The sequence below is a fragment of the Kribbella italica genome, assembly GCF_014205135.1.
GTDB lineage: Bacteria > Actinomycetota > Actinomycetes > Propionibacteriales > Kribbellaceae > Kribbella > Kribbella italica.
In genome coordinates this window covers 2,495,082-2,725,767 of record NZ_JACHMY010000001.1, presented here as the reverse complement: position 1 = coordinate 2,725,767, position 230,686 = coordinate 2,495,082, and the positions used below count along the sequence as shown (strand labels likewise).

Sequence of the window (230,686 nt, the reverse complement as noted above, 5' to 3'; positions counted from 1 at the left end):
CGGCGCGGCTGGCCATCGTGGACGCGTTGACGGTCGGAGACGCGGCGCCGGGTGAGCTGGGCGTGCTGCTCGAGATGCCGACCAACCTCGTGGCCCACCACCTGAAGGTGCTTCAGGAGGCCGAGTTGGTGGTACGTACGCGGTCGGAGGGTGACCATCGGCGGACCTACGTCCGGCTGGTGCCCGCAACGCTGGCGGGGATTGCGAGTCCTTCGCTGAGCGACGTGCCGCGGGTGGTTTTCGTGTGTACACACAACTCGGCGCGTTCGCAGCTGGCGGCGGCGATCTGGTCGCGATGCAGTCGTGTTCCGGCGGTCTCCGCCGGGACACGACCCGCGGAGCGGGTGCATCCGCGGGCGGCCAAGATCGCGCGACGGCACGGACTCGAGACCGACGCCTGGCGGACGGCTCAGGTCAACGACGTCGTGAGCGCCGACGATCTGGTCATCGCGGTGTGCGACATCGCCTACGAGGGCCTGCCGGCCGAGGCGCGGCCGCGGGTGCACTGGTCGGTGCCGGATCCGGCGCCTGCCGACACCGATGCGGCCTTCGAGGCTGCCTACAGCGAGATCGCCGGCCGGATCGATCGGCTGGTGCCACTGGTTTCGCCCACTGGGGCGAGAGGTTCAAGGAGCCGAGCATGACCGAAGTTGCCGGGTACGAACGCGAAGACCTGTCCATCGACCAGCACCTTGCCCTGCGTACGGCGTCGTACCGGCTGGGGGAGCAGTTCGCCGGGATCTACGGACCGGAGACGATCGAGCGGTTCCTGCACTCCAGCTACGACCAGTTCGCGACCGGCAGTACCGTCCCGAACTTCCTTCCGCTGCTGGCGGAGCGGTTCGCGCGTCAGCGGCTGACCGCGTTGGCGCGGGTGGAGGGGCACCATGACGACGGCCGTCCGGTGGTGCTGTTCCTGTGTGTTCACAACGCCGGCCGGTCGCAGATGGCGCTCGGCTTCTTCGAGCATCTGGTCGGTGACCGCGCGATCGGCTGGTCGGGTGGCTCGGAGCCCGGGATCGAGGTGAACGACGCCGCGGTCGCGTCGATGGCCGAGCGCGGGATCGACATCTCCACCGAGTTCCCGAAGCCCTGGACCGACGAAGTGGTGCGTGCCGCCGACGTCGTGATCAGCATGGGGTGTGGCGACGCGTGCCCGATCTTCCCCGGCAAGCGGTACGAGGACTGGCCGATCGATGACCCGGCCGGCCTGGAGGTCGCCGACATCCGGCCGATCCGGGACGAGGTCGAGCGGCGGGTGCGCCAGTTGCTCGACGAGCTCGAGGTACCGGCGGGTCGCGGGTGAACGCCATTCCCTTGTGGCGACGAGTGGTTGCCGAAGGCATCGGGACCGGGCTGCTGGTGACCGTTGTGGTCGGATCCGGCATCGCTGCCGCGTCGTTGTCCCCGAACGATGTCGGCCTGCAGTTGCTGGAGAACGCCTTCGCCACCGCGCTCGGCCTGGCTGTGCTCATCCTGATGATCGGGCCGGTGTCGGGCGCCCACTTCAACCCGGTGGTCTCGGTGGTCGACTGGTGGATCGGGCGCCGCAGCGGTGCCGGCCTCACGCCCACCGACCTAGCGGCCTACATCCCCGCGCAGATCGGTGGCGCCGTCCTCGGCGCCGTGCTGGCCAACCTCATGTACGACGAAGCGGCCGTGTCCTGGTCGACGACCGATCGCACCGCGGGTCATCTCCTGATCGGTGAGGTGGTCGCGACGGCCGGGCTCATCGTCCTGATCTTCGCGCTCGCGGCGTCCGGCCGGGCCGCGGTCGCGCCGGCGGCGGTCGGGGCGTACATCGGTTCGGCGTACTGGTTCACCTCCTCGACCTCGTTCGCCAACCCGGCGGTCTCGATCGGGCGCGCGTTCAGCGACACTTTCGCCGGTATCGCGCCGGGCTCGCTGCCAGGCTTCGTGATCGCCCAGGTGATCGGAGCTGCCGTCGGTGTCGGACTCCTCAGACTGCTCTACCCCGCGGCCGGACGAGCGGCCGACGATGTCGTGACCCCACACACCGAAAACCCTGCGACTGCTGGAGTATCCAAGTGAGCAAGCCAAGCGTTCTCTTCGTCTGCGTCCACAACGCCGGCCGGTCCCAGATGGCCGCGGGCTGGTTGCGGGAGCTGGCCGGCGACACCGTCGAGGTGCGGTCGGCCGGCTCCGCGCCGCGCGACCAGATCAACCCGATCGCGGTCGAGGCGATGAAAGAGGTCGGCATCGACATCACCGGGGCGATCCCGCAGCTCCTCCAGACCGAGACCGTCCGCGAGAGCGACGTCATCGTGACCATGGGCTGTGGCGACGCCTGCCCGATCTTCCCGGGCAAGCGGTACGAGGACTGGGAACTCACCGACCCGGCCGGGCAGCCGATCGAGGTCGTCCGCCAGGTCCGCGACGAGATCCGCGCCCGGGTCGAGAAGCTGGTCGGCGAACTGCAGATCGCCTGACGGCTTCACGGCGAATCGCTGTCGACGTGAGCGCGGTGCCGTCAGTCGCGATGGTTGAGGCCGGCGACCAACTCGCGGGCGGTGCGGCCGGCGCCGATGAGCGTCGCCGACGCCGGTCCTGTCCAATCGCCGTAGCCGATCAGATGCAGGCGGGGTTCTTTGATCGAGCGGGTGCCGTCCATCGGGATGTTGCCTTCCGGTCCCCGGAGGCCGAGTGGGGCGAGGTGGCCGAGTGCCGGCCGGAAGCCGGTGCACCAGATGATTGCGTCGTGCGTGGACTTGGTGCCGTCTTGCCACCGGACTCCGTCCTCGACCAGCCGGGCGAACGGCTCCCGAGCATGCAGTACGCCGCGCTCGCGCGCAGCCCGGACGCTCGCGACCATCACGATGTCGCCGAGCCCGGAGACACCAGCGGTGTCGGGTTCGCCGAGCTGCCGCGCGCGATGCCTGCTGGTGGCGATCTCGAACAGGGCGCGGCCATCGACGTCATCGGGCAGAAACAGTGGCGGTCGAAGCGTCACCCAGGTCGTGGCGGCGACCTCCGAGATCTCGGCGAGGATCTGCGCGGCCGAGTTGCCGCCGCCGACGATCAGCACACGTTGGCCGACGAAGTCGTTCGCGTTCCGGTAGTCGGCCGTGTGGAGCTGCCGGCCGGTGAACGATCCAGGATAGGTCGGCACGAACGGTCTCGACCACGTGCCGGTCGCCGATACCACATGTTCGGCCAGCCACTCGCCATCGGTGCTGCCAACCCTAAGGCGTTCGCTCTCGCCCTTCACGGAGCTGACCGCGACGGATCGGTGTACGTCGAGCTCGTAGCGCTTCTCGTACTGCGTCAGGTAGTCGATGACGTGCGCTGCCAGCGGATAGCCGGAATCCCCGGTCCACGGAGGCATCATCCAGCCCGGCAGGGACGAGTATTGCGTCGGAGAAAACGTCCGCAGCGTCGGCCACATCCGGGCCCACGCACCGCCGGGCTGCTCGGCTGCGTCGAGGATCACGAAGTCCTCGCCGGGGATCAGGCCGGAGCGGCGCAGGTAGAAGCCGGTGGCCATGCCCGCCTGGCCGCCACCGATCACGACGAAGCGGACCTCGCGTTGCGACGGGCTCACGTCAGTGGGGTCCGGAGCATCAGCCCGCGGTGGGGGCTGGGACCGACAGCAGGGTCGACATCCAGGTCAGGCGTTCAGGCAGCGGCCAGTAGTAGACCCAGGTGCCGCGTCGCTCGCAGTCGACCAGCCCGGCTTCCCGCAGGACCTTCAGGTGGTGGGAGATCGTCGGGCCGGACACGTCGAACTGGGGCGTGAGGTCGCAGACGCAGACCTCGTCGGCGGCCGAGGCGATGATCGACATCAGCCGCAGCCGGATCGGGTCGGCCAGCGCCTTGAACACCGATGCACCCTCGGCCGCGGCGGCACCGTCGAGGGCCGCGTCCATGATCGGGACGCAGCACCCGCCGACGGGTTCGAGGGACAGCTGCTGTTTTGACATACATCTATCTTGACTTACGTCTAATCAAGAGGCAAGGTGGGGTTCGTTGATTAGACGATCATCAACTCAGGAAGTTGTGGAGACAGACTCATGAGCGTTGCATCGAAGGACCTGCCGGTTGTCGTCATCGGTGGCGGCCCGGTGGGGTTGGCCGCTGCGGCTCAGCTGGCGGAGCGTGGGCTGGAGTTCGTCGTACTGGAGTCCGGCCCGGGGGTGGCCGCGGCGATCGACGAGTGGCGGCACGTGAAGTTGTTCAGCCCTTGGCGCTACGACATCGACGGCGCCGCGCGCCGCTTGCTCGAACAGACGTCCTGGATCGAGCCGAACCTCGACGACCTGCCGACCGGCGGCGACCTGATCGACTCCTACCTGGCGCCGCTGGCGAAGTCGCCGCAGCTCGCGGACAGGATCCAGTACGGCGCCCAGGTGGTCGCCGTGACCCGGGTCGGCTTCGACCGCGTCCGTACGGCAGGCCGCGAGGACGCGCCCTTCCTGGTCCGACTGGCTGACGGCGAAGAGCTGCTCGCGGCCGCGGTGATCGACGCCGCCGGCACGTGGCGCCGGCCGAACGTGCTCGGTGGCTCGGGAATCCCGGCCCGCGGTGAGACCGAGCTGGCCGACGCTATCGAGACGGCGCTCCCGGACGTCTTCGGGCGCGACCGTGAGCGCTTCGCAGGCCGTCGTACGGCGGTCGTCGGAGCGGGCCACTCGGCCGCCACGACGCTGCTCGAACTCGGCGAGCTGGCCGAGAACGAGCCGGGCACCGAGATCCTGTGGGTGGTTCGGGGACAGGACCAGGCGCGGACCTACGGCGGAGGCGACGCCGACGAACTCCCGGCCCGCGGCGCGCTCGGTGCCCGGCTGAGGAAGCTCGTCCAGTCGGGCCTGGTGGAGCTGGTGAGCAGCTTCCGGATCGAGTCGATCTCCCGTACGGCGGACGGCCGCGCCGAGCTGGCTGCCGGCGAGCGCCGGGTCGTCGTGGACACGATCGTGAACTCCACCGGCTTCCGCCCCGACCACGAGATGGTCGGTGAGCTGCGGCTGGACCTGGACCCGATCCTCGGATCGACGCGAGAGCTGGCGCCGCTGATCGACCCCAACCAGCACTCCTGCGGCACGGTGCCTCCGCACGGTGCGGACCAGCTCCAGCACCCGGAGCCCGGCTATTACGCCGTCGGCGCGAAGTCGTACGGCCGGGCTCCGACGTTCCTGCTGGCGACCGGCTACGAGCAGGCTCGCTCGGTGGTCGCGGCGCTGGCAGGGGACTGGGAGGCAGCGCGCGACGTACGGCTCAACTTGCCCGAGACCGGTGTCTGCTCGTCGAACCTCGCCTACGGCGACTCCGCTGACGAGGCTGGCGGTGGTTGCTGCGGTCCGGCGCCACAGGCGGTCACGATCAGCGCGCCCTCAGGCCGCGGACTCGCCACCGGCATCAGCGGCGGGCTCTTGACGGTCGTCGAGTCCAAGCCCACCACGCAGTCGGGCTGCTGCGGCTGATGTCTGCCGGTCCAGGTCTGGCCGCCACGGGAGCGTCCGAGACCAAGGCCAGACCTGGATCGAGGCGGCTGGTCGGCGCACTGGCCGCGACCCAGACCGTCGGGTACGGCGTTCTCTACTACGCCTTCGGTGTCGTTCTCGGTCCGATGAGCCGCGACCTGGGCATCTCGACCGCGACTGCGGCCGGCGCGCTCACTGTCGCGGTGCTCGTGTCCGGCCTGCTGTCGATTCCGGTCGGGCGGTGGCTGGATGCTCGGGGCGGTCACGCGTTGATGACCGTCGGATCGGTGATCGGTGCTCTCGCGGTCCTGGGGTGGTCGCAGGTCCAGACCGTGGCAGGGCTGTACGCCGTCTTCGTCCTGATCGGCGTCGCTTCGGCGATGGTGCTGTACGAGCCGGCGTTCGCCGTGATCGTCGCCGTGTCCAGCCCCGGACGGCGCGCGAAGGCCCTGCTCGGGGTCACCTTGGTCGCCGGGTTCGCCAGTTCGATCTTCATCCCGCTCACCGGACAGCTGGTGGCGAGGCTGGAGTGGCGCTGCGCCCTTGTTGTGCTGGCTGTTCTCCTCGCAGTCGTCACCGTGCCGCTGCACGGGCTGGCGTTACGCCGGATGCATGCGAGCGTCGAGCCCGTTGCGCTCCACAGCCCTCCGGCACCCGGTCGGGCGCTGCGCGATCCGGCGTTCTGGCTGCTCGCGGCGACCTTCGTGCTGCACGGCGCCGCGCTGGCCGTGATCGCCGTACACCTCGTGCTGTACCTGATCAGCCTCGGCCATCCGGCCGCCTTGGCGGCGACGCTCGCGGGTCTCCTCGGGCTCCTGTCGGTCACTGGCCGGGTGGTGACCACGGTGTCGACGCGATGGTTGCCGATGGCCACGATCGCCGGTGCGATCTTCGTCGTCCAGGGCGCCGCGCTGTCGATGCTCCCGGTGGTCGGACGGCACGTGATGGGAGCCGTCGGCTGCCTCGTCCTGTTCGGCCTCGGCTTCGGAGTCGCCTCGATCGCAACACCGGCGATCCTGCTGGATCGCTACGGCGCGGCCGGGTACGGCACGATCGCGGGCACCCTGGCGGCGCCCGTACTGGTGGCGAGAGCATCGGCGCCGCTCGGCGGAGCCCTGGTCGCAGCCGCGGCCGGCTACCGGCTACTCGTCCTCTTGGTCGCGGGCGCGTGCGTTCTGGCCGGACTGCTGCTTCTGCTGGCGGCCCGGCTGCCTACTGCGCGGCCGGCGGCTCAAGTGCCCTAGCCAGCGCCTTGGGCGGCATCGTCACCTCCCGCCGCGAGGGGAAGTACCGGGCCGACAAGGACGCCGCGGCACTGTCGGATCTGCAGAGTTACCTTCAGAACTGCTGCTGAACTTCGCCACTTCCTGCCGGCCGTACGACGTGCGCCGGGGACCGTCCCGACCTCACTCTCGACGGCCGGCAACCGAAGGCCTTCACCGCCAAGCCGGGACGACCTGTGGCGATCCGGCTCAGCGTGTAGGTGGGGATCGGTCAGCGCTGGGGTGTGAGGTGGATCCGGCGCAGGAGTTGGGCGTTGGCGGCCACGACGATGGTCGAGGCCGACATCAGGACCGCGCCGATCGCGGGGCTGAGCGTGAACCCGGCCCAGGCCAGCGCTCCCGCGGCCAGTGGGATGGCGACGATGTTGTACCCGGCGGCCCAGGCGAGGTTCTGGATCATCTTGCGGTACGACGCCTTGGACAGCCGGATGATGCCGGTGACACCGCGGGGGTCGGAGGAGGCGAGCACGACTCCGGCCGACTCGATGGCGACGTCGGTGCCGGCGCCGATCGCGATGCCGACGTCGGCGCGGGCCAGCGCGGGGGCGTCGTTGACGCCGTCGCCGACCATGGCCACGGTCAGGCCGCGGGCCTGCAGTTCGCTGACGGCCTTGTCCTTGTCGGCCGGTAGGACCTCGGCGAACACCTCGTCGATGCCGTCGCGGAAGCCGAGGTCGGCGGCGACGGCTCGGGCGACGGGTTCGGCGTCGCCGGTGATCATGACGATCTTGGCCACGCCGATCGCACGGAGTTGCTCGACGGCTTCGCGGGCTTCGGGCCGGACCTCGTCCTCGAGGGCGATCGCCGCGGTCGCGACCGCAGCCGATCCGTCGACGCGCAGCAGGTACAGCACCGCGGCGCCTCGTGCGGACCATTCCTCGGCGCGGTCGCGCAGAACGCTCGGGACGGTGGCGTCGAGCTCGCGCAGCAGCGCGGGCCCGCCGACTGCGTAGGTGGAGCCGTCGACCGAGGCCCGGACGCCACGGCCCGTCAGCGACTTGAAATCGCCGGCCTTGCCGCGCCCGTCCCGCTGGTCGGCCGCGGTGACGATGGCCCGGGCCAGTGGGTGCTCGCTGTCGGCTTCGACGGCACCGGCGATGCGCAGGACCTCAGCCTCGTCGATCCCGTCGCCGGCGATGCCGGTGACGATGTGCTCGCCCTTGGTCAGGGTGCCGGTCTTGTCGAACAGTACCGCGTTGACGGTCCGCATCCGTTCCAGTGCCAGGCGGTCCTTCACCAGGATCCCGGCCTTCGCTGCGACCGCTGTGGACAGTGCGATCACCAGCGGGATGGCCAGTCCGAGGGCGTGGGGGCAGGCGATCACCAGGACGGTCACGGTCCTGACGACCGATTCGTCGAGCGTGCCGAAGGCCCACCAGGCCAGGAAGGTGACCAGGGCGGCGGCGGTGGCGATGTAGAACAGCATTGCGGCGAAGCGGTCGGCCAGGACTTGGGCCCGTCCGCTGGACTGCTGCGCTTCGCTCACGAGCCGCTGGATGCCGGCGAGTGCGGTGTCGTCGCCGATGGCGTCGACGCCGACCCGGATCGCTGAATCGGTCGCCACGGTCCCGGCGACGACGCGGTCGCCGGTGGTGCGTGAGACCGGGCGGGATTCGCCGGTGATCATCGACTCGTCCAGCTCGGCGGCGCCGTCGACGATCTCGCCGTCGGCCGGTACCCGCGCACCAGACCTGACCAGTACGACGTCGCCGACGTTCAGCTCGTTGATCGAGACGGTTTCGACGCCGTCGCCGGTGACCCGTTCGGCGTCGTCGGGCAGCAGCGCGGCCAGTGCGGCGAGGGCGCCTTGGGCCTGGCCGATGGCCTTCATCTCTTGCCAGTGGCCCAGCAGCATGATGGTGACCAGCGCCGCGAGCTCCCACCAGAAGTCCAGGTCGAAGACCCCGAGACTGGTGGCCAGGGAGGCGACGTAGGCGACGGTGATCGCCATCGAGATCAGCAGCATCATGCCCGGAGCCCGATCACGCACCTCCCGGATGCCGCCGACCAGGAACGGCCGGCCGCCGTAGAAGAACACGAAGGTGCCGAGCACCGGACCGACCCAGCTCATCGCCGGGAAGTCCAGGGTGTAGCCGAACCAGTCCATCACCATGTGGCTGGTGGCAACGATCGGCAGCGTCAGCAGCAGACTGAGCCAGAACTTGCGGCGGAACATCTCCGGGTCGTGCCCGGCGTGCTTGTCATGCCCGCCGTGGTCTCCGTGACCAGAGTGCTGGTGATCCTGGCCGTGTCGGGTGGCCTTCACCATGATCAGTCCTCTCGGTGTCCGGTAGCGATGGGGTCGCGGCTTCGGAGCCGCTGTCTCCCAACCCAGAACAATATACCCCCTAGGGGTATTTCGGGGAGTCAGAAGATCTTCGGCCGTCGCGTGGTCGGGGGACGGCAGGCACCTGGGTCTGGCGGTGCCTGCCGTCGGGGTTGGCGCTGGGTCAGCTGACCGGGAGACGGCCGAGCAGTCGCTGCATGGTGGCGATCTCGCGGTTCTGGTCGGTCTCGATCTTCTTGGCCAAAGCGACCGCGTCGGCGTTCTTGCCCGTGGTCTGTTCGGTTTTGGCCATGGTGATCGCGCCCTTGTGGTGCTCGATCATCATTTCGGTCCACATCCGGTCGAACATCGCGCCGCGGGTGTCGCCGAGGTCGGACATCTCGTCCTCGGTCATCATGCCGGGCATCTCGGGCATGTTGTGTCCGCCGTGCGACGGCGACGGTACGGGCTTGCCCCAGAGGGTCAGCCAGCCCGTCATGGTCTTGATCTCCCGGTCCTGCGCGGCCGCGATCGCGGTGGCGAGCTTCTTCACCTCCGCCGTGGTGGCGTTGTAGCCGGCCATGCCGGCCATCTGCACGGCCTGCTGGTGGTGCGGGATCATCTCGGTCGCGAACGTGACGTCGGCGTCGTTGAACTCCCCGGCCTGCGCGGCCGTGGTGCTCGAGTTGTTCGCCGGCGGAGTGGCGTGGTTCATGCCGGGCATCGAGCCGCTGTCGGTGTCGTCGCCGCAGGCGGCCAGGGTGAGGCTGCCCAAGGCGATCAGGGTCGTTGAGACGGCGGTCTTCCAGGAGTGGTGTCGCATGGTGTGGAGTCCTTGTCGTTCGAATCCGGGTACTACGGAGCCGCGGAGGTCGGGACCATCTGCGCTCAGCCGTACGGAGGTGTTCCGTCAGCGTCCGGCTGGTCGATCTGCAGCGAGTGACCTACGGGAGTCGGGCAACAGCCTGTTGCCCGGTGTGGCATGCCGTGCCGGGGCGGCGCGCAAGTGAGGGCGGCCGGCGTCCGGTTTTGGACAGAGTTCGGCTCAGGTCCGCAGGATGCAGAGCTTCGACAAGGTGGGCCGGCGCCATGGCGGCGACGGGCCGTCGGCCACCGGAACCGTGGCGGGCGCCAGTACGACGGGATGTGCGGCGGTGAGGCTGCGCCGCGTGAGGGCGACGATGAGTGCGAGCAGGAGCGCGGCCAGCATCGCCAGGCACACATCGCTCATCGAGTGCACGTGCCCGTGGTCATCGGCGAGGGCGGTCAGCTCGGGGAGAGATTCACCGGAGTCGACCATCGGGACCGCCGGGCCGTTCTCGGCGGTGCTCAAGTGAGCCGTCGACGACGTCGCCTGCGTCTGCTGGACGGGTTCGGTTGAGACAGCCATGACCGTCGCGGAGTGACCGTTCGCCGTGGTCGCCGGCATCCGGTGAGTCATCGCCGTTGCGACGTCGTGGTTGCCGGTCAGGCCGTGCATGGTGAAGACACCTGCCAGCAGCACCACGGCGACCAAGGCCCTGACGGACCCTCGTCGTGTGCGGGTGTGCCGGCTGTTCATCGCCCCCAGCCTAGCCGGGTGCTCGTCTCAGGCCCTTTTGGGACGCGTGATTGCCCAGATGGCGTGGACCGACAAGGCCGGGGCTGCGGCCGCGGTCAGCAAGGCGGGCGGGACGTCGGCCCAGAACGAGCCGTCGGATCGGATCAGCGACAGTCCGGCCAGGCCAGTAGCGTTCGGTGTGAGGTCAGGGAGCGAGTGGTGGGCGTGGCTCAGCCGGCACAACACGGTTACATCGACGACGAAGAGGCCTATCTACGGCGCTGGAATCGGTCGCGCTCGGGCTGCTCGACGACCACTTGACGCACTGCGTACTCGATGCCGCGGCTGCCGGAGGCCGACCGCAAGCTCGAGGAAGCCTCCGAGGCGATCGCGCGGCTGGTTCGTTCCTGAGCCCGCTTTCCTTGCCTGCGGCAACAACCGCGCCCTCGCCCGGCTCGACTCCGGTCGGGCGGGCAGAGATCACCGGGGATGCCGGGCGGTGTGCCGGGTAGCTCAGCGGCGCTGAGCTGTCTGGTTGGCGGCGCGGTTCCAGGCCGCGCTGCGCAGCAGGCGCAGGCCGTTGAGGCCGACGATGACGGTGGAGCCTTCGTGGCCGGCGACGCCGAGCGGCAGAGGCAGGTGGCCGACAAGGTCCCAGATCACCAGGACGGTGATGAAGGTGGCTGCGATGATCAAATTCGCGGTCACGACACGGCGGGCCCGCCGGGAGAGTGCGATCACGGCCGGGATGGTGGTGAGGTCGTCGCGGACAACGACCGCGTCGGCAGTCTGCAGAGTCAGGTCGGATCCGGCGCGGCCCATGGCGATACCGGCCTGCGCGGCGGCCAGCGCGGGCGCGTCGTTGATGCCGTCACCGACAACCGTGACGCGTTCCCCGGCGGCTTGGAGGTCACGGACCGCGGCGACCTTGCCGTCGGGTAGCAGCTCGGCATGGATGTCGGTGATGCCGACTGCCGAGGCAACCTCGCCGGCAGTCGCGGCGTTGTCTCCGGTGAGCAGGACCGGCGGCTTCCCGGTGAGCTGGGTCAGTTGCTTGACCGCGGCTGCCGCCTCGGCGCGGAGCTGGTCGACGATCCCGAGAACGGCGACCGGATCACCGTCAACCAGCACGACGACCGCTGTCGCCCCTGTCTCCTGCAACTCGGCGATCGCCGAACGGGCTGCCTGATCGCGGTTGGCGGATCCGATCAGGAACGCTGCCGGGGCGCCGATCTGCACCTGGCGGCCATCGACCGTGGCGGTCACCCCGAGGCCTGCAGTCGCAGTGAACGCCTGCACAGGTAACAGAGCGAGGCCGGCCGTGCGGGCGGCCGACACGACCGCTGCGGCGAGTGGGTGCTCGCTGGGGTGCTCGGCCGAAGCGGCGATCACGAGAACTTCGTCGCGGGTGAACGGCGCGTCCTCGAGGACCTTGATCGCGGCGAGGTGAGGCGTTCCGCGCGTCAGGGTGCCGGTCTTGTCGATCGCGACCTGCGTGGTCGCGCCGAGTTGTTCCATCACCACCGCGGACTTCACCAGTACGCCGTGGCGGCCGGCGTTGGCGATCGCCGCCAGCAGCGGTGGCATGGTCGCGAGCACGACCGCGCAGGGTGAGGCGACGATCATGAACGTCATCGCCCGCAGCAGTGTCGGTGTGACCGGTTGCCCGAACAGCAGCGGGATCACGAACAGCGCGACGGTTGCGGCGACCATGCCGATCGAGTACCGCTGTTCGATCTTCTCGATGAACAGCTGCGTCTTGGCTTTGGTCCGGGCGGCTTCCTCGACCAGGCCGGCGATCCTGGCGACCACCGATTCGGCGGCCGGGCGATCGACCCGGATCCTCAGCGCGCCGGTGCCGTTGAGGGTGCCGGCGAACACTTCGTCGCCGATGGTCTTGTCGACCGGTAGTGGTTCGCCGGTGATGGTGGCCTGGTCGACCTCACTGCCGCCGTCGAGGACGGTCCCGTCGGCGCCGATCCGCTCGCCCGGCCGCACGAAGATGACGTCGCCGACGGCCAGGTCGGCGACCCGGACCAGCTCCTCCAGTTCTTCGGCCACATTGGCAGTTGCGACCCGGGTGGCGGTCTCGGGTGCGAGATCGAGCAGTCCGCGCACCGAGTCCTCGGTGCGTTTGGTCGCGACCGCCTCCAACGCGCCGGAGGTGGCGAAGATGACGATCAGCAGACCGCCGTCCAGGACCTGCCCGATCGAGGCGGCGCCGATCGCGGCCGCGACCATCAGCAGGTCGACGTCCAGCCGCTTGTTCCGCAGTTCCTGGAGCCCGGCCCAGCCCGGTTCCCACCCGCCCGCGACGTAGCAGGCCAAGAACAGCGACCAGTAGCCCCACACCGGTCCACCCGCAAGGTCGACCACCAGCCCGGCCAGGAAAAGGACCGTTGCCGCGGTCGCCCACCGCACCTCGGGCAGCGTCCACGCGCTACGCCACCAGCCGCTGGCTGCCGGCCCAAGTGGTTTCGATGTCTGCTCGCGGACTGCGGCGGCTTCGGTGTCTGTCGTCGGCATCTGCCCATGCTATCTGCGCATCCATGCATATACGCAAGTAGACGGATGAGTTGTAGTGTGGGCGGATGCACTCGTCGATCGAGCACTTCGAGATGCCGAACGAGGAGCAGGTCCACCTGGCCGCGGAGTCGTTCCGGCTGATGGCCGACCCGACCCGGATCAAGGTCCTGTGGGCGCTGCTCCAAGGTGAGTCGTCGGTTGCCTGCCTGGCTGAGCTTGCCGGCGCGGCCCCCGCGGCGGTGAGTCAGCACCTGGCCAAACTCCGCCTGGCCGGCCTGGTGAAGGGCCGCCGGGAGGGCACCTTCGTGTACTACTCGGCCGCCGACGACCATGTGAAGGGTTTGCTGGACCAGGCGCTGTTCCACGCCGACCACCTCGACCGTGACCTGCCCGGAGCGGGCAGCCGTACGGCGACGCATCCGGGCTGACAAACTCACGGAGATGGGCCGAAGGTTGCCTGGAGCGCCGCTGAGATCGTTGCCATGCCGGAGCAGGTGCCGGTGGCCACGCGGTCTGGTCGGCGGGCCGGCTCCGGCGGAAGGCGCCTTCTGGAAGGATCAGCGATCCAGTTGGAGTCGGAGCCAACTGAGCATGGTGAGCGCGGTGCCTGCCACTACGACGGGGGCGATGGGAACGAGTTGGGCCGTGGATACCTCGGTGCCGGCGCTGATCGCCCACAGCGCTGGTACGGCGATCGCCGCCGTGAGTACCGACAAGGCGAGTTGACGGCCGAGAGCCGGTACGGCGTCGCCCGGGATGTTGCCCAGGCCGACGGCCAGATCGAGCACCGCCAGTCCGGCGAGAAGCGCGACGCTCGCGATCACGCTCCAGGCGAGGTGGACGGTGAGTTTCGCTGCGGCGACGGTTCGGCCGGGGACCGGCAGGGCGAAAAGGCCGCTGATGGTGCCGTCGGTGAACTCGCGACCGAACAGCCAGCCGAGCAGGACGCCGTGGGCGAGCAAGCCGGCCGCGCCGGTGACCGGGCACACCGAAGCGGTGCTCGCGACCGCGGTGAGCCGCCGCCGGTGGATCTCGGCCTGGATCGGTTTCACGGCCCTCGCTTCGATCGTCCTGTTGTGTGAGAAGGCCAGCTCCTGCGCCTGGCTCGGCAGTGGGGCGCGCAGGAACGACTCGATCCTGCGCTGCGGGCCGGGTGTCAGAACTTCGGCAACGTCCGCGAAGTGCTCGGCTGCTTGGTCGCGCCAGTCCGCCGGCGGTTCGTCGTCGATGCTGACCAGGCCGTCCCATCGATCGGTGCCCGACGTCTGCGGCACGGTGAGAAACCTCCCGAGCTCCGAGCCGACGGAAGCGGCGTACGGCGCCCGGTCGACGATCGGCAACTGGATGTGAACGTCGATCCGCGTTGAGTCTATTCGGTGCTCACGCCGTTGAAGCGTAGCGGGCAATAAGTAGACAGGCAACCTACACGTAGGGCGTTGAAGGTGAACCGGTTCCCTTCGGGGTCGCGCAGTTCGACCCATCCGAATCCGTCACGGTTGGATCACCTTCGGTGGGGAACCGGTAAGACAGCAGCAAACGACGTGCGCGTGCGGACTCTGCTGCAGATCATGGGCGTTGAGCAGCCAGGGTTCATGATCCGCGCACCGGGCAGATCCCAGGGACCGTGCCCGGTGCGCGCTGCATCCTTGGCGGGCTATTTCTTCCTCGGCTCCACCAGGCACGCCAGGTCGCGCGCCGGAAGCTTGCCTTCGACAAGGAATGCGTCGACCGCGGTCTTCGCGCACGTGCTGGGGGTGAAGGGGTAGACACCGTGGCCGCCCGCGTCGACCGTGATCATCCTGGCCCGGTGGCCGAGGGCTTGCCGGGTTTTCCGCGCGCCGGTCAGGGGCGTTCCGGGGTCGCGCTCGTTCTGGACCACGAGGACGTTCGAGGGGCCGTGGCTGGTGATCTTCACCGGCGGCTCGGGGTGCTGGTTCGGCCAGAAGGCGCACGGGCCGATGTTGGCGGAGGCTCCGCCGAGCATCGGGTACCTGATCCGGTCGACCAGGGCGTCGCGCTGGTACGCGCTGACCGACGTCGGCCAGCGGCTGTCGCCGCAGATCACGTGCAGGCGGCCGGACATGGCGTTGTCGCCGTAGGTCTGCGGCGGCGCGACCGGGTTGCCGGCGTCGATGTCCTGCCAGAGCTTGGCCAGTTGCGGCATGCTCGCATCGGCGTACAGCGCCTCGAACCCGGCGACCCTGAACGCGGTCTCGTCCATGTTCGCTGCGGGCTGTCTGAGGATCCTCCACCAGGGCGCACGGTGCGCCGGCACGATGCGAGGAATCTAGCCGCGCCGCGGGGGTGCCCGCGTCACCGTTCGTCGTCGGTCGGCCGTCGATCGGATGAACGGCCGCGCGCCGGGTGCCCTGGGATTCGATGTGCATCTCACCTTCCTGTGGGTGCGCCGCCGGCTGCCTCCTGGTTCAGTGTTCGCTGTGGTCGAGGGCGGCGATCTCGCGGACGGCCTCGGCGACGGCGCGGAAGTCCTTGCGCAGGATCGCGCCGTGGTTGCTCGGGACCTTCGCACTGATGCGGATGTTCGGGTTCCGTTCGGCCACCGCGGGCAGGCTGGTGCGGATCTGTTCGTGGCCACCCTGGCTGCCGAACGATTCCCCCGAAGCAACCACGTACCGGGCCGGGACGGTGATGCGGTCGAGGACGGGGCCCAGCTCGCGCACGCGGGCGAGCTTGCCGAGTTCGATGTTGCTGTTCGCCATTTCTTCGGCGTTCATCCGTGGGGTCAACCCGGTCGGGCGCAGGAGCGGCATGAACAGATTCATCCGCCGGAACGACTTGCGGATTCCCGCTTCCGTGTCGTCGGTCAGCCAGTCGTACGGCTGGGCGCCGTCGACCATGATCGCGCCTACGGCGCGTTCCGGATTGCGGCTGGCCCAGTGGGCCGCGACGAAGGCGCCGTACGACCAGCCCACCACTATTGCCCTGTCCACGCCCCGGGCCGCGAGCACGGCATCGACGTCCCGGACGGCGGCCTCGAAGGAATAGTCTGCCGACCGTCGCGACTTCCGGCCGCGGGCGCGTTCGTCGTAGGTGATGTGCCGCCAGGTTGTGCCGAGGTCGGCGGTGACGTGGCGCCAATATCCCTGCGTCGCGAATTGACCGTTGAGGTAGACCACCGCGACGCCGGAACCACCGGTGTCGGTGACGGCCAGAGCCGTGTCTTCGACCGGCACCATGCCGGTCCACCGCGAACCGTTCGAGGAATTGCTGTTGTCCGTCATCTTCAACCGCGCTTCCGGCTGATCGACTCCTGGTAGAGCTGTGCGTACGTCGGTGAGTCCTCCAGCAGGCCGTCGCAGAACGCGGCGACATCGCTGCCGACGAGCTCGATGACGCCCTTGCCGGCCGCGACGCCCTCCTCGAGGAAGTCGACGATTCCGGACAGCAGGTTCCCGTCGGTCAGGTCGACCGGGCCGACCTTGAAGAAGTACTTCTGCATCTCCCGGTAGACGATCTGGTAGTCCGGCGGCAGCGCCTTGATCCGCGCGACGTGCGCCCGCCACTGCTTCTTGCCTTCGATGATGTCCTGGATGCCCATCTCAGCCTCCTACCTTGGCCAGTCTTCTGGCGACGTTCTTGTTCAACTGGTCCCGCCACCGGTCGCGGTAGCTCCGGGCCCCCTCGCCGCCGGCCAGGGCGGCGCTGAAGGCCTCGATGTCGTCACCCACGACCTGGTAGATGCTCTGTCCGTCCGCCGCGGACTGTTCGAGCAGGCCCAGCGCGCCGTCGAGGATCGGCATCAGGTTCCGGCCGGTGAAACCGGCGTACGGCCAGAGGTGCTCCTTGATCTCGTCCCACGCGGCCCGGTAGCCGTTCGGCAGCACCACGGCCCTGGCCTCGAAGGCCTTGTACTCCTTGGTCATGTCGCTGCCGGTGATGGTCTCCCAGAAGTTCATCTCCCGCGCTCCTCGAACTCGTCGTCAGTACTCGGTGGCGCCGAGTACCGCTACACGGTATCACTGAGTAGTGAGCAGAGCCAGCTACTCAGGAGTTGTGCACGCGAGGTGGGTGACCAGACTCACCTGCTGGGGCGTTGAGTGTGCCCCGAGGGCCGAGTGTTGGCTGGAGGCTCAGTGATGACCGCCCGAGCAGCTCGCCACCTTGGAGGCACCTATGAAGAGATCCCGTGCGACCGGACTGGTCGCCACGGCGCTGGTTCTCGCGCTGACCGGCGCTGTCGCCGGCAGCGCCGTCGCGGCCGAGCCGGACAGTGTGGTCGCCACCGCGACCGTTCCGGTGACGCATGAGCAGAACGAGCGGGTCCCCGAGGGGGCCTCGTGGACACAGCACTATTTCCCGTCGTCCGACGGTTCCGACGTCGAGCTGCATGCCGACGTGTTGCTGCCGAAGGGACTGGCCAAGGGCGCCAAGGTCCCGGTGATCCTGTCGGCCGGAGCGTACTTCGGGCACTCGGGGCAGACCGCGCCGGAGGGCTGGAAGCAGACCGGTCCGTCGAACCGCTTCCAGGACTTCATCGAAGGCACCGACCTGTTCAAGAAGGGCTACGCGTTCGTCATGGTGGACACCCGAGGCTTCGGTGGGTCCACCGGCTGCCTCGACGGCGCCGGCCCGGGGGAGCAGGCCGACGTGAAGGCCGCCATCGATTGGGCCGCGCGTCAGCCGTGGTCGACCGGTTCCGTCGGCATGTACGGCAAGTCGTACGACGCCATCACCGGCCTGATCGGCAACAACCTGGACCAGGACGCGCTCAAGGCCGTGGTCGCCCAGGAGCCGATCTGGGACCTGTACCGCAACATCCGCTCGAACGGAGTGCCCCGGACAACGGCCGTCACCGTGCCCGGCGCGTACAACACCATCGCGTCCCTGCCGCAGTTGCCGGACGACGACGCGCGCTACCAGGCCAACGCCAAGTACGAGGAGAAGCATCCCGACTGCCTGGTGGCGAACCTGTTCGACTACCAGATTGCCGATCCGGAGTCGAAGTACTGGCGTGACCGCGACTACGCCAGGCAGGCCAAGGGATCCGACACCCCGTTGTTCGTCACGCAGGGCTTCCTGGAGTGGAACACCGAACCCGAGGCGATGCAGGAGTACCTGGCCAACCACAAGGGTCCCCAGCGGGCCTGGCTCGGTCAGTGGGACCACAAGCGCGGCAACGACGTCACCGCCGACGGACGGCTGGAGATGGGCCGGAAGGGCTGGTTCCAGGAGACGATGTCCTTCTACGACCAGTACCTCAAGGGCATCAAGCCGACGGTCGACTACCCGAAGATCGCCATCCAGGACAGCACCGGTACCTGGCGCGCTCAGAACGACTGGCCTGTGGTCGAGCGATCGGCCGCGATCAAGCTGCGCGGGGGTTCGTACGTCGACCACGGTGGCGAGGGCAAGCACGCCAAGACTCCCGGCATCTTCAACTGGTCGCAGCCGCTGAAGCAGAAGACCCGCGTCACCGCGACCCCGCGGATCTCACTGAATGCCAAGGGCAACGGCAACCTGATGATCAAGCTGTACGACGTCGCGCCCGACGGCAAGGCCGTGATGTTCGACGAGCAGGTGTCGCTGGTGAAGCCGGGCCGGGTGGCTTTCGACCTGAAGTCGACCGACTGGACCCTGGCGGCCGGGCACCGGATCGCGGTCGAGCTCGGCACGATCCCGCCGCGTAGTGGTGACTGGATCGACACGCCCAGCCAGGAGACGATCAGGATCAAGGACGTCCGGCTCGACCTGGACCTCGACGACCCGGCCGACGATGTTGCCACCGAGGGCGCGCGGGCGCCGTACCTGGACACCTACCTCAGCGGATACACGAGCAAGCTGCCGATCGGCCGTCCGACCTTCACGGTGCCGCCGGTACGGCGCTGATCTCACCTGCCTGGCCAGGTCGACACCGAGCGAGGAGGGAAGAGCCGATGGGCTGGAGCACGAAGCAACTCGCCGAACTGGCCGGCACCACCCTGAAGACCGTGCGGCACTACCACAAGGTCGGTCTCCTGGAAGAACCCGAGCGCAGTACCAACGGCTACAAGCAGTACGGCGTCGCCCACCTGGTCCGGCTGTTGCGGATCCGGCGGCTGACCGATCTGGGGATGTCGTTGCCGCAGATCGCAGCGATGGGCGACGCCGACGAACACCCGGAGGAGGCACTGCGGCTGCTGGACGCCGAGCTGGCAGCCGCGGTGGAACGGATCCAGCGGGTCCGGGCCGAGCTGGCGCTGATCCTGCGCCAGAGCCTGCCGACGGATCTGCCGGCGGCGCTGGCGCCGGGCATCGGCGAGTTCTCCGAGGCTGACCGGGCGATGATGGTCGTGTACAGCCGCGTCCTCGCCCCGAGTGGAATCGAGGCGTGGCGGCGGATGCTCGTCGAGTACCAGCACACCCAGCCGGGCCGCGACTTCGACAACCTTCCGGCGGACGCGGACGAGGAAACCCGCCGTGACATCGCCGAGCGGATGCTCCCGCACGTGGTCGACCTGCTCGAGACCTACCCGGACGTGGTCGCGGCCCAGTTCGAGGCGCCCGGTGGGATCCAGCAGGTCGCCCGCGCGGTCGGCGTGGCGATCCGGGAACTCTTCAACCCCGCTCAGCTGGACGTCATGCGGCGGATCAACCGCCTGCTCCCGCAGGAGCACCGCGAGCGATGACAGGCACAGTGTCGATGCCGAACTGCACCTTGTTCAGTTGGGGTGGGGGGAAGTTGCCGGGACCGCCGCCGATGGTGAGGATTTTCCCGCCGCGCCCCAGCTGAACCTGGCGGCTGTAGCCTCGGGGGACCAGCGAGGTCATCGTGGTCCAGGAACCGTTGCCTCCGGCCCTGTTCAGGAACAGCTCCTCGTTCTCGCCGGCGCTGACCACGATCGTTCCTCGCTTTCCGCCGACCGGTGACCAGGCCACTGTCGGGCTGCCGATCGGGACCAGTCCGCCGGCCGTCCGGAGCAGTTGGGGCGCTACCGAGGAGAAGCGCTCCGGGTCCGCGGCGATCTTGTAGGCGACACCGAAACTCACCTCGCTGTTGTTGCCGTCCTCCCAGGTCAGGATCCAGCGGCCGTCGCCGAGCTGGGCGACAGCCGGCATGCCGGGGCGCCGGTCGTAGACGGGGTCAGCCTGGTCGTTGACGACCGGACCCCAGTGGACGAGGTCGGTGCTGGTCTGGTGCACCAGCTTTTGTCCGTGCCCTGGATCGCGCTGGTCGCTGTAGTAGCAGATCAGCCGGCGACGGTGCAGGAGGAGGAACGGCTCCCACACCGGCGTCTCGCCGTTGTTCGGAATGGGTGGTCCTCCACGGGCGACAGTGCCTCGATGGTGCCAGGAGCGGCCACCGTCGAGGCTGGCGAGAACGTCGATCCGCGTCGACGAGTAGTCGTCGGGGATGGTGTTGCCGGCGGCAAGCAATGCTCCGCGAGGAAGTCCCGCGAAGGGCTCGGGCAAGGTGTACAACGCGGGTTGCCACCGTGGCTTCACGCCGCTGCGGGAGTCCTCGACCTTCCCGATCTGGCCCCACCTCCGTCCTCCGTCGGTACTGCGGAAGACTAGGAACGCGTAGTCCACGGGGTCGAAGAGGTTCTCGCACGTCGAGACCAGTGTGCTCGGCCGACGTGCGGAGCCCGGAACCTGCGTCAACCGGGCGTACTTGACGCCCCAGCCCTCGGTACCGGCAGGCGGTGCGTACACGGTGACCGGTCCGAACGGCCGAGGGCGCGAGCCGGCCGTCGGCTCGCTCGCGCCGTAAGACCTCGTGGCACCGGCCGTGGAGCAAGCGACAACAGTTGCGGCGGCCCCCGCGATCAGGGCCCGGCGGGACGGTTCGCGATCAGCGGAATGAGAGTTCGGCATCACGACCTCCTAACGGGTGGTGACGACAACGGGAGTGTTGGCCGGGACGTCGACGGTGATCCGTCCGGCCTTGACGGTGACCGGGTGGGTGACGTGCTCGGTGGCGGTGATCAGCTTGGCGCGGAGCTTCGCCGGGTCGGCGCCGTGCGGGAGCGGGTAGGACAGAGTCTTGGCGGTGTCGGAGTAGAAGGCGATGCGCCGGTCGTCCATCGGCACGGTCACGCTGTTGCCGTTCATGATCTCGACGCCGCGGTAGACGACGCGCTGCGTGGCCGACGCATCGTCGACGAAGACCGAGGTCCCACCACCGAAGCCGATGGTCGCGGTCTGCCCGTCGCGCTGGAACGTCTGTACGTCGAGGTCGTGCAGCTTCATCCAGGGCAGGTACTGCAGGTAGTACAGCCCGGTGATCTTGGCGTCCGGAGTCGCCTTGTCCAGCCAGGTGTGGGTCCGGTTGTTGTTGAACAGGGTCGATCGCAGGTCGGGCGATCCACCGCTGTTGATGCCGTAGATCGTGGAGTCGCGCAGAACCAGCGACATCAGCGGGATCGGCGTACCGCCGAAGCCGTTCCAGCCGCCGCCGGTCGGTCCGTCCATGGTGAATCCGAGCCGCCCGATGAACGGGGAGCGCAGCAACTCCGAGCCGACGCTGATCCCCAGGCGGGCGTACTGGTCGATGAGCTCGAACTTGCCGTCCTCGAGATTCTTCACCGCACTCGCCGGATGGGCGGGGTCGAAGTCGTTGCGGATCGACCACCAGGACATCCCGTCGATCAGGACGCCGTCCCGCAGGCCGTAGTACTTCTTGGTGAAGGGAGCACGATCACGGCCCGGTCCGGCCATGTACTTCGCGAAACCGGTGATGTACGACAGGTCGACGCCGTTCCAGGCGTTGTGCCGCTCGAGCTCGCCCTCGCGGGTCACGGTGATGTACTTCGGGTCGAAAACCCCTGCTGTGTAGGCGTTGTCGTACTGGTCGTCCCAGTTGTCGTCCAGCGTGACGTTGGTGTTGTACTTCGTGCGCGCGTTCGTTTGCAGCCGGTCGAACCCCGCCTTGCCGCCGAGCTCCGGGTTGACGGTCCCGACCGCCGGGTACGACGTGTCGTGGCCGCCTTCGGGCCAGCCCGCCATGAACACGACCTGCGGCCGGCCGTCGATCAGGCTCGAGACGCGTTTCACCAGGTCCTCGGCCTGCGGGAAGGTGTGCTCCGGCGCGGTGCGGTCGGTCGGTCCCACCTGGCCCTGCAGCGCGTACATGAACTTGTCGTCGTAGTACTTGGTCGGGTTCTTCGGGATCCGGGCCTTGACCACCTTCGCCGCGTCCAGCCAGTCGACCGTGCCGCTGCGGTCGGTGTCGCCGACGAAGTCGAGCCTGACCACCTGGTTCTGCTCGACGGGCAGGCTCGGAGTGGTCGCTCCACCAGGAATCCGGTGCAGGGTGACCGCGCCGACGGTCGCCTTCTTCGCGGCGCCGGCGCCGTACACGGTGAGGGCGGTGTTGTTCAGGTAGCCCGGGACCTCCATCGCCACGGACACGCCCGCCTTGCCCAGCAGCGTGAGCGGGAGAATGCTGAAGTTGGGGAACTGACCTCGGACGCCGTACGGCAGGCTCGACTCCTTGGCCGTCGCGAGGGGAGCGAGGAGCCCTCCGTCGTTTCCGTGAGCGATCCAGGCATCCTTCTCCGACTGGGCGACCGTGACCAGGCTCGGCGTGTGCACCTCGATCAACTCCCAGCCCTTCCGCCCGGTCACCTCCTCCAGCGTCACCTGCAGCGCCGAGCCCTTGACCGCGTAGACGAGTGCGAACGACGCGACGGTGGATCCGTCGACGTCGAGCCGGTACGCGACGGACGCCCGCGGGCCGCGGACATCGATCCGCCGTACGACGGCAGCGGCGCGCGCTTCGGCGCCGGTGCTCTTGTTGCCGACGACAGCGCCGACGTTGTTCGCGAAGCCCGGCTCCCGGCTGTAGCTGATCTGTGCGGCGTCGTTGTTGACCGTCGTCACGGCTGTCCCGGAGTGGACCTTGAAGGCGTCGACGATCGCGTACTCACCGCTGCGCTTCACGCCCTTGATGGTGTGCTCGCCCGCGGGGAGGCCGGTGATGCTGTAGACCGAGGCCTGCCAGATACGGGTCGGGTGGTAGGCGTCGACGGTCTCCCGGAACACGCCGTCGACGAAGATGTCGAGCTTGCCCTTGTCGCTGTTGCGGTCCGTCACGTACTCGACGCCGGTCCCGGTGAAGGTGAACTCGAACGACGCGCCGTCGGTCCGGGAGACGTGGATGTCCTTGCCGTACTCGTCGCCGCCGGTTCGCCCGCCGGCGTACTCCCACTGCGCCCGGCGCAGCTCTTCGCGCTCGGCGCCGAGGACTTCGCGCCCCGGAAGCCGGTACTTCGCGGGCAGTCCGGTCTGCGGATCGAAGGCGACGGACAGCTGGGGCGTCGTCAGCAAAGTGGTCTCCGGTGTGGCACGGGCGGCGGGAGGCGTCAGGGCGGCGGCGATCACCAGTCCGGCGATCGCGGCACCGCAGGCCAGTACGCCGCGGGGTCTTCTGAACATCGACGGTCTCCTTGAGGTCGCCAAATACATTGGATGACTGTCGCCTTGATGTCCGGGCGATGTCCAGAGCGGAGCCTGGCCCGATCCGGACACTTGCTGGACCTCGCCGAAGACATCTGATCTATTGGCTATACACCGATGTAGAAAGAGGGGCTCGTATGGCGACGCTGTGGATCGAAAGGCCGCGCTGCGAGGGACTGGTGAACCCTCTGGGGACCGGCTCTCGTGATCCGCTCCTCAGTTGGGTCGTCCGCTCGTCCGGGACGGGGGAGCGACAGGCCTCCCGCGAGGTCGAGGTCGCCCGTGATGCAGACTTCACCGACCTCCTCTGGGCCTCCGGCCCGCAGCCAGGTCAGGAACCGAACCTCCGGTACGGCGGCGCGCCGCTGCCGAGCCGGACCCGGGCGTGGTGGCGGGTCCGGGTGCAGGGCGCCGCCGGTGAGACGTCGCTGTGGTCGGAGCCCGCCACCTTCGAGACGGGGCTGCTCGATCCGGGGGAGTGGTCGGCGTCCTGGATCACTCATCCGGACTGGGCCGGCGACACCGATGCCGACGCGCTGCCCCTGCTCGCCGGTGAGTTCCGGTCCGGCGGCCCGGTCGCCGCCGCCCGCCTCTACGTCGCGGGCCTGGGGATCTGCGTGCCCAGTCTCAACGGCGCCAAGGTCACCGCGGCAGTCCTCGAACCGCCGTACAGCGACTTCGCGCGGACGATCGACTACTCCACCTACGACGTGACGGCGCTGCTGCAGGACGGACCGAACGTGCTCGGCCTGAGACTGGGCACCGGCATCGCTCACGTCACTGCGCCGCCCGACCGCTACACCAAGTTCGCGGCCACCATCGCGCGCCCGCGCGCCCTGGCCCAGCTGGAAATCCTCGGCGAGGACGGGTCGATCCAACGGTTCGTCTCCGACGGGACGTGGCGAACAGCGCTGGGTCCGACCCGGCGCTCCCACTGGTACGGCGGTGAGGACTACGACGCCCGCCTGGTCGTCGCGGACTGGGACCGGCCGCGTGGGAACCGCTCGGACTGGGCGGCCGCGGCCGTTGTGCCGTGGGAGGTCGAGCTCGCGGCCCGGGCCGCCCCGCCGATCCAGGTCGTCGAGACGATCACGCCGGTGGCGATGACCAACCCTGCGCCGGGCATCTGTGTGGTCGACCTCGGCGTGAACATCGCCGGCTGGCCGCTGCTCGACCTGACCGCGGACGCCGGTCACGAGATCAGGATCGTGCCTGGTGAGGTCCTGGACGGCGACGGCCGGGTCGCGCAGCAGGAGATCGGCACGCCGGTCGAGAGCGTCTACACCACGACAGCCGGGCAGCAGAGCTGGCACCCGGAGTTCATGTACCACGGCTTCCGTTTCCTGGAGTTGCACGGGCTCCCCGCGGGCAGTGGTCCGGAGGTCTGTTCGGGGCTGGTCCTGCGGGCCGGCAACGAGAGCACGGGCCGCTTCTCCTGCTCGAACGAGGTACTCGACGCGACGCACCGGATCATCGACCGCGCCGTTCAGGGCAACATGTTCAGCGTCCTGACCGACTGCCCGCACCGGGAGAAGCTCGGCTGGCTGGAGGAGACGCACCTGCTGTTCGGCGTCGTGAGCAACGGGTACGACGTCCAGGCGTACTACCGCGACCTGGTCCGCCGGATGGCCGAGGCCCAGCTGGACAGCGGGATGGTGCCGGACATCTCACCGGAGTTCGTCGTCTTCGACGGCGGATTCCGTGACGACCCGAACTGGGGCGGCGCGATCGTGCTCGCGCCGTGGCAGTTGTACCGGACGTACGGCGACGTCGCGACGCTGCGCACCTACTACCCTGCGATGCAGCGCTATCTCGCCTACCTGCAGGGCAAAGCCGACGGCGATCTGCTCGATCACGGACTCGGCGACTGGTACTCGCTGGAAGAGAAGCCCCCGCGGGCGGCCGTGGCGACCTGGGGATACGGGCAGGTCGCGGCCGCGATGGCCGGGATTGCCGACGTGCTCGGCGAGTCCGGCGACGCCGACGACCACCGCAAGTTGCTGCTCCGGATCCGGGCCGCGTTCCACGAGCGGTTCTTCGACGGTGCCGACGGCTACGGTCGGGGCCAGGCGATCAACGCCTTGGCCCTTGATCTGGACGCGGTCCCGGACGAGCTGCGGACGGCAGTCACCGCACGGCTGGCGGAGACCATCAGCGCGGCCGGCGACCACCTGATGGTGGGGGAGGTCAGCCTTCCCGCAGTACTGCGGGCTCTGTCGTCGGGGGGCCACGACGAACTGATCTACCGCGTCGCGGCGCGAACGGACTGGCCGAGCTACGGCTACCAGTTCGTGCACGGAGCGACCGCGCTGACCGAGGCCTGGGACGGGCCGACGACGGGGGCCTCGCAGAACCACTTCATGCTCGGCGCCATCGACGACTGGTTCGTCCGACGGCTGGCCGGAATCGACCAGGCAGCGGATTCCGTCGGCTACCGGCACGCGGTGATCAGACCGGCGGTCGTCGGCGATCTCACCGAGGCATCGGCGTCGATCGGTACGCCGTACGGACCGCTCGCGAGTGCTTGGACTCGCGACGACTCGAGCCTGCGGCTCGAGGTCGACGTGCCGGTCGGATCGACAGCGCTGGTCCAGGTGCCGCTGCCCGACCCGAGCTGGTCGGTGGAGGCGGCACCGGAATCGACCGTCACCAAGGACGGCTTCCACCAGATCGGGTCGGGGCACTGGTCGTTCCGTGCCGCACCCTCGAGGAGTGCGCGATGACCGACGTTTCCCGGCGTACGGCGTTGAGCCGGCGCCGCTTCCTGACCTCCACCGCGACGGCGGTCGTGACGGGCGCCCTGGTGAGCGCCTGCGACGGCGGCTCGACGAAGGCCGTTGTGCCCAAGGGAGTCGAGGGCGTGCCGAAGGCGACGCCGGACGCGCTGGTGCCCGGGGTCCAGTACAAGACCGGGTACGTCGGTCCTCGGGCCAGGGTCAAGAAGCCGTTCGGCGACCCCGGTACGACGTTCCGGATCGTCGTACCGCAGGACACCCAGACGACGGGCGACTGGAACAAGAACAGTTTCAGCCAGTGGCTCGAGGCCAGGACCGGGGTGAAGGTCCGGTACGACACCGTGGTGGTCGCCGACGGTGACATGACCAAGGTCAACGCGATGATCGCCGCCGGCGACCTGCCCGACGCCTTCCTGGGCATCCCCTTCACGCCCGACCAGATCTCGCTGTACGGCGGTCAGGGCATCTTCGTTGCCCAGGACGACTACATCGACACCTACGCGGTCGAGATCAAGGAGGCGATCGCCAAGTTCCCCGAGCTGCGCCGGCTCGGCCTGGCCAGCGACGGCAAGACCTACGCGTTCCCGAGGATGAGCGACTGTTACCACTGCCGGATCGGCGCCGGCCGGACCTACGTCAGCCAGTCGCTGGTGAAGGCCGTGGGAGCCGAACTTCCGCGGACCACCGACGAGTTCCGGGCGCTGCTGAAGGCCTTCAAGGACCAGGACGCGAACGGGCACGGGAACGTGGTGCCGCTGCTGGCCGGGGTGGACTCACCCCTCGACGTCTACTTCATGAACTCCTTCCTCTACAACCCGGGCGAGCCGTGGTTGCGGCTCGACCAGGGCAAGGTCGACTTCGTCGCCGGCAAGGACGAGTGGCGCGAAGGGTTGCGCTTCCTGCGCTCGCTGTTCGACGACGGAACGCTGACGTCCGAGGTCTTCAGCATGACGAACGAGACGCGGCTCCGGCTGGGCAACAACCCCGGGTACCAGCGCGTCGGCGTCGCTCGGGCGTTCCACTGGGGCGTGTTCCTCGACATCGCGCAGGAGCGGTGGAGGGACTACGTCGCGCTGCCGCCGCTGAAGGGCCCGAACGGGGTCGGCTACGCCGCCTGGGACTACTACCAGTTCTACCAACCGGGCCTGATCATCACCGACCAGTGCGCCGACCCGGGCGCGCTGGTGCGGTGGGCCGACCACCAAGTCGAGCTGGAGACGTGGATGAACGGATACGCCGGTCCGCGCGGGAAGACCTGGGACTTCGCGAAGCCCGGGGCGAAAGGGCTCCTCGGGCAGCAGGCCACGTACAAGATCACCAAGGCGCCGCCCCCGGTGGGCCTGGCCTGGGGAACGTCGTGGGGCGCGCCCAACATGAAGTACGCGACCGACGACTGGCGGATGGCCGAGGAGTCCAATCCCGCCACGACGAACTACGAGGCCGCGCTCTACCAGGTGACCAAACAGGCCTACGAACCCAGCCGGCAGCCGATGGACCAGCAACTCCCGCCGCTGGTCTTCGCCGAGAGCGACGCGGCGACGAACGCCAACACCAAGACGACCATCGTCCAGCACGTCAAGAGCGCGCTGGCCGACTTCACCGTCGGCAAGCTGGACGTCGACGACGACCGGACCTGGGACAAGTACGTCGAAGCGCTGGACAAGATGGGGCTGCCGGGATACCTGGAGTCCCACCAGCGGGCCTACGACAAGTACCGGACCAATGGCTGACGGCGTGGCGGTGGCCCGTCGCCCGCGACGGATGAAGCAGCCCGCGGGCGACCGGAGCGTGCTGACGGTCAACTACCTGGTCCTGGCGTTCTTCGGGATCGCGGTGCTGTACCCGCTGATCTACGTCGTCTCGGCGTCGTTCTCCAGCGCCGAGGCGATCACCTCCGGTGCGGTCAAGTTGTTCCCGGTCGATGCCAACGTCGATGCCTACCGCACCTTGTGGCAGTCCCCGGCCGTGGTCCAGGGCTTCCTGAACTCGCTGCTCTACTCGGTGTCCGGCGCTGTCCTCGGCACCGCTCTGACCGTGCTGGCCGGCTATCCGCTGTCCAGGCCGGATCTCCAAGGACGCCGGACGCTGACGGTCTTCCTGCTGGTCCCGGCGGTGTTCTCGGCCGGCATCATCCCGACGTACGTCGTCGTCCAGCAACTGGGGATGCTGAACACCCGGTGGGCGATCATCCTGCCCGGCGCCATGAGCGTGTTCAACGTGATCATCACCCGGACCTTCTACCAGCTGAACATTCCGCACGAGCTGCTCGAAGCGTCCCGGGTCGACGGCGCCAACGACTTCGCGTTCTTCCTGCGGGTCGCGCTGCCGCTGTCGAAACCGATCATCGCGGTCAACCTGCTCTTCTACGGGATCGCCCAGTGGAACGGGTGGTTCTCGGCGCTGATCTACCTCACCGACCAGCACCTGTTCCCGCTCCAGCTCGTACTGCGCGACATCTTGATCCAGAACACCGTGGAACCCAGTCAGCTGGGCAGTCAGACCGCCGCCCAACTCGTGGAACGCCAGGAACTGTTCAACAAGCTCAAGTACGCACTGATCGTCGTGGGCATGCTGCCCCCACTGCTCGTCTACCCGTTCGTCCAGAAGTACTTCGTCAAGGGCGCGCTGATCGGATCGCTCAAATGACTGCTACCGCCGCACCGACCTCAACGACTTCCGTGACCTCCACGACGGCGCGGAAGCACTCCTTCCTCCGGCGAGTGCTCGGCTGCTGGCAGCTCTACGTCATGCTGCTGCCACCGGTCGTCTACGTCATCGTCTTCCTCTACTGGCCGCTCTACGGTCTGCAGATCGCCTTCAAGAACTTCTCCGTGGCCAAGGGCATCGGGGGCTCGCCCTGGGTGGGCTGGAAGTACTTCGAGACGTTCGTGAACTCGTACCAGTTCTGGCCGCTGATCAAGAACACCCTGATCCTCAACGTCTACGAGCTGCTGGCCCTGTTCCCGCTGCCGATCGTGCTGGCGCTCGCGCTGAACACGGTGCGGTCCAAGCTGTACAGCCGTGGCATCCAGCTGATCACGTACGCGCCGCACTTCATCTCGACGGTGATCGTGGTCGGCATCATGGTGATGATGCTCGATCCGAGCGTGGGTGTGGTCAACCAGTTGCTGGTCTTCCTCGGTGGCAGCCCGGTCGACTTCCTCGGCAACTCCGACTACTTCCGGCACGTCTACGTCTGGTCCGGTGCCTGGCAGACCCTCGGCTACTCGGCGATCATCTACCTGGCGGCGCTCGCCGGTATCGACCCGCAGCTGCACGAGGCGGCCAAGGTCGACGGCGCGAGCATCCTGCGCCGGGTGTGGCACATCGACCTGCCCGGAGTCCTTCCGGTGACGATCACCCTGCTGATCCTGAACCTGGGATCGATCCTGAGCAGCGGGTTCGAGAAGGTCCTGCTGCTGCAGAACAACCTCAACCTGGGCGTTTCCCAGGTGATCGACACCTACGTCTACCAGGTCGGACTGCAGTCCTCGATCCCGCAGTTCTCGTACGCCGCGGCGGTCGGCCTGTTCAAGTCGGTCATCGCCTTGATCCTCGTCCTGCTCGCCAACTGGCTGGCCCGGCGCGTCGCCAAGCAGAGCCTGTTCTGATGTCCGTCCGCCCGACCCCAGGAGTGAGTGTTCATGCCGGTGCCGCAATCCATGGCTGACGTCGAGGCGGCGTTCCGGACGCCGGATCCCTCGTGCCGCCCGACACCCTTGTACTGGTGGAGCGGCGCCGACCTCGATCGCGAGCGGTTGGCGGTTCAGCTGACCGAGCTGGCGGCGAAGGGAATCGGCGGCACGATCGTCGGCTACAGCCACCTTCCCGACGGCGACCTGGACCACGGCAGCCCCGCGCCGTTGAGCAGCCAGTGGTGGGAACTGTTCCGCTGGTTCACCGAGCAGAGCGCGGAGCTCGGCCTGACGGTCGGGATCCAGGACTACGGCATCAACGGCCCGATCCTGCGGGCGATCGGTGAGCTGACCCGAGAGCACCACCCGGGCACGCTGGTCCACGTGACCGAACGCCGTACCGGGCCTGGAACGTTCACGATCCCCGTCTCGGACCGGTCGCTGGTGACCGCGGCCGCGACCGACGAGGCCGGCTCGGTTCAGCCGGTCGCCGTCTCGGCCGAAGGTTCGTACGCGTTGCCGGCGGGGGAGTGGGAGGTCTCGCTCGTCCTCAAGCGCGACGGCGTGATCGGGTCCTACCCGTCGTCGTTCGACCCGCTGCATCCTCGGTCCGGCGCGTTGCTGATCGAGACGCTCTACCAGCCGTTCCGCGATCAGCTCGGGACGTTGTTCGGTACGACGTTCACCACGTTCTTCCAGGACGAACTGGACTTCGGGCTGCGGATGCCGTTGTGGAACGACCTGGTGGCCGAGCGCCTCCGCGAGGAGCACGGCTTCGACCACCGGGAATGGCTTCCCGCGCTCTGGCTGGACCTCGGCGAGCGGACCCTGCGCTTCCGGGCCGCTTACCGCGACACGGTGGTGGGCCTGCTCGAGGACCACTACTTCCGGCCGATCTTCGAGTGGCACGAACGGCACGGCACCTCGATGTTCATGGACCAGGTCGCCCGCGGTGATGTGCGCGGCGGGCGGCACGCGTACGGCGACTACCTGCAAACCATGCGCTGGTACAACGGTCCGGGCAACGACGATCCGGATCTCACCGGGCCACGGTCGGTGGCGGCTTTCAAGGTGAGCGCCTCGCTGGCCCGGCTGAACAACCGCCCGATCGTGGCCAACGAAGCCTTCCACAGCAGCGGCTGGGGAATCGCACCGGAACGGATTCTGGCCGGCCTCAACGCCGGATTCGCCTACGGGGTCAACCACGTGATGATGCACGGCCTCAGCTACAGCACCGAGGGCGGCTGGTGGGAGTGGGCGTCGCCGGACTTCCACTTCCGTCAACCCTGGTGGGAACACTCCGACACCTTGTGGGCGTACATCACCCGGGTCAGTGCCCTGCTCCGGTACGGACGGGGTGTCGCCGACATCGCGGTCCTCGACCCCACGCAGGACCTCGACCTGAGTGGCGACGGTGTCACGTCCCCGGAGTACGCCGTGAAGCTCCTCGGCACTCTCGCGCAGGCCGGGCACGACTGTGACCTGCTGGACCGCCTTCATCTCCTCGAAGCGGAGATCACTGGCCAGCAGCTCACCGTCGGAGACTGCACGTACCGGGCTGTGATCGTTCCCGATGTCCGCGCGGTGCGGCACGACGTCGCCGAGAAGCTGGGACGATTCGCGCTGGCCGGCGGGGTGGTCGTCGTTCTGGGCGATCCGCCGACGGTGACCGAGAACGGTCCCTGTCCGCCGTCAGTCTGGGATTCGGCGCTCAAGCTCGGGGCAGAGACTCGGCGGAGTCTTCCGCAGGTGCTGGCCGGGATGTGGGAGCCGGACTTCGACGCCCACGGCAGCGGGCTGGTGGCGACGCACCGCCGCTCCGGGACGACTGATCTGTACTTCGTGGCCAACGTGGCCGACGCGCCGGTGCACGCCTCGGTCGACCTCCGGGCGAGCGGCCGGATCGAGACGTTCGACGCCTGGACCGGGAGTCGGTTCCAGTGCTCGTCGAGTCCGGCTCCTGGTAAGGAGCACAGCACGCGCGTTCACCTCGATCTCGAGCCGGGGCTGGCGACCGTGCTGGTGGTCGACGGCACGAGCCAATCCCTCCAGTCCAGGACGCCGCCGGAGGTACCGGGCCGCGTTGTAGAGCTCGAGGGCCCGTGGCGGGTCCAGACTGTCCCGATCCTGGACAACAGCTTCGGCGACTTCGAGTTCGGCGCGGAACCGATGGGTGTGCAGACGTGGCACGTGGAGACGAGTTCGTCGGCCGCCGGCCCCTGGACGCCTACGCTCGTTCGCGACGGGGAGAAATTCCTTGCCCTCGGCCCCGTACTGCCCGAGGACGGGGCGACGGTCGAAGACGCAATCCGGAACGGGCGACCGCGCCGTGGACAAGTAGTGCTGCCCGGCCTGGCCTGGCGGCCGTACGCGTTCTCCTACCAGACCGGTGTCGCCGACGACCCGTTGCTGCTCGATCGGATGACCGGTCCGCACGGGTTGAAGTTCGTGCCCGACGAGTTTCTGGACCCGACGGTCCTGGACGGCGACGCTCCAGCCGGCTCGCAGTACTACTTCTGGTCGACCGTCGAAGTGAGTGACCCGGCCGTGACGGTGTCGGCGGGGTCCCGGTCGCGGTACCGGCTGTGGGTGGATGGCGAGCCCGTGCTGGAGCAGGCCGACGAAGTTCCGGCAACGCGGACTCCGGCGTGGAAGCTCAGGGATCTGAGCGTCGTCCCCGAGACTCTGCCGCTCGAGCTGAGCACCGGCCGACATGCCGTTCTGCTGCGGGTGACGGTCGCCGAGGACCAGCCCACGCGTGCTTCGCTGGCGATCGGCACCAAGCTCGCCGACGACTGTCCACGTGCCCGTCTCCGGTGGTGGTACGGCGAGGAGAGTTGCCTGACCTTCGACGCGGCCGACCACGAAGAGCAGGTGTGGTTCCGGGTGGCGACTCCGCCGGGGTTCCAGTCCGTGTCGCTGGCGACCACCGGACAGGTGCGGTCGGCAACGTTGCTGTCGTCGCACGAACCGCTGAGGATCGAGGGGCGCCCCGACGGCCGATCGTTCCTCAGCCTGCGCGACGCGCCCTCGCTCGACTCCCGCGACGTACTGCTCCTGATGGTCGAGAGCACGAAGCACGGGTACCGCGACGCCGCCGTACTGACCGAGCCGATCGATTGGCAGCTCACGGAAGGGACCGCGCCCACGGCCGACTTCGTGGCGCACGGTCTCGGTGACTTCTCCGGCGTGGTCCGGTACCGCTCGGACTTCGCCTGGCAGTCCACGGGTGAGCGGGTGCTGCTCTCGCTGCCCGGTGTGGAGTCGTCCGCCCGCATCACGCTGAACGGCAGGGAAGTGGGCACGCTCCTGACGGACCGCCAGGAGGTCGAACTGACCGAGACTGTTGCCGTGGGCACCAACACCCTCGAGATCCAGGTGGCGAACACCCTCGTCAACCGTTTCTCGGTGCTCCCCTCGCCGTTCAGCCGGATGCAGCGGCCTGGTGGCGGGTTCCGGGCTGTCCGCCTCCGGACTCACGGGTAGCCCGCGATCAGGTCGAGTCGCGGCGGACCAGCGTGGTCGGCAGGATCACCGTGGCGGGCTGTTCGCCGTTGATGACCTGGCCCAGCAGTCGCACCATCTCGGCGCTGATCCGGTCGAACGGCTGTCGCATGGTGGTGAGGGCCGGGACCAGGGTCGCCGCCAGCCAGGAGTCGTCGAAGCCGCCGACGGCGACGTCCTGGGGGACCCGGCGACCCTGGGCAGCCAGCGTGGCCAGGGCGCCTGCGGCCATCAGGTCCGACGCGACGAACACCGCATCGAGCTCCGGACGCCTGGCCAGGAGCTCCGCCATCGCCCGCTGACCGCCGAGTCTGGAGTAGTCGCCGTAGGCCACCAGTTCTTCGTCGTAGTCGGTGCCGAGCTCGTCGCGGTACCCCTGGAGCCGCTGCACGCCACCAGGGGTGTCCAGTGGGCCGGTGATGGTCGCAAGGTGCCGGCGACCGGTGTCGCGAAGATGCCGGACCATCTCTCGCGCCCCGGCGACGTCGTCGGCCGCGACGTACCCGACCTTGCCCTCGTAACCCAGCGGTGCGCCGCAGGAGACCACCGGGACCTGCTCGCGCAGCAACGATCCCACGACCGGGTCGTCAGCGTGCGTCGAGATCAGCAGGACACCGTCCACATGGCCGGCGGTGACGTAGTCAGTGACCCGGTGGCGCTCCTCCGGGGTGCCTGCGACCATCAGCAGCAGTGGCATGTCCTGCCTGGCCAGCGCATCGGCGGCACCGCGGAGCAGGACCGAGAAGTTCGGGTCCTCGAACAGCAGTTGGTGGGACTCGGTCAGCAGGAACGCGACCGAGTTCGCCCGGCCGGTGACCAGGCTGCGGGCGTGCCGGTTGGCGGCGTACCCGGTCGAGCGGATCGCGGCCTGGACCGCGACCAGCGCCTCCGGAGACACCCAGTGGCCACCGTTGATGACCCGGGACACGGTCCCGCGGGACACCCCGGCGACGGCGGCCACGTCCTTGATGGTGGGTCGTCTCCGGCCGCCGTTGTGCTCCACGACCGACGAGTCTAGTCACGTCGAGTCTCGGCTGTGCCGTTGGCCGCCGGGCTCGAGCCGGTGACTGTGCACGTTCACAGCGAAAGTGAAGCCTCGGTCTTGTCAACTGTGGGTTTCATCAGTTTTTCTTGCTGTTACCACCAGTCATCAGGCTGTGCACGTGCACAAGACGCGAGCGAGACGAGGAGCTTTGATGAAGATCTTGACCGTACTCACCCTCACCACAGGACTGATCGTCGCGGCGACCGGAACCGCCTCCGCCCAGCGCGGCAGCGTCGCGAACGGAGGCTTCGAGCAAGGGCTGAGGGGCTGGAGCGTTTCCGGCCCAGCCGGTACGGCGAAGATCGAGACCGCCGGCCGGACCGGCAACCGGCTGACCCACTGGTCGGGCAAGCGGTACCGGGTGACCACCCGCCAAACCGTCAAGTTGCCCGACCGCGGCTGGTGGACGGTCAGTTCGTGGGGCATCTCCGGCGGGGCGCTCAACAGCTCGACGCTGTCGGTCAGCGGGTGTGGTGCGACCGCCTCGACCGTGATTCCGGCGACCGGTGCGTGGGTACGGTCGGCGGTGTCGGTGTACGCCGGGGGACCGAAGCGGTGCACGGTGACCCTGACGACCGCCGGCCCGGCGGGGACGTGGGCGAGCTTCGACGACATCGGTGTGGCGCCGGGCCGGGTGGCCCGGACGATCCGGGGTGGCGACCTGTCCGGACTCGCCAAGAACGAGGACTTCGGGGCGACGTACAGGTCCGCGGACGGCAGATCGGGTGACGCGGTGAAGATCCTCGCCCGGTCGGGGATGAATCTTGGCCGCCTGAAGGTCTGGGTCGACCCGGCCGACGGGTACAACGACCAGGCGCACGTGGTCGCGACGGCGCAGCGGATCAAGGCGGCCGGGATGAAACTGCTCGTCGACTTCCACTACTCCGACCGCTGGACCGATCCCGGCGCGCAGGGAGTGCCGGCGGCCTGGCACGGGATGACGCCGCAACAGTTGGCTGGTGCGGTTCACCAGCACACCCGGGAGGTGCTCCTGGCGCTGAAGGCCGCCGGTGTGAAGGCTGACATGGTGCAGGTGGGCAACGAGATCAATCCGGGCATGCTGTGGCCGTGGGGCCAGACCTGGGACGTGGATCCCGACGACGGCGTCCCGGGTGCGCAGTGGGACAACCTGGCATCGTTCCTGACCGCAGGCGCGCGGGCGGTCAAGGAGGTCGACCCGCGGACCCAGGTCCTGCTGCACCTGACGAACATCAACAACGGCATCGACTCGCTGACCTGGTGGTTCGACCAGGCCGTCGCCCGTGAGGTGCCGTTCGACCTGATCGGACTGTCGTACTACGGCTACTGGCACGGAACGCTCGCGGACTTGCAGAACGCCGTCACGACGCTGTCCGCGCGCTACGACAAGGACGTGCTGAACGTGGAGACGGCCTATCCGTTCACGCTGGCCGACGACAGCCCGGCGTACGAGAACGTCATCGACGTCCCGAGCGAACTGGTCGCTGGATACCCGGCGACACCGGCCGGACAGGCGGCCCAGTTCCGTGCGGTGCAGAACGCGGTCGCCTCGGCCGAGGGAGGTCGCGGGATCGGAACGGTCTACTGGGAGCCGGCGTGGACCGCCGTCGCCGGTGCCGGTTGGGATCCCTCGGACCCGGCGTCCGGCAACGCCTGGGAGAACCAGGCCGTCTTCGACTTCACCGGCCGGCTGCTACCAGCAGCCCGGAACTTCGCACCCGACCCGCGCTGACGACAGCGGTCAATCCTGCCACGTGAGGACACGGGCGGACGGTTCGCTGACCGCTGTCTCCACCAGTAGTTCCTCACTCTGCTTGGTGAAGGTCCAGCCCTGCGACGTGCTCGGGAACAGAACGGCCGGCGTCGATCCGGACCACGGGATCCGGATCGACGCCGGGCCCTGTCCACGGTGCCAGATCGAGAGGTACGCCGTGGTGCGGTCACGCAGGCCGAGCATGATCCAGTCGTCGGACCAGCCCGGCAGACCGAGCGGCCAGAACGGCTCGAGCTGGTCGAGACGCGGGAGGATCTCGCGGTGCGCGGTGACCGCGGCCTTCACCAGGTCCAGCTCCTCGGCCGTGAACCGGTCGAGATGGCCGGACAGGTAGAGCCGGCCGAGGATGCCGTTGACGAGGCTGAACACCAGCTCCTCCGTGCTGGTGCCCGTCTGCGGGTAGGCCCAGTTGCCCGCTTGCTCGGGCAGGATCGACGCCGGTGCGGCGGCGGCGATCGGGGCGTAGAGCAGGTGATCCTGCTGGTCCGAGGTGGACTGCAGATGCAGGCGTGACAGCAACGCGTAGTCCATCCGCATCGCGCCCGACGCGCAGTTCTCCAGCAGCAGTTCGGGATGGCGGGCCTGGACTTCGTCCAGCCAGCGCAGGTGGGCCCGGTTGTGCTCCAGCAGGCCCTGCCCGAGCGACGTACCGGACTTGTCGGTGCCCGGACCGGTCATCGTGTTGTTGTCCAGCTTGAAGAAGCCGATCCCGAACTGCTCGATCAGCCGGTCGACGGTCGAGTTCAGGTGGGCACGAGCGGCATCACTGCGCAGGTCCAGCAGGTAGCGGCCGTGCTCGGCGACGCGTACTCCCCGCCGAGTGAGGAAGGCACCGTCCGGCAGCTCTGCCGCCAGTGGGGAGTCAACGCCGACGACCTCCGGTTCCAGCCACAGGCCCGGGACCATGCCACGCTGCTTGATCCGGCCGACGACTTCGCCCAGGCCGTCGGGGAAGCGGCTGGGCGACGGCTGCCAGGCGCCGACCGTGCTCCACCAGTCGCCCTCGGCGTACCAGCCGGCGTCGATGCAGAAGTAGTCGGCGCCGGCGTCCGCCGCGGCATCGATCAGGGGGAAAAGCTTGGCGGTCGTCGGATCGCCCATCAGCGTGTTCATGTAGTCGTTGAAGACGACAGGCAGCCGGTCGTCGACCGGCCGGCGGAGCCGGATCGCGCGGCGCTGGGCGGTCAGCGCCACGAACGCGCTCGCTTCGTCCGGCGCTGCCACGAGTGAAACCGGCACGGTGGTGAAGGTCTGGGTCGGCGTTACGGTCGCTGTCCAAGCGTGTTCCTGGTCCGTCGGTCCGCTGAGCAGCAGGTAGCCACCGCTGCGGGTCTCGCCGAGTTCGTAGTGCCACGGACCGTTGTGCTCGATCTGCCAGCCGAGTGCATGATCCCCGGCGACGAGGACGCCGACCGGGAGCACCTCACCGGTCGACCAGGAGCCGGCGTTGGTGATCGCCAGGCGGTGCTTGGCCAGCGGCCGGTACGTGTCGCTGCGGATGTCGGCCAACCGGCTCCGCAGCGGGCGCCGGTTCCACCGGTTCTCCGCCATCCAGTCGTTGTCGGCAGCAACAAGAGTGGCATCCAGCGAGGGGAGGCCGACCGCCAGGGACGAGACGAAGTCCAGTTCCAGCCGGCCCGGCGCGGAGAGCTTCACTTCGGTCCACGCGCGGAGACCGGCGCCGGCCGCGAAGCAGCTGATCACTCGGAGACCGGTGGTCTCGTCGTACTGCTCGATCCGCAGCGAGGTGTCGGTCGGCTCCGCACCGACGTACCTGAGCCGATGACCGATCTGGGTCCCGACGTGCCGCACGGTGCCGGGGGACCGGCCGTGACCGATCGCGGAGATCTCGACCAGCGGCTGGTCGGTGCCGAGAGCAACCTCTGAGCCCGTCGCCGGTCGCCAGCCGGCCAGGCGGACCGGTCCGTCGTCGACGGCGAAGGTCAGGGTGAAGTTCGGTGTCTGCCAGGCCAGGGTCATTCACAGCTCCCGCGTGGTCGTGTAGTCGAAGGAGAGGACATCCACGTGTCCGGAGTCCTCGGCGTTGTAGGCGTAGAGCCCGATCCGGTCACCCCGGTAGCCACCCCAGGTCAACTGGTACGACGGGCCGAAGTCGGTGAAGGTGCTGCCGTCGAGGCTGAACGAGAACTGGCTGACTCCGTCGAGGTCCCACCGGGACCGCAGCCAGACCTCCTCCTGGGCGATGACCGATCCGGTTTCGAGGTGCCCGTTCTGGTTGAGCGTGAGCACCGTGACGCCGCCGGCCCGGTGTGCCGCCAGACCGGCGGACGTGGCGGCGAAGTGGCACAACCCGGCGTACTGGCCGTCGGTCAACCCGCCCAGTGCGAGCCGTGCCGTCACCGTGCTGCCCGGTACGCGGACCGCTCGTTGGGTCAGTGTGTTCCCGACCTTCAAGAGGTCGTGCAGCTCCAGGGGTGGGAAAGCGTAGAGGCGGAGGGATCCCGGCCGATCGGTCAGCGACCATCGGTCCGCGCGTGGTTGGTAGTGCCACTCCCACTCGGGTCGGAGCCGCGGCGCGGCGAAGTCGTCGCCGGTGACGATCTGCGGCAGCTCGGTCTGCTGGTGTTCGCGACCGGACGGCACGGCACCGCGCCAGACCATCGTGCCGATGCCGTCGGGCCCGACCTGTCCGAGCACTGGCCATCCGTCCACCCAGGTCACGGGAAGCAGCGAGAGCGTCCGCCCTTCCCAGTGTCCACCGGTGCCGTGGTGGGTCACCCAGTACCAGGCGCCGTCCGGTCCGATCACCAAGCCGCCTTGGTTGGGTTCGCGATCGACGGACGCGTCGACGTGCTGCAACTGCCGCGTCTCGTACGGGCCGTAGAGGTCGGTGCCCCGGTTCATCATCACGACCCGGCCTTCGGGCTTCACCTCGCTGTAGAGGTGGTAGTAGTACCCGTCGATCTTGTAGAGCTTACTCGCTTCACCACCAGGCGACTGGTGAATGAGGCGGTCCGACCTCAGCGACCGGCCGTCAGCGCTCAGTACGAACAGGTGGGTCCGGTAGTCCGCGGCGAAGTTCGTCGCGACCAGGTACGCACGGCCATCGTCGTCCCAGAAGGGGCACACGTCGTTCCAGCCGGCCACCCGCCACAGTGCGTGGACGGGTTCCCACGGCCCGGCCGGGTCCGCTGCCGTGGTCATGAAGAAGCCCTCGTCCGGGGTGTTGAAGTACACCCAGAACCGGCCGGCGTGGTGGCGGATGGCGCCCGCCCACACGCCGCGCCCGTACCGGTTCATCCGGTCCCAGTTCAGCTCGGGACCGACCCGGGTCAGGTCGTCGACGGCATGCCCGATCACCCTCCAGGTCACCAGGTCGGTCGAGTGCAGGACCGCCATCCCGGGGGAGTAGCCGAACGTGCTGGTGATGCCGTAGTAGTCGTCGCCGACCCGGATGCAGTCGAAGTCGCTGAGGTCGGCGGGCAGGATCGGGTTGACGTAGTGACCGTCGCCCTGGTCACCCCACTGCCCGCCGGACCTCAGCGTTGCGGAGCCTTCGATCACTTCGGTGCTTTGTCGTACGCCGTCTGCTGGATCTCCAGGTAGCGCTTGAGTCCCAGGCTCTCCAGGCCCTTCACGTAGGCGTCCCAGTCCTTGTCGATGTCCTTGGAGCCGGTGATGAACTGCAGCGCGTTCTGCTGGGTGTAGTTCTCGATGTTCGTCTGCAGGGTCGCCACCTCGCTGCCGAGCTCCGGCGGGATCCAGACCTTCCAGTACGGGTAGATCTGCGCCTTGTCCTCGTGACCGTCGTACTTCTTGGTCTCCTCGAGCAGCCGGCGTTCGTACCCGTCCTGGGAGTAGACGTCGGTGGCGATGATCTCGGAGTTGCGGAAGTCGATGGTGTTGTTGTACTGCGCGAGCGGACCCCAGCCGGCGTTGGTGGGCGGCGAACCGGGCTTGAGCTTGACCTGCTTGTACAGCGGCTTGGCCGTCTTCTCCAGCGCGACGTCCCCGGCCTTGGGAGGTGTCCACGTCTTGCCCTCCGTGCCGAACATGCCGTTGATCTGGCCTTCGGTGGAGTAGATGTAGTCCAGCATCTTGATCGCCTGGATCTGTACCTCGGGGCTCGCCTTGTTCGTCAGCACGAAGGTGGCGCCCGGCGCGCTGGGGAAGCTGTAGCCGGCGAAGTTCGCGCCGTCCGGACCGGTCAGCGGAGGCACCGCGTCGTACTGCTTGTCCCGGCCGTCGGCCGCACCGATCGCCACGAAGATCCCGGGGTGGCCGACCGTCGAGGAGCCGAGGATCACCGGTCCGGCACTGTCCCCCTGCCGCTTCAGCGCGTCCGCGTTCTGGGTGAAAGCGCCCTTGTCGATCAGGCCTTCGCCGTACAGCGAGCGCAGGTAGGCCAGCCCTCTCTTCCAGCCGTCCTTGTTCGCCTGGGTGTCGACCTTGCCGTCGTTGAGCACCAGGGTCGAGTTGGTGTTGCCGTTGGTGCCCTGCGGGTTGTAGAGGAAGGCGTTCATGAAGTACGGGATCAGGATGTCGCGGGCGTCGGCGCTGAGCGGGATCTCGTCGGCCTTGCCGTTGCCGTTGGGATCCTGGGTCTTGAACGCGCGCAGCACCTTGACCATGTCCTCGGTGGTCTTCGGCTGCTGCAGCCCCAGCTTCTTCAGCCAGGCGCTGTTCATCCACAGCTTGGCCTGGTACGAGCAGTGGTAGCAGTCGTTCCACTGCGGCAGGCCGTACACGTTGCCGTCGGGCGCGGTGGCCATCGCCTTGTACGTCGGGTTGGTGTCCAGCGCCTTCTTGATGTTCGGCGCGTACTGGTCGATCAGCTGGTTGAGCGGCAGGACGACGCCCTGCTTGGACAGCTTGAGCAGGTCGGCCTGGCTGAACTGGTCCACCCACGGGACGAGTAGGTAGAGGTCGGGGTAGTCGCCGCTGGCCAGCGAGATCTGCCGCTTCTCGCGGGCCGGCCCCGCGTCGTACGTGGTGGTCTGCCACTTGAAGGTGATGTTGAACTGCTTGCCGATCCGCTGGGAGAACTCGTTGCGGCTGAGATCGGTCTCGGGGCCCTGGGGTGCGAAGACGTTGATCGTCACCGCCGGATTGCCGGTGACGGTGGGCAAGGGCTTCTGCGCCGCGGTGTCACTGCCGCCACCGCTGCACGCGGCCAGCCCCAGTGACAGCGCGGTCAGGACGGCGACCGCCGTACCGCGGCCTCTGACAGTACGGATGTTCATCGCGGTTCTTCCTTCTGTGAGAGGTGTCATCCCTTGACGGCGCCGATCATGATTCCCTTGGTGAAGAACCTGGCCACGAAGGGATAGATCACCAGGACGGGGACGCTTGCGACGACGATCAGCGAGTACTTCAGCAGGTCGGCGAGCTGCTGGCGTTCCATCACCACCGAGGCGTCCTGCCCGCCACCGCTGTAGGTGTTCAGGATCAGGATGTTGCGCAGGACCAGTTGGAGCGGGAACAGGTCGGGGCTCTTCAGGTAGATCAGGGCGTCGAAGTAGGAGTTCCACTGCAGGATCGCGTACATCAGCGCGACCACCGCGATCATCGGCTTGGCCAGCGGGATGACGATCGACCAGAGGAACCTCAGGTCGCTGCAGCCGTCCAGCTGTGCCGCTTCCTCCAGCTCGTCGGGGATCGCGGTCCGGAAGTAGGTCCGGGCGATGATCACCTGCCACACCCCGACGGCCTGCGGGATGATCAGCGCCCAGCGGGTGTCGAGCATGCCCAGCGACTGCACCACCAGGTAGGTCGGGACCAGTCCTCCGGTGAACAGCATGGTGAACAGGATGACGCTCATGAAAACGTTGCGGCCGGCAAACGTCCGGCGCGACAGCGGGTAGGCGATCGCGATCGTCAGGACGACACTGACCACGGTGCCGGCGACCGTGTAGATCAGCGAGTTGACGTAGCCCTGGATGACCTGGGAGTTGCCCAGGACGGCTTCGTACCCCCGCAGCGAGAAGTCGACCGGCCACAGCGTCACCCGGCCGGCCGAGACCGCTTCGGGGCTGCTGAACGAGCTGGCCAGGATGTAGATCAACGGCAGCGCGACGATGGCCAGGAACACCGCCAGCAACAGGTAGACGAAGAACAGGAAGATGCGGTCGGACCGGGGTTCCTTGATCCTGGTGCGTTCCTCGGCGTTGTCGCGCCGCTTGCGCTCCCGCCGGGTCAACCGTCGGGTGGGGGCACCAGGCCCGGTGGTGGGGGACCCGTCGGGCAGTCGTTCTTCGGTGCGCTGGCTCATGACCACAGTCCGTTCCCGGTGACCCGCTTGGCGATCATGTTGACGAAGACCAGCAGCAGCAGGTTGATCACCGAGTTGAACAACCCGACCGCGGTGGCCAGGCTGAAGTCGGCGTTGAGCAGTCCGGTCTTGTAGACGTAGGTCGCGATGATCTCGGACTGACCGAGATTGAGGTTGTTCTGCAGCAGGAAGGCCTTCTCGAACCCGATCGCCATGATGTTGCCGACAGCAAGGACCAGGATGATCACCGCGGTCGGCATGATGCCGGGCAGGTCGACGTGGATGATCTTGCGGATCCGCGACGCGCCGTCGACCTTGGCCGCCTCGTACAGGGACTGGTCGATCCCGGCCAGCGCCGCCAGGTAGATCACCGCCGAGTAGCCGGCGGTCTGCCAGACGTCCGACCACACGTAGATGTGCCGGAAGTAGTCCGGATTGCCCAGCAGGTCGGGCTGGTCCACGCCGAAGAAGCCGAGACCGCGGCTGATGATGCCCAGGCGTGGCGACAGCATCAGGATGATCATCGACACGACGACGACGGTGGAGATGAAGTACGGCGCGTAGGTGACCAGCTGGACGGTCTTGCGGAAGAAGCCCTGGCGGACCTCGTTCAGCGCCAGCGCCAGGATGACGGCGATCGGGAAGCTGGCGATGACGGTGTAGAACGACAGCAGGAAGGTGTTCTTCACCAGGGACCAGAACACCGGATTGCTGAAGAACGCCTCGAAGTTCAGCCAGCCGACCCAGTCACTGCCCCAGATGCCCTGGACGACGTTGTAGTTCTTGAACGCGAGCACCGCGTTGGACATCGGGATGTACTTGAAGACCAGGAAGTACACCATCGGCGGGATGATCAGCAGGTACAGCTGCCAGTGCCTGCGCAGACTCCTGCGGAGCGAGAGCTTCGGGCGCTGCCTGCCGCGGGGTTTGGCCGTCGTGACCGGGGCCGGTGGTTGCAGGGTGTGCATGAGGATCTCCTCGGCTCAGCCGACTGGGGCCGACGGCAACGGGCGGTCGAGTCGAAAGGGTTTGCCGCCGATCAGGTCCACGGCGATCTTCTCCGCGCCGATCCGGATCACCACCGCGCGGTCGCGGTCGGCCGTGACGTCGACGACAACGCCCTCGGCGGGGGACCACGCGAGGTCGACGCCGATTCCGCCGCGGCCTCTGAGGCCGGAGACGCTGCCGGTGGTCCAGGCGGTCGGCAAGGCCGGCAGGATCTCCAGCTCGCCGGTGTGGCTCTGCAGCAGCATCTCGGCGATCCCTGCCGTCGCGCCGAAGTTTCCGTCGATCTGGAACGGCGGGTGCGCGCAGAGCAGGTTCGCGTAGACCCCCGCGCCGTCGCCGGTGTAGTCGCTGCCGGTGCCGTCGGTCAGGGTGAGGAGTTCCTGGAGTAGCCGGTGGGCAGCGCTACCGTCGCGGAGACGGGCGCGAAGGCAGACCTTCCAGGCCAGCGACCAGCCGGTCGCGCGATCGCCGCGCAGGTCGAGACTGCGGGTCGCGGCGGCCGCGAGATCGGCGGTGCCGTCGGGAGTGATCGAGTCGCCGGGAAAGAGACCGACCAGGTGCGAGACATGGCGGTGGTGCGGATCGATCTCCTCGTGCTCAGTGGCCCACTCGCCGAGCTGGCCCGAGCTGTGGATCGGAGGCTCGGGGATCCGCCGGCGGGCAGCGGTGATCCGCTCGACGAACGGCTCGTCCACTCCGAGCAGGTCGGCGGTTTCACGACAGATGCCGAACAGGTCGGAGATGAGCGCCAGGTCCATCGTCGCCGAGGTCGTCACGGAAGCGGGCGCACCGTCCGGTCCGACGAAGTCGTTCTCGGGCGAGGTGGACGGCGACGTACCGAGCGTTCCGTCCGGCAACTCGACCAGCCAGTCCAGGCCGAACTCGGCGGCCCCGCGCAGGACCGGCCAGGCCCGACGGAGGAACTCCTGGTCCTCGGTGAAGAGGTAGTGCTCCCACAGATGCCGGCAAAGCCACGCACCGGCCATCGGCCAGTTCGACCACTTCGGGTCACCGTCGACCGGGATGCTCCAGGCCCAGGCGTCGGCGTTGTGGTGGGCCGTCCAGCCGCCGCATCCGTACCGCTCTCGGGCGGTGACCAGTCCGGACGCGGCGAGCGACTCGACGTAGCGAAGCAGCGGCTCGTGACACTCCGACAGCCCGGTCGTCTCGGCGGGCCAGTAGTTCATCTCGGTGTTGATGTTCACCGTGTAGTTGGAGCTCCACGGTGGCCGCAGTTCTTCGTTCCAGATGCCCTGAAGCGTCGCCGGCAGACCGCCCGGGCGGGAGCTGCTGATCAGCAGGTAGCGCCCGTAGTTGAACAGCAGAGCCGCGAGACCTGCGTCGTCCGCGGTGGACGCGCGTCGTAGCCGTTCGACTGTCGGGAGGTCGTACACGGCTGGATCGGTGGGAAGGTCCAAGCGACAGGATCGGAACAGACGTTGGTGGTCGTCCAGGTGCTCCTGCCGAAGATCCTCGTGCTCGCGGGCCAGTGCTGCGGCCGCTCGTTCGTCCGCTGAGTCGCGGCATGCTTCCGGCGTACGGGTCGGTGTGACGTCCCAACCCGCGTAGCCGGTGTCGGTGGCCAGCACCAGAACGATCTCCGTGGCGTCGACGACCTCGAGCTTGTCGTCGGCGGCCTCGAGCGTGCCGTCGGAACGGATCCGGAGGACGGCCGCGGCGGCCATTCCGGCCGCCGGTCCGTCGGCGTACCGGATCGGATCCGGGTCGTTCACGTGCGGTGGGCTGACGTTGGCGGGGCATCGCGCCAGTAACCCGAGCCCGCTGGAACCAGTGGCAGCCGTCCAGTGCTGGAGTTGCGAGGTCAGTCGCGCGGTCAGCGTCAGTGATCCCGGTTGTGACCCGATCAGCCGTACCACCAGTACGCCGGCCGGTGCACTGACGAAGGCTTCCTGCCGGACCACGACACCGTCGTACTCGTACGACGACGTCGCCGTTGCCGTGTCGAGGTCCAGAGCGCGGCGATAGTCCACCACCTCCGCCGGCAAGGGAAGCCTGCCGTTGACCCGGACGTCGAGCAGCAGATCACCGAGCGGAAGGAAGGCCTGGGAGTGTCCGGCCTGCAGCGAGCGGGCCAAGGTCTCGGCCGTGCGGACATCGCCTTCGGCCACCGCGGCGCGGATCCGCTCGACGACGCCGGCGCCGATCTCACCGGCCGCGGTCCCGAGTGCTCGCGAGCTCTCCGGGCTGCCGGACCAGCACGTCTCGTCGTTCAGCGCCAGCCGATCGGTTCCGACCCCGCCGAAGCACATCGTCGCGATCCGCCCGTTGCCGAGCGGCATTGCCTCGAGCCAGTTGCCGGCCGGCGAGTCGTAGCGCAGCACGGTTTCGGAGGGGCCGGTGCGAGCTCGGCCCGAGGGCGTCTCACTGAGCTGCTGCATGCGCGTCAGACTCCTTCAGGGCGGTGAATGATCGGATGAATATTGGGACCATAGCTGCCTGTCGAGCGCGCGTCTATGTCCGATTCCGGTCACTGGTGGTCCAAACATCAGCTGAATTCCGGGTTCGTCTGGCGTACGCTGACCTTCCGCCCGGCGTACGAGGAGACCCTCATGACCCGTATCACCTCGGTCGACGTCGTCGACGTCCGCTTTCCCACCTCGCTGACCGCAGACGGGTCCGACGCGATGAACAAGGACGGTGACTACTCGGCTGCCTACGTCGTCCTGCACACCGACGACCCGGAGCTGCGCGGCCACGGATTCACGTTCACGATCGGACGCGGCAACGACCTGTGTGTCGCGGCGGCCGAGCAACGGGCCCGGCCCTTGGTGGGCCGTGACGTCGACGAGTTGGCCGCGGATCTCGGCGGGGTCTATCGCGACCTGCAGTCCGACTCGCAACTGCGGTGGCTCGGCCCGGACAAGGGCGTGGTCCATCTGGCGCTGGCCGCTGTCATGAACGCTGCTTGGGACCTGGCCGCTCGCCGGGCCGGCAAGCCGTTGTGGCGGTTTCTGTCGGACCTGAGCCCGACGGAGCTGGTCGACGCGGCTGACCTGCGGTACCTGTCGGACGTGCTGACTCGCGACGAGGCGATCGAGCTGCTCGCGGCCCGCCAGGAGGGCCGCGCGGAGCGGATCGCGGAGCTCGAGCAGAGCGGATATCCCTGCTACACGACGTCCGCGGGGTGGTTGGGATACTCCGACGACAAGTTGCGGCGCCTCTGCGAGGAGGCCGTTGCCGCCGGCTACCGGCACGTCAAGTTGAAGGTGGGCGCCGATCTGGCCGACGACATCAGGCGCTGCGGCATTGCCCGCGAGGTGATCGGTCCCGAAGGACACCTGATGATCGACGCGAACCAGGTGTGGGACGTGCCCGAGGCGATCGAGTGGGTCGGCCACCTGGCTTCCTTCGACCCGCTGTGGATCGAGGAGCCGACCAGCCCGGACGACGTGCTCGGTCATGCGGCGATCCGCAAGGCGGTGGCACCGGTCGGGGTGGCCAGCGGCGAGCACGGCATGAACCGGGTGCTGTTCAAGCAGATGTTCCAGGCCGAGGCGCTCGACTACTGCCAGCTCGACGCGGCCCGGCTGGGCAGCGTGAACGAGGTGCTCGCCGTCTATCTGATGGCCGCGAAGTTCGGCGTACCGGTGTGTCCGCACGCCGGTGGCGTAGGGCTCTGCGAGCTGGTCCAGCACCTGTCGGTCTTCGACTACGTGGCCGTGTCCGCCTCACTCGACAACCGCGTCACGGAGTACGTCGACCACCTGCACGAACACTTCGTCGACGCGTGTGTCGTCCGCGCGGGCGCGTACGTGCTGCCGACCGCACCTGGTTACAGTGCTGAGCTCCGGGCGAGCTCGCTGGCCGAGTTCGAGTTCCCCGGTGGCCGGTACTGGAGCGGTGGACAGCGGGCGGCGGTCGTGGCGTGACCTCGGGGAGATGATGGGCCGATGACGAGTACGCCGGGGATGTCGCAGACCGATGTCGTGGTGCAGGGCATCAAGAAGATCATCGTGGACGGCCGGCTGAAGGCGGGCGACAAGCTGCCGATCGAGAAGGACCTCGCCGAGGAGTTCGGCGTCTCGCGCGGCTCACTGCGCGAGGGGGTCCGGGCCTTGTCGATCATGGGTGTGCTGGAGACCCGGCAAGGCGCCGGCACCTTCGTGACCGCTCTCGACTCTTCGTTGCTGCTGGCTCCGATGGGCTTCGTGGTCGATCTGCAGGATCGCGCCGGCGCGGCCTACCTGCACACCGTACGACGGGTCCTCGAGACCGAGGCGGCCGCGCTCGCCGCGGTGCAGATCGACGAGAACGCGCTGCGCCGGGCGGACGCGATCCTGCGCCGTTCCGAGGAACAGTTGTCGCAGGACGAGCCCGACCACGAGGCCGTGCTCGAGGCCGACATCGCGTTCCATCACCTGATCGCGGAGGCGTCCGGCAATCCTGTCCTGGTCGCTCTCATCGACGCTCTGGGCACCAGGACGATTCGGTTGCGCCTCTGGCGGTCGATCAACCAGGAGGGCGCCGACGAAGCCACCCACGGCGAGCACCGCGCCGTACTGGAGGCCCTCGCCGCCCACGATCCCGACCGCGCCAGAGTGCGGATGGCCGCCCACCTGTTCGCCGTGGAGGACTACCTGCACACCCGCAACCCGTCCCCGGAGGCCCTGAGCCCGGAGCCACTGCCGGATCTCCGTGAGCCCGTCTGAGCCGGCGGGCAGAGATCGCGGAGGCAGGCCAGGACAGTGGCGAAGTGTGTCACCAGGAAGGGCGGGTCACGGGGTGTTGCTTCCCCGTGTTTCCTCCTTGTGGGCGAGTTCGGGCCGGTCCTTGCGGCGGGGCCACCACCAGTTGAGGTCTCCGAACCAGGCGACGAGGGCAGGGGTGAGGACGCTGCGGACGATGGTGGCGTCGAGGGCGATCCCGAGGGCCAGGGTGGTCGCGAAGATCTTCACATCGATCACCGGCACCGTGGACAGCGCCACGAAGGCCAGGAAGAGGATCAGGGCGGCCGAACTGACCAGGCGCCCGGTGTAGCTGAGGCCCGCGACGGTCGCTTCCGCTGTCGACAGGCCCGCGTCGTGCTCTTCCTTGATCCTCGACAGGATGAAGAGTTCGTAGTCCATCGACAGGCCGAACAGGAAGGAGAAAGCAGCCAGCGGCACCCAGAAGGTGATCGTGCCACTGGCTTCGGCACCGAACAGCGCTTGTGCTCCGAAACCCTGCTGCCAGATCAGCACCGTCAGGCCGTACGCCGCGCCGATCGACACCACGTTCTGGACGAGAGCCTTGATCGGCAGCCACACCGAGCGTAGGGCCCGGGCCAGGAGCAGAACGGTGACGACGACCACCAGGAAGAGCACCCAGCCGACGTTGCCGTAGATCGCAGTCACCGAGTCCGCGTCCTCCGCGGCGCTACCGCCAACAGTGGTCTCCGGTGCGGCCGCACGGATACGGTCGACGGTCTCGCGGCCTGCTGGTGTCGAGGGATCGTTGGTCAGGAGGACCGCCGCGAGTTGCTGATTGCCGCGACGCCACTGTGGTGCCTCCGGCGCGGCCACGGCCGCGACTCCGTCGACGGCTCCGACTGTGTCGAGGACTGCGGCGTCCGCGGTGAGGATCTCCACCGGCCGGAAGATCCCCGCGCTGATGCCGGCGTCGGTCGCGGTCCGGTAGGCCTTGGCAGCGGGATCAGCGCCTGCGGAGATCGCGGTCAGTTCCGGTGAGCCGAGCCGAAGACCAAGGGCCGGCGCGAACATCGCGGCAAGCACGGCGGTCGCCAAGAGGGCCGCGACGATGCGGTGCTTGACGACCAGACCACCGATTCGTCTCCACAGCCGGCTGTCCGCGTGGTGCCGCTTGCGACGCGGCCACTCCAGACGCGGTCCGATCGTCGCGAGGATCACCGGCAGAAGTGTCATCGCGATGGCGACACTGACCAAAGGGATCAGCAGGCCGCCGAACCCCACGCTGCGCAGGAACGGCACCGGTACGACGACCAGCGCGAGCAGGGAGACGGCGACGGTGACGCCGCTGAACATGACGGCCCGACCAGCGGTCGTCATCGCGGTCGCTACTGCCTCCCCGTTGTCCGCACCCGCGGCGCGTTCCTCTCGCCAGCGCATGACGATCAGCAAGGTGTAGTCGATCGCCACGCCGAGCCCGATCAGGCCGACGAGGTACTGCACGATGAACGAGACATCGGTAGTTGCCGACAGCCCCAGAATGAGCAGGAACGTCGTACTGATCGCGGCCGCCGCCATCAGCAGCGGGACGATCGCGAGGAGCGATCCGAACACCAGCGCGAGCACGATCATCGCGCCGCCGGCGCCGAAGGCGATCTCGACGATGATCGGCCGATCGGAGCCGCCACCGCCCTCGCGGAGCGCTTCGACTCCGGTCACCTGCAACGGCTGACCGGCGACCTGGGTGCTCGCCATCGTCGAGGTCAACTGAGGAAGAGCCGTCTCGTACGCCGCCGCGCCGGGCAGGACCGGTGGGTACACCAGGGCCACCGTCGTCCGGCGATCTGGACTGGTCAGGGACTTGGCCACCTCCGGATCTTCGGCGTCGAGGAAGGACACGACCCGCCAGCCCTCCGGCAGGCGGTCGAGTGCCGCAGCGAACTGCGAGCGCACCTGCTCGTCGTCGACGGACGAAGGAGCCGGAACGGATGCCACCACCGCCAGCGGGTCGATCACGCCACCGTTGTCGAACTCGGCCAGGATGCGCTCATTGGTCTCGTAGGCCGGCTGTCCTGGCAGTCCGAAGTCGTAACTCAGCCGATCGATCGTCGTCGGCGCCAGAACGCCACCGACGACAGCCAGAGCCACCCACCCCACGACAATCAGCCATCGCAGCCGTAACACCCCTGCCGTCCAACGCCGCATGACGAACCCGCCTCAGAATAAGGAACCTGATTCATGAGCGTACATCGGCAGGCCGTGGCCTCCGCAGAACTTATGCAAGCCCCGGATCGCGCCTCGAGGCGATCAGCTTGTGCAGCAGCTCGTTGAGTTGGTGCGCTTCGCCCGCCGTCATGCCGAGTGCTTCCGGCTGGTTGAAGGCCCGTACTGCGGAGCCTGCCTGCTCGAGTACCGCTTGCCCTTGCTCTGTCAGGGTCACCGGCACAGGTCGCCCGCGCCCGCCCGGACCCTGGCGAAGGAGCAGACCCCGCTCGACCAGTGAACCGATCAACTCGCCCATGCTCTGAGGACGGATGAGAACCCGGCGGGCTAACTCGGCCTGCGTCAGGCCCGGGGTGACAGCAAGTTGAGCCAGTACGCCGAACTGCACCGGCGTCAGCCGTTGCTCGGCGAAGAGAGCGTGAAAACCCTGGGCGACCGAGTGGTACGCCTGCACCAAGGTCCAGGCCGGCAAGCCGGCAAGGTCATCCGCCGTCCACTGCAGGTCGCCCACTGCTGGACGGTATCAGGAGGCGCCTCGGTCGTGAGCCTGGCTTACCGGAGCACCTTGTCGACGAACAGCGTCAGGTTGTTCGTCAGGCGGATGGTCTTCTCCTCCACCGAAAGGGTCTCGTCCAATCCAGGCTCGGTGGCCGCCTGCTTCTTGCCCCTGATGTACAAGGAGCAGGCCAGGTCGGTGCAGAGGTACTGCCCCACGGTGTTGCCCTGTCGTCCCGCAGCGCCTGACCGGCGCGCGGCCATCAGAACCACGCCGCCGCCGGTACGCGTCGTCATGCACAGCGAGCACATACTGCGGGACGTGAAGCCCCGACCAGCGCTCTTGGCCGCTTTCAGCGTGATGCCGATGAGCTTTCCGTCTCGCTCGGCCACCAGATAGCCACGGTCGGGGGCGCCGGGATCGCACCAGCCCAGGAAGTCGAGCTGGTCCCAGGGCTGCTCTTCCAGGTCTTTGGGCACGGTCAGCCGCTTCGCCTCGCCCTGGGAGCAGTTGACGAAGGAGCCGCGAATCTGGCTCTCGGTGATCGGTTGCATCTCTCGAAACTAGCTCTCCTATTATGGTTAGGCAAACGACTTATGCACTTAGTCAGAGGGGTCTTGACATCAGAGAGTGCAGCGCTGGTCAGGGGTGGGGACCTCGAGGTCGATCAGGTACTTGGCGAAGATGTCGTTGACGCAGGGGCTGGCGCCGCTCATGGCGATGATTGGTTTCCTGCTCAGGGGTGCGGGCTTGTTCGTCGTTGCAGTTGATGGCGAAGTTCGCGTCGAGGTAGTTGCGCCACTTGCCGTCGGCAGTCCGGCCGGCGAAAGTGTCGTAGATCGCGAGCAGCTTGTCGCCGCGTCGCTCTTTGGCGAGCCGGCGAATCCCGGTGATGATCTTCGGCCATTCGGAGGCCATGTAGAGCCCGGCGGTGATCCCGCCAGTGGCTTGGTTGAAGTTGAGCGTCCGGTTCTTGCCCGCCGGTACCGGCTTGTCGATGAGGGGACGGACGAGCTGCTGGAAGGCGGCGCCGGCCTGGCTCGGGTCGGTGCCGAGGGGGCAACCGGCCAGCTTGACGCATGAGGCGACCATCAGTTCGAAGGAGCGCTGGGACGCTTTCTGCTGGCTGAGCCGACGGGTGGCACCGTCCTGGCGAGGATCGGCAGCTCCGTCGAGGACCATGGCGCGGACCTTGTCGGGGAACATCTCGGCGTAGACCGCGCCGAGCCGGGTGCCGTAGCTCTGCCCACACCACGCGGGTCGAATCCGACGATGTCGAAACGGTCCACGACCGGCGACTTCTTGAGCAGGATCGAGGTGATGGCCGCCTGTGCCATGCCCGGCCCTCCTGGGCCGCCGGGATTGACCACGAGGGAGCCGATGCGCTCGTCGCGGCCACCTGAGGCCGGCACCCGCAGTACAGCCACCTGGGCGGTCTTGCCGTCGGGTTTGTCGTAGTCGAGCGGCACGGTGAGGCGGGCGCACTCGGCCGGGTCAACGAAGATCTTGTCGTCGTCGACGTTGGGCGCGTAGTCCGCGCACGACCCGAACGACAGGTCCTGGTTGTAGAAGCGCTCGAGCTGTGGCGACGCGTCTTTCGACTCCTCGGCAGGGGCAGCTGCAGGCTGGCTACAGGAACTCACCACCACCATCAACGTCGTACCTACGACGGCTGTGAATGCCTTCAGCACAAAGGTTTCATAGGTGCCTTTCTTGTCTGTCGGGCAGTGGGGTGGCCGTGAACACGCCGCCGGGGTCGTACGCACGTTTGAGGTCCAGCAACCGGGCCGTGTTCTGCCCGTAGGCGTGCGCGACCTGGTCCTGCTGGTCGGGGGTGAGGAAGTTGGGATAGCCACCGGGAAGCGCGTGCGGCGCCAAGTTCGAGCTGACGTCCTCGACCCAGGCCCGGTAGGCGTCGGGGTCCTCGTGCGCGGGTCGTCCGCCCGAGATCTCGAGGACGACGTGAGCGCTGCGCCGACCGAAGGCGGTCTGGTCAGCGCCGACGCGGGTGGCGGCGCCATGGAACTGCCGCACCCCGATGCCTGCTCCCGGGCCCGGACGCCGATCCGCGGCAGCGATCAGGATGTCGATGATGTCGGGGGTCAGCGTCGCCACCGAGCGTGTCCGCAGGTCCCAGTGCATTCCTGCCGGCACCTGCTGGTCGAACTGCTCCAGGAGGTCCCGCTGGGATGCCGGCCCCAGGGTGCTCGACAACGGGGTGCCCAGTCGCAGTACCCGGTCGAGGGCGGCGTCGGCCTGGTGTCGCTCTCCCGACCAGACCGGCACCGCGAGCAGGCACGGCCCGACCTCGGGAACGACCGTCAGCTCCATCAACAAGGTCAGACCGTCGGGTGCGCCGGCGATCAGGTCGGTGTAGCGGGCCAGGACGTCGCTCGCGTCGCTCCAGGGGAACAACACCAGGCCGCCGACCAGTCCGCGATCAGGGTGCAGACGGATCCCCATCTCGGTGACGACACCGAAGTTGCCGCCACCGCCACGCAACGCCCACAACAGTTCCGGGTCGTCGTCGGTCGACACGATCCGGCCGTCGGCCAGGACGACCTCGGCGGACAGCAGGTTGTCCGCCGCCAGGCCGGCAGTCCCCAGCAGTGGGCCGTACCCGCCGCCCAGGGTGAGCCCGGCCATGCCGACCACTCCCGCAGTGCCGGTGGCGACGTTCAGGCCGTACGGCGCTGCCGCCGCCACGACATCGGCAGCGCGAGCCCCGCCCCCGGCCACGGCCTCCCCGTCGGCGACCCACACCTCGCGCATGTCACCCAGGTCGATCACCAGACCGCCCTCGCGCAACGCCCGGCCGGCGAAGTCGTGGCCACCACCACGCACGGAGACCCCGACCCCACACTCGACCGCGGCGGTGATCGCTGCTGCGGTCTGGACCGCGTTGCGTGGCCGTACGACGACAGCCGGCCGTGCCGTGACGGCCTCGTTCCAGACCTGCACTGCTTCGGCGTAGGCGGAATGTCCCTGCGTGAATACCCGCTGCGCACCAAGACGCTGCTCAACGAGGTGGACCAGTGAACCGGTTGCATCTGCAGACCGCATGGAACGTCCTCTCGTGCGGGGGCAATTCGACAAGAGGACGGAACACCATGACGTAACGGCACACTCAAGTCCTGGTGATCTACGCCGTTGGTGGCTCAGCCGGTATCGCGGTGTACTGGGAACATGTCCTGGAGCACACGAGAGGTTGGCGAGTTGGCGGGTACCAGCCTGCGCACGGTGCGGCACTACCACGACATCGGGCTGCTGGAGGCCCCCGCGCGGGGAACCAACGGTTACAAGCAGTACGGCGTACGTCATCTGGTGCGGCTGCTGAGGATCCGACGACTGACCGAGCTGGGATTCTCGTTGGCCCAGATCGCCACGATGACTGCGTCCGACGACGACACAGCGACGTTGCTGCGCAGTGTGGACGCCCAGCTGGCGGACTCCATCGGCCGGCTGCAGCAGGCTCGTGTGGAGTTGGCCCAGCTCCTTGTCTCACCCGACACCGACCCGAGCACGCCCGCGGGGCTGGTGACTGTCGCCGACGAGGCATCGACCGATGCTGACAGCGCCTTCCTCGTGGTCATCGCGCAAGTGGTGTCAGCCCCGGTGCTGGACGCGTACGTGAGCATGCTTCGGGCCAAGCGCGACGACCCTCTCCTGCGTGAGTTCGAGTCGTTGCGTGCCGATGTCGACGAGGCGACCCTCGATGACCTGGCCGCTCGACTGCTTGCTCACAGGCACGAGTTGTACGTTGCTTATCCGGCGTTGCGGGACCTGACCTCCGAGTCCCCGGTTGGACCTGTGCGCTGTGCCCAAGCCATCTCGGCGGCAGTCGCGGAGCTGTACAACCCAGCACAGTTCGAGGTCCTGCGCCGCTGCACCCGGCTGCAGGAGGCGACCTCACACGCGACGCCCGAGACATCGCCGACCTTGCCCGGCGAACCGCTGTCGCTCAGCGCAGAAAATCAGTCAGCGCGCGGGTGACCGCCTGCGGGTTCTCCTCCGGTAGCCAGTGTCCAGCACCTGGCACCTCCACGGCGCGGCTGACGTTGGGAAGCAGCGGATCGGTTGCCGCGCGCATCGATTTCATAGACCCCTGTGCTGCCATCAGCAGGGTGGGTACTCGTACCGGACCCGATCGCCGGTTGTCCGTCTCGTCCTGACCCAGTGTTCGGTAGAGCTCGAACCCCGCGCGCAGCACCTGAGGACGTTCGTAGGTCCGGGCGAACTCGTTGATCTGCGCGTCGTCGAACGGTGAGGCAGTGGACGTCCCACCGTAGGCTCGACCTCCCTGCGCAACGTAGGGATAGAAGGCCGCCAGGTACTCGCGGACCTCGTCATCGACGAGCAGCTCCGGGATCGCTGCTTGCGAATGGAAGGCCAGATGCCAGCTGAAGGTCGAGTAGTCCTTGGCCGACAGGGTCGGTCCCGGCAGCGGATAGTCCATGTGGACGTAGCGGCTGACAGCGCCGGGGTCCTGCGCGAGGAGCTGGTAGGCGACCCCGGCTCCGAGGTCGTGAGCAGCGAGTCGAACGCCGTGCAGACCTTGTCTGTCCAGCCAGCCGGACAGGTACCTTGCGAGAGTCTTCTTGTCGTACGACGACGGGGCACCCCGAGAGTCACCAAGACCTGGCAGGTCCACCGCGTAGACCGTGAACCGCTGCGCCAGTTCATCCATGATCGGCCGGAAGCCGTACCACGACTGCGGCCAACCATGGAGCAGGACCAGCGGCGGGCCCTCTCCACCTTCGACATGGTGCATTTCGATGTCCTCGACCGGGCTGAAGACGTGCTTGAACGTCCGGTTGAACTGAGTGTCGTTGCGCGTGGCCGAGTCGTAGCCGCCGGCCGCGGTACTAGATACGCCGGTCCTGTCGGCGTCGGCGGTCCCCAGGGAGCAGCCAGTGGTGATCAGGGCCGTCAGCAGGCCCGCTGTCAGGAACGCGGCGACGCCGGAGCGGCGACGTGAAGTGGCTCGTGCTGTTGTCATGTTCTCAACACTCGCGACGGCAGTGCTGGAACCCAAGCTGTGTTGCCGATCTGCATCATGCCGCCCGGCAAGCCACGGGGGCGCGTCGAACCCCCGTACCAACGACGGCGATCAGTGCCGGGGTCTCCGACACACTCCCGCCCTAACCCCGACTTCGTAAGTTGAACAGCTCTCTACGATGCGACTGCGTTCTCGGTGCGGTCCAGGGGAGTGGGGCGGACCGAGTGGGGGGTGATGTGGTGTTGCAGGACCAGGGCGGCCGCCCCCAGCGCCGCGGCCTCGGTGCCGAGGTGAGAGATCTTCACCTGAGTGGGATGGATGGAGCGCAGGAACGAGGTCTGGTCGAGGCCGTCCTGGATCACGCGGGCGTAGATCGCGCCGGCATCGGTGAAGCCGGGGCCGGACAGGTGCACCTCGTCGAGATCCAGGATGTTCGTCAGGGTGACCACGGCGACGGCGAGGTGGGAAGCCGCCTTTTCCAGGAGTTGCCGGCACTGGTCGTGTCCACGGGCGGCGGCTTTCACGATCCGCCGGAAGTCGTTCCTGCCGTCGGCCTGGTCGAGCTGCAGTTCACTGACCAGCTCCGGTAGTCGGCGGGCGGCTCCCACCACAGCTGCGGGACCGGCGTACAGCTCCACGCAGCCGCGTCCGCCGCAGCGGCAGAGCGGGCCGTTCAGATCGAGAGAGGTGTGCCCGATCTCTCCGGCGTTCGAGGACATGCCGTGGAAGACCCGGCCGTCGGTCAGGATGCCGCAGCCGATGCCGTCGGCCATGTAGACGGTCGCCGTCACCGCCTTCTCGTCGGCTGCGCGGCGGCTGGTCCAGTGCTCGCCGAGCGCGGCACAGGTGGCGTCGTTGTCGATCAGAACGGGAAGCCCGCTGAGAGCCTCCAGCCGATCACGCAGGCGCAGGCCCGTCCAGGCCGACGTCGGCTGACTGCCCAGCAGGATGCCTTGCCGGCTGTCCAGCGGTCCGGGGCTCGCGACCCCCAGGCCCACCACCCGCGCTGGGTCCACCTGAAGATCGCGGACCAGCTTCGTGACCTGCCGGCCGATGGTGCGCAGGACGTCCTCGGGTTCGGTGTCGCGCGGTCCGTCGACCGTCAGCCGTCCGACGAGGTGACCGGACAGATCGGTCACCACGAAGGTGAGACGCTCGTAGTCCAGGCAGACGCCGACGGCGTACCGCGAGGCCGAGTTGATCGCGAGCAGGGTGCGTCGCTTGCCGCCGGTGGCCTCGCCGGTCCCCGCTTCGAGGACGAGCCCGTCGCTCATGATCTTGCGGACGATCATCGAAATGGCCGCCGGGGTGAGACCTGACAGCCGGGCCAGCTCGACCCGGCTGACCCGTCCGGCGGCCCGGATGTGATCGAGGATCACGCTCCGGGTGTGATCGGCCGACATCGTCGGCACCCGAGTGTTCATTGGCCTGCTCCTGTCGGATGACGCGGTCAGCGCAGCATCTCATGCCTGAGCTCTTCACTTAAACAATTTACTAAAGTAGGGTCCGGCGCACGGTGCGCCCGTCGTGCCGCCGCCCGACAGGAGGGATCCACCGTGATCTTGCGCAACGCGATGGCGCGCGGAGTGTGCGCCGGCAGTCTTCTTCTGGCGCTCGCGGTCGCGAGCTGCACCGCCCCACCGGCCACCAACTCAGGCGGTGGTGGTGGGACCGGCACCGGCGACGTCCTTCAGGTGTACGGCGGCGGCAGCGGCCAGTTCGTGGAGAACTACAACCCGTTCTCGCCGACCGTGCTCGGCGGGGTGCAGGGGATGATCTACGAGTCGCTGTTCTACTTCAACGACTTCGCGCCGCTCGGTACCGCGGCGGTCCCCGTGCTCGGCGAGAGCTACGCGTTCAATCCGGACGGCACCGTCCTGACCGTGAAGCTGAAGTCCGGGCTGACCTGGAGCGACGGCAAGCCGCTGACTGCCGAAGACGTCGCCTTCACCTTCACGACCATCCACGACACGCCGGAGCTCGACACCACGGGCAACGCGCCCACGGCCAAGGTGACGGCGGAGAACGAGGTCACGCTGACCTTCACCAAGCCCGCCTTCGCCGAGGGGCCGACCGTGCTCGGCGGAACCTGGATCGTGCCCAAGGCAACCTTCTCCGCGATGAAGAACATCGCCACCGATCCGAACCTCAAGCCGGTCGGCAGCGGCCCGATGAAGCTGAGCACCTTCACCGCGCAGTCGTACCTGTTCGACAAGAGCGAGTCGTTCCGGCAGGCCGGTGACGTCAAGGTCCCGGGGATGCGGATGTACTCGCTGTCGGGCAACCAGGCCGCCACCGACAAGATGCTCAAGGGCGAGCTCGACTGGGCCGGTATCTTCATTCCGGACGTCGACAAGGTGCTCAAGCCGTTCCCGAAGATCACTTACAGCCCTTCCGGCAGCCAGCAGGTCGTCCTGACCACCTGCTCCAACGCCAAGCTCGGGTGCACCGGGCCGCAGACCAGTCCGGTCGTGCGGCAGGCGATCTCGGCCGCCATCGATCGCGAGCAGGTCAACAAGCTCGCGTACTACGGCCGCGGCAAGCAGGTCTCGCCGACCTTCGGTCTGATCGGCCGCGACGACAAGCTGATCTCCAGTCAGTTCACGCCCCTGCCGATGACCCCGGATGCCGCCAAGGCGAAGTCGCTGCTGGAGGCCGACGGCTGGAGTCTGGGGGCTGACGGCATCTATGCCAAGGGCGGCCAGCGGCTGAGCATCGACGTCATGGTGACGGCGGGCTACACCGACTACATCGCGGCGCTCGATGTCATGAAGCAGCAGGTGCAGAAGGCCGGGATCGAGTTCAAGCCGCAGCAGCAGGCCAACGCCGAGGTACTCAGCGCGCGGGGTCTGGGAAAGTTCCAGGTGACCGTCGACGGTGTCTTCCAGGGACCGGTCGCCGATCTCTACTACCCGTACAACACGATCTTCAACTCCAAGCAGGCCACGCCGGTCGGTAAGTCCGGCAACCCGTACGGCAACGTGGCGAAGTTCTCCGACCCCGAGGTCGATGCTGCGATCAAGGCCGCCGGCGGGACGCAGGACGTCGCCGAGAAGGCCGCGCAGTACGCGAAGATCCAGGCGAAGGTCGTGCCGGACCTGCCGTACGTGCCCATCGTCGACAACCCCAGTTTCGGCTTGCACAGCTCCGCCAAGTACACCGGCTGGCCCAGCGAGCAGGACGCCTACGCCCACGGCAGCCCTGGTGGGGCCGGCGCAGCGCAGACACTCCTGCGGCTGCAGCCGGTGAAGTGAACCGTGCAGATCGTCAGGAAGCTCGTCTTCTACCTGGTCGCGTTGTTCGTCGCGGTCACTCTCAACTTCGCCATTCCCCGCCTGCTGCCAGGTAATCCGGTCGATATCCTGCTGGGCAAACTGGCCATCCAGGGCCCCGTCGCGCCGGAGACCCGGCGCTCTCTGGAACTGCTGTTCGGTGCCGACTCGTCGGTGTCGCTGTGGCGGCAGTACGTCGACTACCTGCACAGTCTGGGCAGCGGCGATCTCGGGGTTTCGGTCACCTACTTCCCGACGCCGGTGGTGACCGTGATCGGGTCGGCACTGCCCTGGACCCTGGCGCTGGTCGGGCTGACCACGGTCATCACCTTCGCGGTCGGGATGGTGCTCGGCACCATCGCGGGGTGGCGCCGCGGCACCTGGGTCGACTCGCTCATCCCGTCGACCACGGTGCTCAACTCGTTGCCGTACTTCTGGCTCGCGCTGGTCCTGGTCTATCTGCTGTCCGTCACCGCCGGGGTGTTCCCGCTCGGTGGTGGGTACGACGTCCGCAGTACGACCCCGGGGCTGTCCTGGGCCTTCGTCGGCAGCGCTCTGTACCACGGGTTCCTGCCCGCGCTGACGATCGTGATCAGTTCGATCGGGGCGTGGATCCTGGGCATGCGCAACATGATGGTCTCCACGCTGTCGGAGGACTACGTCATCACGGCCGAGGCCAAGGGCCTGAGTCCGCTGCGGATCATGATCACGTACGCCGCCCGGAACGCGGCGCTGCCCTCGCTGGCCGGCTTCGCCATCTCGCTGGGGTTCGTCGTGGCCGGCTCGGTGGTGATGGAGCAGGTGTTCTCCTACCCGGGGATCGGCAACGCGTTCCTGCTCGCCGTACAGAACAACGACTACGCCCTGATGCAGGGGCTGTTCCTGGTGATCACCATCGCGGTGCTGGGCGCCAACCTGATCGTCGATCTGCTGTACCAGTTCATCGATCCGCGGACCCGCGCGCGGGCGGAGTGAGGAGGCGCTGATGATTCCCGAAACGATGACGGCGGCGGCCGACCGCCAGCCCGACGGGGCCGTGGACGGCTCAGCGGTGGGATCGCCGGGTCCGTCGACGGCGACCAACGGATTCGCCTGGCGGAGGTTGCTGACGGCAAAGTTCGTGATCGGCTCCGCGATCGTCGTGGCCACGGTGCTCTTCGGGGTGATCGCGCCGCTGTTCGTCCAGGATCCGCGCGCGATCGACGACGTCGGGCTGAGCGCGCCGAGCGCGGAGCACTTGCTCGGTACGACGCAGATCGGTCAGGACGTGTTCGCCCAGCTCGCCTACTCGACCCGTGGGTCGCTGGTGATCGGTGTCGCGGTGGCGTTGATGGTGCTCGTTCTGTCCGCTGTCGTGGGTATTCTCGGCGCCTACCTCGGCGGTGTGGTCGACGAGGTGTGCTCACTGCTGTCGAACGTGATGCTGGTCATCCCGGGTCTGCCCCTGGTGATCGTGATTGCCAGCTACGTGCAGAACAAGTCCGTCGTGCTCATCATCCTGGTGCTCGGGCTGACCGGGTGGGCCGCCGGTGCCCGCGTTCTCAGGGCGCAGACCCTGTCCCTGCGCAACCGCGACTACGTGCTGGCCAGCCGGGTCGCCGGCGAACGCCCGTGGCGGGTGATCGGTGTGGAGATCCTGCCCAACCTGCTGCCGGTGATGTCGTCGGGCTTCGTGTTCGGCATCGTCGGCGCGATCCTCGCCGAGGCCGGGCTGTCGTTCGTGGGCATCGGCGCGACGGGTTCGCTGACCTGGGGCACGATGCTGGCGAACGCCGGCAACGGGCAGGCCCTGTTGTTCGGTGCCTGGTGGTGGTTCGCGCCGCCGGGGCTGATGATCGCGGCGCTGGGGGCGGGACTGTCCCTGATCAACTTCAGTCTCGACGAGATCATCAATCCCAAGCTGCGCGTCCATCGGGCGCCGCGCGGACGCCGTACGGAACGAACGGAGGCCGGCGCGTGACCACCGCATCGGACGGCGTACTGCTGGAGGTCAAGGGACTGGTCGTCGACTACGAGGGGCGTGAGGTCGTGCACGCCGTCAAGGAGGTCGACCTCGAGTTGCGGCGGGGCGAGATCCTCGGACTGGCCGGGGAGAGTGGCTGTGGCAAGTCGACGCTCGCGTACGGCGTGACGCAACTGCTTCGTCCACCGGCGGTCATCACGGCGGGCAGTGTCGTCTTCCACGACGAGGTCGAGGGACCCATCGACGTGCTGTCACTGGCCGGCAAACCGCTGCGGTCGTTCCGCTGGAGCAAGGTCGCGATGGTGTTCCAGGGAGCCATGAACTCGCTCAACCCGGTGATCTCGATCCGGGCGCAGCTCGACGACGTCTTCACCACCCATCGCCCGGGACTGAACAAACAAGGCCGGCGGGCTCGTGCGACCGAGCTCCTCAGGCTGGTCGGGGTTCCGGCGGACCGGCTGGACGGGTACGCCCACGAGCTGTCCGGCGGGATGCGGCAGCGGGTGATGATCGCGATGGCGCTGGCGCTCGATCCGCAACTGGTGATCATGGACGAGCCGACGACCGCGCTCGACGTGGTCGTGCAACGCGAGATCATCGCCGAGATCACGCGGCTTCGCGAGGAACTGGGGTTCGCGGTCGTCTTCATCACCCACGACCTCCCGTTGCTGCTGGAGATCAGTGACCGGATCGCGGTGATGCGGGCCGGTGAGATTCTCGAGCTGGCGACCCCCGAGGAGCTGTACTTCGCGGCCCGGCACCCGTACAGCCGGCAACTGCTCGCGTCGTTTCCCAGCCTGACCGGCGGAGCGGGATCGCTCGACCGTTCCGGAGGGCCGGCGGCGCCGGCTGTCGAGAGGAGCCCGTCATGACGACCCTGTCCGCCGTCGATCTCGGCAAGGACTTCAGGTTGCACCACGGCCTGCAGCGCACGACCGTGCACGCGGTGCGGAACGTCAGTTTCGAGCTCCTGCCGGGCCGCACGGTGGCCTTGGTCGGCCAGAGCGGCAGCGGCAAATCGACGGTCGCCCGGATGCTGGCCCAGCTGGAGAAGCCGACCTCGGGACGGATTCTGCTGGACGGGGAGCCGATCTCGCGCCGGCGGGCCGGGGCCCGGGCCTATCGGCGTACCGTCCAGATGGTGTTCCAGGATCCCTTCGCCTCGCTGAACCCGTTCCACTCCGTCGGTCACCACCTGCGCCGGCCGCTGCTGCTGCACGGCAAAGCCTCCGGTACCGAAGACACCCGGGCGAAGGTGATCGAACTGCTGGAGCGGGTGCAGTTGACACCAGGCGCGGATTTCGTCGAACGGCGACCGCACGAACTGTCCGGCGGACAGCGCCAGCGGGTGGCGATCGCCCGCGCGCTCGCACCCTCGCCGAGCATCCTGATCGCCGACGAGCCGGTGTCGATGCTGGACGTCTCGGTCCGGCTGGGCGTCCTCGAGCTCCTCGCCCGGCTGCAGCGGGAGGAGCAGCTCGCGGTGCTGTACATCACGCACGACCTGGCGACCGCACGCCACTTCTCCGACGAGATCATGGTGATGTTCGACGGCGAGGTGGTGGAGGCGGGGCTCCCGGACGACGTGATCTTCCGGCCCCAGGCCGCGTTCACCCGATCGCTGGCCGCCGCCGCCCCGGATCCGGCCCGGCATCCGCGGTTCGTCGAGGCCGCGACTCGGTACGCGAACAGCAAGGAGCGACAGTGAGCACTGTGGGTTTCGTCTTCGTCCGGCAGGTCGGGGCGCCGCGCTTCGAGGCGTTCTTCAACGAGATCCTCAGCGGGCTGGAAGCCGTTCTGGTGCCGGCCGGGACCGAGCTGCTCGTTCAGACCGTCGAGGACACCGCGCAGGAACTGGCGGTGTACCACCATTGGCACACGACCGGAGTGGTCGAGGCCGTCGTACTCAAGGACATTCGCGACGACGACGACCGCATTCACCAACTGACCGAGCTCGGCCTGCCCTTCGTCCTGCTCGCGGACGTCACGCAAACGGGGGAGTACGCCGCTCTGCGCAGCGACAACGCGCAGGCGATGCGTGACTCGGTGGCGTTCTTCGCGCGACGCGGTCACCGCGTCGTCGCCCGGGTCAGCGGACCGGCGAGCCTGGTGCACTCGCAGATCCGGACCGAGGCCGGCCGGGAGGAAGCCGCCCGGACCGAGCTGCGGATCACTGTTGCCGAAGGCGACTACTCGACCCAGAGCGGGTACGACGCGACCGAGGAACTGCTCGCGCTCACGCCGAGGCCCACCGCGATCGTCTACGACAACGATCTGATGGCGCTCGGTGGGCTGGAGGCCGCAACCCAAGCCGGTGTCGCCGTGCCGGACGATCTGTCGATCCTTGCGTGGGACGACTCGGTGGCCTGTCAGTTGGTGGTCCCGACGGTGTCCGCGCTCAGCCATGACGTCCAGGAGATGGGCGAGCAGTTGGGCCAGGCACTGCTGGCCCTCACGCAGGACCACCGCGCGCTGTCGTTACAGGCGTCTCAGCCGGTCATCGTCGAGCGGGAGTCGACGGCCGGTCCGGAGGCCATGCCGAAGGATGCAGCCGATCGTGCCCTGGACACGGCCGGCTGACGCTGTCGAAGGAATCGCCGCTGTCCGACCTGTGAGGAGAAGTCATGTCCGACGATGCGAGAGATAGGGCCAGCGGAGATCGCGGCCGGCGGTCGGGACCGCAACGCGCGCCCAGCCGGCGACAACTCCTGGTCGGCGCCGGCACGGCCGCGGGTGTCGCCGCCGTCTCGGCGACAGGCGCTCTGCCGGCTGCCGCCGACTCCGCGGCCTCCCCTTGGCCGCGACAGGAGTTCGTCACGGTCCGCGGAGGTGAGTTCTGGCTGAGCCGCCGCCGCTGGCGGTGGACCGGTACGAACTGCTACTACCTGCACAACAAGTCCCACTACATGATCGACAGCATGCTCAACAACGCCAAGGCGATGTCGCTGGAGGTGGTCCGGGCGTGGGCCTTCTTCGACGGAGAGGGCGAGGGAGCGCTGCAACCGGCGCCGTACGAGTACGACGACGACGCCTTCGACGCACTGGACTACACGATCTACAAAGCCGGTCAGCTCGGTCTGAGGCTCGTGCTGCCCCTGGTGAACAACTGGCCGGACTACGGCGGTATGCGTCAGTACGTCGACTGGTTCCTCGCGTTGCCGGACGACAGCTACGGGGCCGCGGTCAACCACGACCGCTTCTACACCGATGACGACATCCGCCGGTGCTTCCTCGGCTGGGTGCGCCACGTGATCGAGCGCCGCAACCCCTACACTGGACGGCGCTATCGCGACGAGCCGGCGATCATGACCTGGGAGCTCGCGAACGAGCCACGGAACCGGTCGGATCCCACCGGGCACGGCGTGCTGCGCTGGGCGTCCGACGTGAGTCGCGCGGTCAAGCGACTCGCGCCCCGGCAACTGGTTGCCGTCGGCGACGAAGGGATGGGCTTGCGTCCGAACGACCCGGACTATCCGTACAGCACCTACGAGGGGAACCGCTGGCTCGAACTGTCGGCGCTGCCGGCGATCGACTACGCGACCGTCCACCTCTACCCGCAGAGCTGGGGCCGGATCCCCGCCGACGGTGTGGATCCGATCGACTGGGGCCGCCGATGGATCACCGATCACGTACGGCTCGGCCGCGACCGGCTCCGTAAGCCGGTAGTACTGGAGGAGTTCGGCCTGGAGATCGAGGAGAGCAAGGGAGTTCCCGATCTGGCCACCCGCAATCGCGGCTACGACCAATGGCTCACCGATTTCGAAGGTGCCGGCGGCGCCGGCACACAGTTCTGGATCCTGACCGCGTTGACCGATGCGGGCATCCCGTACGACGACTACGACGGTTACCGCGTTCTCTATCCCAGCGACACTGCCGAGCTGATCTCCCGGCACGCCCGCTCCGTCAGCCGTTCCTGAGCCACCTTCAGCTCCTGGAAGGATCACCTTGACCCGTCTGTCACTGCACGCCGAATGGACCCTGCATCCGATCGCCGGCCCGCTGCCGACCGGGCTCCCGTCCGCGGTGCCGGCGACCGTGCCCGGAACGGTTCACACGGACCTCCTGGCGGCCGGCTTGATCCCGGACCCTTACCTGGACCGCAACGAGCACGATCTGCTGTGGATCGGCGAGTCGGACTTCGCCTACCGCCGGACCGTCCAGATCGATGCCCTGGGCCCCGACGAGCGGTTGGACCTGGTGGCCGAGGGCCTGGACACGTTCGCCACCGTGCTGGTCAACGGCCGGCGGGCCGGAGCGTTTCGTAATCAGCACCGGTCGTACCGGATCGACCTGCGGAGCCTCGTGCACCCTGGTGCCAACGAGGTGGGGATCGAGTTCGCCTCGGCACTGCGCAGCGCACGGGAAGCCGAGGCCCGGCTCGGCGCTCGCCCGTACGTCGGAAACGCGCTGCCGTACAACGCCGTCCGCAAGATGGCCTGCAACTTCGGCTGGGACTGGGGACCGGTCGTGGTGACGGCCGGGATCTGGCGACCGTTGTGGTTGCACCGCTGGAGCGGCGCCCGGATCGCCGAGGTCCTGCCGCAGGTCACGGTCGATGCCGAGGGCAACGGCGTCGTCAGGTGCCGGGTCGAGCTCGAGCGCACCGATCACGCTCGGGTCGAGTTGAGGGTCAGGGTCGTCGGGCAGGATCCCGGCACCGGACAGACCTCGCTCGGCAGTGCTCACGCCGAGACAAGCTTGACCGTCACCACGACCGACGCCGAAGTACGGCTCGACGTGCCGGACGTGGAGTTGTGGTGGCCGCGAGGCCACGGCGCGCAGCCGTTGTACCAGCTGGAGGTCGATCTGCTGCGGGACGGCGAGCGACTCGATTCCTGGTCCCGTTCGATCGGCTTCCGGACCGTCGAGGTCCGCGTCGAGCCGGACGAGTTCGGGACCTGCTGGGAGTTCGTGGTCAACGGGCGCCGGATCTTCGTCAAGGGTGCGAACTGGATCCCGGGCGACTGTTTCCTGCCCCGGTTCGGCCGGCCGCAGTACCAGGCGAGGATCCAGGACGCGATCGACGCCGGGTTCAACCTGCTCCGGGTCTGGGGCGGCGGGATCTACGAGGACGACGACTTCTACGACCTGTGCAACCGGGAAGGACTGCTGGTCTGGCAGGACTTCCCGTTCGCGTGCGCGGCGTACGCCGAGGCGCCGGAGCTGTGGTCGGAGGTCGAGGCGGAGGCCCGCGAGAACGTCGTACGGCTGGCTCCGAATCCGTCGCTCGTGGTGTGGAACGGCAGCAACGAGAACATCGAAGGCTTCTACCACTGGGGCTGGCGTGAGCGACTCGGTCCGGACACGGACTGGGGGCTCGGGTACTACGAGAAGCTGCTGCCAGGCCTTCTCGCCGAGCTCGACCCCGGCCGGGCCTACCTGCCCTCCAGCCCGTGGAGTCCGGGCAGACCGGACGATCCACGCAATCCGGATCACGGTCCGGTGCACAGCTGGGAGGTGTGGAATCGCCAGGACTACCGCGCCTACCGCGACGACACCCCGCGGTTCGTCGCGGAGTTCGGCTTCCAGGGGCCGCCCAACTGGGCGACGCTGACCGAGGCCGTGCATGATCAGCCCCTGCGACCGGATTCTCCGGGCGTGGTCTCGCATCAGAAGGCCGACGACGGCAACGGCAAGCTGCTGCGAGGTCTGGGCGACCATCTACCCGTTCCGGACCTCATGGAGCACTGGCACTTCGCCACCCAGTTGAACCAGGCGCGAGCGATCACGTACGGCGTTGAGCACTTCCGGTCCCATGCTCCGCGAACCAGCGGATACGTGATCTGGCAGCTCAACGACTGCTGGCCGGTGACGAGCTGGTCCGCGGTGGACAGCGCTGGAAGGCGCAAACCGCTGTGGTACGCGCTGCGGGCGCTGAACGCCGAGCGCCTGCTGTCCTTCCAGCCGCGACCGGACGGGCTGAGCCTGATCGTGTCCAACGACACCGCCGAGGAGTGGGCGGCTCGGCTGCGGTTGTGGCGGGCAGGATTCGACGGAACCACGCAGGAGGACCAGTACGTCGACGTGGTGGTGCCGGCGTTCGGCAGCAGGACGGTTCTCCTGGACAACCTTCTGACCAAAGTCGAGCGCCCGGAGTCGGCACTGTTGCTGGCTTCGGCCGACGGCGTCCGCCGGGCCCTGTGGTACTTCGGCGAGGACCCAGGACTCGACCTGCGCGAGCCGGTACTCGAGGTCGCGGTCCGTCCGACGCCGGCCGGCGTCGTGCTCGAGGTGACGGCCGGCACCTTCGTGAAAGACCTGGTCGTCAACGCGGACCGCCTGCATCCCGGCGCTCGCGTCGACGACAACTTGATCACTCTGCTGCCGGGCGAGCGGCACTCCTTCGTCCTCACCCTGCCGGACGCGGTGCGGCTGCCGCCGCGCGACCGATGGGACCCGTTCGCCCTGCTCACCGCGAACCACTTGATCCAGGCCCAGCTGAACCGCTGAGGCTGTCACTCACGCCACGGATTCCCGGAGGACTCGTGCCCACCTTTTTCGACATCCGCGACCACGGCGCGGTCGGTGACGGCGTCAGCAACGACGCGAAAGCCATCCAGGCCGCCATCGACGAGTGCACGACGCGCGGGGGCGGTACGGTCGTCGTACCCGCTGGTGCGGTGTATCTGGCCGGTTCGATCGTGCTCAGATCCAACGTCGAGCTGCACGTCGAACGCGGCGCCACGCTGCAGTGCAGCGGCGACTGGACCGACATCACCGAACGATCGACCGTCAGCGCGCTGTCCGGCGGCGTCATCACTCCAGAGACTGTGGAAAGCGGCCAGTTCATCACCGCGCACGGAGCCGAGAACGTCGCCATCACCGGTGCCGGCACGATCGACGGCGGCGGTCGCCACTACGTGCTGGAGAACCTCGGCCCGATCTACCGGATGCCCAACGCCCGGCCGTTCACGGTCTTCCTGATCGGCTGTACGGACGTGACCATCACCGACACGCTGTTCCGCGACGCCGCGTTGTGGACCGTACGGCTCACCGGCTGCGAGAGCGTGCTGATCCGCGGGATCCGGATCCGCAACGACATGCTGCTGCCGAACGCCGACGGCATCGACCTCGACCACTGCCGGCGGGTCCGGGTCAGTGACTGCGACATCCGGTGTCCGGACGACGCGATCTCGCTGAAGACCTGTGAGGAGTTTCCCGACGCCGGGCCCTGCGAGGACATCACGGTGACCAACTGTGTGCTGGAGTCCCGGTCCAGCGCGCTGGTCATTGGGGTCGACGTCGTGCAGCCGATCCGCAACGTTGTCGTCAGCAACTGTGTGATCCGCGACAGCCATCGCGGACTGTCGGTCAATCTGGGCCAGAAGACGCAGTTCGAGAACATCCTGTTCACCGGCATCGTGGTCGAGACCCGGATCGACGACGACGCCTGGTGGGGCCGGGGTGAACCGATCTACGTGTCCGCGATGCCGTGGCACGACGAGGTCGGGACGGTGCGCAACGTGCGTTTCGTCAACATCCTCGCCCGCAGCGAGAACGGCGCGTACGTCGAAGGGTTCGAGCGCGGACTGATCGAGGGAATTCTGCTGGACAACGTCCGGATCGAGCTGGAGCACCGCGGTGAGCTGGCGGGGGGACGCTACGACCGCCGGCCGTACTCCGGCGCCGGCGAGATCGTCGACCACCCGACGGCCGGCTTCTACGTGAAGAACGCCGACGACGTGACCCTTCGCAACTGCGAGGTGGTGTGGGCAGGAGAGTCACAGCCGTGGCACGGGCCGGCTGTCGAGACCGTGAACGCCGGCGTCGTGGTCGAGGGGTTCCGCGGTGACTCGGCCCGTCCTGGGGAGATCCCGGCAATGGTGAGGAGCTGAAGCATGACGACCCCACGCACACCGGTCACGCCTGGAGCGAGTCCGGCGGCCCAGGAGTTGCTGACGTACCTGTACGAGATCTCCGGGCGGAGGACCTTGACCGGTCAGCACAACACGCCACGGGAGCTGTCGGCGTACAGCGAGCAGGTCACCGAGATCACGGGACGGACCGCCGCGGTCTGGGGCCAGGACTTCGGGTTCTCCGAAGACGGCGACATGGACGGGATCGAGTTCCGCCCGCAGATCGTCCGGGAGGCGATCCGGCAGCATGCTGCGGGCCGAGTGATCACGCTGATGTGGCACGCGGTCCGGCCGACCTCCGAGGAGCCGGTCACCTTCAAGGGCGACATCTGCCGCGGTGCTCTGGAGCAAACGGACTGGGACGCGTTGTTCGTCGAGTCCTCCGAGGTACACGGTCGATGGATCCGGCAGGTCGACGTCATCGCCGCTCTGCTGGCGGAGCTCCGTGATGCCGGTGTCCCGGTGCTCTGGCGGCCGTACCACGAGCTCAACGGCGACTGGTTCTGGTGGTGCGGCCGACCGGGTCCGGGTGGGCACGCACGGCTGTACCGGATGATGTTCGAGAGGTTCACCCAGGTCCACCAGCTGACCAACCTGGTCTGGGTCTGGAACGCCAGTCCACCGAACAGCGACAACGTGCAGCCGTACGCCGACTTCTATCCCGGCCACGACGTGGTCGACGTCCTGGCCACCGATGTCTACAACAACGGCTACGGCCAGGACCACTACGAGGAGCTGCTCACCGTCGCCGACGGACGGCCGGTCGCGCTGGGCGAGGTCGGTGTGATGCCGACTCCCGAGCTCCTCGAAGCGCAGCCGCAGTGGGTCTGGTTCATGACCTGGACGAACTTCCTGACCAACGCCAACACTCCTGAAGCTGTCCGCGAGCTGTACGCCGGCGCTCGGACCCGGACCGAACCACGGTCTGCGATGTGATGGTGCGAGGGTCAGAGGGGCGTGCGAAACGTGCCGTCAGTGGCGAGCTCGAGCAGCAGGCGGCGAGCAGCCAGGATGCTCGCTTCGTCCTCCTCGCCGTACAGGACCGCGGCGGCGACCCCCTCGGCGGCTCGGCGCACGATCTGGATGCGCTCGGTGCTGAGTCCGTCCAAGGCGAACTGCTCGCTCCACCACACATTGTGCTTCTCCACGACGGTGGCCACCGCCGGGATCGTGTACAGACCGCTCCAGTTCGGCGCTGACGTGACGTCGCGCGCGTCCAAGGCGTCGGCACTTCCTGCGCAGAGTGCGCGAACGTAGGCACGCAGCATCTTGCCGGGGTAGTTCTCCGACAGGTCGAGATGGCTGAGCACCGACTCGCGGAAGCGTTCGTACGCGTCCTCCACCACGGCGATCACCAGTTGATCCCGATTGCCGAAGTGGTGGATCAGACCGCTCTTGGAGATGCCGGCGACCGAGGCCACCTGAGCCAGGGTGACCGCGGCGCCTCTTTCCAGGATCACCTGGGTGGCTGCATCGAGCGCCGCGCGCCGCGTGCGTTCGGTGTTCCGCGTTTGTCGCCCCTCAGCCATAACATCACCCGTCGGACGTCGAGATTGCCGGTCAATTGGTCGCTGTCACCGTACCGGCGAGCGGCACGGCTCGTGGTCAGTGCCGGGGTTCGTGCTCGGGTTCTTGCGCGTGGTCCGCCGCGAGATCTTGGTTGGCGGCGGCGCCCCGGAGGGTGACGAGGGCCCAGAGCGCGGCGAGGACCATGATCCCGGCACCGGCGATGCCGGTGACGGTGATCGCTTCGGTGAACGCGCCCTCGGCGATCCTGAGGATGGACGCTCCCGTGCTGCCGCCGACCTCGCCGGCCACCAGCAGAGCTTCGGCCATCGTCGACGACGCCCGCTCGGCCAGGGCCGCCGGGAGCTGAAGCGCATCGGTGTCGGCGCTGACGCCCTTGGTGTACCAGGCGACCAGCACCCCACCCAGCACCGCCGTACCGAGCGTCGTACCGAGCTCGTACGCGGTCTCCGAAGTCGCGGCGGCCTGCCCGGCCCGCTCGGGCTTGACGGAACTCATGATGATGTCGTTGCTCAGCCCCAGGCCCATGCCCGCGCCCAGCGAGACCAGCGCGAGGGAGGTGGCGGTCAGCGCGGGGCTCGAGGTCGGCGTCAGGAAGATGGTCAGCAGGAAGCCGGTGGCGGCGATCAGGAGCCCGGCGGTGATGACGTACGCGGGGAGGATGCGCCGGACCAGGCTCGCCGCGACGAATCCGGCGGTCGCGGCAACGATTGCCTGGGGCAACAGCCACAGGGAGGCCTGGAGCGGGCCGAGACCGAGGACGAGCTGGAGATGCTGGACGAGCGCCACCAGCGCGCCGACCATCGCGAAGATCGACAGCAGATCCGCGATGACGGCTCCGCGGAAGTAGCGCACCTTGAACAGCCTGACCTCCATCAGCGGGGTGGGGAGCCTCAGCTGCCGCCTGATGAATGCAGCGACCGCGGTCACGCCGACGACGAGAGCAGCGATCCCCAGAGCGGTGTCCTTGCCGCCGGTGAGGGACTTGATCGCGTAGACCACGCCGATCATGCCGACCAGGGAGAGGACGACGCTGAGGAGGTCGATCCGGTGCAGCTCGGGATTCCGGCTCTCGGGCAGCAGGAACGGGCCGAGCAGGAGCAGGAGCAGCATGACCGGGATGTTCATCAGGAACGCGGCCTGCCAGCTGAACGTCTCGATGACCCAGCCGCCGACGATGGGTCCGACCGCGGCTCCTACCGAAGCCATCGCGCCCCACACGGCCATCGCGTAGCGACGCTGCTGGCGATCGAGGAACATGTTGCGCACCAGCGACAACGTCGACGGCATCATGATCGCACCACCCACGCCGAGGAGCGCGCGAGCGCCGATCAGCATCCAGGGCTCGGTGGCCAGCGCGCCGGCCGCGGAGGCGATCGCGAAGACGACCGAGCCGATGAGCAGGTTACGCCGGCGACCGAACCGGTCACCCACGGCGCTCATCGCCACCAGCAGCCCGGCCAGAACGAGTGAGTAGACGTCGACCATCCACAACTGCTCGACACCGGTAGGACTCAGCTCGCCGGAGATCGCCGGCAAACCCAGGATCAGGACCGTGCCGTCGATCGTGATCAGAAGCAGGGGAAGGACCAGTACGGCGAGACCGATCCAGCTCGCGGCGGTGGCCTTGGGAGCGGTGTCGTTCATGAAAAGTCCTCGTCGAAGGTCAGCGGGTCGGTGGTCATGGCGCCATAGTAAAGACCATTTGGTCGGTTATAAAGTATGAAAGGTCTGCAGTGAGGAACAGTTGGTCGGCTTCGGATGCTACGGCGCCTAGGCGACGAGGGGTGGGACGACCTCGTCGTCCTCACCTTGGATGACGAGGAGGGGCACCTGCCGCGCCCGGTCCCCCATCTGGGACCACGCCTGGCGTGCGGTGTGGACCGGTGGTGTCGAGGCGGGGTCGACGCTGAGGGCCCGGGCCCATCGTCGGTGGCGCCGACGTGGCCCGGCACTTCGTGGCCCGGCTGTTCTGGGCCCCCCGTCAATCGTGCTCAACGCTGCCTCCGCGGCCGATCTGTCCGAGGTGTGTGTTCCTGAACGAGTCCGGTAGCTTCAGGCCGTACCCGAGGGCGCGATCGACGCCGACGTGGAAAGCCCACGAACAGGCAAGTACTCCGGCTGTCGTCGACAAGGTCTCGGACGCCGGCTGCAGAGTCAGCGCGGCCACCGCCGCCAACGCGGGGAACGCGTAGTTGTGGACCGCGTTGTACGTCGCGGCACCGGCGGCGGTCGACCGTAGGTAGCCCAGCATCGAGAGGTCGAAGGCGAGAAACGCGGCGAACACAACCCACCACCACGCCGGATACACGGCGACGGCCGCGACGAGGGCGGCGACGGCCACCGCTCCCGCCTCGGCACGCTGGGTGAGGCGAACCTGGCCGGTCATCGACTCAGCCCAGGAACGCGCGCAGCGCCGTGTTGACTTCGGCGGCGTGCGTCCAGAGCAGTCCGTGCGGTGCACCCTCGACCTCGACGTAGGTCGCGTCGGGCAGCAGTTGGCGGAACCGGCGGGCGGTGGCGTCGATAGGGAGGATGTTGTCGGCGGTGCCGTGCAGGATCAGCACCGGCTTCCTGCTGTCGCGGACCGCCTCCACGTCGGCGCGGAAGTCCTCGATCCACGAGGACACCACGGCGTAGGCGGCGACCGGGGCGCTGGAGACGGCGACGTTCCAGCTGGCGGTGACGGCTTCCTGGCTGATCCGCTGACCGAGGTTCTCGTCCAGGTTGTAGAAGTTGGCGAAGAACTGCGAGTACCACGCGTACCGGTCCTCCTTCGCCGCTGCCTCGATGCCGTCGAAGACCTCCTGCGGCACTCCGTCGGGGTTGTCGTCACGGACCGGGAGGAAGGGCTCCAGCGAGGCAAGGAACGCCAGTTTCGCGACACGCTCGTGGCCGTGTCGCGAGACGTAGCGAGCGAGCTCGCCCGTGCCCATCGAGAAGCCGATGAGGACGACGTCGCGGAGGTCGAGGGTCTCCAGGAGGGTCTGCAGGTCGGCGGCGAACGTGTCGTAGTCGTAGCCGGACCCGACCTTCGACGAGTTTCCGAACCCGCGACGGTCGTACGTGATGACCCGATACCCCTCGGCCAGCAGTTCGTGCGTCTGGCGTTCCCAGCTGTGGCCGTTCAGTGGATATCCGTGGATGAGGACGATCGGCTGTCCTGCGCCCTGGTCCTCGTAGTAGAGCTCGATCGCGGTGCTGTTCTCGTGTCCGACGGTGATGTATCCCATGATGGGGTTCCTTTCGTTGGTGTGCGGTCAGTGGTTGAGGTGAGTCATGCCGGCGCGGCCCGGGCTCATCGGCGTGGTTCCCAGCGGAACAGGCGAACAGCCAGAGTGACGGCGACGGCAACCCATCCCACCGTGGTGGCCAGCAGGGGAAGTGAGTCGAGCAAGGGAACGCCGCCGTTCCAGGCGTTGATGACCATCTGGGTAGCAGATCCACCAGGGAGCAGTCTTTTGAGCAGGGCGAAGTCCTCCGTACCGGTGATGCCCACCCAGCTGGCCACGGCGATGACCAGCAAGCTCACCGGCAGGGTGGTCACCTGCGCGTGCTCGGGAGAGTTCGTCAGTCCGGCCGTGGCCAGTGCCAGGGCGACCATCATGGCCGTGGTCGCCACGATCGCCACTGCGAGGAGCGGGACCTGAGCCGGCTCGGTGGTCACCGCTCCCAGCACGATCAGGATCACGACCACTTGGACGAGCGCGATGACGGTGGCCGGAGCAACCAGCCCGGTGAGGATGCCGGCGTCGCCCGCCGCGGTGGAACGTAGACGCTTGAGGAAGAGGTTCTGCCGGCGCGACGCGAGGGTGGTCACCGCGGTGGTGTAGAGCCCGAAGGACAGCACGGTGAACATCACGATCGCTGCGATGTAGCCGAGGCTGCCCAGGTCCGAGAACACGTCGTGCTGGTAGACGAAGTAGCCGCTGACGGCGACCGGGATGACGAGGCCGGTGACCAGGACGAGCCGATTCCGGAAGATCTGGATCATCTCGCTGCGAGCGATGGCCAACATGGTCGAGGTTCCTTTCGTGTGCGGTGCCGGGCCGTGGTTCATGCGGCGTCGAGGGCGCGGAAGACGTCGTCGAGACGGGTCGGTCCGGCCTGCAGCTTCTCCAGCTCCACGCCGCGGTCGTGGGCCCACGCCAGGAGGCGGTGAAGATCGTCCTGGAGCTGGAAGGTCTCGATGTGGAAGGCCCCGTTGAGCGCCCCCACGGTCGGCGGCTCGGGGGCACCGGGGGGCAAACCGAAGGTGATGACCGACGGAAGGGTCCGCGTGAGCTCCGCGACAGTGCCTTCGCGGTGGAGCCTGCCCTCGTGCATGAGGCCGATGCGGTCGGCCCGCTCCTGGGCCTCTTCCAGGTAGTGGGTGGTGAGCACGACCGTGGACCCCGCCTCGCGCAGCCTGTCCACAGCAGCCCAGAGTGCGTCGCGGGACTGGATGTCCAGCCCTGTGGTGGGCTCGTCGAGGATCACCAGCTCGGGCCCGCCGTACACGGCAGTGGCGAAGTCCAGACGACGCTTCTCCCCGCCGGAGAGCTGGGCGACGATGGTGCTCGCCTTCCGGGTGAGACCGACGACGCCGAGCACTCGGTCAACGGTGTCGTCCCGCCCGCTCAGGGAGCCGATCAGGGCGACCGACTCCTCCACCGTCAGGTCCGGGGAGAAGCCGCTCTCCTGCAACATGATGCCCATCCGCGGCCGAACGGCCTGTCGATCCTGTGGGCTCGCGCCGAAGATCCGCACCGTGCCGGAGGTGGCTTTGCGGTGCCCTTCGATGACTTCCAGGGTGGAGGTCTTGCCGGCTCCGTTCGTACCGAGCAGGGCGTAGAGCTCGCCGCGGTGGACCGTGAAAGACAGGTCACGGACGGCGGCGAAGTCACCGTAGGTGACGGAGAGGCCTGCGACGTCGATGACGGGAGAGTCGGGCATCTGGTCATTCCCTTTCGTTGCGTGAGAGCGCTGCCGTGTCATCAGGTTCGCCCAGGTCGCGGCGAGCTCGCGTCGGTGGAAAACCCGGTGTCGTACGCTGTTGCTGCCTCCGAACCGCGAGCCCAGTGCTGACGGCCGCCGTTCGCATCAGTGACAGTCACCTAATTCGGCAGGACCGAGAAGGAGCACCTGGTGGAACTCGTGGGCCGGCGTGCCGAGCGCGAGGCAGTCGAACGTCTGCTCGCGGAGGCACGAGCTGGACAGAGTGGGTCGCTGACCATCTCTGGCGAGGCCGGCATAGGCAAGACGGCGCTGCTCGAGCATGCTCGCTCGGTGGCAGCCCGGTCAGGGTTCCGGGTGGAAGGGGCGATCGGCCTTCTCCCCGAAAGTCAGTTCGCGTTCGGAGCCCTCCACCAGCTGTGCACGCCGCTCCTGGGACGCCTCGACGCGTTGCCCGAGCCACAGCAGATCGCCCTCCGTACTGCGTTCGGGCAACAGGCCGGTGTTGCCCCGGACCGCTTCCTGATCGGGTTGGCCGTCCTGAACCTGCTGTCCGAGGTTGCCGAGGCGGAGCCGCTGCTGTGCATCGTCGACGACGCCCACTGGCTGGACGAGGCGTCCGCACAAGTGCTGGCCTTCGTGGCCCGTCGGGTGGCGGCAGAGCAGCTGGCGCTGTTGCTGTGCGTGCGCGACCCCACCGATGACGGTGACCTCCGTTCGTTCGTCGGCCTGCCCGAGCTTCACCTGACCGCGCTGACCGAGAGCGACGCGCGGGCGCTGTTGGCCGCCGCAGTTCCTACTCCGCTCGACGACGAGGTGCGCGACCGGGTCGTCGCTGAGGCGCGCGGGAACCCCCTTGCGCTGCTCGAGCTGCCCCGGAGTGCGCCGCCGACGCGACTGGCCGGCGGCTTCGAGCCGCCCCATGAGCTGAGTGTGCCGCGCCGCGTCGAGGAGATGTTTCGGCTGCGCTCGAGGGACCTGCCGTCCGGGACGCGATTGCTGTTGCTGCTCGCGGCAGCCGACCCGACCGGCGACGCAGCCGTGTTGTGGCGCGCGGCCGCGACGCTGGGGATCGAGCCTGAGGCCGCCGCGCCCGCCGAAGCGGCCGGGTTGCTGGAGATCGGCAGTCGGGTGCGGTTCCGGCACCCGCTGGTGCGCTCGGCCGTCTACCGGGACTGCTCGGAACCGGACCGTCGCCGCGTTCACGGCGCACTGGCCGCCGCCACCGACCCACACTCCGATCCGGACCGGCGCGCCTGGCACCGCGCGCGGGCTGTCCTGGGCGCCGACGAGGAGGTCGCCGCCGAGCTGGAACGCTCGGCCGGAAGGGCGCGTGCCCGCGGTGGCCTGGCCGCCGCGGCCGCGTTCCTGCAGCAGGCGGCCGAGCTGACGCCTGAACCTGCTCGCCGTGCGAGCCGGGCACTGACGGCCGCGCAGGCCAAGCACGCCGCGGGTGCGTCCGAGACAGCCCTGGAGCTGTTGACGATCGCTGCCTCCGGACCACTGGACGCCCTGCGGAATGCTCGCACCGCACTGTTGCGCGCCCAGATCAGCTTCCATCTCTCGCGCGGCGGCCAGGTGCCGCGGATGCTGCTCGATGCGGCCGAGACGCTTGCCCCGCTCGACCCTGCGTTGGCCCGCGAGACCTACCTGGACGCTTTCGACGCTGCGCTCATCACCGGTGGGGAGGCCGTTACGGTCGCCCGCGCTGCGCAGGCGGCTCCCAAGGCGGCCGTGCCACCGCTGCCTTCGGACCTGCTCCTCGACGGCCTGGTGAAGACATTCACGGTGGGCCAGGAGGCGGGAGCACCAGCGCTCCGACTTGCTCTCCGGGCGTTCCGCGACGAGCCGGACAGCGGCCGGTCGGCTGATGGCCAGAGCAACCGGTGGCTGTGGTTGGCGGCTCGTAACGCCGTCGGGCTTCTCGATGACGAACTCGTGCACGTCCTGGCGAGCCGTCACGTCCGGCTGGCTCGCGAGACCGGCGCGCTGGCGACGCTGCCCGCGGCCCTGAGCTTCATGACCTCTGTCCTGACCCTGACCGGCGAGCTCGCTCGCGCCGGCGAGTTGGCCGCGGAGTCGAGGTCGATCAGCGAGGCCATCGGCGCGGTTCATCTCAGACATGGCGCCGTCATGCTCGCTGCCTGGCGCGGCGACCAGGCCGTCGCCGCCCACCTGAACGACATCACGCTCCAGGACTTCGCCAATCCCAGCGGCGGTGGAGAGGTCGCGGTGGCCCACTACTCGATGGCGGTGCTGCACAACGGGCTCGGCAACTATGCCCAGGCACAGGCGGCGGCGGCACTGGCTTGTGACAGCGATGAGCTGGGCCTTGCCAGCGTCGGCCTGCCGGAGTTCATCGAGGCGGCGGTGCGTACCGACCACCCCGACGTCGCGGCGAGCGCCCTCGAGCAGTTCAGCGCGCGGGCGCTCGCCTGCAACACTCCTTGGGCGCTCGGTCTCACCGCTCGATCCCGCGCGCTGACCACCGCGGGGGCGGTCGCCGAGAAGAACTACCGCGAGGCGATCGAGCAGCTCGGCCAGTCCCGGATGAACAGCGAGACTGCTCGTGCGCACCTCGTGTACGGCGAGTGGCTGCGCCGCGAGGGCCGCCGTCAGGACGCTCGCGAGCAGCTCCGCACCGCCCACGTACTGCTGTCCGCCATGGGCGCGGACGCGTTCGCTGCCCGCGCAGCCCGTGAGCTGCGCGCCACTGGCGAACACCCCCGCAAGCGCTCCGCGCAACCCACCGACGCCCTCACCCCCCACGAGCTGCAGATTGCTCGTCTCGTGGCCACCGGTGCGACGACACGGGAAGTGGGCGCGCAGCTGTTCCTCAGTCCCCGCACGATCGAAGCTCACTTGCGCAGCATCTTCCGCAAGCTCGGGATCACGTCGCGTCGTCAGCTGAAGGATCTACAACTCGCCTGAAGGTCCTCGGCGCGCAGCACCGACACCTACGCCGCCCTGATTCGTCGGCACTAAGTGATGTTCACCGACGCGAAGGCGCTGCCTGACGTAGCAGCATCGAGGCGTCGCAACGTGCAGCAGGACGTGGTTTCTGTCGACCCGGCCCGAGGTTCGCACGTCCCGTGGTCCGCTCGAGGACCGGCGACGCCGTACGCACCTACTCAGAAGGGCTCTTCATGCCGACCGACGTCACCGTGACCAACAACCCGGACCGACAGCGCTACGAGGCTGTTGTCGGCAAGGCGACACTCGCTGGGTACGTCGAGTACCAGGAGACCAGCGAGTTGGTCGTGCTGACCCACACCGAGGTCGACGCGACCCGCGCGGGGCGAGGGATCGGTGGCGCCCTTGCCCGCGGGGCTCTTGACGACATCCGCGAGCGTCGGCTGAAGGCGCTGGTGCTCTGCCCCTTCATCATCGGTTGGCTGCGCAACCACCCCGACTACCGGGACCTGCTCTTCAACGCACCCCCGTCCAAAGTCAGCGACTAGGAGCAGGCATGCCGAAGGCAACAGTGGACGGCGCGGCCAGACCGCCCCGCTTCGACGGCCTGACGGCCGTCTTCGTCAATGCGACGCTGAAGCGCTCGCCGGAACCCAGCAACACCGACGGGCTGATGCGGGTCAGCACTCGCATCATGGAGGAGCACGGGGTCGGGGTCGAGGTGATCCGGGCGGTCGACCGCGAGATCGCCACCGGGGTGTGGCCGGACATGACCCAGCACGGCGCCGAGGTCGACGACTGGCCCGCGATCCTCGAGAAGGTCCTGGCCGCGGACATCCTGGTCCTGGCGGGGCCGATCTGGCTGGGAGACAACAGCTCGGTGATGAAGCGAGTCGTCGAACGGCTCTACGGCTGCTCCGGCTCCCTCAACGACGCGGGTCAGTACGCCTACTACGGCCGCGTGGCCGGCTGTGTCATCACTGGCAACGAGGACGGCGTCAAGCACTGCGCCATGAACCTGCTCTACAGCCTGCAGCACCTCGGCTTCACCATCCCGCCGCAGGCCGACGCGGGCTGGATCGGGCCGGCCGGGCCCGGACCGTCCTACCTCGATCCCGGGTCGGGCGGTCCCGAGAACGACTTCACCAACCGCAACACCACGTTCATGACGTACAACCTGATGCACCTCGCGGCGATGCTGCGCGCCGCCGGCGGCGTACCGGCGTACGGCAACAGGCGCAGCGAGTGGGACGCCGGCTGCGCTCCTGACCAGGTCAACCCCGAGTACCGGTAGATCCCTGCCGAGAAGGAGAACACGTGACGGCGCACATCAGTTCACAACACACTTGGCCGCGGCTGCGGGTGGACGACTGGACCGAGACCCGCGACACCCTGCACATGTGGACCCAGATCGTCGGCAAGATCCGACTCTCGCAAGCGCCCCTGCTCAACCACTGGTGGCAGGTCACCCTCTACGTCGGACCTCGGGGGCTGACCACCGGCTCTGTCCCTCACCGCGGGGGGCTCTTCGACCTCGAGTTCGACTTCGTCGAGCATCGTCTCAGGGCTCGCACCAGCGACGGAGGCGAGCGCCTCATCCCCTTGTCGTCGCGGCCCGTGGCCGACTTCTACGGCGAGACGATGAGGGCGCTGGAGGAGCTGGGCATCGAGGCGACGATCGACGGCAGGCCCAATGAGGTCGAGCCGGCGATCCCGTTCGCCGAGGACCACCAGCACGCCACCTACGACCCCGAGGCGGCTCAGCTCTTCTGGCGCCAACTGGTGCACGCCGACCGGGTGATGGGAGAGTTCCGCTCTCACTTCGTCGGAAAGGTCAGTCCCGTTCACTTCTTCTGGGGCGCGATGGACCTGGCCTGCACCCGCTTCTCCGGGCGCGCGGCCCCAGCGCACCCCGGCGGTGCGCCCAACTGTGGGGACTGGGTGATGGTCGAGGGGTACTCCCGCGAGCTGAGCAGTGCCGGGTTCTGGCCAGGAGGGGGTCAGGAAGGCGCCTTCTACGCCTACGCCTACCCGGAGCCCGACGGCTTCGCCGAGTACCCGATCGGTCCGGACGCGGCGTACTACAGCGTCGAGAACGGCCAGTTCCTGCTGCCGTACGAGGCGGTGGCCGAGGCCGAGAACCCCGACCAGGACGTGGCGGAGTTCCTGCACACCACCTACCGCGCGGCCGCTGACCTCGGTGGCTGGGATCGGCACAGCCTGGAAGACGACCCACGCCGGTGGCCGCAACATCGCGTCGGTGCGGCTCGTTGACCACAGGTCGCACGAGCCGACGTGACGCCGGATCCGTGGACAGGGTGTGGACGTCCTCGTGGCGAACGCGGGGATCGGTGAGTTCGCGACGCTGAAGCAGACCACCGATGCGCACGTCGACCGGAACTTCGCGGTGCGGTGGTCGGCGCGTCTGCCGGCAGAGACGCTGCTGCTGCTGGCAGGTCTCGAGATCGAAACGTTGCGGCGGCATCGTCTTGACAGCGCGGAGACTTCGGCCAACCATCTGTCGTGATGGTTCACGTGATCGTTCACGGAACCGTTGGGACAGCCTGTCATCGCTCCGGCAGGCCGGTTGGAAGAGTCGACGAAAGCTGAGGAACCGCGATGACTGTGCTCCCTGCCCGCAGACGTTCCACGCCGTCGTGGCGTCGATTGACCGCTCTCCTCGCCGCGTCGGTGCTGCTGGCCGCGGCCGGATGCGGTGGTGGCGACGACGAGCCGTCCGGCGGCGCGTCCCAGGCGGCCGACTGCCGGCCGACGGGCGGACCGGTCAAGCTCACGTACTGGACCTGGGCGCCGGGCATCGTGGAGGCGGCCAAGGTCTGGAACCAGAAGAACCCCGACATCCAGGTCGCGGTGGAGGAGACGCCCCAGGGCAACAACGGGACCTACCCGAAGATGTTCAACGCGCTCAAGGCCGGTCAGGCTCCGGACCTCGGCCAGGTCGAGTTCGACTCCCTGCCGAACTTCCGGGTCCAGCAGGGACTGCGTGACATCTCGAAGTGCGCCGGTGTCGCCGACGCCGGGCCGAAGTTCGTGGACTGGACCTGGAAGCAGGCCACGTTCGACGGTGAGGGCGTCTTCGCGATCCCGCAGGACACCGGGCCGATGGCGATGTACTACCGCAAGGACCTGTTCGCCAAGGCCGGCATCGCCGTCCCGAAGACCTGGGACGAGTACGCCGCGGCCGCGGCCAAGCTGCACGCGGCCGACCCTTCGGTGACGATCACCCACTTCCCGCAGAAGGACGTCAACTGGTTCGCCGGTCTCGTCTGGCAGGCCGGCGGGCGGTGGTTCTCGAACTCCGAAGGCGGGTGGAAGGTCGACCTCGCCGACGAGAACTCGCGCAAGGTGGCGGCGTACTGGCAGAACCTGATCAGCAAGGGCCAGGTGGCCAACCTGCAAGGCTTCTCCGAGGCGTGGAACAACGCCGTGAACACCGGCAAGGTCGCCACGTGGATCTCCGCGGTGTGGGGGATCGGGACGCTGCGCGACGCGGGCCCGAAGACCGTCGGCCAGTGGGCGGTGGCCCCGATGCCGCAGTGGACCGCGGGTGAGCAGAAGGCCGGGAACTGGGGCGGCTCGACGACGGCCGTCCTGGCCGGGTCGAAGTATCCGGCGGAGGCCGCGAAGTTCGCGCTGTGGCTCAACACCGATCCCGAGGCGCTGGCGATCACGAACACCGAAGGCGGCCTGTATCCGGCCACCAAGGAGGGGCAGGCGTCGCTGCCGGGGCTGTCCAAGCCGGTGCCGTTCTTCGGTGAGCAGAAGGTGTTCGACGAGTTCAAGGCGGCCTCGGAGCAGGTCGACCCGAACTTCACCTGGGGCCCGACGATGGAGCAGACCTACGCGCACCTGAGGGACGGGTTCGGCGCGGCCCTGGGCGGCAAGGGCACGCTCGAGGAGGCCCTGACCAAGGCGACCCAGGACAGCGTCAAGGACCTCGAGCAGCAGGCGATCCCGGTTCAGAAGTGATGACCACGACGACTGCTCCGATCCCCGCCGCCGCCCGGCGGCGGGGATCCGCGCCGAGCACGCGGGCCGCTTGGGGGTTCCTCACCCCGTTCCTGGTCGGCTTCGCCGTGTTCTACCTGGTCCCGATCGGCTACGTGATCTACAAGAGCCTGTACGGCGTCCGTCGCAGCTCGACGTTCGGCCCGATCCAGGAGGTCTTCGTCGGCCTGGCCAACTACCGGTCGGCGCTCGGGGACGGCGACTTCGTCCGCGGGATCGGCCGGATCGCCCTGTTCGGGTTCGTCCAGGTACCGGTGATGCTGCTGATCGCGCTGGTCCTGGCGCTGCTGCTGGACTCGGCCCGGATCCGGTTCACCCGGTTCTTCCGGCTGGCCTTCTTCGTTCCGTACGCCGTACCGGGCGCGATCGCGGCGATCATGTGGGGCTTCCTCTACGCCCCGAGTCTGTCACCGTTCAACCAGCTCACGCGCCCGCTCGGGGCCGATCCCGACCTGTTGTCGGCCGACGTCATCCTGTGGTCGATCGCGAACCTGGTCACCTGGACCTACGCGGGCTACAACATGCTGATCATGTACTCGGCCCTGCAGGCGATTCCGGCGGACCTGTACGAGGCGGCGCGGATCGACGGCGCGAGCGATCTGCAGATCGCCTGGCGGATCAAGGTGCCGATCATCGCGCCCGCGGTCGTCCTGACCGCGGTGTTCTCGATCATCGGCACGCTGCAGCTGTTCACCGAGCCGCAGGTGATGGCGACGGTGTCGACGGCCATCAGCAGCTCGTACACGCCGACGATCGCGGCCTACGCACAGATCTCGGCCCAGAACTACGGACTCGGCGCCGCGATGAGCGTGATCATCACCGTGGCCACGGTGGTGCTCTCGGTCGTGTTCTTCCGGCTGACCAGGAAGCGGGTCGAGGGATGACGGCGACGAAGCTCGAACCGGACGTCCGGCGTACGGCGGAAGCGACGCCACCGGTGCGACGGTCGGCGGTGTCACCGCTGTCGATGGCCGTGCTCGGGGCGGCGACGCTGTACTTCCTGCTCCCGATCTTCTGGCTGGTCGTCGCCGCGACCAAGTCGACCGGTGATCTCACCTCGACCTTCGGGCTGTGGTTCGCGGACTTCCACCTCGTCGACAACCTGCGCGCGGTCGCCGAGTTCCAGGACGGCGTGTTCTTCCGCTGGCTGGGCAACAGCGCGCTGTACTCGCTCGGCGGCGCGACGGTGGGAACGCTGCTGGCGGCCATGGCCGGCTACGCGCTGGCGAAGTACGAGTTCCGCGGGCGCGAGCTGACCTTCTCGGTGATCCTCGGCGGCGTACTGGTTCCCTACACAGCGCTCGCCGTGCCGTTGTTCCTGTTGCTGGCCGAAGGCGGACTGACCAACTCCGTCTGGTCGGTTCTGCTGCCGTCGATGATCAGCCCGTTCGGCGTCTACCTGGCGCGGATCTACGCCGCCGCGTCCGTACCGGGCGAGCTGCTGGAAGCCGGCCGGGTGGACGGCGCCTCGGAGTCGCGGCTCTTCTTCACGATGGCACTGCGGCTGATGGCACCCGCGCTGGTGACGATCTTCTTGTTCCAGTTCGTTGCCGTCTGGAACAACTTCCTGCTGCCGTTGGTCATGCTGTCCTCGAACGACAAGTACCCTGTCACTCTTGGTCTCTACACGCTCAACACCCAGCTGACACTGGTCCCGGAACTGAAGGCGATCATCGTGACGGCCTCGTTGTTGTCCGTGCTGCCGCTGGTCATCGCCTTCTTGTGCCTGCAGCGCTTCTGGCGCTCGGGGCTCGCCGCGGGAAGCGTCAAGGCCTGAGCGCGGGAGCCGGTTGGGGGCCGAGACTGTGGGGGCGACGGCCCGAGGACGACGACGAGGAGCACTGTGGCCGAGCGGGATCCGATCGTGCGGGTGACCATCGAAGACGTGGCGGCCGCGGCGGGAGTGTCGCGGCAGACGGTTTCCCGTGCCCTGAACAACATGGCCGAGATCAAGCCGGAGACCCGGCAGCGGGTGCTCGCCACGATCGAGCGGCTGGACTACCGCCCGAACGCCTTCGCCCGGGGGATGAAGACCCGCAAGTCCAACACGATCGGCCTGATCGTCTCCGACATCTCCAACCCGTTCTACCCGGCGGTCGCGCGAGGTCTCTTCGATGCGGCCGAGACCGTCGGGTGGAACGTCGTCGTCTACAACACCGACCTGTCGCGCCGGCGGGAGGAGAGCGCGCTGAACGAGCTGATCGCGCGGGGAGCCGACGGCGTCGTGGGATTCTTCTACGCCCTCGACGACGCGACGCTGGCCCGGTACGCCGGGGATCTGCCGATGGTGGTCTCCGACCGGCCCGTCGACCATGCCGCGCTGACGTCGGTGACGACGGACTTCGGTGCCGGGATCCGGGCGGCCGTCGAGCATCTCGTCGCATCCGGTCACCAGCAGATCGGCATGCTGGACAGCACGGTGGGCGTGGCGGCCGACGAGCGGCGGGAGGCCTTCGTGGAGCAGGTCCCCGTCGCGCTGCCCGCCGCCGACCTCGCCGGCCACGTGATCCAGGGTCCGCCGACGATTCCCGGCGGGACCGCCGCGTTGCACGAACTGCTCAACGCCCGGCCGGAGATCACGGCCGTGGTCGCCTTCAACGACCTGATGGCGATCGGCGCGATCCACGCCGCCCGGGAGCGAGGCCTGGCCGTACCGTCGGAGCTCGCGGTCGTCGGCTTCGACGACCTGTCCATCGCGCCGTACGTCTTCCCACCGCTGACCACCGTGCACACCGACAAGTACGCCCACGGCCGGAGACTGGCCGATGTGCTGCACCAACTGACCGCCGAACGGACCCCCGACCGGTACGGCGAGCGCCCCGCGCCATCGGTGAGCGGCAGCCGGGTCGTCCTGCCCGCCACCCTGATCGTGCGCGAATCAGCCTGACGCGGCTGACACGCCCGCCCAGCGCCGCGACTCAGGACGGCTGATCTACTCGAAGGACGGAGGGGATGCGCCGTTGATCTCGAGCGTCAGAGTGAGAACGGACAGCTGAGCGGGATGGTACAGGTCGCCGATCGCCCGCTGAACGGTCCGCTTGGCCGGCGAGATCGTCGGCAGACCGACCTCGACAGCTCGCACCAGGTCGGAACGGTCCGTCGACAGCGCGCGCAGGTGTCCGGCCAGTCGCGCCGCGAGCTCGTGCTGCTGCTGGAGGTCGGCGTCGACGGCGAGGCTGTCGAAAGCCGCGACAGCGGTGTGGTCGCGGTAGGGAGCCAGGAGGTCCAGGTAGGCCTCCAGCGCGTCGTCGCTCAGCAGCCGGGAGAGCACGACGACCAGAGCGCGCTCGACCTCGGGCAGTCCGCGAACCTGTGCGGCGGCAGCCGCCGGTAGGTCTGTGGGCGCGGCCCGGTGCAGCATGTCGGCGAGCTCCAGCCGTGTCTGCTGGAGTTGATCGATGGTGACGGCCAGTTCGGCGTCGAGGGCTCGCAGCGCGGTGGCGGGGTGCTCGTCGGCGTCACCGATGACGGCGATCTGCGGCAAGGTGAGACCGAGTTGGGTCAGGCGGCGGATCCGGAGCAGCCGGATGAGGTGCGCAACGCCGTACAGACGGTAGCCGTTGGATTGCCGCCGGGGCTCAGGCAACAGTCCCAGTTCGTGGTAATGCCGGACGGTACGCCTGCTGGTGTCGGCCAACTCGGCAAGCTGGCGGGGGCTCCAGACCACGACGGGCCTCCTTCCGTCCCGATCAGCTCCAGGTGGCGAACTCTCTGCCCGGACGCAATTTTACTGCCACTGCGGTTCAGGCGACCAGGAGTGAGACGAGCAGGGCGATCAGGATGGAGTTGAACAAGAAGGCGACCAGGGCATGCTGGGCCACGGTCTTTCGCATGGCGGGGCTGGACACGGCCACATCAGCTCCGTTGTAGGCGGTGCCGACCTGCACGGCCAGATACCAGTAGTCCGACAGCCGGGGCTTGGATTCGCCGAGACCGGCAAACCGCAATCCACCCCGATGGGCGTCCTCCCGGGCATAGTGCACGGTGTAGACGGTGACGATCAGCAGCCACGACGAAGCCACGACCAGCACGGCAAGTCCGATGACGGTCGGGCTGCTGCGGAGTTCGGGCAGCACTGCCGCAGCTGCCACCGACCCGATCGCCAGGAGGCAGAACGACAGCGCACCGAGAGGTCCACCGCCCGACCACCACTCCGAACGGCGGCGCCGGCGTCGATTCTCCTGGGATTCCGCCAGCCACCTGCGCAGCTCGGCCCCGCCGGCCGGCCGCAGGACCGCCCAGGTCAGACACATGTAGATCGTGGCGTAGGCCGACCAGGTGCCGAAGTAGACGGTCACCAAGAACTCGAGCGATCCGATCGTCCCCGGCGTCCAGATCTGTACGAGCGAGCCGTAGCCCGCCGCCAGCGCTACGCTCACCGCGGCCGCGACGACGTACCGGGATCCGTCGGAGACCAGCCGCGGGCGGCCGTCAGAGGGCACAGTGGGCATCGGCGGGTGCAGCCTTGGCGTCGATCAGGTACGTGGCCACGATGGAGTCGACGCAGTCGTTGCCGGCGACCAGGGCAGCCCCGTGCTGTTTCCCGTCGACGGTCAGCAAGCCGGCGCCGAGCGTCTTGGCCAGCCCGATGCCGTGCTGGTGGGGCGAGGCAGGGTCGCCGGTGACCGAGACCACCAGCGTCGGCGGCAGACCGTCGGTGTCGGTCACGTAGGGGTAGGTCAGGCTGGGCCCGGCCGGCCAGTGTTCGCAGATGTCACGAGCCTGACGGTTCCGGCCGTCGTCCAAGAAGGGAGCGGCGGCCTGCATCTGCCGGCGCATCGCGGTTTCCTGCTGCGGACTCAGCCGCTCCCGGTCGTTGCAATGGGTCGCGAACGCGCCCTCCAGCATGTTGGTGTACCGGCCGTCGGCCTGGAGTTCGTGCGCGCCGTCGCGGATAGCGAGCAAGGTCCGTCCCTGGCCTGCGGCGAGTTCCGTCAAGGCCTTGACGACCGTCGGCCAATCGGTCGAGTGGTAGAGCCCGAACAGCACTGCTTCGACCGCGCCGCGGTAGGTCAGCCGGCGATCGGTACCGACCGGCAGCGGTCGATCGAGCAGTGGCCGGACCAGTTGCTGGAACCTGCTGGTCGCCTTGGCCGGATCCGTGCCGAGTGGGCAGCCCGCCGCTCGAGCACAATCGGTGGCCAGCGCGTCGAACGCCTGCTGGAAGCCGGCGTACTGGTCGACCATCCGCTTCTCGATGCCGAGGCGAGGATCCATCGCCCCGTCCAGGACCATGGTCCGGACCTTGCCGGGGAAGGTCTGGGCGTACACCGCGCCCAGCCGGGTCCCGTAGCTGAAGCCGAAGTAGTTGAGCTGTTCGTCGCCGAGGACGGCCCGCAGGAGGTCCATGTCGCGGGCGGTGTCGCGGCTGCCCAGATGGCTGATGACGTCCGCTCCACCGGATCCGTCGGCGCAGCTCGCGGCGACCCGGCGGGTTTCGTTCTCGGTCCAGGTCTCGCCCCCGAACAAGTTGATGGCCATCAGCAGGTCGTTGCGCCGCTCGGCGTCGGTCAGACAGTCGACCGACGGCGTGGAGGCGCCGGTGCCGCGCATGTCGAAGCCGACCACATCGAACTGTCGGGCGATCCTCGGATAGCCCTTGAAGTCCTTCAGCTGCGCGGCGAAACTCATGCCGGACGACGCCGGACCACCCGGGTTGACCACCAGCGAGCCCTTCGGCTCCCCGGTGGCCGCGACCTTCAGTACGCCGAGCTGGATCGTCCGGCCCTTCGGATTCCCGTAGTCCAGCGGAACGGTCAAGCGGGCGCACTGCAGTTGCTTGTTCGCAAAGGCCTTGACGTCGCGATCGGTCGTCGCGAAACCGGCGCACGAGCCGTAGTCCAGCTTCTGGTCGTAGAACGCCGTGAGTTCCGGGAGAGCCTCGTCAACGCGATCTGTTGATGCTGTCGACGCGCTGCACCCGACCAGGACGGACGACAACAACGCGACGGCGAGCGGCCGGCGGAACCGAGCGAAGCGAGACACGACAGGGACTCCTAGAGCAGTGGTGAGGCGATCACCGACAAGCCAACACGTGGCCGCTACGGCCACGTCAAGACCGGCTGCCACAGCGTTCGATCTTGACAGCCAGGGCTCAGTGCGGTTGTGTTTCTAACAGCGAAACATGTGAAAATAACACTATAGCCTGAGAGAGGCGGGTCGGGATGAGACTTCGGCTGATGGCCGCGGCGGCGATGCTCGCGCCGATGATCGTTGCCTGCGGTGCCGAGAACGAGCCGGGTGGCGGCGGCGGGGACGCCAAGATCGCCTTCCTGATGCCCGACATCGCCTCGACCCGCTACGAGCAGTTCGACGCGCCGCTGTTCAAGGCCAAGATGAAGGAGTTGTGCGCCGGCTGCGAGGTGCTCTACCAGAACGCCGGTGCCGATCCGTCCAAACAGCAGCAGCAGGCGAACTCGATGCTCGCCCAGGGTGTGAAGGCGATCGTGATCGATCCGGTGGACTCCGCCGCGGCGGCCTCGATCGTCCAGTCCGCACAGGGCCAAGGGATCCCGGTGATCGCCTACGACCGGCCGATCCCGGACAAGAAGGCCGACTACTACGTGTCGTTCGACAACGAGAAGATCGGTCAGCTGATCGCCCAGTCGCTGGTCGACGAGCTCAAGGCGGCCAAGGCGACCGGCGGCATCCTGCAGGTCAACGGCTCACCGACCGATGCCGCGGCCGGATTGATCAAGAAGGGCATCCACAGCGCGGTCGATCCGAGCGGCTTCAAGCTGCTCGCCGAGTTCGACACCCCGGGCTGGCAGCCGCCGAAGGCGCAGGAGTGGGTCGGCGGTCAGATCACCCGGTTCCCGAACCAGATCGCCGGTGTGGTCGCCGCGAACGACGGCACCGGTGGCGCCTCGATCGCAGCCTTCAAAGCGGCCGGTACGAAGGTGCCGCCGGTCACCGGCAACGACGCCGAGCTGGCCGCGATCCAGCGCGTGATCGCCGGTGATCAGTTCAACACCATCTCCAAGCCGATCAAGACCGTCGCCGACGCTGCCGCCGTCGTCGCCCACGAATTTGCCCAGGGCAACAAGCCGGCCGGGAAGACGACGCTGTTCGACACGCCGTCGGAGCTGTTCACCCCGACCGTCGTCACCCAGGACAACGTCGCCGAGGTGCTGGCCACACCGGACTTCGCCCTGAAGGTCGCCGATGTCTGCACGGCGGAGTACCAGGCGGCCTGCGACAAGCTCGGGGTCAAGTGATGGCGGTCCTCGAGTTGCGGGGGATCAGCAAGAACTTCGGTGCGGTCGCCGCGCTGACCGACGTCGACCTGAGCGTGGATGCCGGACAGGTGGTCGCGATCGTCGGCGACAACGGTGCCGGCAAGTCGACGCTGGTGAAAGTCCTGTCCGGCGTCCATGCTCCGGACGCCGGCCAGGTCCTGTTCGAGGGCCGCGAGGTGACGATCAACGGGCCCGCGGCGGCGCACCGCCTCGGCATCGCGACCGTGTTCCAGGACCTCGCGCTGTGCGAGAACCTGAGCGTCGTCGAGAATCTGTTCCTCGGCCGTGAGCTCGCGCCGTACCGGCTGGACGACGTGGCGATGGAGGTTCGTTCCTGGGAGCTGCTCCGGCAGTTGTCGGCCAAGCTCCCGGCGGTCCGGATCCCGGTCGCCGCACTGTCCGGCGGGCAGCGGCAGACCGTCGCGATCGCCCGGTCGCTGCTCGGTGACCCGAAGGTCGTCGTCCTCGACGAGCCCACCGCGGCGCTCGGCGTCGCCCAGACCACCGAGGTGCTCAACCTGATCGAGCGGCTTCGCGAGAACGGGCACGGTGTCGTCATGATCAGCCACAACATGGCCGACGTCCGCGCTGTCGCGGACCAGGTGGCCGTCCTGCGGCTCGGCCGGTCCAACGGCGTGTTCGATGCCCGCGTCACCTCGTCGGAGGAACTCGTCGCCGCGATCACCGGTGCGTCGGACAACGTCGTGACGCGGCGCGCGGCCCGCGGGCAGAGCGACGTACGGGAAGGAGCCCAGGGATGACGGCGATGGATCTGAGCGACGAGCGCCTCCGGCAACGATCGGGGCTGAGAGGGTACGGCGCGAGCCTGCTCGACCGGGTCCGGTCCGGGGAACTCGGCATGATCCCGGTGGTGATCGGACTCGTGGTGATCTGGGCCGTGCTGCAGGCGCTCAACCCGATCTTCCTGTCCAGCACCAACCTGGTGAACCTGACGATGGAGTGCGTACCGGTCGGCATCGTTGCGCTCGGCATCGTCTGTGTCCTGCTGGTCGGCCAGATCGACCTCTCGGTCGGCTCGATCAGCGGCCTGTCCGCGGCGATCATGGCGGTCCTCTTCGTCAACGAGAGCTGGCCGGCCTGGCTGGCGGTGGTCACCGCGGTCGCGGCCGGGATCGGTATCGGGCTGCTCTACTCGCTGGTCCACAACCGGGTCGGGATTCCGAGCTTCGTGATCACGCTGGCCGGTCTGCTGTCGTTCCTCGGCCTGCAACTGAAGGCGCTCGGTACGTCGGGCTCGATCAATCTCCCGTACGACTCGGCGCTCGTGCGGTTCGCTCAGCTCTGGTTCGTCCCGGCCTGGCTGTCCTACGTCGTGGTCGTGGTCGCGGCCGCCGCGCTGTTCGCCGTCGGTTATCGGCACGCGGGCAAGCGCCGTACCGTAGGCCTGTCGGCGCGTTCGCTGAGGTTCTTGCTGGCGCGGAGCGGTCTGATGCTGGCCGGCCTCGGCTTCGCGGTGTGGTACCTGAACCGCACGCGTGGCGTCGGCTGGATGTTCGTCCTCTTCGTCGGGCTCGCGCTCGTCCTGCACTACGGACTCACCTCGACCAGGTGGGGCAAGTCCCTGTACGCCGTGGGCGGCAACGTCGAGGCCGCCCGGCGGGCAGGGCTCAACGTCAACCTGGTCTACACCTCGGCCTTCGTGCTCTGTACGACGCTCGCCGCGGTCGGCGGCATCCTCGCCGCGGCCCGGCTGGCGGCAGCGAACCAGAGCAGTGGGGGAGGGGACGTCAACCTCAACGCGATCGCCGCCGCCGTGATCGGTGGCACCAGTCTGTTCGGTGGCCGAGGGACCGCCTTCGCCGCGGTCCTCGGCATCCTGGTCATCCAGTCGATCTCCAGCGGCCTGACGCTGCTCAGCCTGGACTCGTCCTATCGCTTCTTCGTCACCGGAGTCGTGCTGCTCCTCGCGGTCGGCGTGGACTCCCTGGCCCGGCGTTCCCGCGCCAGCCACGGCCGCGGGTAGCCAAGACGGTCAACTCCAGGGGGTTTGGTCTAGCCCAGGCTGTCCCAAGGTCAGTTGGCACTGGATCCGGTAGAGGTCGCCCCGGGTGGTCGCGCGGACGTGCTCGACCGGGCGGCCGGACTGGTCCTCGCAGGTGCGGACGAAGAGGAAGGCCGCCGAACGTAACGGGACGTCGAGCAGGATCGACTCCTCCTCGTCGGTCACCGTCGGCTCGATGGTCTGTACGCCGGAAGTGATCCGCCGGCCGTAGCGCTCGGCCAGAAGCTGGTACCACGACTGGTCCTGCAGGTCTTCCCTGGTCAGGTCGGGCGCGATCGTCTGCGGGACGTACACGGTCTCCAGGGTGAGCGGGATCTCGTCGGCCAGCCGGAGCCGGCTGATCCGCCAGACCCGCTCGTCGGGGCCGATCCGGAGCTTCGTGGCCAGGGTCTCCCCGGCGTACCGGACGTCCATGCCGAGCGTGCGGCTGGACGGTCGTTTGCCCAGGGCAAGCATCTCTTCGGTGAACGACGAGACCGTCAGCCCGTGGGTCAGTTTGTGCTGCCCGACGAACGCGCCCTGCTTGGGGATCCGGTGGACCCGCCCTTCGGCCTCGAGCCGGTCGAGCGCGTTGCGCAGGGTCATCCGCGCCACGCCGAAGTCCGCGGCCAGCTGACGCTCCGCGGGCAGCCGGTCGCCCGGCTCCTTCTGGTCCAGGAGGTCGAGCAGTCGTTCGCGCAGCGCCCCGGAGCCGGCCCGGCTCACGGGCCCTTGATCGTGGTCCTTCAGTGCTCTCGCCCTCCCACCACATCGATGCTGTCCCCGGCTGTCGGGCGACGGTATCCAAGATCGTCAGGGGTTGACAGGCATCCCCGGATCGTTCCACTATTTCGTGGTCTAGCCCACGATAGCCGAACTAGACCAGACGATCCAGAGTTGGAGCTCCCCATGCGCGTCGCCCTCGTCCCGCTGGACGAACGACCGGTCAACACCTCACTTCCTGCCGCGGTCGCCGCGATCGCCGGCGTCGAGGTGCTGCTGCCGCCTCGACCGATGCTGCCGACCAAGCGACAGCCCGGTGATGCCGACGCTGTCGCCGACTGGGTGAACCAGCTCGGCGAGGACGCGGAGCTCGACGCGGTGGTCGTGTCCACGGACATGCTCTGCTACGGAGGCCTGATCGCCTCGCGGACGTCGGACGACACCGTGGTCGCGGTGGCACGACGCCTGGACCACGGCTTGCGCGCCCTGCGGCGACGCCGCCCGGACCTGCCCATCGCCGCGGTGACCCTGGTGATGCGCGCGACGGACTCGTACAGCCCGGAGGAAGAACCGGAGTACTGGAGTGAGTACGGCCGGGAGTTGCACGCACTCGGCGCCGAGCTGCACCGTGCCTTCGAGGGAGACCCATTCGTTGCCGAGGACGCGAAGGTCATCCCGGCCGAGGTGCGTGCCGACTTCTTGACGCGCCGGCTGCGCAACCACGTGGTCAATCTCGAGGTGCTCGGGCTCGCCGCCGCCGGTGTGGTCGATCCGTTGCTGATCACGGCGGACGACACCGCGGTCCACGCGGCCGGTTCGCTGGAGCAGATCTGGTTGCGCCAGTGGACCGCGGCGCTGCAGCCATCGGCCGACGTGCTCATGTACCCGGGCGCGGACGAGGTCGGAGCTGTTCTCGTCGCTCGGTCACTGACCTCTCGCAACGCCGAGCCGGTGAAGGTGGCGATCGCTTGCGCGGAAGGCGACGAAGGTCTTGAGCGCGTCGCGCCGTACGAGAACAACCCGGTCCTGACCACGGTGACACGGCAGATCGAAGCGGCCGGTGGTGTGATCGTCACCGAGGCACCCGACTTCGTCGTCGTGGTCCACGCGCCCCGTCCGGGCGACGGCGACTGGGTACGAGGTGCTCCGGAACCGGCGCGAGAGGGTGCCGCGGCCGCGACGGCGGACCTGGTCGGCCGGGAGCTGGCGGCCGGCCACAGGGTCGTGCTCGCCGACGTGTGCTACCCGAACGGCGCCGATCCGCGGCTCGTCGATCACCTGGTCGCGCGCCGGCTGCTGCTGGAACTGACGGCGTACGCCGGGTGGAACACGGCCGGCAACACGATCGGCACCGTGGTCGCGGCGGGCGTCGCGACCGTGCTCGGCCACCGGTGGGGGAGCTTCGATCCGGTCGCCGCCCGGGCGTTCCTGCTGCACCGCCTGGTCGAGGACTACGGCTACCAGGCGGTCGCCCGGACCGAGCTGGTCCGCGACCTGCCGCTGCGCAACGACCGGCCCTTCATCGCGCCTGAGCGAGAAGCCGGCTACATCGGCGACGCCACCGCGAGGCTCCGGCAGTGCCTGGCCGAGCTCAGCCCGGCCGATGCCGAACGGTTCGTACTCGAGGACGTCAGCCTCCCGTGGCACCGCAGTTTCGAGATCGACTTCGTCATCCGTTCGACGTCCTGACCAACCGTCCTCCGTGGAAGGAACCACTGCCATGCGCTCCCGATCTCTTCTGCTGCCCGCCGCCGGGCTGGCGGTCGCCGTCCTGGCGGCGAGCTGCGTCGGCGCGGTCGACACCGGCAAGTCGTCGTCCGGTACCAACACGATCACCGTCTGGAACGGCTACAGCGGACGCGAGCTCGACGTGTTCAAGTCGGTCGTGAAGGACTTCGAGGCCGCCAACCCCGGCGTGAGCGTCACCGTCGTCGGCCAGCAGAACAACGACAAACTGGTCCAGGGCCTCCGGGGCGGCAGCGCGCCGGACGTCCAGTGGGCCGCGTCGAACGACTACGTCGGCCTGTTCTGCTCCAGCGGCGGCTGGATCGACCTGACCGACCGGATCGCGAAGGACGGCCTGGACACGGGCCAGTTCACCCCGGCGTCGTGGCAGGCAACCCAGTACGACGGGAAGCGCTGCGCGCTGCCGGCGCTCGGCGACGTCTACGGCCTGTACTACAACAAGAAGCTCTTCGCGCAGGCCGGACTGAAGACGCCGCCGAAGACTTTCCAGCAGCTCACCGAGTACGCCCGGAAGCTGACCAAGCGCAGCCCGGACGGCAAGCTCGAGGTCGCGGGCTACCTGCCGCTGACGAACTTCTACGCGAACCGGGTCCAGTTCTACGCGCCGTTCTTCGGCGCGGAATGGTTCGATGCCGACGGCAAGCCGGCCACCGCGGCCTCACCGGGCTGGAAGGCGTACCTGGGCTGGCAACGTGACCTGGTCGGCTCCTATGGGTACGAGCAGGCGAAGGCCTTCACTGCCGCCGCCGGGCAGCCGTACTCGGCCGCGAACGCCTTCCAGCAGGGCAAACTGGCGATGATGATCGACGGCGAGTACCGCACCGCCTTCATCAAGCAGTTCACCCCGGACCTGGACTTCGGCACCGCGCCGATGCCGGTCACGGAGCAGAAGGCCGCCGACTACGGGATGGGCTACGTCGTCAACCACATCGCCGGCGTGACCAAGGCTAGCAAGAATCCCGACCTCGCCTGGAAGCTGGTGAAGTACCTGGCCACCGACGAGCAGGCGCAGGTGAAGCTCGGCAACGGACTGGTCAACGTACCGACCTGGAAACCCGCCCTGGCCTCGAAGGATCTCGTCGCCGACCCGGCCTTCAAGTCGTTCGTCGCGATGCAGGTCCACCCTGCCAGCCAGACCAATCCGACCACGGCGGCGGGCGCGGGCTACATCGACCCGATGAGCTCGTTCCTGGAGCAGTGGGAGTCCGGGCGGTCGGCGGACCCGGCGGCCGGACTGGCCAAGGTCGACGAGCAGATCACCGGTCTGCTCGGACAGCGCTAGGAGCGGATCGGTGTCGGTCGTCACCCAGAACCGTCCTCCCGCCGTCGCATCGCCGTCCCCGAAGTCACGGTCGCGAGGCCGGCGGCAGCGCAACACCTTCGTCGCCGTACTGATGGCGCCGAGCGCGATCGGGTTCGTGGTGTTCTTCGGGTACCCGCTGGTGCAGACGGTGTACCTCTCGTTCACCCACTACAACCTCATCTCGGCGCCGACGTGGGCCGGACTGGACAACTTCCGCTACATGCTGGTGGACGCACAGTTCTGGCCGGCGGTCCGCAACACGCTGTGGATGCTGGCCATTCTGGTGCCGTTGCACGTCGGGTTGTCGATGCTGATCGCGGTGCTGATCATGGGGGTCAAGCGCGGCCGGACGGCGTTGCGGGTCGTGTTCTACTTCCCGAGCCTGGTGCCGCCGGTCGCGGCCGGCCTGGCGTTCGTCTACCTGCTCAACCCGGGCACCGGGCCGGTCAACAAGGTGCTCGCCGCCGTCGGTGTACCGGCACCGCAGTGGTTCGAATCGCCCACCTGGTCGAAGCCGGCGCTGATCCTGCTGTCGCTGTGGGGCGTGGGCACGTTCGTCGTGATCTTCTACACGTCGTTGCTGGACGTGCCCCTCGAGCAGTACGAAGCGGCCTCGATCGACGGAGCCGGTGCGGCGCGGCGGTTCTGGCACATCACGCTGCCCACCCTGCGTCCGGTGATCCTGTTCGCGAGCATCACCGGCGTGATCGACGTCCTGCAGTACTTCGCGCAGCCGTACGTCGTCGCGCAAGTGCTGTCCGGAGGGACGGCGACGACGGCGGGAACGCTCGGCTACCCGCAGGACTCGACGATGTTCTACTCGGTGCTGCTGTACAAGCAGGGGTTCCAGAACTTCAACCTCGGCTACGCGTCGGCACTGGCCAGCCTGCTGTTCGTTGTCTCGATCGCAGTGGCGGCCCTTTTCGTCCGCCGCGCCCGGACCTGGTTCTGAGGTTTCCTGATGACCACCTTTGCCCCTACGGTTCAGCATCGGCTGCTGTCCGACCGGACCTTGCGTCGCCGCCGCCTCCTGGGCTGGATCGCCCATCGATCCGTCCTGCTGGCGCTGGTCGCCATGTTCGTCACCCCGCTGGTCTTCGCCGTGCTCACCGCGGTGATGACCGACCAGCAGGCGCTCACGTCGCGCCTGCTGCCGAATCCCGTGGCCCTGGGCAACTTCGGACGAGTGTTCGAGTCGATCCCGCTGATCGGTTACACGGTCAACACCCTGCAGTACGCCGTACTGTCGACCCTCGGTGTCGTGGTCTCGTCGGTCCCGGCGGCCTATGCGCTGGCCCGGTTCCAGTGGCGCGGCCAGCGGCTGGCCATGGTTCTGGTGCTGGCGATGATGATGCTGCCGCTGCAGATCACGGTCGTCCCGCTGTACGTGATGTACGGGCAGCTCGGTTGGCTGGGGGCCTTGGCGCCGCTGATCGTGCCGTCCTTCTTCGGGCACGCGTTCTCGATCTTCCTGCTCCGCCAGTTCCTCGTCTCGATCCCGCAGGACTACGCCGAGGCGGCCCGCATCGACGGCGCGAGCGAGTGGCGCATCATGACCCGGGTGATCCTGCCCATGGCCAAGCCGGCGGTGGCAGCGGTGGCGTTGTTCCACTTCATGTACTGCTGGAACGACCTGTTCGGGCCGCTGCTCTACACCAGCGAGAACGAGTCGTTCTGGACCCTGTCGATGGGGCTGGCTGCCTTCAAGACGTCGTTCGGTGTGCAGTGGAACCTGACCTTGGCGGCCACCCTGCTCTTCATGGCGCCGGTGCTGCTGCTGTTCCTGGCCGCTCAACGGGTGTTCGTCGAAGGCGTCAGCCTGACCGGGGTCAAGGGATGACCGCACGGCAAGTCGTCGGTGTCGACATCGGCGGGACCAAGATCGCCGCGGCGACGGTCACCGCGGGTGGAGAGCCAGGTCCCTTGCTCGTCACAGCGACGCCGGCCGCCGCCGGTGGTGAGGCCGTTCTCGACGCCGTCGCCGCGCTGGTTCGCCAGGCGTCTCCCGGCACGGACCTCGACGGGGTAGGAGTGGGCACCGGCGGCGTCGTCGACCACACCACCGGTGTGGTCCTGTCGGCGACCGACCTGATCCGGAACTGGGCCGGCTGTGAGGTCGCGGCCGGGCTCGGGCGTCGGCTCTCGCTTCCCGTTGCCGGTGACAACGACGGCAACACGACCGCGCTCGGTGAGAGGTGGTACGGCGCCGGCCGCGGCCTCGACGACGTCCTGTACGTCGCGGTCGGCACCGGGATCGGTGGGGCGCTCACCATTGGGGGCACCCTGATCCGCGGTACCCACCACACCGCTGGTGAACTGGGGCACCTCCCGGTCGCCGACGGGACTGGGGTGATCTGCAGCTGCGGCGAACTGGATCACCTGGAGACCGTCGCATCCGGGCCTGCTATCGCCGCGGCGTACGGCTCGTCGGCCGACCTGCGGGAGATCGCGGCGTGGGCAGATACGGGCGACGGCCGCGCCGCTGCCGTCATCGATGCCGGAGCGAGGTCGCTCGGCCGCGGCCTGGCCGGTCTGGCCAACGTGATCGACCCGCAGGCCGTCGTACTGAACGGTGGTGTGGCGGCGCTCGGCGAGTCCTATCGGAAGAGGGTCGAAGAGTCGATGCGAAGCCATTGCCTGCCCGGACCGGCCGAGGGCGTACAGGTGCGGCTGGGTCAGCTGGGCCAGTACGCCGCGGTGCTCGGAGCGGCGTCCCTGCTGCTCGATCCAGAGACCGCAACGATCGGAGCGCGATGACGGACGGGCAGCTGCAGCAGATCAGGGGTGGTCTGATCGTGTCGTGCCAAGCACGGGGGGACGATCCGCTACGCAACCCCGCCATCATCGCGGCCCTGTCGATGAGCGCCGTCCAGGGTGGAGCCGTGGGGCTGCGGCTGGAGGGCCTGGACGACATCCGGGTCGTTCGATCCAAGGTCGACGTCCCCGTTGTCGGCCTGTGGAAGGTGGATCTCGACAGCGACGTCTACATCACGCCGACGGTGTGGCATGCGCGGCAAGTGGCCGAAACCGGCGCGTCGATCGTCGCTGTCGACGGTACGGCGCGGCCGCGGCCGGACGGCGAACCGCTGGTCCGCAGCATCGAGGCGATCCATGCCGCCGGCGCGCTGGCGATGGCGGACGTGTCCACCCTCGAGGAAGGTGAGGCTGCCGAAGCGCTTGGCGCCGACGTCGTGTCGACCACGTTGTCCGGCTACACCCCGGACAGCCCGCAGCGTGACGAGCCCGACCTCGCCTTGGTCGCGGCGCTGACAGAACACCTCAGCGTCCCGGTCATCGCCGAAGGTCGCTACCGGACTCCGGCGCAAGCAGCACAGGCGATCGAGGCCCGGGCCTGGGCCGTCGTCGTCGGGACAGCGATCACCGCGCCCGGCTGGATCACCCGGCAGTTCACGCGAGAACTGGACGGTGTGGCGAAGGCGGCGGCACCGAATCCGAGACCACAGCAGGCGGGGCGAAAGTGTGCCGCCGGACCATCGCGGTGAGGTCGTCGGCCCGGCAGCATCGTTGCGAGGTGTTGTGAATCAACCGTGGAGGTTCGCATGCTCGGCTTTCGTTCCCTTGGGCGGCTGGTGATCCGCCGCGATCGTCGAGCAGCAGTGAAGCGGTGGGGGGCTGCTGTCGTGGCCCTCGCCGTCTCGGTGTGCGGGCTCGTCCCGGCGTACGGCGGCGGCCGCGCCGATGGCGTCGCGGAGGTCACCGGGTTCGGGAGCAATCCGGGCAATCTGCGGATGTTCCGCTACGTCCCACCAGGCGTCGGACCTGGTCGCCCGCTGGTGGTGGCGTTGCACGGATGTACTCAATCAGCAGCGGCCTTCGACGACGAGCCGGGCTGGATCGAGCTGGCGCGGCGGCTGCAGTTCGTGCTGGTGCTGCCGCAGCAGCAGTCCGCGAACAACTTCAGCTTCTGTTTCAACTGGTTCCAGACGGCGGACAGCACCCGAGGTGCCGGGGAGCCGTTGTCGATCAAGCAGATGGTGGACCGCGCTCGCACCGACGCCGGGTCCGATCCGGCAAAGGTCTTCGTCACCGGGTTGTCGGCGGGCGGAGCCATGGCCGCGATCATGGCGGCGACGTACCCCGACGTCTTCGCCGGCGCGGCGGTCGTCGCCGGGCTGCCGTACCGGTGCGCCACGACCCTCGTACAGGCCTACGGCTGCCAGAACCCGGGAACCGACCTGAGCCCGCGCCAGTGGGGCGACAAGGTCCGGGCCGCGTCGCAACATCGCGGACCGTGGCCGACCCTGTCGGTCTGGCACGGCACCGCGGACACGACCGTTGCCTATCGCAACTTGACCGAGCTCGCCGAGCAGTGGACCGACGTGCACGGCGCCGATCAGACCGCGGACGGCGTCGGCACGGTCAACGGCTACCCGCACCACACCTACCGCGACCAGAGCGGCCGCGCGGTCGTCGAGACCTGGTCGATCACCGACATGCGCCACGGCCAACCCATCGATCCCGGTGCCGGTCCGGACAACTGCGGGCAGCCCGCGCCGTACATCCTGGACGTCGACGTCTGCGCCGCCGGCCACATCGCCACCTTCTGGGGGCTGTCTTCGGAGCACTGATGGTTAACAGGCGCGAAGTTAACCAGCAGAGTTCATTGACCCCGTACGGCGGCAGGTTAATGCTTTCACCATGGCTTCCCGGAGCAGTCGAGTCACACTCCGCGACGTCGCCGAGGCCGCCGGCGTCTCGGTGGCGACGTGTTCCTACGTGCTGAGCGGCCGTGCGGACCGGATCAAGCCATTGCCGGAGGCAACCAGACGGCGGGTCGAGCAGTGCGCGCGGCGGTTGGGGTACGAGGGAAACACGGCGGCCAGGAGCCTGCGCAGGCAGCGGTCCGAACTGATCGCGCTGATCTACGCGCCGCCGGTCGGGCCGTGGCTGGACCGGCTGACGATGCAGTGCGAAGACCTGGCGGCCGACCGGCGCTACTCGGTCATCGGCGTACCGATCCGAAGTCTCGATCGGGCGGCTCAGTCGTTGCGGGTCGTCACGCGCGGCCACGTCGACGGCGCGATCTTCACACCCGACCTGGCCGATCACCTCGATCTCACCGCGGCCCGTCGATCGACCCGGGCGTTGATGGTGTTCAGCGAACACCTCACGGCGCCCGGGATCGATGTCATCCGCAACAACGTCGAGCAGTCGGTGGCCGAGGCGACGACGTACCTGATCGCGGCCGGCCGGCGCAGGATCGCCTTCCTGGCGCACGCGGGCATGGCGAGCCCGCTGTCGAGCGACCGTTACCTGGGGTACGCCGGAGCGCTCGAACGCGCCGGGATCGCGGTCGATCCGCGGCTGGTGCGGGCCGGGGCCGAGGCGCGCGAGGACGCGGTTCTCGTCGTACGGGATCTGCTCGACCTGCCCGAACCTCCTGACGCGCTGGTCTCGGAATCGGATCGCGGCGCCTTCGCCGCCCTGCAGGCCGCGTCGGACCGAGGGGTGAAGGTGCCGGACGACCTCGCCGTGATCGGCACCGGGAACACGAAGGAAGCCGGCTACTCCTCGCCGCCGCTGACCAGTGTCGGCATGTACGAGCTGGACTTCACCGAGATCGTCGAGGCGTTGTTCGCGCGGATCGACGACCCGACGCTCCCGGCGCGCGAACTCAGCATGCCGTGGACCCTGAACCGCCGCCTGTCGGCCTGACTCCGCGCCGTACCGCTCCACTCCGTCACTACGGAAGGTTTCTCATGCCCGTACTCACCTCGTTGGACCGTCGGTCGTTCCTGCGCCTCGGCCTCGGAGTCACTGTCCTGGGTGCCGTCGGGACCGGGTGTTCACCGGCGACCCCGTCGTCCTCGAAGCAGGAGGCCGGCACCTTCACGATCTACTGGAACGCTGGTCACGGGTACCAGGCGTACAAGGAAGTGATCGACCAGTTCGGCAAGGACCACGACCTGACGATCAACTGGCAGAAGTTCCAGTGGCCCGACCTGACCACGAAGCTGACGGCCGACTTCCGCTCGGGCAACGTGCCCGACCTGGTCGAGGAGATCTCGGCCGGGACGGGTACGCAGTACGGGCTGGCGGGCAACGTGCTGGCGCTCGACGAGTTCGCGGCGGCGGACAAGGCGTTCGGGTTCCCGGGAGACTTCATCGACGCGGCCGTCACCGCCCGCCAGTACGAGGGCAAGACCTACTCGATCCCGCTGCACCTCACCGCGAACGGGCTGGTCTTCTACAACAAGGCGTTGCTGTCGGCCGCTGGGTTCAGCAAGCCGCCGACGACGTGGGACGAGTTCCTCGAGATCGCCAAGGCCACCAGCAAGGACAAGGTCAGCGGAACGGCACTGAACTCCGATCCGGCGTACAGCGCGCCGTTCTACCAGCAGCAACGCGTCGCCTTCAGTGATGTCGCCGCCAAGCAGTTCATGTCGCCGCCGGACTCGGCGCGGAGCGCACTGCAGTACATGCAGGACCTGGTGTTCGCCAGCAAGGTCTCGCCGGCGCCGGTTGCGACCACGGACTACTCCGGTCCCCAGAAACTGTTCTCGGCGAAACGAGCGGCGATGTTCGTCTCCGGGCCGTGGGACCTGGCACCGGTCCGGCAGGGGAGTCCGGACATCGACCTCGGTCTGGCCGCTCCACTGACCGGCTCCGTGCAGGCGGCCGCGATGGCCGGTGCCGGTCTGATGATCCCGGCGAAGGCCAAGGACCCGAAGCTGTCGTGGGAACTGCTGACCAAGCTCGCCGCGGTCAAGACCGAACTGGCCGCGACCAAGGAGGCCGGGATGTCGATGCCGCGGAAGAGCTGGGCCGCCGACCCGGCGGTGGCCGGCGACGCGAACCTGGCGATCATCGCGAAGGCGCTGGCCGTGGTCACCCCACAGGACGCCGGCCTGCCCGCCAGCGGCAAGGCCGCCCAGATCAACGAGCTGTACAAGAAGGCCTACCAGCAGATCATCATCCAGCAGGCGCCCGTCGAGGCAACGCTGGCCGACTTCCGCAAACAGGCCGGGGCAGCACTGTGAACCGTCGCCGGCAGGCCGTCACGGCGTGGCTGTTCCTGAGCCCCGCGGTGCTGTTCTTCGCCCTGCTGTTCTTCCTGCCGATCGGGAACCAACTCCTGGCCGGCCTGTACGACGCGGACGGCGCGCGCTTCGTCGGCCTCGGCAACTTCACCCGGGCCCTCGGCGATCCCGAGGTCGTGCACTCGTTCCTGATCACCCTCCTGTACGCCGCGGGCACGCTCGTCGCCGGCACCGTCGTCGGACTCCTGCTGGCGGTGATCCTGAACCAGGCGATCCCCGGCCGGACCTTGTTCCGTTCGGTACTGCTGATCCCGTACCTGACGTCGGTGTCGATCATCGGCCTGCTGTGGCGCAACATCCTCGATCCGCAGGTCGGCATCCTGAACCGCGTGCTCGACCAGCTCGGCCTCCCCGGTCAGACCTGGCTGAGCACCCACCCGCTGGCCACGATCGTCGGCATCACCGTCTGGTCCGGCGCGGGCTACACGATGGTGCTGTTCCTCGCCGGTCTGCAGGGCATTCCCGGCCTGTACTACGAAGCCGCGCGGATCGACGGCGCCGGGCCGTGGCGGCGGTTCTTCGCGATCACGCTCCCGCTGCTGACCCCGACCACGCTGTTCGTCACGATCATCGGCCTGATCGGCACGCTGCAGCAGTTCGCCCTGCCGTACATCGTCACCGGGGGAGGACCGGGCAACGCGACGTCGCTCTACGCGCACCGGCTGTTCCTGGTCGCGTTCAACGACAACGACTTCGGGTACGCGTCGGCGTTGTCGGTGCTGCTGCTGATCGTCGTACTGGTGCTGTCGCTGGTGCAGCTGAAGATCGGAGACCGTGCAGATGCCACCCAGTAGCTCGCTCACCCGCGAACGGCTGTTCCCCGGCGACCGGACGGCGGCGTACGTGCTCCTGGTGCTGCTCGCCCTCGTCACCGTCATCCCGCTGCTCTACATGATCGTGCTGGCGCTGCAGAGCGACGCCGAGGTGCTCTCCGGCGATCCGGTGCTGTGGCCGGCCGCGCCGCAGTGGGACAACTTCAGCCGGCTGTTCGACGCGGCGCCGTTCGGCCGGTTCTTCCTCAACAGCTTCGTGATGGCCGGCGCGATCACGATCTCCCACCTGGTCTTCGACCCGCTGGTCGGCTACGTCTTCGCCAAGATGGACTTCCCCGGCCAGCGGATCGCCTTCGTCGCGGTGCTGTCGACGCTGATGGTGCCGTTCTTCGTCCGGATGCTGCCGATCTACGCGATCTTCTCCAACCTGGGCTGGATCGACTCCTACCAGGGCCTGATCGTGCCGTTCCTGATGGATGCCTACGGCATCTTCTTGATGCGGCAGTTCATCCGGCCGCTGCCGAACGAACTGATCGAGGCGGCCCGGGTCGACGGCGCCTCGGAGATCGGCATCTACCTGCGCGTCATCCTGCCGCAGCTCAAACCCGCGCTGGCCGTGCTCGGCCTGTTCACCTTCGTCTTCCAGTGGAACGAGTTCCTCTGGCCGCTGATCGCCACCAGCCGGACCGAGATGCGCACGCTGCCGATCGGCCTGACGCTGTTCAACCAGGAGTACTTCACCCAATGGAACCTGACCGCCGCCGGCGCCCTGATCCTGTTCCTGCCGACCGCGCTGTTCTTCGTGATCACGCAGAAGTTCCTCGTCGAGGGCATCACCTTGTCGGGCCTCAAATGACCTCGACCACCCCAGGAGTCGCCCGATGACCGACCGCCCCAACGTGATCGTCTTCTTCACCGACCAGCAGCGCTGGGACACCGTCGGCGCGGCCGGGAACCCGCTCGGCCTGACGCCCAACCTCGACCTGATGGCGCGCCGCGGCGCGATGTTCGAGACCGCCTGCACCACCAACCCGGTCTGTGCTCCGGCCCGCTCCGCACTGCAGACCGGGATGTACCCGACGAACACCGGCGTGCACCGCAACAGCGTCGCGCTGCCGGCCGATGCGCCGACGCTGGGCCGCTTGTTCGGTGAGGCCGGGTACCAGACCGGCTACATCGGCAAGTGGCATCTGGCGAGCCAGGATCCGGTGCCGCGCGATGAGCAGGGCGGTTACGATTTCTGGCTGGGTGCGAACCTGCTGGAGTTCACCTCCGACGCGTACCGGACGATCGTGTACGACGCGGACGGCGAACCGGTGTTCCTGCCCGGCTACCGCCCCGACGCGCTGACCGACGCGGCGATCCGGTTCGTCAGCCGGGCATCGACCGAGGACCGGCCGTTCATGCTGTTCCTGTCGCTGATCGAGCCGCACCACCAGAACGAGCACGACAACTACCCGGCACCCGAGGTCTACCAGGACACCTACACGGGCGCCTGGTTGCCGCCGGATCTCGCTGCCCTTCCCGGGACGGCGCACCAACACGCGGCTGGTTACTACGGGCAGGTCAAACGCGTCGACGAGTGCCTCGGCCGGCTCCGCGACGCGTTGATCAGCCTCGGTCTGACCGACGACACCTTGCTCGTCTACACCTCGGACCACGGCTCGCACTTCAAGACCCGCAACAGCGAGTACAAGCGATCACCCCACGACGGTTCGGTCCGGGTCCCTCTGGTCGTCGAAGGGCCCGGGTACGCCGGCGGACGCCGCGTCGGTACGCCGGTCAGCACGATCGACGTCGTACCGACGGTGCTGGACGCGGCTGGGATCCCGTTGCCCGGCCACCTCGACGGCGCGCCGCTCGATCGGCTGTTCGCCGCACCGACGGACGCGGCGGACGGCGTACTGATCCAGGTCAGTGAGACCGAGGTCGGACGCGCGCTGCGGACCGAGCGGTGGAAGTACCACGTCCTCGCTCCGGACGTCGTGGACCAACCGGCCGCGGACACCTACCGGGAGCAGGCGCTGTACGACCTGGTGGCCGATCCGTACGAGCTCGACAACCTGATCGACAGCGAAGGACACCAGGAGATCGCGGCCGGCCTGCGGGCCCAGCTGATCCGGAGAATCGCCGAGGTCGAGCACCGCCCGGCAACGATCGAGCCGCACCCCGACGTCCGGGACCGCAACCGCTTCCCCGACACCACCGTCCACCACCGCAAGCTGGAAGGCCGGCTCTTGGAGTGACCGCAGGACGGCTGTACCGGCCGGACGACCGCCGCGATGGTCAGTCCGGATCCGGTGCGCCTCCTGATCCGCGCGAGGAGGTCGCGTCGAGCTGCGGCGTACCGGCCGGACTGTCGTCGTGCGCGTGACCCGCTTCCAGTTCCTGGCGGGTCGGTTTCGGTACGACGTCCGCGAAGTAGAAGCGGGCGATCGCGGCGCGGACGCGGTCGCGGCGGCGCCGGGGTGCGGGGACTCCGTTGCCGTCGGTCGCCGGGCCGACCTCGAAGGGTGGTCGTTGTTCGTGGGCGGTGAGGGTGTAGCTCTCGTACGGCGAGATCGGCGTGTGCTTCTCGGCGTACCGGCCGTCGGGCGACCGGGTGATGACGCCGCTCTCGAGGCCGTGCAGGACGCGTTCGCGGTCGGCGCGCTGCAGGGAGAGCGCGATCCGGCGGGTGATCCAGAACGCGATCACCGGACCGGCGAAGATCAGGACGCGGCAGACCCAGGTGATGGTGTTGATGGACAGGTGGAAGTGGGTGGCGATCAGGTCGTTGCCGCTGTTCAGCCACAGCACGCCGTAGAAGGTGATGATGCCGGCGCCGATACCGGTCCGGGTCGGCACGTTGCGCGGCCGGTCGAGCAGGTGGTGCTCGCGTTGGTCACCGGTGATCCACTGCTCGATGAAGGGGTAGAGGGCAACGAACCCGATGAACAGCGGCGGCATCAGCAGCGCCGGTACGACGACGTTCCAGCTGATCGTGACGCCCCAGAACTCCGACTCGATACCGGGCATCAGGCGGACGGCGCCGTCGAGCCAGGCCATGTACCAGTCGGGTTGCGAGCCGGCGGTGACCTCGGCGGGGTTGTAGGGGCCGTAGAGCCAGACCGGGTTGATCTGCAGGAGTGCGCCCATGACCGCGAGCACGCCGAAGACGACGAAGAAGAAGCCTCCGGCCTTGGCGGCGTACACGGGCAGCAGGGGATAGCCGACCACGTTCTTCTCGGTCCGGCCGGGCCCGGGGAACTGGGTGTGTTTGTGGTAGACGACCAGCATCAGGTGCACGGTGATCAGGGCCAGCAGGATCCCTGGGATCAGGAGCACGTGCACGGTGTAGAACCTGGAGACGAACTCGTCGCCGGGGAACTCGCCGCCGAAGATGAAGAAACTCAGCCAGGTCCCGATCACGGGGGAGGCGAGGACCAGGCCTTCGGTGATCCGCAGGCCGGTGCCGGACAGCAGGTCGTCGGGGAGGCCGTACCCGATGAAGCCCTCGACGACACCGAGGAACAGCATCACGACGCCGATCAGCCAGTTGATCTCGCGGGGCTTGCGGAACGCGCCGGTGAAGAAGATGCGCAACAGGTGGACGCTCATCGCGGCAACGAACAGGACCGCGGCCCAGTGGTGGATCTGACGCATCAGCAGACCACCGCGGATGTCGAAGGAGATCCGCAGCGTCGACTCGTACGCCTCCGACATCGGCAGGCCCTTGAGCAGGCTGTACGAACCCTGGTACTCGACCTCGGCCATCGACGGCCGGAACCACAGGCTCAGGAACACCCCGGTGAGGATCAGGATGATGAAGCTGTAGAGCGCGATCTCGCCGAGCATGAACGACCAGTGGTCGGGGAAGACCTTGCGCAGGTTCTTCTTGCCCAGCTTGGCGATGCCGACCCGGTCGTCGAGCCAGCGCACCGCGCCGGGTAGTTCTTGCTGAGCCATGATCAACCTCGTCCTGTCGGCCGAGCCGTCCGTCGTCCGCGTCGAGAACTTATGCAAAAGTGATGCATCGTCTCGTGGCTACTGTAGGACCGATTCCGGGGTCGAGGCGTCGTTGCACAACTTTGGGCCGATCTCAGGGTCGCTGCGCGTCAGCCGTTCAGCGGCCTGCTCCAGACCGATCAGCGTTCTGGCCGCCCGCGGCCAGCCGGGGCCGGCTGCCTCGACCGTGAATCCTTGCCCAGTCAGCTGGGAGCGGAGTGCGGCTTGGCCGGCTTGCCTCCGCATCGACCACAGCACCACGACCCTGGGGCTGGTTCTGGACGCTGCCGCCACGATCGCCGGCGCGCCCGCGTCGGGTCCCAGGGTGAGGACCGGGTGGGATTGCTCCAGAAGAACCGCCCGGAGTACTGCGAGCGGCAACGTGTGGCGATCCTGTGGGCAGGACACCAGCAGGATCGGATGCTGTCCGTCGTGCCGGGGCCGGCGACCGCTCAAGTACCGTCCCAGCGCGTCCTCGAACGACCGGGCCAGCACGAGTTCCACGTCGGTGCAGTCCTGCAGGCGTTCGAAGCGATCTTCCAGCGTGCGCAACGCCGGTGCGACGAGCTCGGTCCAGGTGCGGCTCACACCGAGCCGCATGAGTGATCCGTCGAGCAGAAGATCGAGCGCGGTGATGCGCAGCGCGTCGGCTTCGCGCAGGAGCGCCGCCAGTTCGATCGAGCCCGAGGTCTCGTCGATCGCCTCCGGCGGACCGTCCGCCGCGCTCAGCCGAGCGGCGTCGCCAGGCGGTGCGCCCTGCTGGATCAACAGTTGCATCCGGCGTAGCCGGGCGATGTCGGTCTGGGTGTAGCGCCGATGCAACCCGCGACTGCGGTGCGCAGGCTCCATCTGGTAGCGACGCTCCCAGCTCCGGATCGTCACCGCCGGGATCCCCAGGGCAGCCGCTACCTGACCGACAGGCCACACCGGCTCCGGTGTGGCCTGGTCTGCGGCGGCAGCTGGGTCAGGCACCTGTCTACGATGACACGCTGCATCGGTTTCGGCGCATTCCGAACGCAGGCGACTCCTACAGCTGTACGGCCTGCCTTTCGTGCTCTGGGCCCTTGGTCGAGTCGGTTTCGGTGGGGTGTCCTTGGGGTCTGCTGGGCCACCAGAACCTGTCGCCGAGGAGGAAAGCCAGAGCAGGGACGACCACGGTCCGGACCAGCAAGGTGTCGAGCAGTACGCCGATGCAGACGATGATTCCGATCTGCGTCAGGGTGATCAGCGGCAGGACGCCCAGTACGGCGAAGACGGCGGCAAGCAGCAGGCCCGCGCTGGTGATGACTCCGCCGGTCACGCGCAGCGCGGTGGCCATGCCTTGCCGGGTGCCGTCGGTGCGGGCTTCCTCCCGCGCGCGGGTGCTGAGGAAGATGTTGTAGTCGACGCCGAGGGCGACCAGGAAGAGGAACGACAGCAGGATGACCGACCCGTCGAGCGCCGGGAAGTTCAGCAGGTGGTCGAACACCAGCCAGCTCGCGCCGAAGCTGGCGAAGAAGGACACGACCACGGTCAGCAACAGGAGGATCGGCGCGAGGACGGACCGCAGTACGGCGACCAGCACCGCGCCGACCAGGAGCAGGATCAGCGGCATGATGAGCAGCCGGTCACGCTGGTCGGCTTCCTGGACGTCGAGGCTTTCGGCCGGCCCGCCACCGACCAGGACCTGGTCGCTGACCTGGTCGAGTTGACTGCGAAGGTTCCGGACCACGGAGATCGAGGCCTCGGTGCCGGGCTCGGACGACAAGATCACGTCGTACTCGGCCAGCTGGCCGTTTCGATCGCCGGGCCGGACCTCGGCAACTCCGTCGATCTGCCGGATGGTCCGGGCCATCGCGTCCGCGTCGCCGACCGGGCCGATCACCGTGATCGGCTCGGTGGCGCCGGCCGGGAAGGCTTCGGCGAGGATCTTGGCGCCGCTGACCGCCTCGGGCTCGACCCGGAACTGGTCGTTCTGGGCCAGGCCGGTGCGGACGCCGAAGGTCCCGGCGGCCATACCGGCCAGCAGGAGGCCGGCCACCGTAAGGACGATCGCGGGCCGTCGAGCCACCAGAACGCCGAGCCGTCCCCAGACCTTGCCCTCGGTCGCCGGATCGCCGACCCGGGGAACGAACGGCCAGAAGATCCCGCGGCCGAACAGCACCAGCGCCGCGGGCAGCACGATCAGGCTCGAGACGATCGCCAGGACGATGCCGATGATGCAGCCGATGGCGATCCCCTGCAGCGTCTCGGTGCTGGCCAGCAGTAGTAGGGCCAGCGCACAGACGACCGTTCCGCCACTGGCCAGGATCGGCTCGGCCACTCGCCGTACGGCGATCCGCATCGCTTCCAAGGGGCGCTCTTCGGCCCGCAAGACCTCCCGGTAGCGCGCGATCAGCAGCAGCGCGTAGTCGGTCGCCGCGCCGAAGACCAGCACGCTGACGATCCCGGAGACCTGTCCGCCGCCCGGGATGCCGAGCCGGGAGAGTAGCTGCTCCGAGAGACCGGTGGTGACCTGCTCGGTGAGAGCGACCACGACCAAGGGGATCAGAACCAGCCCTGGACTGCGATAGGTGAGGAGCAGCAGCAAGGCCACAACGCAGGCCGTCACCAGGATGAGTCGGGTGTCCGCACCGTCGAAGACTCTGGTCAGGTCCGTGGTGAAGGCCGCCGGGCCGGTCACCGAGGCCTGCAAGCCGTCGGGCAGGCTCTTGAAATCGTCACGGAGCTTGTCCACAGTCTCGGACAGCTGCTCGTCATCGCCGCCGGGCAACGGCAGGACCGCGAGCCCGACCTTCCGGTCCTCGGAGAGCTGCACCGGTACTTTGACGCCGACCGCGGCGGACGCTTCGCGGGAGGCGGCCTGGTCCGCCGCGGTCAGCACGCCCTGGTCCGGCCGGCTGAAGACGATCAGGGCCGAGGACTGGTCGGCGCCTGGAAGTTGCTCGCGCAATTGCTGGGCCTGCGCCGATTCGGCGGCCGAGGTGGACAGACCGGTCGCCGATCTGGGCTCGGCCTCCTCCGCGGCGGGACTCAGGAGGGTTAGCGTAGCCAGCGCCAGGCCGCCCAGCACCAACAGGGCGGCGACGCGTCGGGATCGCAGGAAGAAGCCTGAACCTGGCACGGGAACTCCTCGGCAGCTGCTAAAGACTCGATAAACGAGTATCTTGGCAATCAAGACATTAGGAGATGGAGTGACTGAAGGCAAGCCGGGTGCTCAGGCCGCCGGTGGACGGGACGAACTCGTCGGTCTGGTCCAGACGCTCGTGGCCGAGGGCCAGCGGATCGGCCACGTCTTCGCTCAGCGCCACGGGATCCACGGCACCGATGTCGAGGCCCTGATCCGGATCCTGGTCGCGCCCGCCGAGACGCCGATGACCGCGGGCGCCCTGGCCGCCGAGCTCGGCCTGACGACCGGGACCGTCACCACCTTGCTGGACCGCCTCGAACGCGACGGTCATGTCCGCCGGGAGCGCGACCCCACCGACCGTCGCCGGGTCATCGTCCGGTACGCCGAGCCGGGGCTGGAGCTCGCCGGGCAGTTCTTCACCCCACTGGGACGCCACCACCGGGCGGCCACCGCGGCGTTCACCCCGGAAGACCTGGACGTCGTGAAGCGTTACCTCGCGGCCACCATCGCGTCGTACCGGGCCTATCGGGAAGAGCTCGACGGCGAGATGCGGCATCGTCCCCGGCCGGCCTCAGCCGGGAAGCGTCCCCCGGATGATGCTGGCGCGTGAGTGTTCGGGATTGCCGTCGTTCGGCTCCAGTGAGATGTCGACGATCCGATAGCCCTGCTGGGTCAGGTCCTGCGGGATCGTGAAGGTCCCTCCGGTCTGCGGATTGAGTACGCCGAGCGACACCATTCGCTTGCCGTCTTCATTGATCATCCAGACCTCGTAGAAGCCCTGACCGGCGCCCAGCCCCGAAGCTTCGACCTTGAGGCGGTCGCCGGTGTTCTCCCGGATCAAGTCGGCGTTGCCGTCGCCGGACTGGCCGGCGAGTGGCGTCAGCCTGATCATGGTCTCGGCCACTGGGGCTTTGGTGTCGTCACGGGTTGCCAGCAGCGTGCCGGCAACCCCGGCGCCGGCTCCCAGGACGGCAGCGACCGTCGCGGCGACAGCCAAGGCCCTCCACCGAAAGCGCCGGACCTCGGGATGCCTCGCGGGCGACGGGTTCGTGCGCTCGGGCGAAGCCGGACGGAGCGCAGTCGGTTCCTGCCGTCCGTCCTCGCGAAGGTCGGTGCCAGGAACCGGTCCGGTCTCCAGGCCCAGCTCGGCGTTGATCTGACCCCACAGCTCGCTCGGCGGCTGCTCGAGCCGAGGCAGCCGCTTGCTGAGCCGGGCGATCTCCTGCAGCTCCGCGTAGCTCTCGCGGCACCGGGCGCAGAGCTGGAGATGAGTGGCGGCGGCGGTGTCCGGTGTCTGGTCGTCGAGGACCCACTGGGCGAGCTGCTCGTCCTCAAGATGCGTCGTCACCCTTCACCTCCTTCAGTCGGTCGCGCAGTTGCAGCAGGCCCCGCCGTACGTGACTCTTGACGGTGCCGAGCGGCAGGGCCAGTTGGTCGGCGATCTGCGGATATGCCTGGTCTTCGTAGAAGGCGAGCCAAAGGATGGTTCGTCGTGGGTCATCGATCTTGGCCAGTTCGTCGGCGAGCAGGACCCGATCCACCGTGTCCTGATCGACCTTGTCCGCCGCGGCCTCGCTGTTCACGAGCGCCGCGGCGGCTTCGGTGTTGCGGTGGTCGCGACTTCGGGCGGACAGCCGGTCGGCGATCCGGTGCCGCGTGATTCCGGTCAACCAGGCGCCGAACTGGCCGGTCGCGGGATCGAACGTCGCGCGGCTCCGCCAGGCCGAGACGAAGACCTGCTGGGTGATGTCCTCGGCGTCGGTGCGGTTGCCGAGCGCCTTGAACGCAAGGGTGAACACCAGGGCCGACCATTGCCGGTAGGCATCGGCGAGACTCTCCTCGCGACCCTCCGCGAAGGCCTTCGCGATATCACTCGGCGAAGGTGAACCCGCGGCACTTGTGCTCACGGCCGGAACTCTAGCGAACTCCGTGGGCGAGTGCCGTCCGTTCGAGCGAAAGGTCACCGGGACCGCCTGTGCACTGGGTTCACTGTTGCCCTGACTCCTGCCAACGGGGGCTCGATCTGTTGCGTTCAGACTGGTACGGCGGTGACGACCAGGTTGTCGCGGTAACCACCTCCGTCGCGGTCGTAGGGCCCACCGCAGGTGACGATCCGCAGCCGGGGTTCGCTGCCGCGGTCGAAGACCTGGCCGAGGGCCAGTGCGGTCTTGCGGACATCCTCCACCTTCTCCACCCGGTAGGTCGCGACGGAGTCGTTGCTCGACCGGACCGTGACCGAGTCGCCGGGCTCGAGTTCGCTCAGCCGGACGAGCGGTCCCTTGCCGTACTCCTTGCTGTCGAGATGGCCCCCGAGGACCACCGAGCCGCGCTGGTCGCCGGGTGCGGGACCGAACCGGTACCAGCCGATGGTGTTCGGGTTCGGGGGGAGCTCCATCTGCCCGTCCTTCGCGACGCCCACGGCGAGTACCGGGATGTCGAGATCGGCCGAGCCGATCTGCAGGCGGTTGGGTTGAGGACCCTCGGCGAGCGTCGGCAGGTCGGCTGCCCTGGTGCGAATGCCCGAGGGAGTCCGGGGAGCGGACGGGGTCGCGGACCGGGTGGGGCTGGGGGGTGATTCGCCCACGGCCGGTCCGGAGGACTCCGCCCGCTCGTCCGGGGCGGCTGCGGAGCCTGACTCGGAGGCTCCGCAGCCGGCCAGGAGGGAAGCGGCCAGTGCGGCCATCGCGAGGATGGCCGCACCACGAACGCGAATCACGACCGCGCACGCCCCCGAACTGCCGCCGTACCGGTCGCGAGGACACCGAGCGCAACCAGTCCGAGCGCACCCATCAGCCACACCGGGACACCGCTCTCGGCGGCCTGACCACCGGTACCGCCCGGGATGCCGCTCGGGTTGCCGTGCAGCCCGGAGATGGTCTGGACGGCGAGCTTCAGGTTCTTGCCGGACGCGCTGCCCCAGGCGTACACGATCGTGTTCGTGCCTTCCTTGAGGTTCAGGTCGGCGGGGCCGATCGCGACGGTCGACGTACCGGCGAGCGTGACGTCGGCCTTGACCGTGCCGGCCGGCAGATCGGCCTTCGCCTCCTTGGGGTTCGTCAGCCCCTTGAAGACCGGCTCGCCACCGGCGCGGACGTCGACGGCGGGTGCCGCGGCGTCGTGCCGAACGGTCACCCGCGCCTTCCCGGCGCCGAGCTTCGACGTGTCGTTCACGTACGGCGTGAGGACCGGCTTGCCGGCCGCGCTCAGGTGGGCGACGACGGTGATGTTGGCGCCACCGGGGACCTCGACGTTGTTCGCCTGGATGACGGCCGCGCCGCCCGCACCGGCACCGGCCGCGGTCACCTTGAGGTCGTAGGTGCCTTCGGGCAGTTTGACCGGGTCGGTGAGCGTACCGGGCTTGAAGTCCGTCAGCAGCGCCTTGCCGTTGGCATAGACGTCGACGGTCGGACCGGGCACCGCGTGCAGCACCGACACCGTGGCGTTGGCGGTCGGCTTGGCCTGCGCGCTCCCGGCGGCGGCCACAGGGACCCCGGCCGCCAGCAGGCTGGTGGCGACCAGAGCAGTGACTCGACGGATTGACATGGAACCCTCCTACGGAATGGGTGTTCTTGTACCTCTCTTCCGGTCGAACCCCCACAACGGATGCGCCGAACGGCGACCAACTTGACGCCTCGGCCTTCGCGCGGAGGACTGACGAATCCAGCTCTCAGGGTTTGAGGGCGCGGGTGGCGAAGTAGCCGGGGAGCCAGCCTGCGGTCGCGTCTGAGTGGTGCGGTGCCTCGTCGAACGCGGTGATCACGAAGCCGGCGGCCAGCTGCCCGCCGATCTGGTCGGCCATCGTGTGGCTGTACTCCAGCGGCGCGCTCGCTCCCCACAGCCGCCCGCGTTCCTCGGCCGGGACGTGGGTCAGATCGCTGTACGGCAGGCGGTGGCGGACGACCAGCTCGCCGCGGGTGTCCATGGCCTCGTGGTCGAACAGGTACACGTCAGGGTTGAGGAAGCCGCACAGCAGCGTTCCGCCCGGTCGCAGCACGCGGAAGCATTCGCGCCAGACGGGCGCGAGCTCGGGCACGAACAGGTTCGAGACCGGGTTGAGGACGAGGTCGAACGAGGAGTCGCCGAACTCCGACAGGTCGCGCATGTCGCCCAGTACCGTGCGCACCTCCAGACCTTCCCGCTCCGCGACCATCTGGTCCTGGGCGAGCTGCCGCGGCGAGTTGTCGAAGACCGTGACCCGCGCACCGGCCGCGGCGAGTGTCGGACCTTGCTGCCCACCGCCCGAGGCCAGGCAGAGAACGTCCACATCGGACAAGTCGGCGGGGAACCACGCGCGGTCGACCGGCCGGTACCCGATGAGCACGACGGACCAGTCACCGGCACGGGCCCGCGCGACGGTCTCGGGAGTGACCGGACGCGACCACTCGTTGCCGCTCTCGACCTCGAGGTCCCACGCCGCGCGGTTGTGCGCTACCGGATCAACATTCACGGGCACAACCTTTCAGCGGAGGGCGTTCTCGACCAGCGCGACGGTCGCGCGCGGGTCGTCGACCTGGATGACGATGCGGGAGTACTGCTCGTCGGCGAGTTCGATCACGACGGCCTTCGCCGGATCCCTGACGTCCCAGAAGATCTTCTCGCCGTCGAGGTGGAACGTGCCCGCCGTGATCACACCGGGCACGTGGGCACCCGGCGCTCGGATCCCCTTCGGATCAGCGGCGATGCCGGGGTCCGCGGTCGCGCCGCGGACGTTGACCAGCGGGATGGTCAGGCTGCTCTTGAAGGCCCAGAGCTTGTTGAGACCCTCGATCACGACCACGAGATCGTCGCCGTCGATGTGGACCAGTGCCATGTCAGTTTTCCTTTGAGTCAAGAGGATCGAGGCGTCGGGTCAGCGCGGCGCCGACACCGTCGGGGTTGCCGCGCAGGAGGATGCCCAGTGCTGAGGCCGTGAGTGCTGCGGCCAGTACGGCGGGAATGCCGAGCGCGTCGGCGATCGCCTGATCGACGGTGCCCAACGCGGCGGTCACCTCGGCGGCGACCTCTTCGTCGACCGGCGCCCGTTCGACCGCCGCGAGCAGCAGTAGACCGAGGTCGGCCGACGTGACCAGCCGCAGTACAGCTGCTGCATCCGGTGCTGCGGCGAGCGCGTCGGTCAAGGGCCGGATGTCATCGGCGAGATGGCGACGCAGCGCGACCAGGTAGAGGCCGCGCTTGCTGCCGAACGTCTTGTAGAGGCTGTTGCGATGTACGCCGAGACGCGTGACGAGGTCGTCGATCGACACCCCGTCGTACGCGTGACCAGCGAACAGTCCCACGGCGGCGCGCACCACCTCGTCCTCGTCGAACGCCCTCGGCCTTCCCACACCACGACCGTAGGTCATTAAGGAACGATCGGTCAAGAACGATCGTTCCTTAACCGCTGGGCCGGGAAGTGAGTGGTAACCAGGTGTCGTCGCCGGGGGCGGGCCAGCCTTCGATGGAAGGTCGCTCATCGGCGAGCTGGTGGAGGACGTCGAGGCCCGGGTGACGCCAGCCGGCTCTCCAGAACATGCTCCAGGGGTACAACGGTCTCGGATCTATCAGTGGGCGCAGCACGGCTCCGGGGACTTGGGCTTGGCCGGCCAGGGTCAGGACCGGAGGTTCACCGGGCCGTAGGTGATGTGCGAGTTCGTCGATACCCCTGACTCGCGGGTGCGCGGCCACCGGCTGTGCGCCGTACGACCTGAGCAGTTGCAGTGCGGCATCCTCCCACTCCGCAGTGACCTGGTCGCCGGCCTGCCAGCAGATGCTGAGTCCGCGCAGGGCTGCCATCGGCAACGGACCGGCTTCGGCGAGGTCGTGGCCGGCGGGCAGCAGGATCGCCAGCGGCTCGTGTCCCACCAGCCGATGCTGAACACCTGGAGGAAGCGTCAGCTCGCCGAGCCGGCCGAAGCCTACGTCCAGGGTGTGAGCCGCCAGTCGAGACAGTGCGGAAACGAGTCCCGACTCGTAGACGGAGTAGTACTCGAAGTCGTCCTCCAGCGAGCGTGCCGCGAGCAGCAGTCTGGCCGGAGCAGTACCGTTGCCCACCGCATCGACCACGACGCGGGTCGCCGCACCTCGCAGAGTGCCGAGCAGCTCGTCATGACTGGCCAGGAGGGCGCGGGCGCCGGTCAGGAAAGTCTCTCCGGCCACGGAGAGCGTGACGTTGCGCGAGCTCCGGTCGAACAACCGCAGTCCGAGCTGGTCCTCGAGCTTGCGTACGTCGCGGCTCACCACCTGCTGCGCGACGTACAGGCGGGCCGCGGCCCGGCCGAAGTGCAGCTCCTCGGCGACCGCCACGAAGTGCCGGACCAACCGCATGTCCAGGTTCGTCGTCATGGGCCCTTTGTACCTCGGATCGACACACATTCTGTGTCGATCGGGGCGAACAAGGTGTTGGACGACCCACCGACGGCGCGCCGAAGATCGGCGTATGGCTACTACTCACGCAGAACGCTTCCTGACCGATGGCGGCACGACCCTCTGTGCCCAGGCCTTCGGCAGCCCGAACGATCCACCCGCTCTTCTGCTCGCGGGAACCTCGTGTTCGATGGACTGGTGGACACCGGACTTCTGTCGTCAGCTCGCTGACGGCGGCCTGTTCGTCCTTCGTTTCGACCAGCGCGACACCGGTCACTCGAGCCACGACCGGCCTGGTGAGCCTTCCTACTCGCTGACCGATCTGACCACCGACGCCGTTCGGGTACTCGATGGCTACGGTCTCGCCGGCGCCCACTGGGTCGGCTTCTCGCAGGGTGGGTGGATCGCGCAGCTCGCATCGCTCGATCATCCGGACCGCGTCGATTCCCTTGCTCTGCTGTCGACTCGCCCCACCGGTCACGGTCCAGCCGATGGCGACCTGCCGGAGGTCGAGGGCCGGATCCTCAAAGCCTGGGAGGCGGCCGGACCTGATCCGGAGTGGGGAGATGCGGACGCTGTTGTCGACTATCTGGTGGACGGCGAACGACTTCTCGCGGCCGAGCCGTTCGACCTGGCCGGCGTACAGGCCGTCTGCCGGAGCAGCGTCACCAGAGGTACGGATGTTCAGGCGCAGCTCATCAACCATCCGATGGCGGACCAGGGTCCTCGGTGGCGTGAGCGGCTGCCGGAGATCGCCGTACCGACGGTCGTCCTGCACGGCAGCCACGATCCCTTGTTCCCACCCGGCAACGGCCGCGCGCTGGCGGCCGAGATCCCCGGTGCGCGGTTCCAGCAACTGCCCGGAGTCGGGCATGAGCTTCCGGCCCGGGTGCATCGAACGGTCGTCGCCGCGATCACCGGCACCATCGCCAGCCAGACGTGAGAAGGCGTGCGTGACAGAGCTCCGGTGCTGCTGAGGGTGCCGACTGGAAACTGGCTTGTTCGGAGTTGTTCCGATGGCCTGAACTCGTATCCTTTGGCGGTGGCCGCGGACTGGGTGTGGGACGAGACGCTGTTCGCTGGTGCGGCCGGTTATTACGAGCAAGGCCGGTTGAGGTACCCGGCGGCGCTGGCGGCGACACTGCGATCCGCGCTCGGTCTGGATGGCTCGGGGCGCCTGCTCGATGTGGGCTGCGGGCCGGGCACGGTCGCGCTTCGGGTGGCCCAGCTGTTCGCCGACGTGGTGGGCCTCGATCCCGACCCGGGAATGGTGGCTGAAGCGAGTCGGCTCGCGCGCGACCGCGGTGTTGCCAACGTGAGGTTCGTGCAAGCTCGCGCGGAGGAGTTGCCTGCTGAGCTGGGCAGGTTCACGGTGGCAACGTTCGCCCAGTCGTTCCATTGGATGGATCGCGTCCGGGTGGCCGAGGTTGTCGGTTCGATGCTGTTGCCGGGCGGTGCGCTCGTTCATGTCGACACGGCTGGGCAACCCTCCGGGCCGGCGCCGGTGCTTCCGTATCCGAGCCCTCCGGTGGAGGCAGTCACTGCCGTCGTCCGCGATTATCTCGGTCCGCAGCGGCGAGCAGGGCAGTCCGTTCGGGAGACGTCGCCGAGCGGCGAGGCCGAGATCCTGCGTGCCTGCGGCTACAGCGGGCCCGAGAGCGTAGATGTGCCGGACGTCGAGGTGCTGACCAGATCAACTGACGAGCTGGTCGCGGACGCACTGTCCCGCTCCTCATCGGCCCCGCACCTGTTCGGCGATCGCCTCGACAGCTTTGTCGCCGACCTGCGGGCTGTTCTTGCCGAGGCTTCGCCGGCGGACCTGTTCAGCGTGCGTCCGCCCGAGGTCGTACTCAAGATCTGGCGGCCTTTGACTTAGCCGAGGCTCCGTCTCACAGGCTGCAGCGGGCATCGGCCGGCGGGGACTTGAGGTCGAGGAGATACGCGTCGACGACGCGGTCGACGCATTTGCTGCCGCCGAGGAGGTAGGCGCCGTGCTGCTTTCCGTCGACGGTGAGCAGCTTCGCGCCCAGCGCGTCGGCCATCGCGATACCGCCCTCGTGTGGCGTCGCAGGATCACCGGTGACTGACACCACGAGAGTCTCGGGAAGGTCCTCGACCTCGGCGAGCCAGGGATCGTCGCCTGTAGCCGGTGCGGGCCACGCCTCGCACTCGCTGTGGAAGTCGCGTCCGGTGAAGACGTCGAGGTCGAACATCGGTGCCACCTCCCCGACCTTGCGCGCCAGCGCGGTGGCTTCCTCTGGCGTCAGACGCGGCCAGTCCATACAGCGCACGGCGATGTTCGTGTCGGGGTCGAGTGCGTACGCGCCGTCCGCCGTACGGCCGTAGAACGCGTCCCGCAGAGCGAGCATCTCGCCGGCCCGGCCGGCTTCGAGGGCCTTGAGCGCGGAGACGATCACAGGCCATCTCGCCTGCGAGTACAGCCCACCTGAGATGCCGAGGTAGATGTCCCAGATGCTCACCTTTCTGCCGTCGGCGGCTGACGGCCTCTCGATGAGTGGCCGGACGATCTCGTGCAGGCGATCGTTCGCGGCCGCGGGATCGGTGCCGAGGACGCAGTCGGGCGACTTCGCGCAGAACGCGGCAAGGTCGTCGAACCGCGCCTGCAGGCCGGCGAACTGGGAGAGGCGGAACTCTTGTGCCGTCAGGTCGGGTGCGATGGCGCCGTCGAGCACGATCGCGCGGACCTTGTCGGGGTACGTCGCGGCGTACATGGCCCCGAGCTGGGAGCCGTAGCTGTAGCCGAGATAGGTCAGCTTCTTGTCGCCGAGCACCTCTCGCGTGATGTCCATGTCACGCACGACGTTCTCTGATCCGGCATTCACCAGGTTCGTCACCCCGCCGGAGCCCTCGGCGCAGCGTTCTGCGAGCTCGGCCGCCTGCCCGGCGCTGGTGACGTCGTACACGACGCCGAATCGGGGCGCGGCGCCCGCGTCGTACTCCTTGTCGGTATAGCAGTCGAGGGCGGGGGTGGACGAGCCGATCCCGCGAGGGTCGAAGCCGACGATGTCGAAGCGCTTGGAGATGGGGCCGGCCTGCCACAGGGACAGGGTCGACGCGACGAGATTGGTCCCGGAGCCTCCGGGTCCGCCTGGGTCGACGAGCAAGGAGCCCTCGGCCTGACCCGTGGCGGGCAGGCGCAGGAGCGCGATGTGCGCCCTCTCGCCTTCGGGTTTGGCGTAGTCGAGCGGCACCTCGACGGAGGCGCACTGAAGCGCCGGGTTCGCGAACAGCTTGGCGTCCGCTGTGTTCGTCGCGGTGTCCTTGCACGCGCGCCAGTCGAGCTCCTGCCCGAGGTAGGAGCCGAGCCCTGCGTCCGAGCTGGAGGCCGGCGGGGGAGATGCGGGCGTGCAACCGGCGAGCACGAGGAGCGCCGACGTGGCGGCGAGCGGGGTTTTCAACACTTTTAGCATGGCCATGCCAATTAAGTTAGCACGATGATGCTAGGGATTGGTACGATGGGTTCGTGCCCAAACGAGTCGACCCGGAGGTCCGCCGGGAACAGGTCGCCGACGCCGTGATCGACGAGATCGCCGAGCACGGGCTGCGCTCGGTGACCCTCGCCCGAATCTCCGCACGCACCGGCCTGGCCATCGGGAGCATCCGGCACTACTTCGGAGACACCCTCCGCGAAGTCATGCGCTTCACGCTGAGCGTGCTCACGCAGCGCGTCGTACGGCGCGCGACGGCACTGTCCGACGACCCGGTGGCGCGGATCACCGACGCCATCGTCTTCGCCGCGCCGACCGACGACCGGGAGCGCCGGGAGAATATTGCCCTCGTCGAGTACCGCGTGATGGCGCGCACGGACCAGGAGTTCGCGGCCGACATCGCGGCATCATCTCTCGAGGGCGCAGAGGTGATCCGCTCGCTGCTCCGCGACGCGCTGGCCGACCGCACGATCGAGGAGGAAGCGCTGCGCCGCGAGGCGCTCCTGTTGTTCGCCCTGGTCGAGGGCTTCTCGTTCAGTTCCGCGCTGCTGTCCGTCACACTGCGCGAGACGGATGTCCGTGCCGTCGTGGCCGCGACCGTGCAGCGCCTGCGCGACAGCTACCCGCCCGTCGAAGAGGCCGCCGAGGACGCACGAAACTGAGGCCTCATCGACGGCCTGCAGCTGGCCGTCGGGCAGCACTGCTTGGCAAGTATTACGTAACTCCGCTGAGGTCGTTGACGGTGACGACCCGCTCCAGCTCGTCGTCGGTGAGCTGATTGATCTGCGCCTTGATTCGCTGAGCTTCTGGAGTCGTCGGGAGGACGCCGGCGAGCAGGTCGGGCAGAAGAATCTCGTACCCGGCACGGGCTCTGGGGGAGTACCTGTGCCGGGTACGGGCCACTGCCGAGGACACTCGGATCGCATGCTCGTTACCAGGCGGCACCTTCGGGCGGTCCACCTCGCGGGCGGCGAACCGGAAGCCGTTAGCCAGCTGGCACTTGGAACAGCCAGTCGGTCCCGCTCCCAGTCCTTCGCCGCACTCGCTACAGGTGAGCTGCTTGAGTGCTCCGTCCACTACCCGCCACCCGAACTCAGAGGTGTCCTGCAGCACGATCTCCGCCAGGCCCTGCTCGTCCGTACTGCCCTCTGCCCGGCAGAAGTCCCGCCACGCGGAGTCGATACTTTCCTCGACCTCCTGGAGTGCGGCCAGGAACCGCGGATGCTCCACCCGTCGCATGGCAGCAAGTCTACGATCGACGCTGACTGCACCGGGCTCAAGCCCGCGACGGAATGATTGTCATCCGTTCCATTCAACGACCGGTCGTACGTCAACGCTCCCGTACTTCGCCGTCGGGACCCGCTCGGCCCACTCCAGCGCCGTCGCCATGTCGGCGACGTCGATGACCACGAACCCGGCCACTACCGGCCCAGTCTGCGCAGCGACGCCGTCCGCGACCACCACCTCACCGCCCCGGCGGGTAAGAGTACGGCCGGCGCCGACCGCATGGAATCCTTCCGCGTACACGAACGCGCCGGAGGCCTTGACGTCGTCGTCGAAGGTGAACCACTCGGGGAGCTCAGCCTCGGTCGGACCGTCGGTGGTCGGGTCGTACTGGTAAACGAGCGCGAACTTCATGATGAGTGTCTCCTTGGTCAGCCGTGTCGCCAGCCACCGGTTGGCGGCTGACACCCACAGGTCGACCGGCGACCACCCGAATCGACATCAACCCAGAACTTCCACACCGCGGTACTCCGTCACTGCAGCCGGCCCGCGACGCCGTGTAGGTCGCCGCAACTGCGTGAGAAGGGCCTGAGATGCCATCTGTTCTCCGATCCAGTGCCTCGAGAGACCTCGCCCTCAGCTCCTCGCACTCCACGATCCCGCGCCTCTGACCTCAGTGGTGGCCGGAGGTTGGGTCAGTTGACTGGCTCGGAGAGCACTGGCGTACCGGCGAGGTCGTAGTAGGTGATCGTGAGGACCTCGGTGTCGAAGGTCCACCGTTCGATTCCGGCGGTGGCGAGGGCGCGAGACATCTCGGCGTACGAGATCTTCGCCGCGGCGTGGAGGTCGAGAGCCGCTGTCAACGCGGCGGGATCGGCGGTCGTGGCGATCGGGAAGACCTCGTGGGCGGGTGCGGTCGACAGGTGGTGGCCGTACCCGGTCCGACTGGCCCGTGAAGGTACAGGTCGGGGCCGCCACCTTCTGCGGCGACGCGGCAACGGTCACTGCGGGCGGCCGAAGCCGCGCCGGCCGGACAGTCCTGGGGATTGTGATCGGCCAGGAAGGGCACCGGCCGGTCATGAGCGACGACAAGGTCATCACTGTCAGCCGTACGATCAACGCCTCGACGAAGGAGTTGTTCGACGTCCTCACCAATCCTGAGCGGCACGCGGAGCTGGACGGCTCCGGTTTCGTGGTCAGCGACGATAAGACGAATCGGATCACTGCCGGTGGGCAGGTGTTCCGGATGAACATGACCGGTGATCACATGGGCGGTGACTACCAGACCGACAACACTGTTGTCGGCTTCGACCCGAACCATCTGGTGGCCTGGCAGACCGCGCCCGCGGGGACCGAGCCGCCGGGGTGGCAGTGGGTCTGGGAGCTCAAGGCGCTCGACGCGGGCGATACCGAAGTCACTCTGACCTACGACTGGTCGAAGGTGACCGATCGCGAGATTCTCCAGAAGGTGACGTTCCCGCTGGTCGAGCGACACCAACTCGAGGACTCCCTCGGCAACCTTGCTGCTGCCGTCGTCAAGAACTGAGCAGCCTCGGGCACGCTGGTCGGAGCTCTACTTCTTCTTCCGCAGGTCGCTTGAAGCGAAGTAGTAGACACCGGCAATGGCGATGGCGACGATCAAGGCGATCGGGATCCAGAAGATGGGTTCCATTCACCCATCTCACACCACCGCCGTAGCGGTTGGCGATCGTGTCAGGTTCCTGCCGGAATCATGGAGAGGACTTCAGTCCGGTGGCCGGGTCAGGTCGGCCACGAGCTGGTCGATGAAGTCGTCGGAGTCGTTGACGGCGCCGATCCGTCGGAGGGCCGCCGTACCAAGGTAAGCGCCGTAGCCCGCCAGGACGCGACGGCGGGCGAGGTCAGGGGGAAGCCCCAGCTGCTCCACCGCGGACTGCATGTAGGCGATGCGGCGCTCGGTGACGCGTCGCGCGGTGCCGGCGACCGTGGGATCGTCCACGGCGCTGATCAGGCGGAACGAGACTGCCGCGTCCGCCGGGTCGGCCATCGCTTCTTCCAGCAGGGTTCGCATGCGTGCCACCGGATCGGCGACCTCGTCCAGCTTGGCGATGGTCACCTCCGTCTCCTGCTCCCACCGAGCCAGTGCGGCCTCGATGAGGGCTCGCCGATCGCGGAAATGCCAGTAGAAGCTGCCCTTCGTGGCGCCGAGCCGGACCGCGATCGGCTCCACCGCGATCGCCGGCAGTCCTCCTTCAGAGAGGGCGCCCAGGGCCGCGGCCGCCCAGTCGTCCACGGACAAGCGACTGCTCACCGGTCAACTCCTTCCTTGCCGTCCGCCATACGGTGCCGTACGGTATCGGCATCAACCGTACGCTACCGTATGGAGACTGCTCATGTCCGACACAGTGCAGGAAAGCTCGAGCAGTACGGCGAACGCCGCTTCGCTCGACCGAGAGCGCGCCGGCGGCCGGCCCGTGGTCGGGGTGGCTCTGGGTGCGGTCGCAGTGGTCCATCTGGCGATCACGCCCGTGGTGTACGCCGACTCCAGTCGCAGCATCCGCGATGCCGGGATCGTCGGTTCGGTCGACGCCGACCCTGAGCTCGTCGACCTGCGCAGCGCGAGCTTCTGGTACGCCTCATCGGGATGGGCGATGCTCCTGCTCGCAGTCCTGATCGGACGCGTTGAGCGCCGCGAGGGCGTGGTGCCGGCGCCGGCGGTCTGGGGCTTGGCAGGCATCTCGCTGTGGGGCCTGCTCTTCATGCCGGTCTCGGGATTCCTTGCGCTGTTGGGCGTGGCGTCGTACGCCGGTCTGCGTCGCCGCCGGAGGGCCTGAAGCCGACCGCAGGTTCGAGGAAGCCTCTGAAGTGATCGTGCGCCTGGTTCGCTCCTGATCCCGCTGCCCGGTCCGTGTCGGACGAGGCGCCGCCCGGGCTGTTGCCAGCCCGGGCGGCGTCGCGTTCTGTGGCGGCCGCTACGGGACGCTCGCACAGTCAGGAGCTGTGCTGGCCCCGCGGGAGGTGCTTACCTGAACTGCGCGCCGGCGCGAGTTGCGTTGCCTGCGCCCGAGGGGCAGGTTGCCGACGTGAGGATGCCGTACGAGTTCCAGTTCCCGTACTGGATGGTGCCGTTCTGGCACTGCACCATGGCTCGGAACTGCGTGGTGCCGGCAGGGCCGCTGTAGCAGCGGACGAGGCCGGTCGCGCCGCTCAGGTACGCCTCGCAGTTGACGGCCGCGGCTGACGCGGTGCCGACTGCTCCGGCCGGAGCAACCCACGTGCTGTTGCTGACTGCTTCCTGGGCGGACGCCGAGGCGGGAAACGACAGGCCGAGCGCTAGGAAACACGCGGCGGAGGCGGAGGTGATGGCAGCTTGACGACGGTTAATCATGATTCCCCAGACACGATCGTGAGACAACCACCCGCCGGCGCGAGGGTCCGGGAGTGAGCATAGGAACACGCTGCGTCACGCGTAAACCATTTGCAGCGTGCTGCAAATGGTTCGAGCGACGGCGAGCAACCGTCGACGGCGCGTTGCCGAAACACCTGATCGATCGAGCTGCCTAGTCTGGGCTCGGCCCAAGCTTGAAGGAGGAGCTCGCTGATGACGGAGACCTACACGACTCGGCCGTTGTCGCCGGAGACCTGGGACGACTTCTGTGTGTTGGTGGAGGCCAACAACGGGGTGTGGGGTGGCTGCTGGTGCATGGGCTTTCATGCCGAAGGGTTCGGCGAGTCACCTCACAGCGCTGAACGCAACCGCGCCGCGAAGCGCGCCCACGTGGACCGAGGCACCGTGCACCAGATCCTCGTCTACGACTCGGACGGCACGTGCGTGGGGTGGTGCCAGTACGGAAGTCCGGCGGAGCTGCCCAACATCAAGAACCCGGCCAAGTACGCCGCCGGCAGTCCGGAGCTGCCCGCGTGGCGGATCGGGTGCATCTTCACGGGGTCCCGCCACCGCGGCCGTGGCGTCGCACGTGCGGCTGTGAAGGGCGCGCTGGATGCGATCCAGGCCGCCGGCGGCGGAGTGGTGGAGGCCTATCCGGAGCAGACCGTCGACCGCAAGCCGCAGCGTGGCGCCTATCTGCACACCGGCCCGGAGGAGCTCTACGAGCAGTTCGGGTTCGTGCGTGACCGCCAGATCGCGAAGTGGCGCTGGGTCATGCGCGCGGAAATCTGACGAGCCTCCCTGGATGGAGACGATGGCCCTGGGGGAGGGGCCGTGCTCGCGCTTCGATGCAGCGGTCAGGAGGCGGCGTCGTCCGGGCGGTCGTTCGCGGGATCCAGCGTGGCCCAGACAGCGCTCAGCCGGCGGAGGTCGTCGCCCTCGGCGAGGTGGCTCAGGGGGAGCTCGGATCGCTGACGCCCGGCAAGCGCGGCGACTGGGCGAGGCGAGCCGCGACCGCCTTCGTGCGGCCGCCGGAGAGAAGCTGTGGCGAGAGGCACTCAACCCGTCAGGCCGCTGACCGTGCGAAGCCGCGACGAGCGCAGAGCCGCCGGTGTCCTTCGGGGCCTCGGATACCGTGCCGGAGATACGGTTCGATGGTGACGAGTACGCCGCACGACCGCGCTGTGATCCCGCCGGCGATCGTGACCGGCGTCCTGGACATCGGCCGGCGCGAAGGCCGATCCATCACCTCTTGGCTGTCCGGAACCGGGTTGGAGCCGCGCCTTCTCGACTCGCCCGACACTCTCATCTCGTACCGGCAGGCCGCGACCGTGCTGCGCCGGGCGCTGAAGGACCTGCCCGGCCGCGCGCTGGGACTGGAGGTCGGGGGACGAGATGCCCTGCTCTCCTTCGGATTCGTGGGAATCGCGATGCGGTCGTCGGCGACCGTCGGCGACGCCGCCACGGTGATTCTCGACCTGCATCGTGCCGCCGGAAGCCTGCTGGACGTGGAACTCGAGAGCCTGGCCGGTTCGCACCCGGGAGGCGCCGAGCTCGCGGTGACCTTCCGTCAACGCTGGCCGGAGCCTGCTCTCGTCGAGTTTCTCTGCGAGGAGGCCATGGCCAGTACGGCGGTGATCTTCCGGTCGATGCTCGGCGCGACCTGGTCGCCCACCCGGTTGGACCTTGCGTACCCGGCACCGCCGTACGGCGCGCGCTATCACCGCTTCTTCCGGTGCCCGGTCCACTTCGGTGCGGACGCCCACCGGCTGGTGATGCCGGCCGAGCTGCTGAACCACTCCCTGGCAACGCCGCACGAGCCGACCCGAGCAGCTGCGCTGGAGGTCTCCCGCCGCCTACTGGCCCCCGACGGAGCCCCGCGCGACGTCGTCGCGTCCCTGGAGATGCTGCTCGCCGGCAACTTGCGCCGGCAGTTGACGATGGCGGAAGTGGCGCGGCACCTGCACGTCACCGAACGGACCCTCCGGCGCAGTCTGGCCGAGTCGGGTGAGCGCTTCAGTGCTGTTCGGGACCGGGTCAGGGAGCGCCACGCGACGCTCCTGCTGCAAAGGTCGGAGCTGGCGGTGCGCGAGATCGCCGGCGAGGTGGGGTTCAGCGAAGCGCGGGAGTTCCGCCGGGCCTACGTCCGCTGGACCGGGCGAACCCCGTCACAGGTCCGGAGATCCGCCACTTCCTGACCCTCTGTTCAGGAGCGGTCCAGCTCTTCGTCGGTGATCCACGAGCCGTGGAAGCCGGTCGGGACCCTCCGGGGCAAGGTCACGGAGGCGACCGGCTTTCCGCCGACATCGGTGGCGTCGAGCACCAGGAGTTTCGAGCCCCTGCCGTCACGCCGATTGACGACGCTGAGCAGCCACCCGTCGTCCTCGGCGCGTCCCGACGCCGCGGAGGGGACGAACACGGCTTCGCCGGCGACCACGTCGCGCCCGAGTGCGTGTTCGGCGACGACGCCGGCCTCCGCGTCGAGCTTGACGATCGCCGTCGCGTGGAGATCGCCACCGGACACCGCGTAGCGGTAGCGGGCGAGCCGCCCGACGCGGTCGTCGTCGAGGGTGGGGAACTCGATCCCGCGGTCGTCCAAGGTGGTCTCGGTGACGCGGCCGGTCGTGGGGTCGAGCACCCAGCGATGGAGGCGCGCTTTGCCGGTCCGCGCCGCGGCGACGCCGGGACCCGCCGGGTCGGGGTGCCAGGGAATTCCGGTCGACGCACTGGGGTCGCCGATCCCCGTCCAGGCCAGCGCGGCGTCTTCGCCGGCGTAGCGGGCCGCGTCGAGGACGACTCGTCCGGCGGGGTCGGTGTGCGCGTTGCCGACGTGGAACACGTACGCCGGGTCGACGTCGTACCAGCGGACCTGGCCCGGGCGGTCGAGCGGCATGACGCCGATCCGGGCGCCGTAGGACTCGTCCCAGTCGTAGGGGAGTGGGTGACCGATCCGCTGCGGGTTGAAGGTCATCGGGAGGTCGAGGAAGACGGCGTGCTGCTCGGTGATGGCGAAGTCGTGCATCATCGTCGGGCCCGGAACGTCGATCGGAGCGCTGGTCACCAGCTCACCGGCCGCCGAGAGCTTGTGATAGGTGACGAACGGCGCGGTCGCGGCGTACCCGAAGAAGTGCAGTTCCCCGGTGCGCGGATCGGCCTTGGGGTGAGCGGTCATCGCGGTGGTGAGCCGGCCGCCGAAGTCGTTGCTGCCCAGCGTTTCCAGCTCCGGAGTGATCTCGTACGGGAACCCGGCCTCGATCAGGGTGAGGATCTTGCCGGCGTGGGCGATGACGCTGGTGTTCGCCTCGATGGCGGTCAGATCGATCGTGCCGTCGGGGCCCATGTACTCCTTGCCCTGGAGTGCGCTCGTGCGAACCCAACGGTTGCGGTACCACCGCGCACGACCTGCTTCGAGGCGGATGCCGTGCACCATTCCGTGGCCCGACAGCCAGTGCTTGGAGGGTTCGCCGGGCAGTGGGTTGGGGCCGTTGCGCAGCAGGCGGCCGACCAGTTCGGGTGGCAGTGCGCCCTCGACCGGCAGGTCGACGGCGTCGATCTCGTCGGGAACCGGGGCGAGGTGACCGGTCACGTGCAAGGGAACGGATGTCAAGTCGAGGTTTTCCATGCCGTCCAGTGCAGCAGCGCGCCCGCGGGGAGAAGGAGGGGCGGAGCGGTCAGCAAGGGGGGCAGACCGGACGGGTCCGATCAGCATGACTGGCGAGCGGCTGGTGCCGTCGTCTCATTCGGCCGGCTGATCGGCGTTGGTCCGGTCCAGGCTGGCGCCGACCGCATCGCCGATCCGGCGGAGGATGTCGAGGTCTCCCGGTTCGAGCACATCCACGAAGAACTCACGTACCGCGGTGACGTGCGCGGGTGCGCTGGCGACGACCTTGTCGTAACCGCTCTGGGTCAGGGTCGCGTTGGTCCGCCGGCCCGACCCCGGCACCCGGCTGCGCTGGAGAAAGCCCCGTTTCTCGAGCCGGCCCGCGACGTGGGACAGGCGAGACAGCGAGGCCGAGGTGCGGGCGGCGACGGTACTCATGCGCAGTGTCCAGTCGTCGGCCTCGGACAGCGTCGCGAGCACCGTACTCGAAGAAGGTCATTCCGGCGTCGCGTTGCATCCGGGCGTTGAGCGCGGCGGGCAGCCTGATCATGACCGCCGCGTTCGCCCGCCACGCCGTCTGCTCGTCGTCGCTGAGCCAGTCCGCCGCCGGGGGCACGGCGCAGTTCTTTGCCGACACCGCCGAGAGGAACCCCACCGGACGCGTCGGCGCGCCGGCAGCTGCTGCCAGGTGCTTGCTCCAGGCAACTGTCTTCGGAGGTCGGCTTCCCGGCGTTCTGGGTTCAGAGGGCCGCGACGATGTCGATCTCGACGAGAAACAGGGGCGAGTAGAGCGACACGACCCCGATGAGGGTCTGGGCCGGTGGCGGCGTCGTCGTACCTGTCCTGAGTGCTGCGAAGATCGGGTCGACCACCTCGGGCCGGTAGCCGGCGATGTAGATCGTCTCCTTGACCACCCGGGACCGGTCGGTGCCGACTGCGGCGAGCGCGGTGTCGATGTTCCGGACGATCTGCTCGGCCTGCTTCCCGTGATCGCCTTCGCCCACCAGTTCCCCGGCGGCGTTCCAGGCAACCTGTCCGGACAAGTACACGAGGCCGGCCTTCTCGGCAACGACGGCGTGGCTGAGTACTCCGGGCAGCGGATGGAGTCCTTCGGGGTCGAGATGACGAAGCGACACGATGGCCACCGGTCCTTTCTTCAGGGGCTGACGATCGGTCAGGTGGTGGCAAGGCGACGCACCATGGCCTGAAACTGGATCTGTTCCGCCGGACCCAGGGCGGCGAGGAAATGACCATCGACTTCGGCGACTCGTTCGGCCAGGCGGCAGACAACTGATCGCCCGTGCCCGGTGATCATGATCAGGTGGGCCCGCCGGTCCGTGGGGTCCGGCACGCGCCGGACCAGTTCGGCTGTTTCGAGGTCGTCGATCAGATAGGTCAGCACGGTGCGGTCGATGCCCAGGCGCCGGCCGATGTGGTTCTGGCGCTCGGCCGACTGCGCGGCGACGACCAGGATCCGGTACCCGCGGATCTTCCCGGGCACAGCGCCGAGCACGTCGTTCACCAGCGCGGCGTGCTCACGCTCCGCGGTGCGCAGCAGCCGGCCGAGGTCTGTCGCGAGCGCCGACGTCCGCCGCGAACGCTCCGTCGCGTCGACTGCCATGGCGACTTCCTCGCTGTCCTGATCCTCGAGTGCTGTGACAGGTCCACGGTAGGAGTCGGTTGTGCGTCGTACGATGATGATCCGGCGCATTTTCATCACTGATTGGTGCACCGCGAGCTAGGCTGGCGAGCGTGGATCTGCTTGCGGATGTGGTGTCCATCGGCGGTGTGCACGGCACAGTGGGTGCGCGGATCGAAGGAGCCGAGCCGTGGGCGCTGCAGTGGCCCGACAGGCCCAGCGCGGGGTTCTATGCGCTGACCAGCGGTACGGCGTTGCTGGGCGTTGCGGGCCGGGAGCCGCTGCGGTTGCAGTGCGGAGACGTCGTTCTACTGCCGAGCGGTCTGCGGCACGTCATCGGCAGCCACCGGGGTGCCATGACGCCGGCGTACGACCCGATTGCGCTCGAAGCGGCCCAGCGCCGGGGAGAAATCCTCCAGGTCGGGACCGGTGAAGTCACCGCCAGGATCCTGGCGGCCACCTATTCTCAGGATCCGGTCGTCTCGACGCAGGTCCTTGCGCGGTTGCCGGAGGTCGTTCATCTTCGGTCGGCAAGCCTCGGCAACTCCGTCGACGAGTCCGTGAGCTTGCTGGCCCGGGAACTCGCCGAACCTCAGCTGGGGAGTGCGATCGTCCTGAATCGGGTGGTCGACGTCCTGCTGGTTCAGCTTCTTCGGGTCTGGTTGGCCACCCGGCCCGAGGCAGCGCGACGGACGTGGCTCGGCGTTTTGGGCGACCCACTGCTCACCACGGCCGTCACCTTGCTCCACACGGACCCGGCGCGCCGTTGGACGACCGAACTGCTGGCTGCCGAACTCGGAGTTTCCCGCGCGACTCTGACCCGCCGTTTCGTCGGTACGACGGGCCGGGGTCCCAGCGCCTACCTGACGCACTGGCGAACGGACCTGGCCGCTCGACGCCTCCGCGACACCGACGACACGCTGGAATCCATCGCCCGCTCCGTCGGCTACGCGTCGGGGCGTGCCTTCAGCCGTGCGTTCAGCCAGATCCGAGGGCAGTCGCCAGGACGCTTCCGGACCGAGTCACGATCCACCCTGCCCAGGATGGATCGTGCTCTGGTCAGCGATTGACCGGTACGCTGCGAAGTCGCCGACGCAGCCGGCTGTGAGGCTGGGTCTGCGCCCAATCGCGGCGCGGGCTTTGCGTCCGCGGACGACCTGTTCAGCTGGTTGGTTGCCTGCTCGGTTCGGGTTCGAGGTCGACCTCGACGATGTGGATCCGGATCTGTGCGGGGGTGTCGGTCACGGCGCTGACCGCGGTGAGCACCGCGTCGTGGACGGCCTGGCCGACCTGGGCGGCGTGGTGGTGGATGCTGACCACGATCCGCAGTTCGATCCGGAGTTGGTGATGGTCGGTGCGGAAACCGGCGTCGACGCCGCCGATGTCCGGGAGCTTCTTGCCGGTGGCCTGGGTCCAGGCCTGCGCGGCGAACTGCCGCAGCAGCCCCCACACGCCAGGCTGAAGCCGGACGACGCCTGGGACCGCGCGAGCTGCCTTCGCGGCGGCGTCGGCGGCACGGATCTCGGTCAGCAGGCTTTCCGGCACCAGGTTGCCCGGGACCCAACTCGTGGTCATCGCAGCTCCTCCTGTCCATCGGAATCGAGCCAGACGTCCACAACCTCGAAGTCCAGCGTCTCCAGTTCCAGGCCGATCCGTTCGGGCAGCGCGGCCGCGACCCGCACGCGAGCTTCGTCCAGGGCCGAGACCTGCCCGGACCCGAACCGAACAGCGACCGACATCCAGACCCTCACCGACTGAGGGGCGTCCGGGGAGACCTCGATGCGGCACTGGTGGGCACGGACCCCGTCGACGCCGTCAACGGCGTAGCGCAGTACGGCGGCCAGGGCGTGCGTGGAGATGTCGATCTGCGCCGTGGGGGCCGGCAAGGGAATGGTCCGGCCGAGGCTGAGGTCGGCGCGGACTGCGGTCATGATCTTGTCGAGGAATCCGGCGGGTGGTTGCGCCGGGTCGTCGATGAGCGCGCGGGTGGCTTCGGTGAGTTCGTCGAGGCCGGCTCGGGCGGTGGTGCAGTGCGGGCAGTGGAGTGAGTGGTCGGTGACCCGGCCGGCCTCCATGTCGTCCCAGACGTCTTCGACGCTGCGACCGCAGGGCAGCAGGTGCCCAGTCTCTTGGGTGGACTGGCTGTTCCGGGGGGGATCTATCTCCATGGCTTCATCACCTCCGCTAGTTCTGCTCGTGCTCTGGCTATTCGTCCTCTGACTGCTGTCGGGGTGGCTTCGACGAGTTCGGCGATCTCCTGGTAGGAGCGGCCGTGGACCTCGCGCAGCAGCCAGCATGCGCGTTGTGGTGGTGGTAGTTGCGCCAGCGCCAGGGTCAGGGCTTTCATCGCTTCGCTGTTGTGGACGGCGCGTGCTGGGTCTGCGTCGGCGCCGGTGTCGATCGGGGTGTTGTGATCGTCGAGTTCGTCAACGGGTTTGCGGCGCTGGAGGACCGTCAGGCATCTGTTCGTCGCGGTCCGGTAGAGCCAGCTGCCGAACGCGCCGTCGTGCTGGATCTCCGGGAGCCGGCGCCACGCGGTCAGGAACACCTCCTGGGCGACGTCTTCAGCTTCGCCGCTGGCGCCGTTGAGCATCCGCAGGCACAGGGAGTAGATGCGCCGTTGGTAACGGCGGACCAGCATCTCGAATGCGGCAGGGTCCCGGTTGCGGGCCCGGGCCACCAAGGTGGCTTCGTCGAGCTCGACCAGTCCGCTTGATCCGCCGGGGGCGTCCGGTTCACGAGTTCCCGTCGGTTGCCGCGGAACTGTGGTGTCTGCCGGTCCCACCGGTGTCCTCCCTTAAGTGCCTCGCAACAGAGACCGTGGCCGGGCTCCATTGAAGTTGAGACGACACCACCCTCGCAGATGTCACGGTGCGAGCCGTGATCGCGGTGGTGACAGTGCTCACAGGCACCCGACCGTGACATCAGCTCGCCGGGTGCTGTCTTCAGGGCAACTGATCGTCCAAGTACCGCTTCGCATCCTTTGAGGAGAACGCACTCATGTGGGCCTTCCTGTCGCGTCGTTTCCAGCTCTGGCTCGTCCTGGCCGTCGGCGCCCCGCTTGCCTCGTGGCTGCTCGGCCGGATCGGCCGCGAACTCGAGACCCGCAACGGACCGACCCGGGTCAGCAACGTTCTCCGCAAGACCAGCACCACGATCGCCGGCAAGGCCCGTGGGCCGCTCGCCCGTGACAACGGACACACCGGTCAGTCCACCGACCGACCGTGACGAACCAGCTCCAGCTGATGTCCAACCAGCAACACACCAATCCGAACCACGACCCGAAGGACCATCCGATGGCTGACACCACTACTGCTCCCTCCACCGACACCACCCTCATGCCGGCCGACCCGGCCACCAAGGACCTTGTTGCTGACAGCAACCTGAGCGACTCCCACGGCAAGACCACCATCGCCGACATGGTCGTCTCCAAGATCGCCGGGATCGCGACCCGTGAGGTCGCCGGCGTCTACGACCTCGGCGGCACCGCGGCCCGTACGGTAGGCATGCTGCGGGAGCGGATCCCGGGCTCGAAGACGAACCTGTCGCAGGGCGTCTCGGTCGAGGTCGGCGAAACACAGGCCGCGATCGACCTGCAGATCATCGCCGAGTACGGCGTCAGCATCGCCGACCTGGCCACCGGGCTGCGCCGCAACGTCATCAGCGCGGTCGAGCGGATGACCGGCCTGGAGGTCACCGAGGTCAACATCGCCGTCTCCGACATCCACCTCGAAGGCGAGGACGACGACACCACCGACGCCGACAACGAGCCTGCCGAGCGGCGCGTCCAGTGACCGTCTCACCGTTGACGTAACCGTCGAAGACGTCGCGTCACCCAGCACGGCCTGATCGACCACCGCACGACTGCTGTACCTCGGCACCGGGCACGGAGCCCGGGCCCCTTTCTAGGAGTCCCCTCGTGAACACCTCGACCATCGGCCTGCTCGTCGGCCTGCTGATCGCCATCGCCGCGGCAGCCGGCGGTATCGGCGGATTCCTCCTCGCCCTCGTCCTGGGCGCCGTCGGGTTCGCCGCCGGTCGCTACCTCAGCGAAGGCAGCAAGGGTTTGGACGACCTGATCTCGCGCCGCGGCCGTGGCTGACACCGCCACCCTCGCGCCGCCGGCCGTCCACGACGTCTCCGCCATCGTGAACGTCGCTGAGCCCGGCGCGAGGGGCACCTTGGAGATCAGCCCCCGGGCGGTCGAGCGGATCGCCGAGGCGACCGCGCTGCTGGCCCCAGGTGTGATCCGGCAGGAAGCGACCTTCGGGCGCGGCCTGCCCAAGGCCAAGGTCCAGCTCGCCGGACAGCGAGTCCGCGTCGACGTCGAGATCGCGGTCGAGTGGGGCTACCCGCTGGCCGACCTGGCCGCCGAAGTCCGCGGCCGACTCACCCGCACGATCAACGAACTGACCGGGCTCGGTGTCGACAGCGTCAGCGTCGACATTTCCGCGGTCGAACTCCCCACCACCGACAGCCAGGCGAAGAACAGCCCGAGGAGGGTCGTATGAGCAGCACCTCCGCCAAGAAGCCCACCGCAGCACCTGCTGCCGCGACCGTCGGCATCGTCACAGCGCTCGCCGTCACCGCGATTGGTGCGGTCGCCGTTCGCGACACCCTCGTGTCCACCGGCACCATCAACGGCGCCCCGTGGATCGAGTGGCTGCTCGGCAAAGCCGAAGTCCTCAAGCCCGTCGACTGGATGATCCCCGCCGGGATCGCCGCGCTGCTGATCGGCGTCTGGGTCCTGATCGCGGCGGTCAAGCCGCGCAAGGCCACTCACCTGTCCGTCGGCGATGCCGGTGTGTGGATCCGCAGCCGTGACGCCGCCCGACTGGCCACCAACACTGCGGCGGGCGTCGATTCGGTCACCGCCGCGGGGACCAGGGCCAAGGGCCGTAGGTTGCGGGTGACCGCGACCGCGACCGGCGACGTGGCCCGCGTCCGAGACGACCTGACCACCGCGATCGGGCAACGGCTCCAGACCGTCACACCGAATCCCCGGGTCCGCACCCGAGTCACTGTCGAGGAGAACTGACATGCGTCGTGGACTCATCGCCTTCGACCGCTTCGCCGGGCTGATCATTGCCGTCGTTCTGATCGCTGCCGGCGCCGCGGCGCTCGGCTGGCGCTACGACCAGATCCCTGATGCCGGCAACCGGCTTGAGATCGCCGGCCTGACCGACCTGCCCCAGATGTCATGGTGGCCGTGGGCAACAGGCGCCGGCGGGGTGCTCCTGGTCGTCCTCGGCCTGACCTGGCTTGCCCGGCACCTACCGCGCCGCGGTACCGGACAACTGCGCCTGGCCGGCAGCGACGACACCGGACGACTCACCACCGACGCGAACTCCGCCGCCGCCACCGCAGGCAAAGTGCTGGCTCAGACCCCCGGCGTCCGGGACGGCTCGGGCCGGGTCGTGCTCGACCGCGGTCAGCTCGTCGCCGAACTCACCGCGACCCTCGAACCCGGCGCCGACCTCGACGCAGTACGAGCTGCCGCCGAATTGGCCAGCAGCGAACTCGGCCAGGTGATCGGTCGCGACGACCTCTACCACCGCGTCGAGTTACGGGTCGCACGCGGCGACAAGACCCCCACCGCCGGCCGCGTTCAGTAGACCCGACCGCGGCCACGGCACCACGGCCCTCGGCTTCGGGGACCGCCCACAGGCACCGACTCCACCAGCGGGCCGGTCAATCACAGGAGATGAATCAGATGGGTATCGCAGACAAGGCCAAGAATGCCGCCGAAGAACTGGCCGGCAAGGCCAAGGAGGCCATCGGCAACGCGACCGACAACAAGGACCTCGAGAACGAAGGCAAGACCGATCAGACCAAGGCCGACGTGAAGAACGCCGGCGAGAATATCAAGGACGCCTTCAAGAAGTAGGGCTTCCGGCGGTGCCGTTGCCCGGCCGCCACTTTGTACGGGCAACGGCACCCACCACGCAAGGAGCACCCGTGAGTAACCACCGCAGCATCGCCAGCCGCGCCTACAGCGCCCTGGGCCGGATCACCTGGAAGGTCATCCGCCGCAAGGCGAAGACCTCCACGAGCCGCAACCACGGATCCAAGCCGGCCACTCGCGCCAAGGCACGCCGCACCAGATCCTGACCCGTCACCGAGCAGCACGATGCTGCGCATCCCCTGAAATCGGAGAACGAACACCATGATCGGATTCATCGTCGCCGGCCTCGTCATCGGAGCCCTGGCCCGCCTGTTCAAGCCCGGCAAGCAGAACCTCGGCTGGATCGCCACCCTGCTCCTCGGCCTGGCCGGCTCCGTCATCGGCGGCGTCGTCGCCAATCTGCTCGGCACCGGGGGCATCTTCGAACTCAACGTCCTCGGCTTCGTCGTCGCCGTCATCGCCGCCGTCATCCTAGTCGGTACCGCTGAGACGTTGACGTCGCGCGGCAGGAAGAACTGACCGCCCCGGTCAGACACCTCAGCTGATGAACCCAGCCTGACGCCGGCGGCGCCGCAGGGCCGGGGCTGACGCCCTGACCGCCGCCGCGCAGGCCATGTTCACGTGGATGATCGCCTTCATCGACCAAGGTCTGCGGGCCACGACCTGACCCCGGCTCCGCGACGCCTAGTGCTCCGAGCGGCGGAGCTTGCGGAGGATGCCGGTCAGGTCGGCGCGCTCCGCTTCGGTGAGGATGCTGAAGTAGGCCTCGGCTTCGGCGTCCCTGGAGGCGCGGATCGCCGCGCCGACCTGGGTGCCCTCGCCGGTCGGCGCTACCAGCGTTGCCCGGCGGTCCTGCGGGTCAGGACGTCGTTCGACCAGGCCGCGATCCTGCAGGGCGTCGACGACTTCGGTGGTCGAGCGGGCCGCGATCCGCAGGTGGTCGGAGAGTTCGCTGAGCCGGAGCGGCCCCTCGCGCAGGAGTACGCCGAGGGCGCGCGCCTGCGACGGCGCGATGTCCCACGGGGCCAGGGTCTTCTTCCGCAGGTGGCGCAGCTGATGAGCGACTCCCCAGAACGTCTCGGGGAGGGTCTCCTCTTCGTCATCGGCCATGGGAATACCGTACCAACCAATCGTGTTGTAACCTCATTATGAGGTAACCTCAGTATATGTCCCCGACAGAACGGAACCTGCCTTGGATCACGACAATTCGGAGCGCGGCCGCCGAGGCGGCCCGAAATCGGCCACAGCCGCCGAGAAGGCCCAGGCCCGCGAGGTCTCGCTGGCCCGGATCGGACGGCTCTTCACTGCCCACAAACTGTCCCTCGCCGTCGTCACGGCGATCATCGTCGCATCATCCGTGGTGGCGATGGCGTCACCCTTCCTGCTCCGCGCGGTCATCGACACCGCCCTGCCGCGGCAGGACCTGAACCTCCTGGTCTGGCTGGTGATCGGCATGGTCGCCGTCGCCGCCGTGACCTCGGCCCTGGGCGTCGTCCAGACCTGGATCAGTACGACGGTCGGCCAGCAGGTCATGCACCGGCTGCGGACCGACGTGTTCGCCCATCTGCAGCGCCAGTCGATCGCGTTCTTCACCCGGACCCGCACGGGCGAGGTGCAGTCGCGCATCACCAACGACATCGGGGGAATGGAACCCGTCGTCACGTCGACGGCCACCTCGATCGCCTCCAACCTCACCACGGCGATCGCCACGGCCGTGGCGATGCTCGCCCTCTCGTGGCAGCTCTCGCTCATCTCGCTGGTCGTGATGCCCCCGGCCATCTACCTGACCCGCAAGGTCGCCCGGATGCGCCGCGCCATCACCGTGCAACGACAGCGCGAACTGGCCGATCTCAACGTCACCGTCGAGGAAGGCCTGTCGATCAGCGGGATCCAGCTCAGCAAGACCATGGGCACCGCCTCGACCCTGGTCGAGCGCTTCACCGATTCGTCGGCCCGCCTGATCGACCTGGAGCTCCGCTCGGAGCTGGCCGGCCGGTGGCGGATGGCCTCGATGAGCGTCATCTTCGCGGCCATCCCGGCGATCATCTACCTGAGCGCCGGTCTGCCGGGCACTGCCGGAACCCTGTCCATCGGCACCCTGATCGCCTTCACGACCCTGCAGGCCGGCCTGTTCCGGCCGCTGATGGGACTGCTCAACGTCGGGATCGCGCTCACCACTTCGCTGGCCTTGTTCGCGCGCATCTTCGAGTACCTCGACCTGCCGATCGACGTCGACGACCCGGCCGACCCGGTCGAGATCGACCCGGCCCGCCTCGAAGGCCACGTCCGCTTCGAGGACGTCACCTTCGCCTACCCGGGCAGCGAGACGGCCGCCGTGGCCGGCGTAAGCCTGGACGTTCCGGCCGGTACGACGCTGGCGCTGGTCGGTGAGACCGGCTCGGGCAAGAGCACCCTCGCCTCGTTGGTCGCGCGGCTCTACGACCCGACCAGCGGACGCGTCACCATCGACGGCATCGACCTGCGCGATCTGCGACTGGCCGATCTCGCCGGAGTGGTCGGCGTCGTCAGCCAGGAGACCTACCTGCTGCACACCACGGTGCGCGAGAACCTCCGGTACGCCAAGCCCGACGCCACCGACGCGGAGATCGAGGACGCGGCCCGCGCCGCCCAGGTGCACGAGCTGATCGCCGCACTCCCGGACGGCTACGACACCATGGTCGGGTCGCGAGGACACCGCTTCTCGGGCGGCGAGAAGCAACGGATCGCGATCGCTCGCACGCTGCTGCGCAACCCTCGGGTGCTGGTCCTGGACGAGGCCACCAGTGCCCTGGACACCGAGACCGAGCGTGCCGTCCAGCAGGCGTTCGACCGGCTCTCCGAGGGCCGGACCACCATCACCATCGCCCACCGGCTGTCAACGGTGCGCGACGCCGACCAGCTCGTCGTGATCGACCACGGACGGGTGATCGAGTCAGGAACGCACGCCACCCTGGTCGAGAGCAACGGCCGCTACGCCCGCCTCGCCACCTGAGCTGACGGACTTCCCTGTCCCACACCATGACCGAAACGGTCGGGATCAGTTGGGCCAGACGCTGGCCTCGTCGAGGTTGGTCTCCCGGAGCGTGGCCAGGTCGAGCGCCGGTACGGGCACGCCCAGGCGCCGGACGTTCGTCCGGGTCTGGTCGGTGACGGTGACGCCCCAGCCGGCCCAGAAGTCGGTGAGGTCGACCCGGGCGGCGAGACTGGTCGTCCACACCACGTTCTGCCAGCGGGTGAGGTCCTGCTCGGCGGGCGTCGCGCCACCGTCCGGCAGGTGCGCGTACTGCTGACGCACCACCCGGTACCAGTCGGTCAGGACCCGTTCGCCATAGGCGATCCGGAGCTGTTCGAAGATCAGCTGCTGCCACTTCACGGCCTTGATGTCGGTCGCACCTCGCGAGGCCATCAGATCGTCCCAGCGCGACGTGCCGGACTTGTTGATCGCCCGGGCCCGCGGCTGCTGGCCGTAGGCCTCGGCGAACCGGCGCTGGACGGCGTACGAGAAGTTCTCGTTGGTCTGCTCGCCGAGTGCACCGGGGGTGACCTTGTCGATCTGATGCTGGTGACCGAGCTCGTGGTAGATGCCCCAGCCGTGGGTCCGAACGCCCTTGAGCGTCAGGACGTCGGGGTGCTCGCTCTCGGAGTAGGTGGTGAACTGGAACCACGCCTGAGCCCCCGCGCCCGGGATGTTGCCCGGGTACCCGACCAGGTGGTGCGGCCCGGAAGGACTCGGCGAGTCGGCGTCGAGCCCGTACCCGGCCAGCCGATCCTCGATCTCGATCACCCGGTCGATAGAGCGCAGCAGGGCGGCGTGGTTCTCGTCGCGGTAGCGCAGCACCTGGTGCCGGTGGAAGCTCAGCAGCGCCTGCTCGCCGATCAGTTCGACGAACGGCGTGTCGTGCCGGTCGAGCTGCTGCTGGAAGTCCCGCTCGGAGGTGACGCCGAGCTGGAAGGTGGGCACCGGGCGGGTCTTCCCGGCGATGGTGACCTTCGCTGTGCTGCGGGACTTACGCTGCTCGACCGGCCAGCTGAAGTAGATCGGGCCACCGTACGGGTCGGACACCCGGTTGGTCCCTTCCGCCAACGGGTAAGGCCGGGTGTGGTCGATGTTCTGGCCGTTCTCGTCGCGCTGGGTGTTGGGTGCGCCGATGGTGATCGTCGGGAGCGGATCGCCGCCGCGGAGCGAGGCGTCGAGAGTGACCGTGAGTACGTCGCCCGGCGCGACGTAGTGCCCGGTCGGCTGCAGATCCGTGCGAGGGCTGTACGTGACGCAGAGCTCGGCGCGGTCGGCGTCGGCCGAGCGTCGCGGCTTGACGGCGAACGTGAGCACGCCGGCCTTGGCGGTGGGACTCGTCGCGGCCTCGGCCGCCACCGGTGTCAGAGTCGCGGCGCCGGCGATCGTGCTGCCGGCGATCAGGCGCAGGGCGCCGCGTCGGGTCAGGTGGGCGGAATCGATCATGAGTGTTCCTTCCGTGAGGCAGGGGACGGAGAAGGCGGACGGCCGCTCAGAGAGTTGCCGAGGGCCCGGGAATTGCGAGTTGTCGCGCGGCGCGCAGGTGTTCGATCAGAGCCCGGGTGGCCGGTGCCAGGTGACGCTGGGGTGAGTAGACCAGGAAGTACTCGTGCTGTGGCGTGACGTCGCTGAGCCGCCGGGTCTTCAGCAGCCCCGCGTCGACCCACGCCCGTACGGCGCTCTCAGGCACCAGGGAGACGCCGGCGCCGGCGGCTACCGCCTCGTTGACCGCGGTGGTTCCACTGAGCTGGGCCACGACGGTCGTGTCGTACGTCTTGAGCAGCTCTTGCTGCTGGTTCAGGGTGAGGGAGCCGTCTTCCCGAGCAACCAGCGGAAGCCCCGCGAGGGCCGCGACCGTCAGGACGTCCGGCAGCTCCATCCCGGCCGGGGCTGCCACTACCAGGTCGTCGGTGGTGAAGGGCTCGTACGTCAGTTCGCGGGACGGTGGCTGCAGCGGAGTGACGGCCAGTTCGGCTTCGTCGGCCTCGACCGAGCTCCAGACCTGCTCGGTGTTGCTGACCCGGAGCGACACGGTGATCTCGTGGTGCTCGCGCTGGAAGTCGGCGATCAGGGCGGGGAGCACGTGGTTGCCCACGCTCGACGTCGCGGCCAGGCGGACCGAGCCGCGCCGCAGGCCGCGGAACTGCTGGATCAGCTGCTCGGCGCCCTCGAGGTCGGCCAGGATCTTGTCGATCCGTTCGTACAGCGCAGCTCCGGCTTCGGTGAGCGTGATCCCCGGCCGCGACCGGACGAACAACGCGATGCCGTAGTGCTGCTCCAGCTTGCGGATCTGGTTGGAGACGTGGGGCTGCGAGGTGTAAGCCTCGCGGGCGGCGACCGAGAAGGACAGGTTGCGAGCCACTGCGCGGAACATCTCGAGCTGCTGCAGGCTGACGGCCATCAGGTCACGCTCCTCGGTGTCGTCGGGTGTGCACTCGTCAGCCCACGGCCGTGACGTGGATGAGGATCGAGTGCTCGGGAGGCTGGTTGGGGAGCTGCACGCCGACGCTCTCCAAGGCGGCGCCGGTGACCACAGCGGTCCGGTCGTCCCACCAGCGAGGCGGGGCGAACCCAAGGTCCGCGTCACCGATGTGCACGGGTTCGAGCCGGTAGCCGCGCGTGGCGTCCAGCCCGCGCAGCCGCGCCCGTGGGGGAGTGGAGGCCGCCCCCCACGCCATCGCGGCCACCGCGTACAGCGCCTCGGATCGATCGGCGGCGACCACGCCGTGCAGCCAGAGGTCGTCCGCCGGGTCGGGACCTCGCAGTACGGTGCCTCGATTGATCAGGCCGCGGTGCTGCTTGTAGAGCGCGATCCAGTCGGCCAGCTCGCGCAGTTGCTCCGGTGTCGCGGCGTCGAGGTCCCACTCGACGCCGTAGTGACCGAACAGCGCGGTCGCCGCCCGGAACGACAAGTCGTGCGTGCGACCAGTGGTGTGCGACCGAGGAGAACCGATGTGTGAACCCATCAGCTCCGGAGGCAGCAGTTGGCCGGTCCAGCGCATCAGGCGTTGCCGTTCCAGCGGGTCGATGCAGTCCGACACCCACACCCGGTCGGTGCGCTCCAGGATCCCCAGGTCGATCCGGCCACCACCCGCCGCGCAGGACTCGATCTCCAGCGCGGGGAACCGCTCCTTGAGCTCGTCGAGCAACCGGTACGCCGCCAGGGTCTGGGCGTGCTCGACGGGCGCTCCGCCGGCCGACTGCAGTCCCGCCTCGAGGTGATCGCGGTTGTGATCCCATTTGAGGTAGTCGATCTCGTACTCGGCGATCACCGCGACGAGCTGATCGTGAACGGTGCTGAAGCACTCGGGGATGGAGAGGTTCAGCACGTGCTGGCTGCGTTGTTCGCGGGGCAGGACGGAGCGGGCGGCCATGATCCAGTCCGGATGGGCGCGGGCCAGGTCCGAATCCAGGTTGACCATCTCGGGCTCGAACCACAGCCCGAACTGCATGCCGTGGCTCCGGACCGCCTTCACCAGCGGGTGCAGCCCGTCGGGCCAGACGTCGGGCGAGACCGTCCAGTCACCCAGTCCGGCACGGGAGTCGCGCCGAGCGCCGAACCAGCCGTCGTCGAGGACGAACCGTTCGATCCCGACCTCGGCCGCGCGGTCGGCCAAGGCGATCAACCGGTCCGGGTCGTGGTCGAAGTAGACCGCTTCCCACACGTTCAGTGTGACCGGCCGGTCGCTCGACACGTGGTGGGGCCGGTTGCGCAGATAGTTGTGGAAGCGGTGCGCGACGGCGTCCAGCCCGACGCCGTACGACGCGTAGAGCCACGGCGTGGTGTAGCACTGGCCGGTGGCCAGCCGCAGCTCGCCGGGGAGCAGGAGCTCTCCACCGCCGAGCAGCCGTACGCCGGCGCTGTCGTGCTCGGCGAAGTGCCGGTGGTTGCCGCTCCACGCCACGTGGATTCCCCAGGCCTCACCGGTGCAGAAGGTCGCGCCGGGCTCCAGGGCGTGGACGACAGTGGCCGCGTCGAGGCCGGTCCGGCCCCGCCGGCCTTCTCGCAGGTGCGTGCCGACGGTGAACTCGTGCCGCTGGGCCTGACGCTCCATCCCCCAACGACCGCCGAAGTCCAGGATCTCGGTCGCCTGGCTGGGGACCGGGACGTTGAGGGACAGCTCGCCGAGCTCGAACTCGGTGCCGTCGTTCGTCAGCGTCGCGCGGAGCCGGACCAGTCCCGACTCCAGCAGTTCGATCACCAGGTGCAGGGTGAGTGCGGCCTCCTCGTCGACGGCCTCGACACCGAGTGTGCCCGCGCCGGCCTCGGTGAAGCCGGTGACCGGGTGCTCGTTCAGCTCGACGGACGTGGTGCGGAACGACGTCGACCACGAACGGCCGTGGCGCGAGCCCTTGAGGCCGGCGCGACCGAACCAGCCTGTGGTCGGATCGGTGATCACGGCAACCTCGCCGGCCGGCATCTCGCCGGGTAGCCGGCTGTGCGGATCGCTGATGACGTCGAGGCCGGCGGCACCGGCCGCGGACTGCGGACCGAGATCGGCTCCCCAGTGGCGGACCCGGGGCAGTCCGGTGCGGTCGACGAGGACGAGGAGGGAACACCCGGCCGATCGCAGATGGATCACGGAGGCGGGGACGGACTCCAGGGGAGTGCTCACGCTGAAGAGCTCCTTGGTTGCTGCGAGGTGGAGGTGGTCAGCCCTTCATGCCGGCGAACGCCAGCCCGGAGATCACCCGGCGTTGCAGGGCGATGAAAAGCACGATCATGGGCAGCATGATCAGCAGCGAGACGGCCATGATCTGGGGGTAGAAGGTCTGGTGCTCGCCGGTGAACGACGCGATCCCGACGGCCAGCGTCATGTCTTCGGACCGTGAGGCCACGATCAGCGGCCACAGGAAAGCGCCCCAGGAGTCGATGAAGGTGATCACGGCCAGCGCGGAGACACCGGGCAGGGCGAGCGGGAGCATGATCCGGAAGAAGATGGTCGCCGGTCCGGCGCCGTCGATCCGGCCCGCTTCCTCGAGCTCCTTGGGCAGGCCGAGGAAGAACTGGCGCATCATGAAGGTGCCGAACAGGCTGACCAGTCCCGGTGCGACCAGCCCGGCCATGGAGTTGAGCCAGCCGAGGTTCTGGACGATCTGGTACTGGCTGATCAGCAGCAGTTCGCCGGGAATCATCAGGATCGACAGCAGGAGCGCGAACGTGACGTTCTTGAGCGGGAACCGCATCCGTGCGAAGGCGTAGCCCGCCATCGAGCAGAACAGGACCTGGCTGGCCGTCCGGATGACCGAGAACACGGCGGTGTTGCGCAACTGGTCCCAGAACGGGAACGAGCTGATCCCGTTCACGTAGTTGTCCCAGCGCAGGTCCCCGGGCAGCAGCTGCTTGGGAATCGACTGCACCTCGGCGTTGGTCATGAACGAGGCCGACAGTTGGTAGAGGAACGGGAAGACCATCATGAACCCGCCGACGCCGAGGACGACGTACGCGGCGAGGTTGGAGCCCTGCCGGGCGCCGGCGCGACTAGGCATAGTGCACCCACCTGCGCTGCAGCCGGAACTGGACGAAGGTGACGGCCGCGATGATCAGCAGCAGCACGATCCCGATCGCGGCGGCGTACCCCTTGTCGTTGACCATGAAACCCTTGCTGTAGAAGAAGAACACCAGGGTCTGGGTCTGCTTGATCACCGGGCTGGTGTTGCCGATCATCAAGAAGATCAGGTCGAAGACCTTGAACGCCCCGATCGCGCTCATCACGGTGAGGAAGAAGATGCTCGGGGTGAGCAGCGGGACGGTGACGTGGACCAGCTGCTGAAACCTGCTGGCGCCGTCCAGCTCGGCGGCCTCGTACAGGTCGTCGGGGATCGCCTGCAGCCCCGCGCCCAGGATGATCATGTTGAACCCGAGACTGGTCCAGATGCCGACGATCCCGACCGCGACGACCGCGACGACCGGCGTCTGCAGCCAGTACGGACCGTCGATGCCGACGATCGACAGGGCGTAGTTGATCATCCCGTAGTCGCCGTTGTAGAGCAGCTTCCACACCACTGAGACCGCGGCCGGCACGGTGACGACCGGCAGGAAGAACAGCACCCGGAACAGGCTGCGGAACCGGAGTCCCGGCCGGTTGAGCAGGCCGGCCAGCCACACGGCGAGCGGAATGCCCGCGAGCGCGACCACGGCGTACAGCACGGTGTTGCCCAGGGCAACGAGAAGCTCGGGGTCGGCGAACAGTCTGGTGTAGTTGGCGGTGCCGATCCAGGTCGTGCCGCCGAAAGCACCCCATTCGGTGAAGCTGAAGTAGAAGGACTGGAAGGTCGGCCAGACGTAGAACAGTCCGACGCCCGCGAGGGTCGGGGCCACGAAGACCCAGGGCGTCACCCCGTCGTAGCGGTTCCTGCGCCGGCGGGTCGTGGCCGTGGGACGGGCAGGTGCCGCGCTGCGCGCGCGGTCGGCCGTGGAGACGGTCATCTCACTCCTTGGCCAGCGCGGCGTTCATCTGCTCGGCCAGCTTCTTGCCCACCGACTCGGCCGACTCCTTGCCCTGCCACAGCGGGGCCAGCGTCGGTGCCTCGAGCTGGTCCCACGCCTTGGTGTTCTTCGACGTCGGGTACAGGTAGGCGTCCTTCGCGGCGTCGATGAAGACCTGGAGGTTCCAGTCCGGAACGGTCTTCAGGAAGGCGCCCTGGCTGCCCTCGTACGACGGGATGACCGCGCCGGTGGCGGCGATCGACCGGGCGAACTCGGGACCGGCCAGCCACTTGAGCACTTCCCGGGCCGCGGCCTTGTTCTTCGACTGCGCCGAGATGACGGTGGCGGTGCCGTTGAGAACGCACTGGTTCGTCTTCTTGGTGGGCAGCCGGACCACCTGGATGTCCTTGGCGTGCTTGGACGCCGCGACGTCGGCGAGGTTGTACGACGCCGCCCACGTCATCGCGCCCTTGCCGTTGATGAACCAGTCCATGCCGCTGACGTCGGTCAGCTGCTGGATGGTCGGCGCCGTGCCGTTGGTCAGCACGTCGGCGAAGAACTTCAGGCCCTCGACGGTCTCGGGCAGGTCGTACCCGGACTTGGTGCGGTCCGGGTTGATCACGTAGCCGCCGGCGGCCGGGATCGAGTTGTAGTAGGTGGTCTGGGAGTCGCCCATCGTCGGCGTGAAACCGTAGATCCCCTTGCTCTTCAACTTCGCGCTGATCTCGGCGGCAGTGCCGAGGAACTCGTCCCAGGTCCAGTCGTCGGTCGGCGGCTTCAGGCCGAGCTGATCGAAGATGGCACGGTTGTAGAACAGCGCGACCGAGTCGAAGTTGTTCGGTACGGCGTACTGCTTGCCGTCCCAGACGTAGCGCTCCACCAGGGCCTTGGGGTACTTCGACAGATCGAGCTGACCGTCGGAGACCAGTTGGTCGATCGGGTCGATCTTGCCCTCGGCGGCGTACAGGTCGAACTGGACGCCGTTCATCGCGAACACGTCGGGAGCGGTGCCCGAGCTCGCCTGGGTCTGGAGCTTGGTGAAGTAGTCCTTCCACGGGGTGAAGGTCGAGGCGACGGAGATCCCGGGGAACTGCTTCTGGAAGGCCGGCAGCTGCTGCTTGATGACAGCGGGCGTGATCTCCTCCCACGCGGTGTAGGTCAGGCTGGCCTTGTCGCTGCTGCCTTCCGCGCCCGCGCCACCACCGGCGCCGCCGTTGTCGCCGCAGCCGCCCACGGCTCCGGCGACGGCTGCCGCCGCGAGCCCGGCGAGGAATCCACGTCTGTTCATGAGGTACGTCCTTTCGATCGGTGGTCCCCGCTGGTGGTGGGCCGGCCCGTGGAGTCCCGCTGGATCAACGACCAGTCCAGAACGGTCCGCGTCGGCGGCGACTCGTCCCCGAGGGCCCGGCGACGAACCAGCCGGGCGATCTCACCGGGTTCGTCGGTCGCGCCGACAGTGGTCAGCGCGGGGGTGCTGACCGTTCCGTCGGGGATGTTGCCGGCGCCGATCACCGACAGCTGCCCCGGAATCGAGACCCCGAGCCGTTCGGCCGCCTTCACGACGCTCAGGGCCAGGTAGTCCGAGGCGCAGAAGATCGCGGTGGGCGGTTCCGGCAGGGTCAGGAGGTCGATCGCGGTCTGGTAACCGCCGATCGGAGTGGGCCCGGTGGCGCGCAGGAAGCCTTCCGGCACGCCGAGCCCGGCGGCCTTCAGTTCGTCCAGGTAGATCGCGGCCCGGGTGGCGCGGGTCTCGCTGTGGGGTTCGACGGTCAGGCAGGCGATCCGGCGATGACCGAGGCCGATCAGGTGCCGCATCGACAGTCGGCACCCGTCGGTGGCGCGGGAGTCGATGATGTCGTAGCCGTCTCCCGGCAGCTTGTCGCCGAGCACGATGATCCGCAGCCCGGTGGCGACCAGTTCCTCGACGTGCTCCTGGTCCCCGGGCTCGGCCAGGCCGTCGATGAACACCGCGTCGGGGTTCATCCGCTGCAGAGCGCGGTACCAGTTGCCGTCGGGGATGACGAGTGCCTGGACGTCGTGCTCCTCCAGCTCGGTGCTGACCGCCGTGACGACCGTCTGCACCCACGGGTCGTACGACGTCGTCATGGCGAGCAGCACTTGCCCGGTCCGGCCGGTCCGGGTGGCGTGTGCCGAGGCGTTGACCCGGTAGTGCAAGCGGCGGGCCGACTCGCGGACCCGCCGCTCGGTGTCGTCGCCGACCTTCGCACGCGGGTCGACCTTGCTGCGGCCGGCCAGCACGTACGAGGCGGTGGCGATCGAGACACCGGCGTCGCGAGCGACCTGCTGCAGGGTGGTGCGGCGCTTGCCGGTCGGTGCCATTCGAGCCTCCTCGGTGACCTGTTGAACGTCTTAAACGTTTAAGCGACTGTACGAGCCGACCGTTGGCTCGGACAAGACGCGGGCCATGCGCGGTTGCAAATACCCGCATCACCGGGCCGCTCAGTACGCGATGCAGGCCGATCGCAGGTCGGTGTAGAAGTTCCACACGTCGGGGGAGCACTCCGGCGCTCCGAGCTGGGACGCCTTGGCGCCCATGTGCGGCAGGTGGGCGTACGCGCCGACGCCGGGACGGTTCACGTGCAGCATCCCGGCCTCGAAGTCCTGCAGAGCCTGGAACATCAGCGCCGGGTTCTGCGTGAAGATCGTGCCGGACATCCCGTACCGCACCGAGTTGGAGATCCGCATCGCGTCCGCGTAGCCGTCGCAGTCGATGACGGACAGGACAGGTCCGAACACCTCTTCCTGCGCGATCTCGCTGTCCCACGGTACGTCGACCAGCACGGTCGGCTCGACGAACCATCCCTTGCTGTCCGTTGTTGCCGCGCTGCCGCCGGCCGCCACCGTCGCTCCGGCGCGGCGGGCCGACTCGACGCCGTCGAGGCACGCCTGCCTGCGGACCTCGTTCACGACCGGACCGATGTCCGCCCACTCCTGGTCGCCCGGCCCGACCCGCATCGCGGCGACCCGCGGGACCAGGCGCCCCAGCAGTTCGTCCTTCACCGCCCGGTCGACGATGATGCGGCTCGTCGCGCTGCACCGCTGACCGCTCTGGCCGAACGCGCCGTGCACGATCGCGTCGACCGCGGCGTCGAGGTCGGCGTCGGCGAGAACGATCAGCGCGTTCTTGCCGCCGAGCTCGAGCTGGGTCCGCAGCAGCCGGTGGGCGCCCGCGCCGTTGATCGCCTGCCCGACCGGCAGCGAGCCGGTGAACGAGATCCCCTTCACCCGTTCGTCCGCGACCAGCGTCTCGCCCGGGACGCGATCGCCCTGCACGAGGTTGAGCACCCCGGCCGGTACGCCGGCGTCCGTGAACGCCTGCACCAGCAGCGCCGAAGTCCACGGCGTCAGCGGGGACGGCTTCAGTACGGCGGTGCACCCGGCGATCAGGGCGGGCGCGACCTTCCACATCGGGATCGCGAGCGGGAAGTTCCACGGCGTGATCAGCCCGACCACACCGAGCGGCCGCCGGAAGGTGACGGCAAGCGTGCGTGGCTCCTCGGCCGGGGTGGTCACACCGTTCAGCCGGCGGGCCTCACCGACGGTGAAGTCGAGGATCGCGAGTGATCGACGGACCTCGCCGCGGGCCTCGCTGATCCGCTTGCCCTGCTCGCGGGTGATGGCGGCGGCTAACTGCTCGATCCGGTCCTCGATCAGCCGACCGGCCTTGGCGACCAGTGTGCCACGCTCGATCGGGCCGAGCTGGTCCCAGTCCGCGGCGGCCGCCGCGGCGGCGTCGATCGCGGCTGTCGTGTCCGGTTCGCCGGACTCGGCGAAGCTGCCGATGACGTCGTCGACCTCGGCCGGGTTGACGTTGTCGCGGGTCTCGCCGGAGCTGCTCGGTCGCCAGCAGCCGTCGATGTGGTTGAGCAGGTGATCGGCGTACGGGGAGGTCATGGGGTGTCCTCTGGGGTCAGCTCGTCGAGAGCGCGATGCGGGGCGCGGTGCCGCGGCGGGCTTCGGCCACCGCGGCGTCGATCTCGGTGAGGGGAAAGGGCGTGGGCACCAGGTCGGCGAACAGGCTCTGCGCCGGCGTCTCGTGCAGGAAGCGGACCGCCTCGGCGAGGTCGTCGACGCGGTAGTTGTGACAGCCGACGATCCGGCTGAGGTTGCGGACGAATCCGCTCGGCTCGAACGCCACAGCCGGTCCGGGCGACACCGAGCCGATCAGCGCGACGGTCCCGTCGAGGGCGACCAGGTCGATCGCGGACTGCACGGCCGCGCTGTTGCCGGACAGCTCGAGTACGACGTCGGCGCCGTACTCTTCGATCGCGGCGGCCAGGTCGGCCGGCCCGCAGACCACATCGGCGCCGAACTGCTCGGCGAGGTCGCGTCGGCTTCCATCGACGTCACTGGCGATCACGTGGGTCGCGCCGCGTTCGCGGGCGTAGGCCACGGCGGTCAGACCGAGCATGCCGCAGCCGATCACGACCACGGTGTCGCCGGCGGCCAGGTCAGCGCGCCGCGCGGCGCACACGACCGTCGCGGTCGCGCAGTTGGCCGGGGCAGCGACAGCGGCAGGTAGTCCGGCCGGGACCGCGACCAGGCCCGTGCCGGCGATGAGGTGGACAGCCGACGCCATCCCGCCGTTGAGACGCCAGTGGTCGTCCATCGCCTCGTGCCCGTACTTGCGGACCGTCGTGCACTTCTGCGGTACGCCGCGAGCGCAGCGCCGGCAGGTCCCGCACGCCGTACCGATGGTCCACGTCACCCGATCGCCGGCAGCGGCCGGCGTACCGTCGGACAGTGCTGCCGTCGTACCGATCGCAGCGATTCTCCCGACGGCTTCGTGGCCGAGCACGGTCGGCAGCGGTGTCGGCCGGTCGCCCGCGATCGTGTGCAGGTCGCTGCCGCAGATCGTCGCCAGCTCGAGCTCGACCAGGACCTCGCCGGGCCGCAGCTCGGGGAGCGCTTCCTGGACCAGGCTGAATCCTTCGCCGTTCCACACCGCGGCTGTTGCCTTGGTCATCGAACCCCCTTCACCGGCGGATCGTCAGCGCCACCAGGGCACTGGCGACACAGCTGCCGGCAACGATCGGGAAGATGTAGCTGGTCTGTCCGGTGCTGTCCATGATGTGCCCCACCAGGGGTTCGGCGGCACCCGCGAACAGGTAGGAGAAGAAGTTGACGACGCCGGTCGCCGTACCGGCCATCCGCTTGCCGGCGATGTCCGGGCAGAGCGCCCAGAACGACGCCTGCGGGCCGTAGACGAAGAAGCCGGTCAGGAACAGGACGGCGATACCGGTGACGGTGCCGAGCGGGACGAGGAACATGACCATCGCGAACAAGGCGCCGAGCAGCATGAAGATCGCGATCGGCCGGTCCCGGCGGGACCCGAACAGGCGGTCCGAGACCTGACCGTTGGTGAGCGCGCCGACCGCCATTCCGACCGGCAGCGCGACCGAGATCCAGATCGGGTTGACCGCGCTGTCGCCGCTCTTCCAGTCCGCGCCGAGGAAGTACACCGGGACCCAGATCAGCAGGCCGTACCGGGCGGCGTTCTGGAACCCGATCGCGATCCCGGTGGACCAGATCCGTCCGCTGGACAGGACGGCGCGGTACCGGTCGATCGACCGTTCGCCGGCGCTCAGCTCCCGGCCGTCGGGCGCGACCGCGTCCTGCTGCTCGGTGAACGACCGCGGCGGCGTGACGCCGGCCTGCTCCGGGGTCTCCCGGGAGACGAAGTAGAAGGTGATCCCACCGACCAGCATCAGCAGGACGGGGACCCGGAAGATCCAGTGCCAGTCGAGGCCGAAGGTGTCGACGACCAGGGTCGAGGTCACGTAGGCCAGCACCGAGGCCATCCCGGCGGCGAAGGTGTAGAAGCCGAGGCTCGTGCCGCGTTCGCGCGGTGTCCACCAGTTCGCGATCACCCGGCCGCCGGACGGCCAGCCCATCGCCTGGGCGAACCCGTTCGCGCCCCAGGCGAGCGCGAGGCTCTTCGACCCGATCGCGAAACTCGTGCACCAGTTGAGGATCGTGGACAGGATCGCGCCCAGCGCCATGATCCGGCGGCCGCCGAGCTTGTCGGCCAGGTTGCCGTTGATCATCTGGCCGGCCGCGTAGCACCAGAGCAGGCCGCCGCTGATCGCGCCGAGCGTGGTCTTGCTCAGGCCGAGGTCGGCCTCGATACCGGGGATCGCGAAGCCGAAGGTCTGCCGGCCGGTGTAGAAGAACAGGTAGCAGAACATCGCGGACAGCAGCATCCGCCACTGCAGCCGCCGGAACCGTAGCTCTGACACGGGTTCCAGCGAGACGCCCACTTCGTCGGGGGACTTTCCGGTGATGGACATGGCGTCACACCTCAGCGGTCTGCGGGACGTGGGTGCCGGCCACCCAGAAGGCGTCGTAGTTGTGGAGGAGTCCCGCGGCGTCGAGGTCGTCGGGACGAGACAGCACCCGGTTGACCAGGAACGGGATGTTCTGTTCACCGAGCGCACCGTGGGAACGCAGCGGCGCGTCGAGCTGGGTGAGGTCGTGCCAGGCGGCGTACCGGCCCAGCGCCGTACCGGCTTCGGCCAGTACGACGAGATCGCCGATCCGGTCACCCGGCAAGGCGTAGCGGGAGGCCGCGTCGGCCCGGTCGTGCACGGCCTCGATCCCGTCGATCGCCCGGAGCGCCGAGGCGACGGCGTCCCGGTCGGCCGACGGCGGCAGGTAGACGCTGGCGAACGAACCGAGTGCACCGTGGTGCACGGTGTACGGATCGGTGATCGGGAGGATCACCCGCACGCCGTCCAGTGGCCGCGCGGAGCTCGCGCCGAGCAGGGCCTGGACCTCCTCCTCGACGTACACGACGTTCGGGCGGCCGTCGGGGCCGGACTTCGCGCTCATGCCGTGGTCGGCGGTCAGGACGACGATCGCGCCGAGTTGGTCCAGCTGCCCGGCGTACCGGTCGATCATCGCGTAGAAGTCGTTCGCGGTCTCGGTGCCCGGGGCATGCTTGTGCTGGATGTAGTCGGTCAGCGACAGGTACATCAGGTCGGCGCCGCGGCCGCGCAGGATCTCGACGCCCGCGGCCAGGGCGAACTCACTGAGGTCCGCGCTGTAGACCTCGGGCAGCGGCCGGCCGACGAGCGCGAGCACGTCGTCGATCCCGTTGTCCGCGATCGTTGCCTCGTCCGCCTTCTCGGCCGAGAAGCAGATCCCGTGCCGCCGCGGTTCGACGAACGCGCCACTGCCGTTCAGGTCCGGTCCGGCCTCGACCAGACCGGCACCGAGCAGCCGCCGCAGCTTGTCCTTGGCGGTGACCACGACCACGTCCAGCCCGGCCTCGTTCGCGGCGGCGAACAGGGTCGGCGCGCGCAGGAAGCGCTTGTCGTTCATCAGCACCTCCTCGCCGGACTCGGCGTCGAAGATGTAGTTGCCGCTGATCCCGTGCACGGCCGGCGGCCGGCCGGTGGCGATCGAGACGTTGTTCGGGTTCGTCAGCGCGGGCATCGCGCAGTACGCCGGCCACGAGGTGCCGCCGTCGGCCAGCATCTTGCTCAGCCACGGCATCCGACCGGCCGCCATCGCCTGCTCGTGGTAGTCCGGTTCGCTGCCGTCGATGCAGATCACCACGACCGGGCAGTCAGGGGTGGTGTACGTACGGCCGTTGACGCTGAACGTCGTCGCGGTCACGGAGTCTCCCGAGGGTCGTTCCAGTTGGACGGCCCCAGCGTGTCCCCACGGGCCTCGACCGGGTAGCCGGCTTCGGCTTATCGGGGCCATAACCCCGTCAGTGCGGCCATTCCGCGGTCGCCCGGACCAGGGCGGCGAAGGCTTCCTCGGGAGGTGTCAGGAGCCGGTCGGCCCGGCGTACGAGGGAGACCTCGCGGCTGGGAGGCGGCGGCTGGACGTCGAGGCAGACGAGGAAGCCGGCGTCGACCTCACGGCGTACGGCGTGCTCGGACAGGACAGCGAGGCCGAGCCCTTGCTGCACCGCCTCCTTGACCGTGTCGGGGCCCCACAGGTCCCAGGTCTCGACCTTGTCGAGGTTCCAGTCCCTGAGGCTCTGCTCCTGGAGCCGGCGCGTGGCCGAGCCCTGCTCCCGCAGCAGGAAGCGCTGCTCGGCGAGGTCGGCCGTCGACACCGGCCGCCCGGCGAGCGGGAATCCGGGGCCTGCGACGAGGACGAGACTCTCGGTCAGCAGCGGCTCGCTGACGAGCGCGTCGGCCGTCGGCGTGCCCGCGCACAGGCCGAGACCGACCTCGCCGAGCATCAGCCAGGATTCCACGGTGTCCTCGTTGCCGACCCGGATCTGGCAGGAGACCTTCGGCGCTCGAGCGGCGAACTCGCCGATCAGGCGCGGGACGAGGTACGTGCCGAGCGTCGTCGTACCGGCGACGACGAGCTGCCCGGCCTCCAGCCCGCGGTAGCCGGCGGCGGCGTGCTCCAGACGCTCGAGCAGGCCGAAGACCTCGCGAGCGTGGCCGACCACGACCGTGCCGGCCGGGGTCGGCTGCGCTCCGTGTGGTCCGCGCTGCACCAGGCCGACGCCGAGGCTGCGCTCGAGCGCGCGGATGTGGTTCGAGACGGCGGGCTGGCTCATGTAGAGCACCTTCGCGGCGGCCGAGAAGCTGCCTTCGTCGACCACACGCACGAGGATTCCGAGCTGGGTGAGACTGAGCATCGGGGCCGCCTTCGTCGGGTGCGCGGCCATCCTCGCACCAACGGGCGGCCCCCGCACGCCGGCGACCGGCGCACGGGGGGCGTGGTCAGGACACGGTGAGGGCAGGGGAGTCGATGGCCCAGTAGCCGTTGGCGCCGGACAGGTGCCAGCCGATGCGGACCTTGCCGGCGCCCTTCGGGGTCTTCAGCTGCAGGCGCATCGGCTTGCTGATGTCGAACCGGACGGTGTCGGCCGACCACAGGACGGCGGTGGTGCCGTTGTCGAACTCGGCGATCACCTCGGCCTTCTGCTCGCCGTCCGGCTGCTTGTAGTGGCTGGCGTACTCGACCGTGACCGTCCGGCCCTTGGCGCTTCGCCACGGTGACCACAGGGTCGAGTCGAAGGTCCCGGCCGGGTGGTTGGCGCTGCTCCACTCCTTCGCGTCGGCCACCGCGACGACGTCGCGACTGCGAACGAACGAGCCGCGGCCTTCACCCTCGCCGCTGGTGGCCCAGAACTCGTTGGTCATCAGGTTCCAGCCGCGGAACTCGGTGACGCCGCCCTCGACCGTGCCGGTCCGCGCCCAGCCGGTGGGCAGTCGCGGGGTCCAGCCGCCGGACGCGGGCGGCTTGGCGGGTTCGTCAACAACCGGACGATCGGCCTTGACCGTGTCGAAGGGATCGTTGCTCGGCGTACCGATCGGGATGCCGTCGAGGTTCCAGGCCGGATCGACCGGGACCCGCAGGTGCTCGAGGATCGTCGGGGTGACGTCGACCTGCCGCCACTCGCGGACCGGTGTCCGGCGGGTGATGTCGCCACCGCTCGCGAGGATCCAGCCGGTCCTGGTGGTGTGCTGGTCGCCGCCGTGACCCTGACCGCTGAAGCCGTGGTCGGTGGACACGATCACCAGCCAGTTCTCGGACTTGTACGTCGGCCGGGACCGCATCGCCTGGACCAGTTGGCCGATGTAGGCGTCCAGGTTCTCGATGGCCTGCACGTACTGCGGGGTATCGGAGCCGATGCCGTGCCCGGTCGCGTCGCCCTGGTGCAAGTAGGTGTAGACGAAGTCCGGGTTGTGCTCGGTCAGCGCCTCGATCGACGCGCTGGTGCTCTGGCGATCGGTCGTCTGGGCGTCCGGACCGGTCTGCTGCATCTTCACGTCGGGGGAGGCGATCAGGAACTGGTTCAGCGGAGTCCAGTCGAGCGTCGTGAAGGTGGACAGCGCGGGGTTGGCGCGTTCGAGGCGGGTGGTGACGTCGGGATAGTCGACCAGGTTGTTGCCGGCGAACGAGTTGTCCATCACCTTGTGCTTGTCCGGCCAGACCCCGGTGAGCATGTTGGAGTGCCCGGGACCGGAGTTCGTGCCGGTGATCGCGTTGTCGTGCAGGTACGACGGACCGAACTGGCCGACTTTCGCCAGCGCGTCGAGATGGGGTGTGTTTGCCTGTAGCAACTTGTCGTAGCGGACCCCGTCCACGTCGACGAAGAGCACCTTGCGCTGGCTGGTCCCGTTCGGCAGGTCACCCGGCCCGGGTTTGTGCGGCATCGGTGCTTCGGCTCCTTCGCGCGGCTGGTCGGTGATGTCGACGTCGTCGATCGCCCAGTACCAGTCGTTCTGGGCCTTCTCGACGTTCCAGGTGGCGGTCATCTTCCGCGCGCCGGCCGGCACCTTCACCGGTTGGGTCACGGTCCGGTTCTCGAGGTAGGTCTGGTCCCCGAGACTGCTGGTGCTGTACGTGAAGAGCTTCGTCCGAGGGCCGCCGTCGAAGGAGACCTCGAGACTCGCCTGCTGCGGGCCGGTCTGGCGGTAGCTGGAGTCATAGTTGACGTGGACCTGATTCCGACCCACGACGTCGATCGCCGGGGACGTCAGCGCGCTGTCGAAGATCAGCGTGTCGGTCGGGTTGTTCTTGTCGTCCCATTCGTCGTCATCGGCGACGGCCAGGACTCCTTCGGCCTTGGTGAAGTTCTCCCGGCCCTGGCCGGGGGCCGCGGTGGACCAGAACTGGGGCGTGGTGAACGACCAGCCGCGCCACTCGGTGACGCCGGAAGCGGTGACGACGGGTGAGGTCGTGACGCTCCAGCCGGCCGGGGCGGCGGGGGAGAAGCCGAGGACGTCGGCGGGGACACCGGTCTCGTCGGCTCTCGGCCGCAGTTGTGGAACGAGTTCGTCGAAGTTCTCGGTGACGAGGGTGGCGGTGGCGGTACCGCTGGTTGCGGTGGCAGGGGGTGGGGGAGAGGCCGCGACGGCCGCCGCGGCGATGGCGAGCGCTGTCAGTGCCGGAAGTACGCGTGGGCGCATGGCTCGGTCACTTCCTGGAGAGAGATGGGCCGATCAGATCGTGCCGACGCCCGGACGGCCCTGGGTAGATGGCTCTTCCGAATAGGGTCGATCAGCACAGGCTTGGGGTTATGGGGGTGTTGAGGATCTCGTATGTCCAGGGCGTTGCCGTCGGCAAGGCCCGGGAACGACCGTAGGCCCATGCCCAAATCCTTGGCGTCCGGAACCAGGCGCCGTCTTCGCTCCCTGTCCGCGGTATCCGCGACGACTCTCGCGCTCTGCCTTCTGCCCCAGGCCGGGTACGCCGTCCAGCAACCGGTGCGGACACCGGACTGCACGGTGGTGCCACCGGCCAACGAGCTCGACGAGTCTCCGGCACGCTGTGTCAGCGCCAAGATGTCGATCGACCGTGTCCCCGCTGTCGGTGAGTCCGCGACGGTGTCGGTCGCACTGAATGCCCAGGTCGAGATCGAGCAGGCCGGGTTCACCGTTCGGCTGCCGAAGGGGCTGCGGATCACCTCCGAAGGTTTCTCGGCGCCGCGGCAGCGTGGACTCGACACGGTCGCCACCAGAACCGTTGCTCTGGGCAAGGGGGAACGCACGCTGACCTTCACCGTGACCGCGGACGTCGCGGGGACGGCGCAGATCCAGGCGGACGTGTCCGACCTGTCCGCGCCGGCGGTCGAGCGAAGCGCCCATGCCACGCGGGAGATCACCGTCGGCGCGAGTGCCGCGACGTCGAAGGGACGGGTGGACGGCAGCCGATCGACGGCCCGTCGTACCGACGGATCGCTGGTGCCGCAGCGTCGAGCAGCGCGATCCGCCGCCGTGCCGGGCAAGATCTGCGCGACCGGCGAACTGACCTACGCCACCTACGACGGAGCCTGGCATCCGGGGCGGCGGGTAGCAGTCTCGGTGGTCGGCCGGGCCACGCCCGACGCCGCGCCGACGACGGTCGCCACCGGCCTGACGAGCGCGACCGATGGTGGCTACTCGCTCTGCTTCGCCCACTCCGGTGAGCCGATGGCCGCGCTGTGGGTGCGGTTCTCCACCCGTACCTCGTGGTGGGAGGTCACCGAGATGACGGGACAGGACCCGTACGTCGTCGAGGTCGCGCCGGTGACCGGCGTACCGGGCGGCAGTACGCAGGACTTCGGAACGACGTCACCGGACGCCCTGCACATGCCCGCGTTCGACGCCTTCGACGTGATCAACGACGTCTACACGATGCGTGGCTCGGGCAACCAGTGCTGGACGCGCGAGGAGACCATCGACTGCTCCCGGCTGAAGGCCAGGTGGGCTCCGGGTAACACGAACGGTGGGTACTACTCGACCGACGCCGCGGTCCGCGCCGTCTTCCTCACCGACGAGATGCCCGACGCGCGTCACCCGGTGGTTCACGAGGCCGGCCACAACCTTCAGCACCTGCTCTACAACTGGTACTGGCCCCGCGGCGACTGTCCTTCGCCGCACTCGCTGCACCGGGTGACCGGCGCGATGTGCGCCTGGACCGAGGGATTCGCGAACGCTGTCGCCGGTTACGCGATGGGCGACGGCCGGTACTACTACAACGTCACGGACTGGATGGATCTCCTGCAGACCGGTTTCCAGGACACCACCCAGGCGCCGTCCAGGACCAATCCCGACAACGGCGACGACGTCGAGGCCAGGGTCGCTGGGGCGATGATCGCGCTGTGGCGCGACCTGGACGGGGGACCGGGCCGCACGCTCGACAACCTGGACCGCTACCCGTCGGATTCCTTCGAGGAGTGGTTCACCGTCGACCGTGCCAAGTCCGGACTCGCGGTGAGCCGCAGGTCGCGGGACATCGTGTACCGGTACACGATCGACTACCGCGAGGGCAAACGCCGCGAGTCGGTCCGCAACGGTGGCCTGGAGGATCAAGGAGCCGGCTGGTCGTGGACCGGTGGCGCGGTCGGCAACTTCGGGCTCGCCCGCAGCGGCCGGTACTCCGCCTGGATGGGCGGCAACGGTGTGGCGAACGAGGACATCTTGAGCCAGACCGTCAAGGTGCCGGCCAAGGGCACGAGCGTGCTGGAGTTCTACCTGCGGATCAACAGCCAGGAGCCGACCACGGCCAAGCCGGACAGTCTTCAGCTGCAGCTCGTGACGGGGAACGGACCCACCACCGTCTACACCTGGTACAACACCGACCGCGTTCCTTCTTACGCCCACCGGGTGATCGACGTCAGCCGCTTCGCCGGACAGACGGTCACGCTCCGGTTCGTCAGCACCGAGGACCAGGGCGAGCAGACCGACTTCCTGCTCGACGATCTCGCGCTGACGACGTCCTGATCCGACCGCCCACCCGAGAGGACGACCGATGACCACTTCAGGACAGAGCTCTGATCCTGTTCGGCCCTTGCTCGACCGGCGCCGCTTCCTGCAGGCGGCGGGCATGATCGGCCTGGCCGCCGGGTTGCCGGCCTTCGCGCCGCACCCGGCGGTGGCCAGGCCTGCCGGGGACCGGCCCGTTCCCGACAGCCAGGCACTCCGGATGTGGTACCGGACCCCCGCCGCCGAGGCGAAGATGATCGAGGAGGGCCTGCCGCTCGGCAACGGACGCCTCGGCGCTCTGATCGGCGGCGGACCGGACGACACCGCGTTGTTCGTCACGGATGCCACGGCGTGGACAGGCGGCGTCAACTCCACTCTCGACGCGGCCGGCCAGTTCCCCTACAACGCTGAGGAGTTCGGGTCCTTCCAGCTGCTCACGAAGGCGCGGGTCCGGCTCGACGGCCACACCCCGGCCGCCGTCGAGGACTATCGCCGCCGGCTGGATCTCAGCAACGGCGTCGTCGTGACGACGTACCGGTGGAACGGGGTGACCTACCGCCAGGAGGCCTTCAGCAGTCACCCCGACGACGTCATCGTGCTGCGGCTGACCTCGTCGGCTCCCGCCGCGATCACCGGGGCGGTGACGCTGGAGGGAACCAGGGACGAGTCCGTCACCGCCGTCGCGCGAGAGCAGCGGGTCGAGCTGGTGGATGACCTGGGCAACGGATTGCGGTACGCCGCGACCGCGGGCGTCGCCACCGTCGGTGGCCAGGCGGGAGCGAACGGGACGGCTGTCACCTTCACCGGCGCCGAAGAGGTCGTCGTCGTGATCAGTGGCGGCACCAACTACCGGCCCGACTCGTCGATCGGTTACCGCGACAGTGCGTTGGACGTCGCCGGACTGGCGCGGCGGAAACTGCGGGACGCGCTGGACGTGCGAGGAGAGCGGCTGCTCGCCACACACGGCGCCGACTATCGTCGTGCCTTCGACACGTTCTCGCTCGACCTCGGCGCCTCGACGGACCAGCAGCGCGCTCTGGACACTGCGGCCCGGCTCGCCGCGCGGGACGTGCCGGAGCCGGCTCCGGACCCGGAGTTCGAAGCGCTGTACCTGCAGTACGCCAGGTACCTCACCATCACCGGCTCGCGCGGTGGGCTGCCGACCAACCTGCAAGGACTGTGGCTCGAGGGCAACAATCCGGCCTGGTTCAGCGATTACCACAACGACATCAACCTCCAGATGAACTACTGGCCGACGCACCGCTTCGGCCTGGCCGGGTTCGCCGAGCCGCTGCTGAACTACTGCCTGGCGCAGCTCCCGGAGTGGAGCAAGCAGACCCGTGAGCTGTTCAACGATCCCCGCAACAGGTTCCGCAACAGCTCGGGGCGGATCGCCGGCTGGACCGTGGCGATCTCGACGAACATCTTCGGCGGCAACGGGTGGTGGTGGCACCCGGCCGGCAACGCCTGGCTCTGTCTGGAGTTGTGGCAGCACTACGAGCACACGATGGACCGTCAGCACGTCAGGCGCATGATGCCGCTGCTGCGCGGTGCGGTCGAGTTCTGGGAGACCCGCCTGATCGAAACCACGCTGGGCGACGGCACGACCGTCCTCGTGGCCGACAAGGGATGGTCACCGGAGCACGGTCCGCAGGACGGGATCGGCACCACCTACGACCAGGAACTCGTCCACGCGCTGTTCGGGCACTTCGTCGAGGCTGCCCGCCTGCTGCAGACCGATGGCGAGTTGGCCTCGCGTGCACAAGCGATGCGGGACCGGCTGTACCTGCCGGAGGTCAGCCCGACCACTGGCTGGCTGCAGGAGTGGATGAGTCCCGACAATCTCGGAGACGCCCAGCACCGGCATCTGTCCGGCCTGGTCGGCTGGTACCCCGGTGACCGGATCCGTTTCGACAACCAGCCCGCCGAGTACGTCGAAGGGGTGCGCAAGCAGCTCGAGGTCCGTGGGTTCGAGAGCTTCGGCTGGGCGGTCGCCTGGCGCGCCGCGTGCTGGGCGCGACTCAAGGACTCCAATCGTGCACACCTGTGCATCTCCGGTGTACTGCGCCAGCCGAACGGGCGACTGGGCGGATCGGCCATCAACCTGTTCGACGTCTACAAGACCGACGGCTACATCTTCCAGATCGATGCGAACTACGGGGTCGCCGCCGCGATCCTGGAGATGCTCGTGCACGCCAAGCCCGGCGTGATCGACCTGCTGCCGGCCGTTCCCGCGGTCTGGAAGGACGGCAGCGTGAAGGGCATGGGAGTCCGGGGCGGATTCACCCTCGACATGACCTGGAAGAACGGTCGGCCGGCAACAGTCACACTGCACAGCACCGGCGGCACCAGAACCGAGCTCCGCGTCGGAGACTGGAGAAAGACGATCACGCTGCGACCCGGGCGGTCGGTGACCGTGCGGCCGCAGGGAACGCCGTACCCGCCTCCACCAGCACCTGCATCGCGGACCAAGGCCGTCAACGCCCACAGCGGCCTGGCCAGGGAGGTCGACGGCGGAAGCTGACGCAAGACGGCACCGGCGTCGATGGCCTCTGACCGACGGCAACGGCGTTGCGCGGGCCTGGCAGGCTGGTGGTTGTGGGAGACCAGTTGCCGTTGCTCGGGTTCGGGTTGCCGGTGTCGGGGAGTTGGGCGACGCCGGCGACGATGATCCGGGTCGCCCGGCGTGCCGAGGCGCTCGGGTACGCGTCCTTGTGGACGTTTCAGCGCGTTCTCACCCCGGTCGCGGCAGAGCTGCAGGATCCGGCGGGCCGCGCGGCCGACGATCCGGCGTACCAGGCCGTTCATGACCCGCTCGTCACGCTGGCGTACGTCGCTGGGCACACCGAGCGGATCGGGCTCGGGACGGCGACCGTCTGCGCGCCGTTCACCGCGCCCGCGCTGCTGGCCAAGGCGATGACCTCGTTGGATCAGCTGACAGCCGGCCGGTTGACCGTCGGGCTCGGAGCGGGGTGGTCGCCGCAGGAGTACGCCGCGGCCGGCATCCCGTTCGCACGGCGAGGTGCGCGGATGGACGAGTATCTGCGCTGTCTGGAGGCCCTGTGGACACAGGATCCCGTCGAGTTCGCCGGTGAGTTCTACACGGTGCCGCGATCGCACGTGGGTCTGAAACCCGTTCAACGACCGCACCCACCAGTCCTGCTCGGCGGTACGGCGGAACCGGCGCTCCGCCGGGCCGGCCGCCTCGCGCAGGGCTGGATCTGCGGTTCCGGGCAAGATCTGCGCCGGATCGAGGAGCCCATCGCGACAGTGCGTGCCGCCGCGCGGGCGGCCGGACGCGATCCGGAGGCGGTTCGGATCGTCGTACGGGCCGTCGTCGACCTGGTCGACGAGGATCCCGGCGCGGGCCGACGGACGTTCCACGGGACCCGCGACCAGATCCTCGGCGACCTGACCGGGCTGCACGCCCGAGGCGTCACCGAGGTGTTCTTCGACCTCAACTTCTCGCCCCGCGTCGGATCTCCCGCCGTGGACGCGGAGGCGGCGACCGCCGAGGCCGAACTGGTCCTCGACGCCTTGGCGCCCTAGGCCGCGTCCACCTTGGGCATGATCTCTTCCTTCAGGCGCTTGAGGTCGTCGAGCGTCTTCGAGACCGGTACGTCGGCGAACGGCGGCCACAGCAGCGGCATCGTCAGCCCGGCCTCCTTGTACCGCTTCAGCATGTCGGTGATCTGATCGGCGGTCCCGACCAGGATGTTGGACGCCTTGCCGTTGTCGGTCTGGTCGACCTCGGCGTCGGTGATCGTGAACCAGATCATGCTGCACAGGTCGAGGTCGTCGACCGACTTGCCGAGCTCTTCCAGTTCGCCGCCGATCGCGGTGCGCCACGCGGTGAGCTCGCGCGGGGTGTCCTGGATCCCGATCCAGCCGGCCAGCCCGTACTTGGCGACCCGCCGGGCCGAGCGCTTCGGGTCGCGCAGGCCGCTGAAGTAGATCGGCGGGTGCGGCTTCTGCACCGGCTGGTGCCCGAACCCGCACGGGTCGAAGTCGGCGAACTCCCCGTGGTACTCGAAGGTCTCGTTGGTCCAGATGCCCTGGCAGATCTCGATCGTCTCCCGCACGTGGGCGTGCCGGCGCGGGAAGATGTCCGTCGCGCTCGACGCGGCGAACTCCTCGGGCATCCAGCCCGACCCGACGCCGACGTTCAGCCGCCCGCCGGACAGGTGGTCGATGGTCGCGCACTCGGCGGCGAAGACTCCGGGGGACCGGTACGGCGTGTCGGTGATGCTCATCCCGATCCGGACCTTCTCCGTCCGCGCGGCGAGCCAGGGCAGCAACGGCCAGCCCTGGAACCACTTGCCGCGCGACTCGACCGGGAGCTGGGTCGGGAACTCCTTCATCATGCCGAAGGAGTACTGCAGCTCACCGCGGTCGGACGCCTCCGGTACGACGACGCGGTCGAGGGTCCAGACCGAGTCGAACTCGAGCTCCTCCGCGAGGTCGGTGAGATCGGCCAGTTCCTGGACCGTCACGTGGTTGCGGAACGTCGGCAGGTACAGTGCGAGCTTCATCGGGGACAACGCCTCCTCTGCGGTCGGTGCGCGAAGGGGTCCTCCACGCCGTAGACGATGCGGTACACCGTCAACGATGCGGTGCGGCGTCTCACAGGAAACCCAACGAAGTCTCAACGGACGCTCAACGCGATTTGCTGTCCGGATGCGCCCGCCGGGTCTGGGTCATGATGGTCGGGTGGCCGAACTCTCCAGAACCGTTCTCGTGGTCGACGACGCGGCCGCGGTCCGGACGGTCGTGCGCTGGCAGCTGGAGTCCGAGGGGTACCAGGTGCTCGAGGCCGCCGACGGAGAGCTCGCGCTGTCGCAGATCGCCGACCGCCGGCCGGACCTGGTCGTGCTCGACCTGTCGCTGCCGAAGGTCGGCGGGCTCGACGTACTCCGGCGGATCCGCCAGGACGAGAGTGACGGCGGCGAAGGTCTGCCCGTGATCGTCCTGTCGGGCCGCGACGGCGAGTACGACCGCATCCTCGGGCTGGATCTCGGCGCCGACGACTACCTGGTCAAGCCGTTCTCGCCCGGTGAGCTGGGAGCGAGAGTGCGGTCGCTGCTGCGCCGGACCCGCTCCAGCGCGTCCGGTACGGCGACGCACGGGCCGGTGTGCCTCGACATGTCCGCCCGGACCGTCACGATCCACGGCGAAGCGGTCGAGCTGACGGCCAAGGAGTTCGACCTGCTCGCCTTCTTCGTCGCCCACCCGGGGACGGTGTTCACCCGGGCCCAGCTCCTGAACCGGGTCTGGAACAGCCCCGGGTGGCTCGGCCAGGCGACCGTCACCGAGCACGTTCATCGGCTGCGTCGCAAGCTCGAGACCGGCCCCGGCCGGCCGGAGTGGATCAAGACCGTGCGCGGTGTCGGCTATCAGCTGGAGGCCGCCAATGGCTGACCTGCACGCGCTCGACGACCACGCGGACCTGCTGGGGCCTGACGACATCGCCCAACTGCTCACCCACCACAGCCAGGTCCTGCAGCAGATCGCATCCGGTACTCCGCTGCCACAGGTGCTGGACGGAATCACCGTCGCCCTGGAGCAGTTGATCTCGGGCAGCCGGTGCTCGATTCTGCTGCTCGCGCCGGACGGAGCAACCCTGCAGCACGGCGCCGCACCGAGCCTTCCCGCCGAGTACTCGGCCGAGGTCGACGGCATCGCCCTCGGACCGACCGCCGGCTCGTGCGGCACTGCTGCCCACAGCGGTGTTCGAGTGATCGCCGCCGACATCACCTCCGATGACCGCTGGGACGATTTCCGGGCGCTGGCGTTGCCGCACGGACTGCGCTCTTGCTGGTCGACTCCGATCCTCGGAGCGTCCGAGCAGGTGGTCGGCACGTTCGCGGTGTACCACGACTATCCCCATACGCCGGACCGCCGGGAGCTGCAGCTGGTCGATCGGTTCACCTACCTCGCCGCGGTGGCGATCGACCACGCCGCGCTCTACGGAGCGTTGGCCGACAGCGAGGAGCAGTTCCGGCGGCTGTTCGACGACAACGCCGTCGGGATGGCGCTGATCGGTCTCGACGGTCGTCTCGGACGGACCAACGACGCGCTCGAACATGCTCTGGATCGTGACGCCGCGGACCTGGACGGGGTGCGGTTCGAGAGCGTCCTCGACACCGGATCCGTTCGGCCGTGGCAGGAGGCCTGGAGCGCCGTGGTGTCGGGGGAGACCGAAAGCACTTCGCTGCAGGTGGACCTGATCGCGACCCATGGCCGGGCCTTGACGGTGATGGCGACGCTGTCGATGGTGCGGGGGCACCGTGACCTCCCGAGGTTCGTCAGTCTCAACGCTCTCGACGTCACCGCACGGCTGGTCGCGCTCGAAGATCGCCGGGCGCGGCGCGAGGCCGACATCGCGCGCAGCACCGCCGAGGCCGCCAGCCGCGCCAAGTCGGAGTTCCTGACCACCTTCGGGCACGAGCTGCGCTCGCCGCTCCAGGCGATCATCGGGTTCACCGAGCTCTTCGGGACCCTCGAGCTGGACGACGTCCGTCGCCGTGAGGCCCTCGGTCACATCACGGGAGCCACCAGCCAGCTGCTGGCCATGGTCGACGATGTCCTGGACGTCTCCCGGCTCGAGGCGGGGCGGCTGCCGGTCTCCCTCGCGGACACAGCGATCGGGGCGGTCGCGCGGGAGGCGGCCGAACTGCTGCGACCGCTCGCCGACCGGCGGTCGATCACCCTCGACTGCGACGGTTCCCTCGACGTGTCCGCGTGGACCGATGCCCGGCGGCTTCGTCAGGTCCTGATCAACCTGATCTCCAACGCCGTCCGGTACGGCGCCGAACGCGGCACGATCTCGCTCCGCTGCGAACCCATCGAGGCTGACACGGTGACCATCGTTGTCCACGACAACGGTCCTGGCATCCCCGCCGACCTTCTCGACCGGCTGTTCGTCCCCTTCGACACTCTCGGTGCCGAAGGCAAGGACGGCACCGGACCCGGCGTGGGGGTGGGCCTGATCGTGGCTCAGGGCCTGTGCGAGGCGACGGGTGGCGCGCTGACCTTGACCAGCGATCCGGGCCAGGGCACGACCGCGCGGGTGACGCTGCCGCTGGCGGAGCCCTGTCGATCAGGAGGTGGTTCAGGTGAATCTCGCGTCGTGGGTCGAACGCAACGGCCGCCGGCTGCGGAGTGAACCGGCGATCGCCGAGGGCACTCAGGTGCACGCGACGTGGGGTGCCTTCGCTGCCCGGGTCGCAGCGATCGCGGGCGGGCTGTACGGCGACCTCGGGCTGGCTGCCGGTGATCGGGTAGCGATCGTGATGCGCAACCGGCCGGAGTACCTCGAAGCGCAGTACGCCGCCTGGCACGCCGGCCTCGTCACGGTTCCGGTCAACGCCCGGCTGCACCGCGACGAGATCGCGTACATCCTCGACCACAGCGGGGCGAAGGTTGTGGTCACCGACGAGGAGCACGCCGTGGACGTCGTACCGCTGATGGACAGCGTCGAGGCGCTGCAGACCGCCGTACAAGCTCCGGGTCCGGAGTGGGATCGGCTTGCTGAGGCTGCGGCGATCCCTCTGGTCGACCGGGCGCCTGACGATGCGGCGTGGCTGTTCTACACCAGCGGTACGACCGGCCGGCCGAAGGGTGCGACGCTGACCCACGGCAACCTGCTGATGGCGTCGCTCAGCTACTTCGCCGACATCGACCAGGTCGAGTCGACCGACAGCGTCCTGCACGCCGCGCCGCTCTCGCACGGCTCCGGGCTGTACGGCCTGCCGCACGTGGCGCGGGGAGCGGTCAGCGTGATGCCGGGATCGAGTGCCGTGGACGGCGCCGAGCTTCTGGCCATGCTGCGCAGGTGGCCCGGGATGTCGTTCTTCGCCGCGCCCATCATGGTGAAGCGGCTTGCCGGCGACGCGGCCCTCGCCGGTGCCGACCTCTCAGAGCTGAAGACGATCATCTACGGCGGCGCCCCGATGTACCTGGCGGACCTCGAGGAGGCCTTGGCCGTCTTCGGCCCGCGGCTCGCCCAGATCTACGGCCAAGGCGAGACGCCGATGACGATCACCGCCTTGTCGAGGACCGACCACGCACACCGCGACCATCCCCGGTGGCGGGATCGCTTGCAGAGCGTCGGTTTCCCTCGGACGGACGTCGAGGTGCGCGCCGTCGATCCCGAAGGCGTGGAGGTGCCGACCGGCGAGGTGGGCGAGGTGGTGGTTCGTGGCGGCGTGGTGATGGCCGGGTACTGGGACCAGCCCGACGAGACCGCGGAGACGTTGCGCGATGGCTGGCTGCACACCGGCGACCTCGGCAGCTTCGACGACGACGGGTACCTCACCCTGCGCGACCGGTCGAAGGACCTGATCATCAGCGGCGGGATGAACATCTATCCCCGCGAGGTCGAAGAGGCGCTGCTCCGCCACCCGGCCGTGGCAGCAGCAGCCGTCGTCGGCCGTCCGGACCCCGAGTGGGGAGAGGCCGTGGTCGCTTTCGTCGTCGCCGCCGGCGGCGACACCCCGTCTCCCGACGAACTCGGCCGCACCTGCACCGAACACATCGCCCGGTTCAAGCGTCCCAAGGAATACCATTTCGTGGCGGCCCTACCGACGAACAACTACGGGAAGGTCCTCAAACGCGAACTCCGCGACCGGCTGTAACCGTCGGCCCACCGGAAGGATCTGGTCACCGTGCGCCTGATCAGGACGACGACCGTGGCGACCTTGGCCTGTGCCGGTCTGCTGGTGTCCGGATGCTCGGACGACGGAACGCCGGGGACGGTGGCCTCGGAGAGCGCCAGCACGCAACCCACCGAGTCGTCACCGTCCCCGACACCCTCGGTCGACCTCCAGCCGCTGGGCGAGCGGTGCGGTCAGACAGCTCAGCAGGACGCCACGACCGCCCGCGTGGTGAAGGGGAGTGGCGACGTCCAGTTGTACGGCGTCGGAGCCGGCAGCGGCCGTCTCGGTGTGGTGCTGGTGCACGGCTCGGGATCGCGGGGCGTGTGCAACTGGGCCGGTGAGATCGGCTGGCTGGCGAAGGCCGGCCTGAACGTCGTCGGCTACGACCAGAGCTGTGTCGGGTCGAGCACCTGCGCCGGCGACGTCCGGCCGGTCGAGGATCTCCTCGCGGTGGTCGGCGATCTGCGCCGGCGTGGAGCGACCAAGGTCGTGGTGGTCGGCGCATCGGCGGGTGGCTCGTTGCCGCTGGTCGCCGCGGTCAGGCCCGACTCCGGGATCGCTGCCGTGGTCTCGCTTTCCCCCGCTAACGTGGCGATGCCGATCGGTACGGCGGACGCACCGGACGCCACCGCGCTGTCGGTCGCGCGGAGTGTCCGGCAGCCGGTCCTCTACGCCCTGGCTCAGGACGACACGGCCTCGACGGTGGCAGAGATGAGATCCCTGAGCACTGCGACCAAGGGCTCCCGCCTCGTCCTGCTGCCGGCCGGGTCGGGCCATGCCCAAGAGGTTCTCTACGACACCACGGGGCAGAAGCCATCCGCCTTCCGGCAGACCTTCCTCACCTTCCTCCGCGCGGTCTGACCGTCAACTGCACCTGACCGCGCAGGCTTGAGCTTCTTCGTGGGGCCCTAGCGCGTGATTCCGCCGTACACGAAGGCGGTGAGGGTGCTGACGTTTCCCCGGGGACGGCCGGTGCCTGGTTGGAAGGTGGTGTAGCAGTAGCTCTCCAGCAGGCCGACCACCATCTGCGCGAGTACGGCGGACTCGCCGACCGGTTGGCCGAGGTGCGCCCGGAGCTCCTTGATGTGGACGCGCCAGATGGCGACGTCGTTGGCGCGGACCCGGCGCTGGATGACGGCGAACTCGGGGTCGGACGCGGCGGCCTCCTGGATGGCGATCATCTCCGGGAGGTACTCGCGGTACGAACGCCAGTACGCCTGCACGTGGTCGCGGACATCCTGCTCGGTGGTCATCGTGTGGCCATGGCCCGCCGTACCGGCGACGCGGTGGTGGCGGGCCTGGAGGAAGTCGTCGGCGAGCGCCTTGAGCACGGCGGCCTTGGAGGGGAAGTAGCGGTAGATGCCACCGGCCGCCCGGCCGGCCTCGGTGGTGATGTCGGTGACTTTCGTCGCCGTGTACCCCTGCCTGGCGAAGACCCGGCGGGCGGCCGCCTTGAACTCCTCGGCCGTGCGGTCGGACTTCGAGAGCGTCACCGGCCGAACCTCCAGAAATGAAAGTGATGTCACTTTCACCGTAGACTATCGTGGGTCCACAGGGAGACGAAGGGCACCAGTGTGAAGCTCACGATGCGTTTGATCACCACGCTCGCCGCGCTGGGTGGGCATCCGATCCGGTTCTCCGCGGTCGCGGCTCCGGACGGGGATCCCGGCAGCACGGTGATCGCGCCTGATCCGCGGGCGCGGATCGGGCGCGTCCGTGGTGTGCGGGCGACGAAGGGCATCCCGTACGCGCCGAAGCTCCGGATGGACGTGCTGACACCAGAGGGGAGTGGTCCGTACCCGCTGGTGGTCTACCTGCCCGGGGGTGGGTTCGTGTCGGCCCGTCGGCAGATGGCCGCCAAGCAACGACGGTACGTCGCCGCGGCCGGGTTTGTTGTCGCGAGCATCGATTACCGGACGACCTCGGTCGGCGCGACGTACCGCGACGGGCTGGCGGACGTCGCCGCGGCGCTCGAGTTCCTGCGCGCCAACGCCGCCGAGTACGGCGTCGACCCCGGCAAGGTCGCGGTGTGGGGCGAATCGGCCGGTGGTTACCTGGCCGCGATGGCCGGGACGGACCCGGCGAACAAGCTCGGCGCGGTCGTCGACGTGTTCGGCGCCTCGAACCTGGCGACGGTCGCGGACGGCTTCGACGCGGAGACCGTCGCCTACTACACCAGTGCCGGATCGCCGATCCCGGCGTACATCCTCGGTCCGGACCGCGCGCCCGCCGACTACCCCGACGAGATGCGGCAGGCCGATCCGGCGAGCCGGGTCACGGCCGAGACACCGCCGTTCCTGCTGCTCCACGGCGACGACGACCGGATCATCTCCCCGTCCCAGACCGCCCGCCTGCACCAGGCCCTGCTGCGGGCCGACGTGGAAAGCACGCGGTACGTCGTCAAGGACGGCGGCCACGGCGAGCTGTCCAACCACCCGGACCTGTGGACCAGCATCGACCTCATGGACCGGGTCGTCGCGTTCCTTCGCGCCCACCTCGACTGAGCCGACTTCGTCGACGCCGCCGTCGAGTCCCTCGCCTAGCTCTGGAACAGCCGGGCGACTCCGAAAGCGAAACGGGCGTCGAGCTTGGTCTTTGACCTGCCGCGGGGTCCGGGTCGTGGTTGTTCGAACAGCGGTGGGAGTCGTTCACGCGAGGGTCGAGTGGGATCCCCGTGATGGGTGGTGGAGGTGTCAGCGGGGAGCGGCAGGGTCGGGGGTTCTGATGGCTCACGACTTCACCGGAGGGGCTCATGACTGACAGCGATCCGCGTTCGAACGCGACTGTGGGGCGGCGCGTACTGCTCGGAGGGGGTGCGGCGACCGCGGTGTCGATGGCCGCGATTCCGGCGGCCGCGCGGCCCGACGGACCTGTGCGGGCCGCGGTGATGGAGTTCGCCGACCCGTGGACCAAGGGCACCGGGCTGGCGGCCTTGCTGCGGGCGGCCGGCGTCGAGGTGATGACGCTCGATGTCACGAAGCCGCCGAGTGGGCAGCTCCTCGGCGGGCGTCGCGTCGATCTCATCGCGTTCGGTAGCTTCGTCAACAACGATCCGGCGTACGCCGCGTACGTCGGCCAGGAAACGGAAGGACTGCGGGACTTCGCCGCCCGCGGCGGGGTCGTGCTGGAACTCGCGCAGTCCGACCAGTTCGGCGCCTCGGTCGCCTACCTGCCCGAAGGGATGAGCGCTCGCCGGGCCGATGCCGATCACGACGCGATCTACCCGACCGACCGTTCCCACCCGCTGGTCAAGGAACTGCGCACGAGCAACGGCCTGCTCTTCGATGGTCGTGACACCGCGATCCGGGTCAGCTGGGAGACGCTCGTGTCGAGCCTCTCGATGCGAGTGCTGATGGGAACGTCGGCGAGTGGACTGCCGCCCTGTCTGCTCGAGGGTGCTCACGGCCGCGGACGGTTCCTGGTGAGCAGCCTGACGGTCGACAAGGTGTACGACGCCGCCGGTACGAAGACGATCCAGCCTGAGCTCGCGGTCGCCGACAGCGTGGCGTTCTTCACCGCGGTCGCCCGGTACGTCGGCCTGGTCCGCACGGGTGCCGCGCCGGTGGTCGTCCCGACACCGGTTCCGACCGAGCCGGCGACCGGACCGCTCGTCGGGCACGTCGAGACCGACCAGGCACGGATCTGGGTGCGGCCCGGTGCCGATCACCAGACCGTGACCCAGTGGGAGTGCAGTGTCCGGAGTTCGTCGGGCGCCGTGCGGGTCGCGACCGCCCGGTTGTCGCCGGCCAACGACCACACCGTCGTCTTCGACGTCCGCGGCCTGCGCGCCCGTACGGCGTACACCTACCAGATCAGGCCGCGGCGCTTCGCGGGCGAGTTCGCCCCGCTGACCGGCTCGTTCACCACCGCGCCGGCGCCGGGTCAGCCGGCCGTCGTCACGATGGGCCTCGGGTCCTGCGCGCCGTCGGACCCGAACGACGTGTGGACCAGGATCCTGACCGAAGGCTGCGACAGCTTCGTGATGCTGGGCGACACGCCGTACGTCGACTCCGGTGACCTCGAAGTTGCCCGTAGCAAGCACCGGGCGTTCCTGAAGGTGCCGCAGCTGGCCGAGCTGGTCAGGAGCCGGCCGATCTGGGGGACGTGGGACGACCACGACTTCGGCGGGAACGACCAGCACGGCGACTTCGCGGGCAAGAAGAACACCCGGCGCGCGTTCGTCGACTACCGGGCGAACGCGACGTTCGGGCACAACGCCGCCGGCGAGCGGCTGACCACACGCGAGGAGGGCAACGGGGTCTACACCTCGTTCCGCCGTGGGCCGATCGAGGTGTTCCTGATCGACCCGCGGTGGTTCAGCCGAACCGAACCGAGCTGGGCGGACCCGGACCAGCCGACCTGCCTCGGCAGCCTGCAGTGGCAGTGGTTGCGTGAGCGGCTGCGCCGCAGTACGGCGCCCTTCAAGGCCTTGGCGACCGGGATGATCTGGGACGACAAGCAGAACTCCGAGAAGGACGACTGGGGCACGTACTCCTACGAGCGCGACGCGATCCTCGACTTCATCGCCGCCGAGAGGATCCCGGGCTGCTTCCTGATCGGTGGCGACATCCACGTGTCACGAGCCCTCGACTACGGACCGCGGGTCGGCTACGACCTGTGGCAGTTCATCGTCAGTCCGTTGCACGCGAGCACGATCCCGAGCCTGAACGTGCCGCATCCGGCGCTGGTGCACAGTGCGGTCGAGCCTCACGTGTTCCTGAAGCTCGTCGCGGACACGACCGTCAGCCCCGCGACCCTGACCGCGACCTGGATCAACCGGGACGGGCGGCGCATCTTCGAGGTCCGTCGTACCGCGACCGAGATGGGTCACCCGGCCTGATCGAAAGGCCCGTGCACAGCCCGTACGACGGGCCACCGGCCGCCGATGTCGGCGAGCAGCAGATGGGCGCGGCGCCCTGCGACCAGGGCGCCGCGATCCGTCAGCCCGGCCACAGCCGCCGGGCCGGAGGTGATCAGCCCCACGGCCGCGGGCAGGTCGGCGATCCCGCGGTTGACGAGCTCGGTCGCCGCCGGGAGCAGTGCCGACGGCAGGTAGTCGGACGTCAGGGCATCGACCAGACCAGCGGCAACCAGCTCGGCCGCGGAGACGTTGCCGGCGTGGGATCCGCCCCGGAGGACGTTGACGGCTCCTGCGACGACGAGCAGCTCGTGCTGCCGGGCCGCTTCGGCCGCGGCCACTGTGGTCGGAAATTCGGCGACAGTACCGGCGGACGCGCGGAGCCTCTCGATGTCGGAGGCGTCGGCAGGGTCATGGCCCGCGAGTCTGATCCTTCCGGCGCCCGCGAGCTCAGCGAGCCAGCGCAGGCTCCGGTCTCGCTGGTCGAGCCGGTCGTCACGATCGGCGCGGAGTTCGGCGACGTGCCGGCGAGCGTCGTGCGTGGTGAATCCCTCGGCCTCCATCAGCCACTTCTCCATGGTGGCCGGGTCGGCGTACTGGCCCTGGCCGGGGGTGTGGTCCTCGTGTGAGACCAGCGGCGTCGCTTCTGGCAGAGCGTCCAGGCGGTCGGCCAGGCGTCGTACGCCGCCGGGACAGCGGATGTCGAGCCGGTGCAGCACCCGGTGGTCGACGCCGGCCGCGGAGTGGTCCAGCAGTGCGTCGTACACGACGTCCTCGCGTGGCGACTCGATCGGTATGCCGACCGCCGTCCGGTCCTGGAACGCGATGCCGTGGTAGGCGGTGGTGATCCCGGCGGCGGTCAGTTTCTGCTCGACCGACCGGAGGGCGAACCCGGCGGGGAGCGCGGCACCGGGGCGAGGCCGGAACTCCCGGGTCAGGGCGTCGCTGTGCACGTCGACGAGCCCGGGGAGGCAGAGTAGTCCGCCGCCGTCGAGGTCGGCTCGGGCACCCTTTGGATGAGGTCCGACGGCCACGATCCGGCCGGCTTCGACGACGATCCGCGCGTCGTCGACGACGCGGTCGGGGAGGACGGCTCGGACGTGGCCGAGCACGTAGGCGGACGGTGTCCGCACAGGCCAGGTCATGGCGGCTCACAGTGGTGCGAACAACTGAGCAACAGGTGAACAACGAGTTCACCGGCCGTTCAGCTGTCCGGTCGGGGCCATTCCGAACCGGCGCGAAACATCGGCAGCCCCGAGGAGAGGCTGACGATGATCACGCTGGTGTGCCTGGACATGGCCGGAACGACGGTCAGCGACGACGGAGCGGTGATCGCCGCGTTCGCTGCGGCGGTCGAGTCGGCCGGCCTGGCGGCCGGGACGAGCGAGCACCGGAGCGCCGTCGACTACGCGCAGGCGACGATGGGCCAGTCGAAGATCACCGTCTTCGGAGCGATCTTCGGCGGCGACCAGGAGCGAGCGGTGGCGGCCAACGAGGCCTTCGAGAAGGCCTACGCCGCGGCCCTGACCGACGGTGCGACCGCCCTGCCCGGTGCGGAGGACGCCATCCGGCGGATGCGGGAACGCGGTCTGAAGGTCGCGCTCACGACGGGCTTCTCGCCCGTGACCCGCGATGCGCTGATCGAGGCACTCGGCTGGCAGGACCTGTGCGACCTGGTCCTCTCACCGGCCGACGCCGGGCGGGGCCGTCCTTTCCCGGACATGATCCTCAGCGCGGTGCTCCGGCTCGAGGTGGATGACGTCCGCCAGGTCGCTGTCGCCGGCGACACCGCGAGCGACCTGCTCGCCGGCACCCGGGCCGGCGCCTCGATCGTGGCCGGAGTTCTGACCGGCGCCCACGGTACGGCGGACTTCGCCGCCGTACCGCACACCCATGTCCTGCCCTCGGTCGTCGAGCTGGACCAGTTGCTCGCCACCTGAAAACCCCTGCACCCACTGGAGACACCTGATGCGTATCACCGCTTCGAAAGGCCTCGTCGCCGCGGCACTCGCCGTAGCCCTGCTCGCTGCCGGCTGTGGCGCCGAGAAGGAGAACGGGACGACTGCCCAGGGATTCCCCGCCACGCTGGTCCTCGGCGCGATCCCGGCCGAGAGCTCGACCGATCTGCAGGCCAGCTACGACCCGGTCATCAAACTGCTCGAGCAGGAGACCGGCGCGAAGGTCGAGCTGAGCCAGGCCACCGACTACGCCGGGGTGGTCGAGGGGATGATCTCCGGCAAGGTCGATCTCGCCTTCCTCGGGCCGTTCGCCTATGTGATTGCCACTGGCAACGGAGCGAAGATCCAGCCGCTCGGTGCGGTGACTGCTGCCAAGGGTCAGCCGTCGGGCTACCGCTCGTACGCTCTGGCCAAAGCCGGCAACGACAAGATCGGCACGTTGTCCGACTTCAAGGGTAAGACGGTGTGCTTCGTCGACCCCGGCTCGACCTCGGGATTCCTGTACCCGTCGGCGGGGCTGATCGAGGCCGGCGTGATCGCGTCGTCGCAGGAGAAGGATCTCACCGCCGGACTCAAGCCCGTGTACGCCGGTGGGCACGACGCCTCCGCCCTGGCGGTCAAGAACGGCGGCTGCGAGGCCGGGTTCGCGATGCAGTCGATGGTGGACACGACCCTGCCCGGCAAGGGGGAGCTGACCAAGGGTGAGCTGAAGACGGTCTGGACCTCGCCGACCATCGCCGGTTCGCTCTTCGTGGCGCGCCAGGATCTCGGCGGCGACCAGATCGGCAAGCTGACCAAGCTGCTCACCGAGAAGGCCAACGCGGACCAACTGAAGGCGGCCGGGATGTGCGAGGGCGACTGCCTGATCACGGACGAGGACGCGTGGGGCGTCGTACCGGCCAAGGACAGCGACTACGCCGGCGTCCGGCAGGTCTGCGCCGTCACCAAGTCCGACAAGTGCAAGGGCTGAGCATGGCGGTCGTCGAGGTGCGTGACCTGACCAAGCGGTTCGGGGCGAACACCGCGCTGAACGGCGTCGACCTCGAGGTCGGGAGGGGCGAGCTGGTCGTACTGCTCGGCCTGTCCGGGTCGGGCAAGTCGACGCTGCTGCGTTGCCTCAACGGCCTGCACGACGTCTCCGGGGGAGAGGTCACCGTGCTCGGTCAACGGGTGGACACGGCCCGTCGAGGAGAGTTGCGCCGGCTCCGCAGCCGGATCGGCTTCGTCTTCCAGCAGTTCAACCTGGTCGGGCGGCTCAGCTGCCTGGAGAACGTCCTGACCGGTGCTCTCGGGCGGGTGACCGGTCCGCGGTACGGCGTACTGTCGTGGTCGCGACCACTGCGCCAGGAGGCGTTGGACCAGCTGGACCGGGTTGGGCTGGCCGACCGGGCGTTCCAGCGCGCCGACACCTTGTCCGGTGGTGAGCAGCAGCGGGTCGCGATCGCGCGGACGCTGATGCAGCGTCCGGAGCTGCTGCTCGCGGACGAGCCGGTCGCGTCGCTCGACCCGGAGAACTCCGCGGTCGTGATGGATCTGCTGGTGAGGATCTCCCGCGAGGACGGTCTGACCGTGGTCTGCACGCTGCACCAGGTCGATCTCGCGCTGGGCTGGGCCGGTCGCCTGGTCGGCCTTCGGCAGGGCGTGAAGGTCCTCGACCGGTCGGCCGGTGACCTCGACCGCGACCAGGTGATGGACGTGTACCGCCGGGTCGATCCGGACGCGGCATGACGAGTCTGACAACGATGCTCGAGGCAACGACTACTCCGTCCCGGCGATCCCTGCGGCCACCGGTCACCCGGCAGCGCGTGCTGCTTGCGGCGGCCGCGGTGGTCGGAGTGGGGGCTACGGTCTGGGGCGCGGTCCACATCGAGTTCACGCTCGCGGCGCTGGCCGCGGGCGCGAGCGACGTACAGAACCTGGTCGCCCGGATGCTGCCGCCGCGCCTCGACGACCCGGCGCGCATCGCGGGCCTCGCCGGCCAGACGTTGCTGATCGCGCTGCTCGGGACCGTCCTCGCCGTGGTGGTCTCCGTGCCGCTGGCATTCCTCGCGGCGGCCAACACCACGCCCAATCGGTTCGTGCACGGTGCCGCTCGGGCGGCGATCACCTTCTGCCGGGCGGTTCCCGACCTCGTCTTCGCCGTCCTGCTGGTCCGGGCGATGGGGCTCGGTGTGCTTCCAGGGGTGCTGGCGCTGGCGCTGCATTCGGTGGGCATGGTGGCCAAGCTCTTCGCCGACGCCATCGAGCGAACCGATCCGGGACCCCGCGAGGCGGTCCGCAGTACCGGAGCCGGAGCGCTGCGTGAGCTGGTCAGCGGGGTGCTGCCCCAGGTCGTGCCGTCGTGGATCGCGACGTTCGTGTACCGCGTGGACATCAACCTGCGCACCTCCGTGGTCCTCGGGTTCGTCGGTGCCGGCGGCATCGGCTTCGCGCTGCAGGACGCCTTGCGCGGGCTGGTCTACGACAAGGCGCTCGGCATCGTCCTGGTGATCCTCGTCCTGATCGCGGCCATGGAGATCCTGTCGATCTGGATCCGGCGGATGCTGCTCGGTCCAGGGAGTGGTGGGACGGTCCGGACCGGGCGGCTCAGTCCTCCGTGGACCGGTGAACGCGTCGCGCGCTTCGGGCTGGGCGGGGCACTGGCGGCGGCCGTCGTCCTGGCGTTTCCCCTGCTGCACATCGATCCGGTGGCCCTCCTGACATCGCCGTGGGCACTGGTCGACGTCGCGGGCCGGCTGCTGCCACCGGACTTCACGCTGGTCGGATCGCGGCTTGCGGAGGCGATCGCCGAAACGGTGGCGATCGGGCTGACGGCGACGGCGATCGGGATCGTGCTGTCGCTGCCGCTCGGGTTGCTGGCGGCCCGGACGGTCGCTCCGCACCCGGCGGTCTACTGGTTCGCCAGAGCGGTGGTGCTCGGCGTCCGGGCGATTCCGGAGCTGATCCTCGCGGTGGTGTTCGTCGCGGCGATCGGCCTGGGACCGGTCGCCGGGGTGTGCGCGCTGGCGATCGGTTCGATCGGCTTTCTCGGGAAGCTGGTCGCCGACGCCGCCGAGGAGGTCGCCTCCGGCCCGCGGGAAGCCGTGCGCGCGGCGGGTGGCGGTTGGTGGCAGGAGTTGTTCTCGGCCGTCGTACCGCAGGCCCTTCCGTCGATCGTCGGTTCGGCGCTCTACCTGCTGGACGTGAACATCAGGACCTCGACGATCCTCGGCATCGTCGGTGCGGGTGGGGTCGGGTTCCTGCTGTTCGAGGCGGTCCGGACCCTCAACTTCGAGTTCGCCGGAGCGATCATCCTGATCGTCTTCGTCATCGTCTACCTGATCGAAAGGCTGTCCGGATGGATCCGCGCGCAGGTGCAGTGATCGCGAGCGTGCAGCTGTGGCGCGGCGGGAGCACGCTGGACCTGGTCGACGTCCCGGTGCCACGGCCGGCCGTGGGGGAGGTGCTGGTCGAGGTCCGGCTGGCGACCGTCTGTGGCTCCGATCTGCACACGGTGCTCGGCCGCCGGCCGTCGCCTGCACCGAGCGTGCTCGGTCATGAGGCGGTCGGGACGATCCTGGAGCTCGGCGACGGGCCGGTGCGGTACGGCGACGGCTCGCCTGCCGAAGTCGGCGATCGGATCGTCTGGGGCGTCACGGTTCCTTGCGGACACTGCGACCGGTGTCTGGACGGCCGGACGGCGAAGTGCCGCACCCTGCGGAAGGTCGGCCACGAGCCCTTCGACGGCGATTGGGCGTTGTCGGGCTGCTACGCGTCGCACGTGCTGCTGCCGGCCGGGGCGACGTTGGTGCGGGTGCCGGACGAGGTTCCCGACGAGGTCGCCGCACCGGCGGCGTGCGCGACGGCGACCGTCGCCGCGGCCGTCGAGCAGGCCGGCCCGATGCTGGGCCGGGAAGTTGTCGTCAGTGGTGCCGGCATGCTCGGCCTCGTCGCGGTCGCGATGGCCGCCGAGGCCGGCGCGGCCGGAATCGTCGTACTCGACCCTGATGCGGGCCGACGAGCAACGGCTGCCGCGTTCGGTGCGACGGTCACGGGCGACCCTCGGCGTACGACGCTCGGCGAGGTCGACGTCGCCTTCGAGCTGTCCGGCGCCGCCGACGCGGTCGAGCAGCTTGCCGCGGCGCTGACGATCGGTGGCCGGCTTGTCCTCGCCGGGTCGGTCTCGCCGGGCCGGCCGGTGGCTGTCGATCCTGAGCAGGTGGTTCGTCGGTGGGCGACGGTGACCGGGGTCCACAACTACGAGCCACGCCACCTGGCGCAAGCCGTCGACTTCCTCGCCCGGACGTCACAGCTGCGCCCGTGGGGTTCGCTCGTGGCCGATCCTGTTCCACTGGACGACCTTCGGGCCCTACTCGCCGAGCGGGTCGGGGGACCGGTCCGTACTGCGGTCAGGCCGTGAGATCTCCAGGCGGTCCGAGCTTTCGATCACGACCCGGACGGTGTCGGCTCGCATCCAGCGCTGGGTGTAGCACAGCGGCCGGCCGGAGAGCGCGTCGACGTTGAGGCTCTCGACCAGCCAGGCCCAGTCGCCGGTCTTGCACCCGAGCTCACCGGCGACCGACCGGTCGACGGCCTCCATCGCCGCGCGCGACCAGGCCCGGGTCGGAACGGCGCCCGCTACGTCGCGCAGGATCGTGTCCAGCGACTCGACGAGCCGGACCGCCACCGGCAACTCGGGCACGACATCGACCGGAACCCACTCGGCACCCCAGGCCGCAGGGACGTCATCGGTGAACGACCGGCGGCGCAGCAGGTGACAGGCGGTACCGCGCGGCCGGCCGAGCAGGTCGGCGAGCTCGTCCGGGAGCGGCATCAGCTCGCACGATCGGACGACGGTCCGCGGCCGTGACCCGGCGCTTCGCACGGTCTGGGACCAGGACGGCACGCGGTTCGGGGAGATGAGGTAGTCGATCCGCCGCGAGGTGAAGGTGCCGACGCCCTGAACCCTTCGGACCAGCATTCGGTGCTGCAGGTCCTGCAAGGCGGCGCGGGCAGCGGCCCGGCCGACGCCGAACCGTTCCGCGATCTCGTGCTCGGTCTCGATCCGCGTACCAGCCGGCAGCGCCGCGATCTCGTCGGCCAGCTGCTCGGCGATCTCCCGGAACTTGGACCTCGGCACGGTGGCAGTCTCCCGCACGCCGGTCAGGTGGCCGGACAACATCCGGCCGCCGGGCGATGGCCTGTTCGTGAACCCGAGGACAACTTCTCGGCACAGCCCGGACAGTGGTGGTGTCATCAGCCGGGAGGTTGTGTAGCCGGTTGTTCGCTTTCGGCTACGAGGCGTTCAAGTGGTGGCTGCTCCGTGGGGTGGCTGGTTCGGCAGGATGCGTGGTTCGTCCCCGGACAAGGAGCGTTGTGGCTACTCGATGGATGCCTGACCTGAGCCGGAGTCTGTACCGCGTGGGCGCGTTCCGGGACCTGTGGCTGTCGCAGACGGCGACGTTGATCGGGACGAACGTGACCTTGCTGGCGCTGCCGCTGGTCGGCCTGTTCTTCCTGGACGCCTCGGCGTTCGAGGTGGGCCTGCTGTGGGCCGTGGAGTACATCCCGATCATGCTCGTCGGCCTCCCGGTGGGAGTGTGGGTCGAGCGGTTGCCGTTGCGGATGGTGATGATGGTCGCCGACCTCGGCCGGGCGGCGGCGTTGCTGGTGGTGCCCGTGGCGTTGTGGCTCGACGTCCTGACGATGCCCTTGCTGTACGTCGTGACGTTCGTGATCGGTCTCGGCACGTTGTTCTTCGACGTGGCGCAGCTGTCGATCCTGCCGGCCTTGGTCGAGGAGAGCCGGCTGGTGGACGCGAACGGGAAGCTCGAGCTGTCCCGTTCGGTGGCGCAGGTCGGTGGGCCAGGTATCGGTGGTGGACTGATCCAGTGGCTGACTGCGCCGCTGGCGATCTTCGCGGACATGGTGACCTACCTGGCGTCGGCGTACTTCGTGCTGCGGTTGCCGAAGCAGCCGCGCGCGACACCGGCGACCGAGAAGATCAACCTGCGCAGGGAAATCACCGAGGGGATGCGCTTCGTCTTCCGGCATCCGCTGATCAGGCCGTTGCTGTTGTGCGCGACGCTGGCCGAGCTGGCGTTCGCCGCCGTACTCGCGCTGCAGGTCGTGTTCGCGGCCGACGAGCTGCACCTGGCGCCGGCCGTGATCGGTGTGGCGCTCGCGGTCGGCAACGGCGGTGGTGTCGTCGGAGCCCTGCTGGCCGAGCCGGTCGCGCGCAAGCTCGGAACCGGTACGGCGTTCATGGTCGCGATCGTGCTCTTCACCGGCGGCACGATCATGCTGCCGCTGTCGCAGGGACCGGTGACGTTCGCGGCGGGCATGTTCGTCGTCTACCTGGGCGCGTACATCTTCAACGTGCTGCAGGTCAGCCTGTGCCAGGCGGTGACACCGTCGAACCTGCTCGGCCGGATGAACTCGGTGTTCCGGTTCGCGACCTGGGGGGTGATCCCGATCGGCGCCGCGGTCGGTGGCCTACTGGTCGATCCGATCGGCCTGCGCAACGTGTTCTGGATCGCCGCCGCGCTCAACGTGCTGTCGTTCCTGCCGCCGCTGTTCTCCGCGATTCCCCGGATGCGCGACTACATCGAGGAACCGGCCGACTAGAGCGGGCGGCGCTCGAACGGAAAGGTGGGCAGCTCGACCCGTCGCCGCGGTTCACCGGCCGGCGGCTCGACCGCCAACGGCCGGAGCCTGGGCGACGACCGCGTGCGCGTTGGTCCCGCCGATCCCGATCGCGTTCACGCCGGCGATCCGTGGCCCGTCGGTCAGCCAGTCGCGGGTCTTGTCGTTGACCACGAACGGGGACGACACGAAGTCGATCTCGGGATTCGCCCGGGTGAAGTGCAGGCTGGCCGGCAGGACGCCGTTCTCGACGCACAGCACCGTCTTGATCAGGCCGATCACTCCGGCCGCCGCGTCGGTGTGACCGAGGTTCGACTTCACCGATCCGACGCGGCAGAAGCCGGTGCGATCGGTCGATTCCCGGAACGCCCTGGTCAGCGCGGCGATCTCGATCGGGTCGCCGAGCGGCGTCGCCGTACCGTGCGTCTCGACGTACCCGATCTCGTCGGCGCCGACGCCCGCGACCAGGTGCGCGGCGCGGATCGCAGCGGCCTGTCCGGCGACACTCGGCGCGGTGAAGCCGATCTTGTCGCGTCCGTCGTTGTTCACCGCGGTACCGCGAATGACCGCGTGCACGTGGTCTCCGTCGTCCAGCGCGTCGGCGAGCGGCCGCAGTACGACGACACCGACCCCGCTGGCCCCGACCGTCCCGTCGGCCGCGGCGTCGAACGGGCGGCACCGGCCGGTGCGCGAGAAGATGCCCTCCGGGTCGTACCGCACCCGCGGCGCCTCGGCCTGCACACTCGCGCCGCCCGCGATCGCGAGATCGCAGTCGCCGGCCAGCAGGGACTGGATCGCGAGGTGGACGGCGACCAGCGACGACGAGCAGGCGGTCAGCACCGTCAGTGCCGGACCGGAAAGCCCTAGTTTGTAGGCGATTCTCGTACTGAGGTAGTCGAGATCGTTGCCCAGCCGGATGCGGCTCTCGCTGACGCCCGGCCGCCGTACGCGGATCTGTGCCGCGTGCTCGGTCGTGGCTCCGCCGACGAAGACCCCGGTCGACGGCCGTACGGCGTCCGGGTAGCCGGCCTTCTCCAGCGCCTCGTGCGCGCACTCGAGCAGCAGACGTTGCTGCGGATCGATGATCGCCGCCTCGTCGTCGGAGTACCCGAAGAACTCCGCGTCGAACTCGTCGGCCCCCGCCAGTACGCCGTACGCCGGCAGGAGTTCCGGATCGTCGAGGCCGAGCCGGGTGATCCCTTCGCGGCCGGCCAGCAGGTTCTGCCAGAACTCCGCGACCGTCGGCGCACCCGGAAAGCGGCCGCTCATCGCGACGACGGCGACGTAGCCGCTGTCGTCCTCGTCGGTGTTCGTCACCACCTGACCCTAGGCGCGACGGGGGAACCAGCGATCGGTGCCGAGTAACCGGCGGATGAACGCGACCTTGCGGATCGGCGCCCCGCGCCGAATCCCTTGACAGGGTTGGGATCCGTCGGCTGGGCTACGCCGGAACCCCGACCGTTGGAAGGTGTCATGGAGACCAGCCGACCCGTCGCCGGGCGAACTCTGCTCGACGTCCTCGACGCGACCGTCCAGGCCTACCCCGACGCTCCCGCGGTCGACGACGGCACGGTGCTGACGTACGCCGACCTCGCGCGGCGAGTCGCGGAAGTGCGCGAGCAACTCCGGTCCGCCGGGATCGGCACCGGTGACCGCGTCGGCGTCCGGATGCCGTCCGGCTCCGCCGAGATCTACCTGGCGATCCTGGGGATTCTCGCCGCCGGCGCGGCGTACGTGCCGGTCGATCCCGACGATCCCGACGATCGGGTCGCTGTGGTCTGGGAGGACGCGGGTGTGTGCGGGGTGCTGGAGGCGGGGCTCGTGTTGCGGTCGTCGCCGATCGCGCCTGTCGGTGGGGAGGGGAGGCCGGGGCCGGACGATGACGCCTGGATCATCTTCACCTCCGGGACGACCGGTCGTCCGAAGGGGGTCGCTGTCACCCATCGGTCGGCGGCGGCGTTCGCCGATGCCGAGGCGGGCTTGTTCGTTGCTGATCGTCCGGTGGGACCGGGGGACCGGGTGCTGGCCGGATTCTCGGTGGCCTTCGACGCGTCGTGCGAGGAGATGTGGCTGGCCTGGCGGAACGGCGCTTGCTTGGTTCCGGCGCCGCGGATGCTGGTTCGCTCCGGTGCCGAGCTCTGCCCGTGGCTGGCTGGGCGGGGGATCACGGTGGTTTCGACTGTGCCGACGTTGGCTGGGCTGTGGCCGGCGGATGGACTTCCGGGTGTGCGGCTGCTGATCTTCGGCGGTGAGGCCTGTCCGCCGGAGCTTGTCCGGCGTTTTGCTGGTCCTGGTCGGGAGGTGTGGAACACCTACGGTCCGACCGAGGCGACGGTTGTTGCGTGCGCTTGGCGGATGATTCCGGATGAGCCGGTCCGGATTGGTCATCCGCTCGACGGGTGGACGGTGACGGTGGTCGGTGCGGAGGGCTCGCCGGTTGGCGAGGGGGAGGTGGGGGAGTTGGTGATTGGTGGGGTTGGGGTTGCCCGGTACGTCGATCCGGCGAACGAGGTCGGTCGTTTCGGCCTTGACCACGCCGGAGAACGGGTCTTTCGCAGTGGCGACCTGGTGCGGGACGAGCCGGCCGGTCTCAGGTTTGTCGGGCGGAATGACGAGCAGTTGAAGATTCGGGGGAACAGGGTCGAGCCAGGGGAGATCGTCGTTGTGCTGATGACTCATCCGGCCGTCCGCCAGGCGCACGTGGCCGCCATCGACGGACGTCTCGTGGCGTACGTCGTGACCACCGAGTCCGCGGAACTGCGCGGGTTTCTCGCGACAAGGCTGCCCGCGGCGATGTTGCCCGACGACTTCGTCTTCCTGGACTCGTTGCCCATGACAACCAGCGGGAAGATCGACGCCCGGGCGCTACCCGCTCCGCGCCGCCCGGCGGTGCTCGACATCGACGCTTCCGCACCCCTGGAGGAGGTCGTCACGGCGGTCTGGTCCGAGGTACTCGGCGCGCCGGTGACCGGTCTCGACGACAGTTTCTTCGAGCTCGGCGGGCATTCGCTGTCCGTCGCGCAGGTCCGCGAACGGCTGGCCGCCGTACTGGGACGGCCGATCGCGACGGTCGACCTGTTCGCCTACCCGACGGCTCGTCAGCTCGCCAGTCATCTGCGGGGCGACGGTGAATCCACGGCGCCGGCAACGGACGCACCCGTCAAGGACCGCTTGCGCAGAAGGCGTAATCGCGTGCGACCAAGCGACAACCCGTGATCCACGGGACGGAACGCTACTGGGTGGTTGGTCGACTCGCCGACGGGCGTCGTTCACTTTCCATTGCGGTGGTTGACGTTCGTGGCGGCTGAAATTCTCCGGAGGAAGCCGCCCCCTTCTTGAGGAGTGCCATCATCGACACCATCGAGTCGGCCATCCGCTCCATTCTCGTCACCGACCTGTTCGTGGAGACCCCGGTCGACCAGATCGGCCTCGACGACCGTCTCCGCGCCGAGCTCGGCCTGGACTCGCTCGGCTTCGTCGAGCTGCGGGTGCAGTCCGAGAACACCTTCGGGGTGACGATCTCGGACGCGGACTTCAGCCCGGAGAACTTCACCAGCATCAGGTCGGTCGCCGCCCTGGTCCGTGACCTGAAGTCGCGGTCGGAGGTCGCCGGCGCCTGAGACGGAACACAGCCGCCCCTGTTCCGTCCAGGAAAGGAAGTTCCCCATGTCCGTGCAGTCCGTGACCTGGTTCGACCGGGACGCGCAGTTCGACCACTACGGCGGTTCGAGGCTCCCGTTCGGGTGCACCGGCGCCGACGGCCTGGTCCAGCAGTTCGTGGAGCTCGACACCGGTCGGCAGTTCGACGTACTGGACGCGAGTGGTGCCTACGGATCCGCCTGTCTCGGCGCCGGGTCGCCGGTGATCGCGTCCGCGCTCTCCGAGTCCGTCCGCACCGAAGGCTACGTGTCGGACGAGATCGCCTCGCAGGCCAGATCCACCATGCTGGAAGGGCTTTTCGGCGCGGGCGGCCTGTTCACCGACCGCTTCCCGATCTCCGAGTACGCCGTCAGTGGACGGAACTCGGGGTCGGAAGGGATGGAGCTCGCGCTGCGGTTCGCCCTGGAGTCCCGGTTCGACGGACGGCGACTGCGCGCCGCGGCCGGCGCCGAACGCCGTGATCTCGTGCTGGCCTTCGAAGGTGCCTGGCACGGCTGGTCCGGAGGCCTGCTGCCGCTGCTGAACCGGCGGCACTACCGGATCGGGTTGCCGGAGGTCGCCGCGGAGCCGTTCGGCCTGACGGTCGAGCACATTCCGTTCGGTCACTCCGAGACCGCGCGGGACTGGTTCGCCCGCAACGGCGAACGGGTGCTGGCCGTTGTCGTCGAACCTGTGCAAGGCGATGCGGGCATTCTGGTCCCACCGCAGGGTTACCTGCGTGAGCTGGCGGCCCTGGCCGCGGCGAGTGGCGCGGTCCTGGTGGCGGACGAGGTCCTGACGTTCGCCAAGACCGGGCAGCTGTTCGCGATGACGGACGAGCAAGGCCCGATCGCGACCGATCTCACCGTGATCGGCAAGAGCCTCGGGATGGGTGCACTGTCGACCTCGATGGTGATCGCGCGACGCTCCTTGGGGATCCGCGCCACCGGCGCGGTTGCGACCTCCGACCTGCGTCCGTTGACGTGCGCCGTGATCCGGGCCGGTCTCGACCACATCGTGGCCGAGGACTTCCTGGGACGATCGGCCTCGAACGGCGCGGAGCTGGGGCGGCTGCTGGACGAGCAGTTGGTGACCGCCTTCCCGGACGTGTTCAGCGAAGCCCGGGGGATCGGTTACCTGCACGGTGTGGAGCTGACCGAGCAGGCGGCAGGTCGTTCCGGCGAACTCCGCGAGTGCATGATCAGAGCCGGCGTGTACGTCGAACTGATGTCCGGCGCCGGGCGACGTAGTCACGGGCTTCGCTACCTCTACCCGACAATGCGAGTGGCGCCACCGCTGGTGGCAACGCGTACCGATCTTCAGACCATGGTGGAGCGGCTGGTCGCCGGTGCCGCCGCGTACAGGCGTGCTCTGGGATGAGCAGCCCGGTGCTGTTGCCGGTGGTGCGCAAGGTCGAGCACGTCGACACCGACGCATCCGGCGTAGTGCACTTCGCGCGCTACGCGTCCCTGATCGAGACCGCACTGCTGGACAACCTGGAACGGCTCGGCGTCGGTCTCGGCGCGTTGGCCGCCGAGGGCGCCGACCTCGTCGTCAGCGAGCTTCGGCTGCGCTACCTGGCGTCCGCGCGTTATCCCGACGAGCTGAGCCTGGAGACGGCGGTCGACCACGTCGGTGCGGCGCGGGTCCGCATCAACGGCGTCGTACGGCGAACCGCCGACGGTGTCGAGCTGGCGACCGGAACGCTCGTCCTCGGTCTGGTCGATCGCAGCGACGGCTCCGCCCGCACGCTGCTCCCTGCCCTGCACCACACCCTCACGGAGGCCGGAAACCATGCAGCCCACTGAGACCGTCGAGACTCCCGCCGCTGTGGCCCCGCGGACCATGGGCTTCACCGAGATCAAGACCTGGCTGCGGCACCGGCACCCGATGCTGTACCTGGACCGCGTGCTCGACTACGCGCCGAACGAGCGGATCGTCGCCAGCCTGGCGGTGTCGGCGCAGATGGACGCGATCGCTGGCCACTTCCCGGAGCGCGCGATCTTCCCGGCCAGTCACCTGAGCCAGGCGTTCGCGCAGGCGGGCATCATCTTGTTCCAGCTCAGTACGTCGAAGCTGCGCGACGACGAACTGACGCTGGTCGGCGCGATGAACTCGCGGTTCCTGAAGATCGTCGTACCGGGGGACCGGGTGGAGATCGCGGTGACCGCCGACCGGCTGGTCGACGACACCTTCTTCTTCTCCGGCCGGGCGACGGTGGAGGGCACGACGGTGGCGGCGTTCCGGGCCAACTTGGTGCGGCGCAACGTCGAGGACATGGGTCAGCAATGGTGGTGAGCCGCCGCGTCGTCGTGACCGGGATGGCGTGGGACACCGCGCTGGGCGCCGAGCTCGACCTGGTCTGGGCGGAGCTGCTGGCCGGTGCGTCCGGCCTCCGGCCGGTTCCGAGCGATCACAAGCTGCGCAACGACCTGGCCGCCGCCGTACCGGACCTGCCGTTCGGCGATCACCGCAAGCGGCAATCGACCCTCGGGCTACGCACCCTCCGCGCGGCCGTGGCCGACGCGGGTCTCGAACTCGCCGATCCACGCCTGCGCCTGGTGGCCGGGACGAGCTACGGACCCGATCTCGACGTACCGGGTGACTCGCTGGCTCGCTGGGGCGACGAACTGGCGGCGGAGTCCGGACTGCCCACCACGACCTTGAGTACGGCGTGCTCCGCGAGCTCGGACGCGGTGGCGGTCGGAGCCGCCCTGGTCGCGGACGGTGTGACCGACCTCTGCGTGGTTGGCGGTGTCGACATCCTCACCCCGGCGAAGCGGCTCGGCCACAGCGCGCTGGGCACGATGTCGCCCACCACGCTGCGCGCCTTCGACTCCGCGCGCGACGGAATGCTGCTCGGCGAGGGCGCCGCGTTCCTGGTCCTGGAGACCGCGGAGTCGGCCACGGCGCGCGGTGCCCGGGTTCGTGGTGCGGTGACCGGCGCCGGAGCGGCGAACGACGCACACGGCGCGACCGCACCGGACCCGTCCGGCGACACGGTGGTGCGGGCGATCGAGACCGCGCTGCGATCGGCCGGGCGGGACGCGGGCGAGGTCGCGGTGGTCAACGCGCACGGATCCGGTACGCCGGTGAACGACGACGTCGAGTCGGCCAGTCTGCGGCGGACGTTCGAGCCTGATGAGGCTGGGCCGGTCGTCTTTGCCACCAAGGGCGCGTTCGGCCACACGCTGGGCGCGACCGGCGCGTTGGAGGCCGTCGCAGTACTGCTGGCGCTGCGGGACCAGCGGGTTCCCCCGGTCGTAGGACTGACCGATCCGCTGAAGGAGTTTCCGCTGCGGCTGCCGGTTGGTACGCCGTTGGCGATCAACGGCGCGGTGGGTCTCAGCCTCACGCTGGGATTCGGCGGCTTCAACACCTGCTTGGTCCTGGAGGCGTCGTGATCGACGAGCTGCCGGCCGACCTCACCGTGTTCGGCTCCGGTACCGCGGCGCAGGCGGTGCCGAACAGCACGCGGCGCATTCCGTCCCTGTACGTCGATCCGGTGGCCTGGCTGCTGCTGGAGTCCGCCGAACGGGCCATCGGCAACAATCTCGACGACGTGCGCGGCGAGGTCGCCGTCCTGGTGGTCAGCACGTACGCGACCCTCGACACGATGGCTGGGATCGCCGGTACGGCGACGTCCGGTCGCGTCTCACCGCTGCGGTTCGCGGGCGCGAGCCCTGGTGGGGCAGCGAGTCTGACCTGTCTCGTGCACGGCTTCCGTGGCCCGAGTCTGCTGCTCACGAGTGGGCCGGAGTCCAGTTGGCCGGTGGCCGTCACGATGGCGAGGTCGTGGCTGCGCACCGGCGCGGCGGTCCGGGTGATCCTCAGCGTGCACACCGTTGATGCCGAGGCCGGACACCAGGTGCGCAGCGTCGTGGTCGGAGCCAGCGAGTGAACGGCGCCGAGTTCCTCGCGCTGCTGGAGCGAACAGAGGACGCGGACGCCACCGCTCCCGTGGTGGACGCGGCCGAGGTGGTTGCGGCGCTCGGGCTGGAGCCGGGAGCGCAGGTGCTCATCGCGATGCCGAACGGCAAGGCGATGCTGTCGACGGTCTTCGCGGTGCTGTCGGCCGGTGCTGTCCCCGTCCCGATCGCGCCGTCGTCCGCCGCGACGCGGATCGCCACCATCGCCGAGCGGCTCGGTGCGGCCGCGCTGATCGCGCCCCGGATCGATGCGAAGCGGTACGGCGCCGGCCGGGCGTACGCGTTCCCCGGGGCGGATGCCGTGCGCTTCACCGGACCGCAACGGCAGCACGCGCCCGGTGACGTGGTGCTGATGACCTCGGGCACCGCGGGGATCGCGAGTGGCTGTCTGCACAGCTTCGATGCCCTGCTGCGCAACGCCACCAAGCACGCGGACGCCATCGGACAGCGGGCGACGGACACCGTACTGATCTGCCTGCCGCTGCACTACTCCTACGCGTTCGTGGCGCAAGCCCTGGCAGCGCTGGTGCGTGGCTCGCGGCTGGTCATCTCCGGACCGCCGTTCACCCCACGGGCGTACGCCGAAGAAGTGGCGGCCCACGACGTCACCGTCTCCTCGCTCACCCCGAGTGCCGCGACCCGCCTCGCCGACCTCCCGTCGACCCTGCGGGTGCTGACGGTCGGCGGTGACACCCTCGACCCACACTTCCTGAAACCCTTGCTGAGCAACGATCGCGAGGTGTACCTGACCTACGGCCTCACCGAGGCCGGGCCGCGCGTCTCCACGTTGGCGGTGCACGACGAACCCGAGCATCGCTGGTCGTCGGTCGGGCTGCCGTTGCCGGGGGTGCGGACCAGCCTGCTTGACGGTGAGCTGCTGGTCGAGTCCGACACCGTACTGCGGGAGCGTGTCCCGGACGACGTGGCGAGCCCGCTGACCCCGAGCGGCGCGGTGGCGACCGCGGACCGCTTCGAGATCGATGCCGACGGCTACCACTTCTTCCGCGGCCGGCTGAGCGACTCCGTGGTGGTCGGGGGCGAAAAGGTCTGGCTGCCGTCGGTCCGCCGGATCGCCACCCAGGTCCCAGGGGTCCGGCACTGCCGGACCACGGTGTTCCGCGACGACCGGGACGAGCTGCGCTACGAGCTGGAGGTGTCGGTGGACGATCCGGATCCGGTCCGGATCGCCGAGATCCAGCGGGTGCTGAGCCGCGTGCTGTTACGAAGTGAACGCCCACACCGCATCACGTTGCGTGCTGCGGCCGACGAGGGATGGCACAAATGACAACCGTCGTACCAGAGCTCGAAGCCGTCCTGGAGTGGGTCGAACGCAGCCCGGACGCGCCCGCCGTGATGTTCCAGGGCGAGACAGCGAGCTACCAGGAGCTGTGGGACCGCGCGGGGGTTGTCGCCACGAACGTCCGTGAACTGGGCGCCACGACGGCCGGCGTTCACCTGGAGCGCTCGATCGACCTGGTCGTCGCGGTGATCGGCCTGCTGCGCGCGGAGTGCACCGCCGTACCGCTGGACGTCGCGTACCCGGTCGACCGGCTGCGGTTCATCTGTGCCGATGCGGGCGTACGGCTGGTCGTCGGGCACGAGACCGCGGTGGACCGGCTCGGCGGGTTCACGCCAGTACGCCGTACCGGCACGATCGTCTACGCGCTGGACGAGTCGGTGCCGGTGGAAGCGGCTGAACCGGACCTGGCTTACGTCGTCTACACCTCGGGCTCGACCGGTCGACCGAAGGGCGTCCGGTACGCCCATCGCAACCTGGCCAACCTGATCGCCTGGCAGCGCGACGCGTCGAGCTGCGCCGCGGGCGACCGCACGCTGCAGTTCGCGCCGTCGTCGTTCGACATCATCTACCAGGAAGTGCTCAGCACCCTGGGCGAGGGCGGGACCGTGGTCTGCTGCACCGAGGACGAGCGGCTCGACCCGCAGGAGCTGTGGGACCTGATCGAGGCCGAGCGGGTCAACCGGATCTTCGTGCCGTTCGTGATGATCCAGTCGCTGGCCCTGTTCGCGGACGAGGTCACGCCGCGGACCCACCCGCTGCGGGAGATCCTGACCGCCGGCGAGCAGGTGCAGGCGAGCGACCGGATCCGCACGCTGTTCACCCGGCTGCCCGACTGCCGGCTCGTGAACCAGTGGGGGACCACGGAGACCCACGTCGCGACGTCGTACGAGCTGCCGGCCGACGTGTCGACCTGGGAGGACCTGCCGTCGATCGGTTCCCCGATCTGGGAGACGCGAGTCCTGGTGTGCGACGAGGACGGTCGCCCGGTGGCGGACGGCGAGACGGGGGAGTTGTGGGTCGCCGGTACGGCGGTCGGTCCGGGGTACGTCCGACTGCCCGAGCGGACCGCGCAGAGCTACGTTCCCGATCCGCAACGGCCGGACGAACCGGCGTACCGGACCGGCGACTTGGGCCGGGTGCGGCCGGACGGGCTGCTGGAGTTCCTCGGTCGCCAGGACACGCAGGTGAAGGTGCGGGGGTTCCGGATCGAGCTGGGGGAGATCGAGACGATCCTCAACTCGGACCCGGCGGTGGCCCAGGCCGTCGTCTCGGTGTCGGGCGTCGCGGCCGAGGAGCGGTACCTGCGGGCGTACGTCGTACCGAAGGAGCGCAGCGACGACGAACTGCCCACCGCCTTGCTCGCCTCGCTGCGCGAACGGCTGCCCGCCTACATGGTGCCCGTCGGGATCGACCTGGTGGCGTCGCTGCCGCGCACGGCCAGCGGGAAGATCGACCGGCTCGCGTTGGGGAGTGCAGGATGACCGAGCACATTCCCACGGTGCCGCGGACGGCCGCGACCTATCCGCTGTCGCTGTTCCAGCGGGCCCTGTACGTCGTCGAGCAGCTGCACCCAGGAACGGGGAGCTACAACGTTCCGGTCGCGGTCCGGTTCGGCGGCCCGCTCGACGAGACGCGGCTGGAGCAGGCGATCGGCCGCATCGTCGCGCGCCACGAGGCTGCTCGTACGACGTTTCCCGACGCGGCGCAGCGGATCGGTGACGGCAAGGTCGAGCTGCCGGTCACGCAGGTCGACGACGAGGCCGGCGCGCTCGAGCTCGTACGTCGCTGGGCCGGTGAGCCGTTCGAGCTGGAGACCGGTCCGCTGCTGCGGACCCGGCTGATCCGGTTGACTCCGGAAGACCACATTCTCGTGGTCGTCATGCATCAGCTGGTCACCGACGGGCCTTCGCTGCAGTTGTTCCTGGATGAGCTCGCCGACGGCTACGCCGGTCTGCCGGAACCCCCCAAGCCGCAGGTCCAGCCGATCGATCACGCGGCCTGGCAGCTCGACCGGTCGGTCGCGGCGGACGATGTCCTGTGGTGGAAGGAGCAGCTGGCCGGCGTACCGACCGAGCTGCGACTGCCGACCGACTACCCGCGACCGCGGCAGGCCGCGACGCAGGGCGCGAACCACGTCCGCGTTGTCCCTGCGGCGGTGATGACCAGGGTCCTCGACGCCGCCCGGCAGCTGCGCGTGACGCCGTTCGTGCTGATGATCACGGCGTACGCCGCACTGCTGGCCCGGCTGTCCGGTCAGCCGAAGGTGCTGGTCGGCGTTCCGGTCAGTGCAAGGGACCAGGCCGACCTCGAACCGGTGATCGGGTTCTTCGTCAACACCCTGCCCGTCGTCGTCGACACCACTGGTGATCCGGGTTTCGCGGAGCTGTGCCAACGGGTGCGGGGCGTTCTGCTCGACACCCTCGAGCACGCCGACGTACCGCTCGACCGGATCGTCGCGGAGATGGCACCCGAGCGGGACCCGGGGCGCGCGCCGCTCGTGCAGGCGTACTTCTCGTTCGAGCCGACGCCGATCGTGACCCCGCGGCTGGAGGGGACCAGCGCGACGGTGATCGAGTGCCCGCCGGACGACGCGAAGGTGGATCTCGACCTGACGATCTTCCGGGCCGCGCCGCTGGCCGACGACTTCCGGCTCACGTTCACCTACCGGACCGATTTGTTGGCCGAGAGCACCGTTGCGGCGCTGGCCGATCGGCTGGAACGCCTGCTGGTGTCGGTGGTCGACGATCCGGCGCTGCCGTTGCCGGACCACCAGGTTCTCAAGGAGTCTGCCGCCGAGCCTGAGCAGGCTGCCGAACCGCGACAGGTCAGCCTCGGTGGCGATGCGCAGTCCGAGCTGGAGCACCAACTGACCGCGATCTGGCAGGACGTCCTGGGGACCAGCGCGGTAGGCCGGAACGACAACTTCTTCGATCTGGGCGGTACGTCGTTCACCTTGCTGGCCACGCAGTCACGGCTGCGCGAGCTGACCGGCTCGGCACCGCCGCTCGTGGCGCTGCTCGAGTACCCGACGGTCGCCAGTCTCGCGCAGCACCTGGGCGGTGCGGTCGCACCGGTCGCCTCGGGCCCGGCCGCCGGGCGGCGATTGACCGGACGCGATCGCCTTCGCCAGCGGCGCGAGCTGGTGCGGACCGACGACGAGACGCCGTCATGAGCGAGCCGATCGATCCGGCCGCGACCGTGGCGATCGTCGGGATGGCGGGCCGGTTCCCCGGCGCGCGGGACGTGCACGAGTTCTGGGCCAACCTGTTCGCGAACGACGACCAGATCACCCGGGGCCCGGCCGGGCCGGACGGCCGGGTGCACGGGTACGGCGTCGTACCGGAGGCGGACGGGTTCGACGCCGGCCTGTTCGGGTTCTCGCCCCGCGAGGCGACAATCCTCGATCCGCAGCACAAGGTCTTTCTCGAGTGCGCCTGGGCGGCGCTGGAGGACGCCGGCTACGACCCGGCCCGCCATCCCGGCGCGATCGGCCTGTACGGCGGGTGCGGACTGACCGATCATCCGGCCGCCTTGCAGCGGCACCGCGACCAGTTCCCGGGCAGTACGACGTGGGAGCTGCGCAACGGCTACGGGTCCGACTTCCTGACCGGCCGGGTCGCCTACAAGCTCGGTCTGCGCGGACCGGCGGTGTCGGTCCAGACGGCCTGCTCGACGTCGCTGACCGCCGTCCACCTGGCGAGTCAGGCGCTCCTGGCCGGTGACTGTGACGTCGCCCTGGCCGGTGGGGTGACGATTCACGTCCCGGCACCCGAAGCGGCCGAGGGCGACGAGGACGTCCTGTCGCCCGACGCGCGCTGCCGTTCCTTCGACGCCGGCGCGAACGGCACGGTCGCCGGGGACGCGGTCGGGATCGTCGTCCTCCGACGGCTGGACGACGCGCTCGCGGACCACGACCGGGTGCTGGCGGTGATCCGCGGCTCGGCGATGACCAACGACGGCGCGGGCAAGGTCGGGTTCTTCGCCCCCGGCGTCGCCGGGCAGGTCGAGGCGGTCCGTACGGCGCACTTGGTGGCCGACGTCGACCCGAGCACGATCGAGTACGTCGAGGCGCACGGCACCGGCACCGAGGTCGGCGATCCGATCGAGGTGCGCGCGCTGGGCAAGGCGTTCGCGCTCGGGACCGGCGCGACCGGGTTCTGCCGCCTCGGATCGGTCAAGGCCGCGGTCGGGCACACCGACGCGGCCGCGGGCGTGACGGGCCTGATCACCGCCGTACTGGCGCTGCAGCACGGCGTCGTACCGGGCACCCAGAACTTTCGCCGGCCGCACCCGGACCTGGCCCTGGACGGAACCCCCTTCGTGATCAGCGCCGAGCCCCTCGACTGGCCGGCCCGGGAGACGCCGCGGCGGGCCGCCGTCAACTCGCTGGGGCTCGGGGGGACGAACGTCCACGTCGTCATCGAGGAAGCACCTCGGCGCGGTGAGCACGCCGGCGGTGGGCCGCAGCTGCTGCCGATGTCCGCCCGGACACCGCGCGCTCTGCGGAGCGTCGTGGAGCACCTGGGGGAGCGGTTGGCACAGCAGGACGTCGTACTGGCTGATGCTGCGTGGACGCTGCAGACCGGCCGGCGTCACCTGGCCGAACGATCCGCCGTGGTGGCGCACGACCACGAGGACGCAGTCCGCGCGTTCACCGAGTTGGCCGCGGGGCACACGGCCGTCGACGGCCGGACGGTCGCGTTCCTGTTCCCGGGACAAGGCGGCCAGTACGTCGGCATGGGCGCCGGCCTGTACCGCGACGAACCGGAGTTCAGGGCCGCGATCGATGCCGCCGCCGAGTGGGCGCGCGACGAGCTGGGTCTCGATCTCCGCGACGTGCTGTACCCGAAGGACGAAGCGTGGGCGCAGCAACGGCTGGACACGATGCGGGTGTGCCAGCCGGTTCTGTTCGCCGTGCAGTACGCGTTGACGGCGCTGTGGCGTGCGCGTGGCGTGGTCCCGGCGGTGGTCCTCGGTCACAGCCTCGGCGCGTACGCCGCGGCCACGAGTGCCGGCGTACTCGAACCTGCTGACGCGGTGCGGCTCGTGACCACGCGGGGCCGGCTCCTCGACAGTCTGCCCGCGGGATCGATGCTGGCGGTCCCGCTCGTGGCGGCGGAGGTCGAGCCGTTGCTCACCGGGCAGCTTGCTCTCGCGGCGGTCAACAGTCCCGACCAGTGCGTCGTCACCGGTCCGGCGGCTCAGGTCGCAGCGCTTCAGAAGGCGTTACTGGGCAGGGAGGTGGACGCTCGCCCGCTCAGGATCCCGGCCGCCGCGCACTCGGCGTACGTCGACGCCGTCCTGCCGGAGTACGCCGCGGTGGTCGGATCGGTCCCGCGGAAGCCGCCGGCGATTCCCTGGATCTCGGATCGCACGGGGTCGGTGACGACCGCGCGGGAGGTCGAGGACGTGACCGCCTGGACCGCGCATCTCCGGCAGCCTGTGCGGTTCGCCGACGCTCTCCAGACGCTGCTGTCCGGTGGAGAGCACGCGCTGCTCGAGGTCGGCGCGGGCCACACGCTCAGTACGTTCGCGCGTCGTCACCCCGCCTGTTCGGAGGACCGGCCGATCGCGCAGAGCCTGGCCGGTGCCACGAATCGCGACGACGGTTCGGTGAGCATGTTGCGAGGGGCAGGACGGCTGTGGGAGTCCGGCGTCGACCTCGACTGGGGCTCGCTGCACCGAGGACGCGTGCCGCGCAAGGTCGCGTTGCCGACCTATCCGTTCCAGCGAAGACGATTCCGTGTGGGTGAAGAGGCCGAGACGGAGGAAGCCCTTCCTGAGCAGACGGTGTCGATGACTCCGACCGAGCGTCTGCTGGCCGATGCGTTCGCCGAGACGCTGGGGATGCGGTCGGTTGGGCTGCACGACAATTTCTTCGAGCTGGGAGGCGATTCGCTGATCGCGTCGCGCGTCATCGCCGCGGTGCGGGGACAGCTCGGTACGGCGCTGACGTCGCGCTCGTTCTTCGAGGCGCCAACGGTCGCCCAGTTGGCGGCGCTGGCCTCGGACACGCCTGCGGTGTCCGCGCCGACCAAGCAGTGGACGCTGCGACGCCGGGAACGGCCGCAGGCCCCGCTGCGGATGTACTGCTTCCCGCACAGCGGAGGTTCGGCGGGGGAGTACCTGACGTGGACGGACGGTTTGACGGACGTCGAGCTGTGGGCCGTGCAGCTCCCCGGCCGGGGTGGCCGGATGGCCGAGACGCCGTACGAGTCGATGGAAGCCCTGGTGAAGGACTTCGTCGAGGAGACCGAGCTGGTCGCGCCGTTCGTGTTCTTCGGACACAGCCTAGGCGCACTGGTCGCGTACGAGGTCGCCCGCGCGTTGCGGGACGCGGGACGACCGGGGCCGCGACAGCTCTACGTGTCCGCCGCGCGGGCGCCGCACCTGGACCGGCTGAGCGAAGGCGTTCACGAGCTGGCGAACGTCGAGCTGGTCGCGGCGATCGAAGCGCGGTACGGGCGGCTTCCCGCGGAGCTGACGGGAAACCAGGAGATGCTCGACCTGATGCTGCCGGCCCTGCGCGGCGACCTGACGGTGGTCGCGAACTACCGCGCCGAGCCCGCGGCGCCGCTCGAGTGCCCGATCACCGTGTTCGGCGGCCGTGACGACGACGAGCCGGTCGAGGCGCTGACCGCCTGGCAGACCTACACGACAGGGCCTTTCGAGACCCAGCTGTTCGCGGGCGACCACTTCTACTTCCGGGAGCGGACGGATGAATTCCTCCACCACCTTGCCGAGCGTCTTGCCGGAGCTGTACGCGGGCCGGGTCCGCTGGGAGCTGCTGACGCCGTTCCCTGAGCTGGACCGTGCTGATCGGGCCGCCGGCGACCAGGCGGTCGCATCGCTGACGGCGCTTCTGGACGAGCGGCTCGACCCGGAGGCCGTCGAGCAGAGCGGCAACTTGCCGGACGGGTTCTTGGAGCGCCTGCAGGACGCTGGGCTGCTGCGGTTGATGGTGACGCCCGACCTGGGCGGTCTGGGCTTGTCGTGGTGGAACGCCTGCCGGGTGGTGGAGGCGGCCGCGCACCGGTCACTGGCGGTCGCCTTCGTCCTGTCGATCCACAACGGCTTCGGGTCGGCGTCGTACCTGCCGGCGTTGGCGGACGGGCCGTTGCGCGAGCTGATCGCGCACCGTGTTGCCGACGGCATCGTTTCGGCGGCCGCCGACGCGGAGCCGGCGGGCGCGGCGAACCAGAGCCGGCAGACGTTCGCCGTACCGGTCGACGACGGTACGGCGTACGTGCTGAACGGCGAGAAGGTCTACATCGGGAACGGTGCGGTCGCCGACTTCCTGGACGTCTCGGCCTCGGTGACCGACAGCTCGGGCAACACCTCGGTGCGGCTGTTCTTCGTCGACACGAAGTCGCCCGGCTTCGAGGTCGTCGGCCGGCACGAGTTCATGGGGCTGCGCGGTGCGCCGTTCGGGATGCTGCGGTTGACCGGCGTACGGGTACCGGCTGCGCAGTTGATGCCGGAGTCGCTCGAGCAGGACTGGCGGATGCGGCCGGAACAGGCGGTCAGCGCGGGCGTCGACGTCGACACCGATCTGGGGCTCCGGGCCGCTCTGGCGCGGCACCTCGTGATCGGGCCGCCGTCGCTCGCGATCGCCCGGCGGTCGCTGGAGTGGGTGCGCGAGTTCGCCGGTCGCCGCACGATCGACGGCCGGGGACTCGGTGAGTACGAGGAGATCCAGCGGTCGGTGGGCGAGATCGCCGCCGAGCTGCACACGATCGAGACCGTTCACCAGTGGTGCGTGCTCGGGCTCGACCGGGTGAACACCGAGCCCGACCTGGCCGCGGCGAAGAACGTCGTGTCGTTGGCCGCGGGGCGTGCGATCGATCGTGCTGTCGCCCTGCTCGGTGGCGAAGGCTACGAAACCGCACGCAGCAAGGCGGCTCGTGGTGCCGTCCCGCATCCGGTCGAGCGCTACCTGCGCGATGCGCGGGCGCTGCGGGTCGCCGGTGGCGTCGAATCCCTGATGGATCGATGGTCCGCCGAGCTGAACCTGTCGGCTCTCGACCTCGCCGAGGCTCCGCCCGCTGCTCCCAGCACGGCCGACAGCCCTCGGGCGTACGTCGAGCAGCAAGCGGTTCGCTTCAGCACGACTTGTCGGTCGCTTCTCGCGGAGCAGCCCGGTCTCTTCGCGCGGCAACGCCTGGCCGGTCTGCTGGGACGGTTGGCATCGGAGCTGCTGACTCTCACTGTCCTGGCTGGCCGTCCTTCGCCCGAGGCGATGCTCTTCGAGGCCGGTTTCGCTGCAGCGCGGCGGCGGCTCGACCTGGTCTGGGCGGACCTGACGACCGAACTCGCCTCGTCCACTCACCCCGCGGGACAAGTCGGTGCCCGGCTTCTCGACGACCGGGGGCTCGAGGCAACGGTCTCCGCGGTCTGGCTGGAGGTCCTCGGGGTGGGCGAGGCGGACCTCGCGCGGGACTTCTACTCCCTCGGCGGGCACTCGATGGTCGCCGTCCGGCTGGCGGCCCGGTTGCGGGAGCGGCTGGGCGTCCGGGTCCCGGTCCGGGTGATCCTCGAGAAACCGACGGTGGCGGAGCTGGTCCGTCACCTGGCCGACTGATTCACCACTGCGGAAGGAAACTCCACGTGAGCCAAGTCTTCGATGTAGTTGTAGTCGGCAACGGATCGCTGGGCCTGTCGCTCGGGCTGGTGCTGGCGCGGCGCGGCGTGCGGGTCGCCGTCCTCGGACAGCCGCACCGCCCGGGCGCGGCGTCGTCGTCGGCGGGCGCGATGATCGGCACCTTCGGCGAGGTGACGACGACGTTGCTGAAGACCGAGTACGGCCGGACCAAGCTGGACTGGGCGTACCGGGCCTCGAAGCTGTGGCCGGACTGGCTGGCGTCGCTGTCACCGGACACCGACGGCCGCGAGCTCTTCACCGCCGACGGCACGGTGGTCATGCTCAACTCGGTCGGCCTGCCCGAGATCGACACGGACAACTACCGGGCGATCCGGCGCGCGCTCGGCGAGTACGGCGAACGGTTCGAGGACCTCGACCCCGAGGACATCGAGTGGCTCGACCCGGAGCCGACAGCGCGGCCGCTCCAGGCGATGTTCATCCCGGACGAGCACGCCGTGAACGCGCACGAGCTGCTGGTCCGCCTGGACCGGGCGTTCACCGCGGCCGGCGGTGTTCTCATCACCCAGGAAGCAGCCCGGATCGATCGCGACGGTGACCAGGTCACTGGGGTGACGCTGGTCTCCGGCGACCCGATCAGTGCCGGACAGGTCGTGCTCGCGGCCGGGGCCGCCACCCAGACGATCCTCGAAACCCTGCCCGACCAAGCCGCGATGATCCCCGGGCTGGTCAGCGGGTACGGCGTCTCGGCGCTGGTCGACACCGTCGACGGGACCTCGCCGCGCAGCGTGATCAGGACTCCGAACCGGGCCTTCGCCTGCGGGCTGCACGTCGTACCGCGCGGTGCCGGACAGGTCTACGTCGGTGCGACCAACGTGATCTCGCCGGATCCCCGCAGCCGCGCGCTCGTCTCCGACGTCCTCTTCCTGCTCGACTGCGGGGTGCGTCAGGTCCGCCGCAACCTCAGCCGGAGCGGACTGCGCAAGCTGCAGGTGGGCAACCGGCCGGTCGCGCTCGACGGCATGCCGCTGCTGGGGGAGACCGGTGTCGCGGGCCTCTGGATGATGACCGGCACCTACCGGGACGGCCTCACGCTGTCGCCACTGCTTGCTCGGGAGATGGCCGCGCTGCTGCTCGGTGAGGAGGGCACGGTCGATCTCCAGCTGTTCCGGCCGGTGCGGTCGCCGATCCAGGCCTTCGACCGCGCGGACATCGTCAGTACGACGGTCACGCACATGATGGCGACCGGCTACGAGACCAACTGGTCGCTTCCCGTCGACCTGCCGCTGACCATCGAGCACTACCTGCGGCTCGCGTACACGCGGATCGCCGACGAGTTCGACCCGGAGTTCACCCCGCCGCCGGAGCTGCTGGCGGCGTCCCGGATCCACCTGTCGATCGCCCAGTCCCTGCGTGACTACTACGCGGCCGGCCGGACCACGGTGGCCGGCCGATGACCGGAAAGGAAGCCGCCATGGAGTACGACGTCGTTGTCGTCGGCAACGGATTGCTGGGACTGTCGCTCGGGGTCGAGCTGGCCCGACGGGACGCGCGGGTCGCCGTACTGGGGCAGCCCGCAGCGGTCCCGGCCACGGCGATGGTCCAGACCTTCGGCGAAGTGACCGCCCGGCAGCTGTCGAGCGAGCACGGTCGGGAGACCCTGGCCTGGACTTTCGAGGCTTCGGCGTACTGGGACGAGTGGTTGGCGTCGCTGGAGCCGGAGACCGACCTGCTGACCGGGGACGGCACTCTGGTGATCCTGAACGCGATCGGCCTGCCCGGCGTCGACACGGCGAACTTCGCCGCGATCCGGTCGGCGCTCGACGAGTACGACGAGCCGTCCGAGGACGTCGATCCCGACGAGATGGACTGGCTCGACCCGGAGCCGACCTCCCGTCCGCTGAAGGCCCTGTTCCTGCCGAACGAGCGGGCGGTGAACGCCCGGGAGTTGCAGGACCGGCTCGAGCAGGTGTTCCGGGCGGCCGGCGGTGATCGGTTCGCCGAGCCGGTCGCCGGGCTGGTGCGATCCAACCGTGCCGAAGGCGTCGAGCTGGCCTCCGGTACGACGCTGCGCGCGAAGGCCGTCGTACTGGCGGATGGTGCTGAATCGCCGGTGCTGTTCGCCGGCGTACCGGAGGCTGCCGAGAGTCCGCGGCTGATCAGCACGGGAGTTGTCTCGGCGCTGGTCGACACCGACGACGGCAGTGTTCCGCCGTACGTCATCCGTACGCCGCAGCGTGCTTTCGCCGCCGCCACGTTCGCGCTGCCGCACCGGTCGGGGCAGGTCCAGCTCGGCGGGACCGAGATCGTTGCTACCGAAGCACGCGACGCAGCGCCTGTCGGCGACGTACTGCACTTGCTGAACGCTGCTGCCCGCCAGATCCGCCGCGACCTGGGCGAGAGCAGCATCCGTGAACTCCAGCTGGGCAACAACCCGACCGCGATCGACGGCCAACCCCTGGCCGGCGAAACCGCTCTCCCCGGCCTGTGGCTCCTGGCCGACCCCAACCTGACCCGAGCGCCGCAGCTGGCCCACGAGTTGGCCAACGTGCTGGTCGGCGATCAGCCAAGGATGTCCATCGCGCCGTTCAGCCCGGTCAGAACGCCGCTGCCGACCTTCACGCGCGCTGAAAGCGTCGCCGCGACGGTCACCCACCTGCTGGCCAGCGGGTACGAGTCCAACTGGAGCACCCCGGTCGAATGGCCCGCCCTACTGGAAGCCACGGTCGTCACCGAGCTCCACCGTGACCCACGCCAGAACCCGAACCCGTTGTCTGTCCGCCTCGAGGAGGGTCTGGCTCAGTCGCACTCGGCGACTGAATCGACGCTGTGAGAGACTGGCCAGGTGGCTGGGCGTTTCCTGTCGATCGTGCTGGTGGGGCTGCTGGTCGCGAGTTGCAGCGGAGAGCCCGAGCAGCAAACGGCTCCTGCTCCGACGTCGGCGAGCAGCAGCGCCGTACCGACGATCACGCCGCCCTTGTCGATCCCGCAGTACCAGGCTGTGCTGAGTGCGATCGAGCAGCGTCTGCAGCCGTACGTGCTGAAGGCAATGACCGCGCCTACGCTCGCGGCGACGCAGACCGCGCGGGACGCCCTCGCAGCCGCGATGGAGCGTGAGTACGGGCCTCTGCAAAAGACTGTGGCGCCGCGGGCGGTGGGACTCGGTCATACCCTGGCGCTCGAAGCCCTCGCCGGCTACCAGACGCTGCGCAGTGACGGACCGGTCGCGAATTCCGTCCGCGCCCAGGAGTGCGGCCTGACCCCGTCGTCGGCCGAGAGGTTCGCAGACATCCGCGGGGAGATCTTCTTGCGGGCGTTCAGGTCCCACGGCATGAACAGTTCAGATCCTCTGGCCGACGCGACCAGGGAGCTGGCGAAGGCGAAGATCACCTTCGGCCGGCTGCTCGCCGCGCGAGAGCCGGCGAATCAGCCGCAGCTGAACCGTCGCGGCGTGCACGGCAAGGTGGTCGCGCGCTCCGGCGCGCGCGGCTCCGGGCGCTTGCAGATCAGCAACCAGTCGGACGGCGACGTCGTGGTCGCCGCCATGGCCGGCGAGACGTCCAAACCGATCGCCGCGATCTACGTCCGAGGCAACGCGAGCGCCACACTGTCCGGCATCCGCGGCCAGTACTCCGTGTACTTCAAGTCGGGCACCGACTGGGACGCCGAACGCGGCACGTTCACCCGATCCTGCGACTACTACAAGTACCTGCGCTCGTTCGACGCCAACTCCACCTGGCAGATCAAGATCACCTCGAGCATCACCAGCGCCCCGGGCACCAGCCAGACCAGCCCGTTCTGATCGGCACGGCCGGTCAGCAGTTCGAGTCCTCAGGTGCGGTGACTTCACCGGGTGAATGTGCAGGATCGTGCGCCTAGATGTTGATCATGCAGTATGTGCATGTTAACTTCCTCGGTATGCAGGGTGATGCGCGCGAAGGCAAGGGCCAGATGCAGTCGTTGCTGCGTGGTCTGGAGATGCTTCGGCATCTCGTGGAGGCGGATGGGCCGGTGACGGCGACCGAGGTGGCCAAGGCTCTGGAGCTGCACCAGAGCACGGCGTCGCGGATGCTCGCCACGCTGGCCACTGCGGGGTACGTGCGCAAGGAGAGCTACCGCAGCTACGCCCCGGACTACGGGTTGCTCTCGATCGCTCTCGGGGCGCGTCCGCACTTCAGCATCATGGAGACACCGCGCCGGGCGATGCAGGAGGCCGCGGACCAGGTGCCGGGGATGACGCTGTCGATCTGCATGCTGTGGCGGCAGGAGCTGATCTACTTCCTGCGCTCGGCAGAGGGCCGGCAGCCGGTGCTGTTCGAGGGCCACGGTTATCCGATGCACCTCTCGGCCCCCGCGATGCGGTTGATCGCGGACCTGCCCGACTCCGAGGCCCTGGAGCTGCTGGAGCACTCGCGGGCCCGCTTCGGCTGGGCACGGCCACATCCCCACGTCCCGGCCGATCCGCACGGCGTCATCGAGGTCGCCCGTTCGAACGTCACCTTCGACTGCCTGATCGACGACGGCTACCGCGACGTCGAGAACTACGTCGCCGCGGCGATCCCGCTCCGTCCGTACGACGGGCACCCCGTAGCGCTCGCTCTCCACGGTCCCCGCGACGTGGCGAGCGACGACAAGCTCCGGCTGCTGCTGCACGAAGCCCGGCGCGAGGTCGAGACCTCGATCGACGCCGCCCACTGACCAGCTAGTCCCGCGCCCAGCGCGAGAGAGGCAACTCATGAGTCACCACGCGATCAGCGGCGTCCTGCCGCGTCTTGCGGTCAAGGCCGACCACACTCCCCGCAGCGAGACCGGGATCGGCGCCTTGATGCCGTGGGCGAACAGGCTCTGGTTCGTCACGTACGTCGCCCACAAGAGCGCCACCGGCGGTGGGACCGGGCTGTTCACGATCGACGACAACCTGGAGCTCACCAAGCACCCCGCGAGCGTCGTCGGCACCTACGCCAACCGGCTGGTGCACCGCGAGACGAGCCAGCTGTTCATCGGGCCGCACGTGATCGATGTCGACGGCAACGTCCGGACCATCGACGAGCTGGTCGACGTCCGGCTCACCGCGACCTGCCGGCACCTGACCGACGAGGCGAACAAGGTCTACATGGTCGGCATGGAGGGCGAGTTCCTCGAGGTCGACGTCCACAGCCTGGAGGTCAAGCAGCTCGCCGACCTGTGCCTCGAGCTCGGCGTCACCGGCTACGCCCACTTCAAGGACGCCTACACCCGGCACGGCCGGGTCGTGGTGGTCAACAACTCGTACTACGAGAAGGACTTCCCGGCCGGTGAGAGCGAAGGGCGGCTCGCGGAGTGGGACGGCACCGCCTGGACGATCCTGGCCAAGACCCAGTTCAACACGCTGGCCAGCGCCAACGGCATGGGCGACGCCCTGTACGCCGTCGGGCAGGACCGCGCGTCCGCGCTGTTGCACGTCTACCTCCCGCAGACCGGCTGGAAGGTCTACCGGCTGCCGAAGTCGACCCACACCCAGGATCACGCCTTCACCACCGAGTGGCCGCGGATCCGCGAGGTCGAGTCCGAGCGTCTGCTGATGGACGCCAGCGGCATGTTCTACGAGCTGCCGTCCCTGACCTACGGCAACGCCGTGTGGGGGATCCGGCCGATCGCGTCGCACCTGCGGATCGTCGGCGACTTCTGCTCCTGGAACGGGCTGCTCGTCCTGGCCGGCGACCAGACCACGCCGATCCACGACGCCAACCCGGTCGCCGGGCAGCCGCAGGCCAACCTGTGGTTCGGCAAGACCGACGACCTCTGGTCGTGGGGCAAGCCGCAGGGCTGGGGTGGGCCGTGGTGGGAGTCCGGCGTCGAGGCCGGCGTACCGTCCGACCCGTACCTGATGACCGGTTTCGAGCACAAGTGCCTGCACCTGTCCCACGAGGCCACCGAGCCGGTCGACTTCCAGGTCGAGGTCGACTTCAAGGGCACCGGCGACTTCCGCCGCTACCGGACGATCACGGTCGGGGCCGAGGGCTACGAGTCCTTCACCTTCCCGACCGGCTTCAGCGCGCACTGGGTGCGGGTCGTGCCCTCGGCCTCGTGCCGGGCGACCGCGCAGTTCATCTACACCTGAGCGCGTCGTCGCGGTGGGCTTGCGTTGACCCGGCATCCTTGGGGTTCACGTCGGGGCGCGACTTGGAGGGCGAGTGCTGGAGATCAGTGGGCTGACCTGGGCGGTTACCATCGGGTTGATCGTGGTGTTGCTGGCGGTGGACCTGATCCTGGCGGCGCTGCGGCCGCACCGGGTCGGGTTCGCCGAGGCGACCGCGTGGTCGGTGTTCTACGTCGCGGTGGCGATCGGGTTCGGGGTGTGGTTCGCGAGCGTGTACGGCGGTGACTTCGGCGCGCAGTACTTCGCGGGGTACATCGTCGAGAAGAGCCTGTCGGTCGACAACCTGTTCGTGTTCGTCATCATCATGACCACGTTCGCGGTTCCGGAGGAGCACCAGCACAAGGTGCTGACGTTCGGGATCGTGCTCGCGCTGCTGATGCGGGCGGTGTTCATCGCGGTCGGGGCGACGCTGCTGTCGCTGTTCTCGTTCATGTTCGTGGTCTTCGGCCTGTTGCTCCTGTTCACCGCGGTCCAGCTGTTCCGGCACCGCAACGAGGATCCCGACGTCGAGAACAACGTCGTGGTGAAGACCGCCCGGCGGATCCTGCCGATCTCCGACGAGTACGTCGGCGGCAAGCTGTTCGCGAAGATCGACGGCCGGCGGGTGACCACGCCGCTGTTCGTCGTACTGGTGGCCATCGGTGGCGTCGACCTGCTGTTCGCGCTCGACTCGATCCCCGCGGTGTTCGGCGTCACCGAGGAGGCGTTCATCGTGTTCGCCGCGAACGCCTTCGCCCTGCTCGGGCTGCGGGCGCTGTTCTTCCTGGTCAAGGGGCTGCTGGACCGGCTGGTCTACCTGTCCGCGGGGCTCGCGGTGATCCTGGCCTTCATCGGCGTCAAGCTGATCCTGCACTGGGCCCACGTCGACATCAACGAGAGCATCCCCGAGGTGAAGACCCCGGTCAGCCTCGGCGTGATCGTCGGCATCCTCGTCGTCGTGGTCGTCGCCAGCCTGCTGAAGACTCGCAACGACCCGGCGGCCAAGGCCCACGCCGGCTCGCTGCGCGGGCACCGCACACCCGATACCGAGGGCGATCGCTGACCCGAGGAGCCGGAGCACGCCGACCTCTGCCCGAGTGACGGGAGGTTGGACCCTGGCCTCGTACCGAACAGGTCACCCCACGTGGATGCCCGGCCGCCGGGCCGGGTCGGGCTCGTGCTGGCGGATGATCTCGCGGACCACCGGTGCGGTGTCGCCGCGGCCGAGGATGAGGTAGCGGAGCAGATGGTTGAGCGGGTTGCCCTCGGACCACTCGAAGTGGCAGTGCGGCGTGACGCCGGTGGTGTCGCGCAGCGCCAGCAGGATGGCCGCGATGGCGTTCGGTACGGCGGGACTGTCGGCCCGCAGGACCCGGTAGCCGTCCACCTCGACCCCGCGCACCCGCAGGACGTCGCTGAAGGTGGACGGGTCGACGACCTCGATCTCGAGGAAGACGATGTCGGTCCGGTGCGGGACCGGGTCCGCGGTCCGGACGTCGGCCTCCTTGCCGGCGTACTCGGCCGCGTCGCCGGCCTGGCGCTGGTTGGCGATCAGGTTGAGGATGCCGTCGTGGCGGATCGAGTCGGTGATGAAACCGCGGGCCGCGTCGTCGAACTCGATCTGGTCCGCGCGCAGCTCGGTGGTCCGGGACACGCGGGACACCAGCGAGACCGTGACGATGCCCGCGATGAACAGCGCGGAGATCGCGATGCCGTCGGGCTTCTCGATGATGTTCTCGACCAGCGCGTACAGCAGGACGAGCGTGAGCACGGTGAAGGCCGGGGCGGCCCGGCGCTGGCGGCGCTTGACCGCGGAGATGGTGACGGCGACCGCGCCGGAGACCATCATCATCAGGATCCCGGTCGCGTACGCGCCGGCCTGGGCGTCGACATCGGCGCCGAAGGCAACGGTGATGACGATGCTGATCGCGGTGTAGACCAGGACCACCGGCCGGACGGCCCGGCCCCACTCCGGAGCCATCCCGTACGCCGGGAGGTAGCGCGGCACGATGTTGATCAGGCCGGCCATCGCCGAGGCGCCGGCGAACCACAGGATGAGCACGCTGCTCAGGTCGTAGACCGTGCCGAACCCCTCGCCGAGCTTCTCGTGGGCCAGGTAGGCCAGGGCCCGGCCACTGGCCTCGCCGCCCGGCTCGAACTCGTCGGCCGGGATCAGCACGGTGGTGATGAAGCTGCTGGCGAGCAGGTAGACGCTCATGATCAGGGCGGCCGCGGTGAGCAGCTTCTTGGTGTTGCGGATCCGGTCGGCGAGGCGCTTCTCGGCGTCCTCGCCGTTCGCGGCCACGAGCGGCATCATGCTGACGCCGGTCTCGAAGCCGGACAGCCCGAGCACGAGCAGCGGAAAGGCGAGGACCGCCGGACCGACGACACCACCGATGCCCTCGCGGCCGTCGGTCAACGCGTCGACCCAGCCGGAGAAGGCGCCTTGCACCGTCAGTACGTCGTACAGGCCGACGACGATGATCGTGGCGTTGAGGACCAGGAAGATGCCGACCAGCGGGATCGCGACCCCGACGGCCTCGCTGAAGCCGAGCAGGAAGACGCCGCCGAGCACGAGCAGCAGGACGACGGTGACCGCGACCTCCTGGCCGTGCAGGAAGCCGGGGGAGTACGGGTTCTCGACCAGGTGCACGGTCGCGTCGGCCGAGGACAGCGTGATGGTGATGATCCACGACGTCGCGACGAAGCCGAGCAGGACCAGGACGAAGATCTTGCCGCGCCAGAACGGCAGCAGGTTCTCCAGCATCGCGATCGACCCCTGGCCGTGCGGGCTCTCCTTGGCGACCCGGCGGTACATCGGAAGCATGCCCAGCAACGTCAGAGCGACGATCAGTAACGTTGCCAACGGCGACAAAGCACCGGCCGCGAGCGCGGCGATGCCTGGCAGGTACGACAGCGTCGAGAAGTAGTCGACGCCGGTCAGGCACATCACCTTCCACCAGGACTGCGGCGGCGCGTGCCCCTCGCCGGCCTCGGGACCGACAGGTTGCACCCGGTGCTGCAGAAGCCATCCGGACAGACCCCGGCTGCCACCGCCGGGCGAGCTCGATCCTTCGACAGTGGCCGGTACGACGTACTCGTCCTGTGTGGTCACGCGAGCCAGGATGCACGACTTCCGGGCCACTCCGTAATCGCTGTTAGAGGCGTGTGAGAAAGCGTGTTCACGCGGTGCGGGCCGGGTATTTTACCCGGTTTTTCGTCGCTACGGAGCCGGGGTTTCCTAAGCACTGCGGTTGGCGATAGTATCGCTGAATGGCGATGAAGACACCGGTTGACGTTGAGTTGCGGTCCGGGCCGGACGTGGTCGACGAGGCTGCCGCGTTGTCGGTTGCGGCCTGTCTGTTCAATGGGTTCAGTGATGCCTCGCGGCTGGCGATCGTGCGGCACCTGGCGCTGGGGGAGCATCGGGTGGTGGACCTGACGGAGCATCTCGGTCTGGCGCAGTCCACGGTGTCGAAGCATCTTGCCTGCTTGCGGGACTGCGGGCTGGTCGAGTCCCGGCCGGTCGGTCGGGCGTCGGTGTTCACATTGACCCATCCCGAGGCGACTCTTGAGCTGCTGTCGGCGGCCGAGCGGCTGCTCGGGTTGACCGGTGATGCTGTCGCCCTGTGTCCCAACTACGGTCAGAAGACGTTGCCATGAGCAACCACGACGGTCCGCGGATCGAGCTTTCGCTGGAGCCGGTGCAGGCTCCGGCGAGCACGTGGACCGCCGATCCGGAGCTGCGTCGCAAGCTCGGCCGGCGCGCGCAGCTGCTGGCGGGTGCGTCGGTGACCTACAACGTGATCGAGGCTGTCGTCGCGATCACCGCGGGGCTCGTTGCGGGGTCGGTGGCGCTGGTCGGGTTCGGTCTGGACTCGGTTGTCGAGGTCTCCAGTGGGCTGATCATCCTGTGGCAGTTCCGGCACCGGATGCCCGAGACCCGGGAGAAGCAGGCGCTGCGGCTGCTCGCGTTCTCGTTCTTCGGACTGGCGGCGTACGTCGGGTTCGAGTCGGTGCGGACTCTCATCACGGGTGCGGATCCCGAGCCGTCGCCGGTCGGCATCGGGCTGGCGATCGCGTCGCTGGTCGTGATGCCGTTCCTGTCGTGGGCTCAACGCCGTACCGGCAAGGCTCTTGGGTCCAACGCTGTCGTGGCCGATTCCACTCAGACGCTGTTGTGCACCTATTTGTCGGCTGTCCTGCTGATCGGCCTGGTGCTGAACGCGACGCTCGGCTGGGGCTGGGCCGACCCGATCGCGGGTCTCGTGATCGCCGGTGTCGCTGTGCGCGAGGGGCTCGAAGCCTGGCGTGGGGAAGGGTGCTGTGCGCCGATCGCCGGCGGGACTAGCAGTTGTGGGTGCTCGGGCGGCACCTGCACCGACGGCTGCTGCGACTGACTCAGGCGCATCGCGGTCCGGGAGCGTCAGATCAGCAGGCTGCGGTCGAGGGGTGCGGAGGAGTCGGCGCTGAACTCGAGACCGGACGGCTTGGCGCCGGAGCGGACGACGAGGTCGCCGATGGCGGCGATCATGGCGCCGTTGTCGGTGCACAGGCGCAGCGGCGGGATGCGCAGCGTGATGCCGGCGGCCGCGCAGCGCTCGGTGGCGACCTCGCGGAGGTGGGCGTTGGCGGCGACGCCGCCGACGATCAGGAGGGTGTCGATGGCGTGGTCGGTGCAGGCGGCGATCGCCTTGCCGACGAGGACGTCGACGACCGACTGCTGGAAGGACGCGGCGACATCGGCGGTCTGGATCGGCCGTCCGTTGCGCTGGGCGGACTGGACGTGACGGGCGACGGCGGACTTGAGGCCCGAGAAGGAGAAGGCGTAGCGGTGGCGCTCGTCGCGGCTGTTGAGCAGGGGGCGAGGAAGGTCGATCGCCGCGGGGTCGCCGTCGACGGCGGCGCGCTGGACCGACGGGCCGCCGGGGTAGGCGAGGCCGAGCAGGCGGGCGACCTTGTCGAAGGCCTCGCCGGCGGCGTCGTCGAGAGTGTCGCCGAGGTGGATGATCGGATCGGTCGCGAGGTCGCCGAGCTTCAGCAGGGACGAGTGCCCGCCGGAGACGATCAGCGCGATCGAGCGGTCGGGGAGGGGGCCGTGCTCGAGGGTGTCGGCCGCGACGTGGCCGGCGACGTGGTGGACGGCGTACAGGGGTTTGCCGAGGGCGAGTGACCAGCCCTTGGCCGCGGCGACTCCGACGTGGAGCGAGCTGGCCAGGCCGGGGCCGGACGTGACGGCGATGGCGTCGACCTGGGTGAGGTCGAGCTGGGCCTCGGCGAGGGCTTCGCGCAGGCAGCTGTTGACCGAGTGCAGGTGGGCGCGGGCTGCGACCTCGGGCACGACGCCGCCGTACCGGATGTGCTCGTCCATGCTGGAGGCGAGCGCCTGGCCGAGCAGTACGCCGTCGGAGACGAGACCGACGCCGGTCTCGTCGCAGGAGGTCTCCAGGCCGAGCGTGATGGTCACCACGGGCTCCGTTCCAGCTGTCGCACGACGTCAGCATATGCGACGCGGTCGCGGCGGGAGCCATCAGGCGAGCTGAACTCAAATGCGATCCGATCGCATGTAGGGTCTCGCTCGATGACTGCCGATCCTCGGCGAGGACCTGCTCAGTCTGTCGTCGTACTGTCCAGCAGCTCGCGGACCCGGTGCTCATGGTCGTGCCGCCAGGCTGACGGCTCCGATTCCTCCAGCAAACGAAGGGCCCGGCGTAGGGGGCAGGTTCTAACGATCCCCGCAACACCCTGGATTTTCAGGGAGTTGTGGGGATCGTGGTTTCTGGGGAGTTGAGGGCGAGGTTCTTCGAGGTGCTGGATCGTGAGGGCGGCAGTATTTCGGGTGCTGCTCGGGTGGTTGGGGTGAGTCGTGCGACGGCGTACGGGTGGGCTCGGCGGGCTGGTGTGCGTGGTCGTGGGAAGACGGGCACGGCCGGGCATCCGGGGCGGTCGGAGTACGACCGGTTGCGTGCGGGCGGGGTGCGGCGCCGCGATGCGGCACGGCAGGTCGGGGTGCATGAGCGTACTGCGCAGGACTGGGACCGGGGGGTCCGCAAGATCGGTGACGCGCGCCTGCACACTGATGGTCGCCGGATCGACTACAAGACCGGTGTGACCACCATTGCTGTTGCGGCAGGGCCGTGTCTTGCGGCCGTCGAGGCCGAGCTGCATGCTCGGTTCCTCACGGTGACCGAGCGGGAGTTGATCGCTGATCTGCGTCGCCGGGGCGATTCGCTGCGGGCGATCGGGCGGGCGCTGGGCCGGTCGGCGTCCACGGTCAAACGCGAGATCGACGCCCGTTCGGTCGAGGGCGTCTACCGGCCGCACCGGGCGCAGCGGGCCTGGGCAGCCAGTCGTGCACGGCCCAAGGAATCGATGCTGGCCCAGGAGGGCCGGCTGCGCGGCTACGTCGCGGGCAAGCTGCGGGAGCAGTGGTCACCTGAGCAGATCTGTCAGGCTCTGGTCATGGAGTTCCCCGACGACGAGGGCATGCGGGTGAGCCCGGAGACGATCTACCAGGCGATCTATGTCCAGGCCCGTGGTGGGCTGCGCCGCGAGGTCACGGTCGCGCTGCGCACCGGGCGCACCCGCCGCAAACCCCGCCGCAGGCCCGAGCAGCGCACGCCCCGGTTCGTCGACGAGATGGTGATGATCTCCGAACGCCCTGCAGACGTCGAGGACCGGGCGGTTCCTGGCCACTGGGAAGGCGATCTGATCGTCGGCACCCGCAACGAGTCCGCGATCGTGACCCTGGTCGAACGCTCGACCCGCTACGTCATGCTCGGGCACCTGCCCGGCGGGCACACCGCCGAAGAGGTCCGCGACGTGCTGGTGGTCTTGATCCAGACCCTGCCCGCACATTTACGTGGCTCGCTGACCTGGGACCAGGGTTGCGAGATGGCCGCCCACAAGCAGTTCACCGTGGCAACCGGCGTTCCGGTCTACTTCTGCGACCCGCACTCGCCCTGGCAAAGGGGATCGAACGAAAACACCAACGGCCTGCTACGCCAGTACTTCCCCAAGGGCACCGACCTGTCCGCCCACAGTCCCGAAGACCTCGAACACGTCGCCCAGAAACTCAACGGCCGACCACGCAAAACGCTCGACTGGAAAACCCCAGCCGAGCGCCTGCGTGATCTACTGACAACCACATAAAACCATCAGGTGTTGCGAGGACCCCGAGAATCTGCCGGGTCGCGCGAGCATCGACCGGCAGGCCGGCTTCCAGTTGGGTTTCTCCCAGCCGGACGAGCGAGTTGACGGAACCGCCGTGGTTGTCCAGCAGGTCGTTCAAGCGCACTGCTTCGGTGAAGGCAGCGAGTGCCGGCTGCAGCTCGCCGAGGGCCTTGAATCCCTGGCCGAGAGTGTCCGTCGCGTACGCCGTGCCTCGTGCGTCGTCGGCCAGTTGGTGCAGCCGGAGTGCGTCGGTGGCGGAGGTGACGGCCTCGACGTACTGGTGGGTGGACAGGTAGGTCATGGCCAGGTTGTTGCGCAGAGTTGCCTCTTGCTCGGCTTCTACTGGTCCGGCGAGTGCGAGTTGCAACTGTTCGATCGCTTCGTCGGGGTGTCCGAGCAGGCGCAGGGCGATGCTGAGGTTGCCGCGCACCATCCGTTCGCCGTAGGTGTGGCCGTGTTCGGAGAAGAGGGTCAGCGCTTCGCGCAGTACGTCGGCCGCGGTGTCGAGTTCGCCGGCCATGCCGAGGGTGGCGCCGTGCTGGTTGAGGGTGACGGCCAGGAGCAGCGGATTACCTGCGCGGCGGGCTGATTCGACTGCGGTCGCTTGGACGAGGCGGCCGTCGGCGAGCGCGTAGTTGCGTTCCAGGTCGAACCACAGCGTGACCGCGAGCCGTGCGGCGAGTTCGTGCTCACCTCGTTCGGCGGAGCCGACGACCAGGGCGATCAGTGTGCGCCGTTCGGACTCGAACCAGGCGTGGGCGTCCTGGGTCGTGGTCAGCGCGAGTGGGTCCGGGATCGTTGCGGGCATCGGCAGCGCCGGGAGGAGCAGCGGGGCCAGCTCGACACCGCGGGCGACTTCGGCGGTGGTGAGGTACCACTGGACCAGCCGGTTCGCGGCTGCTCGGCGTACTTCTGGTCCGTCTTCTTCGTCCGAGCGCTCCCGCGCGTAGGCTCTCATGACGTCGTGGAGCTTGATCTGCTGCGCGTTCACCTGTTGCACCAGGTGGAGGTCGGTCAGTACTCCCAGGGTCCGGCGTGCGTTGGCGACCGGTACGCCGGTGGCGGCCGCGATCGCCGGCAGGCCCAGCGTCTCGACGGTGGTGGCGCCGAGGGTGCGAAGCATCGACGCGGCGTCCGCGTCGAGGGTCTGGTAGGACCAGGAGAGCACAGCGCGTACGTCGGTCGTCGGGCTGTCGCCGCTGCTCAGTGCGTCGATGCGTCCGGCCAGATCGCGCAGCCGGTCCACCAGCGGGTCGGTGTCGTCGTGGTGCCGGTTCAGGTGTTCGCCGGTGATGGCCAGGGCGAGCGGGAGTCCGCTGCAGAGGCGGACCAGTTCGTCGAGCGCTCGCTCGTCGATCGGGTGGGTCTGGATCAGTCGGCGGAGCAGTTGTTTGCCTTCCGGTCCGTCGAGGGCCGGTACTGCGATCTGTTCGGCGCCGTCGCGGACCGTGAGGCTGCTCAGCCGGCTGCGGCTGGTCACCAGGACGAAGGCCGATGATCCGGGAAGCAGCGGTCTGAGCTGGTCCGCGCTGCGGGCGTCGTCGAGGATCAGCAACAGCCGGCGGGAAGCGAGCTCGGTGCGCAGCAGCGCGCTGCGTGACTCCAGGTCCTGCGGTATCCGGGCACCGGGCAGACCGAGGGCGCGCAGGATGGTGTCCAGTGCGGTCTCCGGGGCGAGCGGTTCGGCAGCGCCGTACCCTCGCAGGCCGAGGAAGATCTGGCCGTCCGGGAAGTGTTCTTTCGCGTGGTGCGCCCAGTGCACGGCCAGGCTGGTCTTTCCCGCGCCTGCCTCACCGTGGAGAACGACGACTCGTGCCGCGTCGGGCTCGGCTGGGAGCAGCTGGTCGAGGGCTTCGAGCTGGGCTGTGCGGCCCACGAATCGCCGCAGATCCAGCGGGAGCTGCCGGGGTACGGACGGCTTCTCGGGGGCGTGCGGCTCGTCGCGGGCGGAGTCTTCGGGGGTCTGTTCCCGGCGTCCAGTGTCGACAGGTTCGTCGTCCAGCAGGTGCAGGTGCATCGATCGCAGGTCGGCGGACGGGTCGATGCCGAGTCCGTCGGCGAGCTGCACCCGCATCCGTTCGTAGTGATCGAGCGCTTCTGGTCGTCGTCCCTCGGCGACCAGTGTCTTCAGCAGCCGCAGCCACAACGACTCCCGCAGGGGGAAGGTGTGGGTCAGGGCCTGGAGCTCGTCGCGGATGCCTTTCGTCGTCCCGGCCGCGAGGTCGAGATCGATCCGGCGTTCGAGGCCGCGCAGGTAGCGCTCGGTCAGGCGCGGGCAGTGGGTCTGCCGGAGGGAGGCGTCGATGCCACCGACGAGCGGCTCGCCCCACAGCGCGAGCGCCTGGTCCAGCAACGCCCGATCGTCCGTCCGCTCCGCTTCGTCGAGCAGACTGAGGAAGTGCACCGCGTCGACCGCCGCCGGCGCCACGTCCAGCCGGTAGCCGTCGTCGTCGCGGGCGATCGCGGCCGGCCCGAGCAGCTGACGCAGCCTGGCGATCGTCGAGTGCAACGCCGCCCGGACGTTCTTCGGTTCCCGCTCCGCCCAGAGGGTGTCGATCAGGGTCTCCGCCGGCACCGGGCGCCCCGGGCTCAACGCCATCAGGGCCAGGCATGAGCGCAGGGTGACGCCGCGGACGGCGACCACACGGTCGCCGACGGAGACCTCGAAGACCCCCAGCAGACGCACCCGGACACTGCTCATCGCAGCATGATAGCGACGCCGCCACGCGTCCCACGTCCAATTCAGTTGCCTTGGGCAAGCTCTGGCGCCGGTGCCACGGTCCTGCCCTATTCTGCGGAGGTGACGAGCGACAGCAGCAACACCTCGCCGACCCTGAGCGTCGGCGACCAGGACGCAGAGCTCGAGCAGCGCCTGAGCGACGAGCTGGACAGCTTCAACATCGCGGCCACCGGCGTCGGCGACCGCGGCTCGTTCTCGATCAAGGTCACCGACGAGGCCGGTGAGCTGGTCGGGGGACTGGCCGCGTGGACCTGGGGCGGGCTGTGCGGGATCGACATGGTGTGGGTGCGCGCGGACAGCCGCCAGGACGGCTGGGGCAGCAGGATCCTGCTGGCCGCCGAGGCCGAAGCCCGGCGCCGCGGCTGCGACCGGATCGCCGTGTCCTCGTTCACGTTCCAGGCGCCCGGCTTCTACCAGCGGCACGGGTACGTCGAGACCGGCCGGACGCGCGGCATCCCGGGCGGCAACGAGGACGTCCACATGTTCAAGTCACTGGCGGTCTGAGCCTCGGCAGACCGGCCGGTCAGCTGATCAGGAGACCGAGTACTGCCAGGCCCGCGACGCCGCCGGCCGCTCCCACGGGCGCCCAGAGCCAGGAGAGCTGGAACCTCCGGCGATGATCGTTGGCGAGGATCGCGAACAAGCAGCCCGGAACACCCCAGACCAGCCAGGCGGCGGCGAAGTTGAACCAGCCGACCGGCGTCATGTTGCTGATTCCCTTGTCCACCGGCTCCATCAGGGTGAGCAGGATCGCGGCTTTGACGACGGTCTCGGCGATCGGGTACGCCAGCTGCCCGAGCGCGACGGCCCACAGAGCCATCGACAGCAGCCGAGCGGGAACGATCCGGCCCCACCGCTGGACCGCCGCCAACGCGATACCGATCGTGACGATCCTCAAGCCGGTCGCGCCCAGGGCGACGAAACCGTCGCTGGTCATCGGCTTGTCCGTCAGCACCTGCTCACCGAGCGCGATCCCCAGCACGACGACGCAGAACAGACCGATACCGGCGGCAATCGTGTACGCGGGCCAGCGCCGCGGAAGCGCATCGTCGAGGGCGCCGGCCATCGCAGAGTCCTGTCCTGTCGATCTCGGTCCTCCAGCGAACGTGAGTGTCCGCGGGGCCCTACCAATCGTCCCTCCCGACCCTGTCGCGGCTCTGTCCTGCTGCTGTGGCGGTACCGGGCGCGAAGGCGGTGCACCTGTTCGATGACCTCCGAGGTCATCGACCGGGCGCTGGGCGGGGCGCCACAGTTTCGGCAGAGCCAATCACTTCTGCCGAAAGGAACGTCGATGAGTGTCAGCAGCTTCTACCCGGTCATCTGCACCGACCGGATCGCCGAGTCACGCGACTTCTACACCCAGCAGCTCGGGTTCGAGATCACCTTCGAGGCCGACTGGTACATCAGCCTCCGGCTGGCCGGGCCGCGGCCGTACGAGCTCGCGCTCGTCAGGTACACCCATCCCACCGTGCCGGAGAAGTTCCGGCAGCCGGCCCGGGGCCTGCTGCTGAACTTCGAGGTGGACGACGTCGACGCCGAGTGGAACCGCCTCGTGACCCAGGCGGGGTTCGAGCCCAAGCTCACGATCCGCAGCGAGGAGTTCGGGCAGCGGCACTTCATCATCGCCGACCCCAACGGCGTCCTGATCGACGTCATCACCGAGATCGCCCCTACGGCCGCGTACGCCGACCAGTTCGTGGCGGCGGTGCCAGCTGAGTGACTCCTGCGGATCGCTCTTGGTGCGGTGGTGGTGGCGCGTGGCGCGTGGCCTATTCCCCGGGCGGCTCCGGCATCGTCCGGTTGACCGCCGACTACAAGGTCCGGGCCGACGGTGTCCTGGAGGTCGTCGAGACCATCGACTACGCGTACGAACGCAACGGCCACCGTCTCGACCGAGCTCTCCAGGTACGCCGGCCCGCCGACACCGGGAACCTGCTCACCGGTTCCGCTCAGCGGGGCAGGGATCGGGTCTGGAAGATCACCGGCATCACCGCGACCGACGCGACCGGCGCCGCGGTCGCGGTCGACGTGTCCGAGAGGGACCCGCTGCTTCCGCCGTACACGGGTGGGTCTGTCGACGGCTGGGACAGTCGCCTGGCCGACCTGCGCGTCAAGATCGGGCCGGATCTCCCGTCCGTCGACGCCTCGCCAGGAGTTGCCGAGCGGCCCCGATCGACGACTTTCGTCCTGCGCTACCAGGTCCGCGGCGCGCTGGAGCGGGTCGGTCACGACTACGAGCTGAACTGGCCGGACAGGCACCGGGTTGCGAGCGGTGACGAGTCCGACGAACTGGACGCTCCGACCCCGGAGATCAGGCTGGAGGTTCCGGGCGAGCTGGTGACAGCCGGCTGCGCGGGTTACTACGCCGTCGCCGAGAACTTCCGCCGTACGCGGCCCACCTCACCGTGCTCCACGACGCAGGACGCTCCTCGCCAAGCGCGATTCAGCAGTCAGCGCAAGAACTCGACCGTGACGGTGACGGCACGCATCCCCCGGAGCAGCGTCGAGGACGGTGGCGCTCTGTACGACGACCCGCCGGTCCCACGATCGGCGTGGATCACCCGGGCACTGGCCGGCGCGGCCGTGCTGGCCGGGATGTGGGGCGTCATCGCCGGGACTCAGCGCCGGCAGCGGTCTCGCCGGCTGATTTCCTGATGAACATTTCCCGGGTTCGGAACTTTTAGCTGGAGCTGATTCTCCGGTGCACGATCGGGGACCGCGAACCGTCAGGTGAAATCCGCGTGTGTGCTGAGTCACGGCTACCCATCCGTGCGACACAGTCGCGCCGAAGCCTCATCGTCCCGGACGTGGATCGTCGCCGACGGCAACGATTGTTCGGGGCGTCGTGTGTCTTCGATGAGGAAGTGGGGCTACAAGTGAGCTACATGCAGTCGATCGTGAACCTGGTCATCTCTTTCGGGAACATCAGCTTCTTCTGATGCTCCGCGGAGCGCTCCGGTGGTCGGCCGGAGGAACCTGGCCGACCACCGCGGTGCCGCCGTAAAACCAGGAAAAGGCGCCCGGCGAACACCGCCGAAATGTTGCTCCGGGCTGCGCGAAAAAGCTTCCGACCCGAAGGCCAGGTACTGTGTTTTCCCTGCGTGAGGCAATTCCCCTGACCGCCGCCCAGACCGGGGTCTGGTACGCCCAGCGTCTCGACCCGGACTCGCCGATGTTCAACATCGGGCAGTACCTGGACATCCGGGGACCGGTGGATGCCGCACGGCTGGAGCAGGCGATCCGGCAGGTGATCACCGAGGCCGAGTCGGTCCGCGCGCGGTTCGGCGAGGTCGACGGACGGCCGCTGCAGGTGATCGAGCCGCTCGGCGACTGGTCGCTGCCGATCGTCGACCTGAGCGCCGAAGCCGATCCCGCCGAGGCGGCACGCGCGTGGCTCGACCAGGACATCAACACGCCGCTGGACCCGACCGGCGACCGGCTCTTCGGGGCCGCGCTGCTGCAGCTCGAGGACGAGCGGTTCTACCTCTACCAGCGCATCCACCACCTGCTGGTCGACGGCTACGGCGCGACGCTGCTGATCCTGCGGCTGGCCCGGATCTACCGCGCGCTCGAGCTCGGCGAGGAGGTCGAGGCGGCGTGGTACGGCGCGTTGCCCGAGCTCGTCGCCGACGACCTGACCTACCCGGACTCCGAGCAGTACACGACCGACGGCGAGTTCTGGCGTACGACGTACGGCGAACTGCCCGAGGCGACGCTGCTCAGCGAGCCGGCCCCGATGGCGCACACCTTCAGCCAGCACACCGGCCAGTTCGGGCCGGCCGAGGCCGAAGAGCTGCGGATCAGGGCGCGTGGGCTCCGAACCGACTGGTCGATGCTGGCGATCGCCGCGATGGCCGCGTTCCTGCACCGCTCGACGGGCGACCAGGAGGTCGTCTTCGGGCTGCCGGTGATGTCGCGGCGCTCCGAGCTGCAGAAGACGACGCCGTCGATGCTCTCCAACGTCATCCCGCTCAAGCTTCGTGTGACGCCCGCGACCACCTTCACCGAGCTGGTCGCGCAGACCGTCACGCACGCCCGCGCCGCGCTCAAGCGGCAGCGCTACCGCGCGGAGGACCTGCGCAGGGACCTCGGGCTGAGCCGTGAGGCCGCGCTGCACGGGCCGACGATCAACATCCTGCCGTTCGACCCGCAGATGGAGTTCGGGTCGCACGACGCGGCCATGCACAACCTGTCGGTCGGCCCGATCGACGACCTGTCGGTCATCGTGCAGGGCATCTCCGCCAGCCACGGCGTGCGGATCGACCTCGCCGCCAACCCTGACCGCTACAGCGCCGATGACCTGCAGCGACATCATGGTCAGTTCGTGAGCATGTTGCGCGCGCTCATCAGTACGCCGGACCAGCAGGTCGGTGACGTCGACCTGCTCACCGCGGACGAGCGGCACCAGGTCGTCAGCGGCTGGAACGACACCGCGGCGAGTGCGCCCGAGACCACGCTGCCGGCGCTGTTCGCCGAGCAGTGCCTGAAGACCCCGACCGGCATCGCCGTGTCCGACGAGCGCAGGAGCCTGACCTTCGGCGAGTTGGACGATGAGTCCGAGCGCCTCGCGCGGACTTTGGTTGCCCGCGGTATCGGCAGCGGGGACGTCGTCGCGACTGCTCTGCCTCGGTCGGTGGAGACCGTTGTCGCGCTGCTCGCTGTCAGCAAGACCGGTGCGACCTATTTGCCGCTCGACGTGTCCTACCCGTCGGAGCGCTTGGCCTTGCTGATCGAGGACGCCGCGCCTGCGCTCGTGGTGACGGACGACGCGACGGCGAGCTTGCTGCCGGCCGGCGCGCCGAAGCATCGCCTGACGCGCGCGCAGGGAGACGGGGGCGCTGAGTCGACGGCTCCGGCCGCGCTGACGCCGCCGGTTCTGAGCGAGCTGACGGGGTCGGCTGCGAGCGACCTGACGCCGCCGGTTCCGACCGACCTCGCGTACCTGACCTACACCTCTGGCTCGACCGGCCGACCGAAGCCCGTGGCCGTCGAGCATCGCTCGCTGGCGAACCTGTTCGCCAGCCACCAGGCCACGATCTTCGCCGATGCGGTCGAGGCGACCGGCCGCGAGGTGCTGCGGGTCGCCCACCTGGCCGGCGTCGCGTTCGACGCGGCCTGGGACCCGATCTTGTGGATGCTGGCCGGCCACGAGCTGCACATCGTTCCGGACGACGTACGCCGCGATCCCGAGGAGTGCGTCCGCTACCTCGCGGAGACCGGCATCGACTCGGTCGAGACCACGCCGTCGTACGTCCGTCAGCTGTTGTCGGCGGGCGCGCTCGGCAACGGCGGCCCGACGGTCTGGGCACTCGGCGGCGAGGCCGTCGATTCGTCGCTGTGGACGGAGCTCGGCAACGCGCCGGGCCTGGTGGTCTACAACTTCTACGGACCGACGGAAGCGACCGTCGACTCGGTGATCACGCGCCTGACGCCGGAGGCGGACCAGCCGTCCATCGGCCGCCCGATCGGCAACGTGCGCGCGTACGTGCTCGACTCGTCGTTGCAGCCGGCGCCGGTCGACCAGGCGGGGGAGTTGTACCTCGCCGGAGCAGGCGTCGCCCGCGGCTACGACGGTCGTGTCGAACTCACGGCGGAGCGGTTCGTCGCGAACCCGTACGACGCCGCCGGCGAGCGGATGTACCGCACCGGCGACCTCGTACGCCGAACCGCCGGAGGCGACCTGGAGTTCCTCGGCCGGTCCGACGGCCAGGTCAAGATCCGTGGATTCCGGATCGAGCTGGGCGAGGTCGAGGCCGCGCTCAACGCGCTGGACGACGTTCGCCAGGCCGCGGTGGTCGTGAGCGGCGAACGCCTGATCGGGTACGCCGTAACGGCGGCGTCCGGGCAGCAGTTGCGCGAACAGCTCGCACAGGTGCTCCCCAACTACTTGGTGCCGCAGCGGATCGTCGTACTCGACGAATTGCCGCTGACCGCGCACGGCAAGCTCGACAAGACTGCGCTGCCGGCCGACCGCGCCGACAGCACCCGCCGTCAGCCGGCGACCGACTTCGAGCAGACACTGTGCGGGATCTTCGCGGACGTGCTCGAGCTGCCGTCGGTCGGTGTCGACGACGACTTCTTCGCGCTGGGCGGGCACTCCTTGCTGGCGACGCGTGCGGTCGGCCGGATCAGGGAACAGCTGGCGACCGATCTCAGCATCCGCGCGCTCTTCGAGGCGCCGACGCCCGCGCTGCTGGCCGAGCGGCTGGGGATCTCCGCCGCCGACGACCGGCCGCCGCTGCGTCCGGCAGCGAGGCCGGAGCAGCTGCCGCTCTCGTTCGCGCAGCAGCGTCTCTGGTTCATGCACCGGCTCAACCCGGCCTCTGCCGACTACCACTTGCCGATCACCCTGCGCCTGACCGGAGAACTCGACCGGGCCGCGCTGCAGAGCGCACTCCAGCAGTTGGTCGCGCGGCACGAAAGCCTTCGCACGATGGTCGACGACGTCGACGGCGAGCCCTACCAGCACGTCCTGCCGCAGGCGGACGTGACGCTGGACATCGTCTCCAGTACTGCGGAGCAGCTGGACGACGAGCTGACCGGGCTGGCGTCGGCGCCTTTTGATCTGGCGCACCAGCTCCCGATCCGCCCGACGCTGATCCAGCTCGCGCCGCACGACCACGTGCTGCTGCTGGTGGTCCATCACATCGCCGCCGACGGCTGGTCGCTCGAACCGCTCGCCCGCGACCTCGCCGCGGCGTACTCGGGAGCACCGACCGCGCCGCTCACGATCCAGTACGCCGACTACGCGCTCTGGCAGCGCGAGCTGCTCGGTGACGAGGACGACCCGAAGAGCCGGATCTCCAGCCAGCTCGCCCACTGGCGCCGGGCGCTGGACGAGCTGCCGGCCGAGCTGGCTCTGCCGGCCGACCGCCCGCGGCCGCTCACGCCGTCGGGCGCCGGCGGCACGGTCCCGATCGAGCTGCCCGCCGACCTGCACGCCCGGCTGGCGAAGCTTGCCGCCGACAACGGTGCGAGCCTGTTCATGACCCTGCACGCCGCGCTGGCCGCCTTGCTGTCCAAGCTGGGCGGCGGCACGGACATCCCGATCGGGACACCTGTTGCCGGACGCACCGAACGCGCGCTGGACGACCTGGTCGGCTTCTTCGTCTCCACCCTCGTACTGCGGGCCGACGTCTCCGGCGATCCCACTTTCCAGGCGCTGCTGCAGCGGGTCCGCGACGCCGACCTGACGGCGTTCGAGAACCAGGACGTGCCGTTCGACCGCATCGTCGAGGAGCTCGAGCCGGAGCGGATCGCGGGTCGCAACCCGCTCTTCCAGGTGATGCTGAGCCTGCAGAACACACCGGCCCCGGTGATCGAGCTCGGCGACCTTCAGGTCGCCGTGCACCCGCCGGCGACGACGGGCGCGGCCAAGTTCGACCTCTCACTCGACCTGACGGAGCAGTACGACGCGCGCCACCGCCCGGCGGGACTCGTCGGGGGACTGGAGTACAACGCCGACCTCTTCGACGCGACGACGGCGCAGTGGATCGCTGACTGCCTCGGTCGCCTGCTGAACGCCGTACTGGAGGACCCGGCGGGCCGGCTGCGTGAGCTCGACCTGATGACGGCGGACGAGCGTCACCACGTCCTGACCGATCGGCACGGACCCGTCCGCGACGTACCGGCGCTCACGGTCGCGGAACTGTTCGCGAAGCAGGCCGCCGCGACCCCCGACCGGACGGCGATCGTCGCGGCGGACCGAAGCCTGACCTTCCAGGAGCTCAGCGACCGGGCCGACCGCCTGGCGAGTGTTCTCGCAGCTCGCGGCGCCGTTGCGGGGAAGCCGGTCGCCGTGTCGCTCCCGCGCAGCGCGGACACCGTGGTCGCGCTGCTGGCGGTGCTGAAGACCGGCGCGGTCTACCTGCCGATGGACATCGAGTACCCGGCCGAGCGCGTCGCCTACATGCTCGCCGACGCTCGTCCCACGGTCGTGATCAGCACGTCGATGATCGACGCCCTCGACACCACGGCTGAGCGGGTGCTGCTCGACGACGAGTCGACGTGGACCAGCGCGGTTCCGGCGTACGACGGGACGCCGGTGCGCCCGGCGGATCTCGCCTACCTGCTCTACACCTCCGGTTCGACCGGCCGGCCCAAGGGCGTCGCCGTCGAGCACCGCGCGCTGGTGAACCTCTTCCACAGCCACCGGGCGCAGGTCTTCGGCCCGGACGTGCTGCGCGTCGCGCACACGGCCGGAGTCTCGTTCGACGCGTCCTGGGACCCGATCCTGTGGATGCTCGACGGGCACGAACTGCACCTGCTGGACGACGACGTACGGCGTGATCCCGAAGCGCTGCTGGCGTACGTGGACGAGCAGAAGATCGACGCGATGGAGACGACGCCTTCGTACGTCCAGCACCTGCTCGGCCTGGGTCTCCTCGGCAGCGACCGTCATCGCCCGTCGGTGCTCGCCCTCGGCGGCGAGGCCGTCGACAGCAGGCTGTGGCAGGAACTGGCCGCGGTGGACGGTCTCCGTGCGTACAACTTCTACGGGCCGACGGAGTGCACTGTCGACTCGGTCGTTGCCGAGATCCGCTCCGGGCAGGTCCCGGTGATCGGCGCCGCGGTGCAGAACCTTCGGACGTACGTGCTCGACGCGAATCTCCAGCCGGTCCCGGCGGGGGTCGCCGGTGAGCTCTACCTCGCCGGCGCCGGTCTTGCTCGCGGTTACCACCAGCGTCCGGGGCTGACCACCGAGCGTTTCGTCGCCGACCCGTACGGCGACGAGCCGGGCACCCGGATGTACCGGACCGGCGACCTGGTGCGCTGGAACCGCGACGCCGTGCTGGAGTTCCTTGGGCGGGCCGACGACCAGGTGAAGATCCGGGGCTTCCGGGTCGAGCTCGGGGAAATCGAAGCGACTCTGGGCTCCTTCCGCGACGTGTCGGCGGCCGCCGTGGTCGTCCACCGTCCCGCCGAGGGGCCTGATCGGCTGGCCGCGTACGTCGTACCGGCGGCCGGCGCGCTGCTGGATCCGACGCAAGTGCGGCAGAAGGTCGCGCGGGAGCTGCCGGACTACATGGTCCCGGCTGCCGTGGTCGTCGTACCGGAGTTGCCGCTGACGGCGAACGGGAAGCTGGATCGCAAGCGGCTGCCCGAGCCGACGACCAGCGGTGCCGGCCGGAAGGCCGGCTCCGCGGTCGAGGAGCAGCTGTGCGACCTGTTCGCCGAGACCCTGGGCGCCGACGAGGTTGGCCCGGACGACGACTTCTTCGCGCTCGGCGGTCACTCTCTCCTCGTCACCCGCCTGGTCAGCCGAATTCGGGCCAGGCTCGGCGTCGACATCGCGATCCGCACCGTCTTCGAAGCGCCGACGCCGGCCGCCTTGGCCGCGCGCTGGCCCGAGCACGGCAGCGCGCCGCAGGTTCCGCTGCGGCCGCGCGTACGCCCGGAGCGGGTCCCGCTGTCCTTCGCGCAGCGCCGGTTGTGGTTCCTGAACAGCTTCGAGAACTCCGGCGCCGGCTATCACTTGCCGATGGCCCTCAATCTCGCGGGCCGGCTCGACCGAGCGGCGCTCAACGCGGCGCTCAACGATGTCGTGTCGCGTCACGAGAGCCTGCGGACCGTCTTCAGGACCGACGACGGTGTCCCGTACCAGGAGATCCTCAGCGAAAGCGCTGTCGAGCTGCCGGTGGTCTCGTCGGATCGGGCTGCTCTGCCGGCCGCGATCAGGGCCGCCGTCGCCCGGCCGTTCGCGCTGGATCACGAACTGCCGCTGCGCGCGACGCTGTACGAGGTCGCCGCCGACGAGCATGTCCTGCTGCTGGTCGTGCACCACATCGCGACCGACGGCTGGTCGACGGCTCCGCTCGCGCGCGACCTCGCCGCGGCGTACTCGGCTCGCTCGACCGGGAGCGAGGTGTCGTTGCCGGCTCTGCCGGTCCAGTACGCCGACTACGCGCTCTGGCAGCAGGAGGTGCTCGGCGACGACGCCGATCCGGACAGCGTCTCGCGGCGGCAGCTCGACTTCTGGAAGGTCGCGCTGGACGGCGTACCCGAGGAGCTGGCTCTTCCGTACGACCACTCACGTCCGGTCGCCCCGACCCGACGTGCCGGTCTGCTGCCGATCGATCTGCCGGAGGAACTGCACCGCAGCCTCGCCTCGATCGCGGCCGAGCACGGGGTCAGCTTGTTCATGGTTCTCCACGCCGGACTGGCCGCTCTGTTGTCCCGTCTGGGTGGTGGGACCGACGTCCCGATCGGATCGCCGGTCGCCGGCCGGACCGATGACGCTCTCGACGAACTCGTCGGCTTCTTCGTCAACACGCTCGTCCTGCGGACCGATCTGTCCGGTGACCCGACGTTCGCCGAACTGCTCGGACGCGTACGCACCAGCGACCTCGCGGCGTTCGAGCACCAGGACGTCCCGTTCGAGCGGGTCGTCGAGGAGCTGTCGCCGGCCCGGAGTCTCAGCCGTCACCCGTTGTTCCAGGTGATGTTGACGCTGCAGAACACGCCGGAGGCAACGCTCACCCTGCCGGGGCTGGACGTGACGGTCGTCGAGCAGGACGCGGCCGAGGCCGCGAAGTTCGACCTCTCGTTGTCGATTGCCGAGCGCAATCATCTCGACGGGTCGCCGGCGGGGCTGAGCGGCACGGTGGAGTACGACGCCGACCTCTTCGAGCGCAGCACCGCGCAGCGCCTGGTCGGCTGGCTCGAGCGGCTGCTCACCGAGGCCGCGGCGTCACCTCGGCGCCGGGTCGGCGAACTCGAACTGATCGCTGCCGACGAGGTGGAGACCGTGCTGCGGACCTGGAACGACACCAGTCGTCCGTTGCCCTCGGCCACGATCGTGGAAGCGTTCGAGGCACTGGCCGGGCGTGACCACGAGCTCGCCGTCGCGGCGCCGGACGGCTCGCTCGACCGCGGCGAGCTGAACGCCGCGGCGAACCGGCTCGCCCGGGTTCTCCGTGCCCAGGGCATCGGTACGGGGGACACCGTCGGGGTCGCGCTCGGGCGGTCGACGACGACGATGGTCGCGCTGCTCGCCGTACTGAAGTCCGGCGCGGCCTATCTGCCGGTCGAGCTCAGCTACCCGATGGACAGAATCGCCCACCTGCTCGCCGACGCTGCTCCCGCTGCCGTCATCACGAGCGAGGGTGTCGAGCTGCCGGAGGAGACGCGTCGGCTCGACCTCGACTCGTCGGCGGTCGAGGCGTCGATGGCGGCTCAGTCCGGCGAGAACCTGACCGACGCCGAGCGCAAGTCACCGCTGAGGCCGCGGCACCCGGCGTACGTGATCTACACGTCCGGATCGACCGGACGGCCCAAGGGCGTCGTGGTCGAGCACCGGTCGTTGGCGAACCTGCTGCAGCACCACCGGACGAGCGTCTTCGCACCGGCAGCGGAACAACTGGGCGTCGACCGGCTGAAGGTCGCTCTGACCGCGGCCCTGGCCTTCGACGCCTCGTGGGACCCGGTGCTGTGGATGGTCGCCGGTCACGAGCTGCACCTGATCGACGACGACGTACGCCGCGACGCCGGTGCTCTCGTCGAGCATCTGCGGGATCAGCGCATCGACGTCATCGAGACGACGCCGTCGTACCTGCGGCAACTCCGCGGTGCCGGACTGCTGGACGGCGCTCGCGGTCCGCGAGTGCTCGCCCTGGGCGGCGAAGCCGTCGACGACGCTCTCTGGTCCGAGCTTCGCGAGCTGGACGGCGTGACCTGCTACAACTTCTACGGCCCGACCGAATCGACGGTCGATTCCGTCGTGGCGGACCTGGTCGACCAGATCCGGCCGGTGATCGGCCGGCCGGTCGACAACACGCGGGCGTACGTCCTGGACTCCCGGCTGCGGCCGGTGCCTGCCGGCGTACCGGGGGAGCTGTACCTCGCCGGTGCGGGGGTCGCCCGCGGCTACCTCAACCGCAGTCAGCTGACGTCCGAGCGGTTCGTCGCCGATCCGTTCGGGGACGGCGGCGAGCGGATGTACCGCACGGGTGATCTGGCGCGCTGGCGTGACGACGCGACGCTGGAGTACTTCGGCCGGGTCGACGACCAGGTCAAGGTGCGCGGGTTCCGGGTCGAGCCCGCGGAGGTCGAGGCCGCGCTGATCGCGTTGCCGGGGATCGACGAGGCCGTCGTCCGGGTGCGGGACGACAAGCTCGTCGCCTACCTGGTCGGCGAGACCGAGGACGTGCGGCTCGCTCTCGGCCGCACACTGCCGGACTACATGGTGCCGAGCGCGTTCGTCAGCGTCGAGAAGTTGCCGCTGACACCGAACGGCAAGCTGGACGACCGGGCCCTGCCGGACGTGGAGCTCGCGCCGGCGACGGCCGGCCGCGGGCCGCGGTCGCCGCGGGAGGACCTGCTCTGCAAGCTGTTCGCCGAGGCGCTGGGCGTCGAGCGGGTCGGGGTCGACGACAACTTCTTCGACCTCGGCGGCCACTCGCTGCTGGCCAGCTCGCTGATCAGCAAGGTCCGTACGGCGTTCGGAGTCGAGATGCCGATCCGCCGGCTCTTCGAGAACCCGACCGTGGCCGGCCTCGTCGAGGGGCTCGACGCGGTGACGGAGGGCGGCGACCTCGACGTCCTGCTGCCGCTGCGGATCGGTGGCGGACGGCCGCCGCTGTTCTGCATCCACCCGGCCAGCGGCATCTCGTGGACGTACTCCGGGCTCCTGCGGCACCTCGCTCCCGATCAGCCGCTGTACGGGCTGCAGTCGCGCAAGCTCTCGGACCCGGCGTACACGCCGGACAGCATCGAGGCGATCGCGGCCGACTACGTCGAGCAGATCAGGACCGTGCAGCCGCAGGGGCCGTACTACCTGCTCGGCTGGTCGTTCGGCGGCAACCTGGCCCACGAGATCGCCGTCCAGCTGCAGGCGTCCGGGCAGGAGGTCGGGCTGCTCGCGCTGCTGGACGCCTATCCGGAGGCGCCGGCCGACGGGCTGGAGTCGGCGACCGAGACGCAGATGTTCGCCGCCCTGCTGCACAACCAAGGGTTGCCGGTGCCCGAGGGGCAGATCGATCGGGCGAGAGTGCTCGACGTCTACCGCGAGCTCGGGAACCCGATGGGCGGGCTGACCGAGGACCAGTTGGGCGCGAGTGTGGACGCCTTCGTCTCGCAGGCCGTCCTGATGCGTGACTTCGTCCCGCTGCCGTACGACGGTGACCTGCTCTTCGTCACCGCGACGGCCGACCGTCAGGCCGGCGGGCCCGTCCCGCAGGACTGGCTGGCCGCGATCACCGGCGAGATCGACGAGTACCCGGTCGACGCCGCCCACGCGCGCCTCACCCAACCCGAAGCACTCGCCGAGATCGGGCCGCTGATCGCGCGCGTGCTGACCGAACGCCAGGAGGCGGCCGTTCAGCCGCTCCTCGACCGCTCCCGAGCATGGACAGGAACCGACGATGAGTGACCGCACCACCAACCCGTTCGAGTCCGAGGACGCGACGTACGTGATCCTGGTCAACGCCGAGCAGCAGCACTCGCTCTGGCCGGACTTCGCGGCCGTGCCGGCGGGGTGGGACCAGGTCTTCGGACCTGACTCCCGTCAGGCCTGCCTGGAGTTCGTGGAGAAGAACTGGACCGACATCACGCCGCTGAGCCTTCAGGCGCAGGAGAGCCGCCGGTGAGCGCGCGGCACCGACGCAGCAAGGGCCCGCCGCCACCGCAATCGCCTCGCCGTCCCGAAGCACGGCAGCCGGTGGAGGGGCTGCGGAGCGGCTCGCCGCACGGTGGCTCCGCGCCGGCAACGACGGTTCGCGCTCCTGTCGCTCGGCAGCAGCTGAGCGGCGAGCACGCTGTGGAGATCGAGGGGCTGCGCAAGTCGTTCGGGTCCAAGGTCGCGCTCGACGGCGTCGATCTGGCGATGCCGGCCGGTCAGGTCTTCGCGTTGCTGGGTCCGAACGGCGCGGGCAAGACGACCACCGTGCGGATCATCACCACGCTGCTGCGACCGGACTCCGGGCTGGTGACCGTCGCGGGCCGCGACGTCGTCGCGGATCCCGAGGGAGTCCGGAGGTCGATCGGGCTGTCCGGCCAGTACGCCGCGGTCGACGACAAGCTGACCGGCTTCGAGAACCTCTACTTGGTGGCGAAGCTGTACGGGATGCGCGCGCGGCAAGCCGCCGCGACGTCCCGCGAACTGCTCGACCGGTTCCACCTCACGGATGCCGCCGACCGGCTGACCGGGACCTACTCGGGCGGGATGCGGCGCCGGCTCGACCTGGCCGGCGCTCTGGTGGCGGCGCCGCCGGTCGTCGTACTCGACGAACCGACGACCGGGCTCGATCCGCAGAGCCGGCTGGACACCTGGGACGTGGTGGGCGAACTGGTCCGCGAGGGAGCGACCGTGCTGCTGACCACGCAGTACCTGGAGGAAGCCGATCAGCTGGCCGACCGGATCGCGGTGATCGACCACGGGCGGGTGATCGCCAACGGCACGAGCGACCAGCTCAAGAGCCGGACCGGGGGAGAGCGGTTGGAGCTGGTCACGGCCAACGAGCGCGACCTCGCCGCGGCGTACCGGATTCTCAGCGGGGTCGGGATCGCCGACCCGACCGTGGACCGGCGGGTCCGACGGCTGGAGGTCGCCGTACGGGAAGGACAGCTCGCGCTGGCCGCCGTGCTGGGACGACTCAATCAGGAGAGGATCCACGTGCTCGACATCGGTCTGCGGCGGGCGACGCTCGACGACGTGTTCCTGGCCCTCACCGGAACCGGCGCGGCCGCCGAGCAGAGCAGAGCGGAGCTGGGCGCATGAGCATCGTCCAGATGACCCGGGACAGCAGCTCGCTGGCCTGGCGGAACCTGCTGAACATCCGCCGGACGCCGGGATCGATCTTCGCCAGCATCCTGCAGCCGATCATGTTCGTGCTGCTGCTCGGCTACGTCTTCGGGGGCAGCCTCGGAGGCGACGCGTACCGGGAGTTCATCATGGGCGGGATCTTCGCCCAGACCGTCACGTTCAACGCCTCGTTCACCACCATCGGGCTCGCGAACGACCTGCAGAAGGGGGTCGTCGACCGGTTCCGGTCGTTGCCGATGTCCCGGATCGCGGTCCTGCTCGGCCGGACGACGTCCGACCTCGCGACCAGCCTGATCAGCCTGACGGTCACCAGCCTGTGCGGGCTGCTGATCGGCTGGCGGATCCGCGGCAGCCTGCTCGACGCGCTGGCCGGCTACGGCCTGATCCTGCTGTTCGCCTTCGCGATGTCGTGGGTCGGCGCGTACATCGCGCTGGTCGCGCGCAGCGTCGAGGTCGCGCAGAGCCTGGGCCTGATCTGGTTGTTCCCGGCCACCTTCATCTCGTCCGGCTTCGTCTCGATCACGGCGATGCCGCAGCCGCTGGCGACGGTCGCGGAGTGGAACCCGATCACCTCGCTGGCCAACGCCGCCCGGGAACTGTTCGGCAACCCGACCCCGGCCGCGCTGCCGCAACCGCAGGGCTGGCCGGCCGAGCACGCGGCGCTCTACACCGTGCTCTGCTCGCTCGGGATCATCGCGATCTTCCTGACCCTGGCCGTGTCGCGGTACCGGCGGGTGGCCACGCGGTGAGCGGTGTGCTGACGCTGCGGTTCCCCGCGGGCACCGCGCTCGAACCGCGGTTCGTGCTCTCGCCGTTGTGGGAGGCGCTGGCCAGTATCAGGGTCCTGCAGGACGAAGCGGGGCGCGCTGCGTACCCGGAATGGACCGAGTGGGCGACGCGTCGGTTGCGGCGCCATCGCCGGCGGCTCGGGATGTTGTTCAGCCTGGTGCAGCCGTCGTTGCCGTACGTGCCGAGCTTCCTGTTCGCGTCCCCTCGTACGCCGGTGCCCGATCTGGCCGCCGACCTGGTGAGCGTCCGGAGCAGCACTTCGCAGCAAGTACGACGAGACCTCGACCTCTTCAGCTGGGTGCTGTCGACGCGTGGGGCGGCCGGCGTACCGGCTGGCCCTGCGCCTGGACGAGGTCCGCTACCTGAGCCGCTGGAAGCGCTGTACGACGACCCGGCGAGTGGGTTGTCGGAGCTCAGTGACCAGGTCGAGCTCTACTGGAAGTCCGTCATCGCGCCGCGCTGGGGACGGATCCGGGCGGTCCTGGCCGAGGATCTGACCGACCGTGGCCGGGAAGGCTCACTGGACGAGCTCGGACCCGCCGTGAGCTGGGACGGTCGCACGCTCCTCGTCGAGCACACGGGCCAGAGCACGTCGCGGGTGATGGACGGTTCGGAGCTGCTCCTGATGCCGTCCGTCTTCGCGTGGTCGGGGCCCTGGCCCGTCGCCCTGCCTCCCGACCAGCCGCGGATCACCTATCCGGCGGGTGGTACCGAGTCGTTGTGGTCGGCAACCGAAGCGCCGATCGAGAGCCTCGTCGCCGTCCTGGGGATCTCGCGCGCGAAGCTCCTCGGCGAGCTGAACGTTCCGGCGTCGACCAGCGACCTGGCGATCCGCACCGACATGACGGCCGGCGGCGCTTCCCAGCACCTCACCGCGCTGCGATCCGCGGGCCTGGTCAGCTCCCACCGCGTCGGGCACTCGGTGCTCTACGCCCGGACAGCCACCGCGGAAGCCCTGCTGAGAAACGCTGCCGCCGGGAGCAGCTGAGAAGAGACGGCGACCGGGTCGACGGTGTCCGCGAGGTCCAAGGTCAGCCGAGCGTCACGGGGTGCTGCTTCCACGGGCTTCTTCCTGGTCGACGAGCTCGGGCAGGTCCTTGAGGCGGGTGCGGGCGGTGAGTTGCCGGGCGATGCGTTGGTTGCCCTGGAGGCGGTCGGCGTTGCGGTCGAGGAACCACCAGTACCCGGCGGTGAAGGGACAGGCGTCGGGGCCGACG

At 68.9% G+C, this 230,686-nt stretch carries 201 protein-coding genes (2 of these 201 only partly in view); 115 read left to right on the top strand and 86 right to left on the bottom strand.

The annotated features are described in order from the left end of the window. The 4 genes in view from HDA39_RS12650 to HDA39_RS12635 are tightly spaced (each overlapping or abutting the next) and all read left to right on the top strand, a layout consistent with a single transcriptional unit that may run on beyond the window. Positions 1-644, top strand: the 3' portion of a protein-coding gene (locus HDA39_RS12650; RefSeq protein ID WP_337925724.1) for an arsenate reductase/protein-tyrosine-phosphatase family protein. Its footprint begins 22 nt before the window's first position; 644 of the gene's 666 nt are visible here — the last part of the coding sequence; its start codon lies off the left edge, out of view; its stop codon occupies positions 642-644. Continuing rightward, complete coding sequence (locus tag HDA39_RS12645) at positions 641-1,306, top strand: arsenate reductase ArsC (protein WP_184795414.1); 666 nt, start codon at positions 641-643, stop codon at positions 1,304-1,306. The genes HDA39_RS12650 and HDA39_RS12645 overlap by 4 nt, the downstream gene beginning before the upstream one ends. After that, positions 1,303-2,052, top strand: coding sequence for an aquaporin (locus HDA39_RS12640; RefSeq protein ID WP_184795413.1), 750 nt, complete (start codon positions 1,303-1,305; stop codon positions 2,050-2,052). Before HDA39_RS12645 ends, HDA39_RS12640 begins: the two co-directional genes overlap by 4 nt. Beyond that, entirely contained in the window at positions 2,049-2,450 is a 402-nt protein-coding gene (locus HDA39_RS12635) for an arsenate reductase ArsC (RefSeq protein WP_184795412.1), read from the top strand. Before HDA39_RS12640 ends, HDA39_RS12635 begins: the two co-directional genes overlap by 4 nt. A gap of 41 nt (positions 2,451-2,491) precedes the next feature. On the opposite strand, the gene HDA39_RS12630 is transcribed toward HDA39_RS12635, so the two are convergent. Beyond that, entirely contained in the window at positions 2,492-3,562 is a 1,071-nt protein-coding gene (locus HDA39_RS12630; RefSeq protein ID WP_337925723.1) for an ArsO family NAD(P)H-dependent flavin-containing monooxygenase, read from the bottom strand. Between the two features lie 19 nt (positions 3,563-3,581). Continuing rightward, the gene (locus HDA39_RS12625; protein ID WP_184795411.1) at positions 3,582-3,941 is read right to left on the bottom strand and encodes an ArsR/SmtB family transcription factor; all 360 of its coding nucleotides are present in this window, start codon (positions 3,939-3,941) and stop codon (positions 3,582-3,584) included. A gap of 90 nt (positions 3,942-4,031) precedes the next feature. On the opposite strand from HDA39_RS12625, the gene HDA39_RS12620 reads away from it, so the two are divergent. Further along, entirely contained in the window at positions 4,032-5,438 is a 1,407-nt protein-coding gene (locus HDA39_RS12620; protein WP_184795410.1) for an FAD-dependent oxidoreductase, read from the top strand. After that, a complete protein-coding gene (locus HDA39_RS12615; RefSeq protein ID WP_184795409.1) occupies positions 5,438-6,682 on the top strand; it encodes an MFS transporter in 1,245 nt (414 codons plus the stop codon). The genes HDA39_RS12620 and HDA39_RS12615 overlap by 1 nt, the downstream gene beginning before the upstream one ends. Positions 6,683-6,932: 250 nt before the next feature. Here HDA39_RS12615 and HDA39_RS12610 read toward each other — a convergent pair whose 3' ends face one another. From HDA39_RS12610 to HDA39_RS12595, 4 genes are all read right to left on the bottom strand, one after another. Further along, positions 6,933-8,990, bottom strand: a complete 2,058-nt coding sequence (locus tag HDA39_RS12610; protein WP_184795408.1) for a heavy metal translocating P-type ATPase — start codon at positions 8,988-8,990, stop codon at positions 6,933-6,935. A gap of 181 nt (positions 8,991-9,171) precedes the next feature. Next, positions 9,172-9,810, bottom strand: a complete 639-nt coding sequence (locus tag HDA39_RS12605; RefSeq protein WP_184795407.1) for a DUF305 domain-containing protein — start codon at positions 9,808-9,810, stop codon at positions 9,172-9,174. Between the two features lie 222 nt (positions 9,811-10,032). Beyond that, the gene (locus HDA39_RS12600) at positions 10,033-10,548 is read right to left on the bottom strand and encodes a hypothetical protein (protein ID WP_184795406.1); all 516 of its coding nucleotides are present in this window, start codon (positions 10,546-10,548) and stop codon (positions 10,033-10,035) included. Positions 10,549-11,040: 492 nt separating this feature from the next. Continuing rightward, entirely contained in the window at positions 11,041-13,053 is a 2,013-nt protein-coding gene (locus tag HDA39_RS12595; protein WP_184795405.1) for a heavy metal translocating P-type ATPase, read from the bottom strand. A gap of 65 nt (positions 13,054-13,118) precedes the next feature. Here HDA39_RS12595 and HDA39_RS12590 point away from each other — a divergent pair, with 65 nt between their 5' ends. After that, positions 13,119-13,481, top strand: a complete 363-nt coding sequence (locus tag HDA39_RS12590) for an ArsR/SmtB family transcription factor (protein ID WP_184795404.1) — start codon at positions 13,119-13,121, stop codon at positions 13,479-13,481. A gap of 129 nt (positions 13,482-13,610) precedes the next feature. On the opposite strand, the gene HDA39_RS12585 is transcribed toward HDA39_RS12590, so the two are convergent. The 5 genes from HDA39_RS12585 to HDA39_RS12565 form a co-directional block, all read right to left on the bottom strand. Further along, positions 13,611-14,393 (bottom strand): ABC transporter permease, encoded by a 783-nt coding sequence (locus HDA39_RS12585; protein ID WP_238356038.1) that lies wholly within the window; start codon positions 14,391-14,393, stop codon positions 13,611-13,613. A 314-nt stretch (positions 14,394-14,707) separates the two neighbouring features. After that, on the bottom strand, positions 14,708-15,274 hold the full coding sequence (locus HDA39_RS12580) for an alpha/beta hydrolase (RefSeq protein ID WP_184795402.1): 567 nt from the start codon (positions 15,272-15,274) through the stop codon (positions 14,708-14,710). Positions 15,275-15,479: 205 nt separating this feature from the next. Next, positions 15,480-16,295 (bottom strand): alpha/beta fold hydrolase, encoded by an 816-nt coding sequence (locus tag HDA39_RS12575; RefSeq protein WP_184795401.1) that lies wholly within the window; start codon positions 16,293-16,295, stop codon positions 15,480-15,482. Positions 16,296-16,297: 2 nt separating this feature from the next. Beyond that, positions 16,298-16,612 (bottom strand): DUF1048 domain-containing protein, encoded by a 315-nt coding sequence (locus tag HDA39_RS12570; protein ID WP_184795400.1) that lies wholly within the window; start codon positions 16,610-16,612, stop codon positions 16,298-16,300. 1 nt (position 16,613) lies between these two features. Next, entirely contained in the window at positions 16,614-16,970 is a 357-nt protein-coding gene (locus HDA39_RS12565; RefSeq protein WP_184795399.1) for a DUF1048 domain-containing protein, read from the bottom strand. 217 nt (positions 16,971-17,187) lie between these two features. Here HDA39_RS12565 and HDA39_RS12560 point away from each other — a divergent pair, with 217 nt between their 5' ends. Together HDA39_RS12560 and HDA39_RS12555 are read left to right on the top strand one after the other, a co-directional pair. Next, entirely contained in the window at positions 17,188-18,900 is a 1,713-nt protein-coding gene (locus HDA39_RS12560; RefSeq protein WP_184795398.1) for a CocE/NonD family hydrolase, read from the top strand. Between the two features lie 47 nt (positions 18,901-18,947). Further along, complete coding sequence (locus HDA39_RS12555; protein WP_184795397.1) at positions 18,948-19,679, top strand: MerR family transcriptional regulator; 732 nt, start codon at positions 18,948-18,950, stop codon at positions 19,677-19,679. Here the strand turns inward: HDA39_RS12555 and HDA39_RS12550 are convergent. Continuing rightward, positions 19,642-20,868: a glycoside hydrolase family protein gene (locus HDA39_RS12550; RefSeq protein ID WP_184795396.1), complete on the bottom strand. Its 1,227-nt coding sequence runs from the start codon at positions 20,866-20,868 to the stop codon at positions 19,642-19,644. The genes HDA39_RS12555 and HDA39_RS12550 overlap by 38 nt on opposite strands. Before the next feature lie 9 nt (positions 20,869-20,877). Further along, the gene (locus HDA39_RS12545; protein ID WP_184795395.1) at positions 20,878-23,430 is read right to left on the bottom strand and encodes an endo-alpha-N-acetylgalactosaminidase family protein; all 2,553 of its coding nucleotides are present in this window, start codon (positions 23,428-23,430) and stop codon (positions 20,878-20,880) included. A gap of 59 nt (positions 23,431-23,489) precedes the next feature. On the opposite strand from HDA39_RS12545, the gene HDA39_RS12540 reads away from it, so the two are divergent. The 5 genes from HDA39_RS12540 to HDA39_RS12520 are packed head-to-tail and all read left to right on the top strand — an operon-like array spanning position 23,490 to position 33,307. Further along, positions 23,490-26,174 carry a family 78 glycoside hydrolase catalytic domain gene (locus HDA39_RS12540; protein WP_475583241.1) on the top strand — a complete coding sequence of 895 codons (2,685 nt, stop codon included), beginning with the start codon at positions 23,490-23,492 and terminating at the stop codon, positions 26,172-26,174. Next, the gene (locus HDA39_RS12535) at positions 26,171-27,916 is read left to right on the top strand and encodes a type 2 periplasmic-binding domain-containing protein (RefSeq protein ID WP_184795393.1); all 1,746 of its coding nucleotides are present in this window, start codon (positions 26,171-26,173) and stop codon (positions 27,914-27,916) included. The genes HDA39_RS12540 and HDA39_RS12535 overlap by 4 nt, the downstream gene beginning before the upstream one ends. Continuing rightward, positions 27,909-28,832, top strand: a complete 924-nt coding sequence (locus tag HDA39_RS12530) for a carbohydrate ABC transporter permease (RefSeq protein ID WP_238356037.1) — start codon at positions 27,909-27,911, stop codon at positions 28,830-28,832. Before HDA39_RS12535 ends, HDA39_RS12530 begins: the two co-directional genes overlap by 8 nt. A gap of 32 nt (positions 28,833-28,864) precedes the next feature. Further along, complete coding sequence (locus HDA39_RS12525; RefSeq protein ID WP_337925722.1) at positions 28,865-29,797, top strand: ABC transporter permease; 933 nt, start codon at positions 28,865-28,867, stop codon at positions 29,795-29,797. Positions 29,798-29,848: 51 nt separating this feature from the next. Beyond that, complete coding sequence (locus tag HDA39_RS12520) at positions 29,849-33,307, top strand: glycosyl hydrolase (protein ID WP_184795391.1); 3,459 nt, start codon at positions 29,849-29,851, stop codon at positions 33,305-33,307. Positions 33,308-33,314: 7 nt separating this feature from the next. Here the strand turns inward: HDA39_RS12520 and HDA39_RS12515 are convergent, their stop codons facing one another. Beyond that, a complete protein-coding gene (locus tag HDA39_RS12515) occupies positions 33,315-34,328 on the bottom strand; it encodes a substrate-binding domain-containing protein (RefSeq protein WP_184795390.1) in 1,014 nt (337 codons plus the stop codon). A 193-nt stretch (positions 34,329-34,521) separates the two neighbouring features. On the opposite strand from HDA39_RS12515, the gene HDA39_RS12510 reads away from it, so the two are divergent. Beyond that, entirely contained in the window at positions 34,522-36,081 is a 1,560-nt protein-coding gene (locus tag HDA39_RS12510; protein WP_184795389.1) for a glycoside hydrolase family 53 protein, read from the top strand. Positions 36,082-36,090: 9 nt separating this feature from the next. Here HDA39_RS12510 and HDA39_RS12505 read toward each other — a convergent pair whose 3' ends face one another. From HDA39_RS12505 to HDA39_RS12480, 6 genes are read right to left on the bottom strand one after another with little or no spacing between them, the layout of a single operon-like run. Further along, entirely contained in the window at positions 36,091-38,103 is a 2,013-nt protein-coding gene (locus HDA39_RS12505; RefSeq protein WP_184795388.1) for a glycoside hydrolase family 36 protein, read from the bottom strand. Next, positions 38,104-39,648, bottom strand: a complete 1,545-nt coding sequence (locus HDA39_RS12500; protein ID WP_184795387.1) for a family 43 glycosylhydrolase — start codon at positions 39,646-39,648, stop codon at positions 38,104-38,106. Beyond that, positions 39,645-41,327 (bottom strand): type 2 periplasmic-binding domain-containing protein, encoded by a 1,683-nt coding sequence (locus tag HDA39_RS12495; RefSeq protein ID WP_184795386.1) that lies wholly within the window; start codon positions 41,325-41,327, stop codon positions 39,645-39,647. Before HDA39_RS12495 ends, HDA39_RS12500 begins: the two co-directional genes overlap by 4 nt. Before the next feature lie 26 nt (positions 41,328-41,353). Continuing rightward, on the bottom strand, positions 41,354-42,355 hold the full coding sequence (locus HDA39_RS12490) for a carbohydrate ABC transporter permease (protein WP_184795385.1): 1,002 nt from the start codon (positions 42,353-42,355) through the stop codon (positions 41,354-41,356). After that, entirely contained in the window at positions 42,352-43,323 is a 972-nt protein-coding gene (locus HDA39_RS12485) for an ABC transporter permease (RefSeq protein WP_184795384.1), read from the bottom strand. The genes HDA39_RS12490 and HDA39_RS12485 overlap by 4 nt, the downstream gene beginning before the upstream one ends. 15 nt (positions 43,324-43,338) lie before the next feature. After that, on the bottom strand, positions 43,339-45,762 hold the full coding sequence (locus HDA39_RS12480) for a glycoside hydrolase family 95 protein (protein ID WP_184795383.1): 2,424 nt from the start codon (positions 45,760-45,762) through the stop codon (positions 43,339-43,341). A 171-nt stretch (positions 45,763-45,933) separates the two neighbouring features. Here HDA39_RS12480 and HDA39_RS12475 point away from each other — a divergent pair, with 171 nt between their 5' ends. After that, on the top strand, positions 45,934-47,253 hold the full coding sequence (locus tag HDA39_RS12475; protein WP_184795382.1) for an L-fuconate dehydratase: 1,320 nt from the start codon (positions 45,934-45,936) through the stop codon (positions 47,251-47,253). 21 nt (positions 47,254-47,274) lie between these two features. After that, on the top strand, positions 47,275-48,033 hold the full coding sequence (locus tag HDA39_RS12470) for a FadR/GntR family transcriptional regulator (protein ID WP_202892977.1): 759 nt from the start codon (positions 47,275-47,277) through the stop codon (positions 48,031-48,033). A gap of 66 nt (positions 48,034-48,099) precedes the next feature. Here the strand turns inward: HDA39_RS12470 and HDA39_RS12465 are convergent, their stop codons facing one another. The 6 genes from HDA39_RS12465 to HDA39_RS12445 form a co-directional block, all read right to left on the bottom strand. Then, positions 48,100-50,157 carry an MMPL family transporter gene (locus HDA39_RS12465; protein ID WP_202892976.1) on the bottom strand — a complete coding sequence of 686 codons (2,058 nt, stop codon included), beginning with the start codon at positions 50,155-50,157 and terminating at the stop codon, positions 48,100-48,102. Between the two features lie 127 nt (positions 50,158-50,284). Then, positions 50,285-50,743: a MarR family transcriptional regulator gene (locus HDA39_RS12460; RefSeq protein WP_184795380.1), complete on the bottom strand. Its 459-nt coding sequence runs from the start codon at positions 50,741-50,743 to the stop codon at positions 50,285-50,287. Positions 50,744-50,784: 41 nt separating this feature from the next. After that, the gene (locus tag HDA39_RS12455) at positions 50,785-51,282 is read right to left on the bottom strand and encodes an FBP domain-containing protein (protein WP_184795379.1); all 498 of its coding nucleotides are present in this window, start codon (positions 51,280-51,282) and stop codon (positions 50,785-50,787) included. An 88-nt stretch (positions 51,283-51,370) separates the two neighbouring features. After that, positions 51,371-51,934: an alpha/beta fold hydrolase gene (locus tag HDA39_RS12450; RefSeq protein ID WP_238356036.1), complete on the bottom strand. Its 564-nt coding sequence runs from the start codon at positions 51,932-51,934 to the stop codon at positions 51,371-51,373. Continuing rightward, entirely contained in the window at positions 51,820-52,383 is a 564-nt protein-coding gene (locus HDA39_RS42280) for an alpha/beta fold hydrolase (RefSeq protein ID WP_238357368.1), read from the bottom strand. Before HDA39_RS42280 ends, HDA39_RS12450 begins: the two co-directional genes overlap by 115 nt. Before the next feature lie 43 nt (positions 52,384-52,426). Continuing rightward, entirely contained in the window at positions 52,427-53,791 is a 1,365-nt protein-coding gene (locus tag HDA39_RS12445; RefSeq protein WP_184795378.1) for an FAD-binding oxidoreductase, read from the bottom strand. A gap of 123 nt (positions 53,792-53,914) precedes the next feature. On the opposite strand from HDA39_RS12445, the gene HDA39_RS12440 reads away from it, so the two are divergent. Then, on the top strand, positions 53,915-54,721 hold the full coding sequence (locus tag HDA39_RS12440; protein ID WP_184795377.1) for a MerR family transcriptional regulator: 807 nt from the start codon (positions 53,915-53,917) through the stop codon (positions 54,719-54,721). Here HDA39_RS12440 and HDA39_RS12435 read toward each other — a convergent pair. Both HDA39_RS12435 and HDA39_RS12430 read right to left on the bottom strand, forming a co-directional pair. Next, entirely contained in the window at positions 54,690-55,763 is a 1,074-nt protein-coding gene (locus HDA39_RS12435; protein WP_202892973.1) for an alpha/beta fold hydrolase, read from the bottom strand. The genes HDA39_RS12440 and HDA39_RS12435 overlap by 32 nt on opposite strands. Before the next feature lie 137 nt (positions 55,764-55,900). Further along, positions 55,901-57,151 carry an ROK family transcriptional regulator gene (locus tag HDA39_RS12430; RefSeq protein WP_184795376.1) on the bottom strand — a complete coding sequence of 417 codons (1,251 nt, stop codon included), beginning with the start codon at positions 57,149-57,151 and terminating at the stop codon, positions 55,901-55,903. 132 nt (positions 57,152-57,283) lie between these two features. On the opposite strand from HDA39_RS12430, the gene HDA39_RS12425 reads away from it, so the two are divergent. The 10 genes from HDA39_RS12425 to HDA39_RS12380 are packed head-to-tail and all read left to right on the top strand — an operon-like array spanning position 57,284 to position 69,754. Further along, positions 57,284-58,981 (top strand): ABC transporter substrate-binding protein, encoded by a 1,698-nt coding sequence (locus HDA39_RS12425; RefSeq protein WP_184795375.1) that lies wholly within the window; start codon positions 57,284-57,286, stop codon positions 58,979-58,981. Between the two features lie 3 nt (positions 58,982-58,984). Continuing rightward, entirely contained in the window at positions 58,985-59,974 is a 990-nt protein-coding gene (locus tag HDA39_RS12420; protein WP_184795374.1) for an ABC transporter permease subunit, read from the top strand. Positions 59,975-59,984: 10 nt separating this feature from the next. Further along, positions 59,985-60,959, top strand: coding sequence for an ABC transporter permease (locus HDA39_RS12415; protein ID WP_238356035.1), 975 nt, complete (start codon positions 59,985-59,987; stop codon positions 60,957-60,959). Then, positions 60,956-61,834 (top strand): ATP-binding cassette domain-containing protein, encoded by an 879-nt coding sequence (locus HDA39_RS12410; RefSeq protein ID WP_184795373.1) that lies wholly within the window; start codon positions 60,956-60,958, stop codon positions 61,832-61,834. The genes HDA39_RS12415 and HDA39_RS12410 overlap by 4 nt, the downstream gene beginning before the upstream one ends. Continuing rightward, a complete protein-coding gene (locus HDA39_RS12405; protein WP_184795372.1) occupies positions 61,831-62,670 on the top strand; it encodes an ABC transporter ATP-binding protein in 840 nt (279 codons plus the stop codon). Before HDA39_RS12410 ends, HDA39_RS12405 begins: the two co-directional genes overlap by 4 nt. After that, a complete protein-coding gene (locus HDA39_RS12400) occupies positions 62,667-63,542 on the top strand; it encodes a substrate-binding domain-containing protein (protein WP_184795371.1) in 876 nt (291 codons plus the stop codon). The genes HDA39_RS12405 and HDA39_RS12400 overlap by 4 nt, the downstream gene beginning before the upstream one ends. Positions 63,543-63,586: 44 nt before the next feature. Then, positions 63,587-64,879, top strand: coding sequence for a glycoside hydrolase 5 family protein (locus HDA39_RS12395; RefSeq protein ID WP_184795370.1), 1,293 nt, complete (start codon positions 63,587-63,589; stop codon positions 64,877-64,879). Positions 64,880-64,907: 28 nt separating this feature from the next. Continuing rightward, positions 64,908-67,412, top strand: a complete 2,505-nt coding sequence (locus HDA39_RS12390; RefSeq protein WP_184795369.1) for a glycoside hydrolase family 2 protein — start codon at positions 64,908-64,910, stop codon at positions 67,410-67,412. 35 nt (positions 67,413-67,447) lie between these two features. After that, the gene (locus tag HDA39_RS12385; RefSeq protein WP_184795368.1) at positions 67,448-68,797 is read left to right on the top strand and encodes a glycosyl hydrolase family 28 protein; all 1,350 of its coding nucleotides are present in this window, start codon (positions 67,448-67,450) and stop codon (positions 68,795-68,797) included. A 3-nt stretch (positions 68,798-68,800) separates the two neighbouring features. After that, entirely contained in the window at positions 68,801-69,754 is a 954-nt protein-coding gene (locus tag HDA39_RS12380) for a glycoside hydrolase family 26 protein (protein ID WP_184795367.1), read from the top strand. A gap of 11 nt (positions 69,755-69,765) precedes the next feature. On the opposite strand, the gene HDA39_RS12375 is transcribed toward HDA39_RS12380, so the two are convergent. The 6 genes from HDA39_RS12375 to HDA39_RS12350 form a co-directional block, all read right to left on the bottom strand. After that, entirely contained in the window at positions 69,766-70,347 is a 582-nt protein-coding gene (locus HDA39_RS12375) for a TetR/AcrR family transcriptional regulator (RefSeq protein ID WP_184795366.1), read from the bottom strand. 76 nt (positions 70,348-70,423) lie between these two features. Further along, the gene (locus tag HDA39_RS12370) at positions 70,424-71,992 is read right to left on the bottom strand and encodes an MFS transporter (protein WP_184795365.1); all 1,569 of its coding nucleotides are present in this window, start codon (positions 71,990-71,992) and stop codon (positions 70,424-70,426) included. A gap of 337 nt (positions 71,993-72,329) precedes the next feature. After that, positions 72,330-72,734: a DUF4260 family protein gene (locus HDA39_RS12365; RefSeq protein ID WP_184795364.1), complete on the bottom strand. Its 405-nt coding sequence runs from the start codon at positions 72,732-72,734 to the stop codon at positions 72,330-72,332. Between the two features lie 4 nt (positions 72,735-72,738). Beyond that, positions 72,739-73,578 (bottom strand): alpha/beta fold hydrolase, encoded by an 840-nt coding sequence (locus HDA39_RS12360; protein ID WP_184795363.1) that lies wholly within the window; start codon positions 73,576-73,578, stop codon positions 72,739-72,741. Positions 73,579-73,643: 65 nt separating this feature from the next. After that, positions 73,644-74,363, bottom strand: a complete 720-nt coding sequence (locus HDA39_RS12355; RefSeq protein ID WP_184795362.1) for an ABC transporter permease — start codon at positions 74,361-74,363, stop codon at positions 73,644-73,646. Positions 74,364-74,401: 38 nt separating this feature from the next. Further along, complete coding sequence (locus tag HDA39_RS12350; RefSeq protein WP_184795361.1) at positions 74,402-75,280, bottom strand: ABC transporter ATP-binding protein; 879 nt, start codon at positions 75,278-75,280, stop codon at positions 74,402-74,404. Between the two features lie 192 nt (positions 75,281-75,472). On the opposite strand from HDA39_RS12350, the gene HDA39_RS12345 reads away from it, so the two are divergent. The 9 genes from HDA39_RS12345 (at position 75,473) to HDA39_RS12305 (ending at position 85,109) form a co-directional block, all read left to right on the top strand. After that, entirely contained in the window at positions 75,473-78,211 is a 2,739-nt protein-coding gene (locus HDA39_RS12345; protein WP_202892972.1) for an AAA family ATPase, read from the top strand. A gap of 215 nt (positions 78,212-78,426) precedes the next feature. Beyond that, on the top strand, positions 78,427-78,741 hold the full coding sequence (locus tag HDA39_RS12340; RefSeq protein ID WP_184795360.1) for a GNAT family N-acetyltransferase: 315 nt from the start codon (positions 78,427-78,429) through the stop codon (positions 78,739-78,741). An 8-nt stretch (positions 78,742-78,749) separates the two neighbouring features. Beyond that, entirely contained in the window at positions 78,750-79,487 is a 738-nt protein-coding gene (locus HDA39_RS12335; protein WP_184795359.1) for a flavodoxin family protein, read from the top strand. Positions 79,488-79,510: 23 nt separating this feature from the next. Further along, positions 79,511-80,467 carry a DUF5996 family protein gene (locus HDA39_RS12330; RefSeq protein WP_184795358.1) on the top strand — a complete coding sequence of 319 codons (957 nt, stop codon included), beginning with the start codon at positions 79,511-79,513 and terminating at the stop codon, positions 80,465-80,467. A gap of 46 nt (positions 80,468-80,513) precedes the next feature. Continuing rightward, positions 80,514-80,720 carry a hypothetical protein gene (locus tag HDA39_RS12325; RefSeq protein ID WP_184795357.1) on the top strand — a complete coding sequence of 69 codons (207 nt, stop codon included), beginning with the start codon at positions 80,514-80,516 and terminating at the stop codon, positions 80,718-80,720. 92 nt (positions 80,721-80,812) lie between these two features. Continuing rightward, the gene (locus tag HDA39_RS12320) at positions 80,813-82,183 is read left to right on the top strand and encodes an ABC transporter substrate-binding protein (RefSeq protein ID WP_184795356.1); all 1,371 of its coding nucleotides are present in this window, start codon (positions 80,813-80,815) and stop codon (positions 82,181-82,183) included. Next, positions 82,183-83,106: a carbohydrate ABC transporter permease gene (locus HDA39_RS12315; protein ID WP_184795355.1), complete on the top strand. Its 924-nt coding sequence runs from the start codon at positions 82,183-82,185 to the stop codon at positions 83,104-83,106. Before HDA39_RS12320 ends, HDA39_RS12315 begins: the two co-directional genes overlap by 1 nt. Further along, entirely contained in the window at positions 83,103-83,999 is an 897-nt protein-coding gene (locus tag HDA39_RS12310; protein WP_238356033.1) for a carbohydrate ABC transporter permease, read from the top strand. Before HDA39_RS12315 ends, HDA39_RS12310 begins: the two co-directional genes overlap by 4 nt. A gap of 93 nt (positions 84,000-84,092) precedes the next feature. Then, the gene (locus tag HDA39_RS12305; protein WP_202892971.1) at positions 84,093-85,109 is read left to right on the top strand and encodes a substrate-binding domain-containing protein; all 1,017 of its coding nucleotides are present in this window, start codon (positions 84,093-84,095) and stop codon (positions 85,107-85,109) included. Positions 85,110-85,154: 45 nt separating this feature from the next. Here HDA39_RS12305 and HDA39_RS12300 read toward each other — a convergent pair whose 3' ends face one another. From HDA39_RS12300 to HDA39_RS12290, 3 genes are all read right to left on the bottom strand, one after another. Beyond that, entirely contained in the window at positions 85,155-85,889 is a 735-nt protein-coding gene (locus HDA39_RS12300) for a MerR family transcriptional regulator (protein WP_184795354.1), read from the bottom strand. 76 nt (positions 85,890-85,965) lie between these two features. Continuing rightward, positions 85,966-86,673: a DUF1345 domain-containing protein gene (locus HDA39_RS12295; protein WP_184795353.1), complete on the bottom strand. Its 708-nt coding sequence runs from the start codon at positions 86,671-86,673 to the stop codon at positions 85,966-85,968. Further along, positions 86,654-88,207 carry an alpha/beta fold hydrolase gene (locus HDA39_RS12290; RefSeq protein ID WP_184795352.1) on the bottom strand — a complete coding sequence of 518 codons (1,554 nt, stop codon included), beginning with the start codon at positions 88,205-88,207 and terminating at the stop codon, positions 86,654-86,656. The genes HDA39_RS12295 and HDA39_RS12290 overlap by 20 nt, the downstream gene beginning before the upstream one ends. 179 nt (positions 88,208-88,386) lie before the next feature. Between HDA39_RS12290 and HDA39_RS12285 the strand changes: the two genes are divergently transcribed. From HDA39_RS12285 to HDA39_RS12275, 3 genes are read left to right on the top strand one after another with little or no spacing between them, the layout of a single operon-like run. After that, positions 88,387-89,439 carry an ABC transporter substrate-binding protein gene (locus tag HDA39_RS12285; RefSeq protein ID WP_184795351.1) on the top strand — a complete coding sequence of 351 codons (1,053 nt, stop codon included), beginning with the start codon at positions 88,387-88,389 and terminating at the stop codon, positions 89,437-89,439. Then, on the top strand, positions 89,439-90,221 hold the full coding sequence (locus HDA39_RS12280; RefSeq protein WP_184795350.1) for an ATP-binding cassette domain-containing protein: 783 nt from the start codon (positions 89,439-89,441) through the stop codon (positions 90,219-90,221). The genes HDA39_RS12285 and HDA39_RS12280 overlap by 1 nt, the downstream gene beginning before the upstream one ends. Then, positions 90,218-91,444, top strand: a complete 1,227-nt coding sequence (locus tag HDA39_RS12275; RefSeq protein ID WP_202892970.1) for a sugar ABC transporter permease — start codon at positions 90,218-90,220, stop codon at positions 91,442-91,444. The genes HDA39_RS12280 and HDA39_RS12275 overlap by 4 nt, the downstream gene beginning before the upstream one ends. Positions 91,445-91,453: 9 nt before the next feature. Here the strand turns inward: HDA39_RS12275 and HDA39_RS12270 are convergent, their stop codons facing one another. Further along, positions 91,454-92,188, bottom strand: a complete 735-nt coding sequence (locus HDA39_RS12270) for a UTRA domain-containing protein (protein ID WP_184795349.1) — start codon at positions 92,186-92,188, stop codon at positions 91,454-91,456. Between the two features lie 183 nt (positions 92,189-92,371). Here HDA39_RS12270 and HDA39_RS12265 point away from each other — a divergent pair, with 183 nt between their 5' ends. The 12 genes from HDA39_RS12265 to HDA39_RS12210 all read left to right on the top strand — a co-directional run bounded on the left by HDA39_RS12265 (position 92,372) and on the right by HDA39_RS12210 (position 105,314). Beyond that, entirely contained in the window at positions 92,372-93,874 is a 1,503-nt protein-coding gene (locus HDA39_RS12265; RefSeq protein ID WP_184795348.1) for a DUF4127 family protein, read from the top strand. Between the two features lie 31 nt (positions 93,875-93,905). Next, on the top strand, positions 93,906-95,213 hold the full coding sequence (locus tag HDA39_RS12260; RefSeq protein WP_184795347.1) for an ABC transporter substrate-binding protein: 1,308 nt from the start codon (positions 93,906-93,908) through the stop codon (positions 95,211-95,213). 10 nt (positions 95,214-95,223) lie between these two features. Next, complete coding sequence (locus HDA39_RS12255) at positions 95,224-96,186, top strand: carbohydrate ABC transporter permease (RefSeq protein WP_337925721.1); 963 nt, start codon at positions 95,224-95,226, stop codon at positions 96,184-96,186. 9 nt (positions 96,187-96,195) lie between these two features. Beyond that, the gene (locus HDA39_RS12250; protein WP_184795346.1) at positions 96,196-97,074 is read left to right on the top strand and encodes a carbohydrate ABC transporter permease; all 879 of its coding nucleotides are present in this window, start codon (positions 96,196-96,198) and stop codon (positions 97,072-97,074) included. Beyond that, the gene (locus HDA39_RS12245; protein WP_184795345.1) at positions 97,071-97,991 is read left to right on the top strand and encodes an ROK family protein; all 921 of its coding nucleotides are present in this window, start codon (positions 97,071-97,073) and stop codon (positions 97,989-97,991) included. The genes HDA39_RS12250 and HDA39_RS12245 overlap by 4 nt, the downstream gene beginning before the upstream one ends. Then, positions 97,988-98,737: an N-acetylmannosamine-6-phosphate 2-epimerase gene (locus HDA39_RS12240; RefSeq protein WP_184795344.1), complete on the top strand. Its 750-nt coding sequence runs from the start codon at positions 97,988-97,990 to the stop codon at positions 98,735-98,737. Before HDA39_RS12245 ends, HDA39_RS12240 begins: the two co-directional genes overlap by 4 nt. A gap of 57 nt (positions 98,738-98,794) precedes the next feature. After that, complete coding sequence (locus HDA39_RS12235) at positions 98,795-99,823, top strand: extracellular catalytic domain type 1 short-chain-length polyhydroxyalkanoate depolymerase (RefSeq protein WP_184795343.1); 1,029 nt, start codon at positions 98,795-98,797, stop codon at positions 99,821-99,823. Positions 99,824-99,893: 70 nt separating this feature from the next. Further along, entirely contained in the window at positions 99,894-100,910 is a 1,017-nt protein-coding gene (locus HDA39_RS12230) for a LacI family DNA-binding transcriptional regulator (protein ID WP_184795342.1), read from the top strand. A gap of 44 nt (positions 100,911-100,954) precedes the next feature. Then, a complete protein-coding gene (locus HDA39_RS12225; RefSeq protein ID WP_184795341.1) occupies positions 100,955-102,235 on the top strand; it encodes a sugar ABC transporter substrate-binding protein in 1,281 nt (426 codons plus the stop codon). Continuing rightward, positions 102,232-103,089 carry an ABC transporter permease subunit gene (locus HDA39_RS12220; protein ID WP_184795340.1) on the top strand — a complete coding sequence of 286 codons (858 nt, stop codon included), beginning with the start codon at positions 102,232-102,234 and terminating at the stop codon, positions 103,087-103,089. Before HDA39_RS12225 ends, HDA39_RS12220 begins: the two co-directional genes overlap by 4 nt. Beyond that, a complete protein-coding gene (locus tag HDA39_RS12215) occupies positions 103,076-103,924 on the top strand; it encodes a carbohydrate ABC transporter permease (protein WP_184795339.1) in 849 nt (282 codons plus the stop codon). Before HDA39_RS12220 ends, HDA39_RS12215 begins: the two co-directional genes overlap by 14 nt. Positions 103,925-103,949: 25 nt before the next feature. Then, positions 103,950-105,314, top strand: a complete 1,365-nt coding sequence (locus HDA39_RS12210; protein WP_184795338.1) for a sulfatase-like hydrolase/transferase — start codon at positions 103,950-103,952, stop codon at positions 105,312-105,314. 40 nt (positions 105,315-105,354) lie between these two features. On the opposite strand, the gene qcrB is transcribed toward HDA39_RS12210, so the two are convergent. The 3 genes from qcrB to HDA39_RS12195 form a co-directional block, all read right to left on the bottom strand. Further along, the gene (qcrB, locus tag HDA39_RS12205; RefSeq protein ID WP_184795337.1) at positions 105,355-107,016 is read right to left on the bottom strand and encodes a cytochrome bc1 complex cytochrome b subunit; all 1,662 of its coding nucleotides are present in this window, start codon (positions 107,014-107,016) and stop codon (positions 105,355-105,357) included. A gap of 78 nt (positions 107,017-107,094) precedes the next feature. Beyond that, a complete protein-coding gene (locus tag HDA39_RS12200) occupies positions 107,095-107,982 on the bottom strand; it encodes a MerR family transcriptional regulator (protein ID WP_337925720.1) in 888 nt (295 codons plus the stop codon). 100 nt (positions 107,983-108,082) lie between these two features. Beyond that, on the bottom strand, positions 108,083-110,158 hold the full coding sequence (locus HDA39_RS12195; protein ID WP_184795335.1) for an MMPL family transporter: 2,076 nt from the start codon (positions 110,156-110,158) through the stop codon (positions 108,083-108,085). A gap of 70 nt (positions 110,159-110,228) precedes the next feature. Here HDA39_RS12195 and HDA39_RS12190 point away from each other — a divergent pair, with 70 nt between their 5' ends. Then, positions 110,229-110,774 carry a MarR family transcriptional regulator gene (locus tag HDA39_RS12190; protein ID WP_184795334.1) on the top strand — a complete coding sequence of 182 codons (546 nt, stop codon included), beginning with the start codon at positions 110,229-110,231 and terminating at the stop codon, positions 110,772-110,774. On the opposite strand, the gene HDA39_RS12185 is transcribed toward HDA39_RS12190, so the two are convergent. From HDA39_RS12185 to HDA39_RS12150, 8 genes are all read right to left on the bottom strand, one after another. Continuing rightward, the gene (locus tag HDA39_RS12185; RefSeq protein ID WP_184795333.1) at positions 110,736-111,512 is read right to left on the bottom strand and encodes an anti-sigma factor domain-containing protein; all 777 of its coding nucleotides are present in this window, start codon (positions 111,510-111,512) and stop codon (positions 110,736-110,738) included. The two genes, HDA39_RS12190 and HDA39_RS12185, sit on opposite strands and share 39 nt — an antisense overlap. Continuing rightward, positions 111,496-112,128 (bottom strand): RNA polymerase sigma factor, encoded by a 633-nt coding sequence (locus HDA39_RS12180; protein WP_337925719.1) that lies wholly within the window; start codon positions 112,126-112,128, stop codon positions 111,496-111,498. The genes HDA39_RS12185 and HDA39_RS12180 overlap by 17 nt, the downstream gene beginning before the upstream one ends. 68 nt (positions 112,129-112,196) lie before the next feature. Beyond that, entirely contained in the window at positions 112,197-112,880 is a 684-nt protein-coding gene (locus tag HDA39_RS12175; RefSeq protein ID WP_184795332.1) for a sortase domain-containing protein, read from the bottom strand. Further along, complete coding sequence (locus HDA39_RS12170) at positions 112,877-113,707, bottom strand: DUF4397 domain-containing protein (protein ID WP_184795331.1); 831 nt, start codon at positions 113,705-113,707, stop codon at positions 112,877-112,879. The genes HDA39_RS12175 and HDA39_RS12170 overlap by 4 nt, the downstream gene beginning before the upstream one ends. Positions 113,708-113,831: 124 nt before the next feature. Next, a complete protein-coding gene (locus tag HDA39_RS12165) occupies positions 113,832-114,611 on the bottom strand; it encodes a methyltransferase domain-containing protein (RefSeq protein WP_184795330.1) in 780 nt (259 codons plus the stop codon). 12 nt (positions 114,612-114,623) lie between these two features. Then, positions 114,624-114,974 carry a hypothetical protein gene (locus HDA39_RS12160; protein WP_184795329.1) on the bottom strand — a complete coding sequence of 117 codons (351 nt, stop codon included), beginning with the start codon at positions 114,972-114,974 and terminating at the stop codon, positions 114,624-114,626. A gap of 1 nt (position 114,975) precedes the next feature. Further along, positions 114,976-115,488, bottom strand: a complete 513-nt coding sequence (locus HDA39_RS12155; protein ID WP_337925718.1) for a TetR/AcrR family transcriptional regulator — start codon at positions 115,486-115,488, stop codon at positions 114,976-114,978. A gap of 49 nt (positions 115,489-115,537) precedes the next feature. After that, on the bottom strand, positions 115,538-116,485 hold the full coding sequence (locus HDA39_RS12150; protein ID WP_184795327.1) for a LysR family transcriptional regulator: 948 nt from the start codon (positions 116,483-116,485) through the stop codon (positions 115,538-115,540). 94 nt (positions 116,486-116,579) lie between these two features. Here HDA39_RS12150 and HDA39_RS12145 point away from each other — a divergent pair, with 94 nt between their 5' ends. Continuing rightward, a complete protein-coding gene (locus HDA39_RS12145) occupies positions 116,580-117,449 on the top strand; it encodes an alpha/beta fold hydrolase (RefSeq protein ID WP_184795326.1) in 870 nt (289 codons plus the stop codon). Positions 117,450-117,548: 99 nt separating this feature from the next. Next, positions 117,549-118,382, top strand: coding sequence for a methyltransferase domain-containing protein (locus HDA39_RS12140; RefSeq protein ID WP_184795325.1), 834 nt, complete (start codon positions 117,549-117,551; stop codon positions 118,380-118,382). A 13-nt stretch (positions 118,383-118,395) separates the two neighbouring features. Here HDA39_RS12140 and HDA39_RS12135 read toward each other — a convergent pair whose 3' ends face one another. Next, entirely contained in the window at positions 118,396-119,925 is a 1,530-nt protein-coding gene (locus tag HDA39_RS12135; RefSeq protein ID WP_184795324.1) for an alpha/beta hydrolase, read from the bottom strand. A 65-nt stretch (positions 119,926-119,990) separates the two neighbouring features. Here HDA39_RS12135 and HDA39_RS12130 point away from each other — a divergent pair, with 65 nt between their 5' ends. Next, positions 119,991-120,617 carry a TetR family transcriptional regulator C-terminal domain-containing protein gene (locus tag HDA39_RS12130; RefSeq protein WP_184795323.1) on the top strand — a complete coding sequence of 209 codons (627 nt, stop codon included), beginning with the start codon at positions 119,991-119,993 and terminating at the stop codon, positions 120,615-120,617. A gap of 52 nt (positions 120,618-120,669) precedes the next feature. On the opposite strand, the gene HDA39_RS12125 is transcribed toward HDA39_RS12130, so the two are convergent. The 3 genes from HDA39_RS12125 to HDA39_RS12115 form a co-directional block, all read right to left on the bottom strand. After that, a complete protein-coding gene (locus HDA39_RS12125; protein WP_184795322.1) occupies positions 120,670-121,194 on the bottom strand; it encodes a hypothetical protein in 525 nt (174 codons plus the stop codon). 60 nt (positions 121,195-121,254) lie between these two features. Continuing rightward, positions 121,255-121,593 carry a YciI family protein gene (locus tag HDA39_RS12120; RefSeq protein WP_184795321.1) on the bottom strand — a complete coding sequence of 113 codons (339 nt, stop codon included), beginning with the start codon at positions 121,591-121,593 and terminating at the stop codon, positions 121,255-121,257. A gap of 281 nt (positions 121,594-121,874) precedes the next feature. Then, positions 121,875-122,177: a DUF1398 family protein gene (locus tag HDA39_RS12115; protein ID WP_184795320.1), complete on the bottom strand. Its 303-nt coding sequence runs from the start codon at positions 122,175-122,177 to the stop codon at positions 121,875-121,877. Positions 122,178-122,257: 80 nt separating this feature from the next. On the opposite strand from HDA39_RS12115, the gene HDA39_RS12110 reads away from it, so the two are divergent. After that, positions 122,258-122,725: an SRPBCC family protein gene (locus HDA39_RS12110; RefSeq protein ID WP_184795319.1), complete on the top strand. Its 468-nt coding sequence runs from the start codon at positions 122,258-122,260 to the stop codon at positions 122,723-122,725. 198 nt (positions 122,726-122,923) lie between these two features. Here the strand turns inward: HDA39_RS12110 and HDA39_RS12105 are convergent, their stop codons facing one another. Then, entirely contained in the window at positions 122,924-123,469 is a 546-nt protein-coding gene (locus HDA39_RS12105; protein WP_184795318.1) for a TetR family transcriptional regulator, read from the bottom strand. 82 nt (positions 123,470-123,551) lie between these two features. On the opposite strand from HDA39_RS12105, the gene HDA39_RS12100 reads away from it, so the two are divergent. Next, the gene (locus HDA39_RS12100; protein ID WP_184795317.1) at positions 123,552-123,992 is read left to right on the top strand and encodes a DUF6463 family protein; all 441 of its coding nucleotides are present in this window, start codon (positions 123,552-123,554) and stop codon (positions 123,990-123,992) included. A gap of 188 nt (positions 123,993-124,180) precedes the next feature. Here HDA39_RS12100 and HDA39_RS12095 read toward each other — a convergent pair whose 3' ends face one another. Beyond that, positions 124,181-124,546 carry a hypothetical protein gene (locus HDA39_RS12095; RefSeq protein WP_184795316.1) on the bottom strand — a complete coding sequence of 122 codons (366 nt, stop codon included), beginning with the start codon at positions 124,544-124,546 and terminating at the stop codon, positions 124,181-124,183. Between the two features lie 213 nt (positions 124,547-124,759). Between HDA39_RS12095 and HDA39_RS12090 the strand changes: the two genes are divergently transcribed. Both HDA39_RS12090 and HDA39_RS12085 read left to right on the top strand, forming a co-directional pair. Further along, complete coding sequence (locus tag HDA39_RS12090) at positions 124,760-125,338, top strand: GNAT family N-acetyltransferase (protein WP_184795315.1); 579 nt, start codon at positions 124,760-124,762, stop codon at positions 125,336-125,338. Between the two features lie 365 nt (positions 125,339-125,703). Continuing rightward, complete coding sequence (locus tag HDA39_RS12085) at positions 125,704-126,744, top strand: AraC family transcriptional regulator ligand-binding domain-containing protein (RefSeq protein WP_184795314.1); 1,041 nt, start codon at positions 125,704-125,706, stop codon at positions 126,742-126,744. Between the two features lie 8 nt (positions 126,745-126,752). On the opposite strand, the gene HDA39_RS12080 is transcribed toward HDA39_RS12085, so the two are convergent. The 4 genes from HDA39_RS12080 to HDA39_RS12065 form a co-directional block, all read right to left on the bottom strand. Then, complete coding sequence (locus HDA39_RS12080; protein WP_184795313.1) at positions 126,753-128,168, bottom strand: carotenoid oxygenase family protein; 1,416 nt, start codon at positions 128,166-128,168, stop codon at positions 126,753-126,755. Between the two features lie 114 nt (positions 128,169-128,282). Beyond that, positions 128,283-128,627, bottom strand: a complete 345-nt coding sequence (locus tag HDA39_RS12075; RefSeq protein ID WP_202892968.1) for a MarR family winged helix-turn-helix transcriptional regulator — start codon at positions 128,625-128,627, stop codon at positions 128,283-128,285. A 260-nt stretch (positions 128,628-128,887) separates the two neighbouring features. After that, positions 128,888-129,283: a Rid family hydrolase gene (locus HDA39_RS12070; RefSeq protein WP_202892967.1), complete on the bottom strand. Its 396-nt coding sequence runs from the start codon at positions 129,281-129,283 to the stop codon at positions 128,888-128,890. 38 nt (positions 129,284-129,321) lie between these two features. After that, entirely contained in the window at positions 129,322-129,768 is a 447-nt protein-coding gene (locus HDA39_RS12065) for a MarR family winged helix-turn-helix transcriptional regulator (RefSeq protein WP_184795312.1), read from the bottom strand. Between the two features lie 131 nt (positions 129,769-129,899). Between HDA39_RS12065 and HDA39_RS12060 the strand changes: the two genes are divergently transcribed. Then, the gene (locus HDA39_RS12060) at positions 129,900-130,856 is read left to right on the top strand and encodes a cupin domain-containing protein (RefSeq protein WP_184795311.1); all 957 of its coding nucleotides are present in this window, start codon (positions 129,900-129,902) and stop codon (positions 130,854-130,856) included. 91 nt (positions 130,857-130,947) lie between these two features. On the opposite strand, the gene HDA39_RS12055 is transcribed toward HDA39_RS12060, so the two are convergent. From HDA39_RS12055 to HDA39_RS12045, 3 genes are read right to left on the bottom strand one after another with little or no spacing between them, the layout of a single operon-like run. Continuing rightward, positions 130,948-131,361 carry an Asp23/Gls24 family envelope stress response protein gene (locus tag HDA39_RS12055; protein ID WP_184795310.1) on the bottom strand — a complete coding sequence of 138 codons (414 nt, stop codon included), beginning with the start codon at positions 131,359-131,361 and terminating at the stop codon, positions 130,948-130,950. Next, entirely contained in the window at positions 131,358-131,954 is a 597-nt protein-coding gene (locus tag HDA39_RS12050; RefSeq protein WP_184795309.1) for an Asp23/Gls24 family envelope stress response protein, read from the bottom strand. Before HDA39_RS12050 ends, HDA39_RS12055 begins: the two co-directional genes overlap by 4 nt. Then, positions 131,945-132,571 carry a sigma-70 family RNA polymerase sigma factor gene (locus tag HDA39_RS12045; RefSeq protein WP_202892966.1) on the bottom strand — a complete coding sequence of 209 codons (627 nt, stop codon included), beginning with the start codon at positions 132,569-132,571 and terminating at the stop codon, positions 131,945-131,947. Before HDA39_RS12045 ends, HDA39_RS12050 begins: the two co-directional genes overlap by 10 nt. Positions 132,572-132,786: 215 nt before the next feature. On the opposite strand from HDA39_RS12045, the gene HDA39_RS12040 reads away from it, so the two are divergent. The 9 genes from HDA39_RS12040 (at position 132,787) to HDA39_RS12000 (ending at position 136,210) form a co-directional block, all read left to right on the top strand. Then, a complete protein-coding gene (locus tag HDA39_RS12040; protein ID WP_184795308.1) occupies positions 132,787-133,014 on the top strand; it encodes a hypothetical protein in 228 nt (75 codons plus the stop codon). A gap of 68 nt (positions 133,015-133,082) precedes the next feature. Then, positions 133,083-133,580, top strand: coding sequence for an Asp23/Gls24 family envelope stress response protein (locus tag HDA39_RS12035; RefSeq protein WP_184795307.1), 498 nt, complete (start codon positions 133,083-133,085; stop codon positions 133,578-133,580). A gap of 125 nt (positions 133,581-133,705) precedes the next feature. After that, a complete protein-coding gene (locus tag HDA39_RS12030) occupies positions 133,706-133,888 on the top strand; it encodes a hypothetical protein (protein ID WP_184795306.1) in 183 nt (60 codons plus the stop codon). Further along, positions 133,881-134,297 (top strand): Asp23/Gls24 family envelope stress response protein, encoded by a 417-nt coding sequence (locus HDA39_RS12025; protein ID WP_184795305.1) that lies wholly within the window; start codon positions 133,881-133,883, stop codon positions 134,295-134,297. Before HDA39_RS12030 ends, HDA39_RS12025 begins: the two co-directional genes overlap by 8 nt. Then, positions 134,294-134,824, top strand: coding sequence for a DUF6286 domain-containing protein (locus HDA39_RS12020; protein ID WP_184795304.1), 531 nt, complete (start codon positions 134,294-134,296; stop codon positions 134,822-134,824). Before HDA39_RS12025 ends, HDA39_RS12020 begins: the two co-directional genes overlap by 4 nt. Position 134,825: 1 nt before the next feature. Further along, complete coding sequence (locus tag HDA39_RS12015) at positions 134,826-135,401, top strand: hypothetical protein (RefSeq protein WP_184795303.1); 576 nt, start codon at positions 134,826-134,828, stop codon at positions 135,399-135,401. A 98-nt stretch (positions 135,402-135,499) separates the two neighbouring features. After that, on the top strand, positions 135,500-135,673 hold the full coding sequence (locus HDA39_RS12010; RefSeq protein WP_184795302.1) for a CsbD family protein: 174 nt from the start codon (positions 135,500-135,502) through the stop codon (positions 135,671-135,673). A gap of 71 nt (positions 135,674-135,744) precedes the next feature. Next, complete coding sequence (locus tag HDA39_RS12005) at positions 135,745-135,897, top strand: hypothetical protein (protein WP_184795301.1); 153 nt, start codon at positions 135,745-135,747, stop codon at positions 135,895-135,897. A 55-nt stretch (positions 135,898-135,952) separates the two neighbouring features. After that, the gene (locus HDA39_RS12000) at positions 135,953-136,210 is read left to right on the top strand and encodes a GlsB/YeaQ/YmgE family stress response membrane protein (RefSeq protein ID WP_184795300.1); all 258 of its coding nucleotides are present in this window, start codon (positions 135,953-135,955) and stop codon (positions 136,208-136,210) included. Between the two features lie 165 nt (positions 136,211-136,375). Here HDA39_RS12000 and HDA39_RS11995 read toward each other — a convergent pair whose 3' ends face one another. Further along, positions 136,376-136,801, bottom strand: coding sequence for a MarR family winged helix-turn-helix transcriptional regulator (locus HDA39_RS11995; RefSeq protein ID WP_184795299.1), 426 nt, complete (start codon positions 136,799-136,801; stop codon positions 136,376-136,378). Positions 136,802-136,883: 82 nt separating this feature from the next. Here HDA39_RS11995 and HDA39_RS11990 point away from each other — a divergent pair, with 82 nt between their 5' ends. Next, positions 136,884-138,683 (top strand): ABC transporter ATP-binding protein, encoded by a 1,800-nt coding sequence (locus tag HDA39_RS11990; RefSeq protein ID WP_184795298.1) that lies wholly within the window; start codon positions 136,884-136,886, stop codon positions 138,681-138,683. 45 nt (positions 138,684-138,728) lie between these two features. Here HDA39_RS11990 and HDA39_RS11985 read toward each other — a convergent pair whose 3' ends face one another. The 13 genes from HDA39_RS11985 to HDA39_RS11925 form a co-directional block, all read right to left on the bottom strand. After that, a complete protein-coding gene (locus HDA39_RS11985; RefSeq protein WP_184795297.1) occupies positions 138,729-140,150 on the bottom strand; it encodes a M60 family metallopeptidase in 1,422 nt (473 codons plus the stop codon). A 46-nt stretch (positions 140,151-140,196) separates the two neighbouring features. Further along, positions 140,197-141,105, bottom strand: a complete 909-nt coding sequence (locus HDA39_RS11980; protein WP_184795296.1) for a LysR family transcriptional regulator — start codon at positions 141,103-141,105, stop codon at positions 140,197-140,199. A gap of 37 nt (positions 141,106-141,142) precedes the next feature. Further along, entirely contained in the window at positions 141,143-143,320 is a 2,178-nt protein-coding gene (locus HDA39_RS11975) for an alpha-galactosidase (RefSeq protein WP_184795295.1), read from the bottom strand. Between the two features lie 37 nt (positions 143,321-143,357). Further along, positions 143,358-144,194 carry a carbohydrate ABC transporter permease gene (locus HDA39_RS11970; protein ID WP_184795294.1) on the bottom strand — a complete coding sequence of 279 codons (837 nt, stop codon included), beginning with the start codon at positions 144,192-144,194 and terminating at the stop codon, positions 143,358-143,360. Then, positions 144,187-145,134, bottom strand: a complete 948-nt coding sequence (locus HDA39_RS11965) for a carbohydrate ABC transporter permease (protein WP_184795293.1) — start codon at positions 145,132-145,134, stop codon at positions 144,187-144,189. The genes HDA39_RS11970 and HDA39_RS11965 overlap by 8 nt, the downstream gene beginning before the upstream one ends. 1 nt (position 145,135) lies before the next feature. Then, positions 145,136-146,422 carry an ABC transporter substrate-binding protein gene (locus HDA39_RS11960; protein WP_184795292.1) on the bottom strand — a complete coding sequence of 429 codons (1,287 nt, stop codon included), beginning with the start codon at positions 146,420-146,422 and terminating at the stop codon, positions 145,136-145,138. Further along, entirely contained in the window at positions 146,419-147,474 is a 1,056-nt protein-coding gene (locus HDA39_RS11955; protein ID WP_184795291.1) for a LacI family DNA-binding transcriptional regulator, read from the bottom strand. Before HDA39_RS11955 ends, HDA39_RS11960 begins: the two co-directional genes overlap by 4 nt. Positions 147,475-147,594: 120 nt before the next feature. After that, complete coding sequence (locus HDA39_RS11950) at positions 147,595-149,049, bottom strand: aldehyde dehydrogenase family protein (protein ID WP_184795290.1); 1,455 nt, start codon at positions 149,047-149,049, stop codon at positions 147,595-147,597. A 16-nt stretch (positions 149,050-149,065) separates the two neighbouring features. Beyond that, positions 149,066-150,121 (bottom strand): zinc-binding dehydrogenase, encoded by a 1,056-nt coding sequence (locus tag HDA39_RS11945; protein ID WP_184795289.1) that lies wholly within the window; start codon positions 150,119-150,121, stop codon positions 149,066-149,068. 10 nt (positions 150,122-150,131) lie between these two features. Further along, positions 150,132-151,445, bottom strand: a complete 1,314-nt coding sequence (locus tag HDA39_RS11940) for an MFS transporter (protein WP_184795288.1) — start codon at positions 151,443-151,445, stop codon at positions 150,132-150,134. 4 nt (positions 151,446-151,449) lie between these two features. Next, positions 151,450-152,775, bottom strand: a complete 1,326-nt coding sequence (phnA, locus tag HDA39_RS11935) for a phosphonoacetate hydrolase (RefSeq protein ID WP_337925717.1) — start codon at positions 152,773-152,775, stop codon at positions 151,450-151,452. 97 nt (positions 152,776-152,872) lie between these two features. Continuing rightward, positions 152,873-153,766, bottom strand: a complete 894-nt coding sequence (locus HDA39_RS11930; protein WP_184795286.1) for a LysR family transcriptional regulator — start codon at positions 153,764-153,766, stop codon at positions 152,873-152,875. Positions 153,767-153,851: 85 nt separating this feature from the next. Further along, positions 153,852-156,047, bottom strand: coding sequence for an alkaline phosphatase family protein (locus tag HDA39_RS11925; RefSeq protein WP_184795285.1), 2,196 nt, complete (start codon positions 156,045-156,047; stop codon positions 153,852-153,854). A gap of 180 nt (positions 156,048-156,227) precedes the next feature. Here HDA39_RS11925 and HDA39_RS11920 point away from each other — a divergent pair, with 180 nt between their 5' ends. From HDA39_RS11920 to HDA39_RS11910, 3 genes are all read left to right on the top strand, one after another. Next, positions 156,228-158,342 carry a hypothetical protein gene (locus HDA39_RS11920; RefSeq protein ID WP_238356031.1) on the top strand — a complete coding sequence of 705 codons (2,115 nt, stop codon included), beginning with the start codon at positions 156,228-156,230 and terminating at the stop codon, positions 158,340-158,342. Between the two features lie 28 nt (positions 158,343-158,370). Further along, a complete protein-coding gene (locus tag HDA39_RS11915; protein WP_184795283.1) occupies positions 158,371-160,848 on the top strand; it encodes a glycosyl hydrolase family 95 catalytic domain-containing protein in 2,478 nt (825 codons plus the stop codon). Positions 160,849-160,922: 74 nt separating this feature from the next. Next, on the top strand, positions 160,923-161,873 hold the full coding sequence (locus HDA39_RS11910) for a TIGR03619 family F420-dependent LLM class oxidoreductase (RefSeq protein WP_184795282.1): 951 nt from the start codon (positions 160,923-160,925) through the stop codon (positions 161,871-161,873). Here HDA39_RS11910 and HDA39_RS11905 read toward each other — a convergent pair. Continuing rightward, on the bottom strand, positions 161,870-162,856 hold the full coding sequence (locus HDA39_RS11905; protein ID WP_184795281.1) for an LLM class flavin-dependent oxidoreductase: 987 nt from the start codon (positions 162,854-162,856) through the stop codon (positions 161,870-161,872). The genes HDA39_RS11910 and HDA39_RS11905 overlap by 4 nt on opposite strands. 178 nt (positions 162,857-163,034) lie before the next feature. Between HDA39_RS11905 and HDA39_RS11900 the strand changes: the two genes are divergently transcribed. Genes HDA39_RS11900 through HDA39_RS11885 form a run of 4 tightly spaced genes read left to right on the top strand, consistent with a single transcriptional unit; the run spans position 163,035 to position 167,842 of the window. Further along, positions 163,035-163,742 carry a response regulator transcription factor gene (locus tag HDA39_RS11900; RefSeq protein ID WP_337925716.1) on the top strand — a complete coding sequence of 236 codons (708 nt, stop codon included), beginning with the start codon at positions 163,035-163,037 and terminating at the stop codon, positions 163,740-163,742. After that, entirely contained in the window at positions 163,735-165,489 is a 1,755-nt protein-coding gene (locus HDA39_RS11895) for a GAF domain-containing sensor histidine kinase (RefSeq protein ID WP_184795279.1), read from the top strand. The genes HDA39_RS11900 and HDA39_RS11895 overlap by 8 nt, the downstream gene beginning before the upstream one ends. Then, positions 165,440-166,960, top strand: coding sequence for an AMP-binding protein (locus tag HDA39_RS11890; protein ID WP_184795278.1), 1,521 nt, complete (start codon positions 165,440-165,442; stop codon positions 166,958-166,960). The genes HDA39_RS11895 and HDA39_RS11890 overlap by 50 nt, the downstream gene beginning before the upstream one ends. A gap of 30 nt (positions 166,961-166,990) precedes the next feature. Beyond that, positions 166,991-167,842, top strand: a complete 852-nt coding sequence (locus HDA39_RS11885; RefSeq protein ID WP_184795277.1) for an alpha/beta fold hydrolase — start codon at positions 166,991-166,993, stop codon at positions 167,840-167,842. Positions 167,843-167,889: 47 nt separating this feature from the next. Here the strand turns inward: HDA39_RS11885 and HDA39_RS11880 are convergent, their stop codons facing one another. Beyond that, entirely contained in the window at positions 167,890-168,474 is a 585-nt protein-coding gene (locus HDA39_RS11880) for a TetR family transcriptional regulator (protein ID WP_184795276.1), read from the bottom strand. 93 nt (positions 168,475-168,567) lie between these two features. Between HDA39_RS11880 and HDA39_RS11875 the strand changes: the two genes are divergently transcribed. After that, positions 168,568-169,485, top strand: a complete 918-nt coding sequence (locus HDA39_RS11875) for an alpha/beta hydrolase (RefSeq protein WP_184795275.1) — start codon at positions 168,568-168,570, stop codon at positions 169,483-169,485. Positions 169,486-169,733: 248 nt separating this feature from the next. Beyond that, on the top strand, positions 169,734-171,821 hold the full coding sequence (locus HDA39_RS11870; RefSeq protein WP_184795274.1) for an alkaline phosphatase D family protein: 2,088 nt from the start codon (positions 169,734-169,736) through the stop codon (positions 171,819-171,821). Here the strand turns inward: HDA39_RS11870 and HDA39_RS11865 are convergent. Continuing rightward, positions 171,809-172,984 (bottom strand): alpha-D-ribose 1-methylphosphonate 5-triphosphate diphosphatase, encoded by a 1,176-nt coding sequence (locus tag HDA39_RS11865; RefSeq protein WP_184795273.1) that lies wholly within the window; start codon positions 172,982-172,984, stop codon positions 171,809-171,811. The two genes, HDA39_RS11870 and HDA39_RS11865, sit on opposite strands and share 13 nt — an antisense overlap. 126 nt (positions 172,985-173,110) lie before the next feature. On the opposite strand from HDA39_RS11865, the gene HDA39_RS11860 reads away from it, so the two are divergent. The 5 genes from HDA39_RS11860 to HDA39_RS11840 are packed head-to-tail and all read left to right on the top strand — an operon-like array spanning position 173,111 to position 178,196. Next, complete coding sequence (locus HDA39_RS11860) at positions 173,111-173,779, top strand: phosphonatase-like hydrolase (protein WP_184795272.1); 669 nt, start codon at positions 173,111-173,113, stop codon at positions 173,777-173,779. 28 nt (positions 173,780-173,807) lie between these two features. Beyond that, the gene (locus tag HDA39_RS11855) at positions 173,808-174,767 is read left to right on the top strand and encodes a phosphate/phosphite/phosphonate ABC transporter substrate-binding protein (RefSeq protein WP_184795271.1); all 960 of its coding nucleotides are present in this window, start codon (positions 173,808-173,810) and stop codon (positions 174,765-174,767) included. A gap of 2 nt (positions 174,768-174,769) precedes the next feature. Then, entirely contained in the window at positions 174,770-175,525 is a 756-nt protein-coding gene (phnC, locus tag HDA39_RS11850; protein ID WP_184795270.1) for a phosphonate ABC transporter ATP-binding protein, read from the top strand. Next, positions 175,522-177,159: a phosphonate ABC transporter, permease protein PhnE gene (gene phnE, locus HDA39_RS11845; protein WP_202892965.1), complete on the top strand. Its 1,638-nt coding sequence runs from the start codon at positions 175,522-175,524 to the stop codon at positions 177,157-177,159. The genes phnC and phnE overlap by 4 nt, the downstream gene beginning before the upstream one ends. Beyond that, positions 177,135-178,196 (top strand): zinc-binding dehydrogenase, encoded by a 1,062-nt coding sequence (locus HDA39_RS11840; RefSeq protein ID WP_184795269.1) that lies wholly within the window; start codon positions 177,135-177,137, stop codon positions 178,194-178,196. The genes phnE and HDA39_RS11840 overlap by 25 nt, the downstream gene beginning before the upstream one ends. Here HDA39_RS11840 and HDA39_RS11835 read toward each other — a convergent pair. Continuing rightward, positions 178,146-178,916, bottom strand: a complete 771-nt coding sequence (locus HDA39_RS11835; protein WP_184795268.1) for a UTRA domain-containing protein — start codon at positions 178,914-178,916, stop codon at positions 178,146-178,148. The two genes, HDA39_RS11840 and HDA39_RS11835, sit on opposite strands and share 51 nt — an antisense overlap. A gap of 251 nt (positions 178,917-179,167) precedes the next feature. On the opposite strand from HDA39_RS11835, the gene HDA39_RS11830 reads away from it, so the two are divergent. Next, entirely contained in the window at positions 179,168-180,403 is a 1,236-nt protein-coding gene (locus HDA39_RS11830; RefSeq protein ID WP_184795267.1) for an MFS transporter, read from the top strand. Positions 180,404-180,454: 51 nt separating this feature from the next. Here HDA39_RS11830 and HDA39_RS43680 read toward each other — a convergent pair whose 3' ends face one another. Next, positions 180,455-181,738, bottom strand: a complete 1,284-nt coding sequence (locus tag HDA39_RS43680) for a beta-ketoacyl synthase N-terminal-like domain-containing protein (protein ID WP_202892964.1) — start codon at positions 181,736-181,738, stop codon at positions 180,455-180,457. 156 nt (positions 181,739-181,894) lie between these two features. On the opposite strand from HDA39_RS43680, the gene HDA39_RS11820 reads away from it, so the two are divergent. The 18 genes from HDA39_RS11820 (at position 181,895) to HDA39_RS11735 (ending at position 205,069) form a co-directional block, all read left to right on the top strand. Then, positions 181,895-183,637, top strand: a complete 1,743-nt coding sequence (locus HDA39_RS11820; RefSeq protein ID WP_184795266.1) for an AMP-binding protein — start codon at positions 181,895-181,897, stop codon at positions 183,635-183,637. Between the two features lie 119 nt (positions 183,638-183,756). Further along, positions 183,757-184,041: an acyl carrier protein gene (locus HDA39_RS11815; RefSeq protein ID WP_202892963.1), complete on the top strand. Its 285-nt coding sequence runs from the start codon at positions 183,757-183,759 to the stop codon at positions 184,039-184,041. Positions 184,042-184,087: 46 nt separating this feature from the next. After that, positions 184,088-185,440, top strand: a complete 1,353-nt coding sequence (locus tag HDA39_RS11810) for an aminotransferase class III-fold pyridoxal phosphate-dependent enzyme (RefSeq protein WP_184795265.1) — start codon at positions 184,088-184,090, stop codon at positions 185,438-185,440. After that, a complete protein-coding gene (locus HDA39_RS11805) occupies positions 185,437-185,868 on the top strand; it encodes an acyl-CoA thioesterase (protein ID WP_184795264.1) in 432 nt (143 codons plus the stop codon). The genes HDA39_RS11810 and HDA39_RS11805 overlap by 4 nt, the downstream gene beginning before the upstream one ends. Beyond that, entirely contained in the window at positions 185,855-186,358 is a 504-nt protein-coding gene (locus tag HDA39_RS11800) for a 3-hydroxyacyl-ACP dehydratase FabZ family protein (protein WP_202892962.1), read from the top strand. The genes HDA39_RS11805 and HDA39_RS11800 overlap by 14 nt, the downstream gene beginning before the upstream one ends. Next, positions 186,349-187,464 (top strand): beta-ketoacyl-[acyl-carrier-protein] synthase family protein, encoded by a 1,116-nt coding sequence (locus tag HDA39_RS11795; RefSeq protein WP_202892961.1) that lies wholly within the window; start codon positions 186,349-186,351, stop codon positions 187,462-187,464. The genes HDA39_RS11800 and HDA39_RS11795 overlap by 10 nt, the downstream gene beginning before the upstream one ends. Further along, positions 187,461-187,961, top strand: a complete 501-nt coding sequence (locus HDA39_RS11790) for a beta-ketoacyl synthase N-terminal-like domain-containing protein (RefSeq protein ID WP_184795263.1) — start codon at positions 187,461-187,463, stop codon at positions 187,959-187,961. Before HDA39_RS11795 ends, HDA39_RS11790 begins: the two co-directional genes overlap by 4 nt. Then, positions 187,958-189,274 (top strand): AMP-binding protein, encoded by a 1,317-nt coding sequence (locus tag HDA39_RS11785; RefSeq protein WP_184795262.1) that lies wholly within the window; start codon positions 187,958-187,960, stop codon positions 189,272-189,274. The genes HDA39_RS11790 and HDA39_RS11785 overlap by 4 nt, the downstream gene beginning before the upstream one ends. Further along, complete coding sequence (locus HDA39_RS11780; protein WP_184795261.1) at positions 189,271-190,770, top strand: amino acid adenylation domain-containing protein; 1,500 nt, start codon at positions 189,271-189,273, stop codon at positions 190,768-190,770. The genes HDA39_RS11785 and HDA39_RS11780 overlap by 4 nt, the downstream gene beginning before the upstream one ends. Next, the gene (locus tag HDA39_RS11775) at positions 190,767-192,461 is read left to right on the top strand and encodes a condensation domain-containing protein (RefSeq protein ID WP_184795260.1); all 1,695 of its coding nucleotides are present in this window, start codon (positions 190,767-190,769) and stop codon (positions 192,459-192,461) included. Before HDA39_RS11780 ends, HDA39_RS11775 begins: the two co-directional genes overlap by 4 nt. Next, positions 192,458-196,093 carry a type I polyketide synthase gene (locus tag HDA39_RS11770; protein WP_184795259.1) on the top strand — a complete coding sequence of 1,212 codons (3,636 nt, stop codon included), beginning with the start codon at positions 192,458-192,460 and terminating at the stop codon, positions 196,091-196,093. The genes HDA39_RS11775 and HDA39_RS11770 overlap by 4 nt, the downstream gene beginning before the upstream one ends. Continuing rightward, positions 196,008-197,870 carry a phosphopantetheine-binding protein gene (locus tag HDA39_RS11765; RefSeq protein WP_184795258.1) on the top strand — a complete coding sequence of 621 codons (1,863 nt, stop codon included), beginning with the start codon at positions 196,008-196,010 and terminating at the stop codon, positions 197,868-197,870. Before HDA39_RS11770 ends, HDA39_RS11765 begins: the two co-directional genes overlap by 86 nt. 26 nt (positions 197,871-197,896) lie before the next feature. Next, the gene (locus HDA39_RS11760) at positions 197,897-199,345 is read left to right on the top strand and encodes an FAD-dependent oxidoreductase (protein WP_184795257.1); all 1,449 of its coding nucleotides are present in this window, start codon (positions 197,897-197,899) and stop codon (positions 199,343-199,345) included. After that, complete coding sequence (locus tag HDA39_RS11755) at positions 199,342-200,721, top strand: NAD(P)/FAD-dependent oxidoreductase (RefSeq protein ID WP_184795256.1); 1,380 nt, start codon at positions 199,342-199,344, stop codon at positions 200,719-200,721. Before HDA39_RS11760 ends, HDA39_RS11755 begins: the two co-directional genes overlap by 4 nt. 12 nt (positions 200,722-200,733) lie before the next feature. After that, positions 200,734-201,690, top strand: a complete 957-nt coding sequence (locus tag HDA39_RS11750) for a hypothetical protein (RefSeq protein WP_184795255.1) — start codon at positions 200,734-200,736, stop codon at positions 201,688-201,690. Positions 201,691-201,806: 116 nt separating this feature from the next. Next, positions 201,807-202,586, top strand: coding sequence for an IclR family transcriptional regulator (locus HDA39_RS11745; protein ID WP_184795254.1), 780 nt, complete (start codon positions 201,807-201,809; stop codon positions 202,584-202,586). Positions 202,587-202,623: 37 nt separating this feature from the next. Next, on the top strand, positions 202,624-203,988 hold the full coding sequence (locus HDA39_RS11740) for a hypothetical protein (protein ID WP_184795253.1): 1,365 nt from the start codon (positions 202,624-202,626) through the stop codon (positions 203,986-203,988). Positions 203,989-204,061: 73 nt separating this feature from the next. After that, a complete protein-coding gene (locus HDA39_RS11735) occupies positions 204,062-205,069 on the top strand; it encodes a TerC/Alx family metal homeostasis membrane protein (protein WP_184795252.1) in 1,008 nt (335 codons plus the stop codon). A gap of 72 nt (positions 205,070-205,141) precedes the next feature. On the opposite strand, the gene HDA39_RS11730 is transcribed toward HDA39_RS11735, so the two are convergent. Continuing rightward, entirely contained in the window at positions 205,142-207,121 is a 1,980-nt protein-coding gene (locus HDA39_RS11730) for an APC family permease (RefSeq protein WP_184795251.1), read from the bottom strand. A gap of 164 nt (positions 207,122-207,285) precedes the next feature. Here HDA39_RS11730 and HDA39_RS11725 point away from each other — a divergent pair, with 164 nt between their 5' ends. Both HDA39_RS11725 and HDA39_RS11720 read left to right on the top strand, forming a co-directional pair. Continuing rightward, the gene (locus HDA39_RS11725; RefSeq protein WP_202893675.1) at positions 207,286-207,669 is read left to right on the top strand and encodes an ArsR/SmtB family transcription factor; all 384 of its coding nucleotides are present in this window, start codon (positions 207,286-207,288) and stop codon (positions 207,667-207,669) included. Beyond that, positions 207,666-208,406, top strand: a complete 741-nt coding sequence (locus HDA39_RS11720; RefSeq protein ID WP_184795249.1) for a cation diffusion facilitator family transporter — start codon at positions 207,666-207,668, stop codon at positions 208,404-208,406. The genes HDA39_RS11725 and HDA39_RS11720 overlap by 4 nt, the downstream gene beginning before the upstream one ends. A 26-nt stretch (positions 208,407-208,432) precedes the next feature. Here HDA39_RS11720 and tsaD read toward each other — a convergent pair whose 3' ends face one another. Beyond that, a complete protein-coding gene (gene tsaD / locus HDA39_RS11715) occupies positions 208,433-209,473 on the bottom strand; it encodes a tRNA (adenosine(37)-N6)-threonylcarbamoyltransferase complex transferase subunit TsaD (RefSeq protein WP_460658580.1) in 1,041 nt (346 codons plus the stop codon). A 509-nt stretch (positions 209,474-209,982) separates the two neighbouring features. Here tsaD and HDA39_RS11710 point away from each other — a divergent pair. Further along, positions 209,983-211,158 (top strand): IS30 family transposase, encoded by a 1,176-nt coding sequence (locus HDA39_RS11710; protein WP_184805761.1) that lies wholly within the window; start codon positions 209,983-209,985, stop codon positions 211,156-211,158. On the opposite strand, the gene HDA39_RS11705 is transcribed toward HDA39_RS11710, so the two are convergent. Then, positions 211,082-213,880, bottom strand: a complete 2,799-nt coding sequence (locus HDA39_RS11705) for an AfsR/SARP family transcriptional regulator (RefSeq protein WP_184795248.1) — start codon at positions 213,878-213,880, stop codon at positions 211,082-211,084. The two genes, HDA39_RS11710 and HDA39_RS11705, sit on opposite strands and share 77 nt — an antisense overlap. Before the next feature lie 99 nt (positions 213,881-213,979). Here HDA39_RS11705 and HDA39_RS11700 point away from each other — a divergent pair, with 99 nt between their 5' ends. Beyond that, positions 213,980-214,423, top strand: coding sequence for a GNAT family N-acetyltransferase (locus HDA39_RS11700; RefSeq protein ID WP_202892960.1), 444 nt, complete (start codon positions 213,980-213,982; stop codon positions 214,421-214,423). A gap of 19 nt (positions 214,424-214,442) precedes the next feature. Here the strand turns inward: HDA39_RS11700 and HDA39_RS11695 are convergent, their stop codons facing one another. Further along, positions 214,443-214,985: a hypothetical protein gene (locus HDA39_RS11695; RefSeq protein WP_184795246.1), complete on the bottom strand. Its 543-nt coding sequence runs from the start codon at positions 214,983-214,985 to the stop codon at positions 214,443-214,445. Between the two features lie 225 nt (positions 214,986-215,210). On the opposite strand from HDA39_RS11695, the gene HDA39_RS11690 reads away from it, so the two are divergent. The 7 genes from HDA39_RS11690 to HDA39_RS11660 all read left to right on the top strand — a co-directional run bounded on the left by HDA39_RS11690 (position 215,211) and on the right by HDA39_RS11660 (position 230,457). Beyond that, positions 215,211-215,639: a VOC family protein gene (locus tag HDA39_RS11690; protein WP_184795245.1), complete on the top strand. Its 429-nt coding sequence runs from the start codon at positions 215,211-215,213 to the stop codon at positions 215,637-215,639. Positions 215,640-215,683: 44 nt separating this feature from the next. After that, positions 215,684-216,574, top strand: coding sequence for a DUF2207 domain-containing protein (locus HDA39_RS11685; protein WP_184795244.1), 891 nt, complete (start codon positions 215,684-215,686; stop codon positions 216,572-216,574). 433 nt (positions 216,575-217,007) lie between these two features. Further along, positions 217,008-227,288, top strand: a complete 10,281-nt coding sequence (locus HDA39_RS11680) for an amino acid adenylation domain-containing protein (RefSeq protein ID WP_202892959.1) — start codon at positions 217,008-217,010, stop codon at positions 227,286-227,288. Beyond that, positions 227,281-227,505: an MbtH family protein gene (locus HDA39_RS11675; RefSeq protein WP_184795243.1), complete on the top strand. Its 225-nt coding sequence runs from the start codon at positions 227,281-227,283 to the stop codon at positions 227,503-227,505. The genes HDA39_RS11680 and HDA39_RS11675 overlap by 8 nt, the downstream gene beginning before the upstream one ends. Positions 227,506-227,576: 71 nt before the next feature. Continuing rightward, positions 227,577-228,635, top strand: a complete 1,059-nt coding sequence (locus tag HDA39_RS11670) for an ATP-binding cassette domain-containing protein (RefSeq protein ID WP_337925714.1) — start codon at positions 227,577-227,579, stop codon at positions 228,633-228,635. Continuing rightward, the gene (locus HDA39_RS11665; RefSeq protein ID WP_184795242.1) at positions 228,632-229,429 is read left to right on the top strand and encodes an ABC transporter permease; all 798 of its coding nucleotides are present in this window, start codon (positions 228,632-228,634) and stop codon (positions 229,427-229,429) included. Before HDA39_RS11670 ends, HDA39_RS11665 begins: the two co-directional genes overlap by 4 nt. After that, positions 229,426-230,457, top strand: coding sequence for an ArsR/SmtB family transcription factor (locus tag HDA39_RS11660; protein ID WP_184795241.1), 1,032 nt, complete (start codon positions 229,426-229,428; stop codon positions 230,455-230,457). Before HDA39_RS11665 ends, HDA39_RS11660 begins: the two co-directional genes overlap by 4 nt. A gap of 54 nt (positions 230,458-230,511) precedes the next feature. Here the strand turns inward: HDA39_RS11660 and HDA39_RS11655 are convergent, their stop codons facing one another. Next, positions 230,512-230,686, bottom strand: partial view of a cryptochrome/photolyase family protein gene (locus HDA39_RS11655; protein WP_184795240.1) — the 3' portion only. Its footprint extends 1,304 nt past the window's final position; the window shows 175 of its 1,479 coding nt (coding positions 1,305-1,479); its start codon lies off the right edge, out of view; the stop codon is at positions 230,512-230,514.

Excerpts from the sequence above, each read along its gene's own strand:
- HDA39_RS12280 (WP_184795350.1), top strand. The coding sequence starts at position 89,439 with ATGGCGGTCCTCGAGTTGCGGGGGATCAGCAAGAACTTCGGTGCGGTC.
- HDA39_RS11955 (WP_184795291.1), bottom strand. The coding sequence starts at position 147,474 with ATGGCACCGACCGGCAAGCGCCGCACCACCCTGCAGCAGGTCGCTCGC.
- HDA39_RS12340 (WP_184795360.1), top strand. The coding sequence starts at position 78,427 with ATGCCGACCGACGTCACCGTGACCAACAACCCGGACCGACAGCGCTAC.
- HDA39_RS11940 (WP_184795288.1), bottom strand. The coding sequence starts at position 151,445 with ATGTCCATCACCGGAAAGTCCCCCGACGAAGTGGGCGTCTCGCTGGAA.
- phnE (WP_202892965.1), top strand. The coding sequence starts at position 175,522 with ATGACGAGTCTGACAACGATGCTCGAGGCAACGACTACTCCGTCCCGG.
- HDA39_RS12505 (WP_184795388.1), bottom strand. The coding sequence starts at position 38,103 with ATGACCCTGGCCTGGCAGACACCGAACTTCACCCTGACCTTCGCCGTC.
- HDA39_RS11925 (WP_184795285.1), bottom strand. The coding sequence starts at position 156,047 with ATGCGCCCACGCGTACTTCCGGCACTGACAGCGCTCGCCATCGCCGCG.
- HDA39_RS11830 (WP_184795267.1), top strand. The coding sequence starts at position 179,168 with ATGCCTGACCTGAGCCGGAGTCTGTACCGCGTGGGCGCGTTCCGGGAC.
- HDA39_RS12010 (WP_184795302.1), top strand. The coding sequence starts at position 135,500 with ATGGGTATCGCAGACAAGGCCAAGAATGCCGCCGAAGAACTGGCCGGC.
- HDA39_RS12535 (WP_184795393.1), top strand. The coding sequence starts at position 26,171 with ATGACCGACGTTTCCCGGCGTACGGCGTTGAGCCGGCGCCGCTTCCTG.
- HDA39_RS12475 (WP_184795382.1), top strand. The coding sequence starts at position 45,934 with ATGACCCGTATCACCTCGGTCGACGTCGTCGACGTCCGCTTTCCCACC.
- HDA39_RS12405 (WP_184795372.1), top strand. The coding sequence starts at position 61,831 with ATGACGACCCTGTCCGCCGTCGATCTCGGCAAGGACTTCAGGTTGCAC.
- HDA39_RS12035 (WP_184795307.1), top strand. The coding sequence starts at position 133,083 with ATGGCTGACACCACTACTGCTCCCTCCACCGACACCACCCTCATGCCG.
- HDA39_RS12295 (WP_184795353.1), bottom strand. The coding sequence starts at position 86,673 with ATGCCCACTGTGCCCTCTGACGGCCGCCCGCGGCTGGTCTCCGACGGA.
- HDA39_RS12380 (WP_184795367.1), top strand. The coding sequence starts at position 68,801 with ATGACGACCCCACGCACACCGGTCACGCCTGGAGCGAGTCCGGCGGCC.
- HDA39_RS12245 (WP_184795345.1), top strand. The coding sequence starts at position 97,071 with ATGACCGCACGGCAAGTCGTCGGTGTCGACATCGGCGGGACCAAGATC.
- HDA39_RS12365 (WP_184795364.1), bottom strand. The coding sequence starts at position 72,734 with ATGACCGGCCAGGTTCGCCTCACCCAGCGTGCCGAGGCGGGAGCGGTG.
- HDA39_RS12320 (WP_184795356.1), top strand. The coding sequence starts at position 80,813 with ATGACTGTGCTCCCTGCCCGCAGACGTTCCACGCCGTCGTGGCGTCGA.
- HDA39_RS12170 (WP_184795331.1), bottom strand. The coding sequence starts at position 113,707 with ATGTCAATCCGTCGAGTCACTGCTCTGGTCGCCACCAGCCTGCTGGCG.
- phnC (WP_184795270.1), top strand. The coding sequence starts at position 174,770 with ATGGCGGTCGTCGAGGTGCGTGACCTGACCAAGCGGTTCGGGGCGAAC.
- HDA39_RS11860 (WP_184795272.1), top strand. The coding sequence starts at position 173,111 with ATGATCACGCTGGTGTGCCTGGACATGGCCGGAACGACGGTCAGCGAC.
- HDA39_RS12415 (WP_238356035.1), top strand. The coding sequence starts at position 59,985 with ATGATTCCCGAAACGATGACGGCGGCGGCCGACCGCCAGCCCGACGGG.
- HDA39_RS12575 (WP_184795401.1), bottom strand. The coding sequence starts at position 16,295 with ATGACGGACAACAGCAATTCCTCGAACGGTTCGCGGTGGACCGGCATG.
- HDA39_RS12315 (WP_184795355.1), top strand. The coding sequence starts at position 82,183 with ATGACCACGACGACTGCTCCGATCCCCGCCGCCGCCCGGCGGCGGGGA.
- HDA39_RS11840 (WP_184795269.1), top strand. The coding sequence starts at position 177,135 with ATGGATCCGCGCGCAGGTGCAGTGATCGCGAGCGTGCAGCTGTGGCGC.
- HDA39_RS12480 (WP_184795383.1), bottom strand. The coding sequence starts at position 45,762 with ATGCAGCAGCTCAGTGAGACGCCCTCGGGCCGAGCTCGCACCGGCCCC.
- qcrB (WP_184795337.1), bottom strand. The coding sequence starts at position 107,016 with ATGGCTCAGCAAGAACTACCCGGCGCGGTGCGCTGGCTCGACGACCGG.
- HDA39_RS12080 (WP_184795313.1), bottom strand. The coding sequence starts at position 128,168 with ATGGAAAACCTCGACTTGACATCCGTTCCCTTGCACGTGACCGGTCAC.
- HDA39_RS12375 (WP_184795366.1), bottom strand. The coding sequence starts at position 70,347 with ATGGCTGAGGGGCGACAAACGCGGAACACCGAACGCACGCGGCGCGCG.
- HDA39_RS12545 (WP_184795395.1), bottom strand. The coding sequence starts at position 23,430 with ATGTTCAGAAGACCCCGCGGCGTACTGGCCTGCGGTGCCGCGATCGCC.
- HDA39_RS11875 (WP_184795275.1), top strand. The coding sequence starts at position 168,568 with ATGCGTTTGATCACCACGCTCGCCGCGCTGGGTGGGCATCCGATCCGG.
- HDA39_RS12235 (WP_184795343.1), top strand. The coding sequence starts at position 98,795 with ATGCTCGGCTTTCGTTCCCTTGGGCGGCTGGTGATCCGCCGCGATCGT.
- HDA39_RS11805 (WP_184795264.1), top strand. The coding sequence starts at position 185,437 with ATGAGCAGCCCGGTGCTGTTGCCGGTGGTGCGCAAGGTCGAGCACGTC.
- HDA39_RS12395 (WP_184795370.1), top strand. The coding sequence starts at position 63,587 with ATGTCCGACGATGCGAGAGATAGGGCCAGCGGAGATCGCGGCCGGCGG.
- HDA39_RS12550 (WP_184795396.1), bottom strand. The coding sequence starts at position 20,868 with ATGCCGAACTCTCATTCCGCTGATCGCGAACCGTCCCGCCGGGCCCTG.
- HDA39_RS12450 (WP_238356036.1), bottom strand. The coding sequence starts at position 51,934 with ATGTTCCCCGACAAGGTCCGCGCCATGGTCCTCGACGGAGCTGCCGAT.
- HDA39_RS12645 (WP_184795414.1), top strand. The coding sequence starts at position 641 with ATGACCGAAGTTGCCGGGTACGAACGCGAAGACCTGTCCATCGACCAG.
- HDA39_RS11930 (WP_184795286.1), bottom strand. The coding sequence starts at position 153,766 with ATGCTCAGTCTCACCCAGCTCGGAATCCTCGTGCGTGTGGTCGACGAA.
- HDA39_RS12210 (WP_184795338.1), top strand. The coding sequence starts at position 103,950 with ATGACCGACCGCCCCAACGTGATCGTCTTCTTCACCGACCAGCAGCGC.
- HDA39_RS12555 (WP_184795397.1), top strand. The coding sequence starts at position 18,948 with ATGGGCTGGAGCACGAAGCAACTCGCCGAACTGGCCGGCACCACCCTG.
- HDA39_RS12455 (WP_184795379.1), bottom strand. The coding sequence starts at position 51,282 with ATGCAACCGATCACCGAGAGCCAGATTCGCGGCTCCTTCGTCAACTGC.
- HDA39_RS12440 (WP_184795377.1), top strand. The coding sequence starts at position 53,915 with ATGTCCTGGAGCACACGAGAGGTTGGCGAGTTGGCGGGTACCAGCCTG.
- HDA39_RS12595 (WP_184795405.1), bottom strand. The coding sequence starts at position 13,053 with ATGCCGACGACAGACACCGAAGCCGCCGCAGTCCGCGAGCAGACATCG.
- HDA39_RS12015 (WP_184795303.1), top strand. The coding sequence starts at position 134,826 with ATGCGTCGTGGACTCATCGCCTTCGACCGCTTCGCCGGGCTGATCATT.
- HDA39_RS11960 (WP_184795292.1), bottom strand. The coding sequence starts at position 146,422 with ATGAACAGACGTGGATTCCTCGCCGGGCTCGCGGCGGCAGCCGTCGCC.
- HDA39_RS11740 (WP_184795253.1), top strand. The coding sequence starts at position 202,624 with ATGAGTCACCACGCGATCAGCGGCGTCCTGCCGCGTCTTGCGGTCAAG.
- HDA39_RS11865 (WP_184795273.1), bottom strand. The coding sequence starts at position 172,984 with ATGACCTGGCCTGTGCGGACACCGTCCGCCTACGTGCTCGGCCACGTC.
- HDA39_RS12225 (WP_184795341.1), top strand. The coding sequence starts at position 100,955 with ATGCCCGTACTCACCTCGTTGGACCGTCGGTCGTTCCTGCGCCTCGGC.
- HDA39_RS12625 (WP_184795411.1), bottom strand. The coding sequence starts at position 3,941 with ATGTCAAAACAGCAGCTGTCCCTCGAACCCGTCGGCGGGTGCTGCGTC.
- HDA39_RS12590 (WP_184795404.1), top strand. The coding sequence starts at position 13,119 with ATGCACTCGTCGATCGAGCACTTCGAGATGCCGAACGAGGAGCAGGTC.
- HDA39_RS12495 (WP_184795386.1), bottom strand. The coding sequence starts at position 41,327 with ATGAACATCCGTACTGTCAGAGGCCGCGGTACGGCGGTCGCCGTCCTG.
- HDA39_RS11695 (WP_184795246.1), bottom strand. The coding sequence starts at position 214,985 with ATGGCCGGCGCCCTCGACGATGCGCTTCCGCGGCGCTGGCCCGCGTAC.
- HDA39_RS11870 (WP_184795274.1), top strand. The coding sequence starts at position 169,734 with ATGACTGACAGCGATCCGCGTTCGAACGCGACTGTGGGGCGGCGCGTA.
- HDA39_RS12275 (WP_202892970.1), top strand. The coding sequence starts at position 90,218 with ATGACGGCGATGGATCTGAGCGACGAGCGCCTCCGGCAACGATCGGGG.
- HDA39_RS11780 (WP_184795261.1), top strand. The coding sequence starts at position 189,271 with ATGACAACCGTCGTACCAGAGCTCGAAGCCGTCCTGGAGTGGGTCGAA.
- HDA39_RS12570 (WP_184795400.1), bottom strand. The coding sequence starts at position 16,612 with ATGGGCATCCAGGACATCATCGAAGGCAAGAAGCAGTGGCGGGCGCAC.
- HDA39_RS12020 (WP_184795304.1), top strand. The coding sequence starts at position 134,294 with ATGAGCAGCACCTCCGCCAAGAAGCCCACCGCAGCACCTGCTGCCGCG.
- HDA39_RS12520 (WP_184795391.1), top strand. The coding sequence starts at position 29,849 with ATGGCTGACGTCGAGGCGGCGTTCCGGACGCCGGATCCCTCGTGCCGC.
- HDA39_RS11755 (WP_184795256.1), top strand. The coding sequence starts at position 199,342 with ATGACCGGAAAGGAAGCCGCCATGGAGTACGACGTCGTTGTCGTCGGC.
- HDA39_RS11770 (WP_184795259.1), top strand. The coding sequence starts at position 192,458 with ATGAGCGAGCCGATCGATCCGGCCGCGACCGTGGCGATCGTCGGGATG.
- HDA39_RS11775 (WP_184795260.1), top strand. The coding sequence starts at position 190,767 with ATGACCGAGCACATTCCCACGGTGCCGCGGACGGCCGCGACCTATCCG.
- HDA39_RS12040 (WP_184795308.1), top strand. The coding sequence starts at position 132,787 with ATGTGGGCCTTCCTGTCGCGTCGTTTCCAGCTCTGGCTCGTCCTGGCC.
- HDA39_RS11675 (WP_184795243.1), top strand. The coding sequence starts at position 227,281 with ATGAGTGACCGCACCACCAACCCGTTCGAGTCCGAGGACGCGACGTAC.
- HDA39_RS11690 (WP_184795245.1), top strand. The coding sequence starts at position 215,211 with ATGAGTGTCAGCAGCTTCTACCCGGTCATCTGCACCGACCGGATCGCC.
- HDA39_RS12485 (WP_184795384.1), bottom strand. The coding sequence starts at position 43,323 with ATGCACACCCTGCAACCACCGGCCCCGGTCACGACGGCCAAACCCCGC.
- HDA39_RS11725 (WP_202893675.1), top strand. The coding sequence starts at position 207,286 with ATGAAGACACCGGTTGACGTTGAGTTGCGGTCCGGGCCGGACGTGGTC.
- HDA39_RS11720 (WP_184795249.1), top strand. The coding sequence starts at position 207,666 with ATGAGCAACCACGACGGTCCGCGGATCGAGCTTTCGCTGGAGCCGGTG.
- HDA39_RS12215 (WP_184795339.1), top strand. The coding sequence starts at position 103,076 with ATGCCACCCAGTAGCTCGCTCACCCGCGAACGGCTGTTCCCCGGCGAC.
- HDA39_RS12565 (WP_184795399.1), bottom strand. The coding sequence starts at position 16,970 with ATGAACTTCTGGGAGACCATCACCGGCAGCGACATGACCAAGGAGTAC.
- HDA39_RS12610 (WP_184795408.1), bottom strand. The coding sequence starts at position 8,990 with ATGGTGAAGGCCACCCGACACGGCCAGGATCACCAGCACTCTGGTCAC.
- HDA39_RS11855 (WP_184795271.1), top strand. The coding sequence starts at position 173,808 with ATGCGTATCACCGCTTCGAAAGGCCTCGTCGCCGCGGCACTCGCCGTA.
- HDA39_RS12160 (WP_184795329.1), bottom strand. The coding sequence starts at position 114,974 with ATGGCACTGGTCCACATCGACGGCGACGATCTCGTGGTCGTGATCGAG.
- HDA39_RS11810 (WP_184795265.1), top strand. The coding sequence starts at position 184,088 with ATGTCCGTGCAGTCCGTGACCTGGTTCGACCGGGACGCGCAGTTCGAC.
- HDA39_RS12615 (WP_184795409.1), top strand. The coding sequence starts at position 5,438 with ATGTCTGCCGGTCCAGGTCTGGCCGCCACGGGAGCGTCCGAGACCAAG.
- HDA39_RS12600 (WP_184795406.1), bottom strand. The coding sequence starts at position 10,548 with ATGAACAGCCGGCACACCCGCACACGACGAGGGTCCGTCAGGGCCTTG.
- HDA39_RS11765 (WP_184795258.1), top strand. The coding sequence starts at position 196,008 with ATGAATTCCTCCACCACCTTGCCGAGCGTCTTGCCGGAGCTGTACGCG.
- HDA39_RS11950 (WP_184795290.1), bottom strand. The coding sequence starts at position 149,049 with ATGACCTCCCCGTACGCCGATCACCTGCTCAACCACATCGACGGCTGC.
- HDA39_RS12530 (WP_238356037.1), top strand. The coding sequence starts at position 27,909 with ATGGCTGACGGCGTGGCGGTGGCCCGTCGCCCGCGACGGATGAAGCAG.
- HDA39_RS12580 (WP_184795402.1), bottom strand. The coding sequence starts at position 15,274 with ATGGACGAGACCGCGTTCAGGGTCGCCGGGTTCGAGGCGCTGTACGCC.
- HDA39_RS12110 (WP_184795319.1), top strand. The coding sequence starts at position 122,258 with ATGAGCGACGACAAGGTCATCACTGTCAGCCGTACGATCAACGCCTCG.
- HDA39_RS12360 (WP_184795363.1), bottom strand. The coding sequence starts at position 73,578 with ATGGGATACATCACCGTCGGACACGAGAACAGCACCGCGATCGAGCTC.
- HDA39_RS12065 (WP_184795312.1), bottom strand. The coding sequence starts at position 129,768 with ATGGCAGTCGACGCGACGGAGCGTTCGCGGCGGACGTCGGCGCTCGCG.
- HDA39_RS11980 (WP_184795296.1), bottom strand. The coding sequence starts at position 141,105 with ATGGCCGTCAGCCTGCAGCAGCTCGAGATGTTCCGCGCAGTGGCTCGC.
- HDA39_RS12355 (WP_184795362.1), bottom strand. The coding sequence starts at position 74,363 with ATGTTGGCCATCGCTCGCAGCGAGATGATCCAGATCTTCCGGAATCGG.
- HDA39_RS12430 (WP_184795376.1), bottom strand. The coding sequence starts at position 57,151 with ATGAACACTCGGGTGCCGACGATGTCGGCCGATCACACCCGGAGCGTG.
- HDA39_RS11705 (WP_184795248.1), bottom strand. The coding sequence starts at position 213,880 with ATGAGCAGTGTCCGGGTGCGTCTGCTGGGGGTCTTCGAGGTCTCCGTC.
- HDA39_RS12445 (WP_184795378.1), bottom strand. The coding sequence starts at position 53,791 with ATGCGGTCTGCAGATGCAACCGGTTCACTGGTCCACCTCGTTGAGCAG.
- HDA39_RS12265 (WP_184795348.1), top strand. The coding sequence starts at position 92,372 with ATGCGCGTCGCCCTCGTCCCGCTGGACGAACGACCGGTCAACACCTCA.
- HDA39_RS11905 (WP_184795281.1), bottom strand. The coding sequence starts at position 162,856 with ATGAAGCTCGCACTGTACCTGCCGACGTTCCGCAACCACGTGACGGTC.
- HDA39_RS12240 (WP_184795344.1), top strand. The coding sequence starts at position 97,988 with ATGACGGACGGGCAGCTGCAGCAGATCAGGGGTGGTCTGATCGTGTCG.
- HDA39_RS11995 (WP_184795299.1), bottom strand. The coding sequence starts at position 136,801 with ATGGCCGATGACGAAGAGGAGACCCTCCCCGAGACGTTCTGGGGAGTC.
- HDA39_RS11895 (WP_184795279.1), top strand. The coding sequence starts at position 163,735 with ATGGCTGACCTGCACGCGCTCGACGACCACGCGGACCTGCTGGGGCCT.
- HDA39_RS11985 (WP_184795297.1), bottom strand. The coding sequence starts at position 140,150 with ATGATCGATTCCGCCCACCTGACCCGACGCGGCGCCCTGCGCCTGATC.
- HDA39_RS11965 (WP_184795293.1), bottom strand. The coding sequence starts at position 145,134 with ATGACCGTCTCCACGGCCGACCGCGCGCGCAGCGCGGCACCTGCCCGT.
- HDA39_RS12000 (WP_184795300.1), top strand. The coding sequence starts at position 135,953 with ATGATCGGATTCATCGTCGCCGGCCTCGTCATCGGAGCCCTGGCCCGC.
- HDA39_RS12470 (WP_202892977.1), top strand. The coding sequence starts at position 47,275 with ATGACGAGTACGCCGGGGATGTCGCAGACCGATGTCGTGGTGCAGGGC.
- HDA39_RS12605 (WP_184795407.1), bottom strand. The coding sequence starts at position 9,810 with ATGCGACACCACTCCTGGAAGACCGCCGTCTCAACGACCCTGATCGCC.
- HDA39_RS12050 (WP_184795309.1), bottom strand. The coding sequence starts at position 131,954 with ATGGAGATAGATCCCCCCCGGAACAGCCAGTCCACCCAAGAGACTGGG.
- HDA39_RS12095 (WP_184795316.1), bottom strand. The coding sequence starts at position 124,546 with ATGATTAACCGTCGTCAAGCTGCCATCACCTCCGCCTCCGCCGCGTGT.
- HDA39_RS12510 (WP_184795389.1), top strand. The coding sequence starts at position 34,522 with ATGAAGATCTTGACCGTACTCACCCTCACCACAGGACTGATCGTCGCG.
- HDA39_RS12540 (WP_475583241.1), top strand. The coding sequence starts at position 23,490 with ATGTCCAGAGCGGAGCCTGGCCCGATCCGGACACTTGCTGGACCTCGC.
- HDA39_RS12560 (WP_184795398.1), top strand. The coding sequence starts at position 17,188 with ATGAAGAGATCCCGTGCGACCGGACTGGTCGCCACGGCGCTGGTTCTC.
- HDA39_RS12260 (WP_184795347.1), top strand. The coding sequence starts at position 93,906 with ATGCGCTCCCGATCTCTTCTGCTGCCCGCCGCCGGGCTGGCGGTCGCC.
- HDA39_RS12120 (WP_184795321.1), bottom strand. The coding sequence starts at position 121,593 with ATGAAGTTCGCGCTCGTTTACCAGTACGACCCGACCACCGACGGTCCG.
- HDA39_RS11800 (WP_202892962.1), top strand. The coding sequence starts at position 185,855 with ATGCAGCCCACTGAGACCGTCGAGACTCCCGCCGCTGTGGCCCCGCGG.
- HDA39_RS11970 (WP_184795294.1), bottom strand. The coding sequence starts at position 144,194 with ATGCCTAGTCGCGCCGGCGCCCGGCAGGGCTCCAACCTCGCCGCGTAC.
- HDA39_RS11945 (WP_184795289.1), bottom strand. The coding sequence starts at position 150,121 with ATGACCAAGGCAACAGCCGCGGTGTGGAACGGCGAAGGATTCAGCCTG.
- HDA39_RS12250 (WP_184795346.1), top strand. The coding sequence starts at position 96,196 with ATGACCACCTTTGCCCCTACGGTTCAGCATCGGCTGCTGTCCGACCGG.
- HDA39_RS12490 (WP_184795385.1), bottom strand. The coding sequence starts at position 42,355 with ATGAGCCAGCGCACCGAAGAACGACTGCCCGACGGGTCCCCCACCACC.
- HDA39_RS12310 (WP_238356033.1), top strand. The coding sequence starts at position 83,103 with ATGACGGCGACGAAGCTCGAACCGGACGTCCGGCGTACGGCGGAAGCG.
- HDA39_RS11665 (WP_184795242.1), top strand. The coding sequence starts at position 228,632 with ATGAGCATCGTCCAGATGACCCGGGACAGCAGCTCGCTGGCCTGGCGG.
- HDA39_RS12150 (WP_184795327.1), bottom strand. The coding sequence starts at position 116,485 with ATGACGACGAACCTGGACATGCGGTTGGTCCGGCACTTCGTGGCGGTC.
- HDA39_RS12285 (WP_184795351.1), top strand. The coding sequence starts at position 88,387 with ATGAGACTTCGGCTGATGGCCGCGGCGGCGATGCTCGCGCCGATGATC.
- HDA39_RS12350 (WP_184795361.1), bottom strand. The coding sequence starts at position 75,280 with ATGCCCGACTCTCCCGTCATCGACGTCGCAGGCCTCTCCGTCACCTAC.
- HDA39_RS12100 (WP_184795317.1), top strand. The coding sequence starts at position 123,552 with ATGTCCGACACAGTGCAGGAAAGCTCGAGCAGTACGGCGAACGCCGCT.
- HDA39_RS12125 (WP_184795322.1), bottom strand. The coding sequence starts at position 121,194 with ATGCGACGGGTGGAGCATCCGCGGTTCCTGGCCGCACTCCAGGAGGTC.
- HDA39_RS11920 (WP_238356031.1), top strand. The coding sequence starts at position 156,228 with ATGCCCAAATCCTTGGCGTCCGGAACCAGGCGCCGTCTTCGCTCCCTG.
- HDA39_RS11795 (WP_202892961.1), top strand. The coding sequence starts at position 186,349 with ATGGTGGTGAGCCGCCGCGTCGTCGTGACCGGGATGGCGTGGGACACC.
- HDA39_RS11915 (WP_184795283.1), top strand. The coding sequence starts at position 158,371 with ATGACCACTTCAGGACAGAGCTCTGATCCTGTTCGGCCCTTGCTCGAC.
- HDA39_RS12145 (WP_184795326.1), top strand. The coding sequence starts at position 116,580 with ATGGCTACTACTCACGCAGAACGCTTCCTGACCGATGGCGGCACGACC.
- HDA39_RS12335 (WP_184795359.1), top strand. The coding sequence starts at position 78,750 with ATGCCGAAGGCAACAGTGGACGGCGCGGCCAGACCGCCCCGCTTCGAC.
- HDA39_RS11820 (WP_184795266.1), top strand. The coding sequence starts at position 181,895 with ATGGAGACCAGCCGACCCGTCGCCGGGCGAACTCTGCTCGACGTCCTC.
- HDA39_RS11745 (WP_184795254.1), top strand. The coding sequence starts at position 201,807 with ATGCAGGGTGATGCGCGCGAAGGCAAGGGCCAGATGCAGTCGTTGCTG.
- HDA39_RS12090 (WP_184795315.1), top strand. The coding sequence starts at position 124,760 with ATGACGGAGACCTACACGACTCGGCCGTTGTCGCCGGAGACCTGGGAC.
- HDA39_RS12055 (WP_184795310.1), bottom strand. The coding sequence starts at position 131,361 with ATGACCACGAGTTGGGTCCCGGGCAACCTGGTGCCGGAAAGCCTGCTG.
- HDA39_RS12620 (WP_184795410.1), top strand. The coding sequence starts at position 4,032 with ATGAGCGTTGCATCGAAGGACCTGCCGGTTGTCGTCATCGGTGGCGGC.
- HDA39_RS12370 (WP_184795365.1), bottom strand. The coding sequence starts at position 71,992 with ATGAACGACACCGCTCCCAAGGCCACCGCCGCGAGCTGGATCGGTCTC.
- HDA39_RS12230 (WP_184795342.1), top strand. The coding sequence starts at position 99,894 with ATGGCTTCCCGGAGCAGTCGAGTCACACTCCGCGACGTCGCCGAGGCC.